Origin of the sequence: Streptomyces sp. NBC_01283, assembly GCF_041435335.1 — a bacterium.
GTDB lineage: Bacteria > Actinomycetota > Actinomycetes > Streptomycetales > Streptomycetaceae > Streptomyces.
The window spans coordinates 2,830,172-3,060,857 of the sequence record NZ_CP108430.1 but is presented as its reverse complement, the minus strand read 5'-3'; the positions used below and the strand labels follow the sequence as shown (position 1 = coordinate 3,060,857).

Below are 230,686 nucleotides of genomic sequence, written 5' to 3'. Positions count from 1 at the left end.
ATCAGCGCGGCCTCAGGCCCGCCAAGTCCGCCGGCGGCCGGGGCTGATCGCCCCGGATCCCCGGCACCTTCGGCATCGGCAGGAAGAGCAGCAGCCCGAACGGCGAGAGGAGGATCGTCAGGACCAGGAGCGGCCCCATCACCAGCGGGTGGAGGACGAGCAGCTCACGGAACCCGTCGATGTCCGGGCGCCGCGGACCGGCTCGGTTCGGCGGGGGACGCCGACGACGACGCCGCCGAAAGGGCCGCCCGCGCCGACCTCGGCTACGTGGACCGGCGGGTGGCGGTCGAGGACCTGGTGGAGAGCGTGGTGATCGGCACGGTGCTGGGGGAGGCGGTGTTCAACGCGATCCGCCGGATGGCACACGTGGACGCCTCGGCACGGCTGTACGGGACCGATGGCGCGGGGAAGGGAGAGGGCCGGTCGGCCGGTTAGGGGCGGGGCTGCCGACGGGCGGGCAACTGCCCGAGTACGTAACGGGGTTCTGTCTGCGCCGGACCCGAGGTGTGGTTAGGGTGTCCGCATGATCTTCCGCGGTCTCCCTCTTCTCGGCAGCCGCGGCGGGGCCTGAAACGACCGGCACCCCGCCGCGGGGCGCCGTGCTGCCGGTCGGCCAGCCGACCGAGCCGAGAGGCCACCGTGCACTCCTCCACGTACGCGCCACCTGTCCTGCACGCCGCCGACGTCACCGTCCTACGCGAGGGACGCCCCATCCTCGAAGACGTCACCCTCACCGTCCGCCCCGGCGAGCACTGGGCACTGCTCGGCGCGAACGGCGCGGGCAAGTCGACCCTGCTCAGCCTCTGCGGCGCCGTCACACACCCCACGCACGGCACGGTCGAGGTGCTCGGCCGCCGCCTGGGCAGCGTCGACCTGCGCGACCTGCGCGCGTACGTCGGTCATGTGAACCCGCGCCATCCGCTCCGCTCGCCCCTGCGGGTCCGCGACGTCGTCCTCACCGGGCTCACCAACAGCGTGGAACCGCTGCCCCGTTGGCGTCCCACGCCCGGGCAGGAGGAGCAGGCCGACCGGCTGATCACGATGCTCGGCCTCGCGCACCGCACGGACGCGCGCTGGCCCACGCTCTCCCAGGGCGAGCGCGGACGGACCCTGATCGCACGCTCACTGATGCCCCGGCCGCGGCTCCTCCTGCTCGACGAACCGGCCACCGGGCTCGACCTCGCGGGCCGCGAACGCCTCCTCGACAGCCTCGACACCCTGCGCGAGAGCCACCCCGAGCTCGCCACGGTCCTGGTCACCCACCACCTGGAGGAGCTCCCGGCCGGTACGACGCACGCGCTGCTCCTGCGGGACGGCCGCACGCACGCCTCCGGCGCCGTGGACGACGTACTGACCAGCGACCAGATCAGCAAGTGCTTCGACCACCCGGTGCGGCTGGAGCGGACGGAGGGGCGGTGGAGCGTCCGGGCGGTGCGCCGCCCGCAGTGAGCACGCCCCGCTGAGCACGCGGAAGGGGCCCGGCACGTGTGTGCCGGGCCCCTTCCGCGTGGTTCCCCTACTTGTTCAGGCTCGCCCAGAACTCGTCGAAGGAGAGACGCTTGTCCTTGTCGGTGTCCTTCGTGCCGATCACGGCCTCGGCCACCGTCTCGGTGACGTAGAAGTCCCCCATCTTCGCCATGGCCGACTTCCACTCGGCCGCCGTGATGAAGCCGTCGCCGTCCGCGTCGAACTGCTCGAACGTCCTGCGTGCTTCCTCGATGTCCGCCACCGGATCCACCCCTTCTTGGTGCACTACTGACGGGGGTTAGGGTATCGGCCGTCCGGGGACGCGATCACAAGGAGTACGCCCATGGCCAGCACCCCCTCCACGCTCGGGGCGATCCTTGACGCGGCGGCCCACGGGCACTTCCCGCCGCCCGACGGCACCACCACCGTCGTGCCGCAGCCGTGCCACCGCGACGCGGGCGTGATCGCCTTCACCGCGCACTCGGTGGTCTTCACGGACGAGGACCCGCGGTGGGTGCGCGCCACCCTCGCCGCACTCGACTGCGACCCGCTGGCCGCCACCATGAACCCGCGGTTCCTGCTCGCCTTCATGGAGCGCACGGGACGCGCCACGGACACCACCGACCTCATGACCGTCGCCGACGCGCTGCCGGGCGGCCCCGACCCGGAGCTCGGACTGCGCGAGATCGCCGACCCCGACCACCCCCGGGTCGCGCGGGCCCGCAAGCGCCGCGACGAGGTACGGGTGTGGGCCTCCGAGGGCGGCGGCGTGCTGGTGCTCGGGCGCGGCCTCACCGGGCGATGGGAGACGGCGATCGAGGTGCGGGAGGACGTACGCCACCGGGGGCTCGGCAGGGCGCTTGCGCTCGCCGCCCGGCACCTGGTGCCCGCCGGTTCCCACGTGTGGTCGCAGCAGTCCACCGGGAACGCCCGCAGCGTGCGGGCGTTCCAGGCAGCGGGTTACCGGCCGGTGGGCGCGGAGGCGCTGTTCTTCGAGTGCTGAGGCAGTGCTGAGGCCTCAGCACTCGATGATGTTCACCGCGAGTCCGCCCCGCGCCGTCTCCTTGTACTTCACGCTCATGTCCGCGCCGGTGTCCTTCATGGTCTTGATGACCTTGTCGAGGGACACCTTGTGGCTGCCGTCGCCGCGCATCGCCATCTTCGCCGCGGTCACGGCCTTCACGGCCGCCATGCCGTTGCGCTCGATGCACGGGATCTGGACGAGGCCGCCGACCGGGTCGCAGGTCAGGCCGAGGTTGTGCTCCATGCCGATCTCCGCGGCGTTCTCGACCTGCTCGGGGCTGCCGCCGAGCACCTCGGCAAGGGCGCCTGCCGCCATCGAGCAGGCGGAGCCGACCTCGCCCTGGCAGCCGACCTCGGCGCCGGAGATCGAGGCGTTCTCCTTGAAGAGCATGCCGATCGCGCCGGCCGCGAGCAGGAAGCGGACCACGCCGTCCTCGTCCGCCCCGGGGATGAAGTTCATGTAGTAGTGCAGTACCGCCGGGATGATGCCCGCGGCGCCGTTCGTCGGGGCGGTCACGACGCGGCCTCCCGCGGCGTTCTCCTCGTTCACGGCCATCGCGTAGAGAGTGATCCACTCCATGGCGCGGGCCTGCGGGTCGCCCTCGGCGCGCAGCTGGCGGGCCGAGTTGGCCGCGCGGCGGCGGACCTTGAGGCCGCCCGGCAGGATGCCCTCGCGGGACATGCCGCGCGAGACGCAGGACTGCATGACGCCCCAGATGTCGAGCAGCCCCGAGCGGATCTCCTCCTCGGTGCGCCACGCCTTCTCGTTCTCCAGCATCAGCGCGGAGATGGAGAGGCCGGTCTCGTCGGCCAGGCGGAGCAGCTCGTCACCGGTGCGGAAGGGGTGCTTGAGGACCGTGTCGTCCGGCACGATCGGGTTCTCGCCCGCCACCGCGTCGTCGTCGACGACGAAGCCGCCGCCCACGGAGTAGTACGTCTTCTCCAGGACGATGCCGCCGTCATGGCCGTACGCGAAGATCGTCATGCCGTTGGCGTGGTACGGCAGGGCCTTGCGGCGGTGCAGGACCAGGTCCTCGTCGAAGTCGAAGTCGATCTCGTGCATGCCGAGGATGTTGATGCGGCCGGTGCTCTTGATCTGCTCGACGCGGTCGTCGGCGAACTCGACGTCGACCGAGCGCGGCGATTCGCCCTCCAGGCCGAGCAGGACCGCCTTCGGGGTGCCGTGGCCGTGGCCCGTCGCGCCGAGCGAGCCGTAGAGCTCGGCCCGTATGGCGGTGGTGTGGGCCATCAGGCCCTCGTTCTTGAGGCGGCTCGCGAAGATACGGGCGGCGCGCATGGGACCGACCGTGTGGGAGCTGGACGGGCCGATGCCGATCGAGAACAGGTCGAAGACCGAGAGGGCCACGAGAAACTCCAATGGTGGTTGGTAGACGCCGTTGTCTGCCGGGGTGGTGCAGAGAACTACGAAAGAGAACTGCGAGAACTGCGAAAGCGGGGCATGAGCCGGGGCACCGCACTCACTGTCCTCACTGTCCAGTGTGCGCGGTGCCCCGAAGAATCGTACGAAGTAAAGCGTACGAAACTGCTACAGGTTGGGGTACAGCGGGTGCTTCGCTGCCAAGGCCGAGACGCGGGCCTTGAGCGACTCCGCGTCGAAGCCCGGCTTCAGCGCCTCGGCGATGATGTCGGCGACCTCACGGAAGTCGTCCTCCTGGAAGCCACGGGTCGCGAGCGCGGGCGTACCGATCCGCAGGCCCGAGGTGACCATCGGGGGGCGCGGGTCGTTCGGGATCGCGTTGCGGTTGACCGTGATGCCGACCTCGTGGAGGCGGTCCTCGGCCTGCTGGCCGTCGAGCTCGGAGTTGCGCAGGTCCACCAGGACCAGGTGCACGTCCGTGCCGCCGGACAGGACGTCGACGCCGACGGCCTTCGCGTCGTCCTGCACCAGGCGCTCGGCCAGGATGCGGGCGCCGTCCAGGGTGCGCTGCTGGCGCTCCTTGAACTCCTCGGAGGCGGCGACCTTGAAGGAGACGGCCTTCGCGGCGATCACGTGCTCCAGGGGGCCGCCCTGGAAGCCGGGGAAGACCGCGGAGTTCAGCTTCTTGGCGAACTCCTTGCTGCGGGCCAGGATGATGCCGCCGCGCGGGCCGCCGAGCGTCTTGTGCGTGGTGGAGGTGACCACGTCCGCGAACGGCACCGGGTTGGGGTGCAGACCGGCGGCGACGAGCCCGGCGAAGTGCGCCATGTCGACCCACAGGTACGCGCCGACCTCGTCGGCGATCCGGCGGAACTCGGCGAAGTCCAGCTGACGCGGGTAGGCGGACCAGCCCGCGATGATCACCTTCGGGCTGCTCTCCTTGGCCAGGCGCTCGACCTCGGCCATGTCGACCAGACCGGCCTCGTCCACGTGGTACGGGACCACGTTGAACTGCTTGCCGGAGAAGTTCAGGCGCATGCCGTGGGTGAGGTGGCCGCCGTGCGCCAGGTCGAGGCCGAGGATCGTGTCGCCGGGCTTGGCGATCGCGAAGAGGGCGGCCTGGTTGGCGGAGGCGCCGGAGTGCGGCTGGACGTTCGCGTACTCGGCGCCGAACAGCTCCTTGACCCGGTCGATCGCGATCTGCTCGGCGACGTCGACGTGCTCGCAGCCGCCGTAGTAGCGGCGGCCGGGGTAGCCCTCGGCGTACTTGTTGGTGAGGACCGTGCCCTGGGCCTCCATGACGGCGACCGGAGCGAAGTTCTCCGAGGCGATCATTTCCAGGGTGGACTGCTGGCGGTGGAGCTCGGCGTCGACGGCGGCGGCGACGTCCGGGTCCAGCTCGTGAAGAGGGGTGTTGAGAAGCGACATCAGGTGGTCCCTAGGGGTCTTTAGGAGGCTTCAGCTGCCGGAAAACGCGGTGTACTCGTCGGCGGAGAGCAGGTCCCCCGGCTCCTCCGCGACGCGCACCTTGAACAGCCAGCCGCCCTCGAAGGGCGCGGAGTTCACCAGCGACGGGTCGTCCACGACGTCCTGGTTGGCCTCGACGACCTCGCCGCTCACCGGCGAGTACAGGTCGCTGACGGACTTCGTCGACTCGAGCTCGCCGCAGGTCTCGCCCGCGGTCACCGTGTCGCCGACCTCGGGGAGCTGGGCGAAGACGACGTCACCGAGGGCGTTGGCCGCGTGCTCGGTGATGCCGACGATCGCGACACCGTCCTCGGTGGCCGAGAGCCACTCGTGCTCCTTGCTGTAACGAAGCTGCTGGGGGTTGCTCATGACCTGAATTCTCCTGTACGCGGGGGAGTGCTGGTGAACGAGGCGGTTGTGCGGGGTGTCACTTCTGGCGCTTGTAGAACGGCAGCGCCACGACCTCGTACGGCTCGTGCGTGCCGCGGATGTCCACGCCGACGCCCTCGGTGCCGGGGGCCGCGTGCGCCGGGTCGACGTACGCGATGGCGATCGGCTTGCCCAGCGTCGGGGACGGGGCGCCGGAGGTGACCTCGCCGATGACCTTGCCGTCGGCGACCACGGGGAAGCCGGCGCGCGGGACGCGGCGGCCCTCGGCGATCAGGCCGACCAGCTTGCGCGGGGGAGCGGTCTCGGCGCGCTCGGCGGCGGCCGCGAGCGCGGCGCGCCCCACGAAGGTGTCGGACTGCGAGGTCTTCTCGAACTTCACGACCCGGCCGAGGCCCGCGTCGAAGGGCGTCAGCTCCGCGGTCAGCTCGTGCCCGTACAGCGGCATGCCCGCCTCCAGGCGGAGCGTGTCACGGCAGGACAGCCCGGCCGGCACCAGACCGACGGACTCGCCCGCCTCCATCAGCGCGCCCCACAGCTTCTCGGCGTCACCGGGCGCGACGAAGAGCTCGAAGCCGTCCTCGCCGGTGTAGCCCGTCCGGGCGATCAGCGCGGGCACGCCCGCGACCGTGCCCGGCAGACCCGCGTAGTACTTCAGGCCGTCCAGGTCCGCGTCCGTGACTGACTTCAGGATGCCGGGGGACTCGGGACCCTGGACGGCGAGCAGCGCGTACGCGTCGCGGTCGTCGCGGACCTCGGCGTCGAAGCCGTCGGCGCGCGCGGTGAGCGCGTCGAGCACGACCTGCGCGTTCGAGGCGTTCGCGACGACCATGTATTCCGGGGCCTCGGCGTCACCGAGCCGGTAGACGATCAGGTCGTCCAGGATCCCGCCGTCCTCGGCACAGATCATCGTGTAGCGGGCGCGGCCGACACCGATGGAGCCGATGTTGCCGACCAGCGCGAAGTTCAGGAGATCCACGGCCTGCGGTCCGGTGACCGTGATCTCGCCCATGTGGGAGAGGTCGAAGAGACCGGCCTTGGTGCGCACGGCGTTGTGCTCGTCGCGTTCGCTGGCGTAGCGGAGCGGCATGTCCCAGCCCGCGAAGTCGGTCATCGTCGCGCCGAGCGCCCGATGCACGGCATCGAGGGCTGTCAGACGGGGGGCGGTACTCATAAAGGGAACTCCCAGGGCATGACGGGCGAGGCGAGGTCGATCCTCCCCATCTGTCATCGGAACCTGAGAGGTTCACCACGACCCGTTCGTACGTCTCGTACAGGAGGTCATGACTTGCACCTTGGGTGGAGCCGCACAGGCGGCCCGCTTTTCAGATGTGCCTCGCCCGCGCGGTACGGGGCCTGAGAGATTCAAGGGAGGGACTTGCTCCTTCGGCGCCCCGGCGCGTCGTACGACGGCCACCGGGAACTCTCCCGCGCGGATTCAAACGGCCTGTATGGAGTTTGCGCGCACATCATTGCACGCGCCTCCGTAACAGGGCAGTGGCAGTCCAGTAATGCTGTTGTGCCGCATTACCTTCTCTTTACACTTGCCGGGGAAGCTGCGGGAAGCAGGTACGTGACCGCTATGGGGAGGCCGATCACGGTGCGCAGGACGAGCGTCTACGCGACCAACACGGGGGTGGCCCTGCCCAAACAGGCCGCCGCCCCCGCCAAAGAGGGCTACGGCTCCCTGTCCACGGCAGTCGTCCGCGACCTGCGGCAGCGGTCCGGCCACAGCCCGCACCGGCTGACGTTCGGCGAGGGCGACCTGATCGTCGTCTCCGGACTGCCGGGCAGCGGCAAGTCCACGCTGATGCGCAGGGCCGTCTCGGGCCCCCGCATCGACTCGCAGGACACCCGCGACCGCTGGGCCCTGCGCATGCCGGGCCTCCTGCCGTACGCGGTGTACCGCCCCCTGGTACGCCTCGCGCATTACGCGGGTCTGCGCAGGGCCCTGCGGTCCGGCGAAGGCGTCGTGGTGCACGACTGCGGCACGCAGGCCTGGGTGCGCCGCTGGCTGGCCCGCGAGGCCGCGCGGCGCGGCACGACCCTGCACCTGCTGCTGCTCGACGTGGAGCCGGACACCGCCAGGGAGGGTCAGCTCGCACGCGGTCGCGGCGTGTCGCGGTACGCCTTCGCACGGCACCGCAGGACGGTCGGCCGGCTCGTCGGCGCCGCCGAGCGGGGCGATCTGCCGCGCGGCTGCGGTTCGGCCGTGCTGCTCGACCGGACGGCGGCCGGGGTGCTGCGGGGGATCGGCTTCGGGGGCTGAGCCGCCCGCCACGTTAGGGTCGTGCCGCAGGCAGAGCGGGACCGATCAGGGGTTGAAGAGATGGACATTCCGGCGCAGGCGCACGCGCATCCGTACGGAGGATGGCCGGGCAACGAACTCGAAGAGGTGCTCGCGGCATCCCTGGGCACCCCGGGGGCCGGCACGGCGTCCGCGGGAGCCCGCATCGTCGAGGTCCTTGGCCGCAGCCACGTCTGGGTCCCGCTGCCGAACGGCGGGGCACCGGACAGCGGCACCCTGGACCTGCCCACGCTGGAGATCGACGGCCAGGCCTACGTCCCCGTCTTCAGCTCCGAGCAGCAGTTCCAGCAGGCCACCGGCGGCCGGATGGGCTGCACCGTGGCACCCGCCGTGGAGTTCGCGCGCGGCCTTCCCCCGCAGCTGGGCATCGCGGTCAATCCGGACGGCACGGTCGGCGTGCCGCTGCCGCCCCCGGCCGTCGCCGAGCTCTGCCGCGCCGGCCGCACCCCGCTCGACGGCCCCGCGAGCGGCGGGCGCGTACGTCTCTTCGAACCGGACTGGCAGCACGACCCGGTGGACTTCCTGTCCGCCGCCGCCCGCGAGTTCGAGGCCACCGGGATCGTCCTGAGCGCCCGCCGCTGCCTGGCGAGCGTCGAGGGCGACGCGCCCTCGCTGTTCATCGGGGTCGAACTGACCTCCTGGGAGGGCAACGCGCGCGAGCTGCCGATGGAGGCCGTGGGCCGGGCCCTCGGCCACGCCCCGGTGTCCTGGCCGGTGAACCTGGTGCTGCTCGACGTCGCCCAGGACCCGGTCGGTGACTGGATGCGCGAGCGCGTCCGGCCCTTCTTCGGCCGGACCCGGGGGCACGAGCACGGATATGTGTAAGGACATGTGCAGGTACGTGTGTGAGGGTGCCGTACGTCAAGTCGGTGTCAGGATCGCCGCTTAAGCTGGTTTCATAACCGGGGTCCACCCGGTCAGCGGGTGAGCGGGTCAGCGGGTCATCGCGAAGGGGCGGTTAAGGGTGAGTGCGTCGGGCACGGCTGCGGCCGGGCAGGTCGAGCACATGCTGCGCCAGGTGACGCCAGGGCGCTATGACGCCTACGAGGCGCTCCTGCGGGCGCTCGCCGCCGACCAGGTGTGGATGCTGCTCTGGCACGGCCAGGCCGGATCCCCCGACGCCCAGTACGGGAACATGGAGGTCGAGGGCCTCGGGTACGCGCCGTGCGTGACCTCCGCCCAGGAGCTCTCCGCCAGCGGCTGGAACCGCTCGTACGAAGTGGTCAGCGGGCTCGACATCTCCCGCACCCTCTACCCCGACCACTACGGCCTCTGGCTCAATCCGCACGCCCCCGGCGGCGGCGTCGGCATCCCCTGGCTCGACCTGCGGCGCATCGCGACGGGCCTCGACCTGCTGCCCGCGGGACCACTGCGGATCACCGAGCCGGCCATCGAGATCCCCCAGTTCTACGCCCTGCTCACGCAGAACGCGCACCGCACCCCCGCGGTCCGCTCGCTGCGCCGCGCCTGGGTGCAGCCCGCGCTCGGCGCCCCGTATCTGGCCATCGGTCTCGATGTGTACGACACCTCGCCGGGATCGGTCGACGGGGTGCGCACGATGATGCAGCAGTCGATCGCCGCCGTCCCCGACGGGCTGCCCGTGTCGACCGTCGCGATGTCGGACGGGTACGACCCGGTCGCCATGTGGCTGCACGCCAACGCACGACCGTTCTACGACCGCGAGGCCCAGCCGGCCCCGGCCCCCGCGGGTGGCTACGGCTACCCCGCGCAGTACTGAATCAGCACCGCGACCCTTACCGAATAGGCCCTGGGCCGGCCGCCGCGGCTCGTATACCTGCCCTGACCGTCACGATGTCCGTTCTGATGGTGGAGGGGCCCTATGGGCTCCCGTGGCGCATTGCGACCCAACTGCCCCGTGTTCGACCCTCGTTCACGTGCGTCCGGATAACGGAACACCTCGATCAGCATCACGGTTGCGCATCCATTCCCCGTCAAGTCTGGTAACAGATCGCGACGGCGATGAAGACTCCCGCACCAGGGGCGCTTCGCCCCTGTGTACGACGGACTGATCACGTCGCTACAGCGGCAAGTGCGGGCCGGTCACCACCGGTTGAGAGGGGTCCCTGCCACGATGACGGCACCATTGCATGACACACCTGCGGACGCGGACCCGACAGCGGACGTCGCTCCCGCAGCTGGTGCAGGGGTGAAGAAGGTCGAGGGGCGGTCCCTCAAGCAGATCGCCTGGAACCGCCTGAAGCGGGACAAGGTCGCCCTGGCCGGTGGCATCACCGTGATCCTCCTGGTCCTTGTCGCCGTCTTCGCGCCCCTGATCGTCTCCCTGCTGGGCCACCCGCCCAACGAGTTCCATCAGGACGAGCTGGAGGACCTGACGAACCTGCCCAAGGGCGCGTTCGGCGGCATGAGTTGGGACTTCCTCTTCGGAGTGGAGCCCAACAAGGGCCGCGACGTCTTCAGCCGGATCGTCTACGGCGCCCGGATCTCACTGCTCGTGGCGTTCCTCGCCGCCGTGGTGGCCGTGGTGCTCGGCACCTTCTTCGGCATCATCGCCGGCTACTTCGGTGGCTGGGTCGACGCGCTCATCAGCCGGGTCATGGACGTGCTGCTCGCCTTCCCGCAGCTGCTCTTCGTGATCTCCCTGGTCTCCGTCCTCCCCGACGACCTGCTCGGGCTCACCGGCAGCGGCGTCCGCATCGCGGTACTGATCCTGGTGATCGGCTTCTTCGGCTGGCCCTACGTCGGGCGCATCGTCCGCGGCCAGACCCTCTCGCTGCGCGAACGCGAGTACGTGGAGGCGGCCCGCAGCCTCGGCGGCGGTCAACGGCACATCCTCTTCCGTGAGTTGCTGCCGAACCTGGTCGCTCCGATCACCGTGTACGCGACCCTGATGATCCCCACCAACATCCTCACCGAAGCGGCGCTCAGCTTCCTCGGCGCAGGTGTACGGCCGCCGACGGCCTCCTGGGGCGGCATGCTCCGGGATGCCCTGGCGACGTACGAGCACGACCCGATGTTCATGGTCTTCCCCGGCCTGGCGATCTTCGTGACCGTGCTTGCCTTCAACCTCTTCGGTGACGGGCTGCGCGACGCCCTGGACCCCAAGGGAACTCGGTAAACAGCTCCAACTGGCTTGCCCCTGCCGCAGCGTCAGGTGGCTCTTCCCATGGTTCTTAAGGCAGTCAAAGCCAAGGACCGCGAATCTCGGAGGATGCGAGAAATGCCCACAGGTTCCTCTAAACGACGGTTGACCGCAGGCGCGGCCCTCGTCGTGGCGGCGCTGGTGACCACCACGGCGTGCGGCGGCGGCAGCGACGACGACGACAGCAAGGGTGCCGGCTACAACGCCGCCATCGGCAAGGTCGCGAACAAGTCGGCGAAGAAGGGCGGAACGCTCAAGTTCATCGCCAAGCAGGACCTGGACTCGGCCGACCCGCAGCGCGCGTACTACGGCATGACGTGGGACTTCATGCGGTACTACACCCGCACGCTGATCACGTACGACACCAAGCCGGGTGCCGCGTCCAACAAGCTCGTCCCCGACCTCGCCGAGTCCACGGCGAAGATCAGCGACGACGGCAAGACCTACACGTACAAGCTGCGTGACGGTTTGACCTGGGAAGACGGCTCGAAGATGTCCTCCAAGGACATCAAGTACGGCATCGAGCGCATCTGGGCGACCAAGGTCATCACCGGTGGTCCCGGCTACCTGAAGTCCACGCTTGACCCCAAGGGCGAGTACAAGGGCCCCTACGAGGACAAGTCGAAGGACAAGCTGGGCCTGAAGGCGATCGAGACGCCTGACGACAAGACCATCATCTTCAAGCTGCCCAAGAAGAACGGCGACTTCGAGCAGATGCTCGCGATGCCGTCGGGCACCCCGGTCAAGCAGTCCGAGGACACCGGCGCCAAGTACACCCAGCGCCCGTTCTCCTCCGGCCCGTACAAGTTCCAGAACTACAGCGCGGGCAAGAGCATCACGCTCGTCCGCAACAAGAACTGGAAGAAGTCGTCCGACCCGATCCGTCCCGCGCTGCCGGACAAGATCTCGGTCACCATCTCGGCGAACCTCGAAGAGAACGACAAGCGCCTGATGGAAGGCGACTACGACATCGACATGAATGGCACGGGCATGACCCAGTCGGGTCGTACCACCGCCATTCAGGACCACAAGGACAACGTCGACAACATGCAGACGGACTTCGTCCGTTACGTCGCCCTTGTGACCAAGACGAAGCCGTTCGACAACGAGGCCTGCCGCAAGGCCGTCTTCTACGCCACGGACTTCGCGAGCCTGCAGAAGACCCGTGGTGGCCCGGTCGCCGCCGGTGAGATCGCCACCAACGTCTTCCCGAAGTCGATCAAGGGTCACGACGACTACGACCCGTACGGGATCCTGAAGCGCAAGGGCAAGCCGGACGCCGCCAAGGCCAAGGAAGAGCTCAAGAACTGCGGCAAGCCGGGCGGCTTCTCGACCAAGATCTCGGCCCGCACCAACCAGCCGGGTGAGGTGGACGCCGCCACGGCGCTCCAGGAGCAGCTCAAGAAGGTCAACATCAACGCCGAGGTCGACCAGATCGACGGCGCCGACTCCTCCAGCATCACCGGCTCTCCCGCGGTGGTGAAGAAGCGCGGCATCGGCATGACGATGGCGGGCTGGGGTCCTGACTTCCCGACCGGCCAGGGTTACGCCCAGCCGCTGTTCGACAGCCGTTTCATCAACGAGAACGGCAACTACAACGAGTCGCAGATCGACGAGCCGAAGATCGACAAGTACTTCGACGACGCGATCGCCACGGTCGACCCCGAGAAGGCCGGCCAGATCTACACCGACCTCGCCCACGAGATCGTGGACAAGGCGTACTGGATGCCCTTCATCTACGAGAAGAACATCAGCTGGCGTTCCTCGCGGGCGACCAACGTCTACTCGTCCGCCGCGTACAGCGGTCGCTACGACTACATCTCGCTCGGTGTGAACGACGCGAAGTAGTAGCAGCACAACCAGCAGTCAGTAGTCGCCGCAAGGCCGTCCCACCGCCGAATCCCGCCAGTCCGAAGGGCAGGTGATGGCCCCGGGCGGTGGCCGGGACTCCTCACAAGGGGGTCCCGGCCACCGCCGGGCCGCGCACAGTGCTTGCTTATCTCATCCGGCGCCTGATCGCCGTTGTCGTCATGGTGCTGGTCGTACTGCTCGCGACCTTCACCGTCTTCTTCATGCTGCCCAAGTGGGCGGGACAGGACATCGCCGTCCTCTTCGCCGGTAAGTCGTCCGGAGCCGAGCAGCTCGCGGGCATCCGGATCAAACTGGGACTCGACGACCCTCTGCTCGTCCAGTTCTGGGACTTCGTCAAGGGCATCCCGATGGGGCGTGACTACGCCAACGGGGCCGACGTGACCCACTGCCCGGCCCCCTGCTTCGGATACTCCTTCCGTACCGAGGCGCCCGTCTGGGAGACCCTCAAGGACGCCCTGCCCGTCACCGCGGCGCTCGCCGCGGGCGCGTGCGTGCTGTGGCTGGTCGCCGGTGTCGCCACCGGTGTGCTCTCCGCCCTCAAGCGGGGCACCATCTGGGACCGTTCCGCGATGATCACCGCCCTCGCCGGCGTCTCCCTGCCGATCTTCTTCACCGGCATGATCGCGATGGGGCTCTTCGTCCACACCCTCGGCTGGGTGAAGATCGAGGACACCCTCACCACGGACGATCCGATCAACATCTGGTTCGAGACGCTGATCCTTCCGTGGATCGTGCTCGCGTTCCTCAACGCCGCCATGTATGCGCGACTGACCCGCGCCACCATGCTGGAAGTGCTCGGTGAGGACTACATCCGCACCGCGCGCGCCAAGGGGCTCGGCGAGGCCGTCGTCATCAGACGGCACGCGCTGCGCTCCGCCATGACGCCGATCCTCACGGTCTTCGGCCTCGACCTCGGTGTGCTCCTCGGCGGCGCCGTCCTCACCGAGTCCACGTTCAACCTGCCGGGGCTCGGCCTGGAGGCGGTCAAGGCCATCAGCAACAAGGACCTGCCGGTGATCCTCGGCGTCACCTTGTGCGCGTCGCTCGCGATCGCACTCGCCAACCTCGTCGTCGACCTTCTGTACGCCGTCATCGACCCGCGAGTGAGGCTGGGATGACCGAACTGCACAAGACCGGAGCGGCGGTCGGAGAACCCGTCGCCGATTCGGTCGCTCCCACCGCCTTCCTCGAGGTGCGCGACCTCAAGGTGCACTTCCCGACCGACGACGGCATCGTCAAGTCCGTCGACGGGCTCAGCTTCCAGCTGGAGAAGGGCAAGACCCTCGGCATCGTCGGCGAGTCCGGCTCCGGCAAGTCGGTCACCTCGCTGGGCATCCTCGGCCTGCACACCGCCGGGCAGTACGGCAGCCGCAAGGCCAAGCTGTCCGGCGAGATCTGGCTGAACGGCACGGAGCTGCTCAGTGCGGACCCGAACCAGGTGCGCAAGCTGCGTGGCCGCGACATGGCGATGATCTTCCAGGACCCGCTGTCCGCGCTGCACCCGTACTACTCCATCGGCACGCAGATCATGGAGGCGTACCGGGTCCACCACGACGTGGACAAGAAGGTCGCCCGCAAGCGTGCCGTCGAGATGCTCGACCGGGTGGGCATCCCCCAGCCGGACAAGCGGGTCGACAGCTACCCGCACGAGTTCTCGGGCGGCATGCGCCAGCGCGCGATGATCGCGATGGCCCTGGTGAACAACCCCGAACTGCTCATCGCGGACGAGCCGACGACCGCCCTCGACGTCACCGTCCAGGCGCAGATCCTCGACCTCATCCGGGACCTGCAGAAGGAGTTCGGCTCCGCGGTCATCATGATCACGCACGACCTGGGCGTGGTCGCCGAGATGGCGGACGAGCTGCTCGTGATGTACGGCGGGCGCTGCGTCGAGCGCGGCACCGCCGAGAAGGTCTTCTACGAGCCCCAGCACCCCTACACCTGGGGCCTGCTCGGCTCGATGCCGCGCATCGACCGCGAGCAGACCGACCGTCTCGTGCCGGTCAAGGGCTCCCCGCCCAGCCTGATCAACCTGCCTACGGGCTGCGCCTTCAACCCGCGCTGCCCCTACGCCGACATCCCCAAGGACCAGATCACCCGCCGTGAGCGCCCCGACCTGCGCGAGGTCGAGCCGGGGCACTTCACCGCCTGCCACATGTCGCAGGACGAGCGCACCCGGATCTGGACCGAAGAGATTGCGCCGAAGCTGTGAAAGACGACACGAAAGATCAGGCGAAGGGCCAGGAGATGACGATCCCGGCGCAGACGAAGGGCTCGGTCGAGCCGCTGCTCAAGGTCGACGGCCTGGTGAAGCACTTCCCCATCAAGAAGGGGCTGCTGCAGCGCCAGGTGGCGGCCGTGCAGGCCGTGGACGGCCTCTCCTTCGACGTGCGTCCGGGCGAGACGCTCGGCGTCGTGGGCGAGTCGGGCTGCGGCAAGTCGACGATGGGCCGTCTGATCACCCGTCTGCTCGAACCGACCGCGGGCCGCGTGGAGTTCGAGGGCGTGGACATCACGCACCTGAACACCGGCAAGATGCGGCCGCTGCGCCGTGACGTGCAGATGATCTTCCAGGACCCGTACTCGTCGCTGAACCCGCGGCACACCATCGGCACGATCGTCGGTGCGCCGTTCAAGCTGCAGGGCGTCAAGCCCGAGGGCGGTCTGCGCAAGACCGTGCAGGAGATGCTGGAGCGGGTGGGGCTCAGCCCCGAGCACTACAACCGCTACCCGCACGAGTTCTCCGGCGGTCAGCGCCAGCGCATCGGCATCGCGCGTGCGCTCGCCCTGCGGCCCAAGCTGGTCGTGGCCGACGAGCCCGTCTCCGCCCTGGACGTCTCCATCCAGGCACAGGTGGTCAACCTCCTGGACGACCTGCAGGACGAGCTCGGTCTCACGTACGTGATCATCGCGCACGACCTCTCGGTCATCCGGCACGTCTCGGACCGCATCGCGGTGATGTACCTGGGCAAGATCGTGGAGCTGGCGGACCGCCAGGACCTCTACTCCACGCCGATGCACCCGTACACCAAGGCGCTGCTCTCCGCGGTACCCGTGCCCGACCCCAAGCGGCGTGGCGTCAAGAGCGAGCGCATCCTGCTGCGCGGTGACGTCCCCTCGCCGATCGACCCGCCCACCGGCTGCCGTTTCCACACGCGCTGCTGGAAGGCGACGGAGATCTGCGCGAAGACCGAGCCGCCGCTGATCCCCCTCGCCTCCGGGCACCAGGTGGCGTGCCACCACCCGGAGAACGCCGAGGACCAGCAGCCGGGCGACACCAAGCTGCTGCAGGTCGCCAAGGAGGCGATCGACGTGGTGTCGGTGGTGAGCAAGGCGGAGGAGACGGCCGAGGAGGCCGCGGCTCCGAAGAAGACCGTCGCGAAGACCGCTCCTGAAGCGAAGATCGCACCTGAAGTGAAGACCGCTCCTGAAGCGGAAGGCAAGGGTCAGGCGTCAACTGACCAGTAGCACCTGATGACTTGGTAAAAATCAGGCACCAAGTCATGTACACGCCCATACGGGAGAGTGCAGAGTCTGCGTGTCCGTTTCATCGGAACACGCGCTAAGGGATGACTCATGGCACTCTCCCGTTCGGCACGTCTGGGGGCGCTGGCCACCGCCGCCGCCTCCTTCTGCTTGATAGCCGCCGCACCCGCGCCCCACCCGGGCTCCGACGGTGTCGGCGACACGTACTTCCCGCAGCTCGGCAACGGCGGGTTCGACGTCAGCCACTACGGCCTCGACGTGGCGTACAACCCCGACACCGACCGCCTCGACGGCCGCACCACGATCACCGCACGCGCCACCCAGAACCTGTCCTCGTTCGACCTCGACCTCCAGAAGCTGGAGGTGACGAGAATCGAGGTGAACGGCAGACGCGCGAAGTTCACCCGCGACGGCGACGAGATCCGCATCAGCCCGCGCGACCACCTGGGCAAGAACAAGAAGTTCACCGTGACCGTCACCTACGGCGGTGTGCCCGAGCCGCTGAGCGGCCCCATCGTCTTCGGCTCCGACTACGGCTGGATGAAGACCACCGACGGCGTCTTCGTCGCCTGCGAGCCCAACGCGGCCTCGACCTGGTTCCCGTCCAGCGACCACCCGTCGGACAAGGCCGCGTTCGACATCCGCATCAAGGCCCCCAAGGGGCTGACCGGCGTCTCCAACGGCCGGCTCGTCGACACGTACAGCAAGGGCGGACAGACCGTCGCCCACTGGCGCGAGACCAAGCCCATGGCGACCTATCTCGCGACCGCCACCATCGGCAAGTTCGACGTGAAGCAGGGCAAGACCCCTGCGGGCACCCCGATCTACGTCGCCATCGACCCCGTACTGGAGAACAGCAACAACGTCGACGTGTACGGCGTCACCGCCGAGGTCACCGACTACTGGTCGAAGATCTTCGGGCCCTATCCCTTCGAGGAGACCGGCGCGATCGTCGACGACATGCCGCAGGCGGGCTTCTCCCTGGAGACCCAGACCAAGCCGGTCTACTCCGCGATCCGCAGCGAGTCGACCATCGCCCACGAGCTGGCCCACCAGTGGTTCGGCGACTCGATCTCGGTCGAGAAGTGGAAGCACATCTGGCTCAACGAGGGCTTCGCGACCTACTCCCAGTGGCTGTGGAGCGAGCACAAGGGCACCCAGTCCGCCCACGACGCCTTCCTCGCCGGCTACAACTCACGCCCCGCCGACTCCGCCTTCTGGCAGACCGTCGTCGGTGACCCGCAGCGCGACACGATGTTCGCCTCCGCCGTCTACCAGCGTGGCGCGATGACGCTCCAGGTCCTGCGCGAGCGCATCGGCGACAAGGCGTTCTTCAAGCTGCTTCCGGCCTGGAGCGCGCAGAACCGCTACGGGAACGTCACGACCGACGACTTCATCCGCCTCGCCGAGAAGATCTCGGGCAAGCAGCTCGACTCGCTCTTCCAGACGTGGCTGTTCACGAAGGGCAAGCCCGCCCTGTAGCGGCCCCTTGCCGGGCCCGCCGCGGCGGGCAGGTAAGAATGTCGCGTGATCCAGGATCTCTTCAGTCCCTCCGTCCAGCACGCGCTCGACATCGTCGGGATCTTCGTGTTCGCGATCTCCGGCGCGCTGCTCGCCGTACGCAAGAACTTCGACGTCTTCGGCATCGCCGTGCTCGCCGAGGTCACCGCGCTGGGCGGAGGGCTCATCCGGGACGTGGTCATCGGGGCGGTGCCGCCCGCCGCCTTCGTCGACCTGGGCTACTTCATCACGCCGCTGTTCGCCGCGCTCCTGGTGTTCTTCCTGCACCCCGAGGTGGAGCGCACCCAGCTCGCGGTGAACGTCTTCGACGCGGCGGGCCTCGGCCTCTTCTGCGTCACCGGCACGACCAAGGCGTACGACTACGGCCTCGGCCTCACCGCGTCGGCGGCCCTGGGGCTCGCCACGGCGGTGGGCGGCGGTGTGCTGCGCGACATCATCGCCAATGAGGTGCCGTCGCTGGTGCGCTGGGACCGGGACCTGTACGCGGTGCCCGCAATCGTCGGCTCCGCGATGGTCGCGCTCTGCATCAAGTACGACATGGTGAACGCCTTCACCAGCGGCCTCGCCGTGATCGCGACCTTCGTCCTGCGGCTGCTCGCGCTGCACTACCACTGGCGTGCACCGCGGGCCTGGCACCGGCGGTCGACGGCGGTGGAGGTGGAGGACGCCGCCTGACGCGGACCGGTCCGGAAGAAAAAGCTACCGCTCAGTAATTTCTTGTTGTACGTTGCCGGTATGGCAGAGGCAGCATCCATCCCGGCAGCGGTGCCCGCGAGCATCGGCGACAGCGAGTTCGACCGCGACACCGCGGTCACCCGACGGGAGCCCGGTGTCTACGACATCGAGCTCTCCGCCGGCTGGACGATCATCAACGCCGTCAACGGCGGCTATCTCCTCGCGGTCCTCGGCCGTGCGCTGGCCGACGCCCTGCCGCACGCGGACCCCTTCACGGTCTCCGCGCACTACCTCACGGCGTCCCAGCCCGGGCCCGCCGTGATCCGCACGGACACCGCACGCGCCGGGCGGACCCTGTCGACCGGGCAGGCCTCGCTCTTCCAGTACGACGAGGAGGGGCGCGAGGTCGAGCGGATCCGTGTGCTCGCCTCCTACGGAGATCTGGCGGGGCTCCCCGACGACGTCCGTACGACGGCCAAGCCGCCCGCGCTGCCGCCGATCGAGCAGTGCTTCGGGCCGCAGGACGCGCCGGACCACCGGCCGGTGCCCGGCAGTTCGGCGATCAGTGACCGGCTCTTCCTGAAGCTGGACCCGTCCACCCTGGGGTGGGCCCTCGGCCAGCCCTCCGGCAAGGGCGAGATGCGCGCCTGGTTCGGCCTCGCGGACGGGCGTGACGCCGATCCGCTGTCGCTGCTGCTCGCGGTGGACGCGTTGCCGCCGACGGCCTTCGAGATCGGGCTCTCCGGGTGGGTGCCGACGGTGGAGCTGACGGTGCACGTCCGCGCGAAGCCCGCGCCCGGCCCTCTCCGGGTCGCCATCACCACCCGCAACCTCGCCGGCGGCTTCCTGGAGGAGGACGCGGAGGTCTGGGACAGCGCGGACCGCCTGGTCGCCCAGTCCCGCCAACTGGCCCGCGTCCGCCTCTCCTGAACGCCGGCTGCCGCCTTCCTTCACGTCCGCTGCCGCCTTCCCCGAACCGCCGCTGCCCTGTTCTGAACCGCCGCTGCGCGGCGGATCTCTCCCACCCACCCACCCGATCACCCTGCAGCACACGGGCGACGAGCAATACCCCACAGCCAGGGGCCTGTCCGCCGGGTCGGCGACGGACAGGCCCCTACCCCCCCCGGGAGCCGCGACCGCACCGCCTGACCGGCACTGCCCGCCTCGGATGGTGGCTGCGCCCCCGAGGGGAGTGCCGGGCCTGGGTAGTCGCCATGATGCCGAGATGGCTGTCCCTGAGCCGCGGCCGTGCCGCCCGGCTGGCACCCGCCCGCCTCGGATGGTGGCTGCGCCCCCGAGGGGAGTGTCGGGCCTGGGTAGTCGCCATGATGCCGAGATGGCTGTCCCTGAGCCGCGGCCGTGCCGCCCGGCTTGGGCAGTGATCGTCCCGTCGCCTGGGCCCTGCCCACGCCCGGCCAGTGCCCGCCGCCTTGCCCTCGCCGTCCCCGCTCGGCCGGCGCCCCCGCCGTCGCCCCGATGCCTACGCCGTCGCCATGACCCCCACGTAGGACACCCCCGCCACCACCACCCACGCGCACAGCCCCAGTGCCGCCACCCGGCCCCCCGTCCGGGTCAGTGACCGTAGGTCCACCGCTGCGCCCAGGCCGAACAGGGCTGCCGCCAGGAGCAGTTCCTGGGCGTGGGCCGCCGCGGTGAGGGCGGATTCTGGTATCCAGCCCGTGCTTCGTGCCGCGACCATCCCGATGAAGCCCGCCACGAACAGCGGCAGTACCGGCGGGCGGCGCTTTCCCGTTCCGCGGGTCGCTGAGCGTGCCCGTACGGAGAGTCCCACCGCCGCCACCAGCGGCGCGAGCACCGCCACCCGCATCAGCTTCACCAGGACCGCGTCCCCCAGGGCCCCCGCCCCGGCGGTCTGCGCGGTGGCCACCACCTGGCCCACGTCATGGACACTCGCACCCGCCCACCGGCCGAACTCCGCGTCAGTCAGCCCCAACGGCCCCTGCAGCAGCGGCAGTACAGCGATGGCCAGCGTTCCGCACAGCGTTACGAGCGCCACCGAGACCGCCGCGTCCCCTTCCTCGCTCTCGGTCACCTCGCTGACCGCGCCGATCGCGGACGCACCGCATATCGAGTACCCGGTGGCGATCAGAAGCGGCTGATCGCCGGGCAGCCCCATCCGGCGGCCGAGCCACCACGTCCCGAAGAACGTCGCCGCGACCACCCCGAGCACCATCGCCACGGTCGCCAAGCCGAGGCCGAGGACGTCGTCCAGGCTCAGCTTCAGGCCGAGCAGGACGATGCCGGTCCGCATCAGCCGCTTCCCGGCGAGCGAGAGCCCCGCCTTGCCCCGGCCTCGTACGACAGCGCGTACGCCCGGCACGTGCGCCGCCGCGAGCCCGAGCACCACGGCCGCCGTCAGCATCGGCACGGCGGGGACCAGGGCGTGGACCGTCCAGGCCACCACGACACCGAGCGCGGCGAGGGCGAGGCCCGGCAGCGGGCGGGGGCCGGGAGGCAGCACGGGGGCGGTCTGCTGGCGCTGCCCCAGGAGCGCCATCAGCGGTCGGCCGGCAGGTCGTACACCCGGCGCACGCTGGTGCCCAGGCGGGAGATGTCCGCGCCGTACACGTGGAGCGAGATGGCACGCTCCGTACCGGTGTTCCAGACCCGGTGGATGTCGCCGGGCGGCGCGAAAGCGGCCACCGTGCCCTGCTCGTTGACCAGGTCCTCGGTGGCGACGAGCCGCGCGGGGGAGCCGGACGCCGCCGGTATCAGCCGGTAGCGCCGCTCGTGCTCCGCGCCCTCGTGGACGCCGGAGACGCACCAGGAGACGTGGTCGTGGACCGGCGTGCGCTGGCCCGGCAGCCAGACGACGGCGATCACGGAGAAGCTGCCGTCGTGCTCCGCGTGCAGCAGATGCTGCCGGTAGTGCTCCGGGTCGCCCGCACGCTGCTCGGCGGTGAGCAGATCGGCCGCGCCCAGATGCGGCGCGAGCCTCTCGCCGACCAGGTACGCCGTCAGGTCCGGCGGAAGCCCCCGCCCGACGGCCTCGCGCACGCCGGAGACGAGGACATCCAGGCGCCCGGTGGTGCGGGCGGCGCGGAACGCGGTGGTGGAGGTGCTCATAAAGGCAGCGTCCTGCCGCCCTTCCATCACGTCCAACGACAGTTTCTAAGCGTCTCCCCAACTTCTGCTTATGGATGGGAGGCCGGGGCGGCTCAGCAGCCCACGCGGTTCGCCGCTACCGCCTTCAGTTCGTCCAGCACCAGCGCCGTCGCGGGAATCCGCAGATGCTCCCGGAGCGCGTACGCGGAGACCTGCCGGCGTGACGCCGGGTCGAGGGCCCGGCCCGTCACCTCCCGGTGGCGCAGGAAGTTGAGGACGAGCCCCGGCATCATCGCGATGCCGAGCCCCTCGGCGACCAGGCTCTGGATGACGAGGTTGTCGTCGGTGGTGAACGCGATGTCGGGCGCGAAGCCTTGCTCGGCGCATTCGTGCAGGAAGTTGGCGCGGCAGCGCAGGCAGCCCGCGATCCAGCGCTCGCCGGCGAGGTCGACGAGCCGGACGGAACGGCGCCGGGCCAGCGGATGCCGGGACGGCATGAGGACCGTCAGCTGGTCCTCCATCAGCGGGATCTCCACCACCTCGTCCGGCACGTCCTCGTGCAGGCCGGGGTAGTGGAAGGCCAGGGTGACGTCGCAGTCGCCGTCCACCAGACGCTGGAGCGACTCGGGAGGTTCGTTCTCCTGGAGCTCGACGCGTACGCCGGGATGGCTCTTCGCGAGCCGTGACAGGGCCTCGGGGATGAGGGTGGCGTTGGCGCTTGGGAAGGCGCAGATGCGGACGCGGCCGGTGCGCAGGCCCGTGATGGCGTTCATCTGCTGCTGGGCGGCGTCGATGTTGCCGAGGATGATCCCCGCGTGCCGGGACAGCGCCTCGCCCGCCTCCGTCAGCCGCATCCTGCGGCCGACGCGCGTGAACAGGACCGTGCCGACGGACCGTTCGAGCGCCTTCATCTGCTGGGTGATCGCGGGCTGCGTATAGCCGAGCGAGCGGGCGGCGGCGGAGTAGGAGCCGGTCCGGACCACTTCATGGAATGACCTGATGTGCCGGGAATCGAACACGCCTGAATCATAAGCATGATCCGGAGAGGGCCGACAGGCCATCCTTGGCTGCGTGAAATCCGACCGGCTGCTCTCGATCCTGCTGCTGCTCCAGACCCGTGGGCAGGTCCCCGCCCATGAACTGGCCGACCGCCTCGAAGTCTCGGTGCGCACCATCTACCGCGACGTCGAGGCGCTCTCCGCCTCCGGCGTCCCGGTGTACGCCGAGCGCGGGCGGCACGGCGGCATCGCGCTCCTGCCCGGTTTCCGTACGGACGTCACGGGGCTCACCGCGGACGAGTCGCGGGCGCTGTTCATCCTGGCCGCGCAGGGCGCGCACGCCGCGCTCGGGCTCGACGAGGCGATCGGCTCCGCGCTGCGCAAGGTCATGGCGGCGCTGCCCGCACCGCACCGCCCGGCAGCCGAGCTGACGAGCCGCCGCATCCTCGTCGACTCGGCGCGCTGGATGCCGGGGCCCCGCGGATCGGATCCGGTCACCGGCGATCTCGACGTACTGCAGGACGCCGTCTTCTCCGACCGGCGGCTGCGCCTGCGCTACCGGCACAGCGGCGACGCGGAGCCGCGCACGTACACCGTGGACCCCTACGGCCTCGTCTCCAAGGCGGGTGTCTGGTACCTGGTCGCCGACCGGCGCGGCGCCCCGCAGCTCTTCCGCGCCGACCGCGTACGGGCGGCGACCCTCACGGACCAGCCGGTGCGGCGCAGGCCCGGCGTCGAACTCGCCGACGTATGGGGCGTGCTGAAGCGGCAGGTCGAGGACCGTCCGGTCGGCGTCGACGTGACGGCGCGGGTGGCGCGGGACCGCTTCGCGCAGTTCCTGCGTCTCAAGGGCCACTTCGTCAGCGCCCCTCCCGAGGACGACGGGACGAGCGAGTGGATCACCGTCCGGCTCGGGTTCGGCGTCATCGGCGACGCCCGCACGCTGCTCCCGTTCGCCGCGAGCGTGGAGGTGCTCTCGCCGCCCGAGGTGCGCGCCGAGCTGGCGGACGCCGCCGCCGCCGTCAGCGAGCTGTACGCAGGAAGCGGCTCAGCTCGCCGGTGAGCTCGGCCGGGGCGTCCTCCTGTACGAGATGTCCCGCACCCTCGATCAGGCGCAGCTCGGCTCCGGGGATCAGCTTGGCGAGCTCGTGGCCGCGCTCCACCGGGATCCAGGTGTCCTGCGTACCCCAGCAGATGAGGACGGGCAGCGCCAACTCCGCATACCGTCCCTGGACTTCATCGGTGAACCGCTGGTCGTTCTGCTCGATCTGCCGGTAGAACGCGGGCCTGCCCTCCTGGGTGCACCAGGGCTGGACCAGGCGGTCGAGCACCGCCGGGTGCAGGCCGCGGTGGCTCGCCGAGGCGACGTACTCGCGCACGAGTGCCTCGTGCAGGGCGGGCGGCAGTTGGCCGAAGACGTCGGCGTTCGCGCCGAGCAGGCGGTAGGTGGGGGAGCCCCAGGGTGCGAGCGCCACCGGGTCGACGACCGCGAGACGTTCGTAGCGGGCGCCGTGCAGGAGGTGGGCGCGCAGGGCGACGCAGCCGCCGAAGTCGTGGGCCACCACGGCCGGTTCGGCCAGGCCCCAGTGCGCGAGGAGCTCCGTGAGGACGCGGGCCTGTGCGGCCAGGGTCACGTCCTGCCCGGACCGCATCTCCGAGGTGCCGTAGCCGGGCAGGTCCCACACGTACACGCGGTGCTCGCGGGAGAGCGCGCGGGCCACGCCCCGCCAGACGTACGAGGAGAAGGGGGTGCCGTGGACCAGGACGACGGGCGGTGCGTCCGCGGCGCCGAGGGCGGTCCAGCGGACGGCTCCGGTCGGGCCCGCGAAGGTCTGGTCGAGTGTCCAGTCGCCGTCGATCGTCATGACCGTAAGGCTAGTAGCTCCTTACGCGAGAGTCGAGGGGTGCGGTCGGGCGAGGGCGGCCGGAAGGGCCTGTGCCGTCTCTCGGGTCACTGCCGGGTCACTTCTCGTCCAGCCAGTGGTGCCGCCCGAGCGACACCAGGCGCAGCTGCCTGCGTGCGCTGGCCGCCACTCGTTCCTGGGCGTCGGGTGCCGCCTCCAGGAGTGCGGACGCGGTCATCACCATGTGGTCGACGTACATCCTGGCCAGCATCAGGAGGTCGTCCGGGTCCCAGCCCGCCGACTCGGGCTCCTGGGCGAACTGGTCCTTCACCTCCTCGGCGAACAGGGTGAGTTGATCGCCTATCGCGGACCGCACGGCCTGTACGCCGCCGTGCTGCTCGCGGGCGATGAAGCGGACGTGGGCGGGGTGCGTGCGCACATAGGCGACGATCAACTCGACCGTGGCCGCGATGCGTTCCTCGCCGTCACCGTCGCCGGTCGCCGCGAGGAGGGCGACGAGCGTGGTGTGCAGGCTGCCGAGCGCTTCCTCGACCAGGGCCACACCCAGGTCGCCCATGTCGCGGAAGTGCCGGTAGAAGGCGGTGGGGGCCACGCCCACGGCACGGGTGACCTCGCGCAGGCCCAGGCTGCTCAGGCTCTGCTCCGCGAGCAGCTGGAGCGCCGCGTCGAGGAGTGCCTGCCGGGTTTTCTGCTTCTGGGCCTGCCGGATGCCGAGAGTGTGACTCATGCCATGCAGTTAACAACTGTTCTCCGGGATTGGGAAGCTGGAGACGCGGTACGCTCTAGATCAGTGAACAGTTGTTACCACAAGCGTTCACCCAAAGCTCCGGTCGACCCTCGCGTCGACCGTCACAAGATCAGCCGACCCTCACAAGAGAGGTGCCCCATGCTGTTTCTCGTAGCCGCCCTCCTGCTGCTCGGCGTCGCCCTGGGCGCCGTGGCCCACGCGCCCCTCTCCGTCTCCCTCGTCGCCGCCGCCGTCATCGGCGTCTGGCTGATGGTGTTCGCGGTCCGCGAGCGGCACACGCGCCACCACTCCTGAGCGCGTCACGCCCGATGGGCGCTTGATCCGCACTTCATTCGCACCTGATCCGTACGGCCCCTGAAAGGAGTCGCACCATGGGACTCACCACCACCGCTCCCCGGTCCAAGGCCACCACCACCTCGGCCGCCCCCGTCCCCACCGGCCGGCGTGACACCGACGGCATGGCCGTCGCGTCGTTCGTCCTCGGCCTGCTCGGGCTGCTCGTCCTGAACCTCTTCCTCGGTCCGATCGCGATCGTCCTCGCGAGCATCGCGCTCCTGCGCGGGACCTCCCGGAAGGGCCGCGCGATGCTCGGACTCGGGCTCGGTGTGGCCGATCTCGTCGTCCTCGGAGTGCTGATGTCCATGGACAACACCGTGTCGTGGGGTCTCGCCGGCTGACACCGCTTGGACGCGGGGCCCCGCGAGGCTCGTAGAATCGTGCCCACCATGGCCTACCTCGACCACGCAGCGACCACTCCGATGCTCCCGGAGGCGATCGCGGCGATGACCGCCCAGCTCGCCGTCACCGGCAACGCGTCCTCCTTGCACGCCGCGGGGCGCCGGGCGCGACGCACCGTCGAGGAGGCCCGCGAGACGCTCGCCGAGTCGCTCGGCGCGCGCCCCAGCGAGACCGTCTTCACCGCGGGCGGCACGGAGGCCGACAACCTCGCCGTGAAGGGCCTGTACTGGGCGAGACGCGACGCCGACCCCGCGCGGACCCGGGTGCTCGCGAGCCCCGTCGAGCACCACGCCGTCCTCGACGCCGTGCACTGGCTCGGCGAGCACGAAGGCGCCACCGTCGAGTACCTCCCCGTCGACGCCTACGGCCGCGTGCACCCCGAAGTGCTGCGCGAGGCGATCGCGCGCAACCCCGACGACGTGGCCCTCGCCACCGTCATGTGGGCCAACAACGAGATCGGCACCCTCCAGCCGATCCGTGAACTCGCCGACGTGGCGGGGGAGTTCGACATCCCGCTGCATGCCGACGCGGTGCAGGCCTTCGGCCAGGTGCCCGTCGACTTCGGTGCGTCCGGGCTCGCCGCGATGACCGTCTCCGGACACAAGATCGGCGGTCCGTACGGCATCGGGGCGCTGCTCCTGGGCCGTGAGTACAGCCCCGTGCCCGTCCTGCACGGCGGCGGGCAGGAGCGGCATGTGCGCTCCGGGACGCTCGACGTGCCCGCGATCGCCGCGTTCGCCGTGGCCGGGAAGCACGCCGCCTCGCAGCGCGAGTGGTTCGCCCGCGAGATCGGGGCGCTGCGGGACGAGCTGGTCGCCGCCGTGCGCGCGGAGGTCCCCGCCGCGATCCTGGGGGGAGACCCGGTCGGCCGGCTGCCCGCGAACGCGCACTTCACCTTTCCCGGCTGCGAGGGGGACTCCCTTCTCCTGCTGCTCGACGCGCAGGGCATCGAGTGCTCCACCGGCTCGGCGTGCACGGCGGGCGTGGCCCAGCCCAGTCACGTCCTGCTCGCCACCGGCACCGACCCCGACCTGGCGCGCGGCACGCTCCGCTTCTCCCTCGGACACACCTCGACGAAGGCGGACGTGACCGCCGTGGCCCAGGCGATCGGCCCGGCGGTGGAACGGGCGCGGACGGCGGGCCTTAGCTGAGACAGGGCCCCCGCGGCGACAACTCGGTCCTGGTTCGGGCCGGTATGTGACGAGAGTGACTCCGGACTGGTCTGCTCCCGCCCGGAGTTGATGCCGGTTTCGGCCGCTATCGGGCGGACAGGCACAGGAGCGGGCTACGAGGTCCATAGTCCGCCGATCTATGCTTGCCGCTCGCGACTCCGCTCCGCGCGTTCGGGGCTGCACGACAACCCCCTCATGGAGTTCACATTGAAGGCGAACCTCCGCTCTCGCATAGCCGCGCGGCTCGGGCGCATCTACCTCTCCAGGATCCAGAAGAACGGGATCAGCGCCTCCGCGATCTCGCGCCTTCCCGAGCCCCTGCTCGCGCCGATGCGCCGCGACGGGCTCGACCCGGTCGCCCGGCTCACCGAGCACCAGGCGGAGCAGCCGATCTCCAAGGTGCCGCTGCCGTTCGGCATGGACGCCTGGGTGGTCACCGGGTACGACGAGGTGAAGGCCGTCCTCGGCGCCACCGACGGCTTCAGCAACGACTTCACGAACCTCGCGGGCAACGCCGGTGTCGTCGACGACCACCACCCCGGCGGCCTCGGCTTCAGCGACCCCCCGGTCCACACGCATCTGCGCCGCATCCTCACGCCCGAGTTCACGATGCGCAGGCTGCGCCGCCTCACGCCCCGCATCGAGGCCATCGTCGAGGAGCGGCTCGACGCCATGGAGGCCGCCGAAGGGCCCGTCGACCTCGTCCAGGCCTTCGCGCTGCCGATCCCCTCGCTGACGATCTGCGAACTGCTCGGCGTGCCCTACGAGGACCGCCACGACTTCCAGCAGCTGGCCATGGAGCGCTTCGACCTCTTCGCCGGGGCGACCGCTCCCTTCGGGGCGATATCCGCCTCGCTCTCCTACTTCCGGGACGTCGTCAAGAAGCAGCGCGAGAACCCGGGCGACGGACTGCTCGGCATGATCGTGAAGGAGCACGGAGACACCGTCGACGACGAGGAGCTCGCCGGTCTCGCCGACGGCATCCTCACCGGCGGCTTCGAGACGACCGCGAGCATGGTGGCCCTCGGCTCCCTGCTGCTCCTGCGGGACCCGGAGACCGCGGCGCGGCTGCGCGAGGACGACGCGGCGGCCGCCCCCTTCGTCGAGGAGGCGCTGCGCTACCTCACCGTCGTGCAGGTGGCCTTCCCGCGCTTCGCCCGCGAGGACATCGAGATAGCCGGGGTGCGCATACCCAAGGGCGACCTGGTCCTGTGCTCCCTGAGCGGCGGCAACCGCGACGCGAAGTACACCCCTGACGGCGGCGGCTTCGACCCGCACCGCAAGGCCTCGGGCCACCTCGCATTCGGCTACGGCATCCACCGCTGCATCGGCGCCGAGCTGGCCCGCATGGAGCTGCGCGCCGCCTACCCCGCCCTGGTCAAGCGCTTCCCCGAGATGCGGCTCGCGGTCGGCTCCGACGAGCTCGCCTTCCGCAAGCTGTCCATCGTCTACGGGGTGGAGTCACTGCCCGTGCACCTGCGCTAGCCGCAGGTCACGCGAGGGCGGTGCGGGCCTTCTCGACGAGCTTCATGTACCGGTCCCAGTCCCAGTGCGGGCCCGGATCGGTGTGGTCCGTGCCGGGCACCTCCACGTGCCCGATGATGTGCTCGCGGTCCACCGGGATGTCGTACCGCTTGCAGATCCCGGCGGTGAGCCGCGCCGACGACGCGTACATGGCGTCGGTGAACGAGGACTTCTTGTCGACGAAGCCCTCGTGCTCGATGCCGATGCTCCGTTCGTTGTAGCTCTTGTTCCCCGCGTGGAACGCCACGTCCAGCTCGCGGATCATCTGGGCCACGTGACCGTCCTTGCGCACCACGTAATGGGCCGCCGCACCGTGCGCGGGGTCCTTGAAGACCCTCAGCGCCGTCGCGTACCCGCCCTGCACGACGTGGATGACGACCATGTCTATGTCGTAGTCGTCGGGCCGGTCCGCCCGTCGCCAGTTGTAGTCGGACGCCGCGATCCACTGCGCGCCCCGGGCGTCGACCTCGCCCTCCTTGCGCTTCTTGACGACGCCGGGAAGGCGCCACCACAGGCGGCTCAGCTTGTCCGACGCGAGCGCGGCCGTGCCGACGGCCGCCGCGGCGCCACCGATAAGGAGCGTCCGCCGGTTCACGCCACGGCGCCCCTGCTCGCGCTCCGCCGTCGAGTCCTGTTCTTCCCCCATGTGATCGTCAACGCTTACTCACGGGCGGCTGGTTCCCGCGGGCCCGTACCCTGTTAGAGCTATGACTGAGAACCGGACCCCGCAGCGCCCCCGCCCCCTTCGCGTACTCGCCGCCATGTCGGGCGGCGTGGACTCCGCCGTCGCCGCCGCGCGAGCCGCCGAAGCAGGCCACGACGTCACCGGAGTGCACCTGGCACTCTCGGCGAACCCGCAATCGTTCCGCACGGGCGCGCGAGGCTGTTGCACCATCGAGGACTCCCGCGACGCCCGCCGCGCCGCGGACGTCATCGGCATCCCGTTCTACGTGTGGGACCTGGCCGAGCGGTTCCGCGAGGACGTCGTCGAGGACTTCATCGCCGAGTACGAGGCGGGGCGCACCCCCAACCCGTGCCTGCGCTGCAACGAGAAGATCAAGTTCGCCGCGCTCCTGGACAAGGCCCTCGCGCTCGGCTTCGACGCGGTCGTCACCGGTCACTACGCCACGGTGGTCGTGAACGACGACGGCACGCGCGAGCTGCACCGCGCCTCGGACATGGCCAAGGACCAGAGCTACGTCCTCGGGGTCCTGGACGACCGTCAGCTCGCCCACGCCATGTTCCCCCTCGGTGACACGCTCACCACCAAGGAGGAGATCCGCGCGGAGGCCGAGGAGCGAGGCCTGGCCGTCGCCAAGAAGCCCGACAGCCACGACATCTGCTTCATCGCCGACGGCGACACCCAGGGCTTCCTCGCGGACCGCCTCGGCAAGGCGGAGGGCGACATCGTCGACGCCGACGGCAACAAGCTGGGCACCCACGAGGGCGCCTTCGGCTACACCATCGGCCAGCGCAAGGGCCTGCGGATCGGTACCCCGGCCCCCGACGGCAAGCCGCGCTACGTCCTGGACATCTCCCCGGTGAACAACACCGTGACGGTCGGCCCCGCGGCCGACCTGGACGTCACGGGCCTGACGGCGATCAAGCCCCGCTGGTGCGGCGCGGCCCCCTCCGGGCCCGGCACGTACACCGCGCAGCTGCGGGCGCACGGGGGAGAGACGTCGGTGCGCGCGGAGCTGGTCGACGGATCGGAGCTGCGCGTCTCGTTCGACGAGCCCGTGCGCGGTGTGGCCCCCGGCCAGGCGATCGTGCTCTACGACGGCACGCGCGTGGTCGGCTCGGCGACGATCGCGACGACGGAGAGGGCGACGGCGGCGGCCTAGGGCCTCCCGCCTTCCGCTGCCGCCCACTTCATTACTCGGCTGCCTCTACTTCCACTTCGTAGAAGCAGAGGTGGTCCTTGATCTGTGCCACCGTGTCCTTGGGCTCCGGGTACGCCCACACCGTGTCCTTGCCGTCCTCGGCGCCCGCCAGCGACCAGTACGACGCCGTTCCCTTGAACGGGCAGTACGTCGTCGTGTCCGAGGGGGCCAGGAGATCGGTGCGCACGTCCTCCGGAGGGAGGTAGTAGCGCACCGGGCAGCCCGTCTCCCTCAGCAGCAGCGGGCGGCTGCTGTCGGCCACGACCTGGCCGTCGCGCACCACCCGTACGTGATCGGTGCCCTGCTCGATGGTGATCTTGTGTCCTGCTGTCACCGGGGTCTCCTTCTGTGAGCGGCCGCGTCCCACCCAGTCTGGGCCGGATCGTACGGTGAAGCCATGAATATCTGTGTCTTCCTCTCCGCCGCCGACCTCCCCGACCGCTACACGCGCCCCGCGCGTGAATTCGCCGAGCTGCTCGGCAAGGGCGGCCACACCCTGGTGTGGGGCGGTTCGGAGAGCGGCCTGATGAAGGTCGTCGCCGATGGGGTGCACGAGGCGGGGGGCGGGCTCGTCGGGGTCTCGGTCGACTTCCTCGCAGCCAAGGCGCGGGCCGTCACCGCGCCCGACGAGATGGTGATCGCGCGGGACCTCGCCGAGCGCAAGGCGCTGCTCCTGGAGAAGGCCGACGCCGTGGTGATCATGGTCGGCGGCACGGGCACGCTGGACGAGGCCACCGAGATCCTCGAACTCAAGAAGCACGGCAAGCACACCAAGCCGGTCGTCCTGCTGAACTCGGCGGGCTTCTACGACGGCCTGAAGGAGCAGTTCCAGCGCATGGAGGACGAGGGCTTCCTGCCGGTGCCGCTGACCGGTCTCGTCTTCTTCGCCGAGGAGCCGGTCGGCGCGCTCGCCTACCTCGAGGAGTCCGTGGGCATGCGCTGACCTGCACCTGGCGGGGTGCGACGATGGACGCATGGCAACACATGTGATCACCGGGGCCGGCTCCGGCATCGGCGCGGCCGTCGCCCGCCGCCTCCACGCACGCGGCGATGCCCTCGTCCTGCACGCACGGGACGCGGGCCGCGCCAAGGAACTCGCGGCACAATTCCCCGGGTCGGCCACCCTCGTGGGCGACCTCTCCGACCCGGACAAGCTCTCCTGGGCCTTCGGCCACCAGTCGCTGCCCGACCGGGTGGACTCCCTGCTCCACATCGCGGGCGTCGTCGACCTGGGCCGGGTCGGTGACCTGACCCCCAAGTCCTGGCGCCACCAGCTCAACGTGAACCTCATCGCCCCCGCCGAGCTGACCCGCCACTTCCTGCCCCAACTCCGGGTCGCCCAGGGCCACGTCGTCTTCGTGAACTCGGGCGCGGGCCTGAGCGCCCACGCCGACTGGTCCGCCTACGCCGCCTCCAAGCACGGCCTCAAGGCCCTGGCCGACTCGCTGCGCGCCGAGGAGCACGCGAACGGCGTCCGGGTCACCTCCGTCTACCCGGGCCGCACGGCGAGCGCCATGCAGGCCAAGGTCCACCAGCAGGAGGGCAAGACGTACGACCCCTCCCGCTTCATCGACCCGGAGTCGGTCGCCACGACGATCCTGATGGCCGTCGACCTGCCGCGCGACGCGGAGGTCAACGACCTGACCGTGCGGCCGGGACAGTGAACGCGATCAGTTGGGGCCCGGCCACCGGCATCGGGTCCATGCCGGGCGGCGACGCCCGCGAGGCCGCGAAGACCGTCACCGGCAGTTTCGAGGACTTCCCGTACCTGGCGGAGCTGCCCGCGCGGGGGCCGGGCGCCGACATGATCGGGCGGACCGCCGGGATGCTCGTCGAGCTCTACGCGCGCGTGGAGCCCAGCGGCTGGCGGATCGGCGACCGGCCGGGACGCGACACGCGCCGCGCGAAGGCCTGGCTCGGCGAAGACCTCGACGCCCTGGAGGAGTTCACGCAGGGGTACGAAGGGCCGGTCAAGGTGCAGGCCGTCGGGCCGTGGACGCTGGCCGCCGCCCTGGAGCTGAGGAACGGCGAGGCCGCGCTCTCCGACCCGGGCGCCTGCCGTGACCTGGCCGGATCGCTCACCGAAGGCCTGCGCACCCACCTCGCGGACGTACGCCGACGGATCCCCGGCGCCCAGATCGTGCTCCAGCTCGACGAGCCCTCGCTCCTCTCGGTGCTGCGCGGGCACATCAAGACCGCGAGCGAATACCGCACCCACCGCGCCGTGGACCGGCAGCTCGTGGAGAGCACCCTGCGGGAGGTCCTCGGCGTGCACGACGGCTCCTCCGTCGTGCACTCCTGCGCGCCCGACGTGCCGTTCGCGCTGCTCCGCCGTGCGGGTGCCGACGCGATCTCGTTCGACTTCTCGCTGCTCACCGAGCGTGACGACGAGGCGATCGGTGAGGCGGTCGAGGGCGGCACGAAGCTCTTCGCCGGTGTCGCGGCGGGAGTGGACGGCCCATTGTCAGACCCTGCCGGTAGCGTCATGGGTGTCAGGACGCTGTGGCGCAGGCTGGGGCTGAATCCGGGTTCACTCGCGGAGTCGGTCGTGGTCACTCCGTCGTGCGGACTCGCGGGGGCTTCTCCCGCGTACGCACGCGCGGTGCTCGCCCACTGCGCCAGGGCGGCGAGATCACTCGCGGACAACCCTGAGTAATTGGGTATGACGTAACGGGAGGACGAAACGGTGGCTGTCGAACAGCAAGGCTCTGTGCCCGCCGAGGCACGGGATCAGCACGCCCAGCTGGCCGAACAGATCGAGGAGCACCGCTTCCGGTACTACGTGAACGACCAACCGGTCGTCAGCGACGCCGAGTTCGACAAGCTCCTTCGTTCGCTCGAGGCCCTGGAGGACGAGTACAGCGAGCTGCGCACGCCCGACTCGCCCACCCAGAAGGTCTCCGGGGCGTACGAGACCGAGTTCACCTCGGTCCAGCACCGCGAGCGGATGCTCTCCCTGGACAACGCCTTCGACGACGAGGAGCTCGCCGCCTGGGCCGACCGCGTCGGCAAGGAGGTCGGCACCACCGACCACCACTTCCTGTGCGAGCTGAAGGTCGACGGCCTCGCCGTGAACCTCACGTACGAGGACGGCAAGCTCACGCGCGCGGCCACCCGGGGCGACGGCCGCACCGGCGAGGACATCACTCCGAACGTCCGCACCATCGCGGACATCCCGGACCGCCTCAAGGGCGACGCCATCCCCGCCCTCGTCGAGATCCGCGGCGAGGTCTTCTTCCCCATGGAGAAGTTCGAGGAGCTGAACGCCCGCCTGGTGGAGGCCGGCGACAAGCCCTTCGCCAACCCGCGCAACGCGGCGGCGGGTTCACTGCGCCAGAAGGACCCGCGCGTCACCGCGACGCGACCGCTGCACATGGTGGTGCACGGCATCGGCGCCCGCGAGGGCTTCGACATCGACTGCCTCAGCCACGCGTACGACCTGCTCAAGGAGTGGGGCCTGCCCACTGCCCAGCACAACAAGGTGGTCCAAGGCCTCGACGGCGTCCGGGACTTCATCACGTACTTCGGCGAGAACCGCCACTCCGTGGAGCACGAGATCGACGGCGTCGTCGTGAAGCTCGACGAGATCCCGCTCCAGGGCCGCCTCGGCTCGACCTCCCGCGCCCCCCGCTGGGCGATCGCCTGGAAGTACGCCCCCGAGGAGGTCAACACCAAGCTGGTCAACATCCGGGTGGGCGTCGGCCGCACCGGCCGCGTCACGCCGTACGCCCAGGTGGAGCCCGTCACGGTCGCGGGATCCGAGGTCGAGTTCGCGACCCTGCACAACCAGGACGTGGTGAAGAAGAAGGGCGTCTTCATCGGCGACACGGTCGTCCTGCGCAAGGCGGGCGACGTCATCCCGGAGATCCTCGGCCCCGTCGTGGACCTGCGGGACGGCACCGAGCGGGAGTTCGTGATGCCCGCCGAGTGCCCCGAGTGCGGGACGGCGCTGCGACCGATGAAGGAGGGCGACATCGACCTCCGCTGCCCCAACGCCCGTTCGTGCCCGGCCCAGTTGCGCGAGCGCCTCTTCTATCTCGCGGGCCGCAAGTGCCTGGACATCGAGAACTTCGGGTATGTCGCGGCGGCCGCCCTGACCAAGCCCCTGGAGCCGTCCGAGCCGCCGGTCCTCGACGAGGGCGACATCTTCGACCTCACCATCGACCGGCTCCTGCCGATCAAGGCGTACGTACTGGATCAGGACAGCGGTCTGCCCAAGCGGGACCCGAAGACGGGCGAGGAGAAGATCGCCACGGTCTTCGCCAACCAGCAGGGCGAGGCCAGGAAGAACGCGCTCTCCATGCTGGAGAACATCGCGGCGGCCAAGGAGCGCCCGCTCGCGCGCGTCATCACGGGCCTCTCCATCCGCCATGTGGGCCCGGTCGCCGCGGAGGCGCTGGCCCGCGAGTTCCGGTCCGTCGACCGGATCGAGCAGGCCACCGAGGAGGAACTTGCCGCGGTCGAGGGAGTGGGCCCGACCATCGCCGCCTCCCTGAAGCAGTGGTTCGAGGAGGAGTGGCACCGGGAGATCCTGCGCAAGTGGCGCGCGGCCGGGGTCCGCATGGAGGAAGAGGGCGGGGGAGAGGACGAGGGGCCGCGTCCGCTCGAAGGCCTCACCGTCGTCGTGACCGGAACGCTTGAGCACCACACGCGGGATGGCGCAAAAGATGCGTTGCAGAGCCGGGGAGCAAAGGTGACCGGTTCCGTTTCCAAGAAGACGGCTTTCGTGGTGGTGGGCGACAATCCCGGCTCCAAGTACGACAAGGCGATGCAACTCAAGGTTCCGGTTCTCAACGAGGAAGGCTTCGCCGTCCTGCTGGAACAGGGACCGGACGCGGCAGCGGAAGTTGCGCTTCCGACCGAGGAGTAGCGGTTGAAGGCCACCCGTTCAGCGCATACCAGATGCATACGGGTGGCCGGGTCGCATTCGGGCAACCGTTGTGGACCGCTGCCCGTAGAAGCCTTCTGCGGCCTACTGTTGAGGTGTGCGCCTGCCGTGCCCCGCTGCGATTGGGGTATCCCCTGCTCACCGGGAGCACGGGGAAGGAGTTTCAGACGCGGCTGACTTCTGGAGCAGGTCCGCGTGGCGTGGGCACCGCCGGCTGTGAGAGGGACGGGAATGGAACCGACCGAGAGCGCCGCACCGGACTCCCGGCTGCGCGCGCGCCTGCGGCGCGGACCGTGCGCGTGGCTCAGCGGACGCAGAGCGGAACGGGAGGCACGCGAAGCCGAGAGCGCGCGCCCCGCCGTCCCGAGCACCGCGGTTGAGCGACGTGAGCGGGCCTGGAGCACCGTCGGCGCGTACGGCACGCAGGAACTCGGCGTGAGCGAGACGTCGGGCGGCAGGGACGCGGGCCCCTGTTCCACCCAGACCGGGGTCGATGGGCGGCGCAGGCCGCTCTGGCGCGGCGCCGAGGCGCACGGCCCGGACGATGCCTCCAGCGAGCGCGATCCCTGGCCGGTGCTTCCGGTTGCCGTCGTGACGATCGCCGCGGTGGTGCTCGGCACGGGCTTCTTCCTCGCGTTCACCGGACGCAGCGCGCTGTTTCCCTCCGGCACGGTCGGCTGGTCCCTCGCGATCCTCACCGGCCTCATCGTCGGCCACCTCGTCGCGCTCGGCCGCGACCGCTGGTGGGGCGGCACGGGATCGGGTGGCGCCCTCACCGTCGCCGTCCTCCTGCTGTACGGCTGGGTGCCCGCCGGAATGGTCAGCCTCACCGTCGTCGTCCTGGTCGGCGTCGCGCGCCGGCACCGCTGGCGCCAGGGCGTCCTGCACGGCGCGGTCGACATCCTCGGCATCGGCACGGGCGCACTCGCCATGGCCGCGTTCGGCACGGCCCCGTCGACGGACTCGCCCTGGCTGCCCGAGACCTGGGACCTGTACTCGGCCCCCGAGGTGGCGCTCGCCGCCGCCGCGTACCTCGTCGTCACCCGCGTCCTGCTCTGGTACGTCCACGCGCCGCGCACCGGCGCCCTGCCCACGGTCACCCGAACGGCCCTGGTCCGCCAGGGTCTCGTCGGCGTCGCGCTGCTCGGCATCGCCCCGCTGATCTGCGTGGTCGCGGCCTCGACGCCGATACTGCTGCCGCTCTTCGCGATCCCCCTCGTCGCGCTCGACTCGACGCTGTGGATCGCGCGGGCCAGGGCCGAGGAGCAGCTGCGCGACCCGCTCACCGGTCTGCCCAACCGCCAGTGGCTCCTGGAGCGGACGTGGACGGCCCTCGACGACGCCGAGCGGATCGGGGCGCGTTCCGCCCTGATGCTGATCGACATGGACCGCTTCCGTTCGGTGAACGACACCCTCGGCCACCTCGCGGGCGACCGTCTGCTGCTGCAGATCGCCGACCGGCTGCGGCTCGCCCTGCCGCGCGGCGCGGAGGCCGCACGGCTCGGCGGCGACGAGTTCGCCGTCCTGCTGCCCGTCGCCGACTCCACGACGTCCGCCACCCGCGTGGCACGCTCACTGGTCGCCGCCCTCGGCTCACCCCTCGACCTCGACGGACTGACGCTGGTCCTTGAGGCCAGCGCCGGTCTCGCAGTCTTCCCCGACCACGCCATGGACGCCGAAGGACTGCTGCGGCGGGCGGACGTCGCGATGTACCAGGCCAAGCGGGACCGCACGGGCGTCGAGGTGTACGAATCCAAGCGGGACTCCAACACCCCCGACCGCCTGGGCCTGTTGGGTGATCTGCGGCGGGCGCTCGACGCGGGCGACGTCGAGCTCCACTACCAGCCGAAGGTCCAGTTCGACGGCCGCGTCGCGGGGCTTGAGGCGCTGGTCCGCTGGGTGCACCCCGAGCGCGGGAAGGTGCCGCCGGACGAGTTCATCGCCATAGCCGAGTCGTCCGGTCTGATGCCGCACCTGACGGAGTACGTCCTGGAGACGGCGCTCTGCCAGGTGGCGAAGTGGCAGGCGATGGGACTCAAGGTCCCCGTCGCGGTGAACGTGTCGCCGCGCGACGTCCACACGCCCGGCTTCGCCGGCGCCGTCGCGGCGCGTCTGGCGCGGCACGGCGTGCCCGCGGGAGCGCTCCAACTGGAGATAACGGAACACGTCCTCCTGGAGGACCCGCAGCGCGCCGCGGACACCCTGGCCGGGCTGACCGGCCACGGCGTCAAGATGTCCCTCGACGACTTCGGCACCGGGTACTCCTCCCTGGTGCACCTGCGGCGGCTGCCGGTGAGCGAGCTGAAGATCGACCGGTCGTTCGTGGCGCGCCTCGCCGTGGACAACGAGGACGCGGAGATCGTCCGCTGCACGGTCGACCTCGCGCACTCCCTCGGCCTGCTCGTCGTCGCCGAGGGCGTCGAGGACGACGAGACGTGGGAGCGGTTGCGCGACCTCGGCTGCGACGCGGTGCAGGGCTGGCTGGTCGCCGCCGCGATGCCGCCGGACGAGACCACCGCCTGGCTGCGGGCCCGGGGCTCCCGCGGCTGGCGCAGGCCGGTGGACGTCGCCGCCGAGGAGGCTGCCGCGGCGGCGGCCGCCGAGGCCGGGGCCGACATCGGGAAGTAGCCGGGCGGCCCCGCGGGGAGGCGATCGGGCCCCGCGGAGGGAATCCGTTTCACGGGCATGGGGTGTGGCCCCATAGGATTGGGGCCACAAACCACACACTCACCCCCAGAGGATCGCCGCATGCCTGGCATTACGCGCGAGGAGGTCGCCCACCTCGCCCGCCTAGCACGTCTTGAGCTGAAGGACGAAGAGCTCGACCACTTCGCCGGACAGCTCGACGACATCATCGGCGCGGTCGCCCGCGTCTCCGAGGTCGCCGACCAAGACGTACCGCCGACCTCCCACCCGCTGCCGCTGACGAACGTCATGCGCGCGGACGAGGTCCGTCCGTCGCTCACCCCCGAGCAGGCGCTCTCCGGCGCCCCGGCACAAGAGCAGCAGCGTTTCAAGGTGCCGCAGATCCTGGGGGAGGACTAACCCACCATGACGGACAGCAAGATCGACATCATCAGGCTCACCGCAGCCGAGATCGCCGCGAAGGTCGCCTCCGGCGAGCTGACGGCCGTCGAGGTCACCGAGGCCCACCTCGCCCGCATCGAGGCCGTCGACGAGAAGGTGCACGCCTTCCTGCACGTCGACCGTGAGGGTGCCCTCGCGCAGGCCCGCGCCGTCGACGCCAAGCGGGAGAACGGCGAGAAGCTCGGCCCGCTGGCCGGCGTGCCGCTCGCGCTCAAGGACATCTTCACCACCGAGGGCGTACCGACCACGGTCGGCTCGAAGATCCTCGAAGGCTGGATCCCGCCGTACGACGCGACCGTCACCAAGCGCCTCAAGGCCGCCGACGTCGTCATCCTCGGCAAGACCAACATGGACGAGTTCGCCATGGGGTCCTCCACCGAGAACAGCGCCTACGGCCCCACCGGCAACCCCTGGGACCTCACCCGCATCCCCGGCGGCTCGGGCGGCGGCTCCAGCGCCGCCCTCGCGTCGTACGAGGCCCCCCTCGCCATCGGCACGGACACCGGCGGCTCCATCCGCCAGCCCGCGGCCGTCACCGGCACGGTCGGCGTCAAGCCCACCTACGGCGGCGTCTCGCGCTACGGCATGGTCGCGTTCTCGTCCTCCCTCGACCAGGGCGGTCCCTGCGCCCGCACGGTCCTGGACGCCGCGCTCCTGCACGAGGTCATCGCCGGGCACGACGAGCTCGACTCGACGTCCATCGACGCCCCGGTCCCGCCGGTCGTCGAGGCGGCCCGCAACGGCTCCGTACAGGGCATGCGCGTCGGTGTCGTCAAGCAGTTCGCGGGCGAGGGCTACCAGGCCGGTGTCGTCCAGCGCTTCCAGGAGTCGGTCGCCCTGCTCAAGGAGCTCGGCGCCGAGATCGTAGAGCTGGACTGCCCGTCCTTCGACCTGGCGCTCTCCGCGTACTACCTGATCGCGCCCTCCGAGTGCTCATCGAACCTCGCGCGCTTCGACGCGATGCGTTACGGCCTGCGCGTCGGCGACGACGGCACGAAGTCCGCCGAGGACGTCACCGCGCTGACCCGCGAGGCGGGCTTCGGCGACGAGGTCAAGCGCCGCATCATCCTGGGCACGTACGCACTGAGCTCCGGCTACTACGACGCGTACTACGGAAGCGCCCAGAAGGTCCGCACCCTGATCACGAAGGACTTCGAGAAGGCCTTCGAGCAGGTGGACGTGATCGTCTCGCCCGCGACGCCCACCACCGCCTTCCCGATCGGCGAGCGCGCCGACGACCCGATGGCGATGTACCTCGCGGACGTGTGCACCATCCCGTCGAACATGGCGGGCAACGCCGCCATGTCGCTGCCCTGCGGCCTCGCGCCGGAGGACGGCCTGCCCGTCGGGCTGCAGATCATCGCCCCCGCCATGAAGGACGACCGTCTTTACAAGGTCGGCGCTGCCGTAGAGGCCGCCTTCGTGGAAAGGTGGGGTCACCCGCTGCTTGAGGAGGCACCGTCACTATGAGTCCCATGACTGCCAAGGCCCAGGGCTTCAAGAAGTCCAAGCCCGGCGCGTACCTGTCGATGGGCACCACCGCCTTCGGCGCGATCTCCGTCGTCAAGCAGGCCAGGCTGGCCCGCAAGGAGAACGACACGCTCCGGCTCATCGACGCCGCTGTCTCCGCCGCCGCCATCGTCACCGGTCTTGCTCTGCTCTATCGCGAGCTGAAGAAGCTCGGCGACGACGACGTCCTGCTGGGTTGAGAGGGAAAGTTTCACCGTGACTGTCACGACTGACCTGGTGTCGTACGAGGATGCCCTCGCGACGTACGACCCCGTCATGGGCCTTGAGGTCCATGTCGAGCTGGGCACCAAGACCAAGATGTTCTGCGGCTGCTCCACCGAGCTCAAGCAGGACGCCAACAGCCAGACCTGCCCGACCTGTCTCGGCCTCCCCGGCGCGCTGCCGGTGGTCAACGAGATCGGCGTCGAGTCCGCCATCAAGATCGGTCTCGCGCTGAACTGCGAGATTGCCGAGTGGTGCCGCTTCGCCCGGAAGAACTACTTCTATCCGGACATGCCGAAGAACTTCCAGACCTCCCAGTACGACGAGCCGATCGCCTTCAACGGCTATCTGGACGTCCAGCTGGAGGACGGCAAGGTCTTCCGCGTGGAGATCGAGCGCGCCCACATGGAGGAGGACACCGGCAAGTCCACGCACGTCGGTGGCGCGACGGGCCGTATCCACGGCGCGTCGCACTCGCTCCTGGACTACAACCGCGCCGGTATCCCGCTCATCGAGATCGTCACCAAGCCGATCGAGGGCGCGGGCGAGCGGGCTCCCGAGGTCGCCAAGGCGTACGTCGCCGAGCTGCGCGAGGTCATCAAGGCGCTCGGCGTGTCCGAGGCCCGGATGGACAAGGGCCAGATGCGCTGCGACGTGAACCTCTCGCTGCGCCCGCACGGGCGCGAGGAGTTCGGCACGCGTTCGGAGACGAAGAACGTCAACTCGCTCCGTTCCGTGGAGCGTGCGGCGCGCTTCGAGATCCAGCGCCATGCCGCGGTGCTGAACTCGGGCGGCACGATCATCCAGGAGACCCGTCACTTCCACGAGGAGGACGGCTCCACGACGTCGGGCCGCATCAAGGACAACGCCGAGGACTACCGGTACTTCCCGGAGCCCGACCTCGTCCCCGTCGCCCCGGCCCGTGCCTGGGTCGAGGAACTGCGCTCCGGTCTCCCGGAGATGCCGCGCGTGCGCCGCAACCGCCTCCGCGAGGAGTGGGGTGTCTCGGAGCACGACATGCAGTCGATCCTGAACGCCGGTGCGGTCGACCCCATCGTCGCCACGATCGAGGCGGGTGCCGACTCGGCTGCCGCGCGCAAGTGGTGGATGGGCGAGATGGCCCGTAACGCCAACGAGACGGGCAAGGCGCTCGACGAGCTGCCGGTCACCCCGGTGCAGGTCGCCCGGGTCGCCGAGCTCGTCGCCAAGGGCGACCTGAACGACAAGCTGGCGCGCCAGGTCTTCGAGGGTGTCCTCGCGGGCGAGGGCACGCCGGACGAGGTCGTCGAGAAGCGCGGTCTGAAGGTCGTCTCGGACGAGGGCGCGCTGACGGCCGCCGTCGACGAGGCGATCGCCGGCAACCCCGCCATCGCCGACAAGATCCGCAGCGGCAAGGTCGCCGCGGCCGGCGCCCTGGTCGGCGCGGTCATGAAGGCCACCCGGGGCCAGGCCGACGCGGCCCGCGTCAAGGAACTGATCCTGGAGAAGCTGGGCGTGGAGGGCTAGTCGCCGCGCTGGCCTGGAGCAGTGTCCTGGCTTGTCGGGGTGCTGCTGAACCGCCGCTTCGCGGCGGATCTTTCCCGCCCACCCACCCGATTGCCCCGCGGTGATCGAGTGGGTGGGCGGGGTGCTGTTCGGTGTGGCCGCCGTTCCCAGCCGCGATGTCGCGCGGCGCCCCCCATACGCTGGGGAGCGTCCGTCCCGCCGAACCACCCGCCCCACCGGGCCACGGAGCGTCCCCCTGAACACCGTCACCGCCGAGATCCTCTCCGTCGGCCTGCTTCTCGCTGTGCTCGCGTTCGCCGTCATACGGCCCAAGAAGTGGCCCGAGGCAGCCGCCGCGCTGCCCGCCGCAGGGATCGTCGTGGTGCTCGGGGCCGTTTCGCCGGAGCACGCGCTCGCGGAGGTCCAGAGCCTGCTGCCGGTGGTGGGGTTCCTCGCGGCCGTGCTGGTCCTCGCTCAACTCTGCGCCGACGACGGGCTCTTCGCCGCCGCCGGGGATCTCGTCGCCCGGCTCTGCGGTGGACGGACCCGGGCGCTGCTCGGCGGCGTATTCGGGGTGGCCGCCGCGGTGACCGCCGTGCTGAGCCTCGACGCCACCGTCGTCCTGCTCACCCCGGTCGTCTTCGCCACCGCCGCCCGCGTCGGGGCAAGGCCCCGGCCGCACGTCTACGCCACCGCGCACCTCGCCAACTCGGCGTCGCTCCTGCTGCCCGTCTCCAACCTCACCAACCTCCTCGCGCTCACCGCCAGCGGGCTGACCTTCACCCGGTTCGCGCTGCTCATGGCGGTGCCGTGGCTGGTCGCGATCGGCATCGAGTACGTGGTGTTCCGGAAGTACTTCGCCGCCGACCTGGACGCGGGCGCCCTGGAGCCCAAGGAGACCGAGCCGACCCCCGTGCCCGTGTTCACCCTGGTCGTCCTCGGTCTCACGCTCGCCGGTTTCGTCGTCACCTCGCTCGCGGGACTCGAACCCCTGTGGGCCGCCCTCGCCGGAGCCGCGGTGCTCGCGGGCCGTGCGCTGCTGCGCAAACGTACGACCGCCACCGGGATCGTCCGCTCCGCGAGCCCGTTGTTCTGTCTGTTCGTGCTCGCGCTCGGCGTCGTCGTCAAGGCGGTCGTCGACAACGGCCTCGGCTCCGGCATCGAGTGGCTCCTGCCGGACGGCGCCTCGCTGCCCGCGCTGCTCGCCGTGGCGGCCGTCGCCGCCGTGCTGGCCAACCTGATCAACAACCTGCCCGCGATCCTCGCCCTGCTGCCCGCCGTCGCCCCCGCGGGCCCGGGTCCCGTCCTCGCCGCGCTCATCGGCGTCAACATCGGCCCGAACCTGACCTACGTCGGCTCGCTCGCCACCCTCCTGTGGCGCCGCATCCTGCACGACCACGGCACGGACGCCGACCTGCGGACGTTCAGCCTGCTCGGCGTGGTGACCGTGCCCCTCACGCTGGCCGCGTCGACCGTCGCGCTCTGGGCGGGGCTCCTGCTGACCGGCTGATCGCCTGAGGTGCTGACCGGGTCCGGGCAACCGCACTCGGGCGGCTCCGTTCACGTCGACTTCGTCCCCAAGTCTTCACAGGGAAACCAGACTTCACTACCGTCCCGGCCGAGAAGGTCAATGGATCAGCAGAGAACCATTGGCCGTCGACTGGAGGTCGTGACGTGTCCCCGGAGATTTCCCGCAGGCGACTGATGGCGGTCGGCGGTGGCGCGGTCGGCGCCGCCGCCGTCGGATCCTTCCTGCCGCCGTCGTTGCAACTGGCACTGGCGCAGGACGGGCCGAGACCCGGAGACGGCGGGCTCGACTCGATCGAGCACGTCGTCATCCTGATGCAGGAGAACAGGTCGTTCGACCACTATTTCGGCGCCCTGCGCGGCGTACGCGGCTTCGGCGACCGCAACGCCGTCCAACTCCCGAGCGGCAAGTCCGTGTTCGAGCAGCCGAGCGCCCTGCGTACCGTCCTGCCCTTCCCGGTCCGCGAGGCCGCGGCGGCGCAGAAGAAGGACCTGCAGTACATCGGCGCCCTCGACCACTCCTGGAGCGGCGGCGCCAAGGCCTGGCGCGACGGCTGGTCGGACGGCTGGATCACCGCCAAGACCGCCGCCACGATGGCGTACTACACGCGTGACGACATCCCGCTGCACTACGAACTCGCCGACACCTTCACCGTCTGCGACGCCTACCACTCGTCCATCCACACCTCCACCAGCCCCAACCGCAACCACCTGTGGAGCGGCAGGACGGGCTACGAGGCGAACGGCAAGCGTGCCGTCGGCAACGACGCGTACGACGAGGGCAAGCACCCCGGATACGACTGGGGGACGTACGCCGAGCGGCTCGAGAAGGCGGGCGTGAGCTGGCAGACGTACACGGAGTGGGAGAACTTCACCGACAACCAGATCGAGTTCTTCACCACCTTCAAGGCCATCGCCCGCAAGGTCCTCGCCAAGACCGGCCTCACCTTCATGGAGGCCTTCTACGCCAAGGTGCGCGACGCCAAGGACGAGGCCGAGCGCGCGAAGCTGCTCGCCGCCCTGGAGGAGGGCGTCGCGACCCTCACCAAGGCGGAGAAGTCGCTGTTCGAGCGCGGCCTGCGGCGCGTGCCCACCGGCAAGCTCGCCGAGCGGTTCGCCCAGGACGTCGCGGGCGGCAAGCTCGCCAAGGTCAGCTATCTGGTGCCGTCCGCCCTGGACTCCGAGCACCCCAGCGTCTCCTCGCCGATCCACAGCGCGACCATCGTCTACAAGGTCCTGGACGCCCTCGCCTCGCACCCCGAGGTCTGGCGCCGCACCGCCGTCTTCATCAACTACGACGAGAACGACGGCTTCTTCGACCACGTCCCGCCGCCCGTGCCCGGCACCGCGTCCCCCGAGGACCAGGAGGAGCGCTGGGAGGGGAAGCCGACGGGCCTCGGCGTGCGCGTCCCCATGCTGGTCGTCTCGCCCTGGACCGTCGGCGGCTACGTCACCTCCGAGGTCTTCGACCACACCTCCGTCGTGCGCTTCCTGGAGAAGTGGACCGGTGTGCGGGAGCCCAACATCAGCGCCTGGCGCCGCAAGGTCACCGGCGACCTCACCGGCGCCTTCGACTTCCGGCGCGGCCACCGGCAGCCCGAGGTCGAACAGCCCGGCGCCATCCCGGAGTTCAGCGGCCGCTGGTCCCCGCAGCCGCCCCTGAAGCAGTCCATGCCGGTCCAGGAGCCCGGCACCCGCCGCGCCCGCCCGCTGCCCTACCAGCCCGACGCGTACGTCAAGCCGGGCGCCAAGGGGGAGGGCAGCGCGCTCCAGGTGCGCCTGCGCAACGACGGCCGCTCCAGCGCGCACTTCGCGCTCTACCCGTACGCCGGTGAGTTCGCCGCCCCGCAGCACATCGACGTGCAGCGGGACGGCAGCTGGTCCGTGCCGGTGGCCAAGGACGCGTACGCCTTCACGGTCACCGGGCCGAACGGCTTCCGGCGCGAGTTCGCGGGCGCCGTGGACGGCGCCGCGGGCCTCGACTCCGAGATCGGCCGGTCCGGTCACGGGAAGGGCCGGCGAGAGCTCCACCTGACCCTGACCAACGGGGGCCGCAAGGAGCTCGTCTACACCGTCAAGCCGGTCGGATACGTGGACGAGGACGACGCCCGGAAGCGGACGAGGATCGTCCGCGTCAAGGCGGGAAGCCGTCGCACGGTCGCCTGGCACACGGACGACGAGCACGGCTGGTACGACATCCAGGTGACTGCCGCGGGCGACACGGCCTTTCGGCGGCGTCTGATGGGGCACATAGAGAACGGACGCGCGAGCGTATCGGGCTGAAGCCCCCGTTCTGAGGGTGTGCGAGGTCCCGGTGGGGCCTCGCACACCCTTTGTGCCCTTGTGAGGAAGCCCACGAACCGGACCAACGATCTCCAGCTCCTGTCAAAGTATCTCTGGCGCTTATGTCATCGCTCATGCGTTCTTTGCGGGCTGTTCAGGTCATTCAAGACTGTTCCCGATAAAGATCCACGAACCATCCCAGGGAGCCGGTCAGTGGCAGCACTCGCACGGTGGTGTGTGCGGCACCGCCTTCTCGCAGTACTGCTCTGGCTCATCACTCTCGGCGGCGCCGCGAGCGCCGCGGCGCTCGCCGGATCCGCGTACTCGAACGACTACGAGGTGCCCGGCACCGAGTCGGGCCGGGCGACCCAGCTCCTGAACGAGGGATTCGAGGGCCTCGGCGGCGACAGCAACACCGTCGTCTGGCGGACCGAGGCGGGCACGACGGTGCGCGCGGCCGACGTCGAGCAGACGATGACCGACACCCTGGACAAGATCCAGAACATGCCCGCGGTGGCCTCCGTCGGCAGCCCGTACACGGAGCGCGGCGCCGCACAGATCAGTGCCGACGCACGCATCGCGTACGCGACCGTCACTTTCCACGAGCAGGCCGACGCCATCGACAAGGCGGACGCACAGGCCCTCGTCGACACCGCGAAGACCGCCGATTCGGACAGCCTGCAGGTCGAGCTCGGCGGCAGCGCCGTCGGCCTCACCGAGTCCAAGAGCGCGAAGACGGCCGAGATCGTCGGGGTGGCCGTCGCCGCCGTCGTGCTCTTCCTCGCCTTCGGCTCGCTCGCCGCGTCGCTCCTGCCCATCGCCACCGCACTGGTGTCGGTCGGCACGGCGTACGCGGGCATCGTGCTGCTCGGGCACCTGATGACCGTCGCGGACTTCGCGCCGATGCTGGGCACCCTGATCGGGCTCGGCGTCGGCATCGACTACGCGCTGTTCATCGTGACCCGGCACCGCAAGGGCCTCAAACAGGGCCTCCCGGTCGCCGTCGCCGCCGAACGCGCGGTCGTCACCACCGGGCGCGCGGTCGTCTTCGCGGGCGCCACGGTGTGCATCGCACTGCTCGGCATGCTCATACTGCGGCTCAGCTTCCTCAACGGCGTCGCCATCGCAGGATCGCTGACCGTGCTCCTCACGGTCGCCGCTTCGGTGACCCTGCTGCCCGCCCTCCTGTCCTGGATCGGGCCACGCGCACTCAGCCGCCGCGAGCGTCGCGCCCTCGCCGAGCACGGCCCGGCCCCGGAGCTGCCCACCGGGCTCGCCGCCCGCTGGTCCGCCTTCGTGGAGCGGCACCCGAAGCTGCTCGGCGGCATCGCCGTCGCCGTGATGGCGCTGCTCGCCCTGCCCACGCTCTCCCTCCACCTGGGCACCTCCGACCAGGGCAACAACACGGCGTCGGCCACCACACGGCAGGCCTACGACCTCCTCGCGGACGGCTTCGGCCCCGGTGTGAACGGCCCCCTCACCCTCGTCACGGAGGTCCACGGAGCGGGCGACCGGCTCGCCCTCACCGACCTCGGCCCCACACTCGAATCGACCAAGGGCGTCGCCTCCGTCAGCCCCGTCACGTACGACGCCGACGGCACCGCCGCCCATATCACCGTCGTACCGGACTCGTCCCCCCAGTCCGAGCGGACCAGCGATCTCGTCGACCGGCTGCGCGACGACGTGCTCCCCAAGGCCGAGGCCGACACCTCGCTCGACCTCCAGGTCGGCGGTGTCACGGCGAGCTACGACGACTTCGCGGAGATCATCGTCGGCAAGCTGCCGCTCTTCGTGGGCGTGGTCATCGGTCTCGGCTGCGTCCTGCTGCTGCTCGCCTTCCGGTCCATCGGCATCCCCCTGAAGGCCGCCGCGATGAACGTGGCCGCGGTGGCATCGGCCTTCGGGGTCGTCGTCGCGATCTTCCAGTGGGGCTGGGGGAGCGAGCTGCTCGGCCTCGGGTCGGCGGGACCGATCGAACCCTTCCTGCCCGTGATCATGGTGTCGGTCCTCTTCGGGCTCTCGATGGACTACCAGGTCTTCCTGGTCAGCCGGATGTACGAGGAGTGGCTGGAGACCGGCGACAACCGGCGGGCCGTCCGCGTCGGCCTCGCCGAGACGAGCCGCGTGATCAACTCCGCGGCCGTGATCATGATTTCGGTCTTCCTCGCCTTCGTCCTGAGCGGCGACCGGGTCATCGCGATGTTCGGCATCGGCCTCGCTGCCGCCGTCGCGCTCGACGCGTTCGTCCTGCGTACGTTGCTGGTGCCGGCCCTGATGCACATGCTGGGCGGCGCCAACTGGTGGCTGCCGCGCGGCCTGGACCGCCGGCTGCCGCGCATCAGCATCGAGCCCCCGGAAAGTCGTTCGAGTACGGCCGCCGTGAGTGCGAGGATCCCGGGACGACGGGGCACGCGGGACGACTCGGACGCCGTGCCGGACGGACTGGAGGAGCGGGATGTTCGCGATATCGCTGGGCGAGGGCGCTGAGCTGAGGCCCATCGAGCCGTGGCAGGCACCGGAGTTCCTCACGCACGTCGAGCGCGCGCGGGAGTACGCGGGGCCGTGGGTGCCCCTGACCGTGCTGGCGAAGGACCTCGAATCGGCCCGGAAGCTGCTCCAGACGTACGCCGACAAGCAGGCCGCCGACACGGGCCGCCTCTGGGGCATCTGGCTGGACGGCACGCTCGTCGGCGGAGTGCTCTTCCGGATCTTCGACACGGCCATGGAGAGCTGCGAGGTCGGTGTCTGGCTGGAGCCTTCGGCCGCCGGGCGCGGTCTGATCACCCGGGCGAGCCGGGTCCTCATCGACTGGGCGGTGGACGAGCGAGGCATGCACCGCGTGGAGTGGCTCGCCTCCACGGCGAACGGCCCCAGCATCGCCGTCGCCAAGCGGCTCGGGATGACGAAGGACGGCGTGCTGCGGGAGTGCTTCCCCTGGCAGGGGGTGCGGCACGACATGGAGGTGTGGTCGGTGCTCGCGCCGGAGTGGCGTAAGGCCCGCGAGGCCCGTGAAGTGGCGGGCGCCGGGGGTTCGGCGGACCGGGATCCGGCTCGTTAAGAAAGCTCTCAGACTCCGTCCGTACGGTGCGGGGCATGGGAACTAAGACAGAGGACGAGATCGCGGCCGAGGCGGCCGCGAAGCCCGCAGAGCCGGAGGCCGCGGAGAGCAAGGAGGCCACCAAGGCGGACGCCACCAAGGCGGACACCGTGAAGGTGGACAAGACCGCGGCGGCCGATGACGCCGTCGAGGTCGACGACGCCGATGACACCGACGACGCCGATGACACCGACGACGCCGATGACACCGACGACGCCGATGAGCTCGTCGTGGTCGAGGAGGTCGCTCCGGCCAAGTCCAGTGGCGTGTTCCAGGGCGCGGCGGCCGTCGTCTCCGCCGCTCTCGGTCTGATCGGCCTCTCCGGTGGCTGGCTCGGTACGGTGGCCGCGGCACGCTCGAACATCGTCGGGCAGCTGGAGACCAAGCAGTCGGCGAGCGTGGCCGACCAGATCCAGGCGCTGTACGGCGACTCCTGGCAGATCACGGCGCTGATCGCCGGAGCCTTCGCGCTCGCCGCGCTGGTCGTCGGGTTCGTCGTCCTGGTGAGGCCCGCGTTCGGGTCGCCGGACCAGGTGCAGGCGCCGTGGATCAAGTCGGTGGCCTGGGCGGGTGTCGCCCTGGGCGTCATCGGCCTGCTGCTCGCCATCGCCAAGTACTCGGACCTGATCTTCGGGCTGCCGTCGACCAGTTGATGGCAGGCGGGGCCGGGGTACTCAGAGGTACTCAGAACGCCGGAGGGGCTGCGCGAGCAGCCCCTCCGGCGTTTTCCGTAGGTCCGCGGCGCGTGCCTAAGGACCCCTAAGACGCACCTAAGGCCCCCCACCCCCTCAACATGCGGCACTCTCCCGATGTGCCACCCCTGCCTGGCAGACGAAAGTAGAGGCATCGCAGAACGGGAGCCGCGAAGAGCGGATCACGAACTGCGAAGCCGGAAACCGAAGTCAGAAGCGACAGGCCGCAGGCCTCAAGCCATAAGCCATAGGCCCCAAGCCAGAAGTCAGGGAGTTCTCATGTTCGAGTACGAAATGCACCAGCTCCGCGCCGCCGACCTCACCCGCGAGGCCGACCGCCGCCGCCTCCTGCGCGAGGCCCGTGCCGCCAAGACGGCGGCCCGCGCCGACCGCCGATCGGCCCGCCACGACACCGAGGGGCAGGTGAGCCCGGCCCCGTGGAGGAACCGCTTCACCCGGGCCGCGTGATGGGAGCGGGAGCATCGGCCGGAGCGCCCGTCTCGGCCCTCGGCATATCCGCTGCCACCAGGCCCGCACCCTGTGCGATGCTCACCGCTGTGGAGACCAGGTCCGTAAGCCCCGTGTTCGTCGGTCGCACCGATGAACTGGGCGTTCTGAACAACGCGCTCGCCCGTGCCAAGGGGACGACCCCCGGCACGGGCGAGCCGCAGGCGTTGCTGCTCGGCGGCGAGGCGGGCGTCGGCAAGACCCGCCTCATCGAGGAGTTCGCCGCGGCGGCCTGCGCCGAAGGCGCCGTCGTCGCGCTCGGCGGCTGCGTCGAGATCGGCGCGGAGGGCCTGCCCTTCGCCCCGTTCTCCAGCGCCCTGCGCTCCCTGCGCCGCCAGCTCCCCGACGAGGTGGACGCCGCCGCAGCCGACCAGGAGGGCGAACTCGCCCGGCTCCTGCCCGAGTTGGGCGAGGCCCCGCAGCGACGCCGAGGCACCGACGCGCACCACGACGAAGAGGGCATGGCCCGCCTCTTCGAGCTGACCGTCCGCCTCCTGGAGCGCATCGCCGCCGACCGCCCGGTGGTCATCGCCCTGGAGGACCTGCACTGGGCCGACGCCTCGACCCGCCACCTCCTCGCCTACCTCTTCCGCACGCTGCGCAGCGGCCGCCTCGTCGTCGTCGCGACCTACCGCGCCGACGACATCCACCGCCGCCACCCCCTGCGCCCGCTCCTCGCCGAGCTCGACCGCCTGCGCACGGTGCGGCGCATCGAACTGTCCCGCTTCAGCAAGGGCGAAGTGGGCCGGCAGATGGCAGGGATCCTCAGCGCCGAGCCCGCGCAGTCCCTGGTGGACGACATCTTCGACCGCTCGGACGGCAACGCCTTCTTCGTCGAGGAACTCGCGGTCGCCTCGCACGGCAGCAGCTGCGCGAGCCTCACGGACTCCCTGCGCGATCTCCTCCTCGTACGCGTCGAGGAGCTGCCCGAGAGCAGCCAGCGGGTGGCGAGGATCGTCGCCGAGGGCGGCTCGAACGTCGAGTATCCGCTGCTCGCCGCCGTCGCGGGGCTCGCGGAGGACGACCTGATCGAGGCGCTGCGGGCCGCCGTCGGGGCCAACATCCTGCTGCCGTCGCCCGACGGCGACGGCTACCGCTTCCGGCACTCCCTGGTGCGCGAGGCCGTCGGCGACGACCTGCTGCCCGGTGAGCGCTCACGGATCAGCCGCCGGTTCGCCACGGTCCTGGAGGCCGACCCCTCACTCGTCGCCGACGACCAGCGCGCCGCCCGGCTCGCCAGCTACTGGTACCACGCGCACGACGCGGCGAAGGCGCTCCCCGCCGTCCTGCGTGCCTCCGTCGAGGCCCGCCGCCGCTATGCGTACTCCGAACAACTGCGCCTCCTCGAACGGGCGATGGAGCTGTGGGACGACGCCCCCGAGGACATACGCCTCGAACTGCGCCCCCTCGACTACGCCGAGGTCTACCCTCCCCCACCGCCTGGGGGGACCCCCAGCGGCTGCGACCCCGCCACCACCCCCCTGCGCTATCTCGACCTCATGGCGGAGGCCGCCGTCGCCGGCCGACTCTGCGGGGAGCGGGAACGCGCCCTGAAGATCACCAAGCGTGCGCTGCGGCTCCTGGAGGACGAGTCGGACCCGCTGCGCGCCGCCTGGTTCTGGATCCAGCGCTCCCGGCTCACCCAGACGCTTGGCCGCGGCGACGGCTGGGCGGAGATCGCCACCGCGCAGGAACTGGTCCGCGGCCTTCCGCCGTCCGAGGTGCACGCCGAGGTGCTGACCAACGTCGCCTCCTGGGGCATGCTCCACAACCCCGGTGAACAGACCCTGACGGCGGCCCAACGCGCCGTCGAGTACGCCCGGATGGTCAAGGCCGAGGAGATCGAACTCAACGCCCGGCTGATCCTCGGCGGCCTCCTGGTCGACGCGGGCGACGTCGAGCAGGGGCTCGCGGAGATGTTCGCGGTCAGGGACCGCTGCATGGCACCGCCCGGACTGGTCTCCCGCATCCCGCACATCCACGTCAACCTGCCCTCCGTACTCGAAGGAGCCGGCCGCTCCCTCGAATCCCTGGAGATCGGCGACCAGGGCCTCGCGCTCTGCCGGAAGTACGGACTCACCGACACCGAGAGCTGGGTCCAGGTCAACAAGGCGGAGTCCTTCGTCTCCCTCGGCCGCTGGGACGAGGCGGTCGAAGCCTCGGAGGCGGCCCGCCGCGGCGCGCTCAGCATCAAGCCCCGCGGCGGGGCGGCCCTCCAGCTCGCCTCCGTCGCCGTCGGCCGCGGCGACCTGACCGAAGCCGCCGCCCAACTGGCCAAGGCCCGCGGCCACTACGGCACCCGCGACCTCATGCCGCAGCACACCCAGCCCATGGCCACCGTCGCCCTCGGCATCGCCGCGGGCGACCCCGACCGCGCCGCCGGTGTCGCCGCGGCCCGCGCCGAGCTCGAAGCGGCCCTGGCCGCGGGCTTCCCGCCCGGCACCCAGCGCTACACCTGGCCCCTGCTGCTCGCCGCCGCCACCTCGGAGGCCGATTCGCGCGGCCTGCCCGCCGCCGAGCCGGGCAGGGCCGAAGCCATCGACAGCATCCGACGGGCCGCCAAGAACCTCCCCTCACCCGTACCGGTCTGGGCGGCCCACGAGCAGTGGGTCCGCGCGGAGCTCCTGCGCGCCGAGGACCGTGACACCCCCGACGACTGGTCCGCCACCGTCACCGCGTTCGAACCCCTCGACCGCCCCTACGACCTCGCCCGCACCCGTCTCCGCCTCGCCGAGTCCCTCCTGGCGACCTCCGCGGGTGTCGGCACCGAAGCGGACCGTGAGCGCGCCGCCGAGCTGCTGCGACAGGCCCACGAGGTCGCCGAGCGCCTGGGCGCCCGGCCCCTCGCCGATGCGGTCTCGGGGCTCGCCCAGCGCGCCCGCCTCACCCTGAACCACCATGAGCAGGCCACCCCGAGCGCCCACCTCACCCCCGTCGACCCCGCCGAGGCACTCGGCCTCACCAGCCGGGAGCGGGACGTGCTCCGCCGCGTCGCCGCGGGCCGCAGCAACCGCCAGATCGCCGAGGAGCTCTTCATCTCCCCGAAGACGGCGAGCGTCCACGTCTCCAACATCCTCGCCAAGCTGGGCGTCGCCGGCCGGGGCGAGGCAGCGGCCCTGGCCCACCGCCTGCGCCTGTTCCCCGCGGAACGCGCCCCGTCGAATCACTCCCAGCCCACTGGCTGACCTGCGCTTTCCCGGCCCCGGTGGGTTCCGGAGGCACTCGCTTACGCTGGTAGGAGGAACCCGTCCGCCAGGAGGCGCAGTGTTCAACCCGATGGAGCTTTTCCAGCCCGGCCGCAAACACACGGACGACGAGCAGAAGCGGCTGGAGCTGAGCCGGGTCGACGTGGCCGACGGCGACCCGGGCCGCGGTCCGATAGACCTCACCTCGGGCAAGGTGGTGGTGAGGGTGCCGCAGCAGGCGGAGGCGGAGGCACAGGCAGAGACGGATCCGTCCGCCGCTGACCCGGGTGCCGCCGAAGCCGAAGCCGATACCGATCCGGACGCGGTGCCCGGGCCCGGCCCCGTCCGCCACCCCTCGCCCGGGAAGTAGCCCGCCGGTCCGGCAGCCCTACTTCACCGTCACCTCAAGGATCTTGTCGTCCCCCTTCTCCGGGGTGCCCCGGGAATCCGTCTCGTTCGTCACTAGCCACAGCTTGTCCCCGCCCGCGGCGACGACCGTGCGCAGGCGGCCGTACTCGCCCTTCAGGAAGTCCTGGGGCTTCACCGTGCCGTCCACCCCGCGGACGGGGATGCGCCAGAGGCGCTCGCCGCGCAGGCCCGCCATCCAGACCGAGCCCTCGGCGTAGGCGATGCCGCTGGGGGAGGCCTCCGAGGTCTTCCACTGGGCCACCGGGTCGTGGAAGCCGTCCTCGTCGCCCTTGCCCTCGACCTCCGGCCAGCCGTAGTTGTCGCCGGCCTTGATCTCGTTCAGTTCGTCCCACGTGTCCTGGCCGAACTCCGCCGCCCAGAGCCGCTTCTCCTCGTCCCAGGCCAGGCCCTGCACATTGCGGTGGCCGTACGAATAGACGGGGGAGTCGCCGAAGGGGTTGCCGGGGGCCGGGTCGCCGTCCGGGGTCAGGCGGAGGATCTTGCCGCCCAGCGACTTCTTGTCCTGGGCCAGGCCCGTGTCACCGGTCTCGCCCGTGCCCGCGTACAGCATCTTGTCCGGGCCGAAGGCGATCCGGCCGCCGTTGTGGACCGTGCCCTTGGGGATTCCCTTGAAGACCGTGTCGGGCGCACCCAGCTGCTGGCCGGAGGGCTTCTTCTCGTCGTACAGCATGCGGGCGATGCGGTTGTCCGACTCGGTGGTGAAGTACGCGTAGACCATGTGGTCCGAAGCGTACGAAGGGGAGAGGGCCAGGCCCATCAGGCCGCCCTCTCCGGCGGGGGAGACGCCGGGGACGGAGCCGAGGCCGGTCTTCTTGCCCGTCTTGCCGTCGACGCGGGTGATGGTCCCCTCGTCGCGAGAGGACACCAGCAGGTCCCCGTCGGGGAGGGGTGCGAGGCCCCACGGCGACTTCAGGTCCTCGGTGAGCGTCTTGGAGACCGATGCCGACCCCTTTTCCGGCGGGGCGTCGCCGGCGCGCGGTTTTCCCGTGGACGTCCCGTCCGACGGCGCGGGGCTCGACTCGGCGCTCTTTCCGTTGTCCGGCGCGTCCGAGTCCCCGGACGAGCAACCGGCCGTGAGCACCGTGAGCACCAGGGCGGTGGCGGCCAATGCGGCCGTGACAGCAGGTCGTTGCACGATCAGGTTCCCTTCGACGCAGCGCTTCTACTGTTCATACACCGCTCAGTCCCCTCAGGTTCCCAACCCCGCTTCACCGAACCGCGGACATCATTCCCACGATCCCATCGCCGACGGCAGCGCGGCGATCTCCGCCAGGTCCGCCCCGGTGAGCCGAATCGACGCCGCCCCCGCGTTCTCCACCGCCCAGCGCTCCCGCTTGGCCCCCGGGATCGGCACCACGTCGCGGCCCTGCGCGAGCACCCACGCCAGCGCCACCTGAGCCGGGGTCGCCCCGTGCCGCTCGGCCACCCGGCGCAGGCCCACCACCAGCGGCTGGTTGCCCGCCATCATCTCGGCGGTGAAGCGGGGGTGCCGGGCCCGCACGTCGTCCGGCTCGAAGCCCTGCCCCGGCGTCAGCGTCCCCGTGAGGAAACCGTTCCCCAGCGGCATCGCCGCCAGGAAGCCGATCCCGCGCGTCGCACACCACGGCAGCAGCGTCTCCAGCGCCTCCGGCGACCACACCGACAGCTCGGCCTCCACCGCGCTGACCGGGAAGACCTGCTGGATGCGCGCCAGCTGCCGGATCGTCCCCTCGTGCATTCCTCGGCCCTCGCGCCGCGAGGCACGGGCGCCCACCGCGCACAGCCCGAGCGCCCGCACCTTCCCCGCGGCGACGAGCTCGGCCATCGCGCCCCAGGTCTCCTCGACGGGCACCTCGGGATCGGCGCGGTGCAGCTGGTACAGGTCGATCGTCTCGGTCTGCAGCCGCCGCAGCGACGCGTCGCAGGCCCGCTTCACATAGCCGGGACGGCCGTTGGCGACGATGTGCTGCTCGCCCACCAGGAGCCCGCACTTGGTGGACACGAAGGCCTCGGACCGCCGCTCCTTCAACGCCCGCCCCACCAGCAGCTCGTTGGTGAACGGCCCGTACATGTCCGCCGTGTCCAGCAGGGTCGTGCCCTGGTCGAGCGCGGCGTGCACGGTGCGCAGCGACTCCTCGCCCCGCTGCCGTGAGCCGGTGTACGCCCAGCTCATCGGCATGCAGCCGAGCCCGACCGCACCCACCCCGAGCGCTGCCGCGCCGATCGTTCTGCGGTCCACCTGGCCGTGCCCTCCACCTCATGTCCGAGCGGCCCCCAACGTAACCTCTGCCTCCCCCCAGGCGGCGTGCGGCCTCCGCGCATTAGCCTCCTGACCATGACGACTGATGTATGGCTCCCCTACGCCGCGGACGAGATCGAAGGCCTGCCCCCGGCGGCCGACGCCGGGATCAACTACCGCTTCTGGGACGGCGGCCCGGACTTTCCCGCGGACCCGGCGGACTGCGCCTTCTATGCGGTGCCCTATCTGAAGGGGCCGGAGATCGCCGTACGACCGCTGCCGGAGATGACGTCCGTGCGTGCCGTACAGACACTCTCCGCGGGGGTCGACCAGATGCAGTCCGGGCTCAAGTTCCTCGCACCCGGCGTGCAGTTGTGCAACGCGAAGGGGGTCCACGAGGCCAGCACGGCCGAGCTGACGCTCGCCCTGATCCTCGCGTCCCTGCGCGGCATCCCCCGGTTCGTGGAGGGGCAGCGGCAGGAGGACTGGCGGTCCGGGTTCTACCCGGCGCTGGCCGACAAGTCCGTGCTCATCGTGGGATACGGATCGATCGGTTCCGCCATCGAGGACCGGCTCACCCCCTTCGAGTGCGCGCGGGTGGCGCGCGTCGCGCGCTCTGCCCGTGCCACGGAGCGCGGTCCCGTGCACCCGCTCGCCGAACTGCCCGCACTGCTGCCCGACGCCGACGTGGTCATCCTCTCCACGCCCCTCACCGACACCTCCCGTGGCCTGGTGGGCGCCGACTTCCTGGCCCGCATGAAGGACGGCGCACTGCTCGTGAACGTCGCGCGCGGCCCCGTCGTCGACACCAAGGCGCTCCTGGCCGAGCTGGAGAGCGGCCGGATCACCGCCGCCCTCGATGTCACCGACCCGGAACCGCTGCCCGCGGGTCATCCCCTGTGGCAGGCTCCTGGAGTGCTCGTCAGCCCGCATGTGGGCGGATCGACCTCCGCCTTCCTGCCCCGCGCCAAGCGCCTGCTCGCCGCGCAACTGACCCGATACGCCGCCGGGGAACCCCTCGACAACGTCGTCCTGACGACCGAATAGCACACCAAGCCCCGGTCACCCAGGGATCGTTCGAGCACACTCCGCACCTGTTTGTGTGCGCCCCGTGTTCGCAACCCTTCCGGCCGTTACGGAGCGTAGAGAAGCTATGTCCCTGAGTGACGAGACTGGTGTATCGTCCCGACAGGGGCTGCGCCGTGGACAGTTCGTCGGCGCCGGGGACGAGACATCAGACGCGAGGGGGGCGACGGGCGATGGACGGCCAATGGGCGAACCATCCGACGCGGCGAGGCCGCCGACGACGACTCTCACACGCACCGGCCCACAGCCGGACGCGCACCGATCGCGCGCACGACGTTCCGGAGCCGACGGGTCACGAGAGGCGGACGGACACGGACGCGGCACGGATCAGGGCGGCGCGGTGAGCACCCGCCCGTCACCCGCCACCGCCCTGGAGGGCGGCGGAGGTCTGACGGCGCCGATGCCTCCACGAGCACCCCTGACCCGGCGCCCCGTCTCCGGCGGCGGCGCGGGCATGGTCTCGCAGATCGCGCTCCTCGTGGTCTGCGGCGGATATGCCACCGGGGCCGCGCTCGGCTGGGGATCGTCCCGGGCCGCCCTGATCATGGGCGACTTCGGTCTGAGCATCGCGGCGGCGACCGCCGCGGTCTCCTGTTTCCGCTACTCACGCACCCGTCGCAGCCGCTTTCGACCCGCATGGCTCCTGTTCGCGCTCTCGTCCGCGATGGCGGCCCTGGGCAACGGCGTATGGGGCTGGTACGAGGTCGTGCTCGAGGAGCCGGTGCCCAGCCCGGGCCTCGCGGACCTGTTCTTCCTCTGCTTCGCGCCGCCCGCCATCATCGGCCTGCTCGTGCTCGCCAAGCGCCCGGTGACCAGGGCCGGTTGGGTCTGCCTCTCGCTCGACGCATGGCTCATCGGCGGCTCTCTGCTCACGCTCTCCTGGAGCCTCGCGCTCGCGCACACGGCACAGTTCGAGGGCCAGAGCGTCGCGCACGCCGCGCTCTCGCTCGCCTACCCGCTTCTCGACATCGCGCTGGTCAGCATGGTGCTCGCGCTGCACTTCAGACGGTCATCCGCCAACCGCACGGCGGTGAACACGGCGATCGGCGCCCTCGCGCTGACCGTCATGTGCGACGCGATGTTCACCTCGCCCCTGCTGCACGCCAGTTACCGCTCGGGGCAGATGCTGGACGCGGGCTGGTTCGCCGGCTCACTGCTCCTCGCGTACGCGCCCTGGGCGGCCCCCTGGCACAAGCACGGGGACGAGGCGCAGCCGCACGCGCGCGTGCAGCACGACGCCGCCCCCAGGGACGCGCGGACCGCCGCCACCCGACCGATCGCCGGATCGCTGGCCGCGCTCACGCCGTATCTGGCCGCCGCCGTCTGCACGTTGGGGATTCTCTACAACGTGCTCAGCGGTCGCAGCGTCGACCAAGTCGTGCTCTTCACCGCGGGCACGGTCGTGCTCGCCCTGGTCGTGCGCCAGGGCATCATGCTCCTGGACAACATCACCCTCACCCAGGAACTGGCCCAGAAGGAGAACCACTTCCGCTCCCTGGTCCAGGGTTCGAGCGACGTCATCATGATCGCCGCTCCGAACGGCATACTCCACTACGTCAGCCCGGCCGCCTCCGGGGTCTACGGCCGCGAGGCCGACGACCTCGTCGGCTCCGAACTGGCCTCGCTCATGCACCCCGAGGACCTGGGCCGCGTGGTCCACGAGGTCCGCCGGTTCCTCACCGCGAACCCCGTCGAAGAGCCCACGACCCGCATCGAGTGCCGCTTCAAGTCCGGTGACGGCGACTGGCTGAACGTGGAGTCGACGGTCAACCGCCACCAGGGCGGCCTCATCTTCAACAGCCGCGACGTCACCGAACGGGTCAGACTGCAGGCGCAGTTGCAGCACAACGCCGAGCACGACCCGCTCACCGATCTGCCCAACCGCGCCCTGTTCACCCGCCGGGTGGGGCAGGCGCTCACCGGACGCCGGGTCACCGACCGGGGCACAGCCGTGCTCTTCATCGACCTGGACGGCTTCAAGGCGGTCAACGACACCATCGGCCACCAAGCGGGAGACGAACTCCTGATCCAGGCGGCCCGCCGCCTTCAGGAGGCCGTCAGGTCCGGGGATTGCGCGGCCCGGCTTGGCGGCGACGAATTCGCCGCGCTCATCGTGGGCGACGGCACCCGCGACCAGGCCGCACGCGAACAGCACATCTACGAGCTGGCCGACCGTCTCAGAATCACCCTCTCCCAGCCCTACGCGATCGACGGCAACGACGTGCGCGTGGCGGCGTCCATCGGCGTGGCCTTCGCCGAACCGGGCATCGGAGCGGGCGAGCTGCTGCGCAACGCCGACCTCGCGATGTACCGCGCCAAGGCCGCGGGAAAGGGCCGCGTCGAGCTGTACGCACCCCAGATGCAAGCCGACGTCGTCCGCAAGGCCGAGCTGGCGACACGGCTGCGCACCGCGCTGCACGACGGTGAGTTCGCGCTGCTCCACCAGCCGGTGGTCTCCCTGGACGACGGACGCATCACCTCCGTCGCCGCCCAGGCGCGCTGGCGCTCGGCGCAGGGCATCCTCTTCACGCCCGCCGAGTTCCTTCGCGTGGCCGACACCTCGGACGCCCAGGAGGGCGTCCGCACCGCCGAGCTCGGGCGCTGGATGATCGAGGAGGCCGTCCAGCAGGCCGCCGAGCGCGGCCGTACGGGCCATGCGACGCCCGTCGCCGTCCGCATCAGCGCGCGGCGCCTCCTGGACCGCTCCATGCCGCTGGGCTCCATCGAGGCGCTCCTCACCCGGTACGGCCTGCCCTCGGGGGCGCTCATCATCGAGCTCGCCGACAGCGACCCCCGGGTGTCCCTGGACGACCTGGAGCGCCGGCTGACCTCCCTGCGCAGACTCGGCGTACGCATCGCCCTGGACGGCTTCGGGAGCGGCTATGCCGCCATCACCGCGCTGCGGCGGCTCCCCGTCGACGTACTGAAACTGGACCGAAGTCTCATCGAGGGCGTCGTCGAGTCCGCGCGGCTGCACAAGATCACCTCCGGTCTGCTGCGCATCGCCTCCGATCTGGGGCTGCGTTCGGTGGCCGACGGCGTCGACCTGCCGGAGCAGGTCATCGCCCTGCGCGCGATGGGCTGTACGCACGGGCAGGGCATGGCGTTCTCCGGACCGCTCGACGAGTACCGCCTGCGCCGTGCGCTGTCGCTCGGTCGGTATCCGGTGCCGCACGGGCCCGCGGAGCCCGTCCTGGCGGGCGGCCCTCCGGTGACGTTCGGGGGAGGTGTGCAGTCTTTCGTCCGCTCACATAATGAGACCCCCGTCCCACCTACTTGACAGGCATAGTGCGCCGGGGAGAGGGTCAATGCCATGCGCACCCGAATTCTCGTACTTGGAAAGCGCGTCGGCTGAAGCTGGGACTCACCGGTCCGAACACCGGAATCCCTGCACCCGCTCCGACGCGCTCCCCTCGCTTGCCCCACGGCACGAGGGGTTTTTTGTTGCACCGGCACCTGCCAAACCCCCGCAAACACCCCGCAAAAACCCTCAGCTTCGAGAAGAGAATGCCGATGACCGAGCAGGCCACCGGGGCCCACCATCCGCAGCCGCGGCCCCGATCCTCAGGACAGCAGTCGACGCCCGTCGAGCACGTCACGGGCGCGAAGTCCCTCATTCGTTCTCTCGAGGAAGTCGGGGCCGACACGGTATTCGGCATTCCCGGCGGTGCCATCCTTCCCGCGTACGACCCGATGATGGACTCCACCCGCGTCCGTCACGTCCTGGTCCGGCACGAGCAGGGCGCAGGCCACGCGGCCACCGGATACGCGCAGGCCACCGGCAAGGTCGGGGTGTGCATGGCGACGAGCGGCCCCGGTGCCACGAACCTCGTCACCCCGATCGCCGACGCCCACATGGACTCCGTGCCCCTGGTCGCGATCACCGGCCAGGTGGCCTCCAAGGCCATCGGCACGGACGCCTTCCAGGAGGCGGACATCGTCGGCATCACGATGCCGATCACCAAGCACAACTTCCTGGTCACCAAGGCGGAGGACATCCCGGCGACGATCGCGGAGGCCTTCCACATCGCCTCCACGGGCCGCCCCGGACCGGTCCTGGTGGACATCGCCAAGGACGCCCTCCAGGCGCAGACCACCTTCCAGTGGCCGCCCACCCAGGACCTGCCCGGCTACCGCCCGGTGACCAAGCCGCACGCCAAGCAGATCCGCGAGGCCGCCAAGCTGATCACCGCCGCCAAGCGGCCCGTCCTCTACGTCGGCGGCGGCGTCATCAAGGCCCAGGCCACCGCCGAGCTGAAGGTCCTGGCAGAACTCACCGGAGCGCCCGTCACCACCACACTGATGGCGCTCGGCGCATTCCCCGACAGTCACGAGCTGCACGTGGGGATGCCGGGCATGCACGGAGCGGTCACCGCCGTCACCGCGCTGCAGAAGGCCGACCTGATCGTCGCCCTCGGAGCCCGCTTCGACGACCGCGTCACCGGCAAACTGGACAGCTTCGCGCCCTTCGCGAAGATCGTCCACGCCGACATCGACCCGGCCGAGATCGGCAAGAACCGCGCCGCCGACGTGCCGATCGTCGGAGACGCCCGCGAGGTCATCGCCGACCTGATCCAGGCGGTCCAGGCGGAGCACACCGCCGGCGTGCGGGGCGACTACACCGCCTGGTGGGCCGACCTCAACCGCTGGCGCGACACCTACCCCCTGGGCTACACCCAGCCCGAGGACGGTTCGCTCTCCCCGCAGCACGTCATCGAGCGCGTCGGCAAGCTCGCCCCGGAGGGCACGATCTTCGCGGCGGGCGTCGGCCAGCACCAGATGTGGGCCGCCCACTTCATCGACTACGAGAAGCCCGCCACCTGGCTCAACTCCGGCGGCGCCGGAACGATGGGGTACGCGGTCCCGGCCGCGATGGGCGCCAAGGCCGGCCGGCCCGACCGCACGGTCTGGGCGATCGACGGCGACGGCTGCTTCCAGATGACCAATCAGGAACTGACCACCTGCGCCCTGAACAACATCCCGATCAAGGTCGCCATCATCAACAACGGCGCCCTCGGCATGGTCCGCCAGTGGCAGACGCTGTTCTACAACCAGCGCTACTCCAACACCGTGCTGCACAGCGGTCCCGAGGACATCGGCCCCAACAAGGGCACCCGCGTCCCGGACTTCGTGAAGCTGTCGGAGGCGATGGGCTGCGTGGCGCTGCGCTGTGAGCGCCCCGAGGACCTCGACAAGGTCATCGCCGAGGCCAACGCCATCAACGACCGCCCCGTCGTGGTCGACTTCATCGTCCACGAGGACGCCCAGGTCTGGCCGATGGTCGCGGCGGGCACCTCGAACGACGAGGTCATGGCCGCCCGCGGGGTCCGCCCCGACTTCGGCGACAACGAAGACGACTGAGACCGAGAGCGAAAGAGAGACCAAGAGTCATGTCCACCAAGCACACGCTCTCCGTCCTGGTCGAGAACAAGCCAGGTGTCCTCGCCCGGATCACCGCCCTGTTCTCCCGCCGCGGCTTCAACATCGACTCCCTCGCCGTGGGCGTCACCGAGCACCCCGACATCTCACGCATCACCATCGTCGTGAACGTCGAGGACCTGCCGCTCGAACAGGTCACCAAGCAGCTCAACAAGCTCGTCAACGTCCTGAAGATCGTCGAACTCGAACCGTCCGCGGCCGTCGGCCGCGAACTGGTCCTCGCCAAGGTCCGCGCCGACAACGAGACGCGTTCGCAGATCGTCGAGATCGTCCAGCTGTTCCGTGCCAAGACCGTGGACGTCTCACCCGAGGCGGTCACCATCGAGGCCACCGGATCCAGCGACAAGCTGGAGGCCATGCTCAAGATGCTGGAACCCTTCGGCATCAAGGAGCTCGTCCAGTCCGGCACCATCGCGATCGGCCGCGGCTCCCGCTCCATCACGGACCGCAGCCTGCGGGCGCTCGACCGCTCGGCCTGACCGGCGCGAACGAGCCGCGGTCCCGCCCGCATGTCGAGACCTGAAAACTTTCTTCCCTTCGCCCGCCGTACGGTGGGTCGCAACACCAGCACACATAGGAGATTTCCAGTGGCCGAGCTGTTCTACGACGACGACGCCGACCTGTCCATCATCCAGGGCCGCAAGGTCGCGGTCATCGGATACGGCAGCCAGGGCCACGCCCACGCGCTGTCGCTCCGTGACTCGGGTGTCGACGTCCGTGTCGGTCTGCACGAGGGCTCCAAGTCCAAGACCAAGGCCGAGGAGCAGGGCCTGCGCGTGGTGACCCCCTCGGAGGCCGCCGCCGAGGCCGACGTCATCATGATCCTGGTCCCGGACCCGATCCAGGCCCAGGTCTACGAGGAGTCCATCAAGGACAACCTCAAGGACGGCGACGCGCTGTTCTTCGGTCACGGCCTGAACATCCGCTTCGGCTTCATCAAGGCCCCCGAGGGCGTCGACGTCTGCATGGTCGCCCCCAAGGGCCCGGGCCACCTCGTCCGCCGTCAGTACGAGGAGGGCCGCGGCGTTCCGTGTATCGCGGCCGTCGAGCAGGACGCGACCGGCAACGGCTTCGCGCTGGCTCTCTCGTACGCCAAGGGCATCGGCGGCACGCGTGCGGGCGTCATCAAGACGACCTTCACCGAGGAGACCGAGACCGACCTGTTCGGCGAGCAGGCCGTGCTCTGCGGTGGCACCGCGGCGCTGGTCAAGGCGGGCTTCGAGACGCTGACCGAAGCCGGCTACCAGCCGGAGATCGCGTACTTCGAGTGCCTCCACGAGCTGAAGCTCATCGTGGACCTCATGTACGAGGGCGGCCTGGAGAAGATGCGCTGGTCGATCTCCGAGACCGCCGAGTGGGGCGACTACGTCACCGGCCCCCGCATCATCACGGACGCCACCAAGGCCGAGATGAAGAAGGTCCTGGCCGAGATCCAGGACGGCACCTTCGCCAAGCAGTGGATGGACGAGTACCACGGCGGCCTGAAGAAGTACAACGAGTACAAGACCCAGGACGAGAACCACCTCCTGGAGACCACGGGCAAGGAGCTCCGCAAGCTCATGTCGTGGGTGAACGACGAGGCCTGAGGCACTCGGGCAACGCCGGAGGGGGCGATCTCCCTCCGGCGTTGTCCGCCCCGTCCAGCCACGGACGAGTGATCCTTCCACCAAGGCGTAAGACACCCGTCGGTACGCCACTAGACTGCATTCAACTTTCGCGTCGGGCCCACAGCGTCGTGCGTCTTCCACGCGGCTAAGCGACACCGCATGCGGCCGTCGGGACGGCCGTCCGCATTGGACTTGTGAGGACTCACGTGAGCACTGCTGCCAACGGCAAACCGGTCGTACTCATCGCTGAAGAGCTGTCGCCCGCCACTGTCGACGCCTTGGGCCCGGACTTCGAGATCCGTCAGTGCAACGGCGCGGACCGCGCCGAGTTGCTGCCCGCCATCGCCGACGTCGACGCGATTCTGGTCCGCTCCGCGACCAAGGTCGACGCCGAGGCCATCGCGGCCGCCAAGAAGCTGAAGGTCGTCGCCCGCGCGGGCGTGGGCCTGGACAACGTGGACGTCTCCGCCGCCACCAAGGCCGGCGTCATGGTGGTGAACGCCCCCACCTCGAACATCGTCACCGCAGCCGAGCTCGCCTGTGGCCTGCTCATCGCCACCGCGCGCAACATCCCCCAGGGCAGCCAGGCCCTGAAGGCCGGCGAGTGGAAGCGCTCCAAGTACACGGGCGTCGAGCTCGCCGAGAAGACCCTCGGTGTCGTCGGCCTCGGCCGCATCGGCGCGCTGGTCGCCCAGCGCATGAGCGCCTTCGGCATGAAGGTCGTCGCGTACGACCCGTACGTGCAGCCCGCGCGTGCCGCGCAGATGGGCGTCAAGGTCCTCACGCTCGACGAGCTGCTCGAGGTCTCCGACTTCATCACCGTGCACCTGCCCAAGACCCCCGAGACGGTCGGTCTGATCGGCGACGACGCGCTGCACAAGGTCAAGCCCGCCGTCCGCATCGTGAACGCCGCGCGCGGCGGGATCGTCGACGAGGAGGCGCTGTACTCGGCGCTGAAGGAAGGCCGCGTCGCGGGCGCCGGTCTGGACGTGTACGCGAAGGAGCCCTGCACGGACTCCCCGCTCTTCCAGTTCGACCAGGTCGTCTGCACCCCGCACCTCGGTGCCTCCACGGACGAGGCGCAGGAGAAGGCCGGTGTCTCCGTCGCCAAGTCGGTGCGCCTGGCCCTCGCCGGTGAGCTCGTCCCGGACGCGGTGAACGTCCAGGGCGGCGTCATCGCCGAGGACGTGCGTCCCGGTCTGCCGCTCGCCGAGAAGCTCGGCCGGATCTTCACCGCCCTCGCGGGCGAGGTCGCGGCCCGCCTCGACGTCGAGGTGTACGGCGAGATCACCCAGCACGACGTGAAGGTGCTCGAACTGTCCGCGCTGAAGGGCGTGTTCGAGGACGTCGTCGACGAGACCGTGTCGTACGTGAACGCGCCTCTCTTCGCCCAGGAGCGTGGCGTCGAGGTCCGCCTCACCACGAGCTCGGAGTCCCCGGACCACCGCAACGTGGTCACGGTGCGCGGCACGCTGACCGGCGGCGAGGAGATCTCGGTCTCCGGCACGCTGGCCGGGCCCAAGCACCTCCAGAAGATCGTCGCCATCGGCGAGTACGACGTGGACCTGGCCCTGGCCGAGCACATGGTCGTCCTCCGTTACGCGGACCGTCCGGGTGTCGTCGGCACCGTCGGCCGCGTCCTCGGTGAGTCGGGCATCAACATCGGCGGCATGCAGGTCGCTCGCGCCGATGTGGGTGGCGAGGCGCTTGCCGTCCTGACGGTGGACGACACCGTGCCGCAGTCGGTGCTGAACGAGCTGGCCGCCGAGATCGGTGCGGAGTCCGCTCGCGCGGTGAACCTCACGGACTAGTTGCTCCGTAGCTTCGGTTGCCGGTTCATCACCGGCTCCGCCGAGTTCACCCTCAAACGCCGGACGTGCTGGATGATTCCAGCCCGTCCGGCGTTTGCCGTTTCCGTTTCAGACCAGGGCCTTCTCCGGCTCGGGCTCCGCTGTCTTCGCCGGCTTGATCTTCCGCAGGGTCACCGCCGACAGGGCTGCCGCGATCAGAAGTATCGCCGCCCCGCTGAACGCCGCCACGTGCATCCCGCTCGTGAACGCCTCCCTGGCCGTGTCGATCAGGGCGGAGGCCGCCTTGTCCGGCATCTCGCGGGCCACCGCCAGCGCGCCGCCGAGAGTCTCGTGGGCCTCGGCCGGGGCCGTGTCCGGGATCTCGTCGCGGTAGACCGCGTTGCCGATGGAGCCGAGCAGCGCCATGCCGAGCGCGCCGCCGAACTCCTGGCCCGTCTCCAGGAGCGAGGACGCGGAGCCCGCCTTCTCGGCCGGGGCGGAGCCCAGCGCCAGGTCGGTGAGCTGCGAGCCGACGACCACGGCACCGCAGGCGAGGACACCGGCCGCGGTGAGCAGGGTCCACATCGAGTCCGTGCCGGTCAGGGTCAGCAGACCGTAGCCGCAGGCCGAGAGGGCGAAGCCGGCCGAGACGACGTGGGCGCGGTCGACCCCCCGCTGCACCAGGGCCGTGGCGACCGGGGCGGCGAAGCCGATGAGGACCGAGGGAAGCAGCGCCCACAGTGCGGCCTCCAGGGCGCTCTTGCCGAGGACGGACTGCAGATACTGCGTGGTGAAGAAGGCCGAACCCATCATCGCCAGCGTGGAGATGAGGTTCAGGAGGACGGCGGGGGCGAAGCCGCGGCCCCGGAACAGCGCCGGTGAGATCAGCGGGGACTCCGCGGTGCGCTGGCGGTGGACGAAGAGGGCGGCGAAGACGAGTCCGACGGCGAGCGACACGGCGTACCCGGGCTCGAAGCCCTCGGCGGCGAACTCCTTGAGGCCGTATACGACGGGCAGCACGGCGGCCATGGACAGCGGCACGCTCAGCAGGTCGAAGCGGCCCGGACGCGGGTCCCTGGACTCGGGGATGAGGACCGGGGCGAGGACCAGGAGCAGCACCATCGCGGGCAGGTTGACCAGGAAGACCGAGCCCCACCAGAAGTACTCGACGAGGACGCCGCTCATCACCGAGCCGAGCGCGACGCCCGCGACCATCACGCCGGACCAGATGCCGATCGCCTTCGCGCGCTGTCCGGCGTCGCGGAACATCGTGCGGACGAGGGCCATGGTGGACGGCATCAGGGTCGCGCCGCCGATGCCGAGGACCGCGCGGGCCGCGATGAGCATCTCGGCGCTGTTGGCGTAGGCGGCGGTCAGGGAGGCCGCGCCGAAGGCGAGGGCGCCGAACATGAGCAGCTTGCGGCGGCCGATGCGGTCGCCGAGGGAGCCCATCGTCATCAGCAGCCCGGCGAGCACGAAGGCGTAGATGTCGAAGATCCACAGCTGCTGGGTGCCGCTCGGCTCCAGGTCCGCGCTGATCGCCGGGATCGCGAAGTAGAGGACCGAGACGTCCATCGAGACAAGGAGCAGCGGCAGCATCAGGACGGCGAGAGCCGTCCACTCCTTGCGGCCGGCGCGCTCCGGGACCGCCGAATTCGCTTGATCGTGCGTCGAGTTCGTCATGCCGAGGACTGTACGGACGTCTTAAACGCTTGTCTAGTACGAGTGTGTAAAACGAAGGTATAGGACGTTCGTATGGATCGGGGGTACGCTGGCCCGCATGGGACACCGTGAGGATCTGCTCGAAGGCGCCAAGCGCTGCCTGCTGGAGAAGGGCTTCGTGCGTACGACGGCCCGCGACATCGTGAAGGAGTCGGGGACGAATCTCGCGTCCATCGGCTACCACTACGGCTCCAAGGACGCGCTGCTCGTGGAGGCGTTCGTCGCCCTGGTCGAGAAGGCCGACGGCTTCGACGAGGCTCCGGCCGGGGAGAGCGGGGCGAAGGGGGACGGCCCGCGGGACGGCTCGCTGGAGCGGTTCGAGCAGGTCTGGGCGAACATCCTGCGCGGGTTCCCCCAGTCGCGCTCCATCTGGATGCTGACCTTCGAGGTCATCACGCAGGGGGAGCGCCTCGCCGGGGTCCGCGACCTGCTGGTCAAGGCGCAGGGGGAAGGGCGCAGCGGGCTCGCCGCGCTGTTCACCGGGATCGAGGAGAGCGTCATCTCGCAGGACCTGGTGGAGACGGAAGGCCGCTTCTACACGACGCTGCTCAACGGCCTGATGGTGCAGTGGCTCTTCGACCCGGAGTCGGCGACGACCGCCGAGCAGCTCACCGAGGGGATGCGGCGGGTGATGGCGCGGGCGTCAGGGGAGTGAGGCGTGGTGAGCCGCGCCCTCACAGCCGTGATGTCCTCACAGCCGTGACACCTCTACAGCCGTGATGCCTCTACAGCCGTGACGCCTTGAGGACCATGTGCAGCAGCAGCCGGTCCTCGCCCTCGTCCAGGTCAAGGCCCGTGAGCTGTTCCACGCGCGAGAGGCGGTAGTACAGCGTCTGGCGGTGGATCCCCAACTCCGCGGCCGTGCGCCCCGCTTGGCCCGCGCAGTCGAGATACACCTCGGCGGTGCGGGCCAGTTCGCGGTGGGCGGGGGAGAGCAGGGCGCGGGCCACCGGGTCCTCGGTGGCCTCCGCGGGGAGGGACGTCAGGAGGCGGTAGGGGCCGACCTCCGACCACTGGGCCACCGGGGCGAAGCGGGGTTCGGCGCGGGCCGCGCGGGCCGCCGTCGACGCCTCCCACCAGGCGGCGCCGAGCTCGTCGAGGCCGTGCCGGGCGTTCGCGATGCCCGCCGCCGCGTTCTTCGCCGCGTCCAGGAGCCGGGTGGCCGCCGACACCGCCGGGGTGAGCACGTCCGCCGAGCGCAGCCGGACCAGGACCGCCAGGCTCTGGCCCGCCGTGCCCCACGGCACCGTGCACAGGGCGGTCGCCCCCTGCACCGTACGGACCGAAGGGGCCGAGTCGGGGTCGGCGGAGGGCCAGGGGGCCACGCAGACCACGGCGTGCAGGCCCTCGCCGCGCGGGCCCAGCGCCGTGCGCAGGTCGGCCACGGCCATGTCCCGCTGCCAGCCGCGCTCGGCGGTCAGGACGGCACGGAACTCCCGGGTCAGATCGGCGCCGGCCTGCACCTCGTCGGCGAGCAGCGCGCCGATGCGGGCGGCGACCTCCATGGCCGCGGACAGCTGGGCGTCCGTCGGCCCCGGCTCGTCGTCCAGCAGCCATACGTAGCCCAGGGCGAACCCCCGATGCCGTACGGGAAGGCAGATCCGCCCGCGGAGGACGCCCGCCTCCGGGGTGGGCGGGATGCGGACGGGTGCCGTCGCGCGGGTGATGCCGAAGCCCTCGAACCAGGTGCGCACGTCGGCCGTGGAGCGGCGCGTGAGGATCGAGCGGGTGCGCACCGGGTCCAGGGCCGCCGCGTCGAAGTCGCTGTCGCCGCCGCTGTCGTGCGCGCCGAAGGCGATCAGCTCGAAATCGCGGTTCTCCAGCGTCGCGGGCGCGCCGAGCAGGGCTGAGATCTCATCGACCAGTTCCTGGTAATCGCCTTTCACACTGTCCATTCTGACGTAGTTCGCCCCTGCCTTCAGACAGATGTCTGAGATCCAGGGCACGGATGCGTGACAGGTGTCGATGGCCCAGGATCGGAGGGATCCTTAAGTTTCACGGTGGTTCTCCGTGCCGTACCGGTTCGTTCCGCATGGCCAGGTACGGCCCCGTTCTACTCTCCGTGGAGGTGCCCGTGCTGGGTCCCGTGATCCTCGCCGCGTCGCGCAGCGACCAGATGCGCCGATTCGTCTCGGCGGCGCCGGGCACCAAGCAGGTCGTGAGCCGCTTCATCGCCGGTGAGACCGTGGACCAAGTCGTGCCGATCATCACGGACGCCGCCGACAAGGGCCTGGAGGTCACCCTCGACGTCGTCGGTGAGGACATCACCACGCCCGAGCAGGCCGCCGCCGCGCGCGACGCCTACCTGGAGCTCGTCGAGCGTCTCAAGGACCTCGGCCTCGGCACCAAGGCCGAGATGTCCGTGAAGCTGTCCATGTTCGGCCAGGCGCTCGAAGGCGGCCACGAGCTGGCTCTCGCCAACGTCCGCCCGGTCGTCGAGGCCGCCGCCGCGATCGGCACCACGGTCACCCTGGACGCCGAGGACCACACCACCCTCGACTCGATGTTCGCCATCCACGAGGAGCTGCGGAAGGACTTCCCGCAGACCGGCTGCGTCATCCAGTCATACCTCTTCCGTACCGAGGACGACGCCCGCCGCCTGGCCGCCGCCGGCAGCCGCGTGCGCATCGTGAAGGGCGCCTACAAGGAGCCCGCCGAGGTCGCGTACCAGGACAAGGCGGAGATCGACAAGGCGTACGTGCGGATCATGCGCATCCTCATGGAGGGCGACGGGTACCCGATGATCGGGTCCCACGACCCGCGTCTGATCTCCATCGCGCAGGAGCTCGCGCGGCGCGCAGGGCGCAAACTGGACGAGTACGAGTTCCAGATGCTGTACGGCATCCGCAGCGACGAGCACCTGCGGCTCACGGCCGAGGGCCACCGGATGCGCGTGTACACCGCCTACGGCACCGACTGGTACGGATACTTCATGCGCCGCCTCGCGGAGAAGCCGGCCAACCTGCTCTTCTTCGCCCGCTCCATCCTCACCAAGGGCTGAGCTCCCTTTCCCCCGACCCCCCTTAAGGAGATACGGAACTCATGGACGCCGTCACCCAGGTCCCCGCGCCGGTCAACGAGCCGGTGCACGGTTACGCACCCGGTTCCCCGGAGCGTGCCCGCCTCGAGACCAAGCTCAAGGAGCTCTCCGAGAACCCCATCGAGCTGCCGATGACCATCGGTGGCGTCAAGCGCCTCGGTGGCGGTGAGCCCTTCAAGGTCGTGCAGCCGCACAACCACCAGGCCGTCATCGGCAACGGCCGCGGCGCCACGCAGCAGGACGCCCAGGACGCGATCGACGCCGCCCTCGCCGCCGCCCCGGCATGGCGCGCGATGGCCTTCGACGACCGCGCCGCGATCATCCTGCGCGCCGCCGAGCTGCTCTCCACGACGTGGCGCGAGACGCTCGCCGCCTCGACGATGCTCGGCCAGTCGAAGACCGCCCAGCAGGCCGAGATCGACACCCCCTGCGAGCTCGTCGACTTCTGGCGCTTCAACGTCAAGTACGCCCGTGACCTGCTCGCCGAGCAGCCCCCGGCGAACTCGACCGGCGTCTGGAACCGCCTGGACCACCGCCCGCTCGAGGGCTTCGTCTACGCGATCACGCCGTTCAACTTCACCGCGATCGCCGGCAACCTGCCGACCGCCCCCGCCCTCATGGGCAACGTGGTCGTGTGGAAGCCGTCCCCGACTCAGACGCACGCCGCCGTGCTGCTCATGCAGCTCCTTGAGGAGGCCGGTCTTCCCAAGGGCGTCATCAACCTCGTCACCGGTGACGGCATCGCCGTCTCCGAGGTGGCCCTGACCCACCGCGACCTGGCGGGCATCCACTTCACCGGCTCCACCCCGACCTTCCAGCACCTGTGGAAGACGGTCGGCGAGAACATCGCCAACTACCGCACGTACCCGCGTCTGGTCGGCGAGACGGGCGGCAAGGACTTCGTCGTCGCGCACCCGTCCGCGGACCGCGCCGTCCTGAAGACCGCGCTGACCCGTGGCTCCTTCGAGTTCCAGGGCCAGAAGTGCAGCGCCTCGTCGCGTGCCTACGTCCCGGCCTCGATCTGGAACTCCGGTTTCAAGGAGGAGTTCGCGGCCGAGGTCGACGGCATCAAGATGGGTGACGTCACCGATCTGTCGAACTTCATCGGCGCCGTCATCGACGAGCGCGCGTTCGCCAAGAACAAGGCGGCCATCGACCGTGCCGCGGCCGACCCGACCTGCACGATCGTCGCGGGCGGCACGTACGACGACTCGGTCGGTTACTTCGTCCGTCCGACCGTCGTCGAGTGCTCGGACCCGGCCAACGAGGTCTTCACGACCGAGTACTTCGGCCCGTTCCTCGCGATCCACGTCTACGAGGACGACAAGTACGAGGAGATGCTGACCCAGATGGAGTCGGCCTCGGACTACGCCCTCACCGGCTCGGTCATCTCCAACGACCGCGCCGCGGCGGCGTACACGATGGAGAAGCTCCGCTACGCGGCGGGCAACTTCTACATCAACGACAAGTCGACCGGCGCCGTCGTCGGCCAGCAGCCCTTCGGCGGCGGCCGTGCCTCCGGCACCAACGACAAGGCGGGCGCCCCGCAGAACCTGCAGCGCTGGACGCTGACCCGCGCCATCAAGGAGACGCTGGTCCCGCCGACGGAGTACGGCTACCCGCACATGGGCTGACGCCCCCAGGGGCTCGGTGCCCCTCCCTGAATCCCGCCTCCGACCTGGGCCCCACCCCGGTCGGAGGCGGTGCTGTTTCCCGTCATCGTGCCGGGCTGCCGAGGCGCCGCGTCAGGAAGCCGTCGATCAGACCGGCGATCTGCCCCGCGTGGGTCTCCAGGGCGAAGTGGCCGGCGGGCAGGAGGTGCACCTCGGCCTCCGGCAGGTCACGGAGGAAGGCTACGGCGCCCTCCCGCACGAAGATCTCGTCGTGGGCGCCCCAGGTGGCGAGCAGCGGGACCTGGGACGCACGGAAGTACTCGTGGAACGCGGGATACAGCTCGATGTTGCTGCCGTAGTCGCCCATCAGCGCGAGCTGGATCCCGTCCTGTCCCTCGCGCGCCATCAGCGCGGTGTCGTGCAGCCAGGCGTCCGGGCTGACCAGGGTCGGGTCGGGAACGCCGTGCGTGTACTGCCACTTGATGCCTTCGGGGGAGCGGATCTCCCCTACGGCCGCGGCGTTCTTCTCATTCGGGTCTGCGATGTATGCGAGGACGGGCGCCCAGGCCTCGGTGCCGAGGCCTTCCTCGTAGGCGTTGCCGTTCTGCGTGACGATCGCCGTGACGCGCTCGGGGTGTGCGAGCGCCAGGCGCAGGCCGATGGGGGCGCCGTAGTCCTGGATGTAGAGGGCGAAGCGCGTCAGGCCCAGCTGGTCGGTGAACTCCGCGGTGATGTCGGCGAGTTCGGCGAAGGTGTACGTGAAGTCCTGTGCGGAGGGGGTGGCGGAGCGGCCGAAACCGATGTGGTCGGGGGCGATGACGCGGTAGCGGTCGGCGAGGAGCGGGATGAGGTCGCGGAACATGTGCGAGCTGGTGGGGAAGCCGTGCAGCAGGAGGAGGACGGGGGCGTCGGCCGGGCCCGCCTCGCGGTAGGCGATCTCGTGGCCCCGGACGGTGGTGGAGCGGTGGTGGGTCCTGTTGCTCATGACTAACCCCTCAAGCGCGTTTTGGTGGTTGCTTGTGGGTTGAGTAGAGCACGAGGCCTTGTAACCAGTCAAGGCTGTTTAGGGGGTTAGGTTGTATGCGGGGGTGTTCGCTGGCGGTCAGGCGTCGCTCTTGCCCGCAGCCGCGGAGATCACCTCGTCCAGGACGTCCCTGGCCCGCAGCAACTCCTCCACCATGCCGTCGATCCGGGCCCGCTCCACCGACAGCTCCTCCACCAGCCACGGGGTGGCCGTCTCCGACGGGCCGCCGTCCTGGTCGCGCATGCACGGCAGGAGCTGCACGATCTTCGCGCTGCACAGACCCGCCGCGAACAGCTCCTGGATGTGGACGACCCGGTCCACCGCCGTCTCCGGGTAGTCGCGGTGGCCGCCCGGTGTGCGGTCCGCGGACAGCAGACCCTGCTTCTCGTAGTAGCGCAGGGACCGCTCGCTCACAGCGGTACGCTTCGCCAGCTCGCCGATTCTCATGTCCCGCGGCCCTCCGCACTTGAATCTGACACCGGTGTCAGCTTCTACCGTTCCGGCATGACGAACATCAAGCTCCTCACACCGTATTCCGCACCCACCGCCCACGGCCTGCGGCTGCCCAACCGCATCGTCATGGCCCCCATGAGCCGTCACCGTGCCGCCGACGACGGCACCCCGTTGCCGGTGGTCGCCGACCACTACGCCCAGCGTGCGAGCGCGGGCCTCATCGTCACCGAGGGCATCTGGCCCGCGAGCAGCGGACAGAGCGACTGGCGCATCCCGGGGCTTGAGACCCCCGCCCACATCGCGGGCTGGCGCGCGGTGACCGAGGCGGTGCACAAGGCCGGCGGCAGGATCTACGCCCAGCTCATGCACGGCGGCCGCAAGGGCCACCCCCTCGCCCGGATCGACGGCGACCTTCCCGCCGGGCCGTCCGCGGTGCTCGTACCGGGCCGTGTCCACGTCAGCGGCGGCGGGAAGGCCGATCCGGTCGTCCCGCGCGAGATGACCCGCGACGAGATCCACACCGCTGTGCGCGATCACGTCACCGCGGCCCGCAACGCCATCGCCGCGGGTTTCGACGGGGTCGAACTCCACGGCGCCAACAGCTACTTGATCCACCAGTTCCTCGCCGACAACACCAACTTCCGCGACGACGAGTACGGCCGCGGCTCGATCGCCGACCGCATCCGCTTCGCCGTCGAGGTGACCCGCGCCGTCGCCGACGCCATCGGAGCCGAACGCCTCGGCCTGCGCCTCTCCCCGGGCAACCCGCAGTTCGCGATGGCGGAGGCGGACCCCGGCCCCGTCTACCGCGCGCTGCTCGACGAGATCGACGGCCTGGGCCTCGCCTACCTCCACCTCACCGACAACGCCGATTACCCCGCCCTCACCGACCTGCGCTCCCACTGGCACGGCACCCTCATCGCCAACGTCGGCGAGAACGGCGACCCGACCACACGCGAGGCGGGCGAAGCGGTCCTCGTCAGCGGCCGGGCCGACCTCGTCTCGTACGGGCGGGCGTTCATCTCCAACCCCGACCTGCCGGAGCGGTTCGCGGTGGACGCGCCGCTCCAGGAGATCGACGCGGCGCACCTCTACACCCACGGGGCCGAGGGATACACCGACTACCCCTCCCTGCAGAGCCAGTTGGTGTCTGCCGAGGCCTTCGCTCAGACCTCCACCAGTACCTGATCCAGCGATTTCCGTACGAGGTCGGGGACCTGGCAGTCCGGCGCCGGATAGCCCACGGGGATCACCGCGAACGCCTTCTCGTTCGCGGGACGGCCAAGGACCTCCGACAGGAACCGCATGGGGCTCGGCGTGTGGATCAGCGCCGCGAGGCCCGACAGGTGCAGCGCGGACAGCAGCATCCCCACCGCAATGCCGACCGACTCGTCGACGTAGTAGTGCTTGTGCTTGGTGCCGTCGTCCCCGAGCCAGTACCGCTGCTGGAAGACGACGATCAGCGCGGGTGCGTCCGTCAGATGGGTCTTGGTCTCGTCGGTGCCGAGCGGACGCAGCGCCGCGAGCCACTCCTCGCCGAGCCGCCCGTCGTACGAGATCTGCTCCTCGTGCTCGGCGGCCTCGCGGATGCGCCGGCGGACCTCGGGATCCCGTACGAGGACGAACGTCCACGGCTGCTGATGCGCACCGGAAGGTGCTGTCGCCGCGCACGCGATGGCGTCCCGCACGGCCTGCTCGGGCACGGGGTCGGGCGCGAACTGCCGCACCGTCCGCCGCTCCCGCATCCGCTCGCGCAACTCGGCAGCCTGCGCCAGGGATTGGGCTTCGGGCATGCGCTCGGGGCGGTAGGGCGTGGAGCGGTAGGGCTCGCCGTGGATGGGGGTCCATTCCTGCTGGTGCTCGGTCTCAGGCATGGGGCCGATTCTGCTGCGGGTGGTGCTGTCGGCGCCATGGTGCAGACCAATTCCGGCCGCGGGGGGCGTGGCGGGGCGGGGTTCTCCTCAGTTCCAGCCCGTCACGATGAGGGAGAGCCCGATGGTGAAGCCTCCCGCGAGCAGGACCAGGTACAGGCCGTAGAGCCTGCGCAGCCGGTGCGCGAGGAACCCGAAGGCCCCGAAGGCGAGGCCCACCGTGAGGGTGCGGGAACCACGTGAGAGCGCCGAGTGGGTCAGCCAGTCGCCCGGGGCGGTGTCCGCGCGGCCCGCTTCCCTTGCGTACACCTTGAAGGGGATGCCGTTCCAGGGCTGGTGGCGGACGGCCGCCGCGCCCTCGACGCCGAGTTCCGTGCGCACCTCGGCCCGCATCCGGTCCGTGGTCAGGGGGTGCGGCAACTGCACGCCGGAAGCCGCCAGTTGGAGGGCCAGGATGCCACCCGCCAGGCTGCCCGCGAGCGCCATGAGGGAGAGTTTCAGGGCGCGGCGCGGTACCGCGACGCAGGCGATCGCCAGGAACAGCTCCGGCATCAGGGGCCAGCTCAGCGCCTCCGCGAAGGCCCAGACGAAGCCTGCGGCGAGGCCCCGGCGGGAGGCTGCGACCGCCGCGATCCGCTTGCGCGCGGAGGAGTCGGCGAGGGGTTCCTCCGTCGTACGGCGATGCAGCGCGGCCACGGCGTCGCGGGCCTGCTCCGGGGTGGCCGAAGCGGGCAGCGGCTCGCCGACCGCGACCCGGACCAGGGCGGGGCGGAGCCTGCCGTGTTTGGGCAGGAGGCGGTCCGTGCCGGCGATGGCCACCGGGACCACGGGTACGTCCGCGTGCCGGGCCAGGATCAGGGCGCCCTTGTGGAAGGCGCCCAGCTCACCGGCCCGGGCACGGGTGCCCTCGGGAAAGAGGACCACGGCTCCGCCCGCGCGCAGACTGTCCGCCCTGGAGAGCAGGTCGTCCATGCCACCCCCGGTACGGCGCACGGGGAACCCCGCGGCAAGGCGGCTGCAGATCCGCCTGCGCCAGGGCGAGGCGAACCAGTAGTCGGCCGCCGCACCGATCGCGGGGGAGTGCCGGGCGTCCAGTGCCGCGAGCAGGGCCGCGGTGTCCGCGTGGGACGAGTGGTTCGCCACGACCACGCAGCCACCGGGCGGCAGTTGACCACGCCGCTCGACACCACCGGTGAGCGTAAGGAGAGCCCACCAGAGGCCACGCCGAACCCGCGCGGCACCCCGCTTCGGCCCCCGCCGGTCACCGGCTCCGCCGAGCTCGTCCTCAATCGCCGGACGGGCTTGATGCCCCGCCTCGCTCGTGTCGACCGAGCGCGTCCTCGTACGAACCCTCACAGCGTCACCACCATCGTCAGGAGCAGGGCGACCAGCCGCACCTCGCTTCGGGCGCTGCCGCTCGCTGACTCCGCCGGGCTCGTCCTGAACCGCCGGGCGGCCAGGATGCCCCGCCTCGCTCGTGTCGACCGAGCGCGTCCTCGTACGAACCCTCACAGCGTCACCACCATCGTCAGGAGCAGGGCGACCAGCAGTGAATCGATGCGGTCGAGCAAGCCGCCGAACCCCGGGAGCCAGCTTCCCGCGTCCTTCACTCCGGCCTCGCGTTTGACCATCGACTCCAGGAGATCCCCGAGCACGCAGCCCACCAGCACCGCGGCCCACAGGAGCAGGGAGAGCGCGCCCACCGCGGCCAGCGCGGCGGCCGTCGCGGCGGCGGCGCCGGCGACGCCCGCCCATGTCTTGTTGGGGGAGAGCGGCGAGAGCGGCCGGGAAAGGAGCCCCCTGCGGCCGAGTGCCGTACCCCCGCACCACGCACCCACGTCCCCGAACGCCACCGCGACGCCCACCGCCACGGCCGTGTCGCCGAGCAGTACGAGGCCGCTCAGCGAGACGGGGATCCACAGGAGCCCGAAGACCGTCCGGCTCGCCCGGGTGAACCCCTGAGCGGCGTCTCCGGAGAAGAGGGCCACACCGGCGGCGGCGATCAGCAGCACGCCCGCCGTCCGCAGGTCGAGCGCCGCGGGCGCGGCCCAGGCGACCCCCGGCACCGCCACCGCGGCCACCCCGAGCACCGCGCGCTCGCCCCGCGGCAGGCCCGCCATCCGCGCGTACTCACCCACGGCGACCACCCCGAGCCCGGCCGCCAGTGCGAACGCCCCCGCCCGGCCGAGGAAGAACGCCCCGAGGAACAACGGCGCGGCCAGCGCCCAGGTCCGCCACCGCTTGCGCAGCTCGCCCCGCATCCGCAGCCGCGAGGGCAGCGCCGCCACGGCCACCCCACCCGCGCCGAGAACCCCCGCGACCACGGGCACGGCACGCCCCGCGACCTCCCCGGCGACGAACGCGGCGCTCATCGCTCGCCCCGCGTCGTGCCGGTCGTACCCAGCTCACGCCACAGCCGCCCGAGCCGCAGCCCCGCGGTGAGGACCGAGCCCGCCGCGATCACCGCGAGCACCGGCACGACCCACCCCGAAGCCGCCGCGAGGACCACAAGGGCGCAGCGCTCGGTCTTGCCGACCGGGCCCCCGTTCAGGCGGGGCCCACCGGCCGCCGCACCCGCGAGCGACACCCACGAAGGCAGCGTCGCCGCGAGCCCCGCCGCCGCCACCAGCCACAGCGGGGCCAGCGTCAGGAAGCCGGCCATGACCACCAAGTCGGCGGCGCGGTCGCCCAGTTCGTTCATCAGCGCGCCACGCCGCGTGATACGGCCCGTGTCGCGGGCCAGCGCCCCGTCGAGGTTCGCGAAGGCGAGGCGGGCAGCCAGCAGCACGGCCACCGGGAGCGCCGCGAGCGGCACCGGCAGCCAGGCGAGTGACGCCGCCGCGCCCGCCGCGCAGAGCACACCCGCCACGGTGAGGGTGTCGGGCGATACCTCGCGGCGGGCGAGCGCGCCGCGTACGCCGGACAACCGGTCCGCGTACCAGGGCTTGAGAGCGTAGAGGCCGTTCATGGCACCGACTCTGCCGCTGCCCGGCCGCGGGCAAATCGGGGTGCGTACTCAGATATGCCCTGAGTACGGTGGACGGGTGACCACGCTGCGCACCGCCCACACCTGCGACCTCGACCCCGCCGAACTCCGCGCGGCCCGCGCCCTGCTGGACGAGGCGTTCGACGGGGACTTCAGTGATCACGACTGGGACCACGGCCTCGGCGGCATGCACGCCCTCGTGCACGACGGCTCCGGCCTCCTCCTCGCGCACGGCTCCGTGGTCCAGCGCAGGATCCTGCACAACGGCCGTTCGCTGCGCATCGGTTACGTCGAAGCGGTCGCCGTCCGCCCCGACCGGCAGCGACAGGGCCTGGGCGGGCGGGTGATGGGCGCCCTGGAGCGCGTGATCGACCGGGCGTACGCCCTCGGCGCGCTCTCCGCGTCGGACGAGGGGCAGCGGCTCTACCTCGGACGCGGCTGGCAGGAGTGGAAGGGCGCGGTGGGCACCCTGGGCCCCGATGGCGTGATCCCGCTGCCGGAGGAGGAGCCTCCGCTGCTGTGGGGCGCCGGCCTCGACCCGTCGCACGAGCTGCTCTTCGACTGGCGTGACGGCGACATCCTGTGATGCCGCCCCGGTGGGGGCGCACTTTACCAACTCAGCACACGGTCGGGGGAGTTGTCGTAGGGCGGCCCACAACTGGGCCTGAATCCTTCTATGGTGTGACCCACGTCACGTGACCCCTCCGTCCGGAGGGGCGCGCGCGACGCCATCGCTGTCCCCCGCAGGAGGAGATCCCCGTGAACGTGTACGACTTGAAGGGGCGCAGGGCCCTGGTGACCGGGGCGGCGCAGGGACTCGGCGCGGGGATGGCCGAGGCTCTCGTCCGGGCGGGCGCGGGGGTCGTCGTCGCCGACATCCAGGAGGGCGCGGGCCTGGCCACCGCCGAGGCGTTGCAGAAGGCGGGCGGCACCGCGGCGTTCGTCCCGCTCGACGTGACCGACGACGCGAGCTGGGAGTCGGCCGTCGCCCGCTCCGTGGACGAACTGGGCGGCCTGGACATCGTCGTCAACAACGCCGGGATCGAGATCTCCGGCCTGGTCGTCGACCTCGATCCGGCGGACACCCGCCGGATGCTGGACGTGAACGTCCTCGGCGTCGGGCTCGGCATCAAGCACGCCTTCCGGGCGATGCGGCCCGGCGGTCCCGCGGGGCGGGGCGGCGCGGTCGTCAACGTGTCGTCGGTGGCCGCGACCATTCCCTTCCCCGGCATCGCGGGCTACTCGGCGACGAAGTCCGCGGTCGACCGGCTGACCCGGGTGGCCGCCCTGGAGTCCGGCAAGCTCGGCTACGGCGTACGCGTCAACTGTGTCTATCCGGGTCTCGTCCCCACCGAGATGGGGGCCCGCCTCGCCCAGGACATGGAGACCCTGGGGCTGTGGCCGAGCGCGGAGGCCGCCGTCGGGGACGTCATCGGCCTGACCCCGCTCGGACGCCTCGGTGAGGTGACCGACATCGCCGACGTCGTGCTCTTCCTCGCGTCCGATGCCGCGCGTTTCGTCACCGGCGCGGGAATTCCGGTGGACGGCGGCATGGGCATGTGAGCGAATTCCGGGAGCGGCGGAGGGCAAGGAGTTCGACGTCATTCGAATATGCCAAAGGCTCGTGTGCCGTGTCATCTCGTGCTCTAAAATCCCCGGAACGCCTCCGGTGAGCAGAGCTGGCACAACCATGAAGATTCTTCGGGACAACGTTCGGTGCTTTGCGGTTTGCCTCGGTGCCACGGTCATATTCAGCGCCATCGCCTGGCGTATGGACGGCGGTGGTCTCGACCTCGCTCTCTGCTCCTTGCCGCCGACCCTGGTGGCCGGTGCCGCCGCTGTGGCCCTGCGCCGCCAGGGGCGCGCCATCGAATCGCTGCGGACGGTGGCGCTGACGCTCCAGGAAGGCGTGCTGCGACCGCTCCCGCGCCGGGTCGGCGGGCTGCGCACGGAGGTCCGTTACGTGGCGGCCGACCCGGCGGCCCGGGTCGGCGGGGACATCTACGACGTCGTGAGCACGCCCTTCGGCGTACGGCTGATCATGGGCGACGTCATGGGCAAGGGGATGCCGGCGGTCGGCACCGCCATGGACGCCCTCGGTGCCTTCCGTGAACTGGCCCAGTGCGAGGCCCGGCTGCCCATGGTCGCCCAGCGGATGGACGCGGCCCTCGCGCAGCGGGCGGGCAGCGAGGACTTCGTCACCGCGCTGCTCCTCGGCCTGGCCGAGGGTGAGAACACCATGGACCTCGTCTGCTGCGGGCATCCGCCGCCGCTGCTGATCCGGGCCGGCCGTGCCACCTTCGTGGACGCCCTGCCGCCCTCGCCCCCGCTCGGGCTCTTCGGCCTCCAGGACGAGTGGTGCCGGGCCAGTTCGGTGCTGCTCGCCGCGGGCGACCGGCTGCTGCTCTACACCGACGGCGTCACCGAGGCGCGGGACCCCGCGGGTGAGTTCTATCCGCTGGTGAACCGGGCAATGGATTTCCACGACGAGGACCCGGTCATATTCCTCGACGCGCTCGCCGCGGACCTGGCGCGGCACACCAAGGGTCGGCAAATAGACGATGCCGCTCTCTTGCTGGTCGATTTCGGAGATATTCGAGCTCATCACGAACAAGCGCATTCAGGAAGCCCGCGGTCGCTCCGGATCTGATGCCGACCAGATCCGGTCCGGAGTATTTCGCGCTTCCCGGAAAGTAGAGATGACCGTGGCCGGCAACCTGCCCGCGGAACACGCCCCTTTCATCGGCCGCCGTCGCGAACTCACTGTGCTGAGACAGCTCTGCACCCGCTCCCGGGCGGTGACCGTGACCGGACTCGGCGGCGTCGGCAAGACCCGCACCGCCCTGCGCGCCGCGGCCGACGTGGCGGACGATTTCGCCGACGGCGTCTGGTTCGTCGGGCTCTGCGGCCTCCAGGACGGCGAACTCCTCGTGCACGCCGTCGCCACCGCCCTGCGCGTCACCGACCACACGGCCAAACCCCAGCGGGAGGTTCTGGCCGAACACCTCGCCGACAAGCAACTGCTGCTCGTCCTCGACACCTGCGAACACCTCGTGGACGCCGTCGCCGAGTTGGCCGCCTCGTTGTCGCGCGCGGCCCCCGGGGTGCGCCTCCTCTGCACCAGCAGGCAGCCCATCGGCATCCTGGGCGAACAGATCTTCACCGTCGAACCGATGTCCGTCGCGGACGACGCGGCGCAGCTCTTCGCCCAGCGCGCCCGCGCCGTACGCCCCGACTTCACGCTCACCGGACCCATCAAGCCCCTGGTGGAGCGGATCTGCGCCCGCCTGGACGGCATCCCGCTCGCGATCGAACTGGCCGCCGGACGCCTCGGGGACGAACGCCTCGGCGACCTCCTCAGCCGCCTCGACGACCGTTTCCAGCTGTGCGCCGACGCGCCCGGCCGTACCACCCGGCACAGCACACTGCGCACGACGATCGGCTGGAGCCACGAACTCTGCCCGCCCGCCGAGCGGTTGCTGTGGGCCCGCCTCTCCGTCTTCGCGGGCAGCTTCTCTCAGGAGGCAGCCGAGGAGGTCTGCTCCGACGCCTCGCTGGCGCGGGCCGGCACCGGGCGTCTGCTGGCCGGACTCGTGGCCAAGTCCCTGCTCGTACGGGAAGAGGGGGCCCACGGCGTGCGCTATCGGCAGCTCGACACCGTGCGCGCGTACGGCGCCGAGTGGCTGCGGCGGCTCGGCGAGGAACGGCCCTGGCGGATCCGCCACCTCGCCTGGTGCCAGGGCCTCGCCGAGCGGGGCGAGGAGGCGTGGTTCGGGCCCGGCCAGGCCGCCGTCTTCCACGCCACCCGGCGCGAGCACACCCACCTCGTCGCCGCGCTCGACTTCGCCCTGTCCACCCCGGGCCAGGAGCAGGCAGGGGCGCGGCTCGCGGGCACGCTCTGGTTCTACTGGGTCGGCTGCGGGCTCCTCGGCGACGGACGCTACTGGCTCGACCGGGCGCTCGCCGCGACGTCCGGCCTCGGTCGCTCCCGGCTCAAGGCGCTCTGGGTGGGTGGCTATGTCGCCATCCTCCAGGGCGACGCGCGGGCCGCCGCGGCCATGCTCGACGAGTGCCGGTCGGGCGCGCTGCGCAGCGACGACGACACCGCGTACGCCTACGCCACCCACCGCCTGGGCTGCGCCGCGCTGATGCGGGACGAACACGCCGCGGCGGAGCGGTACTTCAGGGCGTCCCTGACCAGCTACGCCGGCATCGGTGAACTCAACAGCAACGTCATGATGGCCCGCATCGAGCTGGGTATGGCACTCGCGTTCCAGGGCGACCTGGAGGCGGCCGTCGGACTCTGCGAGGAGGCCCGCGTCACCTGTGAGGAACGCGGCGAGCGCTGGGCCAAGGCGTACGCCCTCTACGTGCTCGCCTTCGCCGCGTGGGCCGGGGGGCGGGGCGACGACGCGGCACGGCTCGCCAGGGAGTGCCTCCAGATCAACTACGAGTTCCGTGACCTCGTCGGGGTCGTGCTGCCCGTCGAGTTCATCGCCCTGCTCCGGGCCTCCCTCGGCCACTGCGACCAGGCCGCCGTCCTCCAGGGCGCGGCCCGCCGGATCTGGCAGCGGGTCGGCCTGCCCCTCTTCGGCTCCGCGTACTTCAACGCACCGCACGACACGGCCGTCGGCCTCGCCCGCGCGGGCCTGGGCGGCCGGGGCTACGAGACGGCGTTCGAACGCGGCACGCACCTGACCCTGGATGACGTGGTCACCGCCGTGCTGCACGGGACGCACGAGCCGTCGTGGACCCGCTGACCGCCGTCACGCCCCGGGGGTGTCCGACCGGACAATGATCTTGCCCAGGTTCTCGCCCCGCAGCATCCCCAGGAACGCGTCCACGATGCTGCCGAAGCCGTCGACCACGGTCTCGTCGAGGCCGATGCGCCCGCTCTGCAGATGCGGCACCACGAACGCGTTCAACTCCTCTTGCACGTCGCGGTAGTTGCTGACCAGGAAGCCCTCCATGCGCAGGCTCTTCTCGACGATGTCGGGGAGGTTGCGCAGGGCGTACGGCGTGTCGGTGCTGTTCTTCTGGGCCATCGTGCCGATGCGCACGATCCGCCCGTACGTGCGCAGAGAGGAGATCGCGGCTTCGAGGTGCTCGCCGCCGACGTTGTCCATATAGAGGTCGATCCCCTCGGGTGCCGCCTTGGCGAGCAGCTCGGCCGTCGGGCCCGTGTGGTAGTCGAAGGCCTCGTCGTAGCCGACGTGCTCCGTGAGGTACGCCGCCTTCGCCGCCGTCCCCGCGCTGCCGACGAGCCGCCCCGCTCCCATCAGCCGGGCGAGCCGCCCGGTGGCCGTGCCCACGCCGCCGGCCGCCGCGGAGACGAACACGTCCTGCCCCTCGCGAAGTTCGGCGATGCGGGTGAGCCCGACGTACGCGGTCAGGCCGGTGCCGCCGAGGATGCTCAGGTGCGCGGAGAGCGGTACGCCGTCGAAGCGGGGGACGGCGCGTGCCTCGCCGGGGGTGACGACGGTGTGGGTACGCCAGCCCAGCCGGTGGAAGACGATGTCGCCCTCGCGGAGCGCGGGGTCGCGGGACTCGATGACGCGGCCGAGGGTGCGGCCCTCCAGGGGTGCGTTCAGTGCGAAGTCCCCGTCCATCATTTCGCGGTGGTAGGGGTCCACCGACCAGTACAGGTTCTCCACCAGGGCGGTGCCCGGGGTCGGTTCGGGCAGCGGGGACTCGACGAAGGCGAAGTGGCCGGGGGTGGGGAAGCCGTGGGGGCGGGCGGTCTGGTGCACGGTGAGTGCGGTCTCGGTCATGGCGGTGACCGTACGGAGGAATGCGGGGGCAGGGGAGAGGGTTGCGCTCATGGAACGGCCCGACCCATGAAGAGCCCTCATAGAAGCAGGTGAGACCCCCGATGGCTGCTCCCACGGACGGCGCGACCGGCACGTACGGCGCGACCGGCACGACCGGCGTGTACGGCGCGACCGGCGCCGCGAACGCGACCGGCACGGCGAACGGGACTGCCGCCGCCACCGACCTCGCCCCCCACGAGCTGCGCATCCTGGTGGCCGTCGACCGCGAGCGCGGCTTCTCGGCGGCGGCCAAGGTGCTCGGGGTGACCCAGTCCGCGGTCTCGCACTCCATCCGCGGGACGGAGCGCAAGGTCGGAGCGGTGCTCTTCGAGCGGGGCCGCAAGGGCGCGACGCCGACCCCGGCCGGTGCCTCCGCCGCCGCCCACGCCCGGCGCGTCCTGCGGCTCCTGGACGCCCTGGCCGCCGAGGCCCGCGGCGCCGAGCGGGGCACGGTCGCGGGGCCGCTGCGTATCGCCGCGTTCCGCAGTGTGGCCCTGCACCTGCTGCCGCCCGTCCTGGAACGCCTCGCCGCCCGCCACCCCGGCATCGAGCCGCAGGTGCGCGTGGTCCGCGAACTGGGCGCCGGCACCGCGGGCGAGGTCGCCGAGGGGCGTGCTGACGTGGGCATCGCGACGATCGGGTCGACCTCGCCCGTGCCCGCCGGGCTCATCGGCGACGTACTCGTGGAGGAGCCCTACTCGCTGGTGCACCCGGCAGGGCACCCCGACCCGCGGTCCCTGCCGCTGGTGGACTGGCATGAGAACTGCGGCTCGTACACCCGGCAGTGGTGGGCGGGTCAGGACTGGATCCCGAAGGCGACCGTGCTCACCGAGGACGACGGAGCAGTGCTCTCGATGGTGAGCAGGGGTCTCGGTATGGCGATCATGCCCGCGCTCTCCCTGAACGGAGCACCGGACGGAATCGAGATCACCGATCTCGGTCCGGAGCGCCCGTCGCGTTCCGTGGGCTACGTCACCACGCCCGAGCTGGCCGCCACCGTCGCCGTCCGCGCTCTGATCCGCGAGCTCAGAGCCGCCGGGCAGGGGGCCGGGGACGCAGCCCGTCTCAGATAGTAGGAAGTCCGAGTAATTGTGGAGACAGACGCTCCGTCCTCGCTTAGCTTTGTAGAAGCCGAACGTCTCGCTCGATCAAGCGAATGGCGGTCGTGAGCCGGAGCCCCACGCAGGCAACCCCTGTGGCTCCTCGCTCCCCGCCCCTTCCGGCGTCTCGAAAGCACGCTTCCCCTCAAGGAGTGGATCTCTCATGGCCGAGACGACCGCACGCCGAGTCCGACACGCCTCCCGCAAGACCGATTCCGAGCGCAAGAACGCCGCAGCCGCGCTGCAGCGCGCCCTCGACCGCAGGGACAACGGCGGCGAGACGGGTCACTGACCCGCCCCCGCGCCGCACTCGGTCCCTACGTACCGCGCACCACCTCGAAGTGGTCCACGCGCTCTCCGCTCTCGGCGAGCGCGGAGACCGTCAGCTTCGGGTGCGCACCGGCTGTCGCCTCCACCGCGAGGAACGAGAAGCCGGTGTAGCGCACCCGTGACCACTCCACGGTCTCCGGGTCGGGCCGACGGGCCTTCGTCCAGTGGAACGACACGATCGAATCCCGGTCGTCGACGTTCCCCTCGAAGCTGTCCTTCACGCCCGCCGGGAAGCTGTAGAGGTCCTTGCCCGCGCCGCCCGCGGTGACGTACACGATGCCGTCGCGCGTCGGATCGGTTGACGCGCCGACCGGCACGGGCTTGCCGACCTCGCCGTTCCTGACCGCGTCGGTCCGCTCGTAGACGTGGTTGTGGCCGTTGATCACCAGGTCCACCTGGTGCTTGGTGAACAGCTCGAGCCACGCGTCGCGCACCCCTCCGTCGGAGGCGTGCGTCGCCGTCGAGTACATGCAGTGGTGGAAGAAGACCACGACGAAGTCGATGGCGTCGTCCGCGCGCAGCTCGCCCAGGCGCTTGTCCAGCCACGCTGTCTGCTTGCCGTCCGTATAGCCCTTGTTGGCGGGGATCTCGTACGAGACGTCGTTCGCGTCGAGAGCGACGACGCCGACGTTGCCGTACGTGAAGGAGTAGACGCCCGGCGCGTTCTTCGGGTCGAAGCCGTTCTCCGGGAGCGACCAGCGGGCGGACTGGCCGCCGTAGCCGTTGGGCGAGTACCACGCCTCCATGTCGTGGTTGCCGGTCGTCACCATCCACGGGACCGACTTCGCCACGGACTCCGTCTGCGCCAGGAAGGTGTCCCACACCCGCGCGTCGTACGTGTCGGACTCCTTGCCGTGCCCGGTGCTGTCCGCGTAGCAGATGTCGCCCGCGTGCAGATGGAAGGACGGGTTCTGGCCCAGGATCAACTGGTCGTTGGCGAGCGCGTCGTAGCTCACGCCCTGGTCGCCGAAGGCCGTGAACACGAACTTCTCCGGCGTGGCCGGGGCCGTGCGGAACGAGCCGATCGTCGCCATCCGCTCGGGCGACACCGGGTCGAAGCCGTCGTGTCCGACGCCGTAGTAGTACGTCGTGCCGGGCCGCAGGCCGTCGAGCGCGGCGTGCAGGTAGTACTGCTCGACCTCGGGCAGCTTCTTCGACAGGGACGGGGTGTGCAGATCGCGCACCTCCGCCTCGATCTTCCGGCTCAGCTCCCAGGGCTCCAGGCCCACCCTCAGATACGGGGACTTCACCGCGAACGGCACCTGCCAGGAGACCCGCATCTGTGTCTTCGGGTCGGCCCCGAAGGCGAGATGCCGGGCGAAGGGGGCCACCATCCGGCCGTCGACCCTGACCGGCGCGGACGGCGCGGACGGCGCGGCGGCGAGCGGGCTCGACGCCGACGCGCTCTGCCCGGGGGCGGTGCTCGAGCTGCCGGCGAGCAGGCCGATGCCGCCGACGGTGCCGGCGGTGGCGAACGAACTGGCCAGGACTCTGCGCCGGGAGAACTTCCCGCGCAGGTACTCGTGCTGCTCCGGCATGCTCATCCCGGCCGCGAGCCGCTCCGGTATGCCGACATTGGGAGTGTCCATGGCAGGAAACTTCCCAGCGACCTCCAACTCCCGCCGGACCTGAGGATGAAGAGCGGGTGGCCATGCGATGGCGCCCCAGTGGCGTGACCAGGAGTGTCCGCATGCCGGACTACGAATGTCATCCCCTGGGACGGCGAGTAGGGTGCTCGCATGTCTCGCAGCATCAATCTCGCAGTGATCCCCGGTGATGGAATCGGCCAGGAAGTCGTGGCCCAGGGGCTCAAGGTCCTCAATGCCGTCCTCCCGCAGGATGTGAAGCTGGAGACCAAGGAGTTCGACTTCGGCGCCAAGCGCTACCACGCGACCGGTGAGACCCTCACCGACGCCGACGTCGAAGCCCTGAAGCAGTACGACGCGATCCTCCTCGGCGCGATCGGTGACCCCTCGGTCCCGTCGGGCGTCCTGGAGCGCGGCTTCCTGCTGAAGCTCCGCTTCCTCTTCGACCACCATGTCAACCTGCGGCCGTCGAAGCTGCTCCCGGGTGTCGCGACCCCCCTCAAGGGCGAGCCCGAGATCGACTTCATCGTCGTACGTGAAGGCACCGAGGGCCCGTACACGGGCAACGGTGGCTCGATCCGCACCGGGACCCCGCACGAGGTCGCCACCGAGGTCTCCGTCAACACCGCCTTCGGCGTGGAGCGCGTGGTCCGTGACGCCTTCGCCCGTGCGCAGGCCCGCCCGCGCAAGAAGCTGACGCTGGTCCACAAGAACAACGTCCTGGCGTACGCGGGTCACCTCTGGACGAACGTCTTCAACGAGGTGGCGAAGGAGTTCCCCGACGTCACCACCGACTACATCCACGTCGACGCCGCGACGATCTACCTCGTCACCGACCCGGCCCGCTTCGACGTGATCGTCACCGACAACCTCTTCGGCGACATCATCACCGACCTCGCCGCGGCCGTCTCCGGCGGCATCGGCGTCGCGGCCTCCGGCAACATCAACCCGAGCCGCGAGTTCCCCTCGATGTTCGAGCCCGTGCACGGCTCGGCGCCGGACATCGCGGGCCAGGGCAAGGCCGACCCGTCGGCCACCGTCCTGTCCGTCGCACTGCTCCTGCGTCACCTCGGCTACGAGGACCAGGCGGCGCGCATCGAGACCGCGGTCTCCACCGACCTCGCGGAGCGCGGCGACACGGTCCGCACCACCGAGCAGATCGGCGACGCGCTCGCCGTACGAGTAGCGGGCTGACCCGGCAGCTCATCCTTTTGGCACAGAAGCCGCCGGGTCCGGTTCACCACCCGGCGGCTTCTCGTATGCGGCTCCGGGTGCCACCATCGACACCCGGGCCGCATTCACGCTGTTTCTTCCTCGGCCCCCCGCGAGCGATAATCGAACGTGGGGCCGCGGAATGCAGGGTTACTCGGACGTCCTAGTACGAGAAGTACAGGCGTGAGCGCGGTCCGTCACCATCACACCGTGAAGGACTAGTACTCATGACGACGACGCCGACACCCACGATCGAGCTCAAGCCCACCTCCAGCCCGCTGTCGAAGGCGGAGCGCGAGGCGATCCTGGCCAACCCCGGGTTCGGTCGCCACTTCACCGATCACATGGTGACGATCAAGTGGACGGAGGGCCGCGGCTGGCACGACGGCCAGCTCGTGCCGTACGGGCCGCTCTCCCTCGACCCGGCGACCAACGTTCTGCACTACGCGCAGGAGATCTTCGAGGGCCTGAAGGCCTACCGCCGTCCCGACGGCTCGGTGGCCTCCTTCCGCCCCGAGGCCAACGCCGAGCGCTTCCAGCGGTCGGCGCGGCGCCTGGCGATGCCGGAGCTGCCGGTCGAGACGTTCATCGAGGCGTGCGACGCGCTCGTGAAGGCGGACAAGGCGTGGGTGCCGGCGCACGGTGGCGAGGAGTCGCTGTACCTGCGCCCGTTCATGATCGCGAGCGAGGTCGGGCTCGGCGTGAAGCCGGCCAACGAGTACCTGTTCATCGTGATCGCCTCGCCCGCGGGCGCGTACTTCCCCGGTGGCGTCAAGCCCGTCTCCATCTGGCTGTCGGAGGACCGCGTGCGCGCCGTCCCCGGCGGCGTGGGCGACGCCAAGACCGGCGGCAACTACGCGGCGTCCCTGCTCGCGCAGGCCGAGGCAGCGGAGAAGGGCTGCGACCAGGTCGCCTACCTGGACGCCGTGGAGCACAAGTGGGTCGAGGAGCTCGGCGGCATGAACCTGTACTTCGTGTACGGGGACAAGATCGTCACGCCCACCCTGACCGGCTCGCTGCTCGCCGGAATCACCCGTGACTCGCTGCTCACGGTCGCCCAGGACCTCGGCTACAAGTCGGAGGAGGCGCGGGTGTCGATCGACCAGTGGCAGGCGGACACGTCCGAGGGCACCCTGACGGAGGTCTTCGCGTGCGGCACGGCGGCCGTGATCACGCCTGTGGGTACGGTCAAGTGCCGCTCGGGCGAGTGGACCCAGAGCGGCGGCCGGCCGGGCCCGGTCACGATGAAGCTGCGCGAGGCGCTGCTCGATGTCCAGCGGGGCACGGCGGAGGACCGCCACGGCTGGATGCACGACCTCGGCTGAGGTCTGACCGCCTTACGTGACTCAAGGCCGGGCCCGGGAGTGAATCTCCCGGGCCCGGCCTTTGTGCTTCTCCTTGCGGACGGCTGCGGGGCCGCTTGGAGGAGGGGTGTGGTGGGACAGTGGGGGGATGTTGCGCGGGATCTTTGATGGGGATGCCGAGTTGTACGACCGGGTTCGGCCCCGGTACCCGGACGGGCTGGTGGAGGCACTGGTCCGGCAGGCGGACCTGAGCCCCGGCAGCAGCGTGCTGGAAATCGCTCCCGGCACGGGGCAGTTGACCGTGCCGCTCGCGCGGACCGGAAGCGCCCTCACCGCCGTGGAGCTGGGCCCGGCCCTCGCCGCCGTGGCCCGGCGCAATCTCGCCCCGTATCCGCGGGCCCACGTGGAGGTGGGTGAGTTCGAGGCCTGGCCGCTGCCGGAGGAGCCGTACGACCTGGTGGTCTGCGCGACCGCCTTCCACTGGCTCGACCCCGCTGTCCGGGTGCCCAAGATGAGGGAGGCCCTGCGGCCCGGCGGGACCCTCGCCGTCGTCACCACCGAGCACGTCGCCGGCGGCACCGCGGAGTTCTGGATCGAGGTCCAGCGCTGTTACGAGCGCTGGGACCCCGACGCGACCGAGCCAGGCCTGCGGCTGACTCCGGAGACCGAAGTCCACGCCGATACGGGGGAGTTCGACCGTGCGGACGGGCTCGGCCCCGTCACCGTCCGGCGCTTCGCGCGGGACATCACCTACACGTCCGACCAGTACCTCGACGTCCTGCGCACCTACTCGGGGCACCGCGCTCTCGACGAGGAGACCCGGGCCGGACTGCTCGGCTGCGTACGGGAGTTGATCCACGGCACCTACGGCGGGTCCATCACCAAGCGGTACCTGCACGAGCTGATCACGGCGTCGGCACGCTGACCGCTGTAGTACCGCCCTCGGTGCTCTCCTCCGCGGCCACCGGCGCTGGCGCCCGCTTCCGCTCCAGGATCACGTACACCACCCCGCCCACCACACCCGACAGCAGGAAACTGCAGTCCACCCCGCCGGTGAGGGAGAGCAGCGGGCCCTCGTAGGAGGGCAGCGAGACCGCCGCGAGGCCGACCACCGCGCCCAGGGCCCAGCTCACGGTCGCCGGGACGTTCCAGCCCGACCGGTACCAGTAGATCCCGCCCTTGGAACGGCGGTTGAAGACCTGGAGCGCCTCCGCGTCGTACACGCCCCCGCAGCGCGCGAAGCCGATCAGGGTGATCACCGCCCACGGCGTGCCGATCGCCGTGAGGAGGAGGACGAAGGACGTCATCGCGTCCTGCGCCTCCCACGCGTAGTGCCCCACGAACACGCACCCCGCGGCGACCACCGCCACCGTGTACGTCGCGCGGGCCCGCGACGCGCGCGGCAGGATCGCGTCCAGGTCGAGGCCCATCGAGTACAGCATCAGACCCGCGTTGCCCACCGAGCCGGCGGACGCGGCCAGGAGGAGCGGGACCAGGTACCAGGTGGGGGACGCCGAGACCAGCGGCCCCGCGTAGTCGAGCGCCGCACCCGCCGCGTACGCCGTGAACGTTCCGAAGAGCTGCGGCACGAGCAGCCCGGCAAGGAGTCCTGCCCAGGACGCCCGCAGCACCGTGCGCGAGCTGTGGCGGGTGGGGGAGACGTAGCGCGTGTAGTCGCCCAGGAGCGTGATGAACGCGATCGGGCCGCTCAGGCCCGCCGCCACGAGAGAGAGGAGCCACGTCGGCCAGAACGAGCCCAGGAGGTAGCCGCCGGTGTCGGGCAGCGCCGACGTCGTGAAGTCGGGGGCGTAGGCGACCGCCCCGAGGATCAGCAGTGCCGTCATGCCGACCGCGAGGACCCGCGACAGGCGCAGCAGAACCCGGTAGCCGTAGACCGCGCCCGTCACCGTGGCGGCGGCGAGGAGCGCGTACACGATCCCGTACGAGAGGCCGCTCGACGGGAGCCCCGTCAGGCGGTGCAGGACGCCGACCATCACGTCACCGCCGATCCAGATGGTCAGCGCGGTGTAGCCGAGGGAGAGCAGGAGGCCGACGACCGAGCCGACCAGGCGGCCCCGCACGCCGAACTGGGCCCCGGAGGAGGTGGAGAGATTGGTCCCGGTACGGAGCGAGACCAGAGCCAGCGGCGCGGTCAGGGCCGTGCCGATGACCGTGCCCGCCACCACCGAGGTGACCGACGCCCACCAGCCGAGGCCGAACGACACCGGCAGCCAGCCGAAGACGATCACCCCCAGGCAGAGGTTGGAGCCGAGCAGGATCGAGATGAGATCGCGGGGACCGCTGGTGCGTTCCCCGTCCGGGATGGTGTCTACTCCGCGCTGTTCTATCGGCATGAGGGTGCCCCTGACGCTCGATCGTGGCCGCCTGCGCACACAGGCCGCCGTTCGACTGTTTGAGTGCCGCTCAATGTGACCTGAGCCCAGCTCGTACGTCAATGCTTCCGTTGCGTGGATCTCGTGGTTAGAGTGGCGTTCAAACGATGGAGGTGTGGTGGCGTGCGGCTTACCCCCACGGAACGCGACCGGCTGCTGCTCTTCGGGGCGGCCGAGCTGGCCAGGGCCCGCAAGGCGCGCGGCCTCAGACTCAACGTCCCCGAGGCGACCGCGCTGATCGCGGACACGGTGTGCGAGGCGGCCCGCGACGGGGCCAGGCTCGCCGAGGCGATCGAGCGGGCGCGCTCGGTCCTCGGGCCCGACGACGTCCTGCCGGGCGTCGCGGACGTGGTGACCGAGGTGCATGTGGAGGCCGTTTTCGACGACGGCTCCCGGCTCGCGGTCGTCTCGCAGCCGATCGGGGAGGGTCTTGGCGGTGCGGCCCCGGGCGCACTGCTGCCCGGACCCGAGCACGCGGAGCTCGCGCCCGTCGTGACGCTCACCGTGCACAACACCGCTGCCGTGCCCGTCTCCGTGACCTCGCACTTCCACCTCTTCGAGGCCAACCCCCGGCTCGACTTCGACCGCTCCGCCGCGTACGGCATGCGGCTCGCGGTGCCGGCCGGGTCCTCCGTGCGCTTCGGTCCCGGCGAGAGCGTCGAGGTCGGGCTCGTGCCGATCGGCGGTGAGCGCGTCGCGATCGGCTTCGCCGGTTTGGTCGACGGGCCGCTGGACGCGCCCGGCGCCCGCGAAGAGGCCCTGCGCCGCGCCGCCGCCTGCGGCTATCTCGGCGTACCGGAAACGACTGAGCAGGAGGTCGAGCGATGAGCCGCCCCGGAGGCCACCCCGCCGAACCGCGCCGCCTCACCCCGTACGAGTACGCCGCCACACATGGCCCCCGCGCGGGCGACCGCGTCCGGCTCGGCGACTCGGGCCTGACCGTCCGGGTGGAGTCCGACGCGCAGAAGTACGGCGACGAATTCCTCGCCGGCTTCGGCAAGACCGCCCGCGACGGACTGCACCTGAAGGCCGCCGCGGTCCGTGAGACCTGCGACGTCGTCATCAGCAACGTGCTCGTCATCGATGCGGTGCAGGGCATCCGCAAGGTGTCGATCGGGATCCGGGAAGGCCGCATCCACGCCATAGGGCGGGCCGGTAACCCCGACACCCTCGACGGCGTCGACGTCGTCGTCGGCACCGGCACGTCCATCGTCTCGGGCGAGGGTCTGATCGCGACCGCCGGTGCCGTGGACACCCACGTCCATCTGCTGTCGCCGCGCATCATGGAGGCCTCGCTGGCCTCCGGGGTCACCACGATCATCGGCCAGGAATTCGGGCCCGTGTGGGGTGTCGGGGTCAACTCGCCCTGGGCGCTGAAGCACGCGTTCAACGCCTTCGACGCCTGGCCGGTCAACATCGGCTTCCTGGGCCGGGGTTCGTCCTCGCACGACGCCCCGCTGATCGAGGCGCTCGCCGAGGGCGGCGCCTCGGGCTTCAAGGTGCACGAGGACATGGGCGCGCACACCCGCGCGCTGGACACGGCACTGCGGGTGGCCGAGGAGCATGACGTCCAAGTGGCCCTGCACAGCGACGGGTTGAACGAGTGTCTCTCCGTCGAGGACACCCTGAAGGTCCTGGAAGGGCGCACCATCCACGCCTTCCACATCGAGGGCTGCGGCGGCGGACACGTCCCGAACGTGCTGAAGATGGCCGGCGTCCCGAACGTCATCGGCTCCTCCACCAACCCCACGCTGCCCTTCGGGCGCGACGCGGTGGCCGAGCACTACGGGATGATCGTCTCGGTCCACGACCTGAAGACCGACCTGCCGGGCGACGCCGCCATGGCCCGTGACCGGATCCGGGCCGGGACGATGGGCGCGGAGGACGTGCTGCACGACCTGGGCGCCATCGGGATCACCTCGTCCGACGCGCAGGGCATGGGGCGCGCGGGCGAGACCGTACGCAGGACCTTCGCGATGGCCGGGAAGATGAAGGCGGAGCTCGGCCCGATGGACGGCGACGGGGAGAGCGACGACAACGCGCGCGTCCTGCGCTACATGGCCAAGCTGACCATCAACCCCGCCATCGCCCACGGCCTGGCCCACGAGGTCGGCTCCATCGAGGTCGGCAAGATGGCCGACGTCGTCCTGTGGCGGCCCGAATTCTTCGGCGCGAAGCCGCAGTTGGTGCTGAAGTCCGGATTCCCGGCGTACGGCGTCGTCGGTGACCCGAACGCCGCGACCGACACATGTGAGCCGCTCGTCCTCGGGCCGCAGTTCGGCTCGTACGGCGCGACGCCCGCCGACATCTCGGTGGCCTTCGTCGCGCAGGCCGCCGTCGACCAGGGCAACGACCAGATGCCCACCCGGCGGCGCCGGGTCGCGGTGCGGGGCACCCGGGGCATCGGTCCCGCCGACCTGCGCCTCAACTCCCGGACCGGTTCCATCGACGTCGACCAGCGCTCCGGCCTGGTCACGCTCGACGGTGACCCGGTCAGGTCCGAGCCCGCCGACTCCGTCCCGCTCAACCGCCTCTACTTCCTGTAGCGCTTCCGCCAGTCCTCTCCAGCTTCCGCAGTCCTCTCCATAGGGATCACGATGACCTTCCACATGCCCGCCGAGTGGGCCCCGCACGAGCGCACCTGGATGGCCTGGCCGGGCCCCAACCCCACCTTCACGGACGAGCGCGAGCTCGCCGAGGGCCGGGCCGCCTGGGCGGGCGTGGCCCGTGCCGTACGCCGCTTCGAACCCGTCACGATGGTCGTCGGGACCGGCCAGAGCGAGTCGGCCCGCGCGCTCCTCGGCCCGGACATCGAGCTGGTCGAGCGCGATCTGGACGACGCGTGGATGCGGGACATCGGCCCCACCTTCGTACGCGACGGTGATCAACTGGCCGCCGTGGACTGGGTGTTCAACGGCTGGGGCGGCCAGGACTGGGCCCGCTGGGAGCACGACGCGAAGATCGCCCGCCATGTCGCCGACCTGGCCGGCGTGCCCGTCCACTCCTCGCCCCTGGTCAACGAAGGCGGCGGCATCCACGTCGACGGCGAGGGCACCGTCCTGCTGACGGACACGGTCCAGCTCGACCCGGGACGCAACCCCGGCCTCACCCGCGAGCAGGCGGAGGAGGCGGTCCACGCCCGCATCGGCACGCGAAAGGCGATCTGGCTGCCGCGCGGCCTGACCGGTGACTACGGCCGGTTCGGCACCCGGGGGCACGTCGACATCGTCGCCGCCTTCGCCGCGCCCGGTGTCGTCCTCGTCCACTCGCAGCAGGACCCCGCACACCCGGACCACGAGGTCAGCAAGGAGATCATCGGGGTCCTTCGCGGGCAGACCGACGCCCGGGGCCGCGCCCTGCAGATCGTCGAGGTGCCCGCGCCGACCGTCCTCACCGACGACGAGGGCTGGGTCGACTACTCCTACATCAACCACTACCTCTGCAACGGCGGCGTCGTCCTGTGCGCCTTCGACGACCCGCGCGACGAGATCGCGGCGGGCATCTTCCGCCGTCTCTTCCCGGAGCGGACCGTGACGCTCGTGGACGCCCGTACGATCTTTGCCGGGGGTGGTGGCATCCACTGCATCACCCAGCAGCAACCGAAGATCTAGCGTCAGAAGGTCTGGCGTCGGACGAATAACGCAGGAGTCCCCGTGGCCCAGGCCGCCCGCCGGAAGAACGCACCACCGCGCGAGGACGTGCTGGCCGCTGCCATGGAGATGATCGCCGAGCGCGGCCTGGAGAAGCTGACCATGGCCGCGCTCGGGCGTGAGGTCGGCATGAGCAGCGGCCACCTCCTCTACTACTTCCGCACCAAGGACGAGCTGCTCCTGCGCACCCTGGAGTGGAGCGAGTCCGCGCTAGGCGCCGAGCGCGGCCGGCTGCTCGCCCGGCAGGGCACGGCCCGCGAGCGGCTCGACGCGTACGTCGACCTGTATGTCCCCGACGCCCCCGGCGACCCCCACTGGACGCTCTGGCTGGAGGTCTGGAACCGCTCGCTGAACGCCGCCGACGACGAGCGCGACCGGCAGGTCGCCATCGAGAGCGCCTGGCACCGCGACCTGGTGGCGCTGCTCGCCGAAGGGGTGTCGCGGGGCGAGTTCGGGGCTCTGGACCCCGACCGGTTCGCGGCCCGGCTGCGGGCGCTGCTCGACGGATTCTCCATCCATGTGGCGATCGGCCTGCGCGGCACCGGACGCGAACAAATCCTCGCGCACGTACGGGAGTTCCTGGACGGAGCGCTCACCTCCGGCGCATAGGACCCGCTGGGCCCGTAGAACCCGTAGGACCCGAATACCCCGTCCACGTTGCTGCGGGTCAGCGGGCGCACGGTGGCGATGAACACGTCGGCGGGCGCGTACGCGGCTCGGACGACACCGACGTGGTGCCCGGCGGCACGCACGGAGTCCGTGACATTTTCCTGCGCCACATCCACTGACCCGGCGGCGCACCGCAACCATCGGACCATCTCGCGCATCACAGACATTGCACGCGGTGAACGCGCGCGCCGACCACGCGCACCATGAACGCCACGCACGCCATGAACACCGAGAGAGCACGGGGGATTTGACCATGCACAGCACCAAGCGCCGCGCCGCCCTGACGGCCGCCGCACTTGTCGCGGCCGTCACGGCCACGACGTTGCCCGCCGCCTTTGCCGCCCCCGGCGCCGCCGACACGCCCCGCACCGAGCGGGTGAGCGTCGCGGGGGACGGAGCGCAGGCCGACGGGGCGTCGGAGTACCCGGACGTCAGCGCCGACGGGCGGTACGTCGTCTTCTCCTCGGAGGCGAAGAACCTCACGCCGGGCGACACCGACACCTGGCCCGACGTCTACGTACGCGACCTCAAGCGCGGCACGGTCGAACGGGTCAGCGTGCAGGACTCCGGCGCCGAGTTCACCGACTTCGTGAGCCAGCGGCCGACCATCAGCGACAACGGCCGCTATGTGACGTTCGCCGCCGTCACGTACGAGCGGGGCGAGTACTACAGCGGCATCTACGTGCGGGACCTCAAGACGAAGCGGACCGAGCTCGTCAGCCTCTCGGACGCGGACAAGCCGGTGGAGGGGCAGAGCACGACGGCCGCCGAGACGAGCGAGGACGGCCGGTACGTCACGTTCGTCTCGTCGCTCAAGGACAACGGCGACTACGTGGACGGGATGAACAGCGGCGTGTACGTCCGCGACCGCAAGAAGGGGACCACCAAGCGGATCAGCGAGATCGTCACCGGCGGGGCCAGCTCGTCGTACTTCATCTCGCAGTTCACCGTGAGCGCCGACGGCAGCCACATCGCCTACTCGATGGGCCAGCAGCGTCCCGGCCTCGACGGGCGCACCTACCTCTACGACAGGAAGACCGGCCAGAGCAGGCGCCTCGACCTCACGCCGTCCGGCGCCGACCGCGAGGTCGGTGTCGACTCGCTGACCAGGGACGGGCGGTACGGCGTCTTCACCGCGCGCTCCGGCGACCTGGTCCCCGGCGACACGAACGAGAAGTACGACGTCTTCCGCATCGACCTGCGCACCGACGCCATCGAGCGGATCGTGTACGCCGCCGACGGCAGCCAGCCGGACGGCAACTCCATCGAGGCCAAGATCACCCCGGACGGCCGCCGCGTCGTGTTCGTCTCCAGCGCCTCGGGTCTCGTCGCAGGCGATCCCGGCAGCGCCTCCCTCTACGTACGCGATCTGCGCACCGGCAAGAACCAGCGCGTGGACGTGCCGCAAGGCGGCGGCGAGGCCGACTCCGCCGTCTCCCACTACGGGCTCAGTGCGGACGCCCGGACCGTCGCGTTCACCTCGGACGCCACGAATCTGGTGCCGGACGACACCAACGGGGTGCGGGACGTCTTCGTGCGTCACCTGCGCTGACACGGCCGTACGGCGTGCGGGCGGCGCACCCACGCGCCGCCCGCACCGTGGTGCCCGGACCGTCCAGGTGCGCCCGCATCGTGAGACGGGGCAGCGCGGTGTGTGCGGGCTGTGGCAGGCTGCCACCGTGCTCTCGTTCGCCATGATTATTGGCAGCAGGCGCGCCGGTCCGCAGTGACCGTCTCGTACCACCATGTACGGGCGGACACCGTCGTCTCTCGACCCGCGCGCAAACCTCTCGTACCCACGAGGGGTTTTTTCGTTTCCTGGCCCAACATCAGCCGGACGCGGAGCGCGAGGGATCATTGAGGCGGTGGAGCCGGTCATTCCGGTAGACCGAGATCCGACACAGGAGCCAGATCAGCATGACGGAAACCAGCACACCCGACGATTCGTTCCACGTCTTTGACACCACGCTGCGCGACGGAGCACAGCGTGAGGGAATCAACCTGACCGTCGCGGACAAGCTGACCATCGCCCGGCACCTGGACGACTTCGGCGTGGGCTTCATCGAGGGCGGCTGGCCGGGCGCCAACCCCCGCGACACCGAGTTCTTCGCCCGCGCTCAGCAAGAGATCACCTTCCGGCACGCCCAGCTCGTCGCCTTCGGCGCCACCCGCCGCGCCGGTGGCTCGGCGGCCTCGGACCCGCAGGTCAACGCCCTGCTGGAGTCCGGCGCCCCGGTCATCACGCTGGTCGCCAAGGCTCATGACCGGCACGTCGAGCTCGCCCTGCGCACGACCCTGGAGGAGAACCTGGAGATGGTGCGCGACACCGTCTCCTACCTCCGCGACCAGGGGCGGCGCGTCTTCGTCGACTGCGAGCACTTCTTCGACGGCTACCGCGCCAACGCCGAGTACGCGAAATCCGTCGTCCGCACGGCCTCCGAGGCGGGCGCCGACGTCGTCGTCCTGTGCGACACCAACGGCGGCATGCTCCCCGCCCAGGTCAAGGCGATCGTCGGCACCGTGATCGCCGACACCGGCGCCCGGCTCGGCATCCACGCGCAGGACGACACCGGCTGCGCGGTCGCCAACACCCTCGCCGCCGTCGACGCCGGTGCCACCCACGTGCAGTGCACCGCGAACGGCTACGGCGAGCGGGTCGGCAACGCCAACCTCTTCCCCGTCGTCGGCGCCCTTGAGCTCAAGTACGGCAAGCAGGTCCTGCCCGAGGGCGCGCTGCGCGAGATGACCCGCGTCTCGCACGCCATCGCCGAGGTCGTCAACCTCACCCCCTCCACGCACCAGCCGTACGTGGGCGTCTCGGCCTTCGCCCACAAGGCGGGCCTGCACGCCTCCGCGATCAAGGTCGACCCGGACCTCTACCAGCACATCGACCCGGACCTGGTCGGCAACCGCATCCGGATGCTGGTCTCGGACATGGCGGGCCGCGCCTCCATCGAACTCAAGGGCAAGGAGCTCGGGATCGACCTGGGCGACGACCGGGAGCTGGTGGGCCGGGTCGTCGAGCGGGTCAAGGAGCGCGAGCTCCAGGGGTACACGTTCGAGGCCGCCGACGCGTCCTTCGAGCTGCTGCTCCGCGAAGAGGTCGAGGGGCGCGCCCGGCGCTACTTCCGCGTCGAGTCCTGGCGGGCCATCGTCGAGGACCGGCCCGACGGCACGCACGCGAACGAGGCGACGGTGAAACTGTGGGCCAAGGGCGAGCGCATCGTCGCCACGGCGGAGGGCAACGGCCCGGTCAACGCGCTCGACCGGTCGCTCCGGGTGGGTCTGGAGCGGATCTACCCCCAGCTCGCCAAGATGGAGCTCGTCGACTACAAGGTCCGCATCCTGGAGGGCAAGCACGGCACGTCGTCCACGACCCGGGTACTGATCTCCACCAGTGACGGTGACGGCGAGTGGTCGACGGTGGGTGTCGCGGAGAACGTCATCGCGGCGTCCTGGCAGGCGCTGGAGGACGCGTACACCTACGGACTGCTGCGGGCGGGCGTCGAGCCGGTCGAGTAGGACGTCCGGCAGAGGCGGCCGTGGACCGCCGCCGGGGGCGCGACTGAGTTAGCTTCGAAGTATGAGTATTGGGGCGAAGCGAATATTTGTCGCGCTGTCCGGCCTCCTCGTGTCCCTGGGTGCCGTGTCGTTCACGGCGGCGCCCGGGGCGGCGGCCGCCACCAGTGTCCCGGCCGTGGCCGACGCCTGGGAGAAGAGCCCGGTGTACGTGGATCCGGCCGCCTCGGACCAGCTGTCCGGGGTCGAGGCGAACGCCCTCGCGGACAAGATCAAGGATGCCGACAAGCCCGTGTTCGTGGCGGTGCTGCCCGCCGACTTCCCCCGCCAGGATCTCTTCCAGAAACTGCGCACCGAGACCGGCGTGACGGGTGTGTACGGGATCAGGCTCGGCGACAAGTTCGACGCGAAGGCCGACCGGCAGGTCCTGAGCAACGCCGCCGTCTCCAACATCGTCACGACCTACGGCGGCGTGGCGGACACGAACACCCAGCTCAACGCCTTCGTCGACCAGGCGGTGAAGGACGCCCGCGGCACGGCGCCCGCTTCCTGGGGCGGCTCCGGTTCCGACAACGCGTCCACGGGTGCGCTGATCGGTGTCGGCGCGGTACTCGTCGCGGGCGGCGCGGTCACGTACGCGGTGGTCCGGCGCAACCGGCGGCGGAAGGCCGAGGAGCAGCGGGCCGCGCTGGAGAAGCTGCGGGTCGTGGTGGACGAGGACATCACGGCGTACGGCGAGGAGCTCGACCGGCTCGACTTCCACCCCGCGGAGGCGGGAGCGGACGACGCGATGCGCGCGGACTACGAACGGGCCCTCGACTCGTACGAGAACGCGAAGTCGTTCATGGCGGCGGCGGAGCGGCCCGAGCAGGTGCGGGCCGTCACCCAGTCCCTTGAGGACGGCCGCTTCTCGCTCGCCCTGCTGGCCGCACGCCGGGAGGGAAGGCCGCTGCCGGAACGCCGCGCCCCGTGCTTCTTCGACCCGCGCCACGGCCCCTCGGTGAAGGACGCCCAGTGGGCGCCGCCGGGCGGGGCCGAGCGGACGGTCCCGGTGTGCCTGGCCGACGCGACGCGCCTCGCGGACGGGGACGAGCCGATGTCGCGGACCGTGGCCACGGATTCGGGGGAGCGCCGCCCGTACTGGGAGGCGGGCCCCGCCTACGGCCCCTGGGCCGGCGGCTACTTCGGCGGCGGCCTGCTGCCGGGCCTGCTCGTCGGCACGATGCTGGGCGGAATGATGGCAAGCCCGGCGTACGCGGCGGACTACGGCTCGGGATACGGGGACTTCGGCGGCGGCGCCGGTTACGACGGCGGCGACTACTCGGGCTCGGACTTCGACCCCGGGGACTTCGGAGGGGGCGGTGACTTCGGGGGCGGCGGCGATTTCGGCGGTGGCGGGGACTTCGGGGGCGGGTTCTAGGGCTGGGGGCGGGCCAGGCAGGTTGACGTATCACCAGACTCACGAGACGATACGTCTCGTCCTGTTCAGTGTGCGCCACCCCGGAGGTTCCCCCATGCAGCAAAGGCAGCAACGTCAGCAGCAGTACGTCGAAGTCGCCCCCGGCATCAAGCTGTGGACGGAGCGGCGCGGTGACCCCGAGGCCCCCGCCCTGCTCCTGATCATGGGCGCCCAGGCCTCCGGTCTCGGCTGGCCCGACGCCCTGGCCGACGATCTCGCCACCCGGCATCAGGTCATCCGCTACGACCACCGGGACACGGGCCGCTCCACCTCCACCTTCGACCAACGCCCTTACCCCATAACCGACTTGGCGCAGGATGTCGTAGCGGTCCTGGACGCCCTGGGAGTGGAGCGCGCGCATCTGGTGGGCATGTCCCTCGGCGGCATGCTGACCCAGCTGGTCCTCGCCGACCATCCCGAGCGCGTCCTCAGCGCCACGCTGATCGGCACCTGCGCGCTCAGCGAAGCCCCATACGCGGCCCCGGACGGAACCGAGATCCCCGTGGCCGAACTCCCCGGCATAGCCCCGGAAGTCCTGGAGCTGTGGTCCCGCCCGGTGGAGGACGCGGGGCTAGAGGCCGAACTGGACCGCAGGGTGGAGCACTGGCGCGTCCTGAACGGCCGCCAACTCGGCGTGGACGACGCGTACTTCCGTGACCTGGAGCGCCGTATCATCGAGCACACCGGCACTCACATCGCCTCGACGGCGCATGCCCGGGCCGACGACTCCCACATGCTCCGCACCGACGCCCTGGCCGGGACGAAGGTCCCCACGCTCGTCGTCTCCGCCCCGGCCGAGCCGGTGTTCCCGCCCCCGCATCCGCAGCACCTGGCCCAGGTCGTCGGTGGCGGCACCGCGCACCTGGTGGAGATCCCGGGCATGGGTCACGCACTGCCCCCGGCGGTCCAGGGTCCCCTCGCGGAAGCGGTCCTGGCCCACACCGCGTCCCTCCGCCCCTAGGGCCCTTCCGCCGCCGCGTGCCACCACCGCGGTGGTGAGGGGCCGACCACGCGGGACGTGGGCTGACTCGGGTGCAGGCCCAGCGGACGGAGCGCGTCGGCCCACACGTGAATCACGTAAGAACCGTGCCAGTGACCGTCGGGCCCCGGGCCGCACATGAGGTCCCAGTACATCTCGTCCGGCGCGAACGGCATCCAGTCGATGCCCCGCTCACGCAGTCAAGCGCGGACAGCGGCCAACGGCGCCGGGCAGCCGCGCACGTTCTCGTACGCGGCGACGGTGATCCACTGGTGCGGGTCGGGGCTCATGCCCGCAATGGTGCCAGACAACAAGGCAGGCTCACCCGGCCCGGCTGCCCGATCACGCCGTCAGCCCCGCCCCCAACCCCGTGAGTTCGGTGGACAGCTGCCAGAGGCGGGCCGCCGCCTCGGGGTCCGTCGCCCATGGCTTGACGCCGCCGATCAGCATGTCCTCCGTCATGGCGGGCTCCGCGACATCGCAGTCCTGGCAGTACGCGCCGCCATGGGCGTCGAGCAGCGGTGACGTGGCGGCCCACACGGCGGTGGCCGCGCCCTGCGCCGGGGTCTTGAAGCCCTGCGCAGGTGTGCCGTCGGCGGTCACCCAGCCCTGCGCGATCTGTTCCTCGCGGGGGATGTGGCGCTGGAGGGGCGTGAGGATGCTGCCGGGATGGACGGAGAAGGCCCGTGGCCCGCTGCCCGCGGTGCCCACGGAGTCCAGGTGCACGGCGAAGAGCGCGTTCGCCGTCTTGGACTGGGCGTAGGCGAGCCAACGGTCGTACCCCTCGCGGAAGTGCGGGTCCGCCCAACGGATGCCGGAGAGAAAATGGCCTGAGGAGGCCACGGACACCACCCGTGCCGTGCCGTGACGCAGCGCCGGGTAGAGGTGGTTGACCAGGGCGAAGTGGCCCAGGTGGTTGATCGCGAAGTGGGACTCCCAGGTGCCGTGCGGGCCGACGCGGGTCTCGGGGCAGGCCATCACGCCCGCGTTGTTGACGAGGATGTCGAGGGTGCGGTGCCTCGCGAGGACGCCTTCGGCGAAGTGCCGGACGCTGTCCTGGTCCGCCAGATCCATCGCCCGCACCTCCACGCGGTCGGTGCCCCGCAGGGCCTCCTCGGCGACACGGGGCCTGCGCGCCGGGACGATGACGTGCGCGCCGGCCCGGCCGAGCGCCCGGGTGATCTCCAGACCGAGCCCCGAGTAGCCGCCGGTGACCAGCGCGGTCCTGCCCGAGAGGTCGATGCCGGCCAGCACGTCGTCCGCCGTGCTCAGCGCGCCGAACCCACTGCCGATCCGGTGCTGTTGGTGCTTCTGTGTGGTCATGTGCGTGACGCTAGAAGCTGGACCGCGCTCTAGGGCAAGGTGAGCTGGTCCGGCACATCCCGAGAGCGGAAGACGGGACGAGATGAGCGAGCACGGCACGAACAACAACACCACCACCTGGCCCCTGCTCGACAGCGCCCACGCGGCACTCCGTGCTGCCGTCCGAGGGGTACGCGACGGGGACTGGGACCGCCCGACGCCTTGCGCGGAGTGGAACGTCACCCAGGTACTGCAGCACGCGGCGGGCGACCAGCTCGGCTACGCCTCGTCCCTCACCGGAGGCCCCGGCCCCACGGAGAACCCCTTCGCACCCTCGGGCAAGCTGACGGACTCCCCTCGGGCCGTACTGGAACCGGCGCTCGCCGCGGCGGCCGACGCGTGGGCGAAGGTCGACGCGACGGCCCAAGAGGTACGGGTGCCGCTGCCGCCCGGGACCATGACGGCCGCCCTGGGCATGGGTGCCTGCGCCCTCGACGCGGCGGTCCACGCGTGGGACATGGCAGTGGCCACCGGCCAACCCTCCCCGCTCACACCCGAGTTGGCGCGGCCCCTCCTGGAGGTGGCCCGCCAAATCGTCGAGCCCGTACGAGCCTTCGCCTTCGCCCCGGCACTGACGGAAGAGGAGGGCGGCCCGGCGAAGGGAGAGGCCGCCGAACTGCTGCGTTACCTCGGCCGCAGCCCCGACTGGGCGTAACCGGGTGCAACGAGACCACCCACCCACCCCGGGTAATCGGGTGGGTGGGTGGGTGGAAAGCATCCGTCGCGAAGCGGCGGCACGGAGAACGGTCCGAGGCTCAGGAGCCGGAACGAATCGCTGAGATGTCGAAGCTCAGCTTGATCTTGTCCGAGACGAGCACCCCGCCCGTCTCCAGCGCCGCGTTCCACGTGAGGCCCCACTCGGAGCGCAGGATCTCCGCCTTGCCCTCGAAGCCGACCCGCTCGTTCCCGAAGGGGTCCGTGGCGGAGCCGTTGAACTCGAGGTCGATGGAGAGCGGCTTCGTGGTGCCGAGGATCGTCAGGTCACCGGTGATGCGGTAGTCGTCGCCGCCCAGGGCCTCCGCCTTCGTGGAGCGGAAGGTCATCTCCGGGAACTCGTCGATCTTGAAGAAGTCCGCGCTCTTCAGGTGACCGTCACGGTCGGCGCTGCCGGTGTCGATGCTCGCCATCTGCACGTCGATGGAAGCAGTCGAAGCGGACGGGTCGCTGCCGTCCAGGTGCAGCGTGCCGGCGACGTCGGTGAAGGAGCCCTTGACGTTCGTGACCATGGCGTGGCGGGCGACGAAGCCGATCGACGTGTGCGAGGGGTCGATCGCGTACTCGCCGGTGAGGGCGGCCAGGTCCGGGTTGACCGGGGCGGGCGCCGTGCCGGTGGCAGTGGCGGTTGCGGTGTCGGTTTCGTTCTTGCGGCCGAAGAGACCCATGACTGCTCCTAGGGGACGAGCTGCGACCGGGGAGGCCGAGCTGCGAGCTACGGGGGATCTATATGTTGAATGTTCAACGAGATTGACTCTAACGCGATTCGGTTCAATGTTCAACATCAAGCGGAGCGTGTCGCTGCGATCACGCAAAGGGGGGGATCGACTGTGAGGTGTCTCTCACGTGACGCTTTGTGGAATCCCTACAGCCGGAGACGGCTCTGAGCAGTCACTTCGGGCGCACTGGAGTGAGCTTCTGTTCGGGGGTGCCAGGAAAACGGGCCGGAGACTGTTCATAGTCGACGGTCCGTTTTTATGGGCCCGCTTCGTAAGGTCACTACATGACCGTTTTGGACGACACCGCTTCTTCTCCCGAGGGCGAGCCCACCGACGCGCGTGGGCGCGTGGCAGAGCTGCACGCGATCCGTGCGGAGGCGCTGCGCGGCCCGAGTGAGAAGGCGACCGAGGCCCAGCACGCCAAGGGCAAGCTGACCGCGCGTGAGCGGATCGAGCTGCTTCTGGACGCCGGGTCGTTCCAGGAGGTCGAGCAGTTGCGCCGGCACCGGGCGACCGGGTTCGGCCTGGAGGCCAAGAAGCCCTACACCGACGGTGTCATCACCGGCTGGGGCACCGTCGAGGGCCGCACGGTCTTCGTCTACGCGCACGACTTCCGCATCTTCGGCGGCGCGCTCGGTGAGGCGCACGCCACGAAGATCCACAAGATCATGGACATGGCCATCGCGGCCGGTGCCCCGCTGGTCTCGCTGAACGACGGCGCCGGGGCCCGTATCCAGGAGGGCGTCTCCGCGCTCGCCGGGTACGGCGGCATCTTCCAGCGCAACACCAAGGCCTCGGGAGTGATCCCGCAGATCAGCGTGATGCTCGGCCCGTGCGCGGGCGGCGCGGCCTACAGCCCGGCCCTGACCGACTTCGTGTTCATGGTGCGTGAGACCTCGCAGATGTTCATCACCGGCCCGGACGTGGTCCGCGCGGTGACCGGCGAGGAGATCTCCCAGAACGGTCTGGGCGGCGCGGACGTGCACGCCGAGACCTCGGGCGTGTGCCACTTCGCGTACGACGACGAGGAGACCTGCCTCGCCGAGGTCCGCTACCTCATCGCGATGCTGCCCTCCAACAACCGCGAGAACCCGCCCACCCACGAGTCCGACGACCCGGCGGAGCGCCGCTCGGACGTCCTGCTCGACCTGGTCCCGGCGGACGGCAACCGTCCGTACGACATGGCCAAGGTCATCGAGGAGCTCGTCGACGACGGTGACTTCCTGGAGGTCCACGAGCGCTGGGCCCGCAACATCATCTGCGCGCTGGCCCGCCTGGACGGCAAGGTGGTCGGCATCGTCGCCAACCAGCCGCAGTCCCTGGCCGGCGTCCTGGACATCGAGGCCTCCGAGAAGGCGGCCCGCTTCGTCCAGATGTGCGACGCCTTCAACATCCCGATCGTGACGCTCCTCGACGTGCCCGGCTTCCTGCCCGGCGTCGACCAGGAGCACGGCGGCATCATCCGCCACGGCGCCAAGCTGCTCTACGCCTACTGCAACGCCACCGTGCCGCGGATCTCGCTGATCCTGCGCAAGGCCTACGGCGGCGCGTACATCGTCATGGACTCCCAGTCCATCGGCGCCGACCTGACCTACGCCTGGCCCACCAACGAGATCGCGGTGATGGGCGCCGAAGGTGCCGCCAACGTCATCTTCCGCCGGCAGATCGCGGCGGCCGAGGACCCCGAGGTCATGCGGCAGAAGATGGTCAAGGAGTACAAGGCCGAGCTCATGCACCCCTACTACGCCGCGGAGCGCGGCCTGGTCGACGACGTCATCGACCCCGCCGCCACCCGCGAGGTGCTCATCAGCTCCCTCGCGATGCTCCGCAACAAGCACGCTGACCTGCCGTCCCGCAAGCACGGCAACCCCCCGCAGTAATCCTGCAGTAGCCCACAAGGAGAACGCTGCACATGAACACTCCCGACATCCGCGTCGAGAAGGGCCACGCCGAGCCCGAAGAGGTCGCCGCCATCACCGCGATCCTGCTGGCCCGTAGCGCCGCCGCCACCGCGCAGGCGCCCACGCCCCGCCGTGGCCGCGACAGGGCCGGCTGGCGCCGCCTGGAGCGCACCCCGGGCTTCCGCGCCCCGCACAGCTGGCAGGGCTGAGCCCCTCGCCCGACAGCATCCGACAGGGCCCCGCACCGACTTCCGGTGCGGGGCCCTGTCGCGCTCGTCCGCGGGCCGTCCCGCCCAAAGGCCGCCGCTGCGCGGCGATTCTTTCCCGCCCCCCGGATCACCCCGCAGCGCAATCGGCTGGACGGCCGGGAGGGGCCTGTCCGCCCAGGAGCGGATGCGGGGTAATCGGGAGAGTGGGCGGGGAGCATCGCCGCGCAGCGGCGGCCGGACCGCCCCGCGTCCGCAGGCAAAGGCAATGGGCCCCGCACCCACCTGAGGGGGCGAGGCCCATCGACGTACAGGCAAGGACCGCCAACGCAGCCGCGCGACTACCGCAGCCGAGCCATCAGCGCGTGCTCCACGAGCGTGATCAGGCCGCTCTTCGCGTCGGCGCGATGCCGCGCGTCCGTCGTGATGATCGGCGTGTCCGGCCCGATCTGGAGAGCTTCCCGCACCTCGTCCGGCGTGTAGGGCTGGTGGCCGTCGAAGCCGTTGAGGGCGATGACGAAGGGCAGGCCCGAGTTCTCGAAGTAGTCGACGGCGGGGAAGCAGTCGGCGAGCCTCCTCGTGTCGACCAGGACCACCGCGCCGATGGCGCCGCGGACGAGGTCGTCCCACATGAACCAGAAGCGGTCCTGACCGGGCGTACCGAAGAGGTACAGGATCAGGTCCTGGTCCAGGGTGATGCGGCCGAAGTCCATGGCGACGGTCGTCGTCGTCTTGTCCCCGGTGTGAGTGAGGTCGTCGATGCCCGCGGAGGCGGACGTCATGACGGCCTCGGTGCGCAGCGGGTTGATCTCAGAGACCGCTCCGACGAACGTGGTCTTGCCCACGCCGAAGCCGCCCGCCACCACGATTTTCGCGCTGGTGGTGGAGCGGGCTGTTGCTCCGCCGCTAGAGCTTGCGAAGTCCACTGAGCACCCTTTCGAGCAGTGTCACGTCTGGCTGGCCGCCGGCGGACTCGTCGCCGCCCGGCTGATGGATGGCGACAAGTCCGGCCTCCGCCAGGTCGGCTACGAGGATCCGGGCGACGCCGAGAGGAATGGAGAGAAGTGCCGAGATCTCAGCGACTGACTTGATCTCGCGGCACAGATTGCAGATCCGCTGATGCTCGGGCAACTGGCCCTGCAGCTGGTGCGGTTGTGCGGTGGTGTGCACCAGCGCCTCGATGGCGAGCTGGTAACGGGGCCTGGTGCGGCCGCCCGTCATGGCGTACGGGCGCACCAGGGGGTTGCTCGCGGCGGGCGCCGGTTCGGGGGCGCGTCGCTGTGGCTGCACTGGCTGGATCCTGGGGGTATGAGGCTGCTCGTACGGGCTCTGGCGGGGGCCCGGCTGCTGCGGCTGCTGGTAAGGCCTGCGGTGCTGGCTGGGCGCGGAGGGGAAGTTGTACCGGTTGGGTGCCCCGTCGTGCGGTCCCTGGCCCTGGCCGTGACCAGGCGACCAGTTGGCCGATGACGAACCGTCCGGGGGTGTTCCTGAGCCTGCCACGTACTCCTCCTCCGACTGTGCCGGGCACCATCATTCTGGAGCCGCGTCCCGAAACCTTACGGCCACGGGACGCGAAAACGCACCGTACGTCTATTAGTTGAGAAGGCTCCCCTGCAGCTCCGCACGCAGGTCGGGCGTGAGTACGGTGCCGGCACGGTCGACAAGAAGTGCCATCTCGTACCCAATGAGACCGATGTCCGCGTCTGGGTGGGCCAGTACGGCCAGCGAGGAGCCGTCGGAGATGGACATAAGGAAGAGAAATCCTCGCTCCATCTCCACAACGGTCTGGGTCACGGAACCGCCCTCGAAGATCCGGGAGGCCCCGGCGGTGAGGGAGGTCAGACCGGATGCGACGGCCGCGAGCTGATCGGCACGGTCGCGGGGGAAGCCTTCGGACATCGCCAGAAGGAGTCCGTCGGCGGAGACCACCACCGTGTGGGACACCCCAGGGGTGTTGTCCACGAAGTTGGTGATCAACCAGTTCAGGTTCTGCGCCGCCTGGCTCATCGGGCTCACACTAACGCTCCTGGTTGTAGGTGCTGTCAGAGCCGAAGCCCTGGCCATTCGTGGTGTCACTGCCTGCGTTGCGTCCACGCTGGACGCCGCGGCGCAGGTTGCTCAGCCGACCCCGGACATCCTCGGGGTCGCGGGAGACCTGAGGGCCTCCCTGTGGGGTCTGTTCCGCCGTGCCCTCGACCAGATTGGCCTTGGGCACCCGCTTCGGGAGACCGGACGGGGTGACGCCACCCGCCTTGGGCTCCTTCAGCGACTCGGCGCGCTGCCAGCGGTCGTCGTTGGACGAGCGCCAGCTGCTGTCGTTGTCGCCGTTCCCGGCGTCGCCGAACAGTCCGGCACCGCCGTTTCCGGTGTCTGCCGGGGCCGGGCCGCTGCCGGTCGCACCGGTGGACCCGCGGCGCGGGAGGCCCGCGGCGGTCGTGTCGTGGACCGCGGACGGGCCCGGTCCGGGACGCTCGAAGCCTACGCGCTCGGCACCGTTCGCGGGAGCCGCCGGACCAGATTCCGGTTCCGGAGAGTACTCGGTCCGATACGCACCCGAGTTGTCGTCATATCCGTCACGCGTCGGCCAGTCGTCCTGGTGAGAGCGGTCAGGATAGGCCACGAACGGTTCGGACACGGCACCCGTACGAGCGGCGTGATCGTCGTGACCGGCCTCCGTATAGGGGGCGTCCTGGTAGCCGTCCTGCGCCGGGTAGTACGCGTCGTCGTACGCCGGCTGCGCGCCCTGACCCTGGTTGTACTCGTCGTACGCCGGGGCCTGCTGACCGTACGCGGGGTCGTAACCGCCCTGCTGCTGGTCGAAGCCCTGCTGCTGCGGCTCCATCTCGTCACGGAAGAGCGGACGGCCGTCACCGGACTGCGCCTGCGCCTCCAGGGCGGCACGCCGCTCCTCACGCATCAGCGAGCGGCCCACGGGGTCGAGCTCCTGGGAGTCGGCGGCGTCGCCGTTGTAACGGCTGTCGTCGAAGCCCAGTTCGGCCGCCGTACGCATCGGCTCGTGGTGGAAGGCGGGCTGCTCCGGGGTGTGCTGCTCCGGCATGATCGAGGAGACCGTGAACTCGGAGTCGGGCAGCTGGTGTTCGCCGCCGCCACCGTGCGTGATCCCGTCGGGGAGCATGACGAGCGAGGTCGTGCCGGCCTGCTCGCCCGAGGGGCGGAGCTGGACGCGGATGCCGTGCCGGTCGGAGAGGCGGCCGACCACGAACAGGCCCATGCGCTGGGAGATCGCGGCGTCCACCGTCGGCGGGTTGGCCAGCTTGTGGTTGATGTCCGCGAAGTCCTCGGCGGTGAGGCCGATGCCCTTGTCGTGGATCTCGACCATGATGCGGCCGTCGGGAAGACGGGTCGCCGTGACGCGGACCTTGGTCTGCGGCGAGGAGAACGTGGTGGCGTTCTCCAGGAGCTCGGCGAGCAGGTGCACGAGGTCGGTCACGGCGAGGCCGTGGATCTCGGCCTCGGGGACACCGGAGAGCTCGATGCGCTCGTACTGCTCCACCTCGGAGGAGGCGGCGCGCAGTACGTCGACCAGCGGGACCGGCTGGTCCCAGCGGCGGCCGGGCTCCTCGCCGGAGAGGACCAGGAGGTTCTCGCCGTTGCGTCGCATACGGGTCGCCAGGTGGTCCAGGCGGAAGAGGCTCTCCAGCTGGTCCGGGTCGGCCTCGTTGTTCTCCAGGTCGGTGATGAGGGTCAGCTGGCCCTCGATCAGGGACTGGTTGCGGCGCGAGAGGTTGGTGAAGATCGCGTTGATGTTGCCTCGCAGGAGGGCCTGCTCGGCGGCGAGCCGGACGGCCTCGCGGTGCACCTGGTCGAAGGCGCGCGCGACCTCGCCGATCTCGTCCGTGGAGGAGATCGGGATGGGCTGTACGCGGGTGTCGACGCGGCCCGGGTCGGTGCGCGAGAGCTGGTCGACCAGCATCGGCAGCCGCTGCTCGGCGATGCCGAAGGCGGCCGTACGCAGCTGGCGCATCGCGCGGGACATCTGGCGGGCCATGAGCCCGGCCAGGATGAAGGCGGCGAGCAGCGCGATCACGACGATGGCGCCGGTGATGTACGCGTTGCGCTGGGCGTCGGCGGCGATGTCCGACGCCTCGGTCACGGCCTTGTCGGCCAGGTCGGACTCGATGGTGCGGTACGCGTCGAACTTGGCGGACGTGGTGGCCCACCAGGCCTCGGGAGTGATGCCCTTGCCGGCCAGTGCCACCCGGGCACTGGGCTGCGTGGACTCCAGCTGCGCCATGGCGGCGACCATCGCCTCGGACGACGGCGGCGGGACGAACGTCTCGCCCTTGGCCTTCGCGGCGGCCGCGGCCTGCTTGGCCTGCTTCTCGCCGTCGGCCTTCAGCTGCTTCTTCGCGGCCTCCAGCTTGGCGACGTCACCGGGGGTGCCACCGCCCGTGTACTCCTCGATGGCGATGCCTTCGAGGTAGGCGTATGAGGAGATCGCCACGCGCTGCTTGGCGAGGCTGGTGGCGGTGGGGCCCGGCTTGACCAGCAGGTGCGTGCCGAGGGAGCGCTGCAGGGAGAGCGCGGCCTTCGTCAGCGAGATCGCGTAGACGGTACGGCCGTAGCTGGTGATGTTTCCGGTGCCCAGACCGAGCTCGTTGGCGAACTCCATCAGGGGGTGCTGGATGGCTACGTAGCCCTCTTCGGTCTGCGCGCCGGAGAGCTTGGAGGTGTACGCGGCCTGGCGCAGCGCCTGCAGACCCGGCTCCACCTTGTGGAAGCCGTCGAGGCGGCGCTTGAGGCCTTCCTTCTGCGGCATGTTCTCCGCGGCGGCGTCGAACTCGTCAGCGGCCTTGTCGGTGGCCTTGCGGGCCTTCACGACGACCGGGTCGTTCTTCTTGCCGCGCAGCAGCGGGGCCGCGGAGAGGTCGCGCTCCTCGATGAGGCGGTTGCCGTAGTTCAGCGAGGCCTGCACGAGACGGGCCGTGTGCTCGGCGTCCTGGGCTTCGCTCCAGGTGTCGATCGAGCCCTTGACCTGGAAGCCGCCCATGACGAGGCCGACCAGCACGGGTATGAGGAGGATCGCGTTCAGTCGGGTCGGCACGCGCCAGTTGCGCGGGGACATTCTCCCGCCGGTGGGCGCCGGCGGCTCCATGCCCTGCACATCGGTGGGGGACGCCGCTGTGCGCGGCGGCGGGGTGAAGTTGCCCCGCGTGTCCCGCGTATGCGGCGGTGCGGGGCTCGGCTTGCTTCGCCTCACTCGACCAACAACCTCTCGGCGGCGGGACCTACACCGGTCCCGCTGTCGTCTCCAAGGCCCGTGCTACTGGGCAGTTCAGCGCATTCCAGCACGTCAGGGGGTCCTCTACCAAACAGTGGGAAGCGCAAGTTCCGAGTGGTGTAAGCCTCAGATAAAACGGTCAAAAAGAGCGAGCCCCGCCAAAAGGCGGGGCTCTCGTGCGCGCAGCGACACCGAATGACCGCGACGCGTGTCGGCGCCCGGCGAATTCTCTGTCGAAACGTTATGAACAGAGCGGCCACCCGTGTCAAAGGACACAGACCGCTCTGTGGAATCTACGGTAACTGCCGTACTGCCTCGTCTACTTGAGTCGTGCCATAAGTGCGTGCTCGACCAGCGTGATCAGGCCGCTCTTTGCGTCCGCACGGTGTCGGGCGTCGGTGGTGATGATCGGCGTGTTGGGGCCGATCTGGAGAGCTTCGCGCACTTCATCGGGGGTGTAGGGCTGGTGGCCGTCGAAGCCGTTGAGGGCGATGACGAAGGGCAGGCCACTGTTCTCGAAGTAGTCGACGGCCGGAAAGCAGTCGGCGAGACGGCGGGTGTCCACGAGCACGACGGCCCCGATGGCGCCGCGGACGAGGTCGTCCCACATGAACCAGAAGCGGTCCTGACCGGGCGTACCGAAGAGGTACAGGATCAGGTCCTGGTCCAGGGTGATGCGGCCGAAGTCCATGGCCACCGTGGTGGTGGTCTTGTCCCCGGTGTGGGTGAGGTCGTCGATGCCCGCGGAGGCGGACGTCATGACGGCCTCGGTGCGCAGCGGGTTGATCTCGGAGACCGCTCCGACGAACGTGGTCTTGCCGACGCCGAAGCCGCCCGCCACCACGATCTTCGCGCTGGTGGTGGAGCGGCCCGAGCCGCCGCTGCTAGAGCTTGCGAAGTCCACTGAGCACCCTTTCGAGCAGTGTCACGTCAGGCTGACCGCCGGCGTTCTCGTCGCCGCCGGGCTGGTGAATGGCGACGAGCCCGGCCTCGGCCAGGTCGGCCACGAGGATCCGGGCCACGCCGAGCGGCATGGAGAGCAGAGCCGACACCTCGGCCACCGACTTGACCTCGCGGCAGAGGTGGCAGATGCGCTGATGCTCGGGGAGCAGCCCCATCAGCTGCGCCGGGTCGGCCGTCGTGCTCACCAGCGCCTCTATCGCGAGCTGGTAGCGGGGCCTGGTCCGGCCGCCGGTCATCGCATAAGGACGCACCAGCGGCTGGTCGCCTTCATAGCCGTACGACGCCTGAGAGCCGTACGGATCGTGAGAGGCGTTGGGCGGGGTCATGGATCCTCCGGGCGGGACAGCAGTTGGTCTGCGTGCCGTCTGATAGAGCCGGTGGGGGGCACCAGGTTGGCCGGACGGTGGTCAGTACGTTCGGTCGGTGGGGCGGCCGATGGAGAGAGCTAGTGCAGCAGGCTGCCCTGCAGTTCGGCGCGGAGGTCCGGGGTGAGGACGGCGCCCGCGCGGTCGACGAGGAGCGCCATCTCGTAGCCGACGAGGCCGATGTCGCACTCGGGGTGCGCGAGCACGGCGAGGGACGAACCGTCGGAGACCGACATGAGGAAGAGGAACCCCCGCTCCATCTCCACCACGGTCTGGGTGACGGCGCCGCCCTCGAAGATCCGCGAGGCCCCGGCGGTGAGGGAGGTCAGCCCTGACGCGACCGCGGCCAGCTGGTCGGCGCGGTCACGCGGGAAACCCTCGGACATCGCCAGAAGGAGGCCGTCGGCGGATACCACGACGGTGTGGGACACCCCGGGGGTGTTGTCCACGAAGTTCGTGATCAACCAGTTCAGATTCTGTGCCGCCTGGCTCGGACTCAACTAACGCTCCTGCTGGTGAGTGGGGAAGCTGCCGGTCTGGCCGGTACCGGCCTGGCGACCCTGCTGGATGCCCCGACGGAGATTCGTCAGCCGGCCGCGCACGTCATCGGGCGCACGCGAGACCTGCGGACCTGTGCTGTCCTGCTGCTGCTGTGCGGTGCCCGCGACGAGGTTGGCTCGCGGGACGCGGCGCGGCAGGCCGGATGTGGTGACGCCACCGGCGGACGGCTGCCGGACGCGCTCGGCCTGGCGGCCCAGCTCGTCGTTGGGCGAGGTGCGCCATGAGGAGGCGCTGCCGTTCGTGACGCTGTTGATGTTCCCGCCGCCGGTTCCGTTGGACGCGGGGGCGGGTGCTCCGGACGAGCGCTGGGGCGCGGCCGGGTGCTGCGGCTGCTGCGGGGTCTGCGACCCCTGCGTCCCCGGCCTCGACGGGAGAGGCGCGGAGGGCGACGAGGAGTGCGGTCGCTGCGGCCGCTGGGGCTGCTGCTGCTCGGGGGCACCGGGCGCGGGGGAGCGGTCGCCGCCCTGCGGACCCTGGTGCCCTTGCTGCTGCTGTTGCTGCTGGAACCAGTTGGTCTCCAGCGTGTCGAACAGCGGGGTGCGGCCGTCGCCGGGACCGGCGGGCGGCAGGCCCTCCGGCTGCGAAGGCTGCTGGGGCTGCTGATTCTGCGAGGGCTGCTGCGGTACCGGCGGGATGCCGAGCGGACCGCCCTGACCCTGCCCGCCGGGGGCCTGACCGTGGCCCTGACCGGGACCCTGACCACGGCGAGGCATGTCGCCCGCGTCACGGCCACCGCGCTGCTGCGGCGCACCGGCGCCGGGCGCCCCGCCGTTGTAGCCGGGGGCGCTGGTGCCGGGACGCTGGAACTGGCCCGTGCCGGAGGAGGTGTCCTGGCCGCCGAAGACGTCCGGGCGGACGAACTGACCGGTGCCCTGCTGACCCTGGCTCTGGCTCTGACCACCCTGCTGGCCCGCGTTCTGCGGCGAGCCCGTGCCGGGCGGCGGCCCGTTGAAGTCGGGCCGCTGGAACTCGGCGGTCGAACCGGGGCCCTGCGCGGTACCGGCCGAGGGGTGCGGGAACTGTCCGGTGGACTCCGGCTCCTCGTGCCCGCGCGGGGTGTCGAACGGCTCGCGGGAGATCTGCGGCTGCGCGTTCTCGTCGCTCCAACTGGGCACGCGAGGCTGCGGGTTGCCCCCGGGGAGCTCGGCACGCGGACCACCGCGCGGCGGCAGCTGCGGCCTGCGCCCCTGGTCCCCGGAGTCGTTCGCGGGTCCTGCGGGGTGCACCGGATTCGTACGCTGCTGGGGAACGGGAGGCTGCGGCGCGGAAGCCTGACCGCGGCCGCCGCCCTGTCCGCCCTGGCCGCCTTCGAAGAGGCTGCCACCGGTGGAGGCCGGGGCGCCGGAGCTCTGTCCGGGCTGTCCCTGGCGGGGAGGCAGCTGGCCGGCGGGGCCCGCCGGAGCGGACGGCGAACCGGCTCGCGGCCCCGCGTCACGCGAGGGCAGCGCGGCGCGCGGGCCCGTCCCGGCCACCTGACCACGAGGCGGACCGGCACCGAGCCGTCCCGCTGAGCCGGGCGCACCGTTGCCGTTGCCGTTGCCGTTGCCGTTCCCGGCGCCGACTCCACGGCGCGCGGCCGCGGCACCGGCCGAGGCCTGCGCGGCGACCGGGCCACCGCCCTGGCCGGGACCGGGCGCACCGGGCTTGTTCGGCGCCTTCTTGCCGCCCTGGGCGACATCGATGGGCAGCATGACGAGCGCGGTCGTGCCACCGGAGTCCGACGGACGGAGCTGGATGCGGATGCCGTGGCGCTGCGACAGACGGCCGACCACGAACAGACCCATGCGGCGCGAGACCGAGACGTCCACGGTGGGCGGCGACGCGAGCCGCTCGTTGATCGCGGCGAGGTCCTCGGGGGAGAGGCCGATGCCGGTGTCGTGGATCTCGATCAGCACCCGCCCGTCGGGCAGCGCGTGACCGGTGACCTTGACCTTGGTCTGCGGCGAGGAGAACGACGTCGCGTTCTCCAGGAGCTCGGCGAGCAGGTGCACGAGGTCGTTGACCACGCGTCCGGCGACCTCGGTCGTCGGCACCGCGGAGAGCTCGATGCGCTCGTACTGCTCCACCTCGGACGCGGCGGCACGCAGCACGTCGACGAGCGGGACGGGCCGGGTCCACCGGCGGCCGGGCTCTTCACCGGCGAGAACGAGGAGGTTCTCGCCGTTACGGCGCATGCGGGTCGCGAGGTGGTCGAGCTTGAAGAGCGAGGACAGCTGGTCCGGGTCGGCCTCGCGCGACTCCAGCTCGGAGATGAGCGAGAGCTGACGCTGGATGAGGCCCTGCGAACGGCGCGAGAGGTTGGTGAACATCGCGTTGACGTTGCCTCGGAGGAGCGCCTGCTCGGCGGCGAGGCGGACGGCCTCGCGGTGCACGTCGTCGAAGGCCGCGGCCACCTGGCCGATCTCGTCCCGGGAGTGCACACCGACCGACTCGACGGAGGTGTCGACGTCCTGCGGGTCGGCCTCGGAGAGCTGCTTGACGAGCTCGGGCAGCCGGTCCTGGGCGACCTTGGTCGCGGTGTCCTGGAGGCGCCGCAGCGAGCGGATCATGGACCGGGCCACGACGAAGGCGCCGACGAGCGAGACACCGAGGACGAGCAGGATCAGCGCACCGTTGAGGATGGCCGCCTGCTCGGACTCGTTGCGCAGCTCGCGGGCCTTCTGCTCCATCTCGTTGAGCAGCGTGAGCTCGATCTTGGACATCGCGTCGATCTTGGTGGTGTCGGCGTCCACCCAGTCCTTGTACGAACGCTTGTCCTGGAGCTTGATGCCGCCCTCCTGCTCAAGCACACGCTTGGCGTAGGAGTCGGCGCCCTTGATGGAGGAGTTGCCGCCGTCGATGGGCTTGGTCAGCTCGTCGGCATTGCCCGCGTAGATGCCCTTGAAGGCCTGGAGCTGGGACCCCTCCTTGTCGAGGGCGGCCCAGCCGTAGCGCCGGTCGGTCTCGGAGATCTTGCCGAAGGCGCTGTCGCCCGCGGGAAGCGAGGCGGCGATCACGGCGCGCTGCACCGAGGCGTACTCCTTGGCGGAGGAGAAAGCCGTCAGGGCGCGGGTGCGCTGGATCATGTCCGGGTTGCTGGTCGCCTGCGCCATGTCCGAGGACAGCGAGAGCAGCTGCTCGATGAGCTGGCTGTAGGCGTCCACCGTCTGGGAGGTGGAGCTCGCGTCCTTGTAGGCGTCCTTGCGGACCTTGTTGATCTGCTGGAGCTGCTGGGTGATCTCGACGGTGTTGGCGCGGACGCCGAGGAGGCCCTTGTCGCCGTCCGTGTTGTCGAGGTCCTGCGTCTCCTGCAGGAAGCGGTTGTAGGCGCGGTCGGTCTTCTGCCGGGAGCCCTTGACCACGTAGTCCGAGGAGTTCGCGCCGTGCGCGAGGGGGCCTGCCGAGCGGTCGCGCTCCTCCTGGAGCGCGGACGCCAGCTCGGTGGCGCGCTTGGTCATGTCGGTCAGCAGCTTCATGTTGTTGAGCTGCTGGATCTCGTCCATGGACTCGTTGATGCGGAGCGCACCGAGGGAGGTCGCGGTGATCACGGGGAGCGCGAGCAGCGAGACCAGTCGGGTGGAGATGCGCCAGTTGCGCAGGGCTATTCGCGAGCCGGGGCCGGTGGGCGCCTTCACGGTGCCCGTCGTGCCGCCCGATGCCGCGGTGGCCGTGGGCAGGCTCACGCCGCCGGCGGCCCCGCGGCCGTTGTCGCCGGACGGTGCCTGCCCGGGGTTCTGGGCGTGCTGGGCCGAGGAGCCGCGGTCGGTCGCGCCGCGCTCCGGCTCTGCCGCAGCGCTGCTGCCATCCCTCTTGAAACGTCCCTGCACTAGCGTCGCAACCTCTGGACCAGGCGTCCCTCCGCACAAACGGCGGGACGGTGTCGGCGTCGTGGGGCGCAGAACGCCCCATGGTGGTCGTGAGTGACCGGCGCTGGCTCCCCTTTCCCGCCGCCACTCGGCGCTGCGTTGCGCCCCTGCGCGCCGGTTCGATCCCGCGGCGGTCCCGGGAATTCCAGCACAGTGCAGGATCTCCAACAAGGCCCGTGTGTCGCGCCGCGACCTCCGTGACTAGGCGTGAGTGCCGCGTCACGAGACGTAGAAAGTTATCTGGGGCAAAACGGTCGAATACACCCAGGAAAGCTAAGGGTGGAGGGTGTCCCAGTGTTCATGATCGGGAGCGGAATGATGGCTTCAGTGGCGCAATGTCCGATTCCAACAAGGCCTCCACGAGCCGGAATTGACCTATTTGCCCGCTCCGTCGTGAGCAAACTCACATCAAGATCAGGGCCTCATCCGGGCTTTGGCCGGGAATTGGATGTTTAGCCTGACGCTTTACAGGGATGGCGAATCCGACAACCCGCGTCCTCCCCAGGACGCCTCAACTGACAGGGCTTGAACAGCAGATGAAGACTGTGAAGTCGGCGATGTTCCGCAACATAGCCAACCCGCGCCGCACCACCCTCGCCCACCTCACGGACGCACAGGAGGTCGCCCCGGCCGCCGAGCAGCCGGACCATGCGACGGAACTGCCGACTGTGACGGCCAACCCCCGGCGCACGGTCCTGATGGACGCCCCCGAGGCCTTCAGCCCGTCCGGCGTCTGAGGACGAGCGCGCAGCGCGATCGACGGCGGCCGAAGCCGCGGGAGCTCGGGAGGCCTGGCGGCACACGGCCACGTTAGCCTGGGGTGTCAGTCTCTCCCTCCAGCAAAGGGCACCGCTCTTGCGCATCGCCAGGTTCTCCATCGACGGCAACGTCGCCTTCGGCGCGGTCGAGGGCGAAAGTGCCCCCGGAACGACCGATGGGCTCGTTCTCGACATCATCAAGGGCATCCCGTTCGCGGACTTCGAGCTCTCCGGCACGAAGGTCCCGCTGAGCAAGGTCAGGCTGCTGCCCCCGGTGCTCCCCAACAAGGTCGTGGGCATCGGCCGCAACTACGCGGAGCACGCGGCGGAGCTCGGCAACGAGGTCCCCGACATCCCGGTCGCCTTCTTCAAGCCCTCCACCTCGGTGATTGGCCCCGGCGACGCCATCGCGTACCCCTCCTTCTCGCAGGAGGTGCACTACGAGGCCGAGCTGGCCGTGGTCATCGGCCGCATGTGCCGCGAGGTCCCGCGCGAGCGCGCCCGTGACGTCATCCTCGGCTACACCTGCGCCAACGACGTCACCGCGCGTGACGTCCAGCAGCGCGAGAAGCAGTGGGCCAGGGCCAAGGGCTTCGACAGCTCCTGCCCGCTCGGCCCCTGGGTGGAGACCGAGCTCGACCCCTCGGACCTCACCATCCAGTGCACGGTCAACGGCGAGCAGCGCCAGCTGGGGCGTACGACCGACATGGTCCGCTCCATCGAGGACCTGATCGTGCACATCTCCGAGGCCATGACGCTGCTCCCGGGCGACGTCATCCTCACGGGCACCCCGGCAGGGGTCGGCCCCCTCAACGTCGGCGACGAGGTCGCCGTCACCATCGAAGGCATCGGCACTCTCACCAACAAGGTGATCAAGCGTGGCTAACGCGACTCCCGTACGCGTACGTTTCTGTCCCTCGCCGACCGGCAACCCCCACGTGGGCCTGGTCCGCACCGCTCTCTTCAACTGGGCCTACGCCCGGCACAACGAGGGCGTCCTGGTCTTCCGCATCGAGGACACCGACGCGGCTCGCGACTCGGAGGAGTCGTACGAGCAGCTCCTCGATTCGATGCGCTGGCTGGGCTTCGACTGGGACGAGGGCCCCGAGGTCGGCGGCCCGCACGCGCCGTACCGCCAGTCGCAGCGCATGGACATCTACCAGGATGTCGCGGCCAAGCTCCTGGACGCGGGCCGCGCGTACTACTGCTACTGCTCCACGGAGGAGCTGGACGCCCGCCGCGACGCCGCCCGCGCCGCGGGCAAGCCGTCCGGCTACGACGGCCACTGCCGCGACCTGACCGCCGAGCAGCGTGCCGCGTACGACACCGAGGGCCGCAAGCCCATCGTCCGCTTCCGCATGCCCGACGAGGCGATCACGTTCACGGACCTGGTCCGCGGCGAGATCACCGTCCAGCCGGAGAACGTCCCGGACTACGGCATCGTGCGCGCCAACGGAGCACCGCTCTACACGCTGGTGAACCCGGTCGACGACGCCATGATGGAGATCACCCACGTCCTGCGCGGCGAGGACCTGCTCTCCTCGACCCCGCGCCAGATCGCCCTCTACAGGGCCCTGGCCGACCTGGGCATCGCCAAGGAGGCCCCGGCCTTCGGCCACCTCCCGTACGTCATGGGCGAGGGCAACAAGAAGCTCTCCAAGCGTGACCCGCAGGCGTCCCTGAACCTCTACCGCGAGCGCGGCTTCCTCCCCGAGGGCCTGCTGAACTACCTGTCCCTCCTGGGCTGGTCGTTCTCCGCGGACCAGGACGTCTTCTCGATCGAGGACATGGTCGCCAAGTTCGACCTGGCGGACGTGAACGCCAACCCGGCCCGCTTCGACCTGAAGAAGGCCGAGGCGATCAACGCCGACCACATCCGCATGCTGGACGTGAAGGCGTTCGCGACCGCCTGCGAGCCCTGGCTGAAGGCCCCGCACGCCAACTGGGCGGCCGAGGACTTCGACGAGGCGGCCTGGGAGGCCATCGCCCCCCACGCGCAGACCCGCATCAAGGTGCTCTCCGAGATCACGGAGAACGTCGACTTCCTGTTCCTCAAGGAGCCGGTCGAGGACGAGGCGTCCTGGACGAAGGCGATGGGCAAGGGCGACCCCGCCGCACTCCTGACGACGGCCCGCGCCAAGCTCGACGCCGCCGACTGGACGTCCCCGGAGTCCCTCAAGGAGGCCGTCCTGGCCGCCGGCGAGGAGCACGGCCTGAAGCTCGGCAAGGCGCAGGCCCCGGTCCGCGTCGCCGTCACCGGCCGCACGGTCGGCCTGCCTCTCTTCGAGTCCCTGGAGATCCTGGGCAAGGAGAAGTCGCTGACCCGCATCGACGCGGCCCTGTCGAAGCTCGCCGCCTAGCCGCGTAGCCGCACAGCACACACGAAGGACCCGGAAGCCCCAACGGCTCCCGGGTCCTTCGCATACCGTCGAAGACATGCCGATCAAAGCCGTGGTCCGGGACATCGATACTGCATTCTTCGGGGGGTAACCCCCCGAACCCCCAGCCCGGAGCGGCGGGTGCGATTACCGTCGAAGACATGCCGATCAAAGCCGTGGTCTGGGACATCGATGACACGATCTTCGATTACGCGCACGCCGACACCACCGGCATGCACGCGCACCTCACCGCCGAAGGCCTCATCGAGAGGTACGAGACCGCCGAGCGGGCCCTCGCCCTGTGGAAAGAGGTCACCGAGCGGCACTGGGCACGCTTCAGCGCCGGAGGGATCGAGTTCGAGGCCCAGCGCCGCGACCGTGTGCGCGATTTCCTGGACGCCGCGCTGACCGACCAGGAGGCGGACGCCTGGTTCGAGCGATACCTCACACACTACGAATCCGCCTGGACCCTCTTCCCCGACACCGTCCCCGCCCTGGACGCCCTCGCCGGCGACTACCGCCACGCGGTCCTCTCCAACTCCGCCCTGATCGTCCAGGACCGCAAGCTGCGCGCCCTCGGCGTGCGCGACCGCTTCGAAGCGGTCCTCTGCGCGGCCGAACTCGGCGTCTCCAAGCCCGCGGCCGAGGCCTTCCTCGCGGTGTGCACGGCGATGGGGCTGCGGCCCGACGAGATCGCCTACGTGGGGGACCAGCCGGAGATCGACGCCAGGGGCGCGCGCGACGCGGGTCTCCTCGGGATCTGGCTCGACCGCAACAGCACGGCGCAGGAAGGCCCGTCGGGCGTGCACCGCATCACGCGCCTCTCCGAGCTCCCCCCGCTGCTCCGCGCCGATACCCGTTTTGGAGCGCCGTCCAACGTCGGGTAATGTTCTTCCTGCGCCGCCCGAGAAGGCCGAAAGGTCCGAACAGGAAGCGCAAGTCGAGCAAAACTCCCGCAAGGGGTTGCGTATCGATGGCCTATGGTGTAATTGGCAGCACGACGGTTTCTGGTTCCGTTAGTCTAGGTTCGAGTCCTGGTAGGCCAGCTCGCAGAGCTTATCTGCAACGCCCCCGTTGTGTAGCGGCCTAGCACGCCGCCCTCTCAAGGCGGTAGCGCCGGTTCGAATCCGGTCGGGGGTACAGATCCTTCCCATGGAAGCAGTCCGGGTCGCACCCACTGCAGCCGATGCAGGATCGCTAGGGCCCCCGTTGTGTAGCGGCCTAGCACGCCGCCCTCTCAAGGCGGTAGCGCCGGTTCGAATCCGGTCGGGGGTACGCAGGGTCTGGCTGGTCTAGACCACAGTGGGCTATGGTGTAATTGGCAACACGACGGTTTCTGGTTCCGTTGTTCTAGGTTCGAGTCCTGGTAGCCCAGCGCAGTACAGCAGGACAAGCTAGCCCCCGTTGTGTAGCGGCCTAGCACGCCGCCCTCTCAAGGCGGTAGCGCCGGTTCGAATCCGGTCGGGGGTACGCGAATGGACAAGGGGCCTTCCCGCAAGGGAGGGCCCCTTGGTCGTGTTCGCCAGTCGTGCCCGTCGTCATGCCCGCTTCGGTGAACCCACTTGCCCGTAGCGGCGGTTGGACTCCTCGGCCTGGGCGAGCCGGCGCAGGCTCAGCAGGACCGGCTCGTACAGCACGGTGAGCGCGACCGCCGCCTCCAGCTGTTCGTCGGGCGACTCGAAGCGTTCCACCAAATCCAGGTCGGCGACGGCCAGTTGCCCCGCCGAGTGCGCGTAAGGCGCCAAGTCGTCGACGGTGCAGGGGTATCCGAGCCGGGCGAGCGTCGCAACTGCGGTCACGAGCATGCCGTACGCCGGTGACCGAGGGCCGGAACTCTGGCCGTGCTGCCAGCCGATCCGTTCCAGCAGGGCGTCGACCGTCCGTCCCGCCGTCTCCGTCGCGGGATCGCCCTCGACGGGGTCGGGGCCGTGGGGGAGTGCGTAGACCGCCGTCCCCAGGCGGGAGTTGTGGTCCAGGGAGTCGTCCTCCAGGGCGGTGAGCACCTCCCGGGCGGACGCGATCGGCACCCGGCCCACCTGGATGAGCGCCCGCACCAGGCGCAGTCGCTGCAAGTGCTTCTCGTCGTACTCGGCCTGCGTCGCGCTCACGCGGCGGCCCGACGGGAGCAGGCCCTCACGCAGGTAGTACTTGATCGTGGCCGTCGAGACCCCGCTGCGCGTGCTCAGCTCCGCCAGTCTCATCGGCTCGCGTCCCCTCTTGCGTATCCACTTGGTGAGTGGCACTATCCAATCATGGATAGCGGAACTATCCAACGCTCTCTGAAGGGGGAACCATCGTGAGCAGCAAGCCGATCGAAGGGCGCATGACCGCCGACGCGCAGGGCGGCGTCACCGTTTTCAACATCGGGATGCGCATCAACAACTTCCGCGCCGTGCGCAGCTGGTGGCCCGTCTTCCGGGCGATGCCGAGGATGCTCAGGGAGCTGTCCAAGGACCGGGAGAGCGGGATGCTGGGCTACCAGCTGCTGTTCGGCGGGACGCGGGTCCTGTACGTCGTGCAGTACTGGGAGTCCTCGGAGAAGCTGCTCGCCTACGCGTCCGCGCAGGGCAAGGAGCACCGCCCCGCCTGGGCCGCCTTCAACCGGCGGGTGCGGGAGGGCAAGGGGAAGGTCGGCTTCTGGCACGAGACGTATGTCGTGCCCGAGGGCGCCCACGAGGCGGTGTACATCAACATGCCGGAGTTCGGCCTGGGTGCGGCAGTCGGCGTGGTGCCGGTGGGCCGCAGGGGAGACAGGGCCGCGGACCGCCTCAAGGTGGCATGAGGGGACAAGAAAGAACGCCCGAGGGGCCGCCGCGGCGTTGAGGCGGCCCCTCGGGCGTTCTGTGTGCTGTCCGGGAGTGGTGCGTGCGGGTCAGCCCGTGCGGCGCAGGGCCTCGGACAGGCGCCCGGCGGCATCGATGATGGCCTGCGCGTGCATCCGGCCCGGGTGGCGGGTCAGGCGCTCGATCGGCCCGGAGACCGAGACGGCGGCGACCACGCGGTTCGAGGGTCCGCGCACGGGGGCGGAGACGGACGCGACTCCCGGCTCCCGCTCGCCGATCGACTGGGCCCAGCCCCGGCGTCGTACGCCCGAGAGGGCCGTGGCCGTGAAGCGGGCGCCCTGGAGGCCGCGGTGCAGGCGCTCCGGCTCCTCCCAGGCCATCAGGATCTGCGCGGACGAGCCCGCTTTCATGGTGAGCGTCGAGCCGACGGGGACCGTGTCCCGCAGGCCCGAGAGGCGCTCGGCCGCGGCGACGCAGATCCGCATGTCGCCCTGCCGGCGATAGAGCTGCGCGCTCTCGCCCGTCACGTCACGCAGATGCGTGAGGACCGGGCCCGCCGTGGCGAGCAGACGGTCCTCGCCGGCCGCCGCCGCGAGTTCCGCGAGCCGCGGGCCGAGAATGAAACGGCCCTGCATGTCGCGCGCCACCATCCGGTGGTGTTCCAGTGCCACGGCGAGACGATGTGCCGTGGGTCGTGCGAGTCCGGTGGCCGCGACCAGCCCCGCGAGGGTGGCCGGACCGGACTCCAGGGCGCTCAAGACGAGAGCCGCCTTGTCGAGAACGCCGACGCCGCTAGAGTTGTCCATGCGTCGATACTCGCGTCTCACTCTGTGAAACGCAAGTTCAATTTTCCATGGAACACGTCACCCTGTGAGTGCGATCCGCGGACCAACGGAAAGCGGCCCACGCGCGGCACGAGGGGTACGGGCGTGGACGAACAATTCTCTAGTTGGGCCGGCGCCAACACAGCCGGTCGGAGGGAAAGCGATGGGTAGGACACTCGCGGAGAAGGTCTGGGACGACCACGTCGTCCGGCGCGCCGAAGGCGAGCCCGACCTCCTCTTCATCGATCTGCACCTGCTGCACGAGGTGACGAGCCCGCAGGCCTTCGACGGCCTCCGCCAGGCAGGACGCCCGGTGCGGCGCCTCGACCTCACCATCGCCACCGAGGATCACAACACCCCGACCCTCGACATCGACAAGCCCATCGCGGACCCCGTCTCGCGGGCCCAGTTGGAGACGCTGCGCAAGAACTGCGCCGAGTTCGGCGTACGCCTGCACTCGCTGGGCGACGTCGAGCAGGGCGTCGTCCACGTCGTGGGCCCGCAGCTGGGCCTGACCCAGCCCGGCACCACCGTGGTCTGCGGCGACTCCCACACCTCCACGCACGGCGCCTTCGGCGCGCTGGCGTTCGGCATCGGCACCTCCCAGGTCGAGCACGTCCTGGCCACGCAGACGCTGCCGATGGCCCGCCCGAAGACGATGGCCATCACGGTCGACGGCGAATTGCCCGACAGCGTCACGGCCAAGGATCTGATCCTCGCCATCATCGCCAAGATCGGCACCGGCGGCGGCCAGGGCTACGTCCTGGAGTACCGCGGCTCCGCCATCGAGAAACTCTCGATGGAAGCCCGCATGACCATCTGCAACATGTCGATCGAGGCCGGCGCCCGCGCGGGCATGATCGCCCCCGACGCGACCACCTTCGACTACATCGAGGGCCGCGACCACGCCCCGAAGGGCGAGGAGTGGGACGCGGCGGTCGCGTACTGGAAGACCCTGAAGACGGACGAGGACGCGGTCTTCGACGCCGAGGTCTACATCGACGCCACCAAGCTCGCGCCGTTCGTCACCTGGGGCACCAACCCGGGCCAGGGCGCGCCGCTCTCGGCGAACGTCCCCGATCCTGCTTCGTACGAAGACGCGTCGGAGCGGTTCGCCGCCGAAAAGGCCCTGGAATACATGGGGTTGACCGCCGGACAGGCGCTGCGCGACATCAAGGTCGACACCGTCTTCGTAGGTTCGTGCACCAACGGCCGCATCGAGGACCTGCGTGCGGCCGCCTCCATCGTCGAGGGCCGCAAAGTCGCCGACGGCGTACGGATGCTGATCGTCCCCGGCTCGGTCCGGGTCGCCCTGCAGGCCATCGAGGAGGGCCTGGACAAGGTCTTCGTCGCCGCGGGCGCCGAATGGCGGCATGCGGGCTGCTCGATGTGCCTGGGCATGAACCCCGACCAACTGGCGCCCGGCGAGCGCTCCGCGTCGACCTCCAACCGCAACTTCGAGGGCAGGCAGGGCAAGGGCGGCCGCACCCATCTGGTGTCGCCCCAGGTCGCCGCCGCCACCGCGGTGACGGGCCACCTGTCATCGCCCGCCGACCTGACCGATGCCCCTGACGCCCCCGTCACCGCCGGAGTCTGAGAGCCATGGAAGCATTCACCACGCACACCGGCCGGGCCGTTCCGCTGCGCCGCAGCAACGTGGACACCGACCAGATCATCCCCGCCCACTGGCTGAAGAAGGTCACCCGGGACGGATTTGAGGACGGGCTCTTCGAGGCCTGGCGCAAGGACGGCGAGTTCGTCCTGAACAAGCCCGAACGCCAGGGCGCCACGGTCCTGGTCGCCGGTCCCGACTTCGGAACGGGCTCCTCGCGCGAACACGCCGTATGGGCCCTGCAGAACTTCGGCTTCAAGACCGTCATCTCCTCGCGCTTCGCCGACATCTTCCGCGGCAACTCGCTGAAGAACGGCCTGCTCACCGTCGTGCTCGACCAGAAGGTCGTGGACGCGCTCTGGGAGCTGACGGAGGCCGACCCGCAGGCCGAAATCACCGTTGACCTGCAGGATCGCCAAGTCCGCGCCGAAGGCGTCACCGCCGACTTCGAGCTGGACGAGAACGCCCGCTGGCGTCTCCTGAACGGCCTGGACGACATCAGCATCACGCTCCAGAACGAGCCGGACATCGCCGCGTACGAGGCCGAGCGACGCTCGCACAAGCCGCGGACCGTGCAGGTCTGACGCCCCCGCAACACCCCGGTGTACCCCCAATCGTGGACGGTTGGGGGTACATCTGTGTCCGGCCCCCTCGGGGTACCCGATGACCTGAACGGGTGGACTCAACTCCCTTGATCCGGACGGCAGAAGAGGCTTGAAATCCTCTTGTACTCGCTCCGACCGGGTACCCTCAGGAGGGCGCCGGATGTGGGTAGTTACCCCCTGCGGAGGCGACAACTCGCCCCAGATGGCACAATCGGTGCATGGAACGTGACAGCCAACTCGAGCTCTACGGGCTTGTTGCGGACCAACTGAAGGAAGCGCACTCACGAGTGCGTGCACTGCAAGTCCCGGAGGGCGTACGGATGGCGCTGACCCGGAAGCTGCTGGTCATTACGGCCGCGGCCAAACACGATCTCGCCGATGCGGCAAGGCGTCTGGAGCTGTTGATGGAGTCCCTCGACGAGGCTGAAGAGGGCCGATTCCCCGAAGACGCCTGAGCCGCAAGGCTCAAACGGCCCTTCGAGGAACCTTCGAGGAACTCATGGACAGCCGAGTTCGTTGCGGCACAAGGGTGATTAGCCCGTTTCGTGTTTGATTTGCGGTATATATCTGCCTAACGTGCGAAAAAGCCTGGCGAATACGCTCGGGCGAGGTCTCCGAAGGGGAAGACGTGAACAAGGCGCAGCTCGTAGAAGCGATTGCCGACAAGGTGGGTGGCCGTCAGCAGGCCGCCGAAGCTGTGGACGCGGTTCTGGACGCAATCGTCCGGGCAGTGGTCAGCGGAGAGCGTGTATCGGTCACCGGTTTCGGCTCGTTCGAGAAGGTTGAGCGTCCGGCCCGAATCGCGCGCAACCCGCAGACTGGGCAGCGTGTTCGAGTCAAGAAGACCTCGGTTCCCCGCTTCCGCGCCGGACAGGGCTTCAAGGACCTGGTGAACGGCTCGAAGAAGCTTCCGAGGAACGCACCCGCGGTCCAGAAGGCACCCAAGGGCACCTATTCAGTGGGCAGCGCTTCGCCGACCGTCAAGAAGGCAGCGGCGAAGAAGGCTACTACCGCCAAGAAGGCGGCGGTGAAGAAGGCTACTACCGCCAAGAAGGCCACCACGGCCAAGAAGGCGGCCACGGCCAAGAAGACGACGGCCAAGAAGGCCACCACGGCCAAGAAGGCGCCCACGGCCAAGACCACCGCCAAGAAGGCCACCACGGCCAAGAAGGCGTCGACAGCCAAGAAGACGACGGCGAAGAAGGCCGCGCCGGCGAAGAAGGCTGTCGCCAAGAAGACCGCGCCGGCCACCAAGAAGACCGCGGCCAAGAAGACCGCACCCGCCAAGAAGTCGGCGGCGCGCAAGACCACCGCCAAGAAGGTGACCGCCCGCAAGAAGTAAGGGCAAGAGGGTACTCACGCGCCGGGCCGGGCTCCCCACTGGGAGCCCGGCCCGCGGCGTGTGCGGGGCCCGGACCGGGGCCGGACGGGGCCCGAGGGGAGCCCCGGCCTCAGAACGTCTGCAGCGTCACCAACGTGATGCGACGCCCCTCGCCCTCTCCCTCGACCTCGATCCGCACCCGCTGGCCGGGCCTGAGCAGCCGCAGGCCGCCCGCGTCGAACGCCGGGGGATCGAAGGGCACCGGAGTGCCGTCGTCGAGCAGCACGCTGCCGCTGCGGGTCTCGGAGTCGTACGTGTACGCGGTCGCCTGCATGGGGGAAGCGTACTCAGTCGGCGATCAGCAGCCGCGCGGCAGCCGTCGCCGTGCGTGGCCCCACGCCCAGCGCGAGCGCGGCCCGCAGGTCGTCGCCGGTGTCCACGTCCTGGCGTACGGAGTCGACACCGTCGAGCGGAAGTTCCACCGCACCCGAGGCCGTGTGCCGGGAGCGGGACGCCGCGCCGAATGCGGGGCGCAATTCCAAGCCGGGGGCTGCGGACAGCAGGGTCGTGCCGATTCCTGCGGCATCAGGAAGGAATGAGCGGGGGAATTGGGCCGCGCTGTCGAGCACGCGGGCCAATTCCAGGGGGCGCAGTGCGGGGAGATCGGCATTCAGCGCCGCGACGGCCGATTCGGGCCGTTCGGTGCGTACTACACCCGTTCCGTGTGCCAGAGCGGCGTTGAGGCCCCCCACGGGCTCGTCGCGGACGATCCGGGCCCCCAGGGACGCCAGCTCGCGCCCGGCAAGGAGATCGTCCGTGACGACCACCACATCCCGCACCGCCGGGCAGGACACCGCGGCGGCCACGGTGTCCTGTGCGAAGGCCAGGGCGAGGCCCGGCCGCAGCGTGTCGCCGGTGGTGGCGGTGAGCCTGCTCTTGGCGCGCTCCAGCGGTTTCAGGGGTATCACCAGGGTCCACTGCACGGGTGGCGGCTCCATCCTTCGCGTCGGGCCCATTGTGACCTGCTGAGCGGGGCACCACCGGGGCCGGGTTCCGGGATCAGGAGGGGCGGCGCGTAGCGCCTCTTTACAGGGGCGGTGGCGGGAGACGGGTGGGCGTACGGTGTTCTCGACAGACAGGCAGCCTGGGGCGACACTTGTGCGGCCTACCAGGTTCATGGAGGAAGGTGTCCGAGTGTCCCGCCGCAGAATCGGCTTCTGGTACCGCCTGGCGGCGGTCATCGCTAAACCGCCGCTGGTGGTTCTGTTCAAGCGGGACTGGCGGGGAATGGAACACATTCCGGCCGACGGCGGATTCATCACCGCGGTGAATCACAACTCGTATATCGACCCGCTCTCGTACGCACATTTTCAGTACAACACCGGACGAGTGCCTCGATTCCTGGCAAAGGACGGCCTTTTCAAGGACGGGTTCGTCGGCAAGGTCATGAAGGGCACGGGCCAGATCCCCGTCTACCGCGAGACCACGAACGCGCTCGACGCCTTCCGTGCCGCGGTCGACGCGATCGAGCGCGGTGAGTGCGTGGCGTTCTACCCGGAGGGCACCCTCACCCGGGACCCCGAGATGTGGCCGATGACGGCCAAGTCCGGTGCCGCACGGGTCGCCCTGCGGACCAAGTGCCCTGTGATCCCCGTCGCGCAGTGGGGCGCCAACCTCGCGCTCCCGCCGTACAGCAAGAAGCTCAGCCTCTTCCCGCGCAAGAAGCTCCAGGTGCTCGCGGGCGAGCCGGTCGACCTCTCGCGCTTCCACGACAAGGAGCCCACTCCCGAGGTCCTGCGGGAGGTGACCGAGACCATCATGGCCGCGGTCACCGAACTCCTGGAGGAGATCCGGCACGAGAAGGCCCCCGACACCCCGTACGACCCGCGCAAGGCGCGCCTGGCGCAACGCCGCAAGGCGGCGGACCGCAGCGGTCGCGGCGTCCCCGAGAGCAGCCCCGAGAACACCACGGAGGACAGCAAGTGACGACCCCGGTGAAGGCCGCCGTCTTCGGAACGGGCTCTTGGGGCACTGCCTTCGGCATGGTGCTCGCCGACGCGGGGTGCGACGTCACCCTGTGGGGACGGCGCGCCGAACTCGCCGAGGCGGTCAACTCCTCGCACAGCAACCCGGACTACCTCCCCGGTGTCGAACTCCCGCAGAACATCAGGGCGACCACCGACCCGGCCGAGGCCGCCGCAGGCGCCGACTTCACCGTGCTCGCCGTGCCCTCGCAGACGCTGCGCGGAAACCTCGCCGCGTGGGCGCCGCTGCTCGCCCCGGACACCGTGCTCGTCTCCCTCATGAAGGGCGTCGAACTGGGCTCCGCGATGCGGATGAGCGAGGTCATCGAGGACGTCACGAAGGTCGCCGCCGACCGCATCGCCGTCGTCACGGGTCCCAACCTGGCCCGCGAGATCGCCGCCAGGCAGCCCGCCGCCGCCGTGGTCGCCTGCCGCGACGAATCGATCGCGCAGCGCCTGCAGACGGCCTGCCACACCCCGTACTTCCGCCCGTACACGAACACGGACGTCGTCGGCTGCGAACTCGGCGGCGCCGTCAAGAACGTCATCGGCCTCGCCGTCGGCATCGCGGACGGCATGGGCCTCGGCGACAACACCAAGGGCTCGCTCATCACCCGCGGCCTCGCCGAGACCACCCGTCTGGGCCTGGCCATGGGCGCGGACCCGCTGACGTTCTCCGGACTCGCGGGCCTGGGCGACCTGGTGGCGACCTGCTCGTCGCCGCTGTCGCGCAACCACACCTTCGGCACGAACCTCGGCAAGGGCATGACGCTCGAGGAGACCATCGCGGTCACCAAGCAGACCGCCGAGGGCGTCAAGTCCTGTGAGTCGGTCCTCGAACTGGCCCGCAGGCACGGCGTCGACATGCCCATCACGGAAACGGTCGTGGGCATCGTGCACGAGGGCACGCCGCCGGTGGTCGCCCTCAAGGAGCTCATGTCACGCAGCGCCAAGCCCGAGCGCCGCTGACTCTCCCCGGGCCAGCGGGTACCCTCAAGCCGATATGAGCAGCGAGAACCTCCCCCAGAGCCCCGAGCCGCGCCCCGAGCAGAGCTCTGAGCTGCCGCTCCGCAAGCCGCGTGTGGCCGTCGTGTTCGGCGGCCGCAGCTCGGAGCACGGCATCTCGGTCGTCACGGCGGGCGCCGTGCTGCGTGCCATCGACCGCACCAAGTACGACGTCCTGCCCATCGGCATCACGACGGACGGCCGCTGGGCCCTGACCGCCGACGATCCCGACCGCATGGCGATCACCGAGCGTCAGGTGCCCAACGTCGACGCGCTGGCCGAATCGGCCGACGGGGGCGTGGTGATGCCCCTGGACCCCAACAACCGCGAGGTCGTCTACAGCGAGCCGGGCTCGGTGCCCAAGGCGCTCGGCGAGGTAGATGTCGTCTTCCCGATGCTGCACGGTCCGTACGGCGAGGACGGCACCCTCCAAGGACTCCTGGAGCTCTCCGGAGTGCCCTACGTGGGCGCCGGCGTGCTCGCCTCGGCCGTCGGCCAGGACAAGGAGTACATGAAGCGGGTGTTCACCTCCTTCGGGCTGCCCGTCGGCCCGTACCTGGTGATCCGCCCGCGCGAGTGGGACCGCGACCAGCAGACCGCCCGCAAGAAGATCGCGGAATTCGCCGGCGAGCACGGCTGGCCGCTGTTCATCAAGCCCGCGCGCGGGGGCTCTTCGATGGGCATCACGAAGGTCGACTCCTTCGAAGGCCTCGACGAGGCGATCGAGGAGGCCCGCCGCCACGACCCCAAGATCCTCGTCGAGTCGCTCCTGCGCGGTCGTGAGATCGAGTGCGGGGTCCTGGAGTTCGAGGACGGGCCGCGCGCGAGCGTGCCCGCCGAGATCCCGCCGGTGCAGTCGCACGACTACTACGACTTCGAGGCGAAGTACATCGACTCGACGCCCGGGATCGTGCCCGCCCCGCTGACGCCCGAGCAGACCGCCGAGATCCAGCGGCTCGCCGTCGACGCCTTCGAGGCCACGTCCTGCGAGGGCCTGGTGCGCGCGGACTTCTTCCTCACCGAGGACGGGTTCGTGATCAACGAGATCAACACGATGCCGGGCTTCACGCCCATCTCGATGTACCCGCAGATGTGGGAGGCGAGCGGCGTCAGCTACCCCGAGCTGGTGGACCGTCTCGTCCAGGCCGCCCTCAACCGCTCCACGGGGCTGCGCTAGCCCTCCGTAGCGGGACCTACGCGATCCCCTTGGGGATGGCCTTCTTCACGGGGGCGGCGAAGTCCGTCAGCGGACTAACGCCGTCCCCCGCGCGCTCCTTGGGCAGCGTCACCTCCACGTACGCCTTGCGCAGCGTGGAGGTGAAGCGGAAGGAACCGTCGTCCTGCTCGTCGAGCAGCCAGTTGACGCCGTCCACCGTCACGGCGTCGGCCTCGGGGTCGTTCATCTTGGGCGGCCTGGCGACACCGCAGCGCAGTATGATCGCCGGGTCTCCCCACCCGGCGGTCAACTCCGACTTCGGCTCGGGATCGGCACGCTTCAGACCGTCCACCTTGTTCGGCAGCCGCTCGTCCAGGTTCCGGCACAGTTCGGTGACCTTGCTGTCCGGGGTGGGAACCGCAGCCTTCACTGTTTCGTCTGCTGAGGAGCAGCCCGCGGACGCGATCAGCAGTGCGAGCACGGGAGCTGGGACGAGGCAGCGACGCCGGCGACGGGAATTCTTCACCGGCCAAGGGTAGACGGGGGCTAGAGGTGCACGACGGGGCAGGTCAGGGTCCGGGTGATGCCGTCCACTTGCTGGACCTTGGCGACCACCATGCGGCCGAGTTCGTCGACCGTGTCCGCCTGGGCGCGCACGATGACATCGTAGGGTCCGGTCACGTCCTCGGCCTGGATCACTCCTGGGATCTTGGCGATCAGCTCGGCGACGGTCGACGCTTTGCCGACCTCTGTTTGGATCAGGATGTACGCCTGTACCACGGAACCTCCAGGGCGGCCACGAGGATCATGTGGGGAGAAGGGACGCCACGGTACCGCGTCGCCGCTTCCCGCGGGGAGACCCGGGGGAGCTGTGGCGCGCACATCGCGGTGGACGGGCAACAGAAGTTGACGGTCATATCGACCGTACCTATGACAGTGACGGCTCGCGACCGCAAGCCGAGCAGCGTGAAAGGGCATGGTGAGTCCCGGTGAAGGGAACCGTCGGCGAGTTGGGGGAGTTCGGGCTCATCAGGGAACTCACCTCTCGGCTCACCACCACCCCGGCCGTCCGGCTCGGCCCGGGTGATGACGCCGCCGTCGTGTCGGCCCCCGACCGCAGGGTCGTGGCGAGCACCGACATCCTCCTCGAGGGGCGGCACTTCCGCCGCGACTGGTCGACCGCGTACGACGTGGGCCGCAAGGCAGCCGCACAGAACCTCGCGGACATCGCCGCCATGGGCGCCGTGCCGACCGCGCTCCTCCTCGGCCTGGTCGTGCCCGCCGAACTCCCCGCCAGCTGGCCCACCGAGCTCATGGACGGCCTGCGGGACGAATGCCAGGTCGCGGGAGCGGCCGTCGTGGGCGGCGATGTCGTACGCGGTGACACGATCACCGTCGCGATCACCGCGCTCGGCGATCTGCGCAACCACGAGCCCGTCACGCGCGCGGGCGCGCAGCCCGGCGATGTCGTCGCCGTCACCGGCTGGTTGGGCTGGTCCGCGGCCGGGCACGCGGTGCTCTCGCGCGGCTTCCGCTCGCCCCGCGCCTTCGTGGAGGCCCACCGCAGGCCCGAACCGCCGTACCACGCGGGTCCCGCGGCGGCAGGCCTCGGCGCGACCTCGATGACGGACGTGAGCGACGGTCTCATCGCCGACCTCGGCCACATCGCCGATGCGAGCAAGGTGCGCATCGACATCCGCTCCGGCGACGTCGACGTGCCCTCCCAGATGAACGACATCGGCCAGGCCGTCGGCGTCGACCCGCTGCAGTGGGTCCTCAACGGCGGCGAGGATCACGCGATCGTGGCGACGTTCCCGCCGGACGTGAAGCTGCCCGCCCGCTGGAAGGTCATCGGCGAGGTCCTCAACCCCTCCGCCCTGCCCCAGGTGACGGTCGACGGGGCGCCCTGGACCAGCAAGGGCTGGGACCACTTCGGCGACAACGGCGACATGGAGTGACCGACGCGCCGCCCCGCGTCCTGACCGGCGCCGGGTCCGACTCCGGCGGCGGCGCGGGCATCCAGAACTCCCTCGGCGTGCAAGGCGCTTGGGAGCTTCCGGTGGAGGCGGTGCCCTGTAGGCACACGCATGCGGGCACACGAAAGAGCCGGTCCCCTCGGGGGACCGGCTCTTTCAGCAACCAGCTAGGTGGCCGCGCAGCGGGGCATCCCCTGCTCATCAAGAGCTCGGGGAATTGCGTCAGCGCGAGACCTTGCCGGCCTTGATGCACGAGGTGCAGGCGTTGAGCCGCTTCGGCGTCCCGCTGACCACGGCACGAACGCGCTGGATGTTCGGGTTCCAGCGACGGGACGTACGGCGGTGAGAGTGCGAGATGTTGTTGCCGAAGCTCGGCCCCTTGCCACAGACGTCGCAGTTGGCAGCCACGGGTCACTCCAAGACTTCAGATGCACTTACGGGTAATCCCGGCATGCCGGGATCAGTGCAATGATCGTGGGTGGCGTTGCCAGGAGGAATGGCCCGATGTTTGTCGGGCAACCGGAGCAGCATACAACGACTGCTTCGGTAGAACGAAACTACCATGTCTCGCCCCGGCCCCGCCCCGGGCCTTTCGCCCTTCCCGGTCTACGCTGCGTCCATTCCGGATGCCCTTAGGAGGCGAGCAGGTGCCGCAGAACCTCGACGCCGTCGCGGTGCGCGCCTGGTGCGGCCTCGCCCTGGACGCCCTGGGAGGGGCCCGCGAGGAGATCGACGCGATCAACGTCTATCCGGTCGCGGACGGGGACACCGGAACGAACCTCTATCTGACCGTGGAATCGGCGTCCCAGGCGGTCGACGCGGCCTTCACGGGCCTGGACCCGACCCACCCCACCCTGGCCGAGGCCGTGCGGGCGATGGCGCACGGCGCGCTGATCGGGGCCCGCGGGAACTCCGGGACGATCCTGTCGCAGCTGCTGCGGGGCATGGCACAGGTCCTCGGCGCCGACCATGACACTGATCACGCCGGCGGCCGGGCGCTCGCTCTCGCGCTGCGCCGGGCCGCCGAGTCGGCCTACCAGGCGGTGGCGCATCCCGTCGAGGGCACGGTCCTGACGGTGGCCACCGCCGCCGCCGACGCCGCTTCGGGTGAGGACGGCGACTGCGGGGCGGTGGCGCGGGCCGCGTACGACGGTGCGTGCCGGGCCCTGGACGCGACGCCGGGGCAGCTCGCGGCGCTCGGCCGTGCGGGAGTGGTGGACGCCGGGGGGCGCGGGCTCGTGGCGGTGCTCGGGGCGCTCGTAGGGGCCCTGTCGGGTGAGACGGTGCCGCGGAGGGCCGCGTCCCCGCTGCTGAGGGCCGCTGAGGCCGCGGACGGTGCGCTCGGCGACGTGGACGCCGTCGAGTGCCAGGACGTCCCGGCCGGTGCCGCGGCCCCCGCCTTCGAGGTCATCTACCTCCTGGAGGCCGACGACACGGCCGTGGCGCGGCTGCGGACTCGGCTGGACGGGCTCGGGGACTCCCTCGTGGTCGTCGGCGGCGACGGACTGTGGAACGTCCACGTCCATGTGAACGACGCCGGTGCGGCGGTCGAGGCGGGCGTCGAGGCAGGGCGGCCCCACCGCATCCGCATCACCCACTTCGGGGTGGGCGACGCGCACACCGCGGGCGCCGCGCAGCCGCCCCGGGAGCGGGTGCAGCGCGGGATCGTCGCCGTCGTACCGGGAGAGGGGCTCGCGGGGCTCTACTCCGAAGCCGGGGCGACCACCGTGCCCACGCGCCCCGGGGAGCCGCCCGCCAGCGGAGAGCTCGTCGACGCGATCCGGCGGGCCCACGCGCGCGAGGTGGTGCTCCTGCCGAACGACGCCGAGCTGCGCCACACGGCTGCCGCCGCCGCGGAACAGGCCCGCAGCGAAGGGGTGCGGGTCGCGCTGATCCCCACCCGGTCCGCGGTCCAGGGCATCGCGGCGCTCGCCGTGCACGAGCCGGACCGCCGCTTCGACGAGGACGTCGTCGCGATGACCTCGGCGGCCGGCGCGACGCGGTACGCCGAACTGGCCGTCGCCGAGCGGCAGTCGTGGACCATGGCGGGCATCTGCCAGGCCGGCGACGTCCTCGGCATGATCGACGGCGATGTCGCGCTGATCGGCGACGACACCACGCGCACCGCACGGTCCGTCCTCGACCGGATGCTGGCCGCGGGCGGCGAGATGGTCACGCTGGTGCTCGGCGACGGCGTGCCGGACAGCCTCGGCGACGACCTGGAGAAGCATGTGCGCGAGGTGCATCTGGCGGTCGACACGGTGGTCTACCGCGGTGGACGCCAGTCGGCGCTGCTGCTGATCGGCGTGGAATAGCAGGTGCCTTCGGCATCCCTGACCAGCGGATTTCGGGGACGTACGCGGAAATGTCAGTGGCGTGGTGTGCAATGGATCTCGTGCCCGCGCTCGAAGAACCCCTGAAGAAAGTGGTCGGTCCCGCCACCGCGAAGGTGATGGCCGAGCACCTCGACCTGCACACCGTCGGCGATCTGCTGCACCACTATCCGCGGAAGTACGCGGAGCGGGGCGAGCTCACACGCCTCGCCGACCTGCCGCTGGACGAGCACGTCACGGTGGTCGCCCAGGTCGCGACGGCGCGCATCCTGACGTTCAACGGCGGCAGGGGCCAGCGCCTCGAAGTGACCATCACCGACGGCAGCGGCCAGCTTCAGCTGGTCTTCTTCGGCCGCGGCATCCACAAGCCGCACAAGGACCTGCTGCCCGGCACGCGCGCGATGTTCGCGGGCAAGGCATCGGTCTTCAACCGCAAGATGCAGCTCGCGCACCCGGCGTACGAACTCCTCAAGGGCGACCCCGACACCCCCGGCAGCGCCGAGGAGGCCGTGGACTCCTGGGCGGGCGCCCTCATCCCGATCTACCCCGCCACCGCCAAGCTGGAGTCCTGGAAGATCGCCAAGTCCGTCGACGCGGTCCTGCCCAGCGCCCAGGAGGCCGTCGACCCGCTGCCGCCGAGCCTGCGTGACGGGCGGGCACTGATCCCGCTCCCCGAAGCGCTCCTGAAGATCCACCGCCCGCACACGAAGGCGGACATCGCATCGGCCCGCGACCGCCTGAAGTGGGACGAGGCCTTCGTCCTCCAGGTGGCCCTGGCCAGACGCCGGTACGCGGACGCGCAACTCCCCGCGATCGCCCGCCGCCCGCGCGAGGGCGGCCTGCTCGACGCCTTCGACGCCAAGCTGCCCTTTACCCTCACCGAGGGCCAGGAGAAGGTCTCCAAGGAAATCTTCGACGACCTCGCCACCGAGCACCCGATGCACCGCCTCCTCCAGGGAGAAGTCGGATCGGGCAAGACGATGGTCGCCCTGCGTGCCATGCTCGCCGTCGTCGACGCGGGCGGGCAGGCCGCGATGCTCGCGCCCACCGAGGTCCTCGCCCAGCAGCACCACCGCTCCATCACCGAGATGATGGGCGAGCTGGCCGAGGGGGGCATGCTCGGCGGTTCGGACCAGGGCACCAAGGTCACGCTGCTCACCGGCTCCATGGGGATGGCGGCGCGGCGTCAGGCCCTGCTGGACCTGGTCACCGGGGAGGCCGGGATCGTCATCGGCACGCATGCGCTGATCGAGGACAAGGTGCAGTTCCACGACCTGGGCCTGGTCGTCGTCGACGAACAGCACCGCTTCGGGGTCGAGCAGCGCGACGCCCTGCGCGGCAAGGGCAAGCAGCCTCCGCACCTGCTCGTCATGACGGCCACGCCCATTCCGCGCACGGTCGCGATGACCGTCTTCGGCGACCTGGAGACCTCGGTCCTCGACCAGCTCCCCGCGGGGCGTTCGCCGATCGCCAGCCATGTCGTCCCGGCCGAGGACAAGCCCCACTTCCTGGCGCGCGCGTGGGAGCGCGTGCGCGAGGAGGTCGAGAACGGCCATCAGGCGTATGTGGTGTGCCCGCGCATCGGCGATGAGGAGGAGGACCCGAAGAAGGCCAAGAAGAAGGCCGAGGAGGAGGCGACCGCCGAGAAGCGGCCCCCGCTGGCCGTCATCGAGGTCGCCGAGCAGCTGGCCAAGGGCCCCCTCCAAGGCCTCAAGGTCGAGGTCCTGCACGGCCGCATGCAGCCGGACGACAAGGACGCGGTGATGCGCCGCTTCGCCGCGGGCGAGACCCAGGTCCTGGTGGCGACGACGGTCATCGAGGTCGGCGTGAACGTCCCGAACGCCACCGCCATGGTGATCATGGACGCCGACCGCTTCGGCGTATCGCAGCTGCACCAGCTGCGCGGCCGCGTCGGCCGTGGCTCGGCCCCCGGCCTCTGCCTCCTGGTCACCGACATGCCCGAGGCGAGCCCCGCCCGCGCGCGCCTGGGAGCCGTGGCCGCGACGCTGGACGGCTTCGAGCTCTCCCGGATCGACCTGGAGCAGCGCCGCGAGGGCGACGTGCTGGGCCAGGCGCAGTCCGGTGTCCGCTCCAGCCTGCGCATGCTCGCGGTCATCGAGGACGAGGAGATCATCGCCGAGGCCCGCGAGGAGGCCGTCGCCGTGGTCTCCAAGGACCCGGATCTGGAGCACCTGCCCGAGCTGCGCACCGCCCTGGACGCCCTCCTGGACGACGAGCGCGAGCGCTACCTCGACAAGGGGTGACAAGGGGCGACAAGGGCTGACAGGCAGGAGCGGCCCAGGGGCTGAGAGACTGAGGCCGGATCTTCCCGCACGTTCGTTCACCGACAAGGACTCAGATGACCCGCGTGATCGCCGGTGTGGCCGGCGGACGTCGCCTCGCCGTTCCGCCAGGAACCGGCACTCGGCCCACGACCGACCGCGCACGCGAGGGCCTGTTCTCCACCTGGCAGGCCCTGCAGGGCACGCTGGACGGGTCCCGCGTCCTCGACCTGTACGCCGGGTCCGGAGCCATCGGCCTCGAAGCGCTCTCGCGCGGCGCCGGTCACGCCCTGCTCGTCGAGGCCGACGCCCGCGCGGTGCGCACGGTCCGGGAGAACGTGAAGTCGATCGGCCTGCCCGGCGCCGAGGTCAGGGCGGGCAAAGCGGCACAGATCGTGCAGGGCGGCGCCCCCACGACCCCGTACGACCTGGTCTTTCTCGACCCTCCGTACGTCGTCACCGATGACGATCTTCGGGAGATCCTGCTCACACTCCGCGCGGGGGGCTGGCTCACGGACGATGCGCTCGTCACCGTTGAACGCAGTACCAGAGGCGGAGAATTCTGCTGGCCCGACGGCTTCGAGGCACTGAGGTCCCGTCGCTACGGCGAAGGCACGTTTTGGTACGGTCGCGCCGCCTCTACGTGCGACGACTCAGTGATCGCGCCATGACCGGACCGGAGAGCGAGGGACTTCAGTTGCGCCGCGCCGTCTGTCCGGGGTCATTCGACCCCATCACCAATGGACACCTCGACATCATCGCCCGCGCCTCCAAGCTGTACGACGTGGTGCACGTCGCGGTGATGATCAATCAGTCGAAGAAGGGCCTGTTCGAGATCGACGAGCGGATCGAGCTGATCCGTGAGGTCACCGCCGACTTCGGGAACGTCGAGGTCGAGGCCTTCCACGGCCTTCTCGTCGACTTCTGCAAGCAGCGCGACATCCCGGCCATCGTCAAGGGTCTTCGCGCGGTCAGCGATTTCGACTACGAACTGCAGATGGCCCAGATGAACAACGGCCTCTCGGGCGTCGAGACCCTCTTCGTGCCCACGAACCCCACCTACAGTTTCCTGTCCTCCTCGCTGGTCAAGGAGGTCGCCGCCTGGGGCGGCGACGTGGCCCACCTGCTGCCGCCGGTGGTCCACGAGGCGCTGGTGGAGCGCATCGGCAAGAAGTGACGGGCCGCCGGGCGTACTGACAGTCCGTCACCCGGTGTCGGACGGCGGCCGACTGGCCTTACAGTCGTGCCGTCCGTCTCCAACCAGCTGTAGAGAGTGGCGAGCACACGGTGGACGTGCAGAAGAAGATCGATGAGATCGTCGACGCGGTCGGCAGTGCCCGGTCCATGCCGATGTCGGCCTCGTGCGTGGTCAACCGCGCCGATCTGCTGTCGATGCTCGAAGAGGTGCGCCAGGCGCTGCCCGGCTCCCTCGCCCAGGCCCAGGAGCTCATCGGCGGCCGCGAGCAGCTGGTCGAGCAGGCCCGCCAGGAGGCGGACCGGATCATCGAGACCGCGCACGCCGAGCGGGGTTCGCTGATCTCCGACACGGAGGTCGCCCGCAACTCCCAGGGCGAGGCCGAGCGCATCCTCGCCGAGGCCCGGCAGGCCGCCGAAGAGGTCCGTGTCGAGGCCGACGACTACGTGGACAGCAAGCTGGCCAACTTCGAGGTCGTCCTCACCAAGACCCTCGGCTCCGTCGGCCGCGGCCGCGAGAAGCTCCTCGGCACCGGCCCCGGCCTCGACGAGCAGGGTTACGAGGACGAGGACGCCCCGCAGCGCAGCCACGACCCCGAGACGCTGCGCCGGGACGCGGACGCGTACGTCGACGCCAAGCTCGGCGCCTTCGAGGCGGTCCTCGCCAAGACCCTGGAGGCGGTCGGCCGCGGCCGCCAGACCCTGCACGGCCGGGCGCCCGCCGACGACCTCGCGGGTCTCGCCGACGGCCTGGGCCCCCAGGCGCACACCACGGACGCCGAGTACCTGGCTGGCCTCACCGACCCCGCCGCGGCTGCCGTGGCTCCCGCTCCCGTGGCCCCGCAGCCGCCCCAGGCGGCTCCGCAGATCCCGGAGCAGCAGCCGTACGCCCCGCCCCAGCAGGAGCCGGACCCGTACGCCTACCAGCAGCAGGACCAGTACGCCTACCAGCAGCAGTACGCCCAGCAGGACCCGTACGGCTATCAGCAGGACCAGTACGGATACCCGCAGCAGGGGTACGACCAGACCCAGCAGCAGGGGTACGGCGAGCCGCAACAGCAGCAGCATCACCCGGCCCCCGGCGTGCTCGACGAGACCAGTCTTTTCGACACCGGCATGATCACGGCGGAGCAGCTGCGCCAGTACGAACAGGGCCGCTGACGCCCGGCCCGCGGTCCTTCCGGGACCGGATTGGGCCGAGAGCGAAAGGTCCAGTATCCTGGCTCTTCGGTCGCGCGTACGTCCGCGATCCAGGCTGCCCGGCTAGTGAGCACAGCTCACGACGGGGGCGGCCCTCCTTGAACTTCCAGGATTCGAAAGCAGGAAAAGCCCTGAGTGCTCACCTTGACCACCGCAACCCTCTCGTGTTCGACACACACGAGCTGGGTCGGCGTCCCGGTGCGCTGCAGCGGCTGACCCGTGACGTCGAGGCCCCCGGTTCTCCGGGTGCCTTCGGCATCGACGGGGTCATCGGAGTGCCGGAAGGCGCCCCGGTCGAGCTGAAGATCCGCCTTGAGTCGGTCATGGACGGGGTGCTTGTCACAGGTACCGCCCGTGCGTCGGCCGAGGGGGAGTGCGTAAGGTGTCTGGAGCCGCTGAAGCTTGACGTGGACGCGGACTTCCAGGAGATGTTCTCGTACCCTGACGCCGACGACCGGGGCCGCACCGCGGAACCGGCCGACGACGCCGAGGACGACGAGGACAGGCTCTATCTCGAGGACGGCTTGTTCGACCTCGAGCCCGTGCTGCGTGACGCGGTAGTGCTCGCACTGCCGATGCAGCCGGTGTGCCGGGACGACTGTCCGGGCCTGTGTTCCCAGTGCGGGGCACGGCTCGCGGACGACCCGGACCACCACCATGATGCCGTCGACATTCGTTGGGCGGCACTGCAGGGACTCGCCGGGACCATCCAGGACGGCGAGAAGGACGACGTGAGCGGCGCCGAAGCCGGCGTCGACGAGAAGCAGGAGAAGTAGCCGTGGCTGTTCCGAAGCGGAAGATGTCGCGCAGCAACACGCGCCACCGCCGGTCGCAGTGGAAGGCTGCGGTCCCCACCCTGGTTGCGTGCGAGCGCTGCCACGAGCCGAAGCTGCAGCACATCGCGTGCCCCAGCTGCGGCACGTACAACAAGCGCCAGGTCCTCGAGGTCTGAGCGGCTGGTGAGAGGCACCGTGTCTAGCCACAAGATGGCGGAAGACGCCAACGCTGAAAAGGCTGCAAACGCCAAGAAGCAGGCGGAAAACACGGCCTCGTCCCACACGCTTTTGGAAGGGCGGCTCGGGTACAAACTCGAGTCCGCCCTTCTGGTGCGTGCACTGACCCACCGTTCGTACGCGTACGAGAACGGCGGTCTGCCGACGAATGAGCGGCTCGAGTTCCTCGGGGACTCGGTGCTCGGTCTGGTCGTCACGGACACGCTCTATCGCACCCACCCCGACCTGCCCGAAGGCCAGCTGGCCAAATTGCGGGCCGCGGTGGTCAATTCGCGTGCGCTGGCGGAGGTCAGTCGTGGCCTCGAACTCGGCTCCTTCATCCGGCTCGGCCGGGGCGAAGAGGGCACGGGTGGCCGGGACAAGGCATCCATCCTCGCCGACACCCTTGAAGCGGTGATCGGCGCGGTCTATCTGGACCAGGGTCTGGACGCGGCGGGCGAGCTGGTGCACCGGCTCTTCGACCCGCTGATCGAGAAGTCCTCGAACCTGGGCGCGGGCCTGGACTGGAAAACCAGCCTCCAGGAGCTCACCGCCACCGAGAGCCTCGGCGTTCCCGAGTATCTCGTCACGGAGAGCGGCCCGGACCACGAGAAGACCTTTACTGCTGCCGCCCGCGTCGGAGGCGTCTCGTACGGCACCGGCACCGGCCGCAGCAAGAAGGAAGCGGAGCAGCAGGCCGCGGAGTCCGCCTGGCGCGAGATCAGCGCTGCCGCGGCTGAGCGGATCAAGGCGGCGGAACTCGCCGCCGCTGCTCCTGCTACCGCTACCGCGCAGGTTGACGGGGGCGCCGAAGCCCCGTCGGCCTGACACGCTTTACTGGTTGGTGCCGGTCGCCCTTGGGGTGGCCGGCACCAAGCATTTCGCCGCTTCGCGGCATTCCTCCCGCCCGCTCGATCGCCCCGGAGTAGTCCATGCCCGAGCTGCCCGAGGTCGAAGTCGTCCGGCGCGGTCTTGAGCGGTGGGTGGCTCATCGCACCGTCGCCGACGTCGAGGTGCTGCATCCGCGTGCCGTGCGGCGGCATCTCGCGGGCGGCGACGATTTCGGGCTCCGCCTCAAGGGCCACCGGGTCGGTACGGCGATGCGCCGAGGGAAGTACCTCTGGCTGCCCGTCGAGGACGGCGACACCTCGATCCTCGCCCATCTGGGCATGAGCGGGCAGTTGCTCGTCCAGCCGCAGGAGGCGCCCGACGAGAAGCACCTGAGGATCCGGGTGCGGTTCGCCGACGAGCTCGGCACCGAGCTGCGCTTCGTCGACCAGCGGACCTTCGGCGGCCTCTCGCTGCACGAGAACACCCCGGACGGACTGCCGGACGTCATCGCGCACATCGCACGTGACCCGCTGGACGAGCTGTTCGACGACGCGGCCTTCCATGCCGCGCTGCGCCGCCGTCGTACGACGATCAAACGGGCCCTGCTCGACCAGTCGTTGATCAGCGGCGTCGGCAACATCTATGCGGACGAGGCCCTTTGGCGGTCGAAGCTGCACTACGAGCGCCCCACCGCCACCTTCACGCGCCCGCGCACGGCCCAACTCCTGGGCCACGTACGGGATGTGATGAATGCGGCCCTCGCCGTCGGCGGCACGAGCTTCGACAGCCTGTACGTGAACGTGAACGGCGAGTCCGGGTACTTCGAGCGGTCCCTCGACGCCTACGGGCGTGAGGACGAGCCGTGCCGTCGCTGCGGTACCGCGATGCGCCGGCGCCCCTGGATGAACCGCTCCAGCTACTTCTGCCCGCGCTGTCAGCGGCCGCCGGCCACCCTCTTGTCGTAGCGTTCGCGTGCTTCGAGTACGCCGTCCATCCGGCCCTCCACGAAGTGGATGAGGTTCATCAGGCGGTCGGCGATCTCCCGTCCCAGCGGGGTGAGCCGGTAGTCCACGCGCGGCGGGTTGGTGGGCTGCGCATCGCGGTGGACCAGGCCGTCGCGCTCCAGCGCGTGCAGCGTCTGGGACAGCATCTTCTCGCTCACGCCGTCGACCCGGCGGCGCAGTTCGTTGAAACGGAACGAGCCGTCGTGCAGCGCGCCCAGGGTGAGTGCGCCCCAGCGTCCGGTGACATGCTCCAGGGTGCCGCGGGAAACGCACTGCCTGGAGAACACGTCGAACGCGACCTCGGCCTGGGCCTGGTCCTGAGCGGTGGAATCCATGCGGACAGCATACTCCCGCACAGCGCTAACCCACGGGATGCGCTAACCAGAAGTTAGTGCACGCCCGGCTCGCGATCCGCTGTCCTAGAAGCCGAAGTCCTGCGTCCACCACGGGCCGCCCGGCGCGAAGTGCGCGCCGACGCCCAGGGTCTTGTAGTCGCAGTTCAGGATGTTGGCGCGGTGGCCGGGGCTGTTCATCCAGGCGTCCATCACGGACTGCGCGTTCGCCTGGCCCCGGGCGATGTTCTCGCCGCCCAGATCCGAGATCCCGGCCTTCTCCGCGCGGTCCCACGGGGTCGCGCCGTCCGGGTCGGTGTGGTCGAAGAAGTCGCGCTCGGCCATGTCCGAGCTGAAGTCCCCGGCCAGCGAGGCCAGCGCGGCGTCGCCGCTCACGGGGGAGCAGCCCACCTTGGCCCGCTCCTGGTTGACCAGGGTGAGCACCGTGGCCTCGGCCATGCTCTCGGCGGACGGCGACTTCGAGCCGGCCGCCGGCGGGGCCTTGGGTTTCTCGGACGGGGTGCGCGAGGGTCTCGGGGGCGTCGTCTTCTTCTTCTCGCCGGTCTCGGGCGCGGGCGCCTTGGACGACGGCTTCTTCGACGGCTCGGCCGAGGGCTTCTCGGCGGGCTGCGAGGGCGAGGAGGGGGCCGGGGCGTCGGGGCGGTCCGAGCCGCGGCTCGGCGGTGCCGTCTCGCGGTCGGCGGTGCCGGTGTCGCCGCCCTGGGGGGACACCTCGCTGGGGGAGCTGGCGGCGCGCACCTTGTTCGAGTCGCCACCGCCGCCCAGGGAGTAGTTGTCGGCGCCGGGAACCAGGCCGGAGGCGACCGCCACGGCACCCATCGCCACGGCTGCCGAGACCCCGAGCAGGCCGGTGCGCACCGGTGCGGCACGGCCCTTGCGGCGGTGCGACAGGGCGGCGGGGCGGGGCTCCGGGACGCCGGCGTGCCCGCCCGCGTATGTGTCGGAGGCCCCAGTGGCGCGGCCGGTGGCGGCTGCCCCTGCGCCGGAGCGTCGGTGGCGTCCCATCTCCTGGCCTTCCTCGTCCTCAGCGGTCAACGTGGCTCACCCATACGGGTGAGGCTCATCGTGTCGGGACTGTACGCGATGGCGCATGGGGACGAAGTGCTACGAGAGCAATTGGCCGGTTAGCGTGCACCCATGAACGAAGAAGTCAGAGTCACGGCCTGGGTGCGTGGCCAGGTGCAAGGCGTGGGATTCCGCTGGTTCACGCGGGCCAAGGCTCTGGAGATCGGGGGCCTGAGTGGTTTTGCTCTCAATCTGGAGGACGGCCGCGTGCAGGTCGTCGCCGAGGGTCCTCGCGCGGGCGCGCAGGGGCTGCTCGACTGGCTCCGCACGGGCGACACACCCGGCCGCGTCGACGGCGTCACTGAGATCTGGGACACTCCGCGCGGCATCTACGACACATTCGCGATTCGCTGACGGACACCGGTCGGCCGGACCCGCCCCAGTGGGGTATTGGCAACTGCCCGGGGCAGGAAAGGCCTGGTGGTTGCCAAGAACGGTCCGTCGTGGCAGGCTCCCAGGTGAACGATGATCGACACGCCCCCAGGGCCCCGCAGCAGAGGCAGCGCCGCCGTTCCGACGGCCGCAGGCCCCCGGGTTGCCCGCCAATACGGGGCGTGATCGTGTTGACCGTCAAACTTTTTGGTGAGACTCTGGAAGCCCCGCGCACCTTAGCTGTTTGGCATGTGAGAACGGCCAGCAAAACCCAGCACGAACAACGAGTGCCAAGCACCGCGGGTGCGATTCCCTCACGACCCACACCGCTTCGGTCGGTCACTCATTGTGGAGGACCATCCATCATGGCAAAGGCGCTTCTCGGTTACGTCGGCGGTTCCGACCCGCGACTTCTCGCCGAGATGCGACGGCTCCAGCAGCGCGTCCAAGACCTGGAATCTGAGCTCGTGAAGATCCAGGCCGAGAACGACGCACTCGCGGCTGCCGCTTCTCACGAATCGCTCCTGGAGAGCATCGACGTACCCCAGGCGGAGCCTGCGCTCACCTGACCACCACCTTCAGCAAGGCGCTCATCTCACACGACTACGCGTAACGCCTGACCGCGTCACGCACTCTTGGGTCGGTGGGATGCCTGTTAACGCACGTGGTCGGGCTGCCCATGTCAGCCGCTTGTCCAGATCTGCAAGGGACGCTTCGGCGTCCCTTCTTTCTTGTCGCCGTGCAGCCGTTTCCGTTACACCTGATGTGCCCTGCATGTTCCTGGGTGAAACGGTCAGTGAAAGGTAGAGTCCGGCGGCGTGCACCTCAAGGCCCTGACACTGCGCGGTTTCAAATCCTTCGCGTCGGCGACGACGCTGAAGTTCGAGCCGGGCATCACCTGCGTCGTCGGACCGAACGGCTCCGGCAAGTCCAACGTCGTGGACGCGCTGTCCTGGGTCATGGGCGAGCAGGGCGCCAAGTCGCTGCGCGGCGGCAAGATGGAGGACGTCATCTTCGCCGGCACGACCGGGCGCCCGCCGCTCGGCCGGGCCGAGGTGTCGCTCACCATCGACAACTCCGACGGCGCGCTGCCCATCGAGTACGCCGAAGTCACCATCACGCGCATCATGTTCCGCAACGGCGGCAGCGAGTACCAGATCAACGGGGACACCTGCCGCCTCCTGGACATCCAGGAGCTGCTCTCCGACTCCGGCATCGGGCGCGAGATGCACGTCATCGTCGGCCAGGGCCAGCTCGACGGCGTCCTGCACGCCGACCCCATGGGCCGCCGCGCCTTCATCGAGGAGGCCGCGGGCGTCCTCAAGCACCGCAAGCGCAAAGAGAAGGCCCTGCGCAAGCTCGACGCGATGCAGGCCAACCTCGCGCGCGTGCAGGACCTGACCGACGAACTCCGGCGTCAGCTCAAGCCCCTCGGCCGGCAGGCCGCCGTGGCACGCAGGGCCGCCGTCATCCAGGCCGATCTGCGCGATGCCCGCCTGCGGCTGCTCGCCGACGACCTCGTACGCCTGCGGGACGCGCTGCGGACCGAGGTCGCCGACGAGGCGGAGCTCAAGCGGCGCAAGGACACCGCCGAGGCCGCGCTGAAGAAGGCGCTCCAGCGGGAGGCCGAGCTGGAGGACGAGGTGCGCCGCATCACCCCGCGGCTCCAGCGGGCGCAGCAGACCTGGTACGAGCTGTCGCAGTTGGCCGAGCGGGTGCGCGGCACGGTGTCCCTGGCCGACGCCCGGGTCAAGAGCGCGACCGCGGCGCCCCCGGAGGAACGGCGCGGCCGTGACCCCGAGGACATGGAGCGCGAGGCCGCCCGGATCCGCGAGCAGGAGGCGGAGCTCGCCGCCGCCCTGGAGGCCGCGGAGCACGCCCTGGAGGACACGGTCGGCCACCGTGCCGATCTGGAGCGGGAGCTCGCGGTCGAGGAGCGCCGCCTCAAGGACGTGGCACGGGCCATCGCCGACCGGCGTGAAGGGCTCGCCCGGCTGCACGGCCAGGTCAACGCCGCGCGCTCGCGGGCGGGCTCCGCGCAGGCAGAGATCGACCGGCTCGCCGTGGCGCGTGACGAGGCGGGGGAGCGCGCGGTCGCCGCCCAGGAGGAGTACGAGCAGCTGAAGGCGGAGGTCGACGGGCTCGACGCCGGTGACGCGGAGCTCGGTGAACGGCACGACGAGGCGAAGCGTTCCCTCACCGAGGCCGAGGGTGCGCTGACCGCGGCCCGCGAGGCCGCCACCGCCGCCGAACGCAAGCGGGCCGCGGTCGCCGCCCGGCACGAGGCGCTCGCGCTCGGCCTGCGCCGCAAGGACGGTTCGGGGGCGCTGCTCGCCGCCAAGGACCGCCTCACGGGGCTCCTCGGTCCGGCGGCCGAGCTGCTCTCCGTCGCACCGGGGTACGAGGTCGCGATCGCGGCGGCGTTCGGCGCCGCGGCGGACGCGATCGCGGTGACCACACCGGCATCGGCGGCGGAAGCCATCCGGCTGCTGCGCAAGCAGGACGCGGGGCGGGCCGCGCTGCTGCTCACGGGGGCGCCCGGCGGGGAGAGCGACGTACGTACCGGTGGTTCTGAAGGGCCGCCCCTCGCCGCCGAGTTGGTGCGCGGTCCTGAGGATCTGATGCCCGCGGTGCGGCGGCTGCTGCGGGGCATCGTCGTCGTCGGCACCCTTGAGGACGCCGAGGACTTCGTCTACGCGCACCCGGAGCTCACCGCCGTCACCGCCGAAGGCGACCTGCTCGGGGCGCACTTCGCGCAGGGCGGTTCGGCCGGTGCGCCGAGCCTCCTCGAAGTGCAGGCATCCGTCGACGAGGCAGCCGCCGAGCTGGAGCAACTCGCCGCCCAGTGCGAGGAACTGGCCCGCGTACAGCAGGAGTGCGGTGAGCGCCGCAAGGAAGTCGCCGCGCTCGTCGAGGAGTTGGGGGAGCGCAGGCGCACCGCCGACCGGGAGAAGTCGGCCGTGGCCCAGCAGTTGGGCGCACTCGCCGGGCAGGCCCGTGGCGCCGCGGGCGAGGCCGAGCGCAGTGCCGCCGCCGCGGCCAAGGCGCAGGAGGCGCTGGACAAGGCGGTCGAGGACGCCGAGGAGCTGGCCGAGCGGCTCGCGGTGGCGGAGGAGGCTCCGGTCGAGGAGGAGCCCGACACCGGGGTGCGCGACCGGTTGGCCGCCGACGGGGCCAATGCCCGGCAGACCGAGATGGAGGCCAGGCTCCAGGTGCGTACGCACGAGGAGCGGGTCAAGGGCCTCGCGGGACGGGCCGACTCGCTCGACCGGGCCGCGCGCGCCGAACGCGAGGCACGCGCGCGTGCCGAGCAGCGCAAGGCCCGGATGCGGCACGAGGCCGCGGTCGCCGAGGCCGTCGCCCGTGGTGCGCGGCAGCTGCTCGCGCACGTCGAGGTCTCCCTCGTACGGGCGCAGGAGGAACGTGCCTCCGCCGAGCGTGCCAAGGAAGTGCGGGAGCGGGATCTGACCGCCGAGCGGGGCCAGGGGCGCGAGCTCAAGGCGGAGCTCGACACATTGACGGATTCAGTCCACCGCGGCGAGGTACTCGGTGCCGAGAAGCGGCTGCGGATCGAGCAGCTGGAGTCCAAGGCGCTGGAGGAACTCGGTGTGGAACCGGCAGGGCTCGTGTCCGACTACGGCCCCGACCAGCTCGTGCCGCCCTCCCCCGCGGCGGAGGGCGAGGAGCTCCCCGAGGACCCGGAGCACCCGCGCAACAGGCCCGTGCCGTACGTCCGCGGTGAGCAGGAGAAGCGGCTGAGGTCAGCCGAACGGGCGTACCAGCAGCTCGGGAAGGTGAACCCGCTGGCCCTTGAGGAGTTCGCCGCGCTTGAGGAGCGCCACAAGTTCCTGAGCGAGCAGCTGGAGGACCTGAAGAAGACGCGGGCCGACCTCCTGCAAGTGGTGAAGGAGGTCGACGAGCGCGTCGAGCAGGTGTTCACCGAGGCCTACCGGGACACGGCACGGGAGTTCGAAGGCGTCTTCTCGCGGCTCTTCCCGGGCGGCGACGGGCGGCTCATCCTGACCGACCCCGACAACATGCTCACCACGGGCGTGGATGTCGAGGCGCGTCCGCCGGGCAAGAAGGTCAAGCGGCTCTCGCTGCTCTCCGGCGGTGAGCGGTCGCTGACCGCCGTCGCGCTGCTCGTCTCGATCTTCAAGGCACGGCCGAGTCCCTTCTATGTGATGGACGAGGTGGAGGCCGCGCTCGACGACACCAACCTGCAGCGGCTCATCCGCATCATGGAGGAGCTGCAGGAGGCCTCGCAGCTCATCGTGATCACGCACCAGAAGCGGACGATGGAGGTCGCGGACGCCCTGTACGGCGTGTCCATGCAGGGCGACGGCGTCTCGAAGGTGATCAGTCAGCGGCTTCGGTAGCTCTTCACGGGCCGTCCGCATAACTTCAAGACTTGAACAAACCCTGCCTCGCGGGGACCTGAAATTCACAGGAACCCAGGTATTGACTTCGAAACTTGAAGGCATAGTCTCTGCAACGTTGCTTTTACTTTCAGGTGGTGGGCGGCGTGAAGTTGTGCGCCACTTGAAGTGCTCACCCCCACCCCCGGCGATGCTGCCGGTGGCCCGAGGAGTCCATGTGACCAGCACAACGAAGGCGCCGCAGCCCGGCCACGGCAGAGAGGCCCACCCGGACCATCTCGGCCATGTCATCTTCATTACGGCGGCAGCCGCGATGGGTGGCTTCCTTTTCGGTTACGACAGCTCGGTGATCAATGGCGCCACCGTCGCCATCCAGCACCGTTTCGACGTCGATGCCAACATGCTCGGCTGGATCATCGCCACCGCGCTGCTCGGCTGTGCCGTCGGTGCCGCGGTCGCCGGCCGCATCGCCGACCGCATCGGCCGCATCCGCTGCATGCAGATCGCCGCCGTCCTCTTCGCGGCGAGCGCCGTCGGATCGGCCCTGCCGTTCGCGGCCTGGGACCTGACGATGTGGCGCTTCATCGGCGGCATCGGCATCGGCATGGCGTCCGTCATCGGCCCGGCCTACATCGCCGAGGTCGCCCCGCCCGCCTACCGAGGCCGCCTCGCCTCCTTCCAGCAGGCCGCGATCGTCATCGGCATCGCCGTCTCCCAGCTGGTCAACTGGGGCATCCTGAACGTCGCCGACGGCGACCAGCGCGGCGAGCTCCTGGGCCTTGAGGCCTGGCAGCTGATGCTCGGCGTCATGGTCATCCCGGCCCTCCTCTACGGGCTGCTCTCCTTCGCCATCCCCGAGTCGCCGCGCTTCCTGATCTCGGTCGGCCGCAACGTCGAGGCGAAGAAGGTGCTCGGCGAGGTCGAGGGCACCAGCATCGACCTCGACGCGCGCGTCTCCGAGATCGAGGAGGGCATGCGCCGCGAGCACAAGTCCTCGTTCAAGGACCTGCTCGGCAAGGTCGGCTTCCTGCCGATCGTCTGGATCGGCATCGGCCTCTCGGTGTTCCAGCAGCTCGTCGGCATCAACGTGATCTTCTACTACTCGAACCAGCTGTGGCAGTCGATCGGCAAGGACCCGAGCAGCTCGTTCCTGTACTCGTTCGAGACGTCGATCGTGAACATCGTCGGCACGGTCATCGCGATGGTCTTCGTCGACCGCATCGGCCGCAAGCCGCTGGCCATCATCGGCTCCGCCGGCATGGCGCTCGCGCTCTTCACCTGCGCCTGGGCGTTCTCGTACCGCACCGGTTCCGGCGACAACGTCTCGCTGCCGAACGCGCAGGGCCTGACCGCGATCATCGCCGCCAACGCCTTCGTGCTCTTCTTCGCCCTCTCCTGGGGCGTGGTGGTCTGGGTGCTGCTCGGTGAGATCTTCCCGAACCGGATCCGCGCCGCCGCACTCGGTGTGGCCGCATCGGCCCAGTGGCTCGCGAACTTCGCGATCACCAAGACGTTCCCGAGCATGTCCGAGTGGAGCCTGACCGGCTCGTACATCATCTACGGTGCCTTCGCCGTGATCTCCATCCCCTTCGTCATGAAGTTCGTCAAGGAGACGAAGGGCAAGACCCTGGAGGAGATGGGCTAATCCCCGCTGCCCCTCCTCTGAGGAAGCTGCCCCGGTTCAAGGACCTATTCCTTGAGCCGGGGCAGTACGTTTTCGCAGAAGTGGTGCAGGCTGCGCCATCCCTCGTCGACCGGCATCCCGCCGGAGAGCGGGTGCAGCACGAGATTGGCGGCGCCGTCCTGCACGTACGCCACGCACTCGTCGGGCGTCAGGACGCGGTAGACGCCCTCGGCGCGCAGCTCCTCGACCGTGGTGGCGGCCGACTTCACGGCCGAGCGGATGTCCTTGGACTGCCAGGAGGCGTACGTACGGGCCTCGTGCAGGAAGTGCTCGCCGTGCTCGGCCCAGGTGCGGTCCGGGTCGTCCGCGATGTGCAGCAGCGGCGTCTCTGCGGCGGGCATCATGGTCCAGCCCTCGGTGCCGTACTCCGCGAGGCGCTCGTTGTAGTAGGCCTCGAGCTCCGGCAGATGGGCGCTGGGGAAGAACGGCAGGCCGAGCCGGGCCGCGCGGCGGGCAGCCGCCTGCGATGAGCCGCCGACCAGGAGCATCGGATGCGGCTGGGTGTACGGACGCGGGGTGACGCGCGCGGTGCGGCCGCGGAACTCGAACGGCTCGCCCGTCCACGCCTGCAACAGGGTCTCCAGGAGCTCGTCCTGGAGCTTTCCGCGCCGCTTCCAGTCGACGCCGAACGCCTCGTACTCCTCGGGCCGGTAGCCGATCCCCGCCACCGTGACGAGCCGGCCGCCGCTGAGCAGGTCGAGTACGGCGATGTCCTCGGCGAGCCGCAGCGGATCGTGCAGCGGGCCGATGATCGCGGAGACCGTGACCGCGATGCGCCGGGTCGCGCCGAAGACCGCGCCGGCGAAAGTGAAGGGCGAGGGCAGCCAGTTGTTGCCGACACCGTGGTGTTCCTCGGTCTGCACGGTGGAGATGCCCCGGTCATCCGCGTACGTGGACATCTCCAGGGCGGCCTTGTAGCGGTCGCTCAGTGAGCCTGGCGTCGCGTCCGGATCGACGAGGTTGAATCGTACGACTGTGACGGGCATGGAAAACGTCCCCCTTCACCGTGGGCGGGCGAAGAGGGACGTTAGATGACGTCGTGTCAGATGGCCAGTGTCCGGGGGCAGTTGCTCCGGATCAGGCCGAGACCAGCTCGGTCTCGCCCTCGCCGTTGCCCTTCGGGCTCTCTGGGGTCACGGCGGCCGGGGTCCTCGGAAGAACCGCGTACAGGGCGGCGGCGATGAGGATCGTGGCGAGCCAGCCCAGGCCGTTGCGGCCGATCCAGGAGGTGGCGAGCGGGCCGCTGAACCAGTCGACCTTCGTGAAGAGCAGGCCCATCACCAGGGCGATCGCCCACGCGGTCATGGCCTGCCAGGCGAAGCCCGCCTTGTACCAGTAGGCACTGGTGCGCTTGGTGTCCATCAGCGCCTCGGCGTCGTACGTCTTCCTGCTCAGCATGTCGACGCCGAAGACGCCGATCCAGGCGGAGAACGCGACCGCGAGCAGCGTCAGGAAGGAGATGAACGAACCGATGAAGCTGGTGGCCACGTTCATCAGGAGGTAGCCGAAGACCAGGCTGATGAGGGCGTTGATGGAGACGGCCCACGCGCGCGGGACCTTGATGCCGAGCGTCATCGCGGTGAAGCCCGCGGAGTACATCGACATCGAGTTGATCAGCAGCATGCCGATCACGGCCATCACGAGGTACGGCACCGCGATCCACGTCGGCAGGAGCTGACCGAGGAAGGAGACCGGGTCCGAGGCCCTGGACAGGCCCGGCGTGCTGACCGCCATGACGGCGCCCATCAGAACCATGGGGACGACGACGATGCCGGCGCCGCCGATCGCGTTGCCCACCAGGGCCTTGCCGGAGGCGTTGCGCGGGAGGTAGCGCGTGAAGTCGGGGCCCGTGGGGACCCAGCTGATGCCGCCCGCGGCGATCACGCCGATGCCCGCGACCATGGCCGCGGTGGAGCCCGCGGACTGCGAGAAGACGTCCGACCAGGGGGTGTTGGCCACCAGGTAGACAAGCACGAGGACGCTGAACGCGCCGAAGAGGTACGTCGCCCACGTGTTGCAGACGTGCAGCACCTTGCGGCCCAGGCCGCTGATGACGAACGTGCAGGCGACGAAGGCGATCAGCGTCACGACCGTCAGCCACTTGCTGGACTTCACGCCGAAGCAGATGTCCAGGACGGTGATGATCGCGTACGCGCCCGTGACGGCGTTGATCGTCTCCCAGCCCCAGCGGGCGACCCAGATCAGCACGCCCGGGAAGAGGTTGCCGCGCTGGCCGAAGACCGCGCGCGAGAGCGTCATGCCGGGGGAGCCGCCGCGCTTGCCCGCGACGGAGATCAGACCGACCAGGCCGTAGCTGAGAAGCGGTGAGACGAGGGCGACCACCAGGGCCTGCCAGAAGTTCAGGCCGTTCGTCACGATGAGGCCCGCGCCCATGGTGAGCAGCAGGACGCTGATGTTGGCCGCCACCCAGGTGGGGAACAGCTCGCGGGTCCGGCCGGTGCGCTCGGAGTCGGGGACGGGCTCGAGGCCGCGTGTCTCCAGGGCGCCTTCGTTTTCGGCGGTGGTGCTCATGGGGTGGGGTCCGTGCCTCTCGCTCGGATCGCAACGCCGCGATCCGTCCGTGGGGGTGATCGGGTTGGACTCTACGCGCGTTGATGCGGAGAGCTCCATCGTACTTTAGTCCGAGTAGTGCCCTCTATGAGCTTATGTTCTTTGGAGGAAGCTACAGCTTGAGCCCCTGTTGCCCCCATGGCTGATACTGGGTGAGTTATGGAAATCGTCATCCTTGCTGTAGTCATCGCCGTGGTCGTGATCGGCGCGCTCGGCGGGCTCGTGATCGGCAGCCGCAAGAAGAAGCAGCTGCCGCCGCAGGCCCCGTCGTCGACGCCCACCATCACCGCCCCTCCGGCCGAGCCGCACGTCGGCGACGAGGCCGAGACGCCGCGCGACGAACCGCGCCGCACGATCGAGGAGGTGGAACTCCCGCTCGCCGAGCCGTCGGCGTCGGCCCCCGCGGTCGTCGAGGAACCGGCCGCCCCGGAGATCGAGACCCCGGAGCCCACGGCAGGTCGCCTGGTCCGGCTGCGCTCGCGCCTCTCGCGCTCGCAGAACGCACTCGGCAAGGGGCTGCTCACGCTCCTCTCCCGTGAGCACCTCGACGAGGACACGTGGGAGGAGATCGAGGACACGCTCCTCACCGCCGATGTCGGCGTCGCCCCCACCCAGGAACTGGTCGAGAGGCTCCGCGAGCGCGTCCGCGTGCTCGGCACCCGCACCCCGGTCGAGCTGCGCGCGCTGTTGCGCGAGGAGCTCCTCACGCTCCTCGGCACGGACTTCGACCGCGCCGTGAAGACCGAGTCGGGCCTGGAGACGCCCGGCATCGTGATGGTCGTCGGCGTGAACGGCACCGGCAAGACCACCACCACCGGCAAGCTCGCCCGCGTCCTGGTCGCCGACGGCCGCTCCGTGGTCCTCGGCGCGGCGGACACGTTCCGCGCGGCCGCCGCCGACCAGCTGCAGACCTGGGGCGATCGCGTCGGCGCACGCACGGTCCGCGGCCCCGAGGGCGGCGACCCGGCGTCGATCGCCTTCGACGCGGTCAAGGAAGGCATCGCGGAGGGCGCCGACGTCGTCCTCATCGACACCGCGGGGCGCCTGCACACCAAGACCGGCCTGATGGACGAGCTCGGCAAGGTCAAGCGCGTCGTCGAGAAGCACGCGCCGCTGGACGAGGTGCTGCTCGTCCTGGACGCCACGACCGGGCAGAACGGCCTGGTGCAGGCGCGGGTCTTCGCCGAGGTGGTGGACATCACCGGCATCGTCCTGACGAAGCTGGACGGCACGGCCAAGGGCGGCATCGTCGTCGCGGTCCAGCGCGAGCTGGGCGTGCCGGTGAAGCTGATCGGCCTCGGCGAGGGCGCGGACGACCTGGCGCCGTTCGAGCCCGAGGCATTCGTGGACGCGCTCATCGGCGAGTAGGCAGCTGCCTACTCGCCGCGCGCGTTCTTGCTCGCCGCACGCGTCGTCGCCGTACGGGTTCTTGCCGTGCGCGAAGAAATGCCCCACCCCGGGGTGCAGCCGGGGTGGGGCATTTCCGTGTGCGGGCGGCTACTACGCCGGTGAGCGGTGCGCCACGTACGCCAGGGTTCCCAGGACGAGCCTTGCCTGCGGGGGATGGGTCGCCGAGTCCAGGTCCGGGGGGCGGAGCCAGCGGACCGGGCCGAGGCCCCCGCGGTCGGACGGCGGGGCGGTGACGTGCGTGCCCGGACCCAGGCCGTGCAGGTCGATGCCGGCGTCGTCCCAGCCCATGCGGTAGAGCAGCTGGGGGAGTTCGGCGGCGGCGCCGGGGGCGACGAAGAAGTGCGCGCGGCCGTCGGGCGTCGCCGCCACCGGGCCCAGCGGCAGGCCCATGCGCTCCAGGCGGACCAGCGCCCTGCGTCCGGCGGCCTCGGCCACCTCGATGACGTCGAAGGCGCGGCCCACGGGCAGCAGGACGGCGGCGCCGGGGAACTGCGCCCAGGCCTCGCTCACTTCGTCGAGCGTCGCCCCGGCGGGGACCTCGGGGGCGAACTCCAGGGGGTGGGCGCCGGGGGCCGCACAGGCGGCCGTGCCGCAGGAGCAGTGGCCGTCCAGGGCGCGAGCACCGGGGACCGCGGTCCATCCCCACAGTCCGGTGTACTCGGCCACCGCGGTGCAGTCCGACGTGCGGCCGCGCCGCCGTGAACCGGTGCGAGGCTTGTCGGTTCCCCGGATGCCGCCGATCGTGAAGCCCATGCCCCCTCCAACGGGTCGAGCGCGGTGTGGTTACGTGACGGAATCGGATCGTGACCCTGTGTTTTTGTGCGGGCGCCGGTTGGTCTCAGGGGGGTGCGCCCGGTCATTCACGCCCCCGAGTGCTCCCTTCCGCCCACCTTCGGTCGTCCACTGTCAAGTCAATCGCTTGTCGCGGGGCAGGAGTTCATTCGAAGGGGTGGCGAATGGTGGCGTTTCCGCGATCGCCCTCGCCGGAGGGGTGATCGTAGGATTACTTTCAGTAGGCGAACCCCGAATGCCGTGCACTCGTGGGTATGCCGGAGGCAAGTCGGTTTCCTGTTCGATGGGTGACGTTCTCCGGACGGAGAGCCGCACCGCGCGGCATTCTGGTAGGGCTTGGCGTGAGACCGCGCGATAAGTGTCTTGAGGGATGGGGGCGTTCCAGTGGGCGGCAATGGCGGAAGTGGTGCGAACGCTGAGAAGCGCCCCAACGAACTGCTCAATTCCTGGTTCGTGCGCAGTGGCTGGTCGAAGGGCGAGCTGGCACGCCAAGTGAACCGCAGGGCGCGACAGTTGGGCGCGCACCACATCTCCACCGACACCTCGCGGGTGCGCCGCTGGCTGGACGGCGAGAATCCTCGCGAGCCCATCCCGCGCATCCTCTCCGAGCTCTTCTCCGAGCGGTTCGGCTGTGTCGTCGCGGTCGAGGACCTCGGACTGCGCGCCGCCCACCAGTCGCCCTCCGTCTCGGGCGTCGACCTGCCCTGGACCGGACCCCAGACCGTCGCGCTCATCAGCGAGTTCTCGCGCAGCGACCTGATGCTGGCCCGGCGCGGCTTCCTCGGCACCTCGCTCGCGCTGTCCGCGGGCCCCTCCCTCATCGAGCCCATGCAGCGCTGGCTGGTCCCGGGGCCGACGTCCCCGGTCGGCGACCCGGAGCCGCCCGTCCCGTCCCGCAGGCCCGGCAGGCTCTCCAAACCGGAGCTCGACCTCCTGGAGTCCACGACCGTGATGTTCCGGCAGTGGGACGCACAGTGCGGCGGCGGACTGCGGCGCAAGGCGGTCGTCGGCCAACTGCACGAGGTGACGGACCTGTTGCAGGAGCCCCAGCCGGAGGCCACGTCCAAGCGGCTCTTCAAGGTCGCGGGCGAGCTGGCCGAACTGGCCGGCTGGATGAGCTACGACGTCGGACTCCAGCCGACCGCCCAGAAGTACTTCGTGCTGGCCCTGCACGCCGCGAAGGAAGCCGGCGAGAAGCCCCTCGGTTCGTACATCCTCTCCAGCATGAGCCGCCAGATGATCCACCTCGGGCGGCCCGACGACGCCCTCGAACTCATCCACCTCGCGCAGTACGGCAGCCGTGACTGCGCGAGCCCGCGCACCCAGGCCATGCTGTATGCGATGGAGGCCCGCGCCTACGCCAGCATGGGCCAGCCCGGCAAGTGCAAGCGGGCCGTGCGCATGGCCGAGGACACCTTCGCCGACGCCGCCGACTTCGACGAGCCCGAGCCCGACTGGATCCGCTTCTTCTCCGAGGCCGAGCTGAACGGCGAGAACGCCCACTCGTTCCGCGACCTGGCCTATGTGGCGGGCCGCAGCCCCACGTACGCCTCGCTCGCCGAGCCCGTCATGGAGCGCGCCGTCGACCTCTTCGGCAAGGACTCCGAGCACCAGCGTTCGTATGCCCTGAACCTCATCGGGATGGCCACGGTCCACCTGCTCCAGCGCGAGCCCGAGCAGAGCACGGTCCTCGCGCACGAGGCCCTCACCATCGCCAAGAAGGTCCGCTCCGAGCGGGTCAACACCCGCCTCCGCAAGACCGTGGACACCGCCGTGCGGGACTTCGGCGACATCGCCGAGGTCGTGCAGCTGACCGACCAGCTCGCCATCGACATGCCGGAAACCGCGGAGGCGGTCTGACGGCGCCCCACCAGAACTCCGGCCGCGGCCGGTCCATCCCGAACTGCCCGACTCGGCTCCCCCATGCCAAGTCAATCGGATGGCCGCCGCGGTCGGTTTGCGTTGTGTGCGCAGGGTATGAAATCGCGCCCCGCCTGACCCGGCAGTTCATGGACGCGTAACACGCACGACCTCTTCGTCACTGCGGCGAAACATCGAGGGGCGCCCCCCGAAACGGCGCTGGGCCAATCTCATGGCGCATAACGGCCCACCCCCTCTTGCCCCGCCCGCACGGGCCGCATACGACGACGAGGAGACGCCGATGCCCCCAGGCATCACGATCGCCGCAGACGCCCCGCAGCTGTCTGCCGCCAACACAGGGTTCATGCTCATCTGTTCCGCCCTGGTGATGCTCATGACGCCGGGACTCGCCTTCTTCTACGGAGGCATGGTCCGCGTCAAGAGCACGCTGAACATGCTGATGATGAGCTTCATCAGTCTGGGGATCGTCACCATCCTCTGGGTGCTGTACGGCTTCTCCATCGCGTTCGGCACCGACCACGGCAGCCTCTTCGGCTGGTCGTCCGACTACGTCGGGCTGAGCGGCATAGGCCTGACCGAGTTGTGGGACGGCTACACCATCCCGGTCTATGTCTTCGCGGTCTTCCAGCTGATGTTCGCGATCATCACGCCCGCGCTGATCAGCGGCGCGCTCGCCGACCGCGTGAAGTTCACCGCCTGGGCGCTGTTCATCACGCTCTGGGCCACGGTCGTCTACTTCCCTGTCGCGCACTGGGTGTGGGGCACGGGCGGCTGGGCCTTCGAGCTCGGCGTCATCGACTTCGCCGGTGGTACGGCCGTGCACATCAACGCCGGTGCCGCCGCGCTCGGCGTGATCCTGGTCATCGGCAAGCGCGTCGGCTTCAAGAAGGACCCGATGCGGCCGCACAGCCTGCCGCTGGTCATGCTCGGCGCCGGTCTCCTGTGGTTCGGCTGGTTCGGCTTCAACGCCGGATCGTGGCTGGGCAACGACGACGGCGTCGGCGCGATGATGTTCCTGAACACGCAGGTCGCCACCGCCGCGGCCATGCTGGCCTGGCTCGCCTACGAGAAGATCCGGCACGGCGCGTTCACCACCCTCGGTGCCGCTTCGGGTGCCGTCGCCGGTCTCGTCGCGATCACCCCGTCCGGCGGCTCCTGCTCGCCGCTCGGCGCGATCGCCATCGGCGCCATCGCCGGTCTGCTCTGCGCCATGGCCGTCGGCCTGAAGTTCAAGTTCGGCTACGACGACTCCCTCGACGTCGTCGGCGTCCACCTCGTCGGCGGTGTCGTGGGCTCGCTGCTCGTCGGCTTCTTCGCCACCGGCGGCGTCCAGTCCGACGCCAAGGGGCTCTTCTACGGAGGCGGCCTCGACCAGCTGGGCAAGCAGGCCGCCGGAGTCGGCGCCGTCCTCGCGTACTCCATGATCGCCTCCGCGATCCTCGCCTTCCTGGTCGACAAGACCATCGGGATGCGGGTCAGCGAGGACGAGGAGGTCGGGGGCATCGACCAGGTGCAGCACGCCGAGACCGCGTACGACTTCAGCGGCGCGGGCGGCGGCACGGCGCCCCGCACCGCCGCTGTGCCGAGCCCGGTCCAGGAGGCCGGCAAGGCTGCGAACGAGAAGAACAAGAGGGTGGACGCATGAAGCTCATCACCGCGGTCGTCAAGCCGCACCGGCTCGACGAGATCAAGGAGGCGCTCCAGGCCTTCGGCGTCCAGGGCCTGACCGTCACCGAGGCCAGCGGCTACGGCCGCCAGCGCGGTCACACCGAGGTCTACCGTGGCGCGGAGTACACCGTCGACCTCGTGCCGAAGATCCGGATCGAGGTTCTGGTCGAGGACGACGACGCCGAACAACTCGTGGATGTCGTGGTGAAGGCCGCCCGAACCGGCAAGATCGGGGACGGCAAGGTCTGGAGCGTCCCGGTCGAGACGGCGGTCCGGGTGCGGACCGGCGAGCGCGGGCCGGACGCGCTCTGAGCCCGGGTCGGACCAGGGCTGGGCGAACTGAGCGGAACTGAGCGGGACTGACAGGAGCTGCTGGGTGACGAGTGTGGATGTACGTGGTGAATCGGACTCGGAAGACTCCGGACCCAGCGGCTATGCGGCGGCCCGGCTGCGCCTCCTTCAAGGGGAGGCGCAGTCCGGGCCGCCGCGCCGTTCGGCTCTCGCCGACCTCACGGACGACTGGCTGACCGGACTGTTCACGGCCGCGGGTGCGCCGCGGGGGGCCGCACTGGTGGCCGTGGGCGGGTACGGCAGGGGCGAGCTGTCGCCCCGCAGCGACCTGGACCTGTTGCTGCTGCACGACGGCAGCGTGGACGCCGGTGAGGTGGCGGCCCTCGCGGACCGCATCTGGTACCCCATCTGGGATCTCGGGCTCGCCCTGGACCACTCCGTGCGTACGCCCGCGGAGGCGCGCAAGACCGCCGGCGACGACCTCAAGGTGCAGCTGGGTCTCCTTGACGCGCGGCACGTCGTGGGCGATCTCGGGCTGACCGCCGGATTGCGTACGGCCGTGCTCGCCGACTGGCGGAACCTTGCGCCGAAACGGCTGCCGGAGCTGCGCGAGCTGTGCGAGGAACGGGCCGAGCGGCAGGGGGAGTTGAGCTACCTCCTGGAGCCGGACCTGAAGGAGGCCAGGGGTGGCCTCCGGGACGCGACCGCGCTGCGGGCCGTCGCCGCGTCGTGGCTCGCGGACGCGCCGCGGGAGGGCCTCGCCGACGCCCGGCGCCGTCTGCTGGACGTGCGGGACGCGCTGCATCTGACCACGGGGCGCGCCACGGACCGGCTCGCCCTCCAGGAGCAGGATCAAGTCGCGGTCGAGCTCGGCCTGTTGGACGCGGACACCTTGCTGCGACAGGTGTACGAGGCCGCGCGCACCGTTTCGTACGCGAGTGACGTGACGTGGCGCGAGGTGGGCCGGGTGCTGCGGTCCCGGTCCGTGCGGCCCCGACTGCGGGCCATGCTGGGCGGCGGCAAGGGGGCGTCGGCCGAGCGTTCGCCGCTGGCCGAGGGGGTCGTGGAGCAGGACGGGGAGGTCGTCCTCGCCCGCGCTGCCCGGCCCGAGCGGGATCCCGTGCTGCCGCTTCGGGCCGCCGCGGCCGCGGCCCAGGCGGGTCTGCCGCTCTCGCTGCACGCGGTGCGGAGGATGGCCGCCGCGGTGCGGCCCCTGCCCACGCCGTGGCCCGCGGAGGCCCGGGAGCAGCTGGTGACGCTTCTCGGAGCGGGGCGGCCGACGGTCGAGGTGTGGGAGGCGCTGGAGGCCGAGGGGCTGATCACCCGGCTGCTGCCCGACTGGGAGCGGGTGCGGTGCCGGCCGCAGCGCAACGCCGTCCACACGTGGACGGTCGACCGGCATCTGGTGGAGACGGCGGTGCAGGCCGCCGAGCTGACGCGCCGGGTGGGCAGGCCCGACCTGCTCCTGGTGGCCGGGCTGTTGCACGACATCGGTAAGGGCTGGCCGGGGGACCACTCGGTGGCCGGGGAGATCATCGCCCGTGACGTCGCCGCCCGGATCGGCTTCGACCGGGGCGATGTGGCGGTGCTCGCGACCCTGGTGCGGCACCACCTCCTGCTGATCGAGACGGCCACGCGGCGGGACCTCGACGACCCGGCCACGGTGCGGTCGGTCGCGGACGCGGTGGGTTCGGCCGGGACCCTGGAGCTGCTGCACGCCCTGACGGAGGCGGACGCGCTGGCCACCGGGCCCGCCGCCTGGTCCACGTGGCGGGGTTCGCTCGTCGCCGACCTGGTGAAGCGGGTCGGGGCGGTGCTGTCGGGGGACGAGCCGGAGGGCACGGAGGACATCGCTCCGACCGCCGAGCAGGAGCGGCTCGCGGTGGAGGCGTTCCGCACGGGTGGGCCGGTGCTTGCGCTGCGGGCGCAGACGGAGGGGCCGGGGGACGCGGCTTCGGAGGCTTCCGGGGGCCCTGAGCCGCTGGGCGTGGAGCTGGTCATCGCGGTGCCGGAACAGCCCGGCGTGCTGTCCGCGGTCGCGGGGGTCCTCGCCATGCACCGGCTCGCCGTGCGGACCGCGGAGTTCCGGGGGATGGGGGTGCCCACCGGGGGCGATGGCTCCGTGCTGCTCCTGAACTGGTGGGTCGCCGCGGAGTACGGGTCGCTGCCCCAGGCCGCGCGATTGCGGGCGGATCTGGTGCGGGCCCTCGAGGGTTCACTGGACATCGCGGGGCGCCTCGCCGAACGGGACGCGGCGTACCCCAGGCGCCGGGGCACGGTCGCGCCACCGCCTCGCGTCACGGTGGCCTCGGCGGGCTCCCGCCTCGCGACGGTGATCGAGGTCCGCGCCCAGGACGCCCCGGGCCTGCTGCACCGCATCGGCCGTGCGCTGGAGTCGGCGGGCGTGGAGGTCCGCAGCGCCCACGCCTCGACGCTGGGCGCGAACGCGGTGGACGCGTTCTACGTGACGGACGCGGGAGCGCCTTTGCCGGGGGAGCGGGCGGCGGGGGTGGCCCGGGCGGTGGAGGAGGCGTTGAGGGGGTAGGGCCTCTCGACCAGTCCCAGGCGCCTGCGCCGCTTCCCGCACCCCTGCCCGGCGAACGCATCCGCGGCGTCGCCGCTGTGGCCTGCTCGTTCCGCATGACGGAACGAGCAGGCGTTCCCCATGACGGAAGGGGTGCCGGGTGCCCTGCCCGAGGCTGCCGGGTGGCGGTGCGCTGGACATGCGTTTTGCCGCGGGCGGCCGCTGTGCGCAAAGCGTGCGCCTCGACGTGGGGGGCGACGGTGCCAAGCGTGCGCCTTGACGTGGGCGGGTGGCGGTGCGCAGGGCGTGCGCCTTGACGTGGGCGGGCGGCGGTGCCAAGCGTGCGCCCCGACGCAGGCGGGCAGGGCTCGAAGCTGCCGGGTGGCGGTGCGCAGGGCGTGCGCCTTGACGTGGGCGGGCGGCGGTGCCAAGCGTGCGCCCCGACGCAGGCGGGCAGGGCTCGAAGCTGCCGGGTGGCGGTGCGCAGGGCGTGCGCCTTGATGTGGGCGGGCGGCGGTGCCAAGCGTGCGCCTCGACGTGGGCGGGCAGGGCTCGGAGCTGCCGGGTGGCGGTGCGCAGGGCGCGCACCTCGACGCGGGCGGGGGCATCCCGAGGCTGCCGCGCGGCGACGAAGCCTACGCCTGCCCCTGGTGCCGTAGCTGCTGCCCGCCCCTGATCCCGCACGCACTTCCCGCCGTCCCCGATGCCGTACGCGCTCCCTTCCCGCCCCCTGGCACCGCGGGGCAATCGGGTGGGTGGGTGGGAAAGGCTTGTTCGGTGTGAGGCGGACGCAGGGTGACCGGCCGCGCGGGAGGGGCCCGCGGCCTGCCCCCGGCAGCGCGAGGCCGGCGCAGGGGACCGCCCCGCCGAAGGGTGCGGAAGTCCCGCCCGACGCTGCGCACCCAAGCGCCCAGTGGTGCGGATACCCTGGAGGGCGACCCATCCGCCCTCCCCCACGCTCAGCTCCGCGCGAGCGGGGGGCGCCCCCTTCGACCCGAGGATTCGCGACCGCCGTGTTCGACACTCTCTCCGACCGCCTCGCAGCGACATTCAAGAACCTCCGGGGCAAGGGCCGCCTGTCCGAGGCGGACATCGACGCCACGGCGCGCGAGATCCGCATCGCCCTGCTCGAGGCGGATGTCGCCCTTCCCGTCGTCCGGGCCTTCATCAAGCAGGTCAAGGAGCGCGCCACCGGAGCCGAGGTCTCCCAGGCACTCAACCCCGCCCAGCAGGTCATCAAGATCGTCAACGAGGAACTCGTCGGCATTCTGGGCGGCGAGACGCGTCGGCTCCGGTTCGCGAAGAACCCGCCGACCGTCATCATGCTCGCGGGCCTGCAGGGTGCCGGTAAGACCACCCTCGCCGGAAAGCTCGGCCTCTGGCTGAAGGGGCAGGGCCACTCCCCGCTCCTCGTGGCGTGTGACCTGCAGCGGCCCAACGCCGTGAACCAGCTCTCCGTCGTCGCCGAGCGCGCCGGCGTCGGCGTCTTCGCCCCGGAGGCGGGCAATGGCGTGGGCGACCCCGTCAAGGTCGCCAAGGACTCGATCGAGTTCGCCAGGACCAAGCAGTACGACGTCGTCATCGTCGACACCGCGGGCCGCCTCGGCATCGACCAGGAGCTGATGCAGCAGGCCGCGGACATCCGCGACGCCGTCAGCCCGGACGAGGTCCTCTTCGTCGTCGACGCCATGATCGGTCAGGACGCCGTCAACACGGCGGAGTCCTTCCGCGACGGCGTCGGCTTCGACGGCGTCGTCCTGTCGAAGCTCGACGGGGACGCCCGCGGTGGTGCCGCGCTCTCCATCGCGCAGGTCACCGGCCGCCAGATCATGTTCGCCTCGAACGGCGAGAAGCTGGACGACTTCGACGCGTTCCACCCGGACCGCATGGCGTCCCGCATCCTCGGCATGGGCGACATGCTCACGCTGATCGAGAAGGCCGAGCAGACCTTCTCCCAGCAAGAGGCCGAGAAGATGGCCGCCAAGCTGCAGGGCAGCAAGGGCGGCAAGGACTTCACGCTCGACGACTTCCTGGCCCAGATGGAGCAGGTCAGGAAGATGGGCAGCATCAGCAAGCTGCTCGGGATGATGCCCGGCATGGGGCAGATCAAGGACCAGATCAACAACCTCGACGAGCGGGACGTGGACCGCACGGCCGCGATCATCAAGTCGATGACGCCCGCCGAGCGTGCGGACGCGGCGATCATCAACGGCTCGCGCCGGGCTCGTATCGCCAAGGGGTCCGGCGTCGAGGTCAGTGCCGTCAAGAACCTGGTCGAGCGCTTCTTCGAGGCCCGCAAGATGATGTCGCGGATGGCCCAGGGTGGCGGAATGCCCGGTATGCCCGGGATGCCGGGCATGGGTGGCGGCCCGGGCAAGCAGAAGAAGAAGCAGAAGCAGGCCAAGGGCAAGCGGAAGTCGGGCAACCCGATGAAGCGCAAGCAGGAGGAGCAGGAGGCCGCCGCCCGCCGCGAGCAGGCCGGTCAGGAAGGCGGCGCCTTCGGCCTCCCCGCCGGACAGCAGGGGCAGAACTTCGAGCTGCCGGACGAGTTCAAGAAGTTCATGGGCTGACACCTCGTCCCGTACGCCGCCTGGGGCGCCCCTCTGCCGAGAGGGGCGCCCCAGGCGTTTTCGGAGCAGGTGCCCAGTCCCTGTTTGTGTCGTAACGTCCGGATATGAGCAACCCTGTGCCGCCGCGCCGGGCGCCCGACAAGCCATGGCGCTCCGAGGGCGCACCGCCGCCCGAGCCCACGCCACCGCCGAAGAAGAAGATGCCGGGCGGGTGGGGTGGGCTCATCCTCACCGCGCTCATCGTCTATCTCATCGCCAACCTCGTCCTGTCCTTCTTCAACGACGGCGACGAGCCGACGATCTCGTACACGGAGTTCAGCAAGCAGGTCGACTCCGGGAACGTCACGAAGATCTACTCCAAGGGCGACGCGATCCAGGGGCAGCTCAAGAAGGAGCAGGAGAAGCCGGGCGACGAGAAGGGGAAGTACACCAAGTTCACCACCCAGCGCCCCGCCTTCGCCGACGACAAGCTCTGGGACGACCTCACCAAGCACGACGTCACCGTCACCGCCGAACCCGTCGTCCAGGAACGCAGCTTCCTCTCCAACCTGCTCATCTCGCTCGCCCCGATGCTGCTCCTGGTCTTCCTGTGGATCTTCATCGCCCGGCGGATGAGCTCGGGCATGGGCGGCGGCGCGGGCGGCATGCTGGGCCGCAAGGCGCCGCCGAAGCCGGTGGAGCTCGAACCCGGCGACAAGCGCACCACCTTCGAGGACGTGGCGGGCATCGACGAGGTCGAGGGCGAGCTCAGTGACGTCGTCGACTTCCTGAAGAACCCCGCCGCCTATCGCGAGATGGGTGCCAAGATGCCGCGGGGCGTGCTGCTCGCGGGTCTGCCCGGCACCGGTAAGACGCTGCTCGCACGGGCCGTCGCCGGTGAGGCCGGGGTGCCCTTCTTCTCGGCGTCCGCTTCGGAGTTCATCGAGATGATCGTGGGCGTCGGCGCCTCGCGCGTACGTGAACTCTTCGCCGAGGCCAGGAAAGTCGCGCCGTCCATCATCTTCATCGACGAGATCGACACCATCGGACGGGCGCGCGGCGGTGGCAGCGGGATGGGCGGACACGACGAACGCGAGCAGACGCTGAACCAGATCCTCACCGAGATGGATGGTTTCTCGGGCTCCGAAGGTGTCATCGTCCTGGCGGCCACCAACCGCGCCGACATCCTCGACCCCGCCCTGACCCGCCCCGGTCGCTTCGACCGGGTCGTCACCGTCAGCCCGCCCGACCGTGGCGGACGCGAGGCCATCCTCAAGATCCACACCCGTGAGATCCCGATGGCGGGCGACGCCGACCTCGCCCAGGTCGCCCGTACGACGCCGGGGATGACCGGCGCGGAACTCGCCAACCTCGCCAACGAGGCCGCGCTGCTCGCCGTCAAGCGCAAGCAGAAGGAAGTGACGCAGGCCGACCTCTCCGAGGCGCTCGAAAAGGTCCAGCTCGGTGCCGAGAGGCCGCTGGTCATGCCGGACGAGGAGCGGCGGCGCACGGCGTACCACGAGAGCGGGCACGCCCTGCTCGGCATGCTGCAGCCCGGCGCCGACCCGGTACGGAAGATCACCATCGTGCCCCGGGGCCGCGCCCTGGGCGTCACGCTGTCGACCCCGGACTCCGACAAGTACGCGTACACGGAGGAGTATCTGCGCGGCCGCATCATCGGCGCCCTGGGCGGCATGGCGGCCGAGCAGGTCGTCTTCGGCGTCGTCACGACGGGCGCCGAGAACGACCTGGAGCAGGTCACCAACATCGCCCGCGGCATGGTCGGCCGCTGGGGCATGAGCGAACGCGTGGGCCGGCTCTCCGCACTCCCGAGCGATGCCCAGCAGGCGTACGGGCTCTCGGCCGCCCCGGTCACCCTGGACACGATCGACCACGAGATGCGGCGGATCGTCGACGAGTGCTACGAGATCGCGTGCCGGCAGCTGACGGACCACCGGGGTCAGCTGGACGCCCTGGCCGCCGCGCTCCTGGAGAACGAGACCCTGGAGGAGGAGGCCGCCTACCGGGTCGCCGGCATCACACGGCTCACCAAGGACGCCGGCTAGTTCTCTTCGCGGGCGAAACGGCCCTGACCGCCCGCGGACGGCGCTGGGCGGAAGCCGGCCCGCTACCGCGTACGCGCGATCAAGTAACGGAAGACGTTTGGCATCCACACGGTCCCGTCCCGCCGCTTGTGCGGGTGCAGGGCCTCCGTCAGCTCCTTGTCGACCTGAACCTGATCCGTCGCGCCCACCGCCGCGTCGAACAGTCCCGTGGAGAGCAGACCGCGCACCGCGCTGTCGGTGTCCGCGTACCCGAAGGGGCATGCGACGCGTCCCGAACCGTCCGGCTTGAGGCCCGCCCGCTGGGCGACCTCCTCCAGGTCGTCGCGGAGCGCGGGGCGCCAACTTCCCGCACTCCGGAGCGGGTCGGCGAGCTTGGTCGCCACCTTCAGTACGGAAGAGGTCGTGCAGCGCTCCGGCGGACCCCATCCCGCGAGGACCACGGGGGTGCCGCGCCCGGTCAGCGGAACGGTGGCCTCCAGAAGGCCGGAGAGGCCCTCGGAGTCGCCCGCCACGCAGCCGATCGGCTGGAACGCGGTCACCATGGTGAAGGCGGGCACGCCCGGCCCCGTGACATCGGCGGGGCCGCCCTCGACAAGCCGGGTGCCGCCCTGCGGTCGTTCGTCCGAGCCCGCGTCCGGCAGCAGGCGTTCGCGTGCCAGGGCGAGCCGTTCGGGTGCCGAGCAGTCGACACCGGTCACCGAAGCGCCCCGGGAAGCCGCCATCAGGAGGGCGAGTCCGGAACCGCAGCCGAGACCGAGAAGCCGGGTTCCGCTGCCGACGTCGAGTCGTTCGTACACCGCTTCATAGAGCGGCACCAGCATCCGTTCCTGGATTTCCGCCCAGTCACGCGCGCGTGCGCACCGGTCCACGCCGCGGGGGGGCGTGCCCGCGCGGGGGAGGTGCGACTGCGCGAGTGTAGGTGTCATCGAAAGCGCCCCAATCCGACGAGAGTTGCTGGAGTGTCGTATTCAAACGGTTCGTCCGCCCCCGTGCAGTGCGCTCGCACTCCCCCCGTATGCCAGAGAACTCCGCATCCGTCGCGGCGTCCAGAGGTTGTGGGGCAATGCTTGTGTGCCACCGTCGTGCGCCCCCCGGGAGAGCCCCGGAACAATTCAATTCACGCTCTCGGGAGGCCCGCCGTACCATGCGCGCCATGGCTAAGGCACCCGTTCTCACGCCCCGGGCGGAAGACTTTCCGCGCTGGTACCAGGACCTCATCAACAAGGCCGAGCTGGCCGACAACGGTCCGGTGCGCGGCACCATGGTGATCCGACCGTACGGCTACGGTCTGTGGGAACGCATGCAGCAGGACATGGACGCGCGCATCAAGGAGACGGGTACCCAGAACGCGTACTTCCCCCTCCTCATCCCGCAGTCGTACCTGACCCGTGAGGCCGAGCACGTCGAGGGTTTCGCCCCCGAACTGGCCGTCGTCACGCACGGAGGGGGCAAGGAGCTTGAGGAACCGGTCGTCATCCGCCCCACCTCCGAGACGATCGTCAACGAGTACTTCTCCAAGTGGGTGCAGAGCTACCGCGACCTGCCGCTCCTGATCAACCAGTGGGCGAACGTGGTCCGTTGGGAGCTGCGGCCCAGGCTCTTCCTGCGCACGTCGGAGTTCCTCTGGCAGGAGGGCCACACGGCCCACGCGACGTACGAGGAAGCACGCGATTTCGCGGCCCGCATCCACCAGCACGTCTACGGAGCCTTCATGCGGGACGTCCTCGCGATGGACTTCGTCCTGGGCCGCAAGACCGCCCAGGAGCGCTTCGCGGGCGCCATCAACACCCTCACGCTCGAAGGCATGATGGGCGACGGCAAGGCCCTCCAGCTCGGCACCAGCCACGAACTCGGCCAGAACTTCGCCAGGGCCTTCCACACCCGGTACCTCTCCAGGGAAGGCAAGCAGGAGCTCGTCTGGCAGACCTCCTGGGGCAGTACGACGCGCATGATCGGCGCCCTGGTGATGATGCACGGCGACGACAGCGGCCTGCGGGTCCCGCCGCGCCTCGCACCGGTCCAGGCCGTGGTCCTCGCCATCAAGGGCGACGACGCGGTGCTCGCCAAGGTCCGCGAGATCGGCGACCGCCTCAAGGCCGCGGGCGTGCGCGTCCAGGTCGACGACCGCACGGACACCCCCTTCGGGCGCCGTGTCGTCGACTGGGAGCTCAAGGGAGTGCCGGTCCGCGTCGAGGTCGGCCCGCGCGACCTGGAGAACGGCACCGCGATGCTGGCCCGCCGCATCAGGGGAGGCAAGGAGCCGGTCGCGGTCGACTCGCTGGCGACGCTGCTGCCCACCGTCCTCGAAGAGGACCAGCAGCTGCTTCTCGACCGGGCCCGCGAGCGCCGGGAATCCCGCACCTCGGACGTCACCACCGTCGGCCAGGCCGTGGAGGCCACGGCCGCCGGCGGCTGGGCGCGGATCCCCTGGGCCACGCTCGGCCCGGAGGGCGAGGCGGAGCTCGCGGAGCACTCGGTGTCCGTGCGGTGTCTGGTCGCGGAGGACGGGGCGGTGCCGGACGCCGACGACGCCCCGGGTAACGTCGCTGTCGTGGCTCGCGCCTACTGACGGGCGCTCCTCCGGTACCGGCGCGCTCGATCCCGGCTCGTACGCCTGCCGGGTAAGACGAGCTCCGGTGTGCGCAGTTCCTCTACGCGCGGGCGCGTACGCGCTACTACGTACCGGCTTGCCACGAGCTGCGAGGCTTCTGGGCAGATCAGCGCACCCGCCCTCGTCCGGACGCATCAATGGCACATCAAGGGCAACTGACGGGTACGTGCAAATTATTTGGGATGCCCCGGAATGGAACCCCTGGGCATTCCGGCTCGTTGTTCACGACGTGAGCACGACACCACCTGTTCTCGCCGCAGAGCTGGCACAGGCGTGGGCCGATATTCAGCGGCACCACCCCGAGCTGCCCGATCTTGCCGCGCCCGAATCCCTGATCGGAGAGTCGTCGTCCGCCTGCGGCGCCGAACTCTCCTTCGAGCGACTGCTCCACGAGGCAGTCCATGGCATCGCCGCGTCACGCGGCGTACGCGACACCTCACGCGCGGGCCGCTATCACAACCGCAGATTCCTCGCGATCGCCGAGGAGCTGGGCCTCGACCACCCCGAGGAGCCGCATCCCAGCAGCGGCTTCTCGCTGGTCACGCTCAACCCCGAGGCGCGCAAGCGCTACCGCCCGACGATCGAGCGGCTCCAGCGTGCCCTCAAGGCGCACACCGCGGCGACCGCCGCCGACACGGCACGCAGCTTCCGGGGCCCGGCCGCACGGCACGGCTCCTCCGGGGGCGGCGTCCGCGTCAAGGCGGTCTGCGACTGTGGACGCAACGTCCGCGTCGTCCCTTCGGTGCTCGCCCAGGCGCCCATCGTCTGCGGCGGCTGCGGCAAGCCCTTCCGTATCCCGGAAGTGGTCGGCGCCGCGGCCGGCTGACCGGCTGAGCTGGAGCTGCGTCGCCCGGGGCGCCCGGACTGGTTTCGGACGCCCCGCCGACGTATGGCACAATGGCTAGCTGTACTCGACAGCCGCATAGGAACCCTCTCGCCTCCGGCTGACGCGTCCATCGGGCACCCCGAGTACCGCAACCCCACGTGGCATCTCGTTGTGCCCAACCACGTCAAGACCAGGAGACACCACTCCAGTGGCAGTCAAGATCAAGCTGAAGCGTCTGGGCAAGATCCGTTCGCCTCACTACCGCATCGTCGTCGCCGACTCCCGTACCCGCCGTGATGGTCGGGCCATCGAGGAGATCGGTCTGTACCACCCGGTGCAGAACCCCTCGCGCATCGAGGTCGACTCGGAGCGCGCGCAGTACTGGCTCTCCGTCGGCGCTCAGCCGACCGAGCCGGTCATGGCGATCCTGAAGCTCACCGGTGACTGGCAGGCGCACAAGGGCCTTCCGGCCCCCGCGCCGCTGCTCGTCGCGGAGCCCAAGGACAAGCGCGCCGCGTTCGAGGCCTTCACCAAGGGCCTCGAGGGCGACGACGCCAAGGGTGAGGCCATCACCCAGAAGGCCAAGAAGGCTGACAAGAAGGCGGACGCGGCCGAGGCCGCGCCCACCGAGTCGACCGAGGCCTGAGCATGCTCGAGGAGGCTCTCGAGCACCTCGTGAAGGGCATTGTCGACAACCCCGACGACGTGCAGGTCGCCTCGCGCAACCTGCGCAGGGGGCGTGTGCTCGAGGTCCGGGTTCACCCGGATGACCTCGGCAAGGTGATCGGCCGTAACGGCCGTACCGCGCGCGCTCTGCGGACCGTCGTGGGCGCCATCGGCGGCCGCGGTGTCCGCGTCGACCTCGTCGACGTGGACCAGGTTCACTGAACCACAGGTAGCACCGGCACGGGCCGGGGAGGGCTTCTGGCCTTCCTCGGCCCGTAGTCGTTTGTATAGGCATCCGTAGTACGTCCGCGGGCGTCTGTAGTCGCCGACGGGACACTTCCGTAGGCACATGACAGGAGAGAGCAGTGCAGCTGGTAGTCGCGCGGATCGGCCGCGCCCATGGCATCAAGGGTGAGGTCACCGTCGAGGTGCGTACCGACGAGCCGGAGCTCCGGCTCGGGCCCGGCGCCGTCCTCGCCACCGACCCCGCCTCCACGGGGCCGCTGACCATCGAGACCGGCCGGGTGCACAGCGGCCGCCTCCTGCTGCGCTTCGAGGGCGTACGCGACCGCACGGGCGCCGAGGCGCTGCGCAACACGCTGCTGATCGCGGAGGTCGACCCGGAAGAGCTTCCGGAGGACGAGGACGAGTACTACGACCACCAGCTGATGGACCTCGACATCGTCACCAAGGAGGGCGTCGAGGTCGGCCGGATCACCGAGATCTCGCACCTGCCCTCGCAGGACCTGTTCATCGTGGAGCGGCCCGACGGCAGCGAGGTGATGATCCCCTTCGTGGAGTCGATCGTCACCGAGATCGACCTGGAGGAGCAGCGGGCGATCATCGACCCGCCGCCCGGCCTGATCGACGACCGCGCGGAGATCGCGTCCGCCAGGGACGATGAGGCTCCTTCGGACAAGGCTCCTTCGGGGGACGACGCCTGATGCGGCTCGACGTCGTCACGATCTTCCCGGAGTACCTGGAGCCCCTGAACGTCTCCCTCGTCGGCAAGGCACGCGCGCGTGGCCAGCTCGACGTGAACGTGCACGACCTCAGGGAGTGGACGTACGACCGGCACAACACGGTCGACGACACCCCCTACGGCGGCGGCCCCGGCATGGTCATGAAGACCGAGCCCTGGGGCGCGGCCCTCGACGACGCGCTCGCCGACGGCTATGAGGCGGGTGCCCACGGGCCCGTCCTGGTCGTCCCCACCCCGAGCGGGCGGCCCTTCACCCAGGAGCTCGCCGTCGAGCTCTCCGAGCGGCCCTGGCTGGTCTTCACGCCCGCGCGCTACGAGGGCATCGACCGCCGCGTCATCGACGAGTACGCGACCCGGATGCCGGTCTACGAAGTGTCGATCGGCGACTACGTCCTCGCGGGCGGCGAGGCGGCCGTCCTGGTCGTCACCGAGGCCGTGGCCCGGCTCCTGCCCGGAGTCCTGGGCAACGCCGAGTCCCACCGCGACGACTCCTTCGCGCCCGGCGCCATGGCGAACCTCCTCGAAGGCCCCGTCTACACGAAGCCTCCGGAGTGGCGCGGTCACGGCATTCCGGACGTGCTCGTCAGCGGCCACCACGGCAAGATCGCGCGCTGGCGCAGGGACGAGGCGCTGCGGCGCACGGTCCGCACCAGGCCCGATCTGATCGAGCGCTGCGACCCCGCCGCCTTCGACAAGAAGGACCGCGAGATGCTCTCGATCCTGGGGTGGCGGCCGGGCCCCGACGGCCGATTTGGGCGAGACCCCGAGGCCGTGGAACAATAGGCCGCTGCTGTACGTCCAGCGTGCGCCCCTGCCACAGGGGGAAAGACGCCCGCCCGACGCGAACAGCTATCGAATCCTCATCACGAACTTCCCGCTGATGACCTGTGGCATCAGTGAAGAAAGCAGACGATCATGGCTAACCTGCTCGACTCCGTCGACAGCGCTTCGCTGCGCACCGACATCCCGGCCTTCCGCCCGGGTGACACCGTCAACGTCCACGTGCGCGTCATCGAGGGCAACCGCTCCCGTGTGCAGCAGTTCAAGGGCGTAGTCATCCGTCGCCAGGGTGCCGGCGTGCGCGAGACCTTCACGGTCCGCAAGGTCTCCTTCTCCGTCGGCGTGGAGCGCACCTTCCCGGTGCACACCCCGATCGTCGAGAAGATCGAGCTCGTCTCCCGCGGCGCCGTGCGTCGCGCGAAGCTGTACTACCTCCGTGAGCTGCGCGGCAAGGCCGCGAAGATCAAGGAGAAGCGCGACAACTGAGCTCGCGCACGGGTCCACAGCGGAGCCGGATAGCATCTGGCCCCGATGGACACCGAAGCACAGCACACGGAGCGCGACCGCTCCTCCCCACCCACCGACTCCCCGAGCGCCGAGCGCGACGGAGGGTCCGAGGGGGCGGAGGGCCGGTCGCGCTCCGCTTTTATGTCGTTCGTGTCCTGGGTGCCCGGCGGCAGGATCACCCTGACGCTGCTCATCTGCATGGTGTCCCTGCTGCTCGTCAGCACCTTCGTGATGCAGCCGTTCCAGATCCCCAGCAGCTCCATGGAGCCCGCGTTCCGGGTCGGAGACCGGGTACTCGTCAACAAGTTGGCGTACCGTTTCGGTTCCGAGCCGCAGCGAGGTGACGGGGTCGTCTTCGACGGCAGTGGCTACTTCGGGGATGCCGACTACATCAAGCGGGTCGCAGGGGTGGGCGGAGACCGGGTGGTCTGCTGCGACGAGCGGGGGAGGATCAAGGTGAACGGCGAGCCCGTCGACGAGCCGTACCTGTACCCGGGGGACACCCCCTCAAAGGCGCGCTTCGTCGCGGTCGTCCCCGAAGGCACCCTGTTCGTCCTCGGTGACCATCGCAGCCACTCCAGCGACTCCCGCGACCACCTGGGCCAGCCCGGCGGCGGCATGATCCCCGTCGACTCCGTGATCGGCAGGGCCGACTGGATCGCCTGGCCCATCGGTCACTGGACCTCCCTGGAGCGTCCCGACAGCTACGCGCGCGTGCCGGCACCAGGCGGCGCGCATGGGTAACCGCGGGCGGACCCGGGCCGCCAGCCACCGCACGGACACCCGGCTGCCCACCGGCTCCCGCCCCACCACGGGTCCCGTACTGCCCGGAAGGGCCGAGCGGCGCAAGCTCGCACGGAAGGTCAAGCGGCGCAGGCAGCGCTCGGCGATCAAGGAGATACCTCTCCTCATAGGCGTCGCGCTGCTGATAGCCCTGGTCCTGAAGACCTTCCTGGTGCAGGCCTTCGTGATCCCCTCGGGCTCGATGGAGCAGACGATCAAGATCGGCGACCGGGTCCTCGTCGACAAGCTCACCCCGTGGTTCGGTGCCAAGCCCGAACGCGGCGATGTCGTCGTCTTCAAGGACCCCGGCGACTGGCTCAAGGACGAGCAGGCCAAGAAGAAGGACGACCCCGTAGGCGTCAAGCAGGTCAAGGAAGGCCTCACCTTCATCGGGCTGCTGCCCTCCGACGACGAACGCGACCTGATCAAGCGCGTGGTCGGCGTCGGCGGCGACACCGTGAAGTGCTGCGACAAGAACAAGAAGCTCACGGTCAACGGAGTCCCGCTCACCGAGCCGTACATCAACCCGGGGGATGACCCCTCGTCGTTCAACTTCGAGGTGAAGGTCCCCAAGGGGCGCCTCTTCGTCATGGGTGACCACCGCTCCGACTCGGCCGACTCCCGTTTCCACCGCACCGAGAAGTTCAGCGGCACCGTCTCCGAGGACAGTGTGGTCGGGCGGGCACTCGTCATCGCCTGGCCCTTCGACCACTGGCGCAAGCTGGAAGAGCCCGATACGTACGCGTCTGTGCCCGACGCGCGTGCGGGTTCGGACACCGCCATCGGGGCGTCGCATAGGCTGGCCCCCGGCGATCGATACGGATTGACCGGACTCCCGACCCCTGCGGAACTCCCGCTCGTTATGGGAGTGGTGGGCCTGCATCGCATCAGGAGCGGGCAGCGGCACGGACTGAGGAGTGGATGTGGGGGATGTGGCGGTCGGCGCACGGTCCGGACACGGTGGGCCCGAGGAGCAGCCAGGGCGATCAGACGAGCCGGAGGCCGGGGCCGCGGCGGACGGCGTGAACCCCGGGAGTGACACCGCGGGCGCCCGTCCCGCACCCGATGAGACGGACGGGAAGCCCGCCAAGGGGGCGAAGAAGCCCCGCTCCTTCTGGAAGGAGCTGCCACTCCTCATCGGCATCGCGCTGATCCTGGCGCTGGTGATCAAGACTTTCCTGGTGCAGGCGTTCTCGATTCCCTCGGACTCGATGCAGAACACGCTCCAGAAGGGCGACCGCGTCCTGGTCGACAAGCTGACACCGTGGTTCGGCTCGGAGCCGGAGCGCGGCGAGGTCGTCGTCTTCAACGACCCGGGCCACTGGCTCGACGGTGAGCCGACGCCCGACCCGAACGCGATTCAGCGGGTCCTCGGCTGGGTCGGCCTGATGCCGTCCGCCGACGAGAAGGACCTGATCAAGCGGGTCATCGCGGTCGGCGGTGACACGGTGGAGTGCAAGGGCACCGGCCCGGTGAAGGTCAACGGCAAGGCGCTGAACGAGCCGTACGTCTTCGAGGGCAACACCCCGTGCAGCGTCGACGACCAGGGCGGCCAGTTCAAGGTCACCGTCCCCGCGGGCAAGATCTGGGTCATGGGTGACCACCGGCAGAACTCGCTGGACTCCCGCTACCACCAGAACCAGCCCGGCGGCGGCGCCGTCCCCGTCGACAACGTCGTGGGCCGCGCCATCGTGATCGCCTGGCCGCCCACCCGCTGGGCGACGCTGCCCAAGCCGGACACCTTCGACCAGCAGGGCATCAACGCCGCGATGAGCGCGGCGCCCGCGGCCCTCGGCCTCGCGGGTGCGGTGCCGGTCGTGCTCTGGCGCAGGCGTCGGCTCACGGTGGCCGCTGCCCAGGCCGCGAGGGTTTCTGGCGGAGGTACCGCCGGGTAGGGTGCCGTCCCAGATCACCGATCTTCCGTGCTCCTGCTCGTAGGGGCGCGGGGTCGTCTCCGATATGGGGGAGCACTGGGATGAGCAGGACACAACGTACGGACGAGGGCCATGGACGGCTCGGCAGCGTGCTGTCGGGACTGGCCGTGGCCCTTGGCTGTGTGCTCTTCCTGGGAGGCTTCATCTGGGGCGCCGTCCTGTACCAGCCGTACACCGTGCCCACCGGGTCGATGACGCCGACGATCGGCGCGGGCGACCGGGTCCTCGCGGAGCGGATAGACGGCAGCGAGGTGCGCCGGGGCGACGTCGTCGTCTTCAGGCAGGCGAGCTGGGGCGACCTGCCGATGGTCAAGCGTGTGGTCGGCGTCGGCGGAGACCGGATCTCCTGCTGCACGGACGGCAAGCTGATGGTCAACGGCAAGCCCGTCGCAGAACCGTATCTTCCCGAGGGCGAGGGCGCCGCGGCCACCGGAATCCCGGCCACCACGGTCCCCAAGGGCAATCTCTTCCTGCTCGGTGACGAGCGCAGCGGCTCCCTGGACTCCAGCGTGCACCTGGGCGACTCCAACCACGGCTCCGTGCCGCGCGGTGCGGTCGAGGGGCGGGTCGACGCGGTGGCCTGGCCGACGGAGAGGCTCGGGACGCTGGAGCGGCCCGCGGGCTTCGCGGACATGCCGGGCGGAATCTCCGAGCCCGGCCCCGTGCGGCTCATGGTGTGGGCCGTGGTGGCCGGTGCCGTCCTGGTCCTGGGCGGTGCCGCGTACGGCCCGGTGGCCAAGCGGATGCGGCGCGGGCGTGAGCGTCCGCGGAACCGCGACCGCTCGGCGGAGAGCGCCCATGTCGGCTGAGCCGTCGCCGCCCGGGGTGGACCCGGGGGCGGCGCGCAGGGTCGCGCGGGTGGTGCTGCTCGATCCGCAGGACCGGATCCTCCTGCTGCACGGCCACGAGCCCGAGGACACGGCGGACGACTGGTGGTTCACGCCGGGCGGCGGTCTGGAGGGCGACGAGACGCATGAACAGGCCGCGCTGCGAGAACTGATGGAAGAGACGGGCATCTCCGAGGTCGAGCTCGGGCCTGCCCTGTGGCAGCGGCTCTGCTCCTTCCCCTTCGCCGGCCGGCGCTGGGACCAGGACGAGCGGTACTTCCTGGCGCGTACGTCACAGACGTACACGCAGGCCACAGGGTTGACGGAGCTGGAACGACGGACTGTCGCGGGAGCGCGTTGGTGGACGTGCCAGGAACTGACCGAGGCACATGAGACGGTGTATCCGACCAGGCTCGCCGAGTTGCTTCGCAGGCTGCTCGACGAGGGTCCTCCGAGCCGGCCCGAGACGCTCGACACGGAAATCGTGTAGAGGCTTCAGGGGCTGACGCACAATAGGGGGACGCACGGCTGAAGGGGAACATGCCATGAGCGCCGAGGACCTCGAGAAGTACGAGACCGAGATGGAGCTGAAGCTCTACCGGGAGTACCGCGATGTCGTCGGTCTGTTCAAATACGTGATCGAGACCGAACGGCGCTTCTATCTCACCAACGACTACGAGATGCAGGTGCACTCCGTCCAGGGTGAGGTTTTCTTCGAGGTATCCATGGCGGATGCCTGGGTGTGGGACATGTACAGGCCCGCACGGTTCGTGAAGCAGGTACGCGTCCTCACGTTCAAGGACGTGAATATCGAGGAGCTCAACAAGAGCGATCTCGAGCTGCCGGGCGGCTGAGTTCACCGGCACGGGTGAGTGAGTTATCCACAACGCGTGAGTCGTCCACCAAGATCCACAAGGTCCGGGGCTGAGTCCCAGTGTGGATGTCGGAGGTGGTTCCGACATGAACGCACGTGGGGCAGTCGGGCGGTACGGCGAAGATCTGGCCGCGAGGCGGCTGGGCGAAGCCGGGATGACGGTTCTGGAGCGCAACTGGCGCGGCGGCAGAACCGGCGAGATCGACATCGTGGCCATGGACGGCGAAGCGCTGGTCGTCTGTGAGGTCAAGACGCGCAGAGCCCGCCTGGTCGGCGCGGGGATCTTCCAGCACCCGATGGAGGCCGTGGGCCAGGCCAAGGCGGAGCGGCTGCGGCGGCTCGCCGAGCGCTGGATCGAGGAGCGCGGCGGTCCACCACCGGGCGGTGTGCGCATCGACCTGGTCGGCGTGCTGATCCCACGCCGCGGCGCCCCCGTCGTGGAGCACGCGCGGGGGGTGGCCTGATGGGATTCGCGCGTACGTGCTCCGTGGCTCTGGTGGGCGTCGAGGGCGTGGTCGTCGAGGTGCAGGCTGATCTGGAGCCGGGCGTCGCGGCGTTCACGCTGGTCGGGCTCCCGGACAAGAGCCTCACGGAGAGCAAGGACCGGGTCAGGGCCGCGGTGGTCAACTCGGGCGGGGAATGGCCCCAGAAGAAGCTCACGGTGGGCCTCAGCCCGGCCTCGGTGCCCAAGAGCGGCAGCGGATTCGATCTCGCGGTGGCCTGCGCCGTGCTCGGTGCGGCCGAGCGGATCGATCCGCGGACCCTCACCGACATCGTGATGATCGGCGAGCTCGGGCTCGACGGGCGGGTGCGGCCGGTCAGGGGCGTGCTCCCCGCGGTCCTGGCGGCGGCGGACGCGGGCTATGAGCAGGTCGTCGTCCCGGAGTGCACGGCGGCCGAGGCGGCGCTGGTGCCGGGGGTCTCGGTGCTCGGGGTGCGCAGCCTGCGGCAGTTGATCGCCGTGCTGACCGACGAGCCGGTGCCGGAGGAGGAGCCGGACGTGCCCGGGCGGCCCGACCCGATGCTCGCGGGGCTCTGCGTGCCCGGGACCGGTATCGGCACGGGGCTCAGCGGCGGCCTCGACGACGCCCTCGCCCTGGACCTCGCCGACGTCGTCGGACAGACCTCGGCCAGGACCGCCGTGGAGGTGGCGGCCACGGGCGGGCACCACCTCTTTCTGCAGGGCCCGCCGGGCGCGGGAAAGACGATGCTCGCGGAGCGGCTGCCGGCGATCCTGCCCCGGCTGACCCGGGAGGAGTCCCTGGAGGTGACGGCCGTCCATTCCGTGGCGGGCATGCTGCCACCGGGCAAGCCGTTGGTGGACACCGCGCCGTACTGCGCACCGCACCACTCCGCGACGATGCAGTCGCTGGTGGGCGGCGGCAAGGGAATCGCACGGCCGGGGGCGGTGTCGCTGGCTCATCGTGGCGTGCTCTTTCTCGACGAGGCGCCGGAATTCAGCACCCAGACCCTGGACTCCTTGCGGCAGCCCCTGGAGTCGGGCCATGTGGTGATCGCTCGCAGCGCGGGAGTGGTGCGACTGCCCGCGAAGTTCCTGATGGTGCTCGCGGCCAACCCCTGTCCCTGCGGTCGGCACACCCTGCTGGGCGACGGCTGCGAATGCCCGGCATCCGTCATCCGCCGCTATCAGGCGCGGCTCTCGGGCCCGCTGCTCGACAGGGTCGACCTGAAGGTCGAGGTGGAGCCGGTCACACGATCCGAGCTGGCGGGGTTCGGCACTCCGGGGGACTCCACACAGACGGTCGCCGACCGGGTACGCGGCGCCCGGGAGCGGGCCGCGGCCAGGCTGGCCGACACCGGCTGGCGTACGAACAGCGAGGTGCCGGGCCACGCCCTGCGCACGCGGTGGCCCGCCGAGCCGGGCGCACTGGACGCCGCCGAACTCGACCTGGAGCGCGGCTTCCTGACCGCCCGGGGGCTCGACCGGGTCCTGCGGGTGGCCTGGACCGTCGCGGACCTCGCAGGCCGTGGCCGACCCGCAGCACAGGACGTCGCCCTGGCGCTGCAGTTGCGTACGGGGGTGTCGAGGGGCGTGCCGATGGCGATCGGGGCACTGACATGACCGAGGACCCGGGCCCCTCCTCGGAGCAGGAGCGGCTGGCGAGGGTCGCCCTGACCCGGATCCTCGAACCGGGGGACGAGGTGGGCGGACGGTGGTTGCGCGAGGCCGGGGCCGTGGAAGTGGTGCGACGGCTGGCCGAGGGGGAGGAGCGGCTCGACGGAGTGACACCGGCCCGGTGGGAAGGGCTGCGGGCGCGGGCCGGGAACGCGCGGCCCGAGCGGGATCTGGTGGTGGCGCGGGACGCGGGGGTGCGGTTCGTGTGCCCGGGGGAGGCGGAGTGGCCCGTCCAGTTGGACGACCTCGGGGACGCGCGGCCGGTGGGATTGTGGGTGCGGGGGCAGCCCAGCCTGCGGATCTGGGCGCTGCGGTCGGTGGCGGTGGTCGGCGCGCGGGCCTGCACGGAGTACGGGGCGCATATGGCGGCCGGGCTCGGCGCGGGGCTGGCCGAGCGGGGCTGGGTGGTCGTGTCGGGCGGCGCCTATGGGGTGGACGGGGCCGCGCACAGGGGAGCACTGGGGGCCGGCGGGGCCACGGTCGCGGTGCTCGCGTGCGGGGTCGACCGGGCCTATCCGCGAGGACACACCGAGTTGCTCAGGAGGATCGCGGAACAGGGTCTGCTTGTGGGGGAGTTGCCGCCCGGGGACCATCCCACGCCGAGCAGATTCATCCTCCGGAACCGCGTGATCGCCGCTCTCACCCGGGGGAGTGTCGTCGTCGAGGCCGCTTACCGCAGTGGTGCGCTCGCCACGGCGCGCAGTGCGCGGGAGCTGGGACGGTTCACGATGGGGGTGCCGGGCCCCGCGACGAGCGGGCTCTCCTCGGGGGTGCACGAACTGCTGCGTCGGGACGGAATCCTGGTGACCGACGCGGCGGAAATCGTCGAGCTGGTGGGCGACATGGGCGAGCTGGCCCCGGAGCGCCGCGGCCCCGTCGTACCGCGCGATCTGCTCGCCCCTGATGCCGCGCGCGTCCTGGCGGCGCTGCCCGCCCGGGGCAGCGCGTCACCCCGGGAGATCGCGCTCGGCGCGGGCACGGTGGTGGACGCGGCGATCGGTCGGCTGTACGAGTTGCGCTCTCTCGGGTTCGTCGAACGACACGGCGACGGCTGGCAGTTGACACGCCAGGCGATTGTGTCGGTCTTGCCGAAAGGAGACGCTCCGTGACCGAACGTGTTCGGCCGTCTGGATGAACCCCCGATGGCCTTGGGAATGGCCGCAGTTGACGCTTCGCGATCGTCACGCACGGCGACGGGAGGTGCTCGGTGGGGCGCCCAGCGGAACGTATCTGCGTACGCGGGATCCCCTGCTGTTCGCACACTGCGACACTCCAGTCACGCTACGCTCACAAGGATTCCGACGCGGACAGGCAACCACAGGCAGACAGACGGACAACCTCATTCACTTCACGCAAGCTCACCACCTCGCGGGCGCGGGCGAAACCATCGGCCCGCACGACCTCACCACCTCACGGCAGAACGGCTCAAGGCAACACATGCCCCAGCACACCTCAGGGTCCGATCGGGCGGCGGCGGTTCCGCCCGCTGCCCGTAGCGGCGAGCGGGAGCGGCCCCCCGCCCCCTCGTCGCTGGACGAGCTGTGGCGGTCGTACAAGGACACGGGGGACGGGCGGCTGCGCGAGCAGTTGATCCTGCACTACTCACCCCTGGTGAAGTACGTCGCGGGCCGGGTCAGCGTGGGGCTTCCGCCCAATGTCGAGCAGGCGGACTTCGTGTCCTCCGGGGTGTTCGGGCTGATCGACGCGATCGAGAAGTTCGACATCGAGCGGTCCATCAAGTTCGAGACGTACGCGATCACCCGCATCCGGGGCGCGATGATCGACGAACTCCGGGCGCTCGACTGGATTCCCCGGTCCGTGCGGCAGAAGGCACGCAACGTAGAGCGGGCCTACGCCACGCTCGAGGCGCAGCTGCGGCGCACGCCGTCGGAGAACGAGGTCGCCCACGAGATGGGCATCGCCATCGAGGAACTCCACACCATTTTCAGCCAGTTGTCGCTGGCGAACGTGGTGGCTCTGGAGGAGCTGCTGCACGTCGGCGGCGAGGGCGGGAACCGGCTGAGCCTGATGGACACCCTCGAGGACACCGCGGCCGACAACCCCGTGGAGGTCGCCGAGGACCGCGAGCTCCGGAGGCTGCTCGCGCGCGCGATCAATACGCTCCCGGAGCGCGAGAAGACAGTCGTCACGCTCTACTACTACGAAGGGCTGACGCTCGCCGAGATCGGAAACGTGCTCGGGGTGACGGAGAGCCGGGTGAGCCAGATCCACACGAAATCCGTGCTCCAGCTGCGGGCGAAGCTGGCAAGTTTCGGCCGCTGAGCGCGCTGAATCGTCCCTGCCCCGGCCTGTGCCGTGCGGCCGGGCCGCGGGTTTCCAGGGGGTGGATCGACTCCCGTCCTGGCGGTCACGTCCGTAGAGTGGAGGGCGTGCCAAGGATTCGAGCGGCCTCCGTGGCCGAGCACCGGTCGATGCAGCGCGGCGCCCTCCTGGACGCTGCGCGGTCCCTGCTGTCCGAGGGCGGTACGGAGGCGTTGACCTTCCCCGCCCTCGCTGAACGCACGGGGCTCGCACGGTCATCCGTGTACGAGTACTTCCGGTCGCGTGCCGCGGTCGTCGAGGAGCTGTGCGAGGTTGACTTCCCCGTCTGGGCGGCGGAGGTCTCCGCCTCGATGGAGGGGGCGGAGTCCGCCGAGGGCAAGGTCGAGGCGTACGTCCGGCGGCAGCTCGACCTGGTGGGGGACCGGCGCCACCGGGCCGTCGTCGCGATCTCCGCGGCCGAGCTGGACGCGGGCGCGCGGGAGAAGATCCGGGCCGCGCACGGCGGGCTCGTCGCCATGATCGGCGAGGCGCTGCGCGAGCTCGGGCACGCGGAGCCCCGGCTTGCGGCGATGCTCCTGCAGGGCGTCGTGGACGCGGCCGTGCGGCGCATCGAGCTGGGCGCCGCGGAGGACCCTTCCGCCATCACCGACGCAGCCGTCGCCATGGCCCTGCGGGGCGTCCGGGCCTGATCCCCCGCTCACCGAAGCGAGCAGCTGGAGTGCCGCGCGCTCCTGGCGAGCTGCCGCGCCCGCAGCGGGGCAGCATCTACCCCGGCCCAGCCTCCCACCCCCACGGCAACAGTCGCAGCAGTGGTGCGTCCGTCATCGGCAGCAAGCGGGACGTCCCGCGTCGTAGCAGCCACGGTGGCAGCAGCGACAACGGGTTCAGGTATGTCTTGGCTCTCAGCAGGCCCCAGTGGAGGCAGCTGCTCGGGCAGTGGGCCCTGGGGAGTTCCAGTACCCCCAGCGCCTCGCCCGTCGTCACCTCGGCGCCCTTCTTGACGGTGGCCCGCACCGGCTCGTACGTCGTGCGCAACGGCGGATCACCCGTGCCCGTCAGTTCCACCGCGACCACTCCCCGGCCCGCCACCCGGCCCGCGAAGGAGACCCTGCCCGCAGCCACGGCCCGGACCACCGAGCCCGGCGGCGCCCCGAGGTCCACGCCCCGGTGCCCCCGGCCGTACTCCGTCGCCGGGGGCTCCCAGCCCCGTACGACGGCGGGTCGCACCCCCACGGGCCACACCCCCGCCACCTTCGGCACCGGCTCCCGGGCGCCTGCCCCCGCCTCCGGCACCCCAGCAGCCCCAGCCGGCAGCACCCCCGCCGTGATCAGCACCACGGCCGGCACCACCAAGCTCAGCCCGATCCGCCGCTTCTGCCGTACCCCTCGTCGCCTGTGAGACATGACAGAACCGTCCCGCGCCGGGCCGTTCCGCGGGGATCATGGCGCGGATCTGTGGATGACCAGCCGCTTGTGGACAGCGGCGTCACCCGCTGCCTCGCGGGTCCCGTACACTTCTTGTGGCGATCCGGGTCACCGGGTCGACTTCGCACGCCCCGACATCAGGCCTTCAAAAGCCGGATGCCAGCGCCTCTCGGTCCTTTGTGGCACGGCGCATCGCGGGCGTCAGGCGCGACCGCCATCCGGCGGACGCGGCACAACCGAGAACACCTAGGAGTACGGCCATGGCCGTCGTCACGATGCGGGAGCTGCTGGAAAGCGGCGTCCACTTCGGTCACCAGACCCGTCGTTGGAACCCGAAGATGAAGCGCTTCATCTTCACGGAGCGCAACGGCATCTACATCATCGACCTGCTCCAGTCGCTGTCGTACATCGACCGCGCCTACGAGTTCGTCAAGGAGACCGTCGCCCACGGCGGCACGGTCATGTTCGTCGGCACGAAGAAGCAGGCGCAGGAGGCCATCGCCGAGCAGGCGACCCGCGTCGGCATGCCCTACGTGAACCAGCGCTGGCTGGGCGGCATGCTCACCAACTTCTCGACCGTCTACAAGCGCCTGCAGCGCCTGAAGGAGCTCGAGCAGATCGACTTCGAGGATGTGGCCGCGTCCGGCCTCACCAAGAAGGAGCTGCTCGTCCTCTCCCGCGAGAAGGCCAAGCTGGAGAAGACCCTCGGCGGTATCCGCGAGATGTCCAAGGTGCCCAGCGCCGTCTGGATCGTGGACACCAAGAAGGAGCACATCGCGGTCGGCGAGGCCCGGAAGCTCAACATCCCGGTCGTCGCCATCCTCGACACCAACTGTGACCCCGACGAGGTCGACTACAAGATCCCGGGCAACGACGACGCGATCCGCTCCGTCACCCTGCTCACCCGCGTGATCGCCGACGCCGTCGCCGAGGGCCTCATCGCCCGTTCCGGCGTGGCCACGGGCGACCAGAAGCCGGGCGAGAAGGCCGCCGGCGAGCCGCTCGCCGAGTGGGAGCGCGACCTGCTCGAGGGCGAGAAGAAGGCCGACGAGGCCAAGGCCGACGAGCCGAAGGCCGAAGAGGCCGAGGTTCAGAAGTCCGCCGAGACGGAGAAGGCCGCCGACGCCGAGCAGGCCGAGGCCCCCGCCGAGGTTGCCGCCGCCGAGGCCCCCGCCGCGGAGACCGAGCAGGCCTGACCTTCACAGGTTCGGTAGTTGACGGCGGGGGCCATCAGGCCCCCGCCGTTCACCCGTAGATCTTTCAGACCTCCGAAAGAGAATTTCAGGATCATGGCGAACTACACCGCCGCTGACGTCAAGAAGCTCCGTGAGCTCACGGGCGCCGGCATGATGGACTGCAAGAAGGCGCTCGACGAGGCCGACGGTAGCGTCGACAAGGCCGTCGAGGCCCTGCGCATCAAGGGCCAGAAGGGCGTCGCCAAGCGCGAGGGCCGCTCCGCCGAGAACGGCGCCGTGGTTTCCCTCATCGCCGACGACAACACCTCCGGCGTGATCGTCGAGCTGAAGTGCGAGACGGACTTCGTCGCCAAGGGCGAGAAGTTCCAGGCCGTCGCGAACTCGCTGGCCGCGCACATCGCCAAGACGTCCCCGGCCGACCTCGAGGCGCTGCTCGCGTCCGAGATCGAGTCCGGCAAGACCGTCCAGGCGTACGTCGACGAGGCCAACGCCAACCTCGGCGAGAAGATCGTCCTCGACCGCTTCGCCCAGTTCGCGGGCACGTACGTCTCGGCGTACATGCACCGCACCATGCCCGACCTGCCCCCGCAGATCGGTGTCCTGGTCGAGCTGGACAAGGCCGACGCCGACCTCGCCAAGGGCATCGCGCAGCACATCGCCGCCTTCGCGCCGAAGTACCTCTCCCGTGAGGACGTTCCGGCCGAGGTCGTCGAGTCCGAGCGCCGTGTCGCCGAGGAGACCACCCGCGCCGAGGGCAAGCCCGAGGCCGCGCTGCCCAAGATCGTCGAGGGTCGCGTCAACGGCTTCTTCAAGGAGGCCACCCTCCTCGGTCAGCCGTACGCGCTCGACAACAAGAAGTCCGTCCAGAAGGTCCTGGACGAGGCCGGTGTCACCCTGAAGCGCTTCTCGCGCATCAAGGTCGGCATCTGAGTCCGTACCGCGATCGACGGTAGACCCCGCTAGGGTCGACAGCGGTCGCCCGCGTACCCACGCAGTACGCGACGTACGACCGCAGGATCTGACGAGGAGGCCATTGCCGAGCATGGGATGCGAACGACACCCCACCGGCAGTGGCCTTCTTCGTATGTGCGCCGAGCAAAAAGAAGCGAGAACTCCATGACCACCAAGGCCGACACAAACAGTGGTGACGACAAAGTCGCCGGTCGTTTCCTGCTGAAGCTCTCCGGTGAGGCATTCGCCGGCGGGGGCGGCCTTGGCGTCGACCCCGATGTGGTGCACGCGATCGCCAAGGAGATCGCCGCGGTCGTCCGGGACGGAGCCCAGATCGCGGCCGTCATCGGCGGCGGCAACTTCTTCCGTGGCGCGGAGCTCCAGCAGCGCGGCATGGACCGGGCCCGCTCCGACTACATGGGCATGCTCGGCACCGTCATGAACTGCCTTGCCCTGCAGGACTTCCTGGAGAAGGAAGGCATCGAGTGCCGGGTCCAGACCGCCATCACCATGGGTCAGGTCGCGGAGCCGTACATCCCGCTGCGCGCCGTCCGGCACCTGGAGAAGGGCCGTGTGGTCATCTTCGGCGCAGGCATGGGCATGCCGTACTTCTCCACCGACACGACCGCGGCGCAGCGCGCCCTGGAGATCGACGCCGAAGCCCTGCTCATGGGCAAGAACGGCGTCGACGGTGTCTATGACTCCGACCCCAAGACCAACCCGGACGCGGTGAAGTACGACGCGCTCGGGTACGGCGAGGTCATCACCCGCGACCTGAAGGTCGCCGACATGACCGCGATCACGCTGTGCCGCGACAACAAGTTGCCCATCCTGGTCTTCGAGTTGCTCTCCTCCGGAAACATCGCGCGTGCCGTCAAGGGTGAGAAGATCGGCACACTCGTGGGCGACGGGGGTACCCGCGCCTGATCTCGGGGACGCCCTCCGAGGGATGGACAAAGCCCTGCCGGTCGGACACGGTGCAGGGAAAGAGACGCGACGCAGCCGACACCCCATGGACTCCCCCTACTTCACCGTGTGGGGGCGCCCCAGCCCACTCACAACACGCAGGAGCAAGTGGTGATCGAAGAGACCCTCCTCGAGGCCGAGGAGAAGATGGAGAAGGCCGTCGTGGTCGCCAAGGAGGACTTCGCCGCGATTCGCACAGGCCGTGCGCACCCGGCGATGTTCAACAAGATCGTGGCTGACTACTACGGCGCCCTTACGCCGATCAATCAGCTGGCCTCGTTCTCGGTGCCCGAGCCGCGGATGGCCGTGGTGACCCCGTTCGACAAGAGCGCGCTGCGCAACATCGAGCAGGCGATCCGCGACTCCGACCTCGGCGTCAACCCCAGCAATGATGGAAACATCATCCGGGTGACGTTCCCCGAGCTGACGCAGGACCGCCGCAAGGAGTACATCAAGGTCGCCAAGACCAAGGCCGAGGACTCCAAGATCTCGATCCGCTCCATCCGCCGCAAGGCGAAGGAAACGTTCGACAAGGCGATCAAGGACGGCGACATCGGCGAGGACGAGGGCCGTCGCGCGGAGAAGGAGCTCGAGGACGCGACCGCGAAGTACGTCGCTCAGGTGGACGAGCTGCTCAAGCACAAGGAAGCCGAGCTGCTCGAGGTCTGAGGGCTGAGGGCTCGAAGTCTGAGGACTGAGGAATCCGATCCGTGAACGACTCTTCCTGGGGGGCGCCTCCCAGAGCCGGGTACTGGGGGCCGCCCGACCAGGGCCCTGCTCAAGGGGCTGCCCCGGCAGGTCCCGCGTACGATGCGCATGACGCCCTGTATCCAGCAGAGACGCAGCCCATGCCCATCGTGCCTGACATGCCTGAAGTACCCCAGGAGCCCATGCCCAGCGCATCACAGCCCGCCCCTGAGGCGCCGCGCACGCCTCAGGCACCGCAGGTGCCTCAGACGCCTCAAGCGCCTCAAGCGCCGCAGAAGAAGAGCGCGGGCCGTGATCTCGGGGCGGCCATAGGAGTCGGCGTGGGGCTCGGCGCGGTGATCATCGCGTCGCTCTTCATCGTGAAGGCCGTCTTCATCGGCGTCATAGCGGTCGCCGTCGTGGTCGGCCTCTGGGAGCTCACCTCGCGGCTCCAGGAGCGCAAGGAGATCAAGGCGCCGCTGGTCCCGCTGGCGGTGGGCGGCGCCGCGATGGTCGTCGCCGGATACGTCCGCGGGCCCGAGGGCGCCTGGGTCGCCATGGCGCTCACCGCGCTCGCGGTGCTCGTCTGGCGGATGACCGAGCCGCCCGAGGGCTATCTGAAGGACGTCACGGCGGGCGTCTTCGCGGCGTTCTACGTCCCGTTCCTCGCCACGTTCGTGGCGATGATGCTCACCGCGGACGACGGCGCGATGCGGGTGCTCACGTTCCTGCTCCTGACCGTGGTCAGCGACACCGGGGCGTACGCGATCGGCTGGCGCTTCGGCAAGCACAAGCTCGCCCCGCGCATCAGCCCCGGCAAGACCCGCGAGGGCCTGGTCGGAGCGGTGACGTTCGCGATGGCGGGTGGCGCGCTGTGCATGGAGTTCCTGATCGACGGCGGCACGTGGTGGCAGGGGCTGCTCATCGGCCTCGCGGTCGCCGCGAGCGCGACGCTCGGGGACCTGGGCGAGTCGATGATCAAGCGTGACCTCGGCATCAAGGACATGGGCACGCTGCTGCCGGGGCACGGCGGCATCATGGACCGCCTCGACTCGCTGCTGCCGACCGCACCGGTCGTGTGGCTGCTGCTCGTGATCTTCGTAGGGTCCGGCTGACCTGCGCATGCGTACGTGAGGGGCTCGCCGTCCATCTGGACGGCGAGCCCCTTTTCGCATGCCGCGTGCGGTGTGCCGTACGCCGCTTACTTCAGCTTGTGGCACGCCTTCTGCGAGAGGTTCTTCCACTGCACACAGACCAGCGTGCCCTTGCGGAGCCTGGGCCCTGTGGTGGTCCCGACCTTGCCCCACTCGACCTCGGCGGCGTTGCCGTGCGGGATCGAGTGGGCCTTGCGCCAGCTCTTGCCGACGTGGGTCGAGCCGCCCGGCTGCTTGTACAGCCAGCGCGCCTTGCCCGCCTTGTACGGAGACCTGGCCGACTGGACGTAGTTCAGGCCACGCTTGGCGGACCCCTTCTTGTTCCAGTAGAAGAAGGAGACCGAGTACGCGCAGGTCCTGCCGCTCTGCTTCACGCAGCGCACTTCCTGGTGCTTGCTGACCGCCGCGGCCTGGACGCCGGTCCCGGCGTGGGCCGGTGCCGCGGTCGTCACGGCGAGCGCTGCGGTGGCGCCGATCAAGAGCGCCTTCCCCGTTTGATTCAACACGTGCTGATTACCTCCAGCGAAGTTGATGTTGTCGGTGAAGACTCTAGTGATCCATGTCAGGCACATGACAGGCCTTTCGCCGACCGGTTCTCCGTGCCGCCGCGGGTGGACAGGGGAGGGCTCCCATCGTCTGCGACACTGGATGGACCATGCCTGTACCCGGAGAACTCACCTTTGTCGCGCCCCGCGGAGCCAAGAAGCCGCCGCGGCATCTCGCCGACCTCACGCCCGCCGAGCGCAAGGAAGCCGTTGCCGCTGCCGGCGAGAAGCCGTTTCGTGCCAAGCAGCTCTCGCAGCACTACTTCGCGCGGTATGCGCACGACCCGGAGCAGTGGACCGACATTCCCGCCGGTTCACGTCAGAAGCTCCAGGAGGCGCTGCTTCCCGAGCTGATGTCCGTGGTGCGGCACATCAGCTGTGACGACGACACCACGCGCAAGACGCTGTGGCGGCTCTTCGACGGGACGCTCGTCGAGTCCGTGCTCATGCGCTATCCGGACCGCGTGACGATGTGCATCTCGTCGCAGGCCGGGTGCGGGATGAACTGTCCGTTCTGTGCGACGGGGCAGGCCGGGCTCGACCGGAATCTGTCGACCGCCGAGATCGTGCATCAGATCGTTGACGGGATGCGCGCGCTGCGGGACGGGGAGATCCCCGGAGGGCCCGCTCGGCTCTCCAATATCGTGTTCATGGGGATGGGTGAGCCTCTTGCTAACTACAACCGGGTGACCGGGGCGATTCGCAGGCTGACCGATCCCGAGCCGGACGGTGTGGGCCTCTCGCAGCGTGGCATCACCGTGTCGACCGTCGGTCTGGTGCCCGCCATCCACCGCTTCGCCGACGAGGGCTTCAAGTGCCGCCTCGCCATCTCGCTGCACGCGCCCGACGACGAGCTCCGCGACACCCTCGTACCCGTCAACACGCGCTGGAACGTGCGTGAAGTGATGGATGCCGGGTGGGAGTACGCCGCCAAGTCGGGGCGTCGCCTCTCCATCGAGTACGCGCTGATCCGCGACATCAACGACCAGGCCTGGCGCGGTGACCGCCTCGGGCGGCTGCTGAAGAACAAGCCCGTGCACGTGAACCTCATTCCGCTGAACCCGACGCCCGGGTCGAAGTGGACGGCCTCGCGGCCCGAGGACGAGAAGGCCTTCGTGGACGCCATTGCCGCTCATGGGGTGCCCGTCACGGTTCGTGACACCCGGGGCCAGGAGATCGACGGGGCGTGCGGTCAGCTCGCCGCGTCGGAGCGTTAGTCTGCCGGGCGTTAGGCTGGCCGAAACACAACTTCATAGCCGGAACACATCTTCATATTCCGACAGGGGAGCGCCACAGCGCTGAGAGTGCGGCAGCCAAGGACAGGTTGGCCGCAGACCCTCTGAACCTTGCCCGGGTCATTCCGGGTAGGAAGTTCGGACATCACTCAAGCTGTTGCGCCCTGCCCGCGGACCCGTCCGATCCGGTCTGGTCCGCGGGCAGGGCCGCGTCTCTTCCTGGTCACTCCAGGAGGAATGAACTCAGTGAGCACCACCAAGAAGGTCACGGTCACCGCGGTCGCGGTGAGCATCGGGCTCGTCGCGCTCTCCGCGTGCGGCAGCTCGTCGGACAGCGGCGACAAGGCCGACTCCAAGAGCGTCACCCTCGTCAGCCATGACTCCTTCAACGTCTCCAAGGACGTACTGAAGGCGTTCGAGAAGAGCTCCGGCTACAAGGTCAACGTCCTGAAGGACGGCGACGCCGGTGCCGCCGTGAACAAGGCGATCCTCTCGAAGGACAACCCGCAGGGCGATGTCTTCTTCGGCGTCGACAACACCCTGCTCTCGCGTGCGCTCGACAACGGCCTCTTCCAGTCGTACGAGGCCAAGGGCTCGGAGAAGGTCGGGTCGGAGTTCCGGGTCGACGGGGACAAGCACCGGGTGACGCCCGTCGACAGCGGCGACATCTGCGTCAACTACGACAAGAAGTACTTCGCCGACAAGAAGCTGGCGCCGCCGAAGTCCTTCGCGGATCTGACCAAGCCCGCCTACAAGGATCTGCTGGTCACCGAGAACGCCTCGACCTCGTCGCCCGGCCTCGGATTCATGCTCGGCAGCGCCGCGCAGTACGGCGACGACGGCTGGCAGGGCTACTGGAAGAAGCTCAAGGCCAACGGCGTCAAGGTCGTCGACGGCTGGGAGCAGGCCTACAACGAAGAGTTCTCCGGGTCCGCCGGCGGCAAGAAGGCGAAGGGCGACCGGCCGCTCGTCGTCTCGTACGCCTCCTCGCCGCCCGTCGAGGTGCTCTACGCGAAGCCGCAGCCCAAGCAGGCGCCGACCGGCGTCGCGACCGGCACCTGCTTCCGGCAGGTCGAGTACGCGGGTCTGCTCAGCAACGCCAAGAACGAGAAGGGCGGCAAGGCGCTGCTCGACTTCCTGATCGGCGCCGAGTTCCAGAAGGACATGCCGCTGAACATGTTCGTGAACCCGGTGCGGGAGAAGACCGAGCTGCCCGAGCTGTTCGTCAAGCACGGCGTGAAGGTCGACGACCCGGAGACCATGGACCCGAAGAAGATCGCCGACAACCGTGATCAGTGGGTCAAGTCGTGGACCTCGCTCGTACTGAAGTAAGCGGATCCCCTAAGGGGAGCGCCTCTCGCAAGGGGAGCCCTTCACGTAAGGGGAGTGCTTCCCGTAAGGGGCGCTCGCGCGGGAGCGCGGCGCGGCTCGGTCTGATGGCCGTGCCCGTCGCGTTCTTCGCGGTCTTCTTCGCCTATCCGGTCGCCGCGATCGTCGCGCGCGGCCTGAAGGTGGGCGGGGCGTGGCAGTTCGGGCGGATCGCGGAGGTCGTCGGGCAGTCCGACGTCCGGCACGTGCTGTGGTTCACCACCTGGCAGGCGCTCGCGTCGACCGCGCTCACGCTGCTGATCGCGCTGCCCGGCGCGTATGTCTTCGTGCGCTTCGAGTTCAGGGGCAAGCAGGTGCTCCGGGCGGTCGTCACGGTGCCGTTCGTGCTGCCGACGGTCGTCGTCGGGACCGCGTTCCTCGCGCTGCTCGGGCGCGGTGGGCTGCTCGATGAGATGTGGGGTGTGCGGCTCGACACGACCGTGTGGGCGATCCTGCTCGCGCACGTCTTCTTCAACTACGCCGTCGTCGTACGGACCGTCGGCGGGCTCTGGTCGCAGCTCGACCCGCGCCAGGAAGAGGCCGCGCGGATGCTCGGCGCCTCGCGGTGGACCGCTTGGCGCACCGTGACGCTGCCCGCGCTTGGGCCCGCGGTCGCCGCCGCCTCCCTCATGGTCTTTCTGTTCACCTTCACCTCGTTCGGTGTGGTGCAGATCCTCGGCGGGCCCGCGTACTCGACCCTTGAGGTCGAGATCTACCGGCAGACCGCCCAGCTCCTCGACCTGTCCACGGCCGCCGTCCTGACGATCGTGCAGTTCGCGGCGGTCGGCTTGATCCTCGCCGTGCACGCGTGGACGGTGCGCAGGCGGGAGAGTGCCCTGAAGCTCGTCGACGCGTCCGCGGTGGCGCGGCGGCCGCGTGGCGCGGGGCAGTGGGCGCTGCTGGGCGGGGTCATGCTCACCATCGCCGTGCTGATCCTGCTGCCGCTCGGGGTCCTGATCGAGCGCTCGCTGAGCGGCCCCGACGGCTACGGCTTCACCTACTACCGGGAGCTGACATCGGCGGAGGGCGGGGCCTTCCTCGTCCCGCCGATCGAGGCCGTGTGGAATTCGCTCCAGTACGCGCTCGCCGCCACCGCCATCGCCCTGGTGATCGGCGGGCTCGCGGCGGCGGCGCTCACCCGGAGGGCCGGCCGTCTGGTGCGCGGCTTCGACGCGCTGCTGATGCTGCCGCTCGGGGTGTCCGCGGTGACGGTCGGCTTCGGGTTCCTGATCACGCTGGACAAGCCGCCGCTGGACCTTCGGTCCACATGGATCCTGGTGCCGCTCGCGCAGGCGCTGGTGGGCGTGCCCTTCGTCGTACGCACCATGCTTCCCGTCCTGCGCGCGGTGGACGGACGCCTGCGTGAGGCGGCCGCCGTGCTCGGGGCATCGCCGTTGCGGGCGTGGCGTGAGGTCGATCTGCCGATGGTGCGGCGGGCGCTGCTGATCGCCGCGGGGTTCGCCTTCGCCGTTTCCCTGGGGGAGTTCGGCGCGACGGTGTTCATCGCGCGGCCGGACAACCCGACCCTGCCGGTCGCCGTGGCCCGTCTCCTGGGGCGGGCCGGTGAGCTCAACTACGGGCAGGCGATGGCACTTTCGACGATCTTGATGGTGGTGTGCGCGGTGTCGCTGCTGCTGCTCGAACGCCTCCGTACCGACCGCACGACTGGGGAGTTCTGATGGGTGTGGGTGTGGGTGTGGGTGTGGGGTCGGGGCAGGGTGCGGGGCTGCTGACTCTGGCTGATGCGACCGTTCGGTTCGGGGCGCGGGCCGTGCTCGACGGTGTCGGGCTTGAGGTCGAGGAGCACGAGATCGTGTGCGTGCTCGGGCCGAGCGGCAGCGGCAAGTCGACGCTGCTGCGGGCCGTCGCCGGGCTCCAGGAACTCGACGGGGGGCGGGTTCTGCTCGACGGCCGGGACCAGCGGGGGGTGCCCGCGCACAAGCGGGGCGTCGGCCTGATGTTCCAGGACCATCAGCTTTTCCCGCAGCGCGATGTGGCGGGCAATGTTGCCTTCGGGCTGCGGATGCACGGCGTATCGCGGGGTGAACAGGCCGACCGGGTAGCCGAGTTGCTCGAACTCGTGGGGCTGCCGGGTGCGCAGCGGCGGGCTGTCGCCTCGCTCTCGGGCGGGGAGCAGCAGCGGGTCGCTCTCGCGCGTGCGCTCGCGCCCAGGCCGCGCCTGCTGATGCTCGACGAGCCGCTCGGGCAGCTCGACCGTTCGCTGCGGGAGCGCCTTGTCGTCGAACTCCGTGAGCTCTTCGACGAGTTGGGTACGACGGTCCTCGCGGTCACGCACGACCAGGGTGAGGCTTTCGCGCTCGCGGACCGGGTCGTGGTGATGCGGGACGGGCGGATCGCCCAGTCCGGTACGCCCCTTGAGGTCTGGCGGCATCCGGCGGACGAGTTCGTGGCGCGGTTCCTCGGCTTCGACAACGTCGTCGACGCGACGGTGGCGGGGGAGGTGGCGGACACCGTCTGGGGCAAGATTCCGGTACCGGGGAACGGGGGGAATGGGGGGAACGGAGAGGGCGTGAGGGATGGTCGGTGCCGGGTGTTGGTGCGGCCCGCCGGGGTGCGGCTGGTGGCCGCGGACGAGGGGCTGCCGTGCGTGGTGACGGCGCGGACGTTCCGGGGGACCCATGTCGCCGTTCACCTGGAGCCTGCGGAAGGGCCGCGGCTGGAGGCGGCCTGTGCGTTGCGGGATGCGCCTGGGGTGGGGGAGACGGTAGGGGTTGCGTTCGACGCGGGGGATGTCGTGGTTCTGGGCTGAGGCGGGGCGGGGTGCGGGTGCGGGTGGGCGGGCGTTATTGAGGTGTGGGTGTCTGCGGGGTGTGCCTAGGGTTCGGCCCATGAAGACATGGGAGTACGACCGCCAGTGCGCCGAAGTCGCTGTTCAGCTGGGTCTCTTGAGGGACACGCTGGCGGGGGCGGATCTGTCGGCGACCGTGCCGACGTGCCCGGAGTGGACGCTGGGGTACCTCGCCCGGCATGTGGGTGGCGCCGTGCGCTGGGCCGAGCGCCTGGTGGGCACGCGGGCCACGGGGGACATCCCGGAGGAGGACGTCCCGGGGATCCGCGGGCCGGAGGGGGACGATCCCGCGGCCCTCGACGCCTGGCTCGCGGAGACTGCCGAGCTGTTCGTGGGGACGATGGGTGGTGCGCGGGCCGATACGCCGGTGTGGTCCTGGTCCGATCGGCATGATGCGGGGTTCTGGGCGCGGCGCATGATGCATGAGGTGGCTGTGCACCGGGCGGACGCGGCGATTGCCGCCGGGGTGACGTATGAGGTCGCGCCGGATGTTGCCGCCGATGCGATCGATGAGTGGCTGGAGATCGTGCAGTTCGTGCAGCGGTCCGAGCCGGAGGACAGTGCCGCCGAGTTGCGGGGTGGGGGGCGGAGCATCCATCTCCATGCCACGGATGCGCCCTCGGAGGTGGATGCCGAGTGGGTCATCGAGTTCGGTGAGGAGGGGTTCAGCTGGCGGCCGGGGCATGAGAAGGCGACCGTTGCTCTGCGGGGGCCGCTTACTGAGGTGCTGCTTGCGTTCTATCGGCGGCGGGGGCTGGATGGTGGGGCCGTGGAGGTGCTGGGGGAGCGGGAGCTGTTGGACTTCTGGCTGGAGCGGGCTTCGTTCGGGTGATTTATCCCCAACCCCGCCCCTTCCCGAAAACCGGCTGCGTCGGGGCTTCGGGGTGCTTTGGCGCGCCGAAGCTCTGCGTGCCGTCGTCACCGGCTCCGCCGAGTTCGACCTCAAACGCCGGACGGGCTGGACAAGCCCACGCGGGTCCGCCGGGGCGGAAGGCTGGGGGCTTGTGCGCCGTAGCTCTGCGTGCCGTCGTCACCGGCTCCGCCGAGTTCGTCCTTAAACGCCGGACGGGCTGGAAAACCCACGCGGGTCCGCCGCCGGGGTGGAGGCGTGAGGGCCCGTGCACCGGAGTCTTGCGTGTCGTCATCACCGGCTCCGCCGAGTTCGTCCTCGAACGCCGGACGGGCTGAACAGCTCACCGGATGGGCCGGAGAAGCTCACACCGGACGGGCTGGAAAGCTCACCGGACGGGCGAGAAGAGCCCGTCGGACGGCTGCAAAGGTCACCGGACGGGCCGGAAAAGCCCGTCGGCGGGCTGGATAGGTCAGGGCGTCAGTCCGTCGGGAGTGATGCCAAGGTGGCCGGTGCGTCCTCCACCTTGTCCACCAAAGCGATCCTCGACTCCATCGTGCGGCCCCGCGCCAGCGCCTGCAGCAGGGGCCAGGCCGGGAGGCGGTTCGTCCAGTGTTCGTGGTTGACCAGGATCATGGGGGCCGGTTCGCCGCGGGACTCGTAGTAGTTCGGGGTGGCCGCGTCGAAGATTTCCTGGAGCGTGCCCGCCGCGCCGGGGAGGAAGATCACGCCCGCGTTCGAGCGGGCCAGCAGGCCGTCCTCGCGGGTGGCGTTGGCGAAGTACTTGGCCAGGTGCGTGGCGAAGGCGTTCGGCGGCTCGTGGCCGTAGAACCACGTGGGGATGCCCACCGACGCACCGCCGGCCGGCCAGCGCTCGCGGACGTCGAAGGCCGCCCGCGCCCATTCGGTGATCGACGGGGTGAAGGACGGCGCCTTGGCGAGGAGTTCGAGCGCCTCGTCCAGCATCTCGTCGCGGAATACGGACGCGTACGCGCCCAGGTTCGCCGCCTCCATCGCGCCGGGACCGCCACCGGTGGCGACCGTGAACCCGGCGCGGGCGAGCGAGCGGCCGAGCCGGGCCGCACCCTCGTACTCCGTCGTGCCGCGGGCCATCGCGTGGCCGCCCATCACCCCCACCACCCGCGCGCTGACGAGCAGTTCGTCGAGTGCGTCCGAGATCGAGTCGTCGTGGATCGCGCGGAGCATCGAGGAGAAGACGTCGCCGTCGGCCTTGGTCTCCTGGAACCACGCGTACGCACCGGCGTCAGGAGTCGCCTCGTACCCACCGTCGGAGAGTCCCGCGAAGAGTTCTTCCGGCGTGTAGAGGAGGCCGCGGTACGGGTCGAACGGCAGGCCGGGGACGGGTGGGAACACCAGCGCCCCGGCGGCCCGCATCGCGTCCACCGCGTCCTGCTCCATCGGGCAGCCGAGGAAGACCGCGCCCGTGGCGTCGCAGGCCCGCAACACGGACGTACGAGCCATCAGGTCTATGGCCTGTACGCGGCACCCGGCGAGCGAGCCCCTCGCCGCGACCTCGTCGAACTCCTCCAGCGACTCGATCTCGCGGTCGCCGCCCGGCAGTTGGGGCGAAGGCGCGGCGCCGGATGCGGATGCCGATGTGGACGCTGATGCGGGAGTCTGCTGCATTCGCCCATGCTAAGCAGGCGGTGCCGGGTGGTGAACCTCAACCCAGAGCTGAGGTCCGTCGCCCCAGACCGGTGGACCTCAGCCCGAAGCTCTGGACCCGGCCCACCGCCGTGGTCGACCCTCAGCCCTGGACCTCGGACGGGTCCATCCACATGATTTCCCAGGTGTGGCCGTCCAGGTCGTCGAAAGCGCGGCCGTACATCATGCCGTAGTCCTGCGTCTTACCCGCCGTGCCGCCGGCCGCCAGCGCCTTGTCGACCAGCTCGTCGACCTTCTCGCGGCTCTCGGCGCTCAGACACAGCAGCGTCTCGCTGGTCGACTTCGGGTCCGCGATCTGCTTCTCCGTGAACTGCTGATAGTGCTTCTTGCTCAGCATCATCGCGATGATCGTGTCGCTGATCACGACGCAGGCGCAGTCGTCCGTCGTGAACTGAGGGTTGATCGTGTAGCCGAGCTCCGTGAAGAACTTCTTCGAGCTGTCGACGTCGTTCACGGCGAGGTTCACGAAGATCATCTGCTGGTACATGTGGTGTCTCCCGTTGCGGTGAGTTCTGCGTGGTGCGTGCGTCCCGTGCCTTACGGAGGGGTAGACGTACGTTCGACGCGGAACTCATCGCTCGTCGCGGATTTTCTTTCCGCCTCAACTCGCCGGGACACTGGCCGCCTCTCTCCTCGTGCCGGGCGCGGTCTCTCAGCCCGCCAGCGGAAGCGCCGCCAGCTGCGCGACCACCCAGGTCAGCGGGCCGAACACGGCCGCGAGCGTGCCTGCCCGCAGTGCGGCGGTGCCGCGCAGCATCGATGCCGGAGCCCCGAGCTGGAGCAGCGCCGATGTGGTGTCCGAGCGCGCGTGCTTGGCCTCGATCGCGGCCGTGGCCAGGGTGAGGACCGCGCAGCCCGCCACCAGCAGCGAGCCGAGCGTGGTCAGCGGGCCGATGTCCGGCCGGTCACCGGAGTAGAGCGTGAGCGCCGCGTACGCCGCGGAGCCCACCACACAGAGCACCCCGAGCGGCCGCCCGATCCGCCGGGCCTCCTCCTGAAGCCCACGTCCGGCAAGCAGCCGCATCGCGCCGGGCCTGACAGCTTGGAGGATCCGCCCGCAGAGATACGTGAGGCCGGGCCCCGCGAGGGCGAGGCCGAGCGCCGTCAGCGCCCATCCGGCGAGCACACCCGCGGGGCTGCCGGTCAGGCCGCCCGGCATCGTCAGGTTCGAGGCGCCGGGGGAGCGGCTCGCGTAGGTCTCGACGGCGAGGCCCGCGGCGAGCAGCGCGACCCCCCAGGGCAGCCCGCTGGGCGGGGCGGTGGGTGCGTTCGGGTCCGCCGGCTCCACCTGCCCGGCACCGGACCCGGCTCCGGACCCGGCGGCGGCCTTGGATCCGGCTTTTGCTCCGGACTTGCCGCCCGGCTTGGCGCTCCTGGGACGCAGTACGGCCGCGCTGGCCGCGGTGGCGGTCAGCGGGACCAGGGCGAGCAGGGTGAGCGCCGCGCCGAGGGGCAGCGGCTGCCCGGCGGCGAGCAGTCCGGCCGATGCTCCGTCGAACGGCAGGCCCGTCAGGTCGCCGCGCAGGTGCAGGAAGAACAGGAGCGCGACCATCGAGCCGAGCGTGCACGCCACGGCCGTGGAGATCGCGGCGAGCACCGAGAGCCTGGCCGGACCGAGCCCGACCGCGGAGAGCCCGGAGCGTGGCCTGGTCGCCGGGTCGGTGCGCGCGACGGTGACGGCGAAGTACACGGTGGCGGCGATCGGCGCGGCGCACCAGGCGAGCCGCAGCACGGCCCCGCCGGACGCGTCCGGGTGCCCCATCGCGTACCCCAGCGTGCACAGCAGCAGGAAGCCGGTGCCGGCCGACGCCGCGGCGACGAGCAGCCTGCGCAGCTGGACCAGGGGGTGAGCCCCGCGGGCTAGACGGAGAGCGAGCACGCGGCCCGGCCTTCCGCATCGTCGGAATCGCCCTCGGCGGAAGCGGAAGCGGAGCTGCCCCCGCCACCCCCGCCGCCCCCGCCATCCCCGGCCTCCGGACCGTCCTCGGCCTCCGCACCGCCCTCGGCCCTCGCACTGCCCGCACTGCCCGCACCGCCCTCGGCCCCGGCCCTAGCCGCGAGCCCGCCCGATCCCGGCAGGTGCACCGTGTTCACGCGCCTCCCGTCGAGCAGCGTGACCGTCCGGTCGGCGAGGGCGGCGACCTCCGCGTCGTGCGTGGCGAGGACGACCGTGATGCCGTGCGAGCGGGCCGCGGTCGTCAGCGTGCGCAGGACGTGTGCGCGGTCGGCTCGGTGCAGCGGCGCGGTCGGCTCGTCGGCGAAGATCACGGACGGCATCGTGACCAGGGAGCGGGCGATGGCGATGCGCTGGCGCTGGGCCTGGAGCAGCGCGTGCGGCCGCTTGCGGGCGCAGTCACCGATGTCGAGGCGGTCGAGCCACTCCTGGGCGGAGCTCTTGGAAACCTTGTGCGACGTGCCGCGCAGCATCAGCGGCATCGCGACGTTCTCCCAGGCCGTGAGCTCGGGCACGAGGTGCGGCTCCGGGTCGATCCAGCCGAAGCGGTCGCGGCGGAGACGTTCGCGGACCACCGGCCCCATCGTGTGCACCGGCGTGCTGTTGAACCAGACCTCGCCCTGCTGGGCCAGGAGCTGGCCGGAGAGGCAGCGCAGAAGAGTCGTCTTGCCGCTGCCACGCGGGCCGGTGACGGCGAGGATCTCGCCCTCGCGGACACCGAGCGATACGCCGGTGAGCGCGGGCGAGCCGTTGTGTGTGACGTGGAGGGCGCGTGCCCACAGCACGTCGTTGTCCGGCGGGGCCACCATCACGTACACCTCGGTTCAGATCAGTTTGCCTCCCCCGTACGGGGGAACGAAGGCGGGGCCGATCGGTCACTGGGCACGCTAGGGATCCAGGCCGCGCTGCCTGGAAACGACGCGGCCCGGGGGCGCCCGTTCTCACTCGAACGGGCGCCCCCGGGGCCGGTGTTGATCACTCGATCACACTATGGATCCCTGGGGGACGTCGTGCTTCCCTGCGGATCCACGCGGACCTCCATGGATCAGAGCTTCGTCCACGCCTCCGTGAGGACGTGGCGCAGGATGCCCTCGATCTCGTCGAAGGTCTCCTGGGTGGAGATCAGCGGCGGGGCGAGCTGTACGACCGGGTCGCCACGGTCGTCGGCGCGGCAGTACAGGCCGTTCTCGTACAGCGCCTTGGAGAGGAAGCCGTACAGGACGCGCTCGGTCTCCTCGTCGTTGAACGTCTCCTTGGTGGCCTTGTCCTTCACGAGCTCGATGCCGTAGAAGAAGCCGTTGCCGCGGACGTCGCCGACGATCGGCAGGTCGTGCAGCTTGCGCAGGGTCTGGTAGAACGCGTCCTCGTTGTCGAGCACGTGCTGGTTCAGACCCTCCTTCTCGAAGATGTCGAGGTTGGCGAGACCGACCGCGGCCGACACCGGGTGGCCGCCGAAGGTGTAGCCGTGCAGGAAGGTGTTGTCACCCTTGTAGAACGGCTCGGCGAGCTTGTCCGAGATGATGCAGGCGCCGATCGGGGAGTAGCCCGAGGTCATGCCCTTGGCGCAGGTGATCATGTCCGGGATGTAGTCGAACTTGTCACAGGCGAACATCGTGCCCAGGCGGCCGAAGGCGCAGATGACCTCGTCCGAGACGAGCAGCACGTCGTACTTGTCGCAGATCTCGCGCACGCGCTGGAAGTAGCCGGGCGGGGGCGGGAAGCAGCCGCCCGCGTTCTGTACCGGCTCCAGGAACACGGCGGCGACCGTCTCGGGACCCTCGAAGAGGATCTCCTGCTCGATCTGGTCGGCGGCCCAGCGGCCGAAGGCCTCGGGGTCATCGCCGTGGATCGGGGCGCGGTAGATGTTCGTGTTCGGCACCTTGTGCGCGCCCGGGACGAGCGGCTCGAAGGGGGCCTTGAGCGCGGGCAGACCGGTGATGGACAGGGCGCCCTGCGGGGTGCCGTGGTAGGCGACCGCGCGCGAGATGACCTTGTACTTCGTGTGGTTGCCGGTGAGCTTGTGGTACTGCTTCGCCAGCTTCCACGCGGTCTCGACGGCCTCGCCGCCACCGGTGGTGAAGAAGACCTTGTTGAGGTCGCCGGGCGCGTGGTTGGCCAAACGTTCCGCCAGCTCGACGGCCTTCGGGTGGGCGTAGCTCCACACCGGGAAGAAGGCCAGCTCCTGAGCCTGCTTGTACGCGGTCTCGGCGAGCTCGTGACGACCGTGGCCGGCGTTGACCACGAACAGGCCGGAGAGGCCGTCGAGGTACTTCTTGCCCTTGTCGTCGTAGATGTAGGTGCCCTCGCCACGCACGATGGTGGGCACGGGTGCGTTCTCGTAGTCCGACATGCGGGTGAAGTGCATCCACAAGTGGTCGTACGCGGTTTGGCTGAGGTCCTTGCTCACGGCTATCGGGTTCCCCACATATAGGTCTGCTTCTTGAGCTTCAGGTAGACGAAGCTCTCGGTGGAGCGCACGCCGGGGAGGGCGCGGATGCGCTTGTTGATCACTTCGAGAAGGTGGTCGTCGTCCTCGCAGACGACCTCCACCATCAGGTCGAAGGAGCCCGCGGTCATGACCACGTACTCACACTCGGCCATGGCCGTCAGCGCCTCCGCGACCGGATCCAGATCGCCCTCGACGTTGATGCCGACCATCGCCTGCCGCCTGAACCCCACGGTGAGCGGGTCCGTGACGGCGACGATCTGCATCACGCCCTGGTCGAGCAGCTTCTGGACGCGCTGGCGCACGGCCGCTTCGGAAAGGCCCACGGCCTTGCCGATGGCGGCGTACGGACGGCGTCCGTCCTCCTGAAGCTGTTCGATGATCGCCAGGGAGACGGCGTCGATGGACGAAGAACCGTTCCCTTGTCGGGAACTGCTGGAATCTGCGCTGCGACTGGCCACGACCCCATGGTGCACAGGACTCGTCGGTTCCGCAAGGTCAGATCGATGTAATTCGTTGTCTGGAGCTTCGATCGTCACGGATTTCGCAGCTCTGGGCCCCCGGGTATGTTGAAAGCGTCGGTACACCGACTAGGGTGGGTGTCTCATCCACTGGACATCTGACTGGAGGGCCGGAAGTGACCACCGAGCTGCGCCGTCTGCGTAACTACATCGACGGAGAATTCCGGGACGCCGCCGACGGCCGGACCACCGAGGTGGTCAACCCCGCCAACGGCGAGTCCTACGCCACCGCGCCCCTGTCCGGGCAGGCCGACGTCGACGCCGCCATGGAGGCGGCCGCCGCCGCGTTCCCCGCCTGGCGTGACCTGACGCCCGCCGAGCGCCAGAAGGCCCTGCTGAAGATCGCCGACGCCTTCGAGGAGCGCGCCGAGGAGCTCATCGCGGCCGAGGTCGAGAACACGGGCAAGCCGACCGGGCTCACGCGGTCCGAGGAAATCCCGCCCATGGTCGACCAGATCCGCTTCTTCGCGGGTGCGGCCCGGATGCTCGAAGGCCGCGCCGCCGGCGAGTACATGGAGGGTCTGACCTCCATCATCCGCCGCGAGCCGATCGGCGTCTGCGCGCAGGTCGCGCCCTGGAACTACCCGATGATGATGGGCGTATGGAAGTTCGCCCCGGCGCTCGCCGCGGGCAACACCGTCGTCCTCAAGCCCTCGGACACGACCCCCGCGTCGACCGTCCTGATGGCCGAGATCATCGGCTCCATCGTCCCCAAGGGCGTCTTCAACGTCGTCTGCGGCGACCGTGACACGGGCCGCGCGATGGTCGAGCACCACACCCCGGCGATGGCCTCCATCACCGGCTCCGTGCGCGCCGGCATGCAGGTCGCCGAGTCCGCGTCCAAGGATCTCAAGCGGGTCCACCTGGAGCTGGGCGGCAAGGCCCCGGTCGTCGTCTTCGAGGACGCGAACATCGCCAAGGCCGTCGAGGACATCTCCGTGGCGGGCTTCTTCAACGCGGGCCAGGACTGTACGGCCGCCACGCGCGTGCTCGTCCACGAGTCCATCCACGACGAGTTCGTGACCGCGCTCGCCAAGGCCGCGGCCGACACGAAGACCGGTCAGCCGGACGACGAGGACGTGCTCTTCGGCCCGCTCAACAACGCCAACCAGCTCAAGCAGGTCTCCGGCTTCATCGACCGCCTTCCGGCGCACGCCAAGGTCGAGGCGGGCGGCCAGCGGGTCGGCGAGAAGGGCTTCTTCTACGCCCCGACCGTCGTCTCCGGCCTCAAGCAGGACGACGAGATCATCCAGAACGAGGTCTTCGGCCCGGTCATCACCGTCCAGTCCTTCACGGACGAGGCGCAGGCCGTCTCGTACGCGAACGGCGTGGACTATGCCCTGGCCTCCTCGGTCTGGACGCAGAACCACTCGCGCGCCATGCGCATGTCCAAGGTCCTCGACTTCGGCTGCGTCTGGATCAACACGCACATCCCGCTGGTCGCGGAGATGCCGCACGGCGGCTTCAAGAAGTCCGGCTACGGCAAGGACCTCTCGGCCTACGGGTTCGACGACTACACGCGCATCAAGCACGTGATGACGTCCATCGAGGACTAGTTCACGTACGCCGGGGTTGCCCGCCGCCGGGCACCCCGGGGGTGGCCGGGCACCCCGGCATTAATCGTGTGACGCCCTTTCCGCCCCCGCGTACCGTTGTGTACGCGGGGGCGGCTCCGTGGTGTGCTTCCTTCTTACTCATCTCTGCAAAAGATCCGTAGCGCACCCACTCCCCGTCCCCGCTTTTCCGTACCTACGGGGGTGGGACCTGATGATGACGACGGCCGACGACCTCGCCGCGCTGCTGCTGCGCCGCCGGCAGAGCGTGCGCGTTCCCGCCGAGCCTGCTGTCGGACGGGCCGCCGAGGCCGATGCCGGCGTGGTCGTCCTTGAGGCCGAACTCGCCGACCGCGGGCACCTGTTGACGGTTCCGCTGCGCCGCGCGCTCACCGCGCTCTCCGTCCCCGACCTCGCCGCGACCGGCACGAAGCTGATCGCCGACGTCGACGCGCTGATGGGCTCCGACCGCCAGCACGCCCCGCTGTTCCAGCGCTTCCCCGAGGACATCCCGTACCAGCCCGCGTACGACCGCTACACCGCCCTCATCGTCGAACACCTCGCCGCCCAGCCCCACCAGCCCTGCATGAACTGCGCGGGCACCAAGGCACGCGTGCGTGCGCTCGCGCCCTGCGCGCACCTGCTGTGCGACGACTGCCACCGCAAGGAACTGGACACGGGCTGCTGCGACCTGTGCTGCGTCTGGTACGCCTGCCCGGTCTGCGAGAACCGCTACGAGACGGACGGGCCCACCGACCCCTGGCTCGACACCGGTGCAGGACTCGGCGGTGACGGCGGCCAGATCCTGCGCGCGCTGACCCTGGCCGCGCCGGGCGACGCCGCCGCCGAACTCGCCGCCCTGCTCGCCCGCCGTACGCCCCTGAACCCCCAGGACCACGACGACCTGGTGCTGCTCCTGGGACACCTGGACCCGGCCGACGCCGCCGACTGGCTTCCGGCCGCCATCCCCCTGCGCGAGAGCAAGGCGCTCGCCCTCGCGCCGCTGCTCGACGTGGACGTGCCGGACGTGCGCGCGCTCGTCGGGCGGTACGCGGACACCGCGACCGACGTGCTGCGCATCCTCGTCGTACGGTCCGGGGGCGACCCCGACCTGCTCGCACCGCCGCGGCTGCGCGGGCTCCCACGTCCCGCCCGCCGTGAACTCCTCGCCCTGCTCGACGGATTCGACCTGCGCCGCCTCGCCGAGGACATGGCCCGCAACCCGCGCGCCTGGAAGCGGGTCGGGGAAATCCTGCACCCCTTCGAGCAGGCACACCGGCACGCGCGCGTGGCGCTCGCCTTCGCCGTCCTGCGCGGGACCCGCGTCGGCGACACCGCGCTCTCCGAGGTGCTGCTCGCCGAGGCCGCACGCCACGAGGACGTCCGTATCGAGGGCGACCGGCTGCGGATCTCCACCTGGCAGGGGCGCGTCGAAGAGGCCATCGGCCGCTGGGACACCACGGCCGCGGCCGGGCTGCTGCGCGAGCGACCCGGTGAACTCCTGCGCCGCCTCGACCTGTTGCTCGCCCGGTCGGGCGCCGAGACCCTGCCGGACGCGGTGGGCGAGGCGCTCGCGGACGCCCTGCCGCACACCGCTCCCGGACCGCTGCTCGGTGCGTACGGCCGCATGAAGGTCCGTGCCGTGCCGGGGCACCGCCGCGTCTTCTTCCCGCGCGGGCGCATCACCCGGGCGTACGCGGTCGACGACGACCGGCCGCCGCTGCCGCCCCGGGTGGCGGGGCGTGCCGGTGAGCTGATCGAGGCGGAGGCGGTGCGGCGGCTCGCCGCGGGGCAGGGCGAGCGGGCGGAGGAGGGCGAGCGGTACGACGTGGCCGTCCTCGACGCCTCGCTCGCCGACCTGCCGGTGCCGTTCGCCGAGCGCGCGTCGGCGGCCTCGCTGGTCGCGGTGCCGCGCGGCAGCTCGCTGCCCATGCCCGCGGACAGCGAGACCGTGCGGCTCTTCCTGCACTGGATGCAGCCCAAGGGCGTGCGCGTCGACCTCGACCTGTCCGTCGCGCTCTACGACGACCTGTGGCGCTTCATCGGCCTGTGCGACTACACGCACCTCACGTACGCGGGCGGCGCCGCACGGCACTCCGGCGACCTGACGTCGGCGCCCGCCCCGCACGGGGCCACCGAGTACCTGGACCTGGACCTGCCGCGCCTCGCCAACGCGGGGGTGCGCTTCGTGGTGCCCGCGGTCCTCTCGTACAACAACGTGCCCTTCGACGAACTCCCGGACTCCTTCGCGGGGTTCATGGCGGTCCAGGGCACGAAGCGGGCGGCGTACGACCCGCGCACGGTCCGGCAGCGCTTCGACCTCGCGGGGGACGCGGCGCTGCGCGTGCCGATGATCGTCGACCTGCGCACGCGGCAGGCCTGGTGGGCCGACGTCACCCTCGCCACGGGCGACGGGAACCACGACGTGTGGCGCTACCGCAAGCAGCTGGGCCGCATGGGCAACGACCTGCTCGACACCTTCCAGCCGCGCGGCCGGGCCACCCTGTGGGACCTCGCCTGCTGGACGGCGGCGGCGCGCACCGACGGCCCGGTGTACGTGCGCGGCCGTGGCCACGTCCTGTGGGGCTACCGCCGGGCCGAGGACGAGCCGCGCGCCGACTTCGCGCTGCGGGTCCGCGACGGCTGGGAGCCGGACGAGCTGCGCGCGGAGCCGGAGCTGGCGGGCCGCCGCGCTCTACTGGCCCTCCTGCACGGGGAGTTGGAGGGTACGGCCGGGGCCACGTCGGGCACGGTGTACCGCCTCTACCCGGGCCCCGTCGACGCCTCGCCGCTGGAGCGGATCACCGCAGGGGACCTGGCGGGGTGGCTGGCGCCGGTGTGAGCGGCCGTGGCCGGACGGCCACGGCCGCCGTCCGCTACTTGGGCGGGCGATCGACAGGGTGTCGCGTCCCGACCGCTCGGCTCGACGCAGCGTCCATTGCCTGTACGTGACACGCAGGCGCATGCTGCCGGGGTGCGAGCGAACCCCAGTGCCTCCTCAGTCTCCCGCCGGTCCCTGCTGCGTGCCATCGGCGGCGGGGCGGCCGTCAGCACGCTCGCGGGCTGCGGCGTGCCCGCCGCGTACATCGGGCCCGGTGAGCGTGCCGCCGGGGACCGTTCGCGCCGGGACAAGTCGCTGACCTTCGCGAACTGGCCGCTGTACATCGACACCGACGACGATGACTCGACGAAGCGGCCCTCGCTCGACGCCTTCGAGAAGCGGACCGGCATCGACGTCCGCTACACGGAGGAGATCAACGACAACGACGAGTTCTTCGGCAAGGTCAGCCCGTCCCTGATGAACCACCAGGAGACCGGCCGCGACCTCATCGTCATCAGCGACTGGATGTGCGCGCGCTTCGTGCGCCTGGGCTGGGTCCAGGAGATGGACAGGACCCGGCAGCCGAACGTCACCAAGTACCTGGACCCGCTGTTGCGTTCGCCGCACTTCGACCCGGGCCGCAAGCACACGGTTCCCTGGCAGTCGGGCATCACCGGCATCGCGTACAACAAGCGCAGGCTGGGCCGGGAGATCAAGCAGGTGTCCGACCTGTGGGCCGACGATCTCAAGGGCCGGATCACGCTGCTGTCCGGGCTCGACGAGTCGTTCGCGCTGCTGATGCAGGGCGACGGGGTCGACATCACGAAGTGGAAGGCCGCCGACTTCGACCGGGTGTGCGACCGGGTGGAGAAGCTGGTCGCCTCGAAGCACATACGCCGCTTCACGGGCAACGACTACATCAAGGACCTCTCCAGCGGCGACGTCCTGGCCTGCCAGGCCTACAGCGGTGATGTCATCCAGCTCCAGGCGGACGACCCGGACATCGAGTTCGTCGTTCCCGAGGAGGGGGCGGAACTCTGGGCGGAGTCGCTGATGATCCCGAACCTGGCCCGCCACAAGCAGAACGCGGAACGGCTCATCGACTACTACTACGAGCCGGAGGTCGCCGCCGAGCTGGCCGCCTGGGTCAACTACGTCTGTCCGGTCCCCGCGGCTCGTGACGTCCTCGCCTCCTCCAAGGACAATGACCTCGCGGCCCTGGCCGAGGACCCGCTGATCTTCCCGGACGACGCCATGCGCAAACGGCTCGCGATAGCACGGGACATCACGTCGGAGGAACGCACGGATTTCGCGAAGCGCTGGAACGCGATCGCGGGGCTCTAGTCATCCGCCCCCTCCGCTGTTCAGGAGTCCCGGCGGCGGCGCAAGGCCTTGCGGACGGCGTCGGCCCCGTCCTGGCAGAGCATTCCCCAGTACTCCAGCTTGTCCGTGACGGTCATCCGCACCATCTGCCACTTGAACCACGGCGGAAGCTGCCGGTACGGCACGAAGGTCAGGGTGTCCCTGATGGCGTCGTCGGCGAAGCCGCCGGGGCCCTCGGCGCGCAGCGCGGCGTACAGCTGCGGGGTGAGCTCCCCGTGCAGCCTGGCCGCTGTGCCCGCCGCGGTGAAGGCGAATCCGCGTTCGGCCGCGTCCCGGAAGTCCATCGCCCTGATGATCCGCGGCGACGCCTCGGCCAGCGTGCAGTTGAAGGCCAGCCCGATCGCCGCGGAGCCCAGCGGCCGGATTCTGCCGCTCTCGTACGCAGCGTCCCATGCGGCGAGGTCGTCGAAGCACAGCAGGCTCTCGTCGCCCTCCCAGTTCCACCCGGGGGTCATGGCAGCTCACCTTCCGTCCAAGGCGCCTTCACCGGCGATGGGCCTTCCGGGCGTCCTCGATCGCGTACGACGCCTCCGACCACCACGTCTTCAGCTTGTCCTGCACCTTCGACGCGACCTTCCGCCACTTGAACCACAGCGGCAGCTGCCGGAACGGCACGTGGTCCAGGGTGTCGTCGACGGCGGTCTCGGCGAGGCCGCGATGGCCCTCGGCGCGCAGCGCAGCGTACAGCTCCGGGGTGAGTTCGCCGTTGATCCGGGCCGCGGTGCCCGCCGCCGTGAACGCGAAGCCGCGCTGGCCACGATCGGGCAGCCGCATCGCCCGGAGGATGCGGGGCGAGGCCTCCGCCAGCGGGCAGTTGAAGGCCAGTCCGATCACCGCCGTACCGAGATGCGGCGCGCCGCGTTCGTGGGCCGCGTCCCACTCGGCGGGGTCGTCGACACCCAGCAGCCCCTCGCCGCTCTCCCAGTCCCACCCGGCTGTCACCACGCATGCCTCTCTTCCCCGTGCTCCATTTGAACACCCACGAGACCCGTTCCGTTTCATAGGTAACTGCCTGGTGCGTGCGGCCCTCCCGTTCGGATGCCGCGGATAAGGAACGAACGTGATGCACAAGCAAATCGGCCTTCTCGCGGCGTTCGCCGCTCTGCCTGCCGCCCTCCTCACCGTGGTCGTCTCGTCCCCGGTGTTCGCGGCGGACCCCCCGGCCTACCAGATCGACCTGGCGCAGCTGAACGACTCCGGTTCCTCGGGAACGGCCCTTCTGAGCCTGCGTGGCAACGCGCTGACCGTGTGGATCAAGTCCGAGGGCATGGTGCCGGGACAGCCGTCGGCGCAGCACCTGCACGGGTCCACCGACGGGCACGACTTCCAGTGCCCGGACGGCGGTGACGACACCAACGGTGACGGCATCCTCGACAACACCGAGGCCACCGTCCACTACGGCGACATCAATATCTCGCTCACGGAATCAGGGGGTACCGACGCGGGCAGCGGGCTCGCCGTGGACCGGATGCCGGTGGCCGACGCGCAGGGCAAGGTCTCCTACAAGCGGACCATCACCGTGGGGCAGGACGTGGTCGAGCACATCAAGGACCTGCACATCGTGCAGCACGGCGTCGATCGCAACGACAACGGCAAGTACGACTTCGAGGGCGCCGGCAAGAGCGAACTCGACCCGAAGCTTCCCCAGGAGGCCACCGCCCCGACCAACTGCGGTGTGGTCAAGGGCGCGGCGGTCGGGTCCGTCCCCGTCGGTGGGGTGGAGACCGGGGGCGGGGGAGAGGGCCGTAACTCCTCCGGCGTGGTGACCGGGGCCGCGGGGGCCGCTGCGGCGATGGCCGCCGGCGTGCTGGTTCTCAGGCGGCGACGCAGGGAGACCACCGCCGTGGCCGTACGGAACGGTGACGCCGCGTGAGCCGCTCGGCCTGGCGCATGTGGACCGGGGTCCGGCGCGCCTCCGCCGTCGTGGTCGCCGCCGTCGCGGCCGCTCTGATGCTCACCGCCTGCGCGGGCCAGGACGGCCCGGCCGCCTCGCCTGCCGCCCCACGCCAGAGCGCGGCGCGGGACGGCACGGCGGACGCCCCCACGCCGTCGACGGGATCGGGCAAGGCGGACCCCGCGGCCCTGGACCGGTCGGTTCCGACGCGGGTCGCCATCCCCTCCCTCGGGGTGTCGAGCGCGTTGGAGCCGCTGGGTCAGGGCGGGGACGGGGCGATGACGACGCCCAAGGACCCCGATCTGGCGGGCTGGTACGAACCGGGCCCCACGCCCGGCTCGCGGGGCCCGGCGGTGATCGCCGGACACGTGACCTGGAACGGCGCGGACGCGGTCTTCAAGGGGCTGAAGACGATGAAGGCCGGGGACACCGTCGAGGTGACCCGCGAGGACGGGAAGACGGCCACCTTCACGGTGGACAGGATCGAGGAATACCCGAAGAAGGAATTCCCGACCCTGGAGGTCTACAAGAACATCGACCACGCGGGGCTGCGCCTCATCACCTGCGGCGGCGATTTCGACGCGGACCGGCACTACTACCCCAACAACGTCACGGTGTTCGCGAGCATGACGGGGGTCAGCCCTGGCTGAGCGCGGCCAGCGCGATCCGCTCGGCCACCGGGTTCATGCCCGTGCCCTTGGCGTCCGTCGCGTTGACCGAGTAGGCGAGGCTCCGAGAGCCGTTCTCGGTGGAGGCGATCATGTTCGAGTAGCCGTAGCGGGAGCCGGTCTTGAGCCAGACCACCGTGTCGTCGTCGAGTTCCATCCGCTGGAGCCCCGCACCGAAGACGGCGTCGGGGACGCCCGGGGCGAGCTCGGGCATCGTGAACATCTCCTTCAACTGGGCCCGGGGCACGACCTCTCCGCCGAACAGCGCCTGCGTGAAGACCTCCAGATCGGTGGTGGAGGAGATCATGTCGCCCGCCGCGAACCGGTCCGACTGGTTCCACTCGGTGACGTCGACGAGCCGCGTGCTGCCGTCCGGCTGCTTCATGCTCTGGTAGCCGCGGTTGTGCGGGCCGTGGATGCGCGGGTCGGCGCCGGGAAAGTACGTGTCGCGCATGCGCAGGGGCTTGAAGACCCGCTGGGCGGCCTGGTGGGCGTACGTGTCGCCGGTGACCTTCTCGATCAGCATGCCGAGCACGGTGTAGCCGATGTTGCGGTAGTGCTGCTCGTCGCCGGGGGCGTGCTCGGGGCCCTTGGAGATGGCCGACGCGACGACCTTGCGGTAGTCCAACGTGTCGTAGCGGTGAGCGTATTCGTCGTCGAAGCCGTCGCCCGACCGCAGGCCGCTGGTGTAGTTGAGGAGGCTGCGGACGGGGATGGGCTTGAACTTCGGCTTCTGTCCCGGTCCCTGCTTCTGCTTCTGCTTCGGGAACAGGTCCGGCATGTAGTGCTGCACCGGCTTGTCGAGGTCCAGCTCGCCCTCGGCGGCCAGTTGCAGCGCCACGGCCGCGGTCACGATCTTGGTGATGGACCCGGCGCGGAAGCGCCCGTGAGGGTCGGCCTTCCGCCCCGTGACCAGGTCGTGTACGCCGGAACTCCCGCGCCAGGTTCCGTCCGGGCCGCCCACGCGGACCAGGGCGGCGGTCGCGTCGGCGTTCGGGAGCCCCTTGATCGCCTCGCGCAGGGCCTTGCTGTTGGGCTTTCCGTCGGGTGCGGGATTCTCGGTGGCGTGCTGAGCGGCCGGGGCGTGCGCGAGGGCCGGGGCCGTCGCGGCGCCGGTCAGGCCGAGGACGAGGGTTGCGGCGAGGGCGGTACGGGCGCGGAACTGCACGGTGTGACTCCAGGGTGGGCGCGGCGGGGTGCTGGTGATTCCCATCCTGTTGATCGCGCGGGTGCCGTGGATCCTCACTGGGGAGGGGTGGGCCCCGGTGTTCTCTGAGGGGCAACTCCCGCACCCGTCAGGGGGGTTGCCGGGGTAGTCCCCTAAGGGGCGTCCGCGCGCTCCTGCGCCGCCATCACCTCGTCGCCGTGGTCGAACGCCCACGCGCCGAAGGCCTCGATCGGGTCGAGCAACGTACGCCCCAGGGCGGTGAGTTCGTACTCGACGCGGGGCGGCGACTCCGCGTACGACTGCCGTGCGACCAGGCCGCTGTACTCCAGGCGGCGCAGGGTCTCGGTGAGGATCTTGGGGCTGATGCCGCCGATCCGGCCGCGCAGTTCACCCGGGCGGCGCGGTCCGTGCCGCAGGGCCCAGAGCGTCACGGCGTTCCAGGTGTTGGCGAGCAGATCGAAGGCGAGCCGGGCCCGGCAGTCGGCGAGCAGCCCGTCGTCCGCCGTGTTCGCCGCGTTCGCCGCGTTCGCCGTGTTCGTTGTGCTCGCCGCGCTCACCGCATTCGTCGTCTGCGTCGTCTTAGTCGTGTGCGTCACGTACCGAATGGTGCCTGAGCGCTTTCCTACTGTCGTTCCCAGGCGTGCCCCGGAAGTCCGGGGCACGAGGACGCGAGAGGGGACAGCCATGCGGATCGGCGTCATCGGCACGGGCAACATGGCGGACGCGCTCGGCACCCACTGGGTGCGCGCGGGGCACGAGGTGGTGATCGGCGGACGGGACGAGAGCCGGGCGGCGGCGCTCGCCGCCCGCATGGGCGCGGCGGGGCATGGAACGCCCCGCGCGGCGGCCGAGTCCGGGGACGTGGTGCTGCTCGCCCTGCCCTACGAGGCGGGCGTGGATGTGGTGAGCGGACTTGAAGCCGCCCTGCGTGGGCGGGCGTTGATCGACTGCTCCAATCCCGTGGGGCCGGGCTTCGTCCTCCTCACCGAGGGGGGCCCGTCCGCCGCGCGGCGGCTCGCCGACGCGGCGCCCGGAGCCCACGTCGTCAAGGCGTTCAACCTCTGCCACGAGGACGTATGGCGGATGGACCCGCCGGTCTTCGACGGCCGGCCGCTCGCGGTCCCGGTCTGCGGGGACGACGCGGGGGCCCTGGATCTCGTACGGGAGCTGGTGAAGGACGTCGGCTGCACGCCGGTCACCGCGGGCGGTCTGGAGCGGGCCGGCCTGGTCGAGGCGACGGCGGCGCTGTTCATCGCGCTGTGGGTGCGGGAGGGGGCGGACGCGCAGGCCATCGCGCCACCGCTGGCCTTCGCGGCCGGCGACCCTCGGCGGTCGGGCCTCACGTCGCCCCGGCCATGACGGGCAGCCCTCGTCGCCATGAGAAGCGTGACCGGCAGCCCTCACGGCGCCATGAGAAGCCTCACGTCGCCATGAGAAGAAGGACGAGAACGATGCCGACCACCAGCGCGATGGTCAGCATGAATCCCGCCGGATGCCGTGGATTGAGCCGGTGGCTCCGATGGCCCCGCGCGTCACGCTCGTACACGAAGAGCGGTTCGTCCCGCCTGTCGTCGTCTCTGTTCCCCATGCCCACAAGCTAGTTGAGTGACCGCCCGGCTACGAGAGTGTGCTGTTGGACACTCCGCGCAGCGCGTGCAGCGTGTCGACGCGGTTGGTCGTGATCGAGTCGACGCCGATGTCGATGAGGCGGCGCATCGAGCGCTTCGTGTCCGGCGTCCAGGCCGAGACGAGCAGCCCCTCGTGCTGTACCCGGCCGACGAGATCGTGGTTCAGGAGCGAGAAGCGGTAGTTGAGCCAGCGGGGCCTGATCGCGTCGAGCACACCGGCGCGGGGCGGGGCGAGGGACGTCCAGGTCAGAGCGATCTCGGCGGCGGGATCGGCGGCCCGCACCGCCAGCATCGTCCGGGCGCCCGCGCAGTAGTACGTGCGCTCGGCCGCCCCGCAGTCGGCGATGGCGCCGACGACGGTGCGGACGGACTCGGGGGTCGCACCCGGCAGATCCACCATGAGCCGGTGGCCCTCGGTCGCCGCGACGGCTTCTTCCAGGGTGGGTACGCCGTCCTCGGTGAGGCCGCGCAACTCGTCCACGGAGAGCGCGGACAGAGGGCGGTCGAGTTCCCACAGCCGTTTGAGGGACGCGTCGTGCAGCAGGACGGGCACGCCGTCACGGCTGAGACGGACGTCGATCTCCACCGCGTCCGCGCCCCGGTCGAGCGCGGAGCGCAGGGAGGGGACGGTGTTCTCGCGGACGCGGTAGGGATCGCCTCGATGGGCCACGGCTGTCACGGTGCGCATGGGCCCATTGTGGTGCCGTGCTAGGGGGCGAGCCAGGTCTGCGTGTACGTGTCGATCTCCGCGACGATCTTCGCCTTGCCCGCCGGGTCGAGGAACGACGCCTCGACGGCGTTCTTCGCCAGGTCCGCGATGCCGCGCTCGTCGAGGTCGAGGAGGCGGGCGGCGACCGCGTACTCGTTGTTGAGGTCGGTGCCGAACATGGGCGGGTCGTCGGAGTTGATGGTGACCGGGACCCCGGCGGTGACGAACTGCTTGATCGGGTGCTCGTCGAGGGTCGCGACGGCGCGCGTCGCGATGTTCGACGTCGGGCAGACCTCGAGCGGGATGCGGTGCTCGGCGAGGTGGGCGAGGAGCGCGGGGTCCTGGGCGGCGCTGGTGCCGTGTCCGATGCGCTCGGCGCGCAGGTCGGTGAGGGCGTCCCAGATCGTCTGCGGGCCCGTGGTCTCGCCCGCGTGCGGGACGGAGTGCAGGCCGGCGGCGATCGCGCGGTCGAAGTACGGCTTGAACTGCGGTCGCGGCACGCCGATCTCGGGCCCGCCGAGCCCGAAGGAGACCAGGCCCTCGGGGCGCAGCTTGTCGGTGGTCGCGAGCCGGACCGTCTCCTCGGCGGCTTCGAGCCCCGCCTCGCCCGGGATGTCGAAGCACCAGCGCAGTACGACACCGAGCTCGTCCTCGGCCGCCTTGCGGGCGTCCTCTATGGCGTCCATGAAGGCGCGGTCGTCGATGCCGCGGCGCACGGAGCTGTAGGGGGTGACGGTCAGCTCGGCGTAGCGGATGTTCTGCCGGGCCATGTCACGGGCGATCTCGAACGTGAGCAGGCGTACGTCGTCGGGGGTGCGGACCAGGTCCACGACCGAGAGGTACACCTGAACGAAGTGCGCGAAGTCCGTGAACGTGAAGAAGTCGGCGAGGGCCTCTACGTCCGTGGGCACCTTGGAGTCGGGGTGACGAGCGGAGAGGGCCGAGACGATGCGGGGGGATGCCGAGCCGACGTGGTGCACATGCAGTTCCGCCTTCGGCAGTCCTGCGATGAAGGCATGTGGGTCGTGCTGCTGGCCTGCTGTACGCGGATCGGTCACGGTTTCCTCCCCAGGAACGGAATTGATCGGCTGATCGGTGGGTCGGGGATCATCGTAAGTGGCGTGCCTTCGGGCGTGAGCGGTGGCCGTAGCATGACGGAACGTACGAAAGAGGTGACGCGGCATGTCCCAGGGTTCCGATGCGCCCGAGGGGCGGGACCCTTGGGCTCCGCCGGAAGAGGAAGCGGCGCCGGGGGTGTCCTCGGCGGGCGGTTCCGGGGGGCCCGGGGGGTCCGGAGCTTCGGGGGCTGGGCGCGGGCCGGGGCCGGTGCCGCTGGAGAAGCGGGATCCTTGGGCGCCGCCGGAGGATGCGGGGCCTGTGGGGCAGCCCGGAGGGTGGTCCGCGCCGTCTGCGCCGTCCGCGCATGATCAGTCGACGATGGGTTCGGGGCAGTTGGGGCCTTTTGCGCCGCCTCAGCCGGGTGCGGGTGCGGGTGCTGGCGCCGGCTTGGGCGCTGGGGAGCCTGTGCCGCCGCCCCCGATGGGGCCGGAGGGGCCTGGGCAGGTGCCTTACGGCTATCCCGGGTTTCCGGCCCACCAAGGCCACCAAGGCCACCAGGCTCACCAAGGCGCTCCCGGGCCGTACGGCTATCCCGGCTACCCGGGGCCGCAGGGCGGGCAGGTGCAGGGTCCTCCCGGGTACGGCTGGTCCGCGATGCCGATGGCGCCCGCCAACGGGATGGGCGTGACCGCCCTCGTCCTCGGGATCATCTCGGCCGCCGTCTTCTGTCTGTGGCCCCTGGCGATCGTGCTCGGCATTCTCGCGATCATCTTCGGGGCGATCGGGCGGGGCAGGGCGCGGCGCGGTGAGGCGACGAATCCCGGGCAGGCGCTGGCCGGGATCATCTGCGGGATCGCGGGCATCGTCCTGGGGGTGGCGCTGCTGGTGGTGCTGATCGTGGTGCCGGACGATGCGTTCGAGGAGGACGGGGCTTCGGGTGCCCCCGGCCACTCGACGACGCAGGCCGCCGCCCGCTCCTGATCCCCTGCGGTGCCTGGCGGGGGCGCCTCCAGCGCTACCGCTTCGGGGGGCCCGCAGCGCTGCCGCTTCCGCGCCCAGTGCTGCCGCCTCGGGCGCCCCAGCGCTGCCGTTTCGGGGTGCCTGCAGTGCCCGCCGCCTCGGGCGCCCGGCGCCGCGGCCACGCGGGACCTTCGGCACCGCCGCTTCCCGGCGCCTTCAGTACCGCCGCTTCGCGGTGGATCTTTCTCCGCCCACCCACCCGTTTGCCCTGCGGTGAAGGGTGGGCGAAGGAACTCACCCGATGCGGGGTGATCGGGCGGGTGGGCGGGAAAGAATCCGCCGCGAAGCGGCGGTTCAGGGCGGAGGGCCGACCAGCCGGGGAGGCCGCTCCCACGCCAGGGCAACCACCTCCGCGCCAGCGAAGCTGCCCCGCCAGGGAGACCGCCCCGCCTCAGCAACGCAGCCCCCGCGGCAGCGAAGCCCCCGCGGCAGCGAAGCCCCCGGCAGAGGGACCGCCCCCGCGGCAGCGAAGCCGCCCCCGGCAGCCAAGGCCCCCCGGCCCCCTTCAGCGAAGCCTCTCCCGTGCCCCCATCAGGGCGAAGCCCAGCAGGTTCGGTCCCCGCCACTTCTCCGGGTCCTGGGCCCGCTCGTCGTCGGCCGGCAGGCCTATGCCCCAGATGCGGTCCAGGGGGCTCGCCTCCACCAGCACCCGTGACCCCGTGCCGAGCAGGAACGAACGCAGGGCTTCGGTCGACCCGAACTTGTGCACGCTGCCCTCGACCACGATCCCGAAGCGCTCCCGCTCCCACGTCGCCTCGTCGAAGCCCCGCACCGAGCGCCCCGCGTTCTTCGCCTCGGCGGGCGTACGCGCGGCAAGGACCGCGGTCTCGGCCTCCGCGTCGGAGAAGAGGCGCGCCTTGGCGGCCATCATCCAGTGCTCGGCCGTCCCGTACTCCACCCCGTCCACGGTGAACGGCGACGGCCACCACTGGCTCAGGCAGCTCGGACCGAGCGTTCCGTCCTGCCGTGGACGGTGGCCCCAGAAGTGCAGATACTTCACTCGCTCGCCGGACCGCACGGCCCCGACCAGCGCGTCCACCGAGTCGATCTTCGTCATGCACGCGAGTCTGGCACGCACCACTGACATTCCGTCCTGGGTTTTCCAGGAGGACTCGACACCTGGTCGACAGATTCCGTCGCGTAACCAAAAGGCAACAACGGAATCACTTGTTGGAGTACCACTGCTCTGTCAGGATCGGCACTCAAATCGATCTGGAGCTACGCCGACCCCCTGGGACGGGGGCGACGGCGGAGGAGAGCGTCATGCACAACTTCCAGGCGCAGGACCACTTCGCGGAAGGCGCGCAGTACATCGCGGGACGGCTGACCAAGGGCACCTCAGGGCGCTCCCACGCCGTCGTCGACCCGGCCACCGGTGACGAGGTGCACCGGTACGAACTCGCGGGCGAGAAGGACGTCGACGCCGCGGTGGCCGCCGCCGCGCACGCCTTCCCCGAGTGGGCGGGCGCGACCCCCGGCGAGCGCTCCGACGCCATGCACCGTTTCGCCGGTGTACTGGCCGAGCGCGCGGAGGAGTTCGCGCAGGCCGAGTCGCTCCAGTGCGGCAAGCCCATCAAGCTCAGCCGGGAGTTCGACGTACCCGGGACTGTCGACAATGCCGCCTTCTTCGCGGGAGCGGCCCGGCACCTCCAAGGGCAGTCGGCCGGTGAGTACTCCGGTGACCACACCTCGTACGTACGGCGTGAGCCCATCGGTGTCGTCGGGTCCATCGCGCCCTGGAACTACCCCCTCCAGATGGCCGCCTGGAAGGTGCTTCCCGCCATCGCCGCGGGCAACACGATCGTCCTGAAGCCCGCCGAGCTCACCCCCTTCACCTCGCTCCTCTTCGCGCAGGCCGCCACCGAGGCGGGCATCCCCGACGGTGTCGTCAACATCATCAGCGGGGCCGGGCGCGACGCGGGCGAGCGGCTCGTGGGCCACCCCGACGTCGCCATGACCTCGTTCACCGGGTCCACCGGCGTCGGCAAGCGCGTCGCCGAGATCGCCACCGCCACCGTGAAGCGGCTGCACCTGGAGCTCGGCGGCAAGGCGCCCTTCGTCGTCTTCGACGACGCCGACCTCGAAGCCGCCGTGCACGGCGCGGTCGCCGGTGCGCTCATCAACACCGGCCAGGACTGCACTGCCGCCACGCGCGCGTACGTGCAACGGCCGCTCTACGACGCCTTCGTGGAAGGGGTCGCCGAGCTCATGGAGAGTGTCCGGCTCGGTGATCCCTTCGCCGAGGACACCGACCTCGGGCCGCTCATCTCGCACGTCCACCGTGACCGCGTCGCCGGTTTCGTCGACCGGGCACGCTCCTACGCGCGCGTGGTCACCGGCGGCGAGGCACTCGACCACCCCGGTGCCTTCTACAAGCCGACCCTCATCGCCGATGCCGCGCAGGACAGCGAGATCGTGCAGTCCGAGGTCTTCGGGCCTGTTCTTGTCGTGCTGCCCTTCGACTCCGACGAGGAGGGGATCAGGCTCGCGAACGACACCCCGTACGGACTTGCCGCCTCCGCCTGGAGCCGTGACGTGTTCCGCGCCAACCGGGCGACGCGCGAGATCAAGGCCGGCTGCGTGTGGGTCAACGACCACATCCCGATCCTGAGCGAGATGCCGCACGGCGGATACAAGGCATCCGGCTACGGCAAGGACATGTCCGCCTACTCCTTCGAGGAATACACGCAGATCAAGCACGTCATGTTCGACAACACCGCGGTCGTCCGCAAGGACTGGCACCGCACGATCTTCGGGGACCGATAGCCGACAGCTGGAAGGCCGTCCGACCAGCGGCCGCCCATCCTCCCGAAAGGGCAACCAAGCGCATGGAGCAGTACGAGCCCAACCGCCTCTCCCCGGCCCAACTGGCCGCCATGCACCGCAGCCTCAGGAACGGCAGGGCCTCCCTCACCCGCCGGTCCATGCTGCGGGCCTCGGCGAGCGGCGCGTTCGCCGTCGGCGGTCTCGGGGCGCTCAGCGCCTGCGGGATCCCGGCCGCGAGCAAGGGCCAGGGCGACGTCTCGTCCGAGGACCACTCGGCCAAGGAGAAGCAGATCACCTTCTCCAACTGGACCGAGTACATGGACGTCGACGACAAAGAGCGGCGCCCCACCCTGGACGCGTTCACGAAGCGCACCGGGATCAAGGTCAAGTACACCGAGGACATCAACGACAACGTCGAGTTCTTCGGGAAGATCAAGCCGCAGCTCGCGGCGGGCCAGGACACCGGACGCGACCTCATCTGCGTCACGGACTGGCTGGCGGCCCGGCTCATCCGCTTCGGCTGGGTCCAGAAACTGGACCCGGCCAACCTGCCGCACGCGTACACGAACCTGGCCGCCCAGTTCCGCAACCCGGACTGGGACCCCGGGCGGTCCTACTCGTATCCCTGGACCGGCATCTCCACCGTCATCGCGTACAACAAGAAGGCGACCGACGGCGAAGAGATCACCTCCGTGTCGCAGCTCCTGGACAACCCCAAGCTCAAGGGGCGTGTCGGCTTCCTCTCCGAGATGCGCGACAGCGTCGGCATGACGCTCATCGACATGGGCAAGGACCCCTCGAAGTTCACCGACGACGACTTCGACGCGGCCATCGCCCGCCTGCAGAAGGCCGTCGACAAGAAGCAGATCCGCCGCTTCACGGGCAACGACTACACCTCGGACCTCGACAAGGGCGACCTCGCCGCGTGTCTGGCCTGGGCCGGCGACATCGTCCAGCTGAAGGCCGACAACCCGGACATCGACTTCCACATCCCGGACCAGGGCTACATCACGTCCACGGACAACCTGCTCGTCCCGAACAAGGCGCGCCACAAGGCCAACGCCGAGCGGCTCATCGACTACTACTACGAGCCCGAGCCCGCCGCGCGCCTCGCCGCGTACATCAACTACGTCTGCCCCGTGGACGGGGTGCGGCCCGCGCTGGCGAAGCTCGACAAGGACGCCGCGGACAACCCGCTGATCCTCCCGGACAAGGAGATGGCCGCGAAGTCGCACGGGTTCCGCTCGCTGACGCCGAAGGAAGAGACGGCGTACGAGGAGAAGTTCGCCAAGCTGACCGGTGCCTGACGGCCACGTGCCTCTGTAGTCCCCGTAGCCCCTGTAGTCCCCTCGACTCTCTCCCCTCGACCCCTGGACGCACCATGACGACTGCTACAGAACACGGCGGCGACGTCCGCCTCACCGGGATCAGCAAGACATACGGCTCCTTCACGGCCGTCCGCCCCCTTGACCTCACCGTGCCGCAGGGCTCCTTCTTCGCGCTGCTCGGCGCGTCCGGCTGTGGCAAGACCACCACGCTCCGCATGATCGCGGGCCTGGAGGAGCCCAGCTCCGGCACCGTGCACCTCGGCGAGCAGGACGTCACGGCGCTGCCGCCGTACAAGCGGCCCGTCAACACCGTCTTCCAGTCGTACGCGCTCTTCCCGCACCTCGACATCTTCGAGAACGTCGCCTTCGGCCTGCGCCGCCGCGGCATCAAGTCCGTGAAGGGCAAGGTCGGCGACATGCTCGACCTCGTCCAGCTCGGCGAGCAGGCCCGCAAGAAGCCGCACCAGCTCTCCGGCGGCCAGCAGCAGCGCGTCGCCGTCGCCCGCGCTCTGATCAACCACCCCAAGGTGCTCCTCCTCGACGAGCCGCTCGGCGCACTCGACCTGAAGCTGCGCCGGCAGATGCAGCTCGAACTCAAGCGCATCCAGACCGAGGTGGGCATCACCTTCATCCACGTCACCCACGACCAGGAGGAGGCCATGACGATGGCCGACCAGGTCGCGGTGATGAACGCGGGCCAGGTCGAACAGCTCGGCGCCCCCGCCGACCTCTACGAGAACCCCCGCACCACCTTCGTCGCCAACTTCCTCGGCACCTCGAACTTCATAGAGGCCGAGATCGCGGGCCGCAGCGGCGACGACCTCACCCTCAAGGCAGGCGACGGCAAGCTCGTCCTGCCCGCCGCCCGATGTACCGCCCCCACCACCACCGGCGGCAAGGTCATCCTCGGCGTACGCCCCGAGAAGATCTCCCTCACGCACGCCGACGAGGCCGGGCAGATCCCCGAGGGCCGCAACCGCATCACGGGCCGCATCGCCGACAGCAGCTTCATCGGTGTATCGACGCAGTACGTCGTCAACAGCCCGCTCTGCGAGGACTTCGAGGTCTACGCCCAGAACATCGAGCGCGACACCCGCCTCGTCCCCGGCGTCGAGGTCGTCCTGCACTGGAACCCCGCCCACACCTTCGGCCTGGACGCCGCCCAGGACATCGACGCGGGCGTCGAGAAGGTCGAGGAGGACGCCTCCGCATGACGACCACCCTCACCAAGGCGCCCCCGGCGCAGGAGCCGGACGAGCCGCCGCGCAAGATCCGCAAGCGGGGCCGCCTCGTCCCCTACTGGCTGCTGCTCCCCGGCATCCTCTGGCTCGTCGTCTTCTTCGCGCTGCCGCTGGTCTACCAGGCATCGACGTCCGTCCAGACGGGCTCCCTGGAAGACGGCTTCAAGGTCACCTGGCACTTCGCCACCTACTGGGACGCCCTGAACGACTACTGGCCGCAGTTCCTGCGCTCGGTGATGTACGCGGGCTCCGCCACGATCCTGTGCCTGCTGCTCGGCTATCCGCTCGCGTATCTCATCGCGTTCCGCGCGGGCCGCTGGCGCAATCTCATCCTGATCCTGGTCATCGCGCCGTTCTTCACCAGCTTCCTCATCCGTACGCTGGCGTGGAAGACGATCCTCGCGGACGGCGGCCCCGTCGTGGGCGCCCTCAACACGCTGCACGTCCTGGACGTCACCAGCTGGCTCGGCGTGACGGACGGCGACCGGGTCCTCGCGACTCCACTGGCGGTGATCTGCGGACTCACGTACAACTTCCTGCCGTTCATGATCCTGCCGCTCTACACCTCCCTGGAGCGCATCGACGGCCGCCTGCACGAAGCCGCCGGCGACCTCTACGCGAAGCCGTCCACGACCTTCCGCAAGGTGACCTTCCCGCTCTCCATGCCGGGCGTCGTCTCCGGGACCCTGCTCACCTTCATTCCGGCGGCGGGCGACTACGTGAACGCGGATCTGCTCGGATCCACCGACACCCGCATGGTCGGCAACGTCATCCAGACGCAATTCCTGCGCATCCTGGACTATCCGACGGCCGCGGCCCTTTCCTTCATCCTCATGGCGGCCATCCTCGTCATGGTCACCTTCTACATCCGCAAGTCCGGGACGGAGGATCTCGTCTGATGGCTGCCTTCTTCCGCTGGCTCCGGGGCAAATTCGTCGTCATCGCGGGTCTGTTGACGCTCGCGTATCTGCTGCTCCCGAATGTCGTCGTGACGGTGTTCTCCTTCAACAAGCCGAAGGGGCGCTTCAATTACGCCTGGCAGGAATTCTCGCTCGACGCCTGGAAGGACCCCTGCGGTGTCGCCGACATGTGCGGCTCGCTCTCGCTGAGCCTGCAGATCGCGACCTGGGCGACGATCGGCGCGACCGTGCTAGGCACGATGATCGCCTTCGCGCTCGTCCGCTACCGCTTCCGGGCGCGCGGCGCGGTGAGCTCGCTGATCTTCCTGCCGATGGCGATGCCCGAGGTCGTCATGGCCGCGTCGCTGCTCACGCTCTTCCTCAACATGGGCGCGCAGCTCGGCTTCTGGACGATCCTCATCGCCCACATCATGTTCTGCCTCAGCTTCGTGGTGACCGCCGTCAAGGCGCGCGTGATGTCCATGGACCCGCGCCTGGAACAGGCCGCGCAGGACCTCTACGCGGGCCCCGTGCAGACCTTCGTCCGGGTCACGCTGCCGATCGCAGCACCGGGCATCGCGGCGGGCGCGCTGCTCGCTTTCGCGCTTTCCTTCGACGACTTCATCATCACGAACTTCAACGCGGGCTCCACCGTGACCTTCCCCATGTTCGTCTGGGGATCGGCACAGCGCGGTACGCCCGTTCAGATCAATGTGATCGGTACGGCGATGTTCCTCGTCGCCGTTCTCCTGGTGCTCGGCGGCATGATCGTCTCCAAGCGCCGCAACAAGCAGGCCCGGTAATACCCGGCCGTTCCGAAGGAGTGGAAATCATGGCCCCAAGCGCCATGACCCGTTGGACCAAGTCCCTTTCCGACGCCCAGCCGGTCTCGTACTGGCTGGACGACCCCGGCAAACCACGCGCCGAGCCCGCCCTCACCGGTGACGTGCAGGGCGACCTGCTCGTCGTGGGCGGCGGCTACAGCGGACTGTGGACCGCGCTCATCGCCAAGGAGCGCGACCCGGGCCGCGACGTGGTCCTGGTCGAGGGCCGCGAGGTGGGCTGGGCCGCCTCCGGCCGCAACGGCGGTTTCTGCGCGGCCTCCCTCACCCACGGCATCGCGAACGGCCTGTCCCGCTGGCCCGGCGAGATCGCCAGGCTCGAGGAGCTCGGCGCCCGCAACCTCGACGAGATCGAGGCGGCCGTCAAGCGCTACTCCATCGACTGCGACTTCGAGCGCACCGGTGAGATCGACGTGGCCACCCAGCCGCACCAGCTCGCCGAACTGCACGAGATGTACGAGGAGATGGCGGAGCACGGCCTCGCGGGCGGCTCCGAGCTGCTCGACGCGGACGCCCTGCGCGAGCACGTCGACTCGCCGACCTTCCTCGGCGGCCTCTGGGACCGCGAGGGCGTCGCCATGCTCCACCCGGCGAAGCTGGCTTGGGGCCTCAAGCGCGCCTGCCTGGAGAAGGGCGTACGCGTCTACGAGCACACGCCCGCCCTCGAACTCGTCTCGTCCGGCGCCGGAATGGCCGTACGCACCCCGTACGGCCGGATCCGCGCCCGGCAGGTCGCGCTCGCCACGAACATCTTCCCTTCGCTGGTCAAGCGTGTCCGCGCCTACACGGTCCCGGTCTACGACTACGCGTTGATGACGGAGCCGCTGACCGAGGAGCAGCTCGCGGCCATCGGCTGGAAGAACCGCCAGGGCCTGGGTGACAGCGCCAACCAGTTCCACTACTTCCGGCTCTCCGCCGACAACCGCATCCTGTGGGGCGGTTACGACGCGATCTATCCGTTCGGCGGCAAGCTGCGTGCCGAGCACGACGACCGCCCCGAGACGTACGCGAAGCTCGCGGGCCACTTCTTCACCTGCTTCCCGCAGCTTGAGGGGGTCCGGTTCACGCACGCGTGGGGCGGCGCGATCGACACGTGCTCGCGCTTCTCGGCGTTCTTCGGGACGGCCCACGCGGGCCGCGTCGCGTACGCGGCGGGCTACACGGGCCTCGGTGTCGGGGCCACGCGCTTCGGCGCCGACGTCATGCTGGACCTGCTCTCGGGCGAGCGCACGGAGCGTACGTCCCTGGAGATGGTGCGCACGAAGCCGCTGCCGTTCCCGCCCGAGCCGTTCGCGTGGACGGGCGTGGCCCTGACCAAGTGGTCGCTCGCCCGGGCTGACGAGAACGGCGGCAGGCGCAATCTGTGGCTGAAGACCATGGACAAGCTGGGCCTGGGCTTCGACAGCTGACCAGTAGGGGTTCGGTGGCTTTGACGGCCTCCTGTCGACTCTTCGTCAACAAGTTCCCGGAACCCGCGTAATGCTGCGGCCGGACCTCCCTCTCTCCTGTGACAGGCACAACTGCCGCACAGGAGAGAGGGAGGTCCCGCCATGACTGGCATGACTGGATCGGGCTCGGGTTCGGGGTCGGGCTCGGGAGCGAAGTCGGCGGTCGAATGGCTGGTGTCGGTTGCGCCGGATCCGGAGGCCTGCCGCTGGGAATGGGAGCGCAACCCCCTCGGGGTGGCGCTCCTTCCTGCGGGCAGGCTCTGGGACGTACTCATCCTTCCCGGCGAACTCGGCTATCCCACGCTCGACGTACTGACCCGCTGCATCGACCGTCCGGGCCCCGTGCTCGCGGACTTCGGCGACTCCCGCATGGGGTTCTTCGTCCCGGCGGGCACGGTGGCCCGCTGGATCGGCACGGGCGTACGCGGTGCGGGCAGCGGCACGTGGATCGTGGTCCCTTACCCGGGGCGGTCCACGGGTGGTGTCCGCTGGCTCGTCCCGCCCGACGGCTCGGGCACGCTGACGGATCCGGCACTTCTCGAACTCGCGATGCATGAGGCGGCGGCGCAGTTGGTACCGCGGGACGGGGAGCAGCCGCAGGAGTAGACGAGGAACAGATCGGGAGTAGGCGGAACAGGTCTTGACGAGACCTTGACAACTTGATTGGTCTGGACCAAATTGAGCGGCCCACCCTCCTATCCCCCCATGCCCGGAGGCAGTTGTGGACCGTTCCTCGCCGCATCCCCTCACATGCCGCATCAGACGTCTCACCGTGGCCGCGGCCACGGCCTGCGCGCTCGCCGCATCCGGCCTGCTGGCCACCGAGGCCTCGGCGGGCCCTTCGGCAGCTCCAGCACCGAAAGCGGCAGCCGGCCACGCCCTCGTCGGCTATCTCCACACGAGCTTCGCCAACGGGTCCGGCTACACCCGCCTCGCGGACGTCCCCGAGAGCTGGGACATCATCGACCTCGCCTTCGGCGAACCGACGTCGGCCACCTCCGGCGACATCCGCTTCGACCTCTGTCCGCGGACCGAATGCCCCGGTGTCGAGTCCAAGGACGAGTTCAAGGCCGCGGTCAAGGCCAAGCAGGCGGCGGGCAAGAAGGTCCTGATCTCCATCGGCGGCCAGAACGGCCAGGTCCAGCTGGCCACCGCCCAGGCCCGCGACACCTTCGTCTCCTCGGTCTCCGCGATCATCGACGAGTACGGGCTCGACGGCCTGGACATCGACTTCGAGGGCCACTCCCTCTCGCTGAACGCCGACGACACGGACTTCAAGAACCCGAAGACCCCGTCGATCGTGAACCTCATCGCGGCCGTGAAGACCCTCAAGTCCAAGTACGGCAGCGGCTTCACGCTCACGATGGCCCCCGAGACCTTCTTCGTACAGCTCGGTTACCAGTTCTACGGAACGGGCAAGTGGGGCGGCCAGGACCCCCGCGCCGGCGCCTACCTCCCGGTCATCCACGCCCTGCGCGACGACCTCACGCTGCTGCACGTCCAGGACTACAACTCGGGCCCGATCATGGGCCTCGACAACCAGTACCACTCGATGGGCGGCGCGGACTTCCACATCGCGATGACCGACATGCTGCTCACCGGCTTCCCGGTGGCGGGCGACACGAACAACGTCTTCCCCGCGCTGCCCCCGGAGAAGGTGGCCATCGGCATGCCCGCATCCACGAACGCGGGCAACGGCCACGTCCCCACGACCGAGGTCAACAAGTCCCTGGACTGCCTGACGAAGGGCACCAACTGCGGGACGTACAAGACCCACGGCACCTGGCCGGCCCTGCGCGGCCTGATGACCTGGTCGGTCAACTGGGACCGCCACAACAACTGGGAGTTCTCGAAGAACTTCGACGGCTACTTCGGCTGAGCCGGGTCACCGGGGCCGGTAGGGGGGTGGGTTCGCATTTCGGGTGTCCCTTTCATAAGTGCGGTGACCCCTCTCCGGCCCCTGGGAACGTGGAATGAGACGAGCGTGCGTCTCTGTCGCGCCACTTTGAAGAGACAACGGGTCCTGTCCAAGGCCTTTCCCGCCGGGCACTGACCTGGCACAGACGTTCCTTGTCGCCACCGTATTCGTCGGATCCTTCCTGTGGCTGATCGTTCTGGCCTCGTGGCGAGATCGTTGAATCGAAATGTGCACCCGGCAGGTCGGCAGGAATGAGTGGCCAGCCAACCTGCAAAGGGGCGGAAGTGGGGTGGTCAAGCCACGGCCTGGTCCCACACATGCGCGAGGGCCTCCTGCTTCCTCGGTCCGCCTGCCGCCAACGCGGCCAGCAAGGGCGGCAGTTCGAGGGGCAAGGACCGGACGCGCGCTGAGGTCCCGCCGCCCCAGTGCCGCACGGCGACGCTCTCGCGAGGTGCCACCGGGCCGCCGGGGTGCAACAGCACGCAGGTCGGCGGCCCACCGTCAGGCTCCTTGGCGAGCGAGTGGGCGTACAGGAAGGCCTGATAGAGATCGGCCGTGCCGAGTTTCTTCCCGCTGCCGAACAGCTTGTACTTCACGTCGACGGGCCGGCTGAACGCGGCGCCGCCCCGGTGGCCGACGAGCATGAGGTCCGGTCTGACCTCGCTGTAAGGCAGCCCGGTCAGTTCGTTCCGGAGCACTCCGCGCTCGCGCGACTGACCCCGGACGGTGCAGCCGGTGCCCGCCGAGGCCTCGGTGAGCAGCTGGGTCACGAACGACTCGAAGAGCCTGTTCATGTCGACCAGGAACGCCCGTGAGGCGAGAGGCCCGCGTGCGAACAGATCCCCGATGCCGCCACCTGTCAGGAGCAGCGCGGCCCAACGGTGGGCCGGGCGGTAGTGCTCGTTGTGCCGGTGATAGTCGATCCGTGCGACCGCGGTACGGGGGTCGCCGAGCGGTGTCGGGGCGAACTGCGCGAACTGTGCCGCCACGCGTCGTGCCCTGGCGCGCACGGCGGGGGAGCGGGTGGTGCGCGCCGCGAGGTCGGTGGCTGCCGCGCAGAGCCGGTTGTCCGGGACGTCGGCTTCCTGCTCGTCGAAGCGGCATGCGAGGCGGTCCAACTGGCCTGGGTGACGCAGCATCTGGCGGTCGGCCAGCAGCCGTCCCCGTACCGCGGGAAGGTCTTCCTCCAAGGTTACGTAGTCGCGGCGCACGCCGTGGGCGAGCAGCCGCTCGCAGTGCTCGGTGACCAGGAGAGCCACCAGGTCCCGGAGGTTCGGGGAGCCCTGGGCGACGGAGCGCGGTGCGTCCAGCGAGGGGGAGTCGCCCGCGGCCGCGTAGGCGACCAGGCGCAGCACGTCGAGATCCTCGCCCAGGTATTTGGGCCGGACGCGGATCTCGCAGGCGTCGAGCTCGACGACACCGACGTACTGGCCGGCGGTCAACTCCAGCCGGTCACGTGCGAGTTCGCGTATCTGCATGCGCTCGGCCAGCTGCCCGGAGGCGCACAGACGGCGGTCCGCTTCGCTGAGCCGGACACCGTGGACGACGGTGCTGCCGTACTCCCGCAGGGGCACCACCGGCTTGGCAGGCAAGTTACTCGCCCCCGGCATTGACCTGCAGCTCGGTGTAGAGCGCCGTCACTAGGCCGTCGTCCGTGAGGTCCTTCAGGGTGTGCGTGTCGGCGTCCACCAGGTCGTCACCGAGGAAGGCCGCGAGAAGGGTGTAGTCGTCGTACGCGTACTCCTGCAGCAGCGGCAGGATTTCGCCGCGGATGATGCCCGCGAGCTCGCCGGCCGAGTCGACGGGAGCGCCGCCCGGCAGAAAGAACGCGTGTCCGATCTGCTTCTCGCGGTCGAGCAGCGTCCGAATGCGCTGGTTGAGGGCGTCGAGGAGGTCGGCGAGGTGCAGCTCCCCGACGTGGCAGCCCTGGAGGGGGCCCGAATCGGGCAGCAGTTCCAGGAACGCGAAGCGGCGGCGGATCGCCGCGTCGAGGGTGCGGATGGAGCGGTCCGCGGTGTTCATCGTGCCGATCAGAAATACGTTCGGAGGGATGCGGAACGGCTGCTGGCTGAGCGGCAGTGTGACGGAGAGCCCGCGCTTGTCCTTCTCGATCAGGGTCACCAGCTCCCCGAAGATTTTCGGGAGGTGGCCGCGGTTCAGCTCGTCCACGACGACCAGATAGGGGTGGGCCGGATCGGCGGCGGCTGCCTCGCACACACGCTTGAAGACGCCGGAGGTCAGATCGAGGCTGAGCCCTCCACCCGGTGTCTCGTTCTTCACGGGCCGGAACCCCTCGACGAAGTCCTCGTATCCGTAGCTCGGATGGAAGGTCACCATCGTGAGGCGCCCCGCCAGGGAAAGCGCGTCAAGCGTCGCACCGAACGACTCCGTGCCCGGTTCGGCGTACGGGTCCGAGCCCGGCAGGTCACCGGACAGCTCACCCAGCCAGCGCACCGCGAAGCGCAGGGCCAGGTACGTCTTGCCGGTGCCCGGCGGGCCGAACAGAACGGCCTGACCGCGACGTTCGAGGGCATCGGCCAAGGGGCGCAGCTCGGCGTCGAGCGGCTGCGCCGCCACCGCTGCCGCTGCCGCCTCCGCAGTGCCGGTGGCGGCCTCCGCGTCGGTGGACGACGGGTCGAACTGTGCCGACTTCGCGCGCCGGATCCTGTTCCACAGCGCGGCCGGGACGTCCTTGACGGTGACGGTCGCCCACGACCGCTCAGGCTCGTCGAGCCGCGTGGCGTAGCTCTCGTCCCAGTCGACGCCGACGGTGTGGCGGTGGTCGGCGCGCTCCTCCCGCCATTGGTAGCCCTCACCCGTCACGCGCCCCACACCGAGGATCTGACTTGCCCCCGAGTTGGCGACCACGAGGTCACCGGGCCGTAGACCCTGCAGCTTCCAGACCTCGTTGGCCTTCGCGGAGATCTTCGACTTGAAGCCGTTGTACTCGTCGTTGTATGCCGCTGTGAACGCTGCCAGAAACTCGTCCTTGTCGGCGAAGGTCCGCAGGTCCGGTACGTCGTCCCAGCCGACGGCGATGTAGCCGCCCGCGCGGCAGTCGTCCCAGAGGGCCCCGTCGTGCCCGGCGGCGATCTTCACGATCTGCT

General features: G+C 70.2%; 209 protein-coding genes, 5 tRNA genes, 1 pseudogene and 2 riboswitches (2 of these 217 cut by a window edge). Of the genes and pseudogenes, 149 read left to right on the top strand and 66 right to left on the bottom strand.

All coding sequences use genetic code 11. The features are described 5' to 3' along the window. The 3 genes from OG302_RS13725 to OG302_RS13715 form a co-directional block, all read left to right on the top strand. Positions 1–47, top strand: partial view of a CU044_5270 family protein gene (locus tag OG302_RS13725; RefSeq protein WP_371527053.1) — the 3' portion only. Its footprint begins 1,084 nt before the window's first position; only the last 47 of its 1,131 coding nucleotides appear in the window; its start codon lies beyond the left edge, outside the window; its stop codon occupies positions 45–47. 220 nt (positions 48–267) lie between these two features. Continuing rightward, on the top strand, positions 268–435 hold the full coding sequence (locus OG302_RS13720) for a hypothetical protein (RefSeq protein WP_371527052.1): 168 nt from the start codon (positions 268–270) through the stop codon (positions 433–435). Positions 436–639: 204 nt separating this feature from the next. After that, positions 640–1,449 carry an ABC transporter ATP-binding protein gene (locus OG302_RS13715; RefSeq protein ID WP_371527051.1) on the top strand — a complete coding sequence of 270 codons (810 nt, stop codon included), beginning with the start codon at positions 640–642 and terminating at the stop codon, positions 1,447–1,449. A 67-nt stretch (positions 1,450–1,516) separates the two neighbouring features. Here OG302_RS13715 and OG302_RS13710 read toward each other — a convergent pair whose 3' ends face one another. Beyond that, on the bottom strand, positions 1,517–1,729 hold the full coding sequence (locus tag OG302_RS13710; protein WP_371527050.1) for an EF-hand domain-containing protein: 213 nt from the start codon (positions 1,727–1,729) through the stop codon (positions 1,517–1,519). An 81-nt stretch (positions 1,730–1,810) separates the two neighbouring features. Between OG302_RS13710 and OG302_RS13705 the strand changes: the two genes are divergently transcribed. Then, positions 1,811–2,470, top strand: a complete 660-nt coding sequence (locus tag OG302_RS13705; protein ID WP_371527049.1) for a GNAT family N-acetyltransferase — start codon at positions 1,811–1,813, stop codon at positions 2,468–2,470. Positions 2,471–2,485: 15 nt separating this feature from the next. Here OG302_RS13705 and OG302_RS13700 read toward each other — a convergent pair whose 3' ends face one another. The 4 genes from OG302_RS13700 to gcvT all read right to left on the bottom strand — a co-directional run bounded on the left by OG302_RS13700 (position 2,486) and on the right by gcvT (position 6,896). Beyond that, positions 2,486–3,856 carry an L-serine ammonia-lyase gene (locus OG302_RS13700; protein WP_371750114.1) on the bottom strand — a complete coding sequence of 457 codons (1,371 nt, stop codon included), beginning with the start codon at positions 3,854–3,856 and terminating at the stop codon, positions 2,486–2,488. A gap of 180 nt (positions 3,857–4,036) precedes the next feature. After that, positions 4,037–5,296, bottom strand: a complete 1,260-nt coding sequence (gene glyA, locus OG302_RS13695; protein WP_371527048.1) for a serine hydroxymethyltransferase — start codon at positions 5,294–5,296, stop codon at positions 4,037–4,039. Positions 5,297–5,326: 30 nt separating this feature from the next. Further along, a complete protein-coding gene (gene gcvH / locus OG302_RS13690) occupies positions 5,327–5,704 on the bottom strand; it encodes a glycine cleavage system protein GcvH (protein WP_371527047.1) in 378 nt (125 codons plus the stop codon). A 58-nt stretch (positions 5,705–5,762) separates the two neighbouring features. Continuing rightward, positions 5,763–6,896, bottom strand: a complete 1,134-nt coding sequence (gcvT, locus tag OG302_RS13685; RefSeq protein WP_371527046.1) for a glycine cleavage system aminomethyltransferase GcvT — start codon at positions 6,894–6,896, stop codon at positions 5,763–5,765. Between the two features lie 161 nt (positions 6,897–7,057). Beyond that, positions 7,058–7,163: riboswitch (glycine riboswitch) on the bottom strand. A gap of 153 nt (positions 7,164–7,316) precedes the next feature. On the opposite strand from gcvT, the gene OG302_RS13680 reads away from it, so the two are divergent. The 11 genes from OG302_RS13680 to OG302_RS13630 all read left to right on the top strand — a co-directional run bounded on the left by OG302_RS13680 (position 7,317) and on the right by OG302_RS13630 (position 19,635). Continuing rightward, positions 7,317–7,991 carry an AAA family ATPase gene (locus OG302_RS13680; protein WP_371750113.1) on the top strand — a complete coding sequence of 225 codons (675 nt, stop codon included), beginning with the start codon at positions 7,317–7,319 and terminating at the stop codon, positions 7,989–7,991. Between the two features lie 60 nt (positions 7,992–8,051). Continuing rightward, positions 8,052–8,855: an enhanced serine sensitivity protein SseB gene (locus OG302_RS13675; RefSeq protein WP_371527045.1), complete on the top strand. Its 804-nt coding sequence runs from the start codon at positions 8,052–8,054 to the stop codon at positions 8,853–8,855. A 139-nt stretch (positions 8,856–8,994) separates the two neighbouring features. Further along, positions 8,995–9,768, top strand: a complete 774-nt coding sequence (locus tag OG302_RS13670) for an enhanced serine sensitivity protein SseB C-terminal domain-containing protein (protein WP_371527044.1) — start codon at positions 8,995–8,997, stop codon at positions 9,766–9,768. Positions 9,769–10,122: 354 nt separating this feature from the next. Next, complete coding sequence (locus tag OG302_RS13665; RefSeq protein ID WP_371527043.1) at positions 10,123–11,127, top strand: ABC transporter permease; 1,005 nt, start codon at positions 10,123–10,125, stop codon at positions 11,125–11,127. Between the two features lie 102 nt (positions 11,128–11,229). Beyond that, positions 11,230–12,999: an ABC transporter substrate-binding protein gene (locus OG302_RS13660; RefSeq protein ID WP_371527042.1), complete on the top strand. Its 1,770-nt coding sequence runs from the start codon at positions 11,230–11,232 to the stop codon at positions 12,997–12,999. Positions 13,000–13,139: 140 nt separating this feature from the next. Continuing rightward, the gene (locus OG302_RS13655; protein ID WP_371527041.1) at positions 13,140–14,141 is read left to right on the top strand and encodes an ABC transporter permease; all 1,002 of its coding nucleotides are present in this window, start codon (positions 13,140–13,142) and stop codon (positions 14,139–14,141) included. Further along, positions 14,138–15,235, top strand: a complete 1,098-nt coding sequence (locus OG302_RS13650; RefSeq protein WP_371527040.1) for an ABC transporter ATP-binding protein — start codon at positions 14,138–14,140, stop codon at positions 15,233–15,235. The genes OG302_RS13655 and OG302_RS13650 overlap by 4 nt, the downstream gene beginning before the upstream one ends. Positions 15,236–15,270: 35 nt before the next feature. Then, entirely contained in the window at positions 15,271–16,491 is a 1,221-nt protein-coding gene (locus OG302_RS13645) for an ABC transporter ATP-binding protein (protein ID WP_371527039.1), read from the top strand. Between the two features lie 108 nt (positions 16,492–16,599). Then, the gene (locus OG302_RS13640; protein WP_371527038.1) at positions 16,600–17,991 is read left to right on the top strand and encodes a M1 family metallopeptidase; all 1,392 of its coding nucleotides are present in this window, start codon (positions 16,600–16,602) and stop codon (positions 17,989–17,991) included. A 45-nt stretch (positions 17,992–18,036) separates the two neighbouring features. Further along, complete coding sequence (locus OG302_RS13635) at positions 18,037–18,705, top strand: trimeric intracellular cation channel family protein (RefSeq protein ID WP_371527037.1); 669 nt, start codon at positions 18,037–18,039, stop codon at positions 18,703–18,705. Positions 18,706–18,765: 60 nt separating this feature from the next. Then, positions 18,766–19,635 (top strand): thioesterase family protein, encoded by an 870-nt coding sequence (locus OG302_RS13630; protein WP_371527036.1) that lies wholly within the window; start codon positions 18,766–18,768, stop codon positions 19,633–19,635. A 550-nt stretch (positions 19,636–20,185) separates the two neighbouring features. Here OG302_RS13630 and OG302_RS13625 read toward each other — a convergent pair. The 3 genes from OG302_RS13625 to OG302_RS13615 form a co-directional block, all read right to left on the bottom strand. Then, positions 20,186–21,223 carry a YeiH family protein gene (locus OG302_RS13625; protein WP_371527035.1) on the bottom strand — a complete coding sequence of 346 codons (1,038 nt, stop codon included), beginning with the start codon at positions 21,221–21,223 and terminating at the stop codon, positions 20,186–20,188. Further along, positions 21,223–21,792, bottom strand: coding sequence for a cysteine dioxygenase (locus OG302_RS13620; protein WP_371527034.1), 570 nt, complete (start codon positions 21,790–21,792; stop codon positions 21,223–21,225). The genes OG302_RS13625 and OG302_RS13620 overlap by 1 nt, the downstream gene beginning before the upstream one ends. 92 nt (positions 21,793–21,884) lie before the next feature. Then, the gene (locus tag OG302_RS13615) at positions 21,885–22,790 is read right to left on the bottom strand and encodes a LysR substrate-binding domain-containing protein (RefSeq protein WP_371527033.1); all 906 of its coding nucleotides are present in this window, start codon (positions 22,788–22,790) and stop codon (positions 21,885–21,887) included. A gap of 52 nt (positions 22,791–22,842) precedes the next feature. Here OG302_RS13615 and OG302_RS13610 point away from each other — a divergent pair, with 52 nt between their 5' ends. Further along, positions 22,843–23,832: a helix-turn-helix transcriptional regulator gene (locus OG302_RS13610; protein WP_371527032.1), complete on the top strand. Its 990-nt coding sequence runs from the start codon at positions 22,843–22,845 to the stop codon at positions 23,830–23,832. Here the strand turns inward: OG302_RS13610 and OG302_RS13605 are convergent. Both OG302_RS13605 and OG302_RS13600 read right to left on the bottom strand, forming a co-directional pair. After that, complete coding sequence (locus tag OG302_RS13605; RefSeq protein ID WP_371527031.1) at positions 23,792–24,634, bottom strand: alpha/beta fold hydrolase; 843 nt, start codon at positions 24,632–24,634, stop codon at positions 23,792–23,794. The two genes, OG302_RS13610 and OG302_RS13605, sit on opposite strands and share 41 nt — an antisense overlap. Before the next feature lie 97 nt (positions 24,635–24,731). Continuing rightward, a complete protein-coding gene (locus OG302_RS13600; RefSeq protein WP_371527030.1) occupies positions 24,732–25,361 on the bottom strand; it encodes a TetR family transcriptional regulator in 630 nt (209 codons plus the stop codon). A 159-nt stretch (positions 25,362–25,520) separates the two neighbouring features. Here OG302_RS13600 and OG302_RS13595 point away from each other — a divergent pair, with 159 nt between their 5' ends. The 4 genes from OG302_RS13595 to OG302_RS13580 all read left to right on the top strand — a co-directional run bounded on the left by OG302_RS13595 (position 25,521) and on the right by OG302_RS13580 (position 28,777). Continuing rightward, positions 25,521–25,676 (top strand): hypothetical protein, encoded by a 156-nt coding sequence (locus OG302_RS13595; protein WP_361838335.1) that lies wholly within the window; start codon positions 25,521–25,523, stop codon positions 25,674–25,676. A gap of 77 nt (positions 25,677–25,753) precedes the next feature. After that, positions 25,754–26,059 (top strand): DUF4190 domain-containing protein, encoded by a 306-nt coding sequence (locus tag OG302_RS13590; RefSeq protein ID WP_361838332.1) that lies wholly within the window; start codon positions 25,754–25,756, stop codon positions 26,057–26,059. A gap of 48 nt (positions 26,060–26,107) precedes the next feature. Continuing rightward, complete coding sequence (locus OG302_RS13585; RefSeq protein WP_371527029.1) at positions 26,108–27,271, top strand: cysteine desulfurase family protein; 1,164 nt, start codon at positions 26,108–26,110, stop codon at positions 27,269–27,271. Positions 27,272–27,487: 216 nt separating this feature from the next. After that, positions 27,488–28,777: a cytochrome P450 gene (locus OG302_RS13580; RefSeq protein WP_371527028.1), complete on the top strand. Its 1,290-nt coding sequence runs from the start codon at positions 27,488–27,490 to the stop codon at positions 28,775–28,777. Positions 28,778–28,784: 7 nt separating this feature from the next. On the opposite strand, the gene OG302_RS13575 is transcribed toward OG302_RS13580, so the two are convergent. Next, entirely contained in the window at positions 28,785–29,462 is a 678-nt protein-coding gene (locus tag OG302_RS13575) for an N-acetylmuramoyl-L-alanine amidase (RefSeq protein WP_371527027.1), read from the bottom strand. A 61-nt stretch (positions 29,463–29,523) separates the two neighbouring features. Between OG302_RS13575 and mnmA the strand changes: the two genes are divergently transcribed. After that, positions 29,524–30,660 (top strand): tRNA 2-thiouridine(34) synthase MnmA, encoded by a 1,137-nt coding sequence (gene mnmA, locus OG302_RS13570; RefSeq protein ID WP_371527026.1) that lies wholly within the window; start codon positions 29,524–29,526, stop codon positions 30,658–30,660. Positions 30,661–30,691: 31 nt separating this feature from the next. Here the strand turns inward: mnmA and OG302_RS13565 are convergent, their stop codons facing one another. Continuing rightward, entirely contained in the window at positions 30,692–31,033 is a 342-nt protein-coding gene (locus tag OG302_RS13565) for a DUF427 domain-containing protein (protein ID WP_371527025.1), read from the bottom strand. Positions 31,034–31,096: 63 nt separating this feature from the next. Between OG302_RS13565 and OG302_RS13560 the strand changes: the two genes are divergently transcribed. The 17 genes from OG302_RS13560 (at position 31,097) to OG302_RS13480 (ending at position 53,551) form a co-directional block, all read left to right on the top strand. Then, on the top strand, positions 31,097–31,642 hold the full coding sequence (locus OG302_RS13560) for a TIGR00730 family Rossman fold protein (protein ID WP_371527024.1): 546 nt from the start codon (positions 31,097–31,099) through the stop codon (positions 31,640–31,642). A 31-nt stretch (positions 31,643–31,673) separates the two neighbouring features. Further along, positions 31,674–32,363: an SDR family oxidoreductase gene (locus OG302_RS13555; protein WP_371527023.1), complete on the top strand. Its 690-nt coding sequence runs from the start codon at positions 31,674–31,676 to the stop codon at positions 32,361–32,363. Then, entirely contained in the window at positions 32,360–33,355 is a 996-nt protein-coding gene (locus OG302_RS13550; RefSeq protein ID WP_371527022.1) for a methionine synthase, read from the top strand. The genes OG302_RS13555 and OG302_RS13550 overlap by 4 nt, the downstream gene beginning before the upstream one ends. Positions 33,356–33,385: 30 nt before the next feature. Next, positions 33,386–35,569 carry an NAD-dependent DNA ligase LigA gene (gene ligA / locus OG302_RS13545; protein ID WP_371527021.1) on the top strand — a complete coding sequence of 728 codons (2,184 nt, stop codon included), beginning with the start codon at positions 33,386–33,388 and terminating at the stop codon, positions 35,567–35,569. 249 nt (positions 35,570–35,818) lie between these two features. Beyond that, complete coding sequence (locus OG302_RS13540; RefSeq protein ID WP_371527020.1) at positions 35,819–38,215, top strand: putative bifunctional diguanylate cyclase/phosphodiesterase; 2,397 nt, start codon at positions 35,819–35,821, stop codon at positions 38,213–38,215. A gap of 120 nt (positions 38,216–38,335) precedes the next feature. Further along, positions 38,336–38,632: an Asp-tRNA(Asn)/Glu-tRNA(Gln) amidotransferase subunit GatC gene (gatC, locus tag OG302_RS13535; protein ID WP_016642027.1), complete on the top strand. Its 297-nt coding sequence runs from the start codon at positions 38,336–38,338 to the stop codon at positions 38,630–38,632. 6 nt (positions 38,633–38,638) lie between these two features. Continuing rightward, positions 38,639–40,144 (top strand): Asp-tRNA(Asn)/Glu-tRNA(Gln) amidotransferase subunit GatA, encoded by a 1,506-nt coding sequence (gatA, locus tag OG302_RS13530; protein WP_371527019.1) that lies wholly within the window; start codon positions 38,639–38,641, stop codon positions 40,142–40,144. Then, positions 40,141–40,383, top strand: coding sequence for a hypothetical protein (locus tag OG302_RS13525; protein WP_361838300.1), 243 nt, complete (start codon positions 40,141–40,143; stop codon positions 40,381–40,383). The genes gatA and OG302_RS13525 overlap by 4 nt, the downstream gene beginning before the upstream one ends. 16 nt (positions 40,384–40,399) lie before the next feature. Then, positions 40,400–41,911 carry an Asp-tRNA(Asn)/Glu-tRNA(Gln) amidotransferase subunit GatB gene (gene gatB / locus OG302_RS13520; RefSeq protein WP_371527018.1) on the top strand — a complete coding sequence of 504 codons (1,512 nt, stop codon included), beginning with the start codon at positions 40,400–40,402 and terminating at the stop codon, positions 41,909–41,911. 235 nt (positions 41,912–42,146) lie between these two features. Continuing rightward, on the top strand, positions 42,147–43,400 hold the full coding sequence (locus tag OG302_RS13515) for an SLC13 family permease (RefSeq protein ID WP_371750112.1): 1,254 nt from the start codon (positions 42,147–42,149) through the stop codon (positions 43,398–43,400). A 164-nt stretch (positions 43,401–43,564) separates the two neighbouring features. Continuing rightward, positions 43,565–45,700, top strand: coding sequence for a phosphocholine-specific phospholipase C (locus OG302_RS13510; RefSeq protein ID WP_371527016.1), 2,136 nt, complete (start codon positions 43,565–43,567; stop codon positions 45,698–45,700). Between the two features lie 213 nt (positions 45,701–45,913). Beyond that, on the top strand, positions 45,914–48,187 hold the full coding sequence (locus tag OG302_RS13505; RefSeq protein ID WP_371527015.1) for an MMPL family transporter: 2,274 nt from the start codon (positions 45,914–45,916) through the stop codon (positions 48,185–48,187). After that, a complete protein-coding gene (locus OG302_RS13500) occupies positions 48,156–48,758 on the top strand; it encodes a GNAT family N-acetyltransferase (protein ID WP_371527014.1) in 603 nt (200 codons plus the stop codon). Before OG302_RS13505 ends, OG302_RS13500 begins: the two co-directional genes overlap by 32 nt. A gap of 35 nt (positions 48,759–48,793) precedes the next feature. Then, positions 48,794–49,450 carry a hypothetical protein gene (locus OG302_RS13495; protein WP_371527013.1) on the top strand — a complete coding sequence of 219 codons (657 nt, stop codon included), beginning with the start codon at positions 48,794–48,796 and terminating at the stop codon, positions 49,448–49,450. A 318-nt stretch (positions 49,451–49,768) separates the two neighbouring features. Further along, positions 49,769–49,957 carry a hypothetical protein gene (locus tag OG302_RS13490; RefSeq protein WP_371527012.1) on the top strand — a complete coding sequence of 63 codons (189 nt, stop codon included), beginning with the start codon at positions 49,769–49,771 and terminating at the stop codon, positions 49,955–49,957. Positions 49,958–50,034: 77 nt separating this feature from the next. Next, positions 50,035–53,181 (top strand): AAA family ATPase, encoded by a 3,147-nt coding sequence (locus OG302_RS13485; RefSeq protein WP_371527011.1) that lies wholly within the window; start codon positions 50,035–50,037, stop codon positions 53,179–53,181. Positions 53,182–53,260: 79 nt separating this feature from the next. Further along, on the top strand, positions 53,261–53,551 hold the full coding sequence (locus OG302_RS13480) for a DUF6191 domain-containing protein (RefSeq protein ID WP_371527010.1): 291 nt from the start codon (positions 53,261–53,263) through the stop codon (positions 53,549–53,551). Between the two features lie 18 nt (positions 53,552–53,569). On the opposite strand, the gene OG302_RS13475 is transcribed toward OG302_RS13480, so the two are convergent. Both OG302_RS13475 and OG302_RS13470 read right to left on the bottom strand, forming a co-directional pair. Then, complete coding sequence (locus tag OG302_RS13475) at positions 53,570–54,745, bottom strand: sorbosone dehydrogenase family protein (RefSeq protein ID WP_371527009.1); 1,176 nt, start codon at positions 54,743–54,745, stop codon at positions 53,570–53,572. Between the two features lie 90 nt (positions 54,746–54,835). Further along, complete coding sequence (locus tag OG302_RS13470; protein ID WP_371527008.1) at positions 54,836–55,828, bottom strand: aldo/keto reductase; 993 nt, start codon at positions 55,826–55,828, stop codon at positions 54,836–54,838. Positions 55,829–55,924: 96 nt separating this feature from the next. On the opposite strand from OG302_RS13470, the gene OG302_RS13465 reads away from it, so the two are divergent. From OG302_RS13465 to serA, 6 genes are all read left to right on the top strand, one after another. Continuing rightward, positions 55,925–56,875, top strand: a complete 951-nt coding sequence (locus OG302_RS13465) for a 2-hydroxyacid dehydrogenase (protein WP_371527007.1) — start codon at positions 55,925–55,927, stop codon at positions 56,873–56,875. A gap of 439 nt (positions 56,876–57,314) precedes the next feature. Next, positions 57,315–60,194: a putative bifunctional diguanylate cyclase/phosphodiesterase gene (locus OG302_RS13460; RefSeq protein WP_371750111.1), complete on the top strand. Its 2,880-nt coding sequence runs from the start codon at positions 57,315–57,317 to the stop codon at positions 60,192–60,194. Between the two features lie 233 nt (positions 60,195–60,427). After that, complete coding sequence (locus tag OG302_RS13455; protein WP_371527006.1) at positions 60,428–62,275, top strand: acetolactate synthase large subunit; 1,848 nt, start codon at positions 60,428–60,430, stop codon at positions 62,273–62,275. A 29-nt stretch (positions 62,276–62,304) separates the two neighbouring features. Beyond that, positions 62,305–62,832: an acetolactate synthase small subunit gene (ilvN, locus tag OG302_RS13450; protein WP_361838263.1), complete on the top strand. Its 528-nt coding sequence runs from the start codon at positions 62,305–62,307 to the stop codon at positions 62,830–62,832. A 108-nt stretch (positions 62,833–62,940) separates the two neighbouring features. Then, positions 62,941–63,939 carry a ketol-acid reductoisomerase gene (gene ilvC / locus OG302_RS13445; RefSeq protein WP_371527005.1) on the top strand — a complete coding sequence of 333 codons (999 nt, stop codon included), beginning with the start codon at positions 62,941–62,943 and terminating at the stop codon, positions 63,937–63,939. Between the two features lie 227 nt (positions 63,940–64,166). Beyond that, complete coding sequence (serA, locus tag OG302_RS13440; RefSeq protein ID WP_361838260.1) at positions 64,167–65,771, top strand: phosphoglycerate dehydrogenase; 1,605 nt, start codon at positions 64,167–64,169, stop codon at positions 65,769–65,771. A gap of 108 nt (positions 65,772–65,879) precedes the next feature. On the opposite strand, the gene OG302_RS13435 is transcribed toward serA, so the two are convergent. Further along, positions 65,880–67,433 carry an MFS transporter gene (locus tag OG302_RS13435; protein ID WP_371527004.1) on the bottom strand — a complete coding sequence of 518 codons (1,554 nt, stop codon included), beginning with the start codon at positions 67,431–67,433 and terminating at the stop codon, positions 65,880–65,882. A gap of 97 nt (positions 67,434–67,530) precedes the next feature. On the opposite strand from OG302_RS13435, the gene OG302_RS13430 reads away from it, so the two are divergent. Further along, positions 67,531–68,127: a TetR/AcrR family transcriptional regulator gene (locus OG302_RS13430; protein ID WP_371527003.1), complete on the top strand. Its 597-nt coding sequence runs from the start codon at positions 67,531–67,533 to the stop codon at positions 68,125–68,127. A gap of 70 nt (positions 68,128–68,197) precedes the next feature. On the opposite strand, the gene OG302_RS13425 is transcribed toward OG302_RS13430, so the two are convergent. Then, entirely contained in the window at positions 68,198–69,367 is a 1,170-nt protein-coding gene (locus OG302_RS13425; protein WP_371527002.1) for a PucR family transcriptional regulator, read from the bottom strand. Positions 69,368–69,546: 179 nt separating this feature from the next. On the opposite strand from OG302_RS13425, the gene OG302_RS13420 reads away from it, so the two are divergent. Further along, positions 69,547–70,473, top strand: coding sequence for a proline dehydrogenase family protein (locus OG302_RS13420; protein ID WP_371527001.1), 927 nt, complete (start codon positions 69,547–69,549; stop codon positions 70,471–70,473). A gap of 41 nt (positions 70,474–70,514) precedes the next feature. Beyond that, on the top strand, positions 70,515–72,146 hold the full coding sequence (gene pruA / locus OG302_RS13415; RefSeq protein WP_371527000.1) for an L-glutamate gamma-semialdehyde dehydrogenase: 1,632 nt from the start codon (positions 70,515–70,517) through the stop codon (positions 72,144–72,146). An 82-nt stretch (positions 72,147–72,228) separates the two neighbouring features. Here the strand turns inward: pruA and OG302_RS13410 are convergent, their stop codons facing one another. Both OG302_RS13410 and OG302_RS13405 read right to left on the bottom strand, forming a co-directional pair. Then, positions 72,229–73,110, bottom strand: coding sequence for an alpha/beta fold hydrolase (locus OG302_RS13410; protein ID WP_371526999.1), 882 nt, complete (start codon positions 73,108–73,110; stop codon positions 72,229–72,231). 117 nt (positions 73,111–73,227) lie between these two features. Continuing rightward, positions 73,228–73,596, bottom strand: coding sequence for a MerR family transcriptional regulator (locus OG302_RS13405; RefSeq protein WP_371526998.1), 369 nt, complete (start codon positions 73,594–73,596; stop codon positions 73,228–73,230). A gap of 57 nt (positions 73,597–73,653) precedes the next feature. Here OG302_RS13405 and OG302_RS13400 point away from each other — a divergent pair, with 57 nt between their 5' ends. Further along, on the top strand, positions 73,654–74,790 hold the full coding sequence (locus OG302_RS13400; RefSeq protein WP_371526997.1) for an alkene reductase: 1,137 nt from the start codon (positions 73,654–73,656) through the stop codon (positions 74,788–74,790). On the opposite strand, the gene OG302_RS13395 is transcribed toward OG302_RS13400, so the two are convergent. The 4 genes from OG302_RS13395 to OG302_RS13380 all read right to left on the bottom strand — a co-directional run bounded on the left by OG302_RS13395 (position 74,769) and on the right by OG302_RS13380 (position 78,441). Further along, positions 74,769–75,476, bottom strand: coding sequence for a nitroreductase family protein (locus tag OG302_RS13395; RefSeq protein WP_371526996.1), 708 nt, complete (start codon positions 75,474–75,476; stop codon positions 74,769–74,771). The two genes, OG302_RS13400 and OG302_RS13395, sit on opposite strands and share 22 nt — an antisense overlap. Positions 75,477–75,563: 87 nt before the next feature. Further along, positions 75,564–76,763: a lysophospholipid acyltransferase family protein gene (locus OG302_RS13390; protein ID WP_371750110.1), complete on the bottom strand. Its 1,200-nt coding sequence runs from the start codon at positions 76,761–76,763 to the stop codon at positions 75,564–75,566. A 218-nt stretch (positions 76,764–76,981) separates the two neighbouring features. Beyond that, positions 76,982–77,845, bottom strand: a complete 864-nt coding sequence (locus tag OG302_RS13385; protein WP_371526995.1) for a phosphatidate cytidylyltransferase — start codon at positions 77,843–77,845, stop codon at positions 76,982–76,984. Beyond that, positions 77,842–78,441 (bottom strand): CDP-alcohol phosphatidyltransferase family protein, encoded by a 600-nt coding sequence (locus tag OG302_RS13380; RefSeq protein WP_371526994.1) that lies wholly within the window; start codon positions 78,439–78,441, stop codon positions 77,842–77,844. The genes OG302_RS13385 and OG302_RS13380 overlap by 4 nt, the downstream gene beginning before the upstream one ends. Here OG302_RS13380 and OG302_RS13375 point away from each other — a divergent pair. From OG302_RS13375 to OG302_RS13360, 4 genes are all read left to right on the top strand, one after another. Further along, positions 78,440–79,045 carry a GNAT family N-acetyltransferase gene (locus OG302_RS13375; protein WP_371526993.1) on the top strand — a complete coding sequence of 202 codons (606 nt, stop codon included), beginning with the start codon at positions 78,440–78,442 and terminating at the stop codon, positions 79,043–79,045. The two genes, OG302_RS13380 and OG302_RS13375, sit on opposite strands and share 2 nt — an antisense overlap. A gap of 173 nt (positions 79,046–79,218) precedes the next feature. Beyond that, positions 79,219–80,022, top strand: coding sequence for an SDR family NAD(P)-dependent oxidoreductase (locus OG302_RS13370; RefSeq protein ID WP_371526992.1), 804 nt, complete (start codon positions 79,219–79,221; stop codon positions 80,020–80,022). A 208-nt stretch (positions 80,023–80,230) separates the two neighbouring features. Then, a complete protein-coding gene (locus OG302_RS13365) occupies positions 80,231–81,109 on the top strand; it encodes a PP2C family protein-serine/threonine phosphatase (protein WP_371526991.1) in 879 nt (292 codons plus the stop codon). Positions 81,110–81,164: 55 nt separating this feature from the next. Further along, positions 81,165–83,219, top strand: a complete 2,055-nt coding sequence (locus tag OG302_RS13360) for an NB-ARC domain-containing protein (protein WP_371526990.1) — start codon at positions 81,165–81,167, stop codon at positions 83,217–83,219. 6 nt (positions 83,220–83,225) lie between these two features. Here OG302_RS13360 and OG302_RS13355 read toward each other — a convergent pair whose 3' ends face one another. After that, the gene (locus tag OG302_RS13355; protein ID WP_371526989.1) at positions 83,226–84,230 is read right to left on the bottom strand and encodes an NADP-dependent oxidoreductase; all 1,005 of its coding nucleotides are present in this window, start codon (positions 84,228–84,230) and stop codon (positions 83,226–83,228) included. 101 nt (positions 84,231–84,331) lie between these two features. Between OG302_RS13355 and OG302_RS13350 the strand changes: the two genes are divergently transcribed. Beyond that, positions 84,332–85,342, top strand: coding sequence for a LysR family transcriptional regulator (locus OG302_RS13350; RefSeq protein ID WP_371526988.1), 1,011 nt, complete (start codon positions 84,332–84,334; stop codon positions 85,340–85,342). 190 nt (positions 85,343–85,532) lie between these two features. Further along, entirely contained in the window at positions 85,533–85,661 is a 129-nt protein-coding gene (locus tag OG302_RS13345; protein ID WP_344520127.1) for a hypothetical protein, read from the top strand. A gap of 25 nt (positions 85,662–85,686) precedes the next feature. On the opposite strand, the gene OG302_RS13340 is transcribed toward OG302_RS13345, so the two are convergent. After that, positions 85,687–87,288, bottom strand: a complete 1,602-nt coding sequence (locus OG302_RS13340) for a purple acid phosphatase family protein (RefSeq protein ID WP_371526987.1) — start codon at positions 87,286–87,288, stop codon at positions 85,687–85,689. Positions 87,289–87,438: 150 nt separating this feature from the next. On the opposite strand from OG302_RS13340, the gene OG302_RS13335 reads away from it, so the two are divergent. The 3 genes from OG302_RS13335 to OG302_RS13325 all read left to right on the top strand — a co-directional run bounded on the left by OG302_RS13335 (position 87,439) and on the right by OG302_RS13325 (position 90,726). Then, positions 87,439–88,479 carry a 3-isopropylmalate dehydrogenase gene (locus OG302_RS13335; RefSeq protein WP_371526986.1) on the top strand — a complete coding sequence of 347 codons (1,041 nt, stop codon included), beginning with the start codon at positions 87,439–87,441 and terminating at the stop codon, positions 88,477–88,479. A 245-nt stretch (positions 88,480–88,724) separates the two neighbouring features. After that, positions 88,725–89,822 carry a branched-chain amino acid aminotransferase gene (locus OG302_RS13330; RefSeq protein WP_371526985.1) on the top strand — a complete coding sequence of 366 codons (1,098 nt, stop codon included), beginning with the start codon at positions 88,725–88,727 and terminating at the stop codon, positions 89,820–89,822. Between the two features lie 127 nt (positions 89,823–89,949). Continuing rightward, positions 89,950–90,726, top strand: a complete 777-nt coding sequence (locus OG302_RS13325; RefSeq protein ID WP_371526983.1) for a class I SAM-dependent methyltransferase — start codon at positions 89,950–89,952, stop codon at positions 90,724–90,726. Here OG302_RS13325 and OG302_RS13320 read toward each other — a convergent pair. After that, positions 90,707–92,155, bottom strand: a complete 1,449-nt coding sequence (locus tag OG302_RS13320) for a cytosine permease (protein ID WP_371526982.1) — start codon at positions 92,153–92,155, stop codon at positions 90,707–90,709. The genes OG302_RS13325 and OG302_RS13320 overlap by 20 nt on opposite strands. A 162-nt stretch (positions 92,156–92,317) precedes the next feature. Here OG302_RS13320 and ureA point away from each other — a divergent pair, with 162 nt between their 5' ends. From ureA to OG302_RS13280, 8 genes are all read left to right on the top strand, one after another. Beyond that, positions 92,318–93,022 carry an urease subunit gamma gene (gene ureA, locus OG302_RS13315; protein WP_371526981.1) on the top strand — a complete coding sequence of 235 codons (705 nt, stop codon included), beginning with the start codon at positions 92,318–92,320 and terminating at the stop codon, positions 93,020–93,022. After that, entirely contained in the window at positions 93,019–94,740 is a 1,722-nt protein-coding gene (locus OG302_RS13310; protein WP_371526980.1) for an urease subunit alpha, read from the top strand. The genes ureA and OG302_RS13310 overlap by 4 nt, the downstream gene beginning before the upstream one ends. Before the next feature lie 51 nt (positions 94,741–94,791). Next, positions 94,792–95,805 (top strand): agmatine/peptidylarginine deiminase, encoded by a 1,014-nt coding sequence (locus OG302_RS13305; protein WP_371526979.1) that lies wholly within the window; start codon positions 94,792–94,794, stop codon positions 95,803–95,805. Positions 95,806–95,907: 102 nt separating this feature from the next. Then, a complete protein-coding gene (locus tag OG302_RS13300; RefSeq protein ID WP_371750109.1) occupies positions 95,908–96,453 on the top strand; it encodes a TetR/AcrR family transcriptional regulator in 546 nt (181 codons plus the stop codon). Positions 96,454–96,766: 313 nt separating this feature from the next. Then, entirely contained in the window at positions 96,767–98,065 is a 1,299-nt protein-coding gene (locus tag OG302_RS13295; protein ID WP_371526978.1) for a hypothetical protein, read from the top strand. A gap of 365 nt (positions 98,066–98,430) precedes the next feature. Next, entirely contained in the window at positions 98,431–100,035 is a 1,605-nt protein-coding gene (cimA, locus tag OG302_RS13290; protein ID WP_371526977.1) for a citramalate synthase, read from the top strand. 61 nt (positions 100,036–100,096) lie between these two features. Further along, positions 100,097–101,452: a hypothetical protein gene (locus OG302_RS13285; protein ID WP_371526976.1), complete on the top strand. Its 1,356-nt coding sequence runs from the start codon at positions 100,097–100,099 to the stop codon at positions 101,450–101,452. A 94-nt stretch (positions 101,453–101,546) separates the two neighbouring features. Beyond that, entirely contained in the window at positions 101,547–102,452 is a 906-nt protein-coding gene (locus tag OG302_RS13280; protein WP_371526975.1) for an alpha/beta fold hydrolase, read from the top strand. Positions 102,453–102,812: 360 nt separating this feature from the next. Here OG302_RS13280 and OG302_RS13275 read toward each other — a convergent pair whose 3' ends face one another. Further along, on the bottom strand, positions 102,813–103,793 hold the full coding sequence (locus OG302_RS13275) for an SDR family NAD(P)-dependent oxidoreductase (RefSeq protein WP_371526974.1): 981 nt from the start codon (positions 103,791–103,793) through the stop codon (positions 102,813–102,815). Between the two features lie 82 nt (positions 103,794–103,875). Between OG302_RS13275 and OG302_RS13270 the strand changes: the two genes are divergently transcribed. Next, positions 103,876–104,487 (top strand): TIGR03086 family metal-binding protein, encoded by a 612-nt coding sequence (locus tag OG302_RS13270; RefSeq protein ID WP_371526973.1) that lies wholly within the window; start codon positions 103,876–103,878, stop codon positions 104,485–104,487. A gap of 100 nt (positions 104,488–104,587) precedes the next feature. On the opposite strand, the gene OG302_RS13265 is transcribed toward OG302_RS13270, so the two are convergent. After that, positions 104,588–105,214 (bottom strand): YceI family protein, encoded by a 627-nt coding sequence (locus OG302_RS13265; protein WP_371526972.1) that lies wholly within the window; start codon positions 105,212–105,214, stop codon positions 104,588–104,590. A 335-nt stretch (positions 105,215–105,549) separates the two neighbouring features. Between OG302_RS13265 and OG302_RS13260 the strand changes: the two genes are divergently transcribed. Then, entirely contained in the window at positions 105,550–107,145 is a 1,596-nt protein-coding gene (locus tag OG302_RS13260) for an acyl-CoA carboxylase subunit beta (protein ID WP_371526971.1), read from the top strand. A 32-nt stretch (positions 107,146–107,177) separates the two neighbouring features. After that, entirely contained in the window at positions 107,178–107,375 is a 198-nt protein-coding gene (locus tag OG302_RS13255) for an acyl-CoA carboxylase subunit epsilon (RefSeq protein ID WP_361838172.1), read from the top strand. Between the two features lie 338 nt (positions 107,376–107,713). Here the strand turns inward: OG302_RS13255 and OG302_RS13250 are convergent, their stop codons facing one another. The 8 genes from OG302_RS13250 to OG302_RS13215 form a co-directional block, all read right to left on the bottom strand. Continuing rightward, complete coding sequence (locus tag OG302_RS13250) at positions 107,714–108,298, bottom strand: ATP/GTP-binding protein (protein WP_190084708.1); 585 nt, start codon at positions 108,296–108,298, stop codon at positions 107,714–107,716. Further along, the gene (locus tag OG302_RS13245; RefSeq protein WP_361838169.1) at positions 108,279–108,872 is read right to left on the bottom strand and encodes a DUF742 domain-containing protein; all 594 of its coding nucleotides are present in this window, start codon (positions 108,870–108,872) and stop codon (positions 108,279–108,281) included. The genes OG302_RS13250 and OG302_RS13245 overlap by 20 nt, the downstream gene beginning before the upstream one ends. Before the next feature lie 93 nt (positions 108,873–108,965). After that, positions 108,966–109,379, bottom strand: a complete 414-nt coding sequence (locus tag OG302_RS13240; RefSeq protein WP_135330751.1) for a roadblock/LC7 domain-containing protein — start codon at positions 109,377–109,379, stop codon at positions 108,966–108,968. Between the two features lie 10 nt (positions 109,380–109,389). Next, a complete protein-coding gene (locus tag OG302_RS13235; protein ID WP_371526970.1) occupies positions 109,390–112,593 on the bottom strand; it encodes a nitrate- and nitrite sensing domain-containing protein in 3,204 nt (1,067 codons plus the stop codon). 340 nt (positions 112,594–112,933) lie between these two features. After that, positions 112,934–113,518: an ATP/GTP-binding protein gene (locus OG302_RS13230; RefSeq protein WP_361838163.1), complete on the bottom strand. Its 585-nt coding sequence runs from the start codon at positions 113,516–113,518 to the stop codon at positions 112,934–112,936. After that, the gene (locus tag OG302_RS13225) at positions 113,499–113,903 is read right to left on the bottom strand and encodes a DUF742 domain-containing protein (RefSeq protein ID WP_160507411.1); all 405 of its coding nucleotides are present in this window, start codon (positions 113,901–113,903) and stop codon (positions 113,499–113,501) included. The genes OG302_RS13230 and OG302_RS13225 overlap by 20 nt, the downstream gene beginning before the upstream one ends. 119 nt (positions 113,904–114,022) lie before the next feature. Beyond that, the gene (locus OG302_RS13220) at positions 114,023–114,442 is read right to left on the bottom strand and encodes a roadblock/LC7 domain-containing protein (RefSeq protein WP_098244998.1); all 420 of its coding nucleotides are present in this window, start codon (positions 114,440–114,442) and stop codon (positions 114,023–114,025) included. Next, positions 114,443–118,309, bottom strand: a complete 3,867-nt coding sequence (locus OG302_RS13215) for a nitrate- and nitrite sensing domain-containing protein (protein ID WP_371526969.1) — start codon at positions 118,307–118,309, stop codon at positions 114,443–114,445. A gap of 575 nt (positions 118,310–118,884) precedes the next feature. Between OG302_RS13215 and OG302_RS13210 the strand changes: the two genes are divergently transcribed. The 9 genes from OG302_RS13210 to OG302_RS13170 all read left to right on the top strand — a co-directional run bounded on the left by OG302_RS13210 (position 118,885) and on the right by OG302_RS13170 (position 122,954). Beyond that, entirely contained in the window at positions 118,885–119,085 is a 201-nt protein-coding gene (locus OG302_RS13210; protein WP_371526968.1) for a hypothetical protein, read from the top strand. Between the two features lie 118 nt (positions 119,086–119,203). Further along, positions 119,204–119,992, top strand: coding sequence for a fumarylacetoacetate hydrolase family protein (locus OG302_RS13205; RefSeq protein WP_361838156.1), 789 nt, complete (start codon positions 119,204–119,206; stop codon positions 119,990–119,992). Next, a complete protein-coding gene (gltX, locus tag OG302_RS13200; protein ID WP_371526967.1) occupies positions 119,985–121,466 on the top strand; it encodes a glutamate--tRNA ligase in 1,482 nt (493 codons plus the stop codon). Before OG302_RS13205 ends, gltX begins: the two co-directional genes overlap by 8 nt. A 179-nt stretch (positions 121,467–121,645) precedes the next feature. Beyond that, positions 121,646–122,371, top strand: a complete 726-nt coding sequence (locus OG302_RS13195) for an HAD family hydrolase (protein WP_371526966.1) — start codon at positions 121,646–121,648, stop codon at positions 122,369–122,371. An 87-nt stretch (positions 122,372–122,458) separates the two neighbouring features. Then, positions 122,459–122,530, top strand: a tRNA-Gln gene (locus OG302_RS13190). A 21-nt stretch (positions 122,531–122,551) separates the two neighbouring features. Continuing rightward, a tRNA-Glu gene (locus OG302_RS13185) sits at positions 122,552–122,624 on the top strand. Positions 122,625–122,686: 62 nt separating this feature from the next. Further along, positions 122,687–122,759 (top strand) — tRNA-Glu (locus OG302_RS13180). Positions 122,760–122,787: 28 nt separating this feature from the next. Continuing rightward, positions 122,788–122,859: transfer RNA gene (locus OG302_RS13175), tRNA-Gln, on the top strand. A 22-nt stretch (positions 122,860–122,881) separates the two neighbouring features. After that, positions 122,882–122,954: transfer RNA gene (locus tag OG302_RS13170), tRNA-Glu, on the top strand. 68 nt (positions 122,955–123,022) lie between these two features. On the opposite strand, the gene OG302_RS13165 is transcribed toward OG302_RS13170, so the two are convergent. Continuing rightward, a complete protein-coding gene (locus tag OG302_RS13165) occupies positions 123,023–123,685 on the bottom strand; it encodes a MerR family transcriptional regulator (protein ID WP_371526965.1) in 663 nt (220 codons plus the stop codon). Between the two features lie 122 nt (positions 123,686–123,807). Between OG302_RS13165 and OG302_RS13160 the strand changes: the two genes are divergently transcribed. Further along, positions 123,808–124,266, top strand: a complete 459-nt coding sequence (locus tag OG302_RS13160) for a DUF4188 domain-containing protein (protein WP_371750108.1) — start codon at positions 123,808–123,810, stop codon at positions 124,264–124,266. Positions 124,267–124,356: 90 nt separating this feature from the next. On the opposite strand, the gene ndgR is transcribed toward OG302_RS13160, so the two are convergent. Continuing rightward, positions 124,357–125,073: an IclR family transcriptional regulator NdgR gene (gene ndgR, locus OG302_RS13155; RefSeq protein WP_053137572.1), complete on the bottom strand. Its 717-nt coding sequence runs from the start codon at positions 125,071–125,073 to the stop codon at positions 124,357–124,359. A gap of 181 nt (positions 125,074–125,254) precedes the next feature. On the opposite strand from ndgR, the gene leuC reads away from it, so the two are divergent. The 4 genes from leuC to OG302_RS13135 all read left to right on the top strand — a co-directional run bounded on the left by leuC (position 125,255) and on the right by OG302_RS13135 (position 128,650). After that, positions 125,255–126,688: a 3-isopropylmalate dehydratase large subunit gene (gene leuC, locus OG302_RS13150; RefSeq protein ID WP_371526964.1), complete on the top strand. Its 1,434-nt coding sequence runs from the start codon at positions 125,255–125,257 to the stop codon at positions 126,686–126,688. A gap of 5 nt (positions 126,689–126,693) precedes the next feature. Then, positions 126,694–127,287: a 3-isopropylmalate dehydratase small subunit gene (gene leuD, locus OG302_RS13145; protein ID WP_371526963.1), complete on the top strand. Its 594-nt coding sequence runs from the start codon at positions 126,694–126,696 to the stop codon at positions 127,285–127,287. A 239-nt stretch (positions 127,288–127,526) separates the two neighbouring features. After that, positions 127,527–127,763: a hypothetical protein gene (locus OG302_RS13140; protein WP_371526962.1), complete on the top strand. Its 237-nt coding sequence runs from the start codon at positions 127,527–127,529 to the stop codon at positions 127,761–127,763. 173 nt (positions 127,764–127,936) lie between these two features. Beyond that, positions 127,937–128,650, top strand: a complete 714-nt coding sequence (locus tag OG302_RS13135) for an HU family DNA-binding protein (RefSeq protein ID WP_371526961.1) — start codon at positions 127,937–127,939, stop codon at positions 128,648–128,650. Positions 128,651–128,759: 109 nt separating this feature from the next. On the opposite strand, the gene OG302_RS13130 is transcribed toward OG302_RS13135, so the two are convergent. Beyond that, positions 128,760–128,963 (bottom strand): hypothetical protein, encoded by a 204-nt coding sequence (locus OG302_RS13130; RefSeq protein ID WP_160507421.1) that lies wholly within the window; start codon positions 128,961–128,963, stop codon positions 128,760–128,762. A 13-nt stretch (positions 128,964–128,976) separates the two neighbouring features. Then, on the bottom strand, positions 128,977–129,612 hold the full coding sequence (gene cofC, locus OG302_RS13125; RefSeq protein ID WP_371526960.1) for a 2-phospho-L-lactate guanylyltransferase: 636 nt from the start codon (positions 129,610–129,612) through the stop codon (positions 128,977–128,979). Between the two features lie 211 nt (positions 129,613–129,823). Between cofC and OG302_RS13120 the strand changes: the two genes are divergently transcribed. The 3 genes from OG302_RS13120 to OG302_RS13110 are packed head-to-tail and all read left to right on the top strand — an operon-like array spanning position 129,824 to position 132,835. Beyond that, positions 129,824–130,615 carry a lysophospholipid acyltransferase family protein gene (locus OG302_RS13120; RefSeq protein WP_371526959.1) on the top strand — a complete coding sequence of 264 codons (792 nt, stop codon included), beginning with the start codon at positions 129,824–129,826 and terminating at the stop codon, positions 130,613–130,615. Next, a complete protein-coding gene (locus OG302_RS13115; RefSeq protein WP_371526958.1) occupies positions 130,612–131,622 on the top strand; it encodes an NAD(P)H-dependent glycerol-3-phosphate dehydrogenase in 1,011 nt (336 codons plus the stop codon). Before OG302_RS13120 ends, OG302_RS13115 begins: the two co-directional genes overlap by 4 nt. A 34-nt stretch (positions 131,623–131,656) precedes the next feature. Next, positions 131,657–132,835, top strand: coding sequence for a D-alanine--D-alanine ligase family protein (locus OG302_RS13110; RefSeq protein ID WP_371526957.1), 1,179 nt, complete (start codon positions 131,657–131,659; stop codon positions 132,833–132,835). A 16-nt stretch (positions 132,836–132,851) separates the two neighbouring features. On the opposite strand, the gene OG302_RS13105 is transcribed toward OG302_RS13110, so the two are convergent. Beyond that, positions 132,852–133,340, bottom strand: a complete 489-nt coding sequence (locus OG302_RS13105; protein ID WP_371526956.1) for a DUF3515 domain-containing protein — start codon at positions 133,338–133,340, stop codon at positions 132,852–132,854. A 20-nt stretch (positions 133,341–133,360) separates the two neighbouring features. After that, the gene (locus OG302_RS13100) at positions 133,361–133,594 is read right to left on the bottom strand and encodes an Lrp/AsnC ligand binding domain-containing protein (protein WP_351165332.1); all 234 of its coding nucleotides are present in this window, start codon (positions 133,592–133,594) and stop codon (positions 133,361–133,363) included. Positions 133,595–133,803: 209 nt separating this feature from the next. Between OG302_RS13100 and OG302_RS13095 the strand changes: the two genes are divergently transcribed. Next, positions 133,804–134,772 (top strand): thiamine-phosphate kinase, encoded by a 969-nt coding sequence (locus tag OG302_RS13095; RefSeq protein WP_371526955.1) that lies wholly within the window; start codon positions 133,804–133,806, stop codon positions 134,770–134,772. A gap of 240 nt (positions 134,773–135,012) precedes the next feature. Here the strand turns inward: OG302_RS13095 and rpmB are convergent, their stop codons facing one another. Continuing rightward, a complete protein-coding gene (gene rpmB / locus OG302_RS13090; protein ID WP_160507429.1) occupies positions 135,013–135,198 on the bottom strand; it encodes a 50S ribosomal protein L28 in 186 nt (61 codons plus the stop codon). A gap of 218 nt (positions 135,199–135,416) precedes the next feature. Between rpmB and OG302_RS13085 the strand changes: the two genes are divergently transcribed. The 9 genes from OG302_RS13085 (at position 135,417) to mutM (ending at position 144,587) form a co-directional block, all read left to right on the top strand. Next, positions 135,417–137,105, top strand: coding sequence for a DAK2 domain-containing protein (locus OG302_RS13085; protein WP_371526954.1), 1,689 nt, complete (start codon positions 135,417–135,419; stop codon positions 137,103–137,105). 71 nt (positions 137,106–137,176) lie between these two features. Continuing rightward, positions 137,177–139,387, top strand: a complete 2,211-nt coding sequence (gene recG / locus OG302_RS13080; protein WP_371526953.1) for an ATP-dependent DNA helicase RecG — start codon at positions 137,177–137,179, stop codon at positions 139,385–139,387. A gap of 95 nt (positions 139,388–139,482) precedes the next feature. Further along, positions 139,483–140,076, top strand: coding sequence for a 16S rRNA (guanine(966)-N(2))-methyltransferase RsmD (gene rsmD, locus OG302_RS13075; RefSeq protein WP_371526952.1), 594 nt, complete (start codon positions 139,483–139,485; stop codon positions 140,074–140,076). Between the two features lie 26 nt (positions 140,077–140,102). Continuing rightward, positions 140,103–140,582 carry a pantetheine-phosphate adenylyltransferase gene (coaD, locus tag OG302_RS13070; RefSeq protein ID WP_371750107.1) on the top strand — a complete coding sequence of 160 codons (480 nt, stop codon included), beginning with the start codon at positions 140,103–140,105 and terminating at the stop codon, positions 140,580–140,582. Between the two features lie 110 nt (positions 140,583–140,692). Further along, positions 140,693–141,760, top strand: a complete 1,068-nt coding sequence (locus OG302_RS13065; RefSeq protein WP_371526951.1) for a cell division initiation protein — start codon at positions 140,693–140,695, stop codon at positions 141,758–141,760. Between the two features lie 170 nt (positions 141,761–141,930). After that, complete coding sequence (locus OG302_RS13060; RefSeq protein WP_371750106.1) at positions 141,931–142,575, top strand: DUF177 domain-containing protein; 645 nt, start codon at positions 141,931–141,933, stop codon at positions 142,573–142,575. Positions 142,576–142,577: 2 nt separating this feature from the next. Beyond that, a complete protein-coding gene (gene rpmF / locus OG302_RS13055) occupies positions 142,578–142,751 on the top strand; it encodes a 50S ribosomal protein L32 (RefSeq protein WP_007493396.1) in 174 nt (57 codons plus the stop codon). A gap of 7 nt (positions 142,752–142,758) precedes the next feature. Then, the gene (gene rnc, locus OG302_RS13050; protein ID WP_371526950.1) at positions 142,759–143,619 is read left to right on the top strand and encodes a ribonuclease III; all 861 of its coding nucleotides are present in this window, start codon (positions 142,759–142,761) and stop codon (positions 143,617–143,619) included. Between the two features lie 104 nt (positions 143,620–143,723). Then, a complete protein-coding gene (gene mutM, locus OG302_RS13045) occupies positions 143,724–144,587 on the top strand; it encodes a bifunctional DNA-formamidopyrimidine glycosylase/DNA-(apurinic or apyrimidinic site) lyase (protein WP_371526949.1) in 864 nt (287 codons plus the stop codon). Here mutM and OG302_RS13040 read toward each other — a convergent pair. Further along, positions 144,557–144,961: a winged helix-turn-helix transcriptional regulator gene (locus OG302_RS13040; RefSeq protein WP_371526948.1), complete on the bottom strand. Its 405-nt coding sequence runs from the start codon at positions 144,959–144,961 to the stop codon at positions 144,557–144,559. The genes mutM and OG302_RS13040 overlap by 31 nt on opposite strands. A gap of 84 nt (positions 144,962–145,045) precedes the next feature. Then, positions 145,046–145,984 carry a CAP domain-containing protein gene (locus OG302_RS13035; RefSeq protein WP_371750105.1) on the bottom strand — a complete coding sequence of 313 codons (939 nt, stop codon included), beginning with the start codon at positions 145,982–145,984 and terminating at the stop codon, positions 145,046–145,048. A gap of 132 nt (positions 145,985–146,116) precedes the next feature. Here OG302_RS13035 and OG302_RS13030 point away from each other — a divergent pair, with 132 nt between their 5' ends. The 4 genes from OG302_RS13030 (at position 146,117) to OG302_RS13015 (ending at position 152,440) form a co-directional block, all read left to right on the top strand. Continuing rightward, positions 146,117–146,398 carry an acylphosphatase gene (locus OG302_RS13030; protein ID WP_361838089.1) on the top strand — a complete coding sequence of 94 codons (282 nt, stop codon included), beginning with the start codon at positions 146,117–146,119 and terminating at the stop codon, positions 146,396–146,398. 383 nt (positions 146,399–146,781) lie between these two features. Further along, on the top strand, positions 146,782–146,985 hold the full coding sequence (locus OG302_RS13025) for a hypothetical protein (RefSeq protein WP_135333243.1): 204 nt from the start codon (positions 146,782–146,784) through the stop codon (positions 146,983–146,985). A 249-nt stretch (positions 146,986–147,234) separates the two neighbouring features. Further along, on the top strand, positions 147,235–150,795 hold the full coding sequence (gene smc, locus OG302_RS13020; RefSeq protein WP_371526947.1) for a chromosome segregation protein SMC: 3,561 nt from the start codon (positions 147,235–147,237) through the stop codon (positions 150,793–150,795). Positions 150,796–151,012: 217 nt separating this feature from the next. Beyond that, the gene (locus tag OG302_RS13015) at positions 151,013–152,440 is read left to right on the top strand and encodes a sugar porter family MFS transporter (protein ID WP_371526946.1); all 1,428 of its coding nucleotides are present in this window, start codon (positions 151,013–151,015) and stop codon (positions 152,438–152,440) included. 44 nt (positions 152,441–152,484) lie between these two features. Here the strand turns inward: OG302_RS13015 and OG302_RS13010 are convergent, their stop codons facing one another. Next, entirely contained in the window at positions 152,485–153,465 is a 981-nt protein-coding gene (locus tag OG302_RS13010) for an LLM class flavin-dependent oxidoreductase (RefSeq protein ID WP_371526945.1), read from the bottom strand. Between the two features lie 91 nt (positions 153,466–153,556). Beyond that, positions 153,557–155,011: a cytosine permease gene (locus OG302_RS13005; RefSeq protein WP_371526944.1), complete on the bottom strand. Its 1,455-nt coding sequence runs from the start codon at positions 155,009–155,011 to the stop codon at positions 153,557–153,559. A 198-nt stretch (positions 155,012–155,209) separates the two neighbouring features. Here OG302_RS13005 and ftsY point away from each other — a divergent pair, with 198 nt between their 5' ends. After that, entirely contained in the window at positions 155,210–156,418 is a 1,209-nt protein-coding gene (gene ftsY / locus OG302_RS13000) for a signal recognition particle-docking protein FtsY (protein ID WP_371526943.1), read from the top strand. Between the two features lie 132 nt (positions 156,419–156,550). Here the strand turns inward: ftsY and OG302_RS12995 are convergent, their stop codons facing one another. Further along, entirely contained in the window at positions 156,551–157,213 is a 663-nt protein-coding gene (locus tag OG302_RS12995) for a bifunctional DNA primase/polymerase (protein WP_371526942.1), read from the bottom strand. Between the two features lie 423 nt (positions 157,214–157,636). Here OG302_RS12995 and OG302_RS12990 point away from each other — a divergent pair, with 423 nt between their 5' ends. The 6 genes from OG302_RS12990 to ftsH all read left to right on the top strand — a co-directional run bounded on the left by OG302_RS12990 (position 157,637) and on the right by ftsH (position 168,231). After that, a complete protein-coding gene (locus tag OG302_RS12990) occupies positions 157,637–159,112 on the top strand; it encodes a hypothetical protein (RefSeq protein ID WP_371526941.1) in 1,476 nt (491 codons plus the stop codon). Between the two features lie 301 nt (positions 159,113–159,413). Then, the gene (locus tag OG302_RS12985) at positions 159,414–160,778 is read left to right on the top strand and encodes an ammonium transporter (RefSeq protein WP_371526940.1); all 1,365 of its coding nucleotides are present in this window, start codon (positions 159,414–159,416) and stop codon (positions 160,776–160,778) included. Continuing rightward, a complete protein-coding gene (locus tag OG302_RS12980) occupies positions 160,775–161,113 on the top strand; it encodes a P-II family nitrogen regulator (RefSeq protein WP_249587501.1) in 339 nt (112 codons plus the stop codon). The genes OG302_RS12985 and OG302_RS12980 overlap by 4 nt, the downstream gene beginning before the upstream one ends. A 64-nt stretch (positions 161,114–161,177) precedes the next feature. Continuing rightward, complete coding sequence (locus tag OG302_RS12975) at positions 161,178–163,637, top strand: [protein-PII] uridylyltransferase (protein WP_371526939.1); 2,460 nt, start codon at positions 161,178–161,180, stop codon at positions 163,635–163,637. A 992-nt stretch (positions 163,638–164,629) separates the two neighbouring features. Then, positions 164,630–166,186, top strand: coding sequence for a signal recognition particle protein (gene ffh / locus OG302_RS12970; protein WP_371526938.1), 1,557 nt, complete (start codon positions 164,630–164,632; stop codon positions 166,184–166,186). A 104-nt stretch (positions 166,187–166,290) separates the two neighbouring features. Beyond that, a complete protein-coding gene (ftsH, locus tag OG302_RS12965; protein ID WP_371526937.1) occupies positions 166,291–168,231 on the top strand; it encodes an ATP-dependent zinc metalloprotease FtsH in 1,941 nt (646 codons plus the stop codon). A 62-nt stretch (positions 168,232–168,293) separates the two neighbouring features. On the opposite strand, the gene OG302_RS12960 is transcribed toward ftsH, so the two are convergent. Further along, entirely contained in the window at positions 168,294–169,157 is an 864-nt protein-coding gene (locus tag OG302_RS12960) for an SAM-dependent methyltransferase (RefSeq protein ID WP_371526936.1), read from the bottom strand. A gap of 227 nt (positions 169,158–169,384) precedes the next feature. Here OG302_RS12960 and proS point away from each other — a divergent pair, with 227 nt between their 5' ends. The 18 genes from proS (at position 169,385) to OG302_RS12870 (ending at position 184,130) form a co-directional block, all read left to right on the top strand. Beyond that, the gene (proS, locus tag OG302_RS12955) at positions 169,385–170,800 is read left to right on the top strand and encodes a proline--tRNA ligase (protein ID WP_371526935.1); all 1,416 of its coding nucleotides are present in this window, start codon (positions 169,385–169,387) and stop codon (positions 170,798–170,800) included. A gap of 271 nt (positions 170,801–171,071) precedes the next feature. Further along, on the top strand, positions 171,072–171,668 hold the full coding sequence (locus OG302_RS12950) for a hypothetical protein (protein WP_351165389.1): 597 nt from the start codon (positions 171,072–171,074) through the stop codon (positions 171,666–171,668). A 208-nt stretch (positions 171,669–171,876) separates the two neighbouring features. After that, complete coding sequence (rpsP, locus tag OG302_RS12945) at positions 171,877–172,314, top strand: 30S ribosomal protein S16 (protein WP_361838045.1); 438 nt, start codon at positions 171,877–171,879, stop codon at positions 172,312–172,314. 2 nt (positions 172,315–172,316) lie between these two features. Continuing rightward, positions 172,317–172,556 (top strand): RNA-binding protein, encoded by a 240-nt coding sequence (locus OG302_RS12940; protein WP_030361979.1) that lies wholly within the window; start codon positions 172,317–172,319, stop codon positions 172,554–172,556. 143 nt (positions 172,557–172,699) lie between these two features. After that, positions 172,700–173,278 carry a ribosome maturation factor RimM gene (gene rimM, locus OG302_RS12935; protein WP_371526934.1) on the top strand — a complete coding sequence of 193 codons (579 nt, stop codon included), beginning with the start codon at positions 172,700–172,702 and terminating at the stop codon, positions 173,276–173,278. Then, positions 173,278–174,099 (top strand): tRNA (guanosine(37)-N1)-methyltransferase TrmD, encoded by an 822-nt coding sequence (trmD, locus tag OG302_RS12930; protein WP_361838040.1) that lies wholly within the window; start codon positions 173,278–173,280, stop codon positions 174,097–174,099. Before rimM ends, trmD begins: the two co-directional genes overlap by 1 nt. Positions 174,100–174,231: 132 nt before the next feature. Further along, on the top strand, positions 174,232–174,582 hold the full coding sequence (gene rplS / locus OG302_RS12925) for a 50S ribosomal protein L19 (protein ID WP_160507458.1): 351 nt from the start codon (positions 174,232–174,234) through the stop codon (positions 174,580–174,582). Positions 174,583–174,627: 45 nt separating this feature from the next. Next, positions 174,628–175,347, top strand: coding sequence for a signal peptidase I (lepB, locus tag OG302_RS12920; RefSeq protein ID WP_371526933.1), 720 nt, complete (start codon positions 174,628–174,630; stop codon positions 175,345–175,347). Further along, on the top strand, positions 175,340–176,425 hold the full coding sequence (lepB, locus tag OG302_RS12915) for a signal peptidase I (protein ID WP_371526932.1): 1,086 nt from the start codon (positions 175,340–175,342) through the stop codon (positions 176,423–176,425). Before lepB (OG302_RS12920) ends, lepB (OG302_RS12915) begins: the two co-directional genes overlap by 8 nt. After that, positions 176,310–177,281: a signal peptidase I gene (gene lepB, locus OG302_RS12910; protein ID WP_371526931.1), complete on the top strand. Its 972-nt coding sequence runs from the start codon at positions 176,310–176,312 to the stop codon at positions 177,279–177,281. Before lepB (OG302_RS12915) ends, lepB (OG302_RS12910) begins: the two co-directional genes overlap by 116 nt. An 80-nt stretch (positions 177,282–177,361) precedes the next feature. Beyond that, positions 177,362–178,129, top strand: a complete 768-nt coding sequence (gene lepB / locus OG302_RS12905) for a signal peptidase I (protein ID WP_371526930.1) — start codon at positions 177,362–177,364, stop codon at positions 178,127–178,129. Next, positions 178,119–178,637: an NUDIX hydrolase gene (locus OG302_RS12900; protein WP_371526929.1), complete on the top strand. Its 519-nt coding sequence runs from the start codon at positions 178,119–178,121 to the stop codon at positions 178,635–178,637. Before lepB (OG302_RS12905) ends, OG302_RS12900 begins: the two co-directional genes overlap by 11 nt. A gap of 55 nt (positions 178,638–178,692) precedes the next feature. Then, positions 178,693–179,001: a DUF2469 domain-containing protein gene (locus tag OG302_RS12895; protein WP_003965949.1), complete on the top strand. Its 309-nt coding sequence runs from the start codon at positions 178,693–178,695 to the stop codon at positions 178,999–179,001. 106 nt (positions 179,002–179,107) lie between these two features. Continuing rightward, positions 179,108–179,485, top strand: coding sequence for a YraN family protein (locus OG302_RS12890; RefSeq protein ID WP_371526928.1), 378 nt, complete (start codon positions 179,108–179,110; stop codon positions 179,483–179,485). Further along, positions 179,485–181,104, top strand: coding sequence for a YifB family Mg chelatase-like AAA ATPase (locus OG302_RS12885; protein ID WP_371526927.1), 1,620 nt, complete (start codon positions 179,485–179,487; stop codon positions 181,102–181,104). The genes OG302_RS12890 and OG302_RS12885 overlap by 1 nt, the downstream gene beginning before the upstream one ends. Continuing rightward, the gene (dprA, locus tag OG302_RS12880; RefSeq protein ID WP_371526926.1) at positions 181,101–182,267 is read left to right on the top strand and encodes a DNA-processing protein DprA; all 1,167 of its coding nucleotides are present in this window, start codon (positions 181,101–181,103) and stop codon (positions 182,265–182,267) included. Before OG302_RS12885 ends, dprA begins: the two co-directional genes overlap by 4 nt. A gap of 328 nt (positions 182,268–182,595) precedes the next feature. Further along, the gene (whiG, locus tag OG302_RS12875; protein WP_371526925.1) at positions 182,596–183,441 is read left to right on the top strand and encodes an RNA polymerase sigma factor WhiG; all 846 of its coding nucleotides are present in this window, start codon (positions 182,596–182,598) and stop codon (positions 183,439–183,441) included. A 131-nt stretch (positions 183,442–183,572) separates the two neighbouring features. After that, positions 183,573–184,130: a TetR/AcrR family transcriptional regulator gene (locus OG302_RS12870; RefSeq protein WP_371750104.1), complete on the top strand. Its 558-nt coding sequence runs from the start codon at positions 183,573–183,575 to the stop codon at positions 184,128–184,130. A gap of 76 nt (positions 184,131–184,206) precedes the next feature. Here the strand turns inward: OG302_RS12870 and OG302_RS12865 are convergent, their stop codons facing one another. Further along, positions 184,207–184,845, bottom strand: a complete 639-nt coding sequence (locus tag OG302_RS12865) for a peptidoglycan DD-metalloendopeptidase family protein (protein WP_371526924.1) — start codon at positions 184,843–184,845, stop codon at positions 184,207–184,209. Positions 184,846–185,126: 281 nt separating this feature from the next. Here OG302_RS12865 and rpsB point away from each other — a divergent pair, with 281 nt between their 5' ends. The 5 genes from rpsB (at position 185,127) to OG302_RS12840 (ending at position 189,781) form a co-directional block, all read left to right on the top strand. After that, on the top strand, positions 185,127–186,062 hold the full coding sequence (gene rpsB, locus OG302_RS12860; RefSeq protein ID WP_371526923.1) for a 30S ribosomal protein S2: 936 nt from the start codon (positions 185,127–185,129) through the stop codon (positions 186,060–186,062). A gap of 93 nt (positions 186,063–186,155) precedes the next feature. After that, complete coding sequence (tsf, locus tag OG302_RS12855) at positions 186,156–186,992, top strand: translation elongation factor Ts (RefSeq protein WP_361838008.1); 837 nt, start codon at positions 186,156–186,158, stop codon at positions 186,990–186,992. Between the two features lie 186 nt (positions 186,993–187,178). Then, positions 187,179–187,940 (top strand): UMP kinase, encoded by a 762-nt coding sequence (gene pyrH, locus OG302_RS12850; RefSeq protein ID WP_361838005.1) that lies wholly within the window; start codon positions 187,179–187,181, stop codon positions 187,938–187,940. Positions 187,941–188,090: 150 nt separating this feature from the next. Beyond that, complete coding sequence (gene frr / locus OG302_RS12845) at positions 188,091–188,648, top strand: ribosome recycling factor (RefSeq protein ID WP_361838002.1); 558 nt, start codon at positions 188,091–188,093, stop codon at positions 188,646–188,648. A 41-nt stretch (positions 188,649–188,689) separates the two neighbouring features. Then, the gene (locus OG302_RS12840; protein ID WP_371526922.1) at positions 188,690–189,781 is read left to right on the top strand and encodes a phosphatidate cytidylyltransferase; all 1,092 of its coding nucleotides are present in this window, start codon (positions 188,690–188,692) and stop codon (positions 189,779–189,781) included. A gap of 86 nt (positions 189,782–189,867) precedes the next feature. On the opposite strand, the gene OG302_RS12835 is transcribed toward OG302_RS12840, so the two are convergent. Further along, the gene (locus tag OG302_RS12835) at positions 189,868–190,326 is read right to left on the bottom strand and encodes a hypothetical protein (RefSeq protein WP_371526921.1); all 459 of its coding nucleotides are present in this window, start codon (positions 190,324–190,326) and stop codon (positions 189,868–189,870) included. A 149-nt stretch (positions 190,327–190,475) separates the two neighbouring features. Between OG302_RS12835 and rlmN the strand changes: the two genes are divergently transcribed. The 5 genes from rlmN to OG302_RS12810 all read left to right on the top strand — a co-directional run bounded on the left by rlmN (position 190,476) and on the right by OG302_RS12810 (position 196,609). Next, entirely contained in the window at positions 190,476–191,582 is a 1,107-nt protein-coding gene (rlmN, locus tag OG302_RS12830; RefSeq protein ID WP_361837993.1) for a 23S rRNA (adenine(2503)-C(2))-methyltransferase RlmN, read from the top strand. Between the two features lie 54 nt (positions 191,583–191,636). After that, positions 191,637–191,754, top strand: a riboswitch (TPP riboswitch). Positions 191,755–191,837: 83 nt separating this feature from the next. Beyond that, positions 191,838–192,932: a thiamine ABC transporter substrate binding subunit gene (locus OG302_RS12825; RefSeq protein ID WP_371526920.1), complete on the top strand. Its 1,095-nt coding sequence runs from the start codon at positions 191,838–191,840 to the stop codon at positions 192,930–192,932. Further along, the gene (locus OG302_RS12820; protein WP_371526919.1) at positions 192,908–194,647 is read left to right on the top strand and encodes an ABC transporter permease; all 1,740 of its coding nucleotides are present in this window, start codon (positions 192,908–192,910) and stop codon (positions 194,645–194,647) included. Before OG302_RS12825 ends, OG302_RS12820 begins: the two co-directional genes overlap by 25 nt. Next, positions 194,647–195,738 (top strand): ABC transporter ATP-binding protein, encoded by a 1,092-nt coding sequence (locus OG302_RS12815; RefSeq protein WP_371526918.1) that lies wholly within the window; start codon positions 194,647–194,649, stop codon positions 195,736–195,738. Before OG302_RS12820 ends, OG302_RS12815 begins: the two co-directional genes overlap by 1 nt. Positions 195,739–195,817: 79 nt before the next feature. Then, positions 195,818–196,609 (top strand): maleylpyruvate isomerase family mycothiol-dependent enzyme, encoded by a 792-nt coding sequence (locus OG302_RS12810; protein ID WP_371526917.1) that lies wholly within the window; start codon positions 195,818–195,820, stop codon positions 196,607–196,609. A gap of 498 nt (positions 196,610–197,107) precedes the next feature. Here the strand turns inward: OG302_RS12810 and OG302_RS12805 are convergent, their stop codons facing one another. The 6 genes from OG302_RS12805 to OG302_RS12780 all read right to left on the bottom strand — a co-directional run bounded on the left by OG302_RS12805 (position 197,108) and on the right by OG302_RS12780 (position 203,189). Beyond that, on the bottom strand, positions 197,108–198,274 hold the full coding sequence (locus tag OG302_RS12805; protein WP_371526916.1) for an LOG family protein: 1,167 nt from the start codon (positions 198,272–198,274) through the stop codon (positions 197,108–197,110). Between the two features lie 121 nt (positions 198,275–198,395). Continuing rightward, positions 198,396–198,800 carry a VOC family protein gene (locus OG302_RS12800; protein ID WP_371526915.1) on the bottom strand — a complete coding sequence of 135 codons (405 nt, stop codon included), beginning with the start codon at positions 198,798–198,800 and terminating at the stop codon, positions 198,396–198,398. 165 nt (positions 198,801–198,965) lie between these two features. Beyond that, complete coding sequence (locus OG302_RS12795) at positions 198,966–200,192, bottom strand: hypothetical protein (RefSeq protein ID WP_371526914.1); 1,227 nt, start codon at positions 200,190–200,192, stop codon at positions 198,966–198,968. Then, a complete protein-coding gene (locus tag OG302_RS12790) occupies positions 200,174–201,076 on the bottom strand; it encodes an ABC transporter ATP-binding protein (RefSeq protein WP_371526913.1) in 903 nt (300 codons plus the stop codon). The genes OG302_RS12795 and OG302_RS12790 overlap by 19 nt, the downstream gene beginning before the upstream one ends. A gap of 236 nt (positions 201,077–201,312) precedes the next feature. Beyond that, on the bottom strand, positions 201,313–202,692 hold the full coding sequence (locus OG302_RS12785; protein ID WP_371526912.1) for an aspartate aminotransferase family protein: 1,380 nt from the start codon (positions 202,690–202,692) through the stop codon (positions 201,313–201,315). After that, positions 202,677–203,189: an Lrp/AsnC family transcriptional regulator gene (locus tag OG302_RS12780; protein WP_249592806.1), complete on the bottom strand. Its 513-nt coding sequence runs from the start codon at positions 203,187–203,189 to the stop codon at positions 202,677–202,679. Before OG302_RS12780 ends, OG302_RS12785 begins: the two co-directional genes overlap by 16 nt. A 161-nt stretch (positions 203,190–203,350) precedes the next feature. Here OG302_RS12780 and OG302_RS12775 point away from each other — a divergent pair, with 161 nt between their 5' ends. From OG302_RS12775 to OG302_RS12765, 3 genes are all read left to right on the top strand, one after another. Next, positions 203,351–204,790: a gamma-aminobutyraldehyde dehydrogenase gene (locus OG302_RS12775; RefSeq protein ID WP_371526911.1), complete on the top strand. Its 1,440-nt coding sequence runs from the start codon at positions 203,351–203,353 to the stop codon at positions 204,788–204,790. A gap of 211 nt (positions 204,791–205,001) precedes the next feature. Then, positions 205,002–207,629 (top strand): MXAN_6230/SCO0854 family RING domain-containing protein, encoded by a 2,628-nt coding sequence (locus OG302_RS12770; protein WP_371526910.1) that lies wholly within the window; start codon positions 205,002–205,004, stop codon positions 207,627–207,629. A gap of 132 nt (positions 207,630–207,761) precedes the next feature. Continuing rightward, a complete protein-coding gene (locus OG302_RS12765) occupies positions 207,762–208,952 on the top strand; it encodes a spermidine/putrescine ABC transporter substrate-binding protein (protein WP_371526909.1) in 1,191 nt (396 codons plus the stop codon). 20 nt (positions 208,953–208,972) lie between these two features. On the opposite strand, the gene OG302_RS12760 is transcribed toward OG302_RS12765, so the two are convergent. Both OG302_RS12760 and OG302_RS12755 read right to left on the bottom strand, forming a co-directional pair. After that, positions 208,973–209,446: a hypothetical protein gene (locus tag OG302_RS12760; protein ID WP_371526908.1), complete on the bottom strand. Its 474-nt coding sequence runs from the start codon at positions 209,444–209,446 to the stop codon at positions 208,973–208,975. A 28-nt stretch (positions 209,447–209,474) separates the two neighbouring features. Further along, on the bottom strand, positions 209,475–209,936 hold the full coding sequence (locus OG302_RS12755; protein ID WP_371526907.1) for a hypothetical protein: 462 nt from the start codon (positions 209,934–209,936) through the stop codon (positions 209,475–209,477). Between the two features lie 118 nt (positions 209,937–210,054). On the opposite strand from OG302_RS12755, the gene OG302_RS12750 reads away from it, so the two are divergent. Then, positions 210,055–210,864 carry a hypothetical protein gene (locus OG302_RS12750; protein WP_371526906.1) on the top strand — a complete coding sequence of 270 codons (810 nt, stop codon included), beginning with the start codon at positions 210,055–210,057 and terminating at the stop codon, positions 210,862–210,864. Then, entirely contained in the window at positions 210,861–211,535 is a 675-nt protein-coding gene (locus OG302_RS12745; protein WP_371526905.1) for a class F sortase, read from the top strand. The genes OG302_RS12750 and OG302_RS12745 overlap by 4 nt, the downstream gene beginning before the upstream one ends. Here OG302_RS12745 and OG302_RS12740 read toward each other — a convergent pair. Next, positions 211,522–212,721, bottom strand: coding sequence for a serine hydrolase domain-containing protein (locus tag OG302_RS12740; protein ID WP_371526904.1), 1,200 nt, complete (start codon positions 212,719–212,721; stop codon positions 211,522–211,524). The genes OG302_RS12745 and OG302_RS12740 overlap by 14 nt on opposite strands. A gap of 152 nt (positions 212,722–212,873) precedes the next feature. Further along, on the bottom strand, positions 212,874–213,212 hold the full coding sequence (locus OG302_RS12735; protein WP_371750103.1) for a winged helix-turn-helix transcriptional regulator: 339 nt from the start codon (positions 213,210–213,212) through the stop codon (positions 212,874–212,876). Between the two features lie 193 nt (positions 213,213–213,405). Here OG302_RS12735 and OG302_RS12730 point away from each other — a divergent pair, with 193 nt between their 5' ends. Next, on the top strand, positions 213,406–214,080 hold the full coding sequence (locus tag OG302_RS12730; RefSeq protein WP_371526903.1) for an NADPH-dependent F420 reductase: 675 nt from the start codon (positions 213,406–213,408) through the stop codon (positions 214,078–214,080). 61 nt (positions 214,081–214,141) lie between these two features. Here OG302_RS12730 and OG302_RS12725 read toward each other — a convergent pair whose 3' ends face one another. The 3 genes from OG302_RS12725 to OG302_RS12715 are packed head-to-tail and all read right to left on the bottom strand — an operon-like array spanning position 214,142 to position 216,116. Further along, positions 214,142–214,309 carry a hypothetical protein gene (locus OG302_RS12725; protein ID WP_371526902.1) on the bottom strand — a complete coding sequence of 56 codons (168 nt, stop codon included), beginning with the start codon at positions 214,307–214,309 and terminating at the stop codon, positions 214,142–214,144. Positions 214,310–214,338: 29 nt separating this feature from the next. Then, positions 214,339–215,037, bottom strand: a complete 699-nt coding sequence (locus OG302_RS12720) for a glycerophosphodiester phosphodiesterase (protein ID WP_371526901.1) — start codon at positions 215,035–215,037, stop codon at positions 214,339–214,341. Between the two features lie 20 nt (positions 215,038–215,057). Then, entirely contained in the window at positions 215,058–216,116 is a 1,059-nt protein-coding gene (locus OG302_RS12715; RefSeq protein WP_371526900.1) for an adenosine deaminase, read from the bottom strand. Between the two features lie 622 nt (positions 216,117–216,738). Here OG302_RS12715 and OG302_RS12710 point away from each other — a divergent pair. Continuing rightward, a complete protein-coding gene (locus tag OG302_RS12710) occupies positions 216,739–217,098 on the top strand; it encodes a DUF4190 domain-containing protein (RefSeq protein WP_371526899.1) in 360 nt (119 codons plus the stop codon). A 544-nt stretch (positions 217,099–217,642) separates the two neighbouring features. Here OG302_RS12710 and OG302_RS12705 read toward each other — a convergent pair. After that, on the bottom strand, positions 217,643–218,224 hold the full coding sequence (locus OG302_RS12705; protein WP_371526898.1) for an NADAR family protein: 582 nt from the start codon (positions 218,222–218,224) through the stop codon (positions 217,643–217,645). A gap of 176 nt (positions 218,225–218,400) precedes the next feature. On the opposite strand from OG302_RS12705, the gene OG302_RS12700 reads away from it, so the two are divergent. The 8 genes and pseudogenes from OG302_RS12700 to OG302_RS12665 form a co-directional block, all read left to right on the top strand. Beyond that, a complete protein-coding gene (locus OG302_RS12700; protein WP_371526897.1) occupies positions 218,401–219,903 on the top strand; it encodes a gamma-aminobutyraldehyde dehydrogenase in 1,503 nt (500 codons plus the stop codon). A 62-nt stretch (positions 219,904–219,965) separates the two neighbouring features. After that, complete coding sequence (locus OG302_RS12695; RefSeq protein ID WP_371526896.1) at positions 219,966–221,210, top strand: PotD/PotF family extracellular solute-binding protein; 1,245 nt, start codon at positions 219,966–219,968, stop codon at positions 221,208–221,210. A 74-nt stretch (positions 221,211–221,284) separates the two neighbouring features. After that, complete coding sequence (locus tag OG302_RS12690; RefSeq protein WP_371526895.1) at positions 221,285–222,445, top strand: ABC transporter ATP-binding protein; 1,161 nt, start codon at positions 221,285–221,287, stop codon at positions 222,443–222,445. Then, positions 222,442–223,371, top strand: coding sequence for an ABC transporter permease (locus tag OG302_RS12685; protein WP_371526894.1), 930 nt, complete (start codon positions 222,442–222,444; stop codon positions 223,369–223,371). Before OG302_RS12690 ends, OG302_RS12685 begins: the two co-directional genes overlap by 4 nt. Further along, a complete protein-coding gene (locus OG302_RS12680) occupies positions 223,371–224,174 on the top strand; it encodes an ABC transporter permease (protein ID WP_361837916.1) in 804 nt (267 codons plus the stop codon). The genes OG302_RS12685 and OG302_RS12680 overlap by 1 nt, the downstream gene beginning before the upstream one ends. 29 nt (positions 224,175–224,203) lie before the next feature. After that, positions 224,204–225,622, top strand: a complete 1,419-nt coding sequence (locus OG302_RS12675; RefSeq protein ID WP_371526893.1) for an NAD(P)/FAD-dependent oxidoreductase — start codon at positions 224,204–224,206, stop codon at positions 225,620–225,622. A 150-nt stretch (positions 225,623–225,772) separates the two neighbouring features. Further along, the gene (locus OG302_RS12670; protein ID WP_371750102.1) at positions 225,773–226,267 is read left to right on the top strand and encodes a hypothetical protein; all 495 of its coding nucleotides are present in this window, start codon (positions 225,773–225,775) and stop codon (positions 226,265–226,267) included. 268 nt (positions 226,268–226,535) lie between these two features. Next, a pseudogene (locus OG302_RS12665) lies at positions 226,536–227,540 on the top strand (chitinase); the annotation flags it as partial. Positions 227,541–227,872: 332 nt separating this feature from the next. Here the strand turns inward: OG302_RS12665 and OG302_RS12660 are convergent. Then, on the bottom strand, positions 227,873–229,171 hold the full coding sequence (locus OG302_RS12660) for an McrC family protein (protein ID WP_371526892.1): 1,299 nt from the start codon (positions 229,169–229,171) through the stop codon (positions 227,873–227,875). A 1-nt stretch (position 229,172) separates the two neighbouring features. Further along, positions 229,173–230,686, bottom strand: the 3' portion of a protein-coding gene (locus tag OG302_RS12655; protein WP_371526891.1) for an McrB family protein. 991 nt of this gene lie beyond the right edge of the window; the window shows 1,514 of its 2,505 coding nt (coding positions 992–2,505); its start codon lies off the right edge, out of view; its stop codon occupies positions 229,173–229,175.

Bases quoted from the DNA above. Each gene is read 5' to 3' on its own strand.
- OG302_RS13705 (WP_371527049.1), top strand. From the start codon at position 1,811: ATGGCCAGCACCCCCTCCACGCTCGGGGCGATCCTTGACGCGGCGGCC.
- glyA (WP_371527048.1), bottom strand. From the start codon at position 5,296: ATGTCGCTTCTCAACACCCCTCTTCACGAGCTGGACCCGGACGTCGCC.
- gcvH (WP_371527047.1), bottom strand. From the start codon at position 5,704: ATGAGCAACCCCCAGCAGCTTCGTTACAGCAAGGAGCACGAGTGGCTC.
- gcvT (WP_371527046.1), bottom strand. From the start codon at position 6,896: ATGAGTACCGCCCCCCGTCTGACAGCCCTCGATGCCGTGCATCGGGCG.
- OG302_RS13675 (WP_371527045.1), top strand. From the start codon at position 8,052: ATGGACATTCCGGCGCAGGCGCACGCGCATCCGTACGGAGGATGGCCG.
- OG302_RS13665 (WP_371527043.1), top strand. From the start codon at position 10,123: ATGACGGCACCATTGCATGACACACCTGCGGACGCGGACCCGACAGCG.
- OG302_RS13660 (WP_371527042.1), top strand. From the start codon at position 11,230: ATGCCCACAGGTTCCTCTAAACGACGGTTGACCGCAGGCGCGGCCCTC.
- OG302_RS13650 (WP_371527040.1), top strand. From the start codon at position 14,138: ATGACCGAACTGCACAAGACCGGAGCGGCGGTCGGAGAACCCGTCGCC.
- OG302_RS13645 (WP_371527039.1), top strand. From the start codon at position 15,271: ATGACGATCCCGGCGCAGACGAAGGGCTCGGTCGAGCCGCTGCTCAAG.
- OG302_RS13640 (WP_371527038.1), top strand. From the start codon at position 16,600: ATGGCACTCTCCCGTTCGGCACGTCTGGGGGCGCTGGCCACCGCCGCC.
- OG302_RS13630 (WP_371527036.1), top strand. From the start codon at position 18,766: ATGGCAGAGGCAGCATCCATCCCGGCAGCGGTGCCCGCGAGCATCGGC.
- OG302_RS13625 (WP_371527035.1), bottom strand. From the start codon at position 21,223: ATGGCGCTCCTGGGGCAGCGCCAGCAGACCGCCCCCGTGCTGCCTCCC.
- OG302_RS13620 (WP_371527034.1), bottom strand. From the start codon at position 21,792: ATGAGCACCTCCACCACCGCGTTCCGCGCCGCCCGCACCACCGGGCGC.
- OG302_RS13605 (WP_371527031.1), bottom strand. From the start codon at position 24,634: ATGACGATCGACGGCGACTGGACACTCGACCAGACCTTCGCGGGCCCG.
- OG302_RS13600 (WP_371527030.1), bottom strand. From the start codon at position 25,361: ATGAGTCACACTCTCGGCATCCGGCAGGCCCAGAAGCAGAAAACCCGG.
- OG302_RS13595 (WP_361838335.1), top strand. From the start codon at position 25,521: ATGCTGTTTCTCGTAGCCGCCCTCCTGCTGCTCGGCGTCGCCCTGGGC.
- OG302_RS13590 (WP_361838332.1), top strand. From the start codon at position 25,754: ATGGGACTCACCACCACCGCTCCCCGGTCCAAGGCCACCACCACCTCG.
- OG302_RS13585 (WP_371527029.1), top strand. From the start codon at position 26,108: ATGGCCTACCTCGACCACGCAGCGACCACTCCGATGCTCCCGGAGGCG.
- OG302_RS13580 (WP_371527028.1), top strand. From the start codon at position 27,488: ATGGAGTTCACATTGAAGGCGAACCTCCGCTCTCGCATAGCCGCGCGG.
- OG302_RS13575 (WP_371527027.1), bottom strand. From the start codon at position 29,462: ATGGGGGAAGAACAGGACTCGACGGCGGAGCGCGAGCAGGGGCGCCGT.
- mnmA (WP_371527026.1), top strand. From the start codon at position 29,524: ATGACTGAGAACCGGACCCCGCAGCGCCCCCGCCCCCTTCGCGTACTC.
- OG302_RS13560 (WP_371527024.1), top strand. From the start codon at position 31,097: ATGAATATCTGTGTCTTCCTCTCCGCCGCCGACCTCCCCGACCGCTAC.
- OG302_RS13555 (WP_371527023.1), top strand. From the start codon at position 31,674: ATGGCAACACATGTGATCACCGGGGCCGGCTCCGGCATCGGCGCGGCC.
- OG302_RS13540 (WP_371527020.1), top strand. From the start codon at position 35,819: ATGGAACCGACCGAGAGCGCCGCACCGGACTCCCGGCTGCGCGCGCGC.
- gatC (WP_016642027.1), top strand. From the start codon at position 38,336: ATGCCTGGCATTACGCGCGAGGAGGTCGCCCACCTCGCCCGCCTAGCA.
- gatA (WP_371527019.1), top strand. From the start codon at position 38,639: ATGACGGACAGCAAGATCGACATCATCAGGCTCACCGCAGCCGAGATC.
- OG302_RS13525 (WP_361838300.1), top strand. From the start codon at position 40,141: ATGAGTCCCATGACTGCCAAGGCCCAGGGCTTCAAGAAGTCCAAGCCC.
- OG302_RS13500 (WP_371527014.1), top strand. From the start codon at position 48,156: ATGTTCGCGATATCGCTGGGCGAGGGCGCTGAGCTGAGGCCCATCGAG.
- OG302_RS13495 (WP_371527013.1), top strand. From the start codon at position 48,794: ATGGGAACTAAGACAGAGGACGAGATCGCGGCCGAGGCGGCCGCGAAG.
- OG302_RS13490 (WP_371527012.1), top strand. From the start codon at position 49,769: ATGTTCGAGTACGAAATGCACCAGCTCCGCGCCGCCGACCTCACCCGC.
- OG302_RS13485 (WP_371527011.1), top strand. From the start codon at position 50,035: ATGCTCACCGCTGTGGAGACCAGGTCCGTAAGCCCCGTGTTCGTCGGT.
- OG302_RS13465 (WP_371527007.1), top strand. From the start codon at position 55,925: ATGACGACTGATGTATGGCTCCCCTACGCCGCGGACGAGATCGAAGGC.
- OG302_RS13460 (WP_371750111.1), top strand. From the start codon at position 57,315: ATGCCTCCACGAGCACCCCTGACCCGGCGCCCCGTCTCCGGCGGCGGC.
- OG302_RS13455 (WP_371527006.1), top strand. From the start codon at position 60,428: ATGACCGAGCAGGCCACCGGGGCCCACCATCCGCAGCCGCGGCCCCGA.
- ilvN (WP_361838263.1), top strand. From the start codon at position 62,305: ATGTCCACCAAGCACACGCTCTCCGTCCTGGTCGAGAACAAGCCAGGT.
- OG302_RS13435 (WP_371527004.1), bottom strand. From the start codon at position 67,433: ATGACGAACTCGACGCACGATCAAGCGAATTCGGCGGTCCCGGAGCGC.
- OG302_RS13430 (WP_371527003.1), top strand. From the start codon at position 67,531: ATGGGACACCGTGAGGATCTGCTCGAAGGCGCCAAGCGCTGCCTGCTG.
- OG302_RS13425 (WP_371527002.1), bottom strand. From the start codon at position 69,367: ATGGACAGTGTGAAAGGCGATTACCAGGAACTGGTCGATGAGATCTCA.
- pruA (WP_371527000.1), top strand. From the start codon at position 70,515: ATGGACGCCGTCACCCAGGTCCCCGCGCCGGTCAACGAGCCGGTGCAC.
- OG302_RS13410 (WP_371526999.1), bottom strand. From the start codon at position 73,110: ATGAGCAACAGGACCCACCACCGCTCCACCACCGTCCGGGGCCACGAG.
- OG302_RS13405 (WP_371526998.1), bottom strand. From the start codon at position 73,596: ATGAGAATCGGCGAGCTGGCGAAGCGTACCGCTGTGAGCGAGCGGTCC.
- OG302_RS13400 (WP_371526997.1), top strand. From the start codon at position 73,654: ATGACGAACATCAAGCTCCTCACACCGTATTCCGCACCCACCGCCCAC.
- OG302_RS13395 (WP_371526996.1), bottom strand. From the start codon at position 75,476: ATGCCTGAGACCGAGCACCAGCAGGAATGGACCCCCATCCACGGCGAG.
- OG302_RS13385 (WP_371526995.1), bottom strand. From the start codon at position 77,845: ATGAGCGCCGCGTTCGTCGCCGGGGAGGTCGCGGGGCGTGCCGTGCCC.
- OG302_RS13375 (WP_371526993.1), top strand. From the start codon at position 78,440: ATGGCACCGACTCTGCCGCTGCCCGGCCGCGGGCAAATCGGGGTGCGT.
- OG302_RS13380 (WP_371526994.1), bottom strand. From the start codon at position 78,441: ATGAACGGCCTCTACGCTCTCAAGCCCTGGTACGCGGACCGGTTGTCC.
- OG302_RS13365 (WP_371526991.1), top strand. From the start codon at position 80,231: ATGGACGGCGGTGGTCTCGACCTCGCTCTCTGCTCCTTGCCGCCGACC.
- OG302_RS13355 (WP_371526989.1), bottom strand. From the start codon at position 84,230: ATGACCGAGACCGCACTCACCGTGCACCAGACCGCCCGCCCCCACGGC.
- OG302_RS13350 (WP_371526988.1), top strand. From the start codon at position 84,332: ATGGCTGCTCCCACGGACGGCGCGACCGGCACGTACGGCGCGACCGGC.
- OG302_RS13345 (WP_344520127.1), top strand. From the start codon at position 85,533: ATGGCCGAGACGACCGCACGCCGAGTCCGACACGCCTCCCGCAAGACC.
- OG302_RS13340 (WP_371526987.1), bottom strand. From the start codon at position 87,288: ATGGACACTCCCAATGTCGGCATACCGGAGCGGCTCGCGGCCGGGATG.
- OG302_RS13335 (WP_371526986.1), top strand. From the start codon at position 87,439: ATGTCTCGCAGCATCAATCTCGCAGTGATCCCCGGTGATGGAATCGGC.
- OG302_RS13330 (WP_371526985.1), top strand. From the start codon at position 88,725: ATGACGACGACGCCGACACCCACGATCGAGCTCAAGCCCACCTCCAGC.
- OG302_RS13325 (WP_371526983.1), top strand. From the start codon at position 89,950: ATGTTGCGCGGGATCTTTGATGGGGATGCCGAGTTGTACGACCGGGTT.
- OG302_RS13320 (WP_371526982.1), bottom strand. From the start codon at position 92,155: ATGCCGATAGAACAGCGCGGAGTAGACACCATCCCGGACGGGGAACGC.
- OG302_RS13310 (WP_371526980.1), top strand. From the start codon at position 93,019: ATGAGCCGCCCCGGAGGCCACCCCGCCGAACCGCGCCGCCTCACCCCG.
- OG302_RS13305 (WP_371526979.1), top strand. From the start codon at position 94,792: ATGACCTTCCACATGCCCGCCGAGTGGGCCCCGCACGAGCGCACCTGG.
- OG302_RS13300 (WP_371750109.1), top strand. From the start codon at position 95,908: ATGGAGATGATCGCCGAGCGCGGCCTGGAGAAGCTGACCATGGCCGCG.
- OG302_RS13295 (WP_371526978.1), top strand. From the start codon at position 96,767: ATGCACAGCACCAAGCGCCGCGCCGCCCTGACGGCCGCCGCACTTGTC.
- cimA (WP_371526977.1), top strand. From the start codon at position 98,431: ATGACGGAAACCAGCACACCCGACGATTCGTTCCACGTCTTTGACACC.
- OG302_RS13285 (WP_371526976.1), top strand. From the start codon at position 100,097: ATGAGTATTGGGGCGAAGCGAATATTTGTCGCGCTGTCCGGCCTCCTC.
- OG302_RS13280 (WP_371526975.1), top strand. From the start codon at position 101,547: ATGCAGCAAAGGCAGCAACGTCAGCAGCAGTACGTCGAAGTCGCCCCC.
- OG302_RS13275 (WP_371526974.1), bottom strand. From the start codon at position 103,793: ATGACCACACAGAAGCACCAACAGCACCGGATCGGCAGTGGGTTCGGC.
- OG302_RS13270 (WP_371526973.1), top strand. From the start codon at position 103,876: ATGAGCGAGCACGGCACGAACAACAACACCACCACCTGGCCCCTGCTC.
- OG302_RS13265 (WP_371526972.1), bottom strand. From the start codon at position 105,214: ATGGGTCTCTTCGGCCGCAAGAACGAAACCGACACCGCAACCGCCACT.
- OG302_RS13260 (WP_371526971.1), top strand. From the start codon at position 105,550: ATGACCGTTTTGGACGACACCGCTTCTTCTCCCGAGGGCGAGCCCACC.
- OG302_RS13255 (WP_361838172.1), top strand. From the start codon at position 107,178: ATGAACACTCCCGACATCCGCGTCGAGAAGGGCCACGCCGAGCCCGAA.
- OG302_RS13240 (WP_135330751.1), bottom strand. From the start codon at position 109,379: ATGAGCCAGGCGGCGCAGAACCTGAACTGGTTGATCACCAACTTCGTG.
- OG302_RS13225 (WP_160507411.1), bottom strand. From the start codon at position 113,903: ATGACCCCGCCCAACGCCTCTCACGATCCGTACGGCTCTCAGGCGTCG.
- OG302_RS13210 (WP_371526968.1), top strand. From the start codon at position 118,885: ATGAAGACTGTGAAGTCGGCGATGTTCCGCAACATAGCCAACCCGCGC.
- OG302_RS13195 (WP_371526966.1), top strand. From the start codon at position 121,646: ATGCCGATCAAAGCCGTGGTCTGGGACATCGATGACACGATCTTCGAT.
- OG302_RS13165 (WP_371526965.1), bottom strand. From the start codon at position 123,685: ATGAGACTGGCGGAGCTGAGCACGCGCAGCGGGGTCTCGACGGCCACG.
- OG302_RS13160 (WP_371750108.1), top strand. From the start codon at position 123,808: ATGACCGCCGACGCGCAGGGCGGCGTCACCGTTTTCAACATCGGGATG.
- ndgR (WP_053137572.1), bottom strand. From the start codon at position 125,073: ATGGACAACTCTAGCGGCGTCGGCGTTCTCGACAAGGCGGCTCTCGTC.
- leuC (WP_371526964.1), top strand. From the start codon at position 125,255: ATGGGTAGGACACTCGCGGAGAAGGTCTGGGACGACCACGTCGTCCGG.
- leuD (WP_371526963.1), top strand. From the start codon at position 126,694: ATGGAAGCATTCACCACGCACACCGGCCGGGCCGTTCCGCTGCGCCGC.
- OG302_RS13140 (WP_371526962.1), top strand. From the start codon at position 127,527: ATGGAACGTGACAGCCAACTCGAGCTCTACGGGCTTGTTGCGGACCAA.
- OG302_RS13130 (WP_160507421.1), bottom strand. From the start codon at position 128,963: ATGCAGGCGACCGCGTACACGTACGACTCCGAGACCCGCAGCGGCAGC.
- OG302_RS13110 (WP_371526957.1), top strand. From the start codon at position 131,657: ATGAGCAGCGAGAACCTCCCCCAGAGCCCCGAGCCGCGCCCCGAGCAG.
- OG302_RS13085 (WP_371526954.1), top strand. From the start codon at position 135,417: ATGCCCTTAGGAGGCGAGCAGGTGCCGCAGAACCTCGACGCCGTCGCG.
- recG (WP_371526953.1), top strand. From the start codon at position 137,177: ATGGATCTCGTGCCCGCGCTCGAAGAACCCCTGAAGAAAGTGGTCGGT.
- rsmD (WP_371526952.1), top strand. From the start codon at position 139,483: ATGACCCGCGTGATCGCCGGTGTGGCCGGCGGACGTCGCCTCGCCGTT.
- mutM (WP_371526949.1), top strand. From the start codon at position 143,724: ATGCCCGAGCTGCCCGAGGTCGAAGTCGTCCGGCGCGGTCTTGAGCGG.
- OG302_RS13040 (WP_371526948.1), bottom strand. From the start codon at position 144,961: ATGGATTCCACCGCTCAGGACCAGGCCCAGGCCGAGGTCGCGTTCGAC.
- OG302_RS13035 (WP_371750105.1), bottom strand. From the start codon at position 145,984: ATGGGACGCCACCGACGCTCCGGCGCAGGGGCAGCCGCCACCGGCCGC.
- OG302_RS13030 (WP_361838089.1), top strand. From the start codon at position 146,117: ATGAACGAAGAAGTCAGAGTCACGGCCTGGGTGCGTGGCCAGGTGCAA.
- OG302_RS13025 (WP_135333243.1), top strand. From the start codon at position 146,782: ATGGCAAAGGCGCTTCTCGGTTACGTCGGCGGTTCCGACCCGCGACTT.
- OG302_RS13010 (WP_371526945.1), bottom strand. From the start codon at position 153,465: ATGCCCGTCACAGTCGTACGATTCAACCTCGTCGATCCGGACGCGACG.
- OG302_RS13005 (WP_371526944.1), bottom strand. From the start codon at position 155,011: ATGAGCACCACCGCCGAAAACGAAGGCGCCCTGGAGACACGCGGCCTC.
- ftsY (WP_371526943.1), top strand. From the start codon at position 155,210: ATGGAAATCGTCATCCTTGCTGTAGTCATCGCCGTGGTCGTGATCGGC.
- OG302_RS12995 (WP_371526942.1), bottom strand. From the start codon at position 157,213: ATGGGCTTCACGATCGGCGGCATCCGGGGAACCGACAAGCCTCGCACC.
- OG302_RS12985 (WP_371526940.1), top strand. From the start codon at position 159,414: ATGCCCCCAGGCATCACGATCGCCGCAGACGCCCCGCAGCTGTCTGCC.
- OG302_RS12980 (WP_249587501.1), top strand. From the start codon at position 160,775: ATGAAGCTCATCACCGCGGTCGTCAAGCCGCACCGGCTCGACGAGATC.
- ftsH (WP_371526937.1), top strand. From the start codon at position 166,291: ATGAGCAACCCTGTGCCGCCGCGCCGGGCGCCCGACAAGCCATGGCGC.
- OG302_RS12960 (WP_371526936.1), bottom strand. From the start codon at position 169,157: ATGACACCTACACTCGCGCAGTCGCACCTCCCCCGCGCGGGCACGCCC.
- proS (WP_371526935.1), top strand. From the start codon at position 169,385: ATGGCTAAGGCACCCGTTCTCACGCCCCGGGCGGAAGACTTTCCGCGC.
- OG302_RS12940 (WP_030361979.1), top strand. From the start codon at position 172,317: ATGCTCGAGGAGGCTCTCGAGCACCTCGTGAAGGGCATTGTCGACAAC.
- trmD (WP_361838040.1), top strand. From the start codon at position 173,278: ATGCGGCTCGACGTCGTCACGATCTTCCCGGAGTACCTGGAGCCCCTG.
- rplS (WP_160507458.1), top strand. From the start codon at position 174,232: ATGGCTAACCTGCTCGACTCCGTCGACAGCGCTTCGCTGCGCACCGAC.
- lepB (WP_371526933.1), top strand. From the start codon at position 174,628: ATGGACACCGAAGCACAGCACACGGAGCGCGACCGCTCCTCCCCACCC.
- lepB (WP_371526932.1), top strand. From the start codon at position 175,340: ATGGGTAACCGCGGGCGGACCCGGGCCGCCAGCCACCGCACGGACACC.
- lepB (WP_371526930.1), top strand. From the start codon at position 177,362: ATGAGCAGGACACAACGTACGGACGAGGGCCATGGACGGCTCGGCAGC.
- OG302_RS12900 (WP_371526929.1), top strand. From the start codon at position 178,119: ATGTCGGCTGAGCCGTCGCCGCCCGGGGTGGACCCGGGGGCGGCGCGC.
- OG302_RS12895 (WP_003965949.1), top strand. From the start codon at position 178,693: ATGAGCGCCGAGGACCTCGAGAAGTACGAGACCGAGATGGAGCTGAAG.
- OG302_RS12890 (WP_371526928.1), top strand. From the start codon at position 179,108: ATGAACGCACGTGGGGCAGTCGGGCGGTACGGCGAAGATCTGGCCGCG.
- OG302_RS12885 (WP_371526927.1), top strand. From the start codon at position 179,485: ATGGGATTCGCGCGTACGTGCTCCGTGGCTCTGGTGGGCGTCGAGGGC.
- dprA (WP_371526926.1), top strand. From the start codon at position 181,101: ATGACCGAGGACCCGGGCCCCTCCTCGGAGCAGGAGCGGCTGGCGAGG.
- whiG (WP_371526925.1), top strand. From the start codon at position 182,596: ATGCCCCAGCACACCTCAGGGTCCGATCGGGCGGCGGCGGTTCCGCCC.
- OG302_RS12865 (WP_371526924.1), bottom strand. From the start codon at position 184,845: ATGTCTCACAGGCGACGAGGGGTACGGCAGAAGCGGCGGATCGGGCTG.
- rpsB (WP_371526923.1), top strand. From the start codon at position 185,127: ATGGCCGTCGTCACGATGCGGGAGCTGCTGGAAAGCGGCGTCCACTTC.
- tsf (WP_361838008.1), top strand. From the start codon at position 186,156: ATGGCGAACTACACCGCCGCTGACGTCAAGAAGCTCCGTGAGCTCACG.
- pyrH (WP_361838005.1), top strand. From the start codon at position 187,179: ATGACCACCAAGGCCGACACAAACAGTGGTGACGACAAAGTCGCCGGT.
- rlmN (WP_361837993.1), top strand. From the start codon at position 190,476: ATGCCTGTACCCGGAGAACTCACCTTTGTCGCGCCCCGCGGAGCCAAG.
- OG302_RS12825 (WP_371526920.1), top strand. From the start codon at position 191,838: ATGAACTCAGTGAGCACCACCAAGAAGGTCACGGTCACCGCGGTCGCG.
- OG302_RS12815 (WP_371526918.1), top strand. From the start codon at position 194,647: ATGGGTGTGGGTGTGGGTGTGGGTGTGGGGTCGGGGCAGGGTGCGGGG.
- OG302_RS12810 (WP_371526917.1), top strand. From the start codon at position 195,818: ATGAAGACATGGGAGTACGACCGCCAGTGCGCCGAAGTCGCTGTTCAG.
- OG302_RS12805 (WP_371526916.1), bottom strand. From the start codon at position 198,274: ATGCAGCAGACTCCCGCATCAGCGTCCACATCGGCATCCGCATCCGGC.
- OG302_RS12800 (WP_371526915.1), bottom strand. From the start codon at position 198,800: ATGTACCAGCAGATGATCTTCGTGAACCTCGCCGTGAACGACGTCGAC.
- OG302_RS12790 (WP_371526913.1), bottom strand. From the start codon at position 201,076: ATGGTGGCCCCGCCGGACAACGACGTGCTGTGGGCACGCGCCCTCCAC.
- OG302_RS12770 (WP_371526910.1), top strand. From the start codon at position 205,002: ATGATGACGACGGCCGACGACCTCGCCGCGCTGCTGCTGCGCCGCCGG.
- OG302_RS12760 (WP_371526908.1), bottom strand. From the start codon at position 209,446: ATGACCCCCGGGTGGAACTGGGAGGGCGACGAGAGCCTGCTGTGCTTC.
- OG302_RS12750 (WP_371526906.1), top strand. From the start codon at position 210,055: ATGCACAAGCAAATCGGCCTTCTCGCGGCGTTCGCCGCTCTGCCTGCC.
- OG302_RS12730 (WP_371526903.1), top strand. From the start codon at position 213,406: ATGCGGATCGGCGTCATCGGCACGGGCAACATGGCGGACGCGCTCGGC.
- OG302_RS12725 (WP_371526902.1), bottom strand. From the start codon at position 214,309: ATGGGGAACAGAGACGACGACAGGCGGGACGAACCGCTCTTCGTGTAC.
- OG302_RS12720 (WP_371526901.1), bottom strand. From the start codon at position 215,037: ATGCGCACCGTGACAGCCGTGGCCCATCGAGGCGATCCCTACCGCGTC.
- OG302_RS12705 (WP_371526898.1), bottom strand. From the start codon at position 218,224: ATGTCAGTGGTGCGTGCCAGACTCGCGTGCATGACGAAGATCGACTCG.
- OG302_RS12700 (WP_371526897.1), top strand. From the start codon at position 218,401: ATGCACAACTTCCAGGCGCAGGACCACTTCGCGGAAGGCGCGCAGTAC.
- OG302_RS12695 (WP_371526896.1), top strand. From the start codon at position 219,966: ATGGAGCAGTACGAGCCCAACCGCCTCTCCCCGGCCCAACTGGCCGCC.
- OG302_RS12690 (WP_371526895.1), top strand. From the start codon at position 221,285: ATGACGACTGCTACAGAACACGGCGGCGACGTCCGCCTCACCGGGATC.
- OG302_RS12685 (WP_371526894.1), top strand. From the start codon at position 222,442: ATGACGACCACCCTCACCAAGGCGCCCCCGGCGCAGGAGCCGGACGAG.
- OG302_RS12680 (WP_361837916.1), top strand. From the start codon at position 223,371: ATGGCTGCCTTCTTCCGCTGGCTCCGGGGCAAATTCGTCGTCATCGCG.
- OG302_RS12675 (WP_371526893.1), top strand. From the start codon at position 224,204: ATGGCCCCAAGCGCCATGACCCGTTGGACCAAGTCCCTTTCCGACGCC.
- OG302_RS12670 (WP_371750102.1), top strand. From the start codon at position 225,773: ATGACTGGATCGGGCTCGGGTTCGGGGTCGGGCTCGGGAGCGAAGTCG.